The sequence below is a fragment of the Bailinhaonella thermotolerans genome, from assembly GCF_003594875.1.
Lineage (GTDB): Bacteria > Actinomycetota > Actinomycetes > Streptosporangiales > Streptosporangiaceae > Bailinhaonella > Bailinhaonella thermotolerans.
In genome coordinates this window covers 1-200,948 of the sequence record NZ_QZEY01000016.1, presented here as the reverse complement: position 1 = coordinate 200,948, position 200,948 = coordinate 1, and the positions used below count along the sequence as shown (strand labels likewise).

Sequence of the window (200,948 nt, the reverse complement as noted above, 5' to 3'; positions counted from 1 at the left end):
CCGCCCGACTCGAAGCGGAGCATCCGCAGGGCGTCATGCCGTACGGGCCGCAGCCGCAGCCCCTCCTGGCTGTTGCCGCACACCTCCAGCCGTTCCAGCTTCGGGAACGCCTCCAGCAGTGGTGTCACGTCCCCGTGCTCGATCCAGGAGATCTGGTACATGTCGCCCCGCACGGCTCCCAGGAACACCGCGCGCAGCTCGGGGAGATCGTCCGCGTGCTCGGCGAGCAGCCGTACTGCGTCGCCCAGGCTCCCGCCCCTGCCGGTGTACTCCGGGACGACGACGGCGCGGACCCTCCGCGTGTCCACCTCGCCGAAGAAGCGCCGCACGGACTCGGCGACGCCGTCCTTCGCGCCGTACTCCAGGTAGTCCCACAGCCTCCAGGCGTGGTCCGCGGCGCTGGGCGGCTCGCCGTCAGGGCCGAGGTCGGAGATGCCCGTGACCGGCAGGCCGGCGTAGGTGTCGTAGACGCCCTCCACGCCCTCCGGGTACCGGCCGAGGGCGTGGGTCACGGGGTCGTGGGCGGTCACTCGGAGACCTCCACGTAGCGGCCGCCCACGTTCCAGTCGTAGGTCGTGCCGGGGGTCATGGTCAGCTCGACCCCGGGGAGGGCGGCGCGCAGGCGCTCGGCCATGCCCTCGCTGAAGTAGTGGTTCGACAGGTCCAGGCGGGCGAGGTGGGTGAGGGGCTGGCCGGAGAGCAGCGCCTCGGCGCCCTCGTCGCCCAGGGTGCCCATGGACAGGCTGAGGGATTCCAGCCGGGCCACCACCGGGGCGGCCGCGGCGAGCGCGGCGATCTCGTCCTGCCGTTCGCTGTCCTGCAGGCCCAGGTGCCGCAACGCGGGCAGCCCCTCGCCCGCGAGCACGCCGCGCAGGTCCTCGTCGGAGCAGTCGCCGCCGTAGTTCGCCACGCCGAGCCACAGCTCCAGGTGCTCCAGCGCCGGCAGCTCGCACTCGCCCACCGCGCGCACGACGTGCCCGGGCAGCCCACCGGACTCGAACCGCAGGGTGCGCAGGGCCTCATGCCGCACGGGCCGAAGCCGCAACCCGCTGCTCCCCCGGACGTCCAGCCGTTCCAGTCTCGGGAACGCCTCCAGCAGCGGCGTGACGTCCCCGTGCTCGATCCAGGAGATCTCCGAGTCCCCCGAGGTCATCTCGCCGAGGAAGACGGCGCGGAGCTCGGGCATCCGGCCGGCCATCGCGGCCAGCGCCTTCACCGCGGCCTCCGAGGTGTTCTCCTCCCAGCCCGGCCCCCACCACCCGATGACGAGCGCCCGCACCGAGCCCACGTCGACGGCCCCGGCGAACCCCTCGAGCAGCTTCCCGAAGTCGTAGCCGTCCTCGTCCTCGTCGAGCTCGTCCTCGTAGGCGTCGCCGAGCCGCCAGGCGTACGCCCCGGGCTCGTCGCTCCCGGCCGGCGGCTCGTCCTCCTCCAGGTGCTCTCGGTAGAACTGCTGGACGGGCAGGCCGAAATAGGTGTCCAAACGCTCGTGGGGCATCGGGGGATTCCTCAGGACGGGCCGACAAGTGCCCCAGTCCTACCAGAGCCCCCGGACACTCCACGACCGATCACCATCGAACACCCCTTCCACCCCATCCGGTACGGCTACCGCGGACCACCACAAGCCGCCCGGACGGAGGGGAGCGAGGGCCTGCCTCGGGGCCGGTCAGAAGGAGGCGAAGGTGTGGTGGTCCGCCTGGGCCAGCGCGCGGACGAAGGCGGACAGGCGGATCGCGGCGCGGGCGAGGACGCGGGTGAGGGGGCCTCTGCGGGGGGCGTACGCCGCGCTCCAGAACGGTGGCACGTGGTTCATGGGTTCAGGATGGACCTGAGGGCCGCCATCGATCCAACGCATAGAAGTGCTGGCGCCTATCTCTAGTGTAGATACGTGGAGATCCGGCAACTCAGGCATTTCGTGGCCGTCGCGACGCACGGCAGCTTCACCGCCGCCGCCCGCGCCGAGCTGATCGTGCAGTCGGCGCTGAGCACGTCCATCCGGAAGCTGGAGCGCGAGCTCGGGGCCGAGCTGTTCGAGCGGACCGGGCGGCGGCCGGTGCTCACCCCGGCGGGGCTGTCGCTGCTGCCGGCCGCCCGCGCGCTGCTGGCCGACGCCGAGGCCGCCAAGGACGCGGTCGCCGCCGTCACCGGCCTCGCCGCCGGACGGCTGGTGATCGGCACCATCCAGACGCTGACCAGCGTAGATCTGGCCGCGGAGCTGGCGGCGTTCCAGCGCGAGCAGCCCGGCGTGCAGATCTCCGTGCGCGACGCGACGGTCGGCGAGCTGCTGGACGGCCTGCTGGCGCGCGAACTGGACCTGGCCTTCGTCGACCTGGACGGGATCGAGCCGCCCGAGGGCCTGGCCGTGTACGCCACCTGGGAGGACGAGCTGGTCCTGATCACCTCGCCGGACCACCCGCTGGCCACCGCCGGCCACGCCTACCTGTCCGAGCTGGGCGAGGAGTCCTTCGTGGACTTCCGTGAGGGCACCGGCGTGGAGCTGGCCGTACGGCGGCGCGCGGCCGACTGCGGGCTCCACCGACGCATCACCTGCGAGGTCACCCAGACCGACCTCCTGGTCGAGCTGGTCCGGTCCGGTCTGGGCATCGCCATCGTCCCCCGCCGCATCGGCGAACGCCACGGCCTCCCCTGCGTCACCATCCGCCAGCCCACCCCGCCCCGCCGGGTCTCCCTGGCCGGCCGGGCCCCCGTCCCCCGCAACCCCGCCGCCCAGGCCTTCCTCGCCCACCTCGCCCCCGCCCCTGACGGCACCCCTGACGTCACCCCGTCGTGATTTCGCGGTTCCGCGCCGCCCCCATTGACGCCGAGGTCTCGGGCGGTGTCCGCCAGGGCGCGGAATCACAAGATCATGACCAGGCCCTCAACCATCTCGTCCCCGCCCCTCTTGCTCCACCTATCGAAAATCGATAGATTTCAATCGTGAATCGATCGAGGGAGGGGCGATGGGGAAGGTGACGGTGCTGGCGCTGCGGGTGGTGCTCGCGGCGCTGCTCGGGGGGTCGGTGTTCGTGCAGGCGGTGATGGTGCCGCTGCTGGCGGCCGATCTGGAGGACCTGGCGGGCGAGTACGCCTACCTGCGCGTGCCGCTGATCGTGATCTTCCTGCTGGGGATCGTCACGGGGCAGGTCGTGCTGGTCTGCGTGTGGCGGCTCGTGACCATGGTGCGGCGGGGGACCGTCTTCTCGCACGCCGCCTTCCGCTACGTCAACGTCGTGATCGGCGCCTTCGTGGCGGCGGCGCTCGTGGTGTTCGCGCTGGCGGTGCTCCTGGCGCCCGGGGAGGCCGTCGCCCCCGGTATCGTCCTGCTGATCTGCGGGGTCAGCCTGGCGGTCCTGGCGGTCGCGCTCGTCGTGCTCGTGCTGCGCATGCTGCTGGCCCAGGCGGTCGCGACCGACGCCGAGGCGGCGCGGATGCGGGCGGAGCTGGACGAGGTGATCTGATGCCGATCATCGTCGACATCGACGTGATGCTGGCCAAGCGGAAGATGTCGGTGGGCGAGCTCGCGGAGCGCGTCGGCATCACCCCCGCCAACCTGGCGGTCCTCAAGAACGGCCGCGCCAAGGCCGTGCGCTTCACGACCCTGGCCGCGCTCTGCGAGGCCCTCGACTGCCAGCCCGGCGACATCCTCCGCTGGGAGAACGGCGCCCCCGCCGCCGACTGACCGCCGGCGCGCCGGCCGTGCCGCCCCGGCGGTCGGGGCGTCAGCCGTACGGCGGGGCGGGGGAGGCGCCGGGGTCGGTGGGCCAGCCGATCATGTGCAGCAGCCGGACGAGATGGGGCGGGACCGCGGCCAGGCGGATCCAGCGCCGCGACGGCGGCAGCGCGGGCAGGGCGAGGACGCGCAGGCCCGACACGTCGGAGAAGCTGATCTCGCTGACATCGGCGATCACGACCGCGCGGTCGCCGCGGGCCTGGCGGAGCACCTTGGCCAGGGCGACGCTGTTGGTGATGTCGATCTCGCCGATGACGCGGACCCGGGGAGGGCTCATGCCGTTCACCGGGACGACGCGCAACCTGCCGTCGTCGTAGAGGGGCCGGGTGAAGGCATCCGCGATCCGCTCGGGACGGTGACCGTCACCGAGCGACTTGTCGCCGCTCACGGTGGGCTCCGGGAAGCCTCAGACGCCCGGTTGGGCGGCTGCGAGGGCTGTCGTGCCGACGAGGACCGCGATCCGCATCATCATGCATTCCCCTCATGGCTCAACGCGTCGGAACCAAGGCGCGAACAACATTGCCTCACCTAGGATACATGAATTATATTTCGCAGGAAGACTTTCGTGAAGTGGTTTACGTATTCGGTCGGATCGGTGGACACTGAACTACCGGCCGGAAACTCCTAGGGTGAGATCATGGACAGCCTCGACGGACGCCCCGCCTCCCGATGGACCTTCCTGACCAACCATGCCAGGGTCCTGCTGGAGATCGCCCGGGATCCGAATGTACGCCTGCGCGACATCGCGGCGTCCATCGGGATCACCGAGCGCGCCGCGCAGTCCATCGTGTCCGACCTCGAAGAGGCGGGCTACCTGACGCGGATCCGGGTGGGGCGGCGCAACCACTACAACATCGACAGGACGCGGCGGTTCCGGCATCCGAGCGAGGCCGACATGCGGATCGACGGCCTGATCGAGATGTTCACGCACCGGGACACCCTGGGTGAGGCGCGCGCCCAGGACGAGCAGCGGCTGAACGGCGACGGCCCACGCCCACAGCGGGACTGAGGATGGACGTCGTGGAGCGGTGGGTCTGCCCCGGCTGCGACCGGGAGTTCGAGCGGGCGCGCCAGGCGCACGTGTGCGTGCCCGGATGCACGGTGGACGAGGTGTTCGAGCCCTGGCCCCCGGCGTACCGCGAGATCTACGACCGGCTCCTCGACGGGCTCGGGCCGGTGCACGAGGACGCGGTGGGCGTCGGCGTGTTCCTCAAGTCCGCCCGCAAGTTCGCGGAGGTACGGCCGAAGGCGCGCTCCCTGTCGCTGGCGCTGGTGCTGGAGCGCCCGATCGCGCATCCGCTGCTGTCGCGCAGCCTGCGGTTCTCCGCGGGGCGCACCTGGCACTTCTTCAAGCTCACCCGGCCCGAGGACGTGGACGGCGAACTCCTGGACCTGACGGCCGAGGCGTACGACGAGGCGTCCTGAGCGTTCGCCGCCGCCCCGCCGTACCCCGGCCGGGAGCGGGCGGCGGGAGGCGGCGGGCGGCTCAGTTCTCGGCGAGGACGATCACGCTGTCGTCCTCGGCGAAGACCAGCGGCTCGTCCTTGCGCGGGTTGAGCACGACGCCGTAGTGGGGGGCCTCGTCGCTGCGGCGGCGCACGCGGTAGCCGATCGCGGTCTCGCCCCGCCCGCTCGCCGACGCGATCACCGTGGCGAAGTTGGCCTCGGCCCCGGGCAGCACGTAGTGGCGGGCGGGCTTGAGGTGGATCTCCGAGCCGGCCGGGTCGAACAGGCGCGTGAAGACCGCGTTGAGGTGCCGGTTCTCGGCGAGCTGGGTGAGCAGCAGGCTGATCAGCTTGGAGCTGACGATGAAGTCGTCGGCGCGGGTGACCTGGGCGACGTCGCGGTTGGTCTCGTCGTTCATCTCGCTGACGATCGCGTACGGGTTGCCCAGCCGCTCGCCCAGGTCGCGCAGGTGCAGCAGCGTGACCAGGGTGCGGTCGTCGGCCCGGCGCGGGTCGAGCGTGTCGTCGGCCATGACCACGACGTTGTTGTACGACCCCAGGTCCAGGGTCTCCAGGGCCCGGCGGCTGGTCGGGTCGCAGCGCTTGTACCCGATGCGCAGGGTGGCGAGCCCGTCGCCCAGGCCGCCCTCCGGCGGGTGCGGCGTCGCCACGTCCACGACCGAGCCCGGCTCGACCAGCCGGTCCAGCAGGTCGATGATGCGCGGGGCGCGGGAGTTCCAGCCGAGCAGCAGCGTGCGGTCCGGCGCGTCGGGCACGTCCCTGCCGGCCACCATCGCCTCGCGCACCGGGGGCACGGGCGTCTCCGCGCGGCGGATCAGCAGGTCGTCCTCGGCGATCAGGATCAGCTCGTCGCCCTCCTCGACCCGCGTGTCCATCGGCGGGTTCAGCCGCACCTTGCCGCCCGGCCCGAGCAGCCCGATCAGGCTGCCGAGCTCGAACGCCGCCAGCGCCTCGCCGTACGTCGAACCGACCAGGGCGGGCTCGGGGCGCATGTAGATCTCGTTCCCGGCGAAGTCCAGCAGGTCGGTGCAGACCGTGGAGAGGCCGGACTGGCGGTGCGACTGGACGACCAGGCGCACCGCGATGTCGTCGGCGTCCACGATCAGCGCGTCGGGGCCGCCGGCGAGGCGGGCGGCGGCCAGGTTCTCCGAGTCCTGCACGGCGGCGACCACGTGCGGGCGGCCGTGCGGCCACTCGCGGTTGTTCAGCAGCAGCAGCGCCTTGATCACGTCGATGTCCGGGGTGTCGCCCTGCGGCGAGACCACGATCACCGACTTGGCCGTGTCCAGGCTGACGAGGTCGAGGTCGGAGCGGTTGAGCGGGCTCCCGGACCGGCAGATCACCCGGGTGCGGCCGGTGTCGCCGAGGCGGCCCCGGATCTCGTCCTCCATCTGCACCTTGTCCCGGTCCGCGAGGATGACCACGCACGACCGGCCGGCGCTCTGGTTGGCCTTGACCAGCTCGGCCGCCATCGTGAAGACCTGATCCGACCAGCCGAGGAGCACGGTGTGGCCGTGCTCGACCAGGCGGGAGCGGCCCTTGCGCAGCTCGAAGATCCGGTTCTCCAGGCCGGTCGTGAGGACGCCGATCAGCGAGCTCATGATGAAGATCCCGCCCAGGCTGATCAGCAGCATCAGCCCGAGGAACACCACGCCGCCGGAGTCCCCGGCGACGGCCCCGGGGTCCATGGCCCGCATCAGGTTGATCCACAGCAGCCGCCACCACGAGTGGTCCTGCTCGGCCATCCCGGCGTACGCGTCGTCCCGGGCGAAGAGCCAGGTCAGCCCGGCGACCAGAATGATCATCCCGGCGGAGAGCAGCCCCAGCCACCCGATGAGCGCCGGAGTCCCCCGGTCCATCGTGCGATCGAACCAGTACCGAACCCGCTCCCGCAGCTTCATCCGGGCCGTACCCCCTGACCGATATCCCGCGGAATCCTCAGAACCGGACAGACCGTATCAGGGTGATCACCCCCACCGCGTTCGATTCGCCCTTCGAACACCCCCACCAGCCCAAACCCCCGCGTCCCCCGGTCGTGATCTCGCGATCCCGCCCCCACGCCGGCGCCACGCGGGGCCCGGCGGGGAGGCCTGGCGGCGGTGCGGGTTCGCGAGATCACGACGGGAAGACCCGGCCCCCGCGCCCGCGATCGCCGTACGCCCGCCGGGAGGTCACGGGTTAATCCGTTGAGGAGTGGGGGCGGGGGTGTCTAGGTTGGGCGGTCATGACTGGTGAGGGGTCGCTGCCCCGGGTGGCGGACGGGGCCGCGTTCGATGCCGTGCGGCGGGATGAGAAGGCGTTGCGGCCCGGGGTGGACGCGCTGCTGCGGCGGCTGGGGGTGCGCGGGCGGGAGGTCGAGCGGTTCGCGACCGGGACGCAGCCCGTGTACGGCGTGGGCGGCGACCTGGTGCTGAAGCTGTTCCCGCCGATCCACCGCGAGGACGCCGCGACCGAGACGGCGGCGCTGTCGGCCGTGGGCGGGCGGCTGCCGGTGCCGGTGCCCGCCGTCCGGGAGGCCGGGGAGTTCGACGGGTGGGCGTACGTGCTCATGGACCGGCTCACCGGGCTCGGGCTCGCGGACGTGTGGGACGAGATCCCGCGCGGCGACCGCCTCCGGCTCGCGGGCGCCCTCGGCGAGACCCTGGCGGCGCTGCACGAGATCCCCGCGCCCGAACTGGGGCCGCCGGACTGGACCGCCTGGATCGAGGGGCGGCGCGAGAACGCCGAGGCGCACCATCGCGCGGACGGGCTCGCCGAGGAGTGGGTGCGGCAGGTCCCCGGCTTCCTCGACGCCGTGCCGCTGTGCGACACCCCGCCGGTCCTGCTCCACACCGAGATCATGCGCGAGCACCTCCTCGTCGCGGACGGGCCCGGAGGGTGGCGGCTCACCGGCCTGTTCGACTTCGAGCCGGCGATGCGCGGCGACCGCGAGTACGAGTTCGCCGCCGTCGGGATCTTCGTCGCCGCCGGTGACGCCGGGTTCCTGCGCACGCTCCTGCTGGCGTACGGCCACCGCCCGGCGGACCTGGACGACGACCTGCGCCGCCGCTTCCTCGCGCACACCCTCCTGCACCGGTACAGCAGCCTCGACTGGTACCTCGGCCTGCTCCCCGTCCCCGGGCCCCGCACCCTGGACGCCCTGGCCACCTCCTGGTTCGCCACCTGACCCGGCCCACCGGCCCGGCCCGCCGCCACGGGCTCCGGGGCCGGGGCCGGGGCCGCCATGGCGGACCTCGCGGAACTCGCGGCCCCCGCTAGACCGGATCTAGCGGGGGCCGGATCTCTTCTCGCGCCTTCGGGGTGAGAGGCCGGGAGGAGGTGAGCGTCGTGGGAGAGACGCCGTTGAAGGTGGCGGTGCTTCTCGGGAGCACCCGCGAGGGGCGGGTCTGCCCCTCGGTCGGGGGCTGGGTCGCCGAGCGCGCCCGGGAGCGGCCGGGGCTGGAGGTCTCCGTGCTGGACCTGGCGGAGTTCGACTTCCCCGGGCGATATCCGGAGGAGGCCACCGAGGCCATGCGGGCGTTCGCGCGGCGCGTCGCGGAGGCCGAGGCCTTCGTCGTCGTCAGCCCCGAGTACAACCGCAGCCTTCCCGCCTCGCTCAAGCAGGCGATCGACTTCGCCTACGACGAGTGGCGGGCCAAGCCGGCCGGGCTGGTGACGTATGGGTGCGGTTCGGTGGGCATGTACGTCATGGAGCACCTGCGGGTGGTCTTCACCGAGTTGCACATGGTGACGATGCGGGACGGGATCGCGCTGGACCTGCTGGGGGACGGGGTGGACGGGTCCGGCCGCCCCCGGGGCACGGACGCCCAGGTCCGGGCGGGCGAGGCCATGCTCGACCAGCTCACCTGGTGGGGCCTGGCGCTGCGCGCCGCCCGCGACCGCCGGCCGTACGTCTCATGACCCATCCCGCGGCGGACCCGCCGCACCACACGCGCGACGAGAGCGGCGGCGGGGCGCCGTACCACATCGATGGACAGGGAACGGAAGGGAAGGACCATGACTGAGCTGGCGGTGGAGACGTCCGGCCTGGTGAAGGTGTTCGGGGAGAACCGGGCGGTGGACGGCCTGGACCTGAGAGTGCCCGCGGGCACGGTGTACGGCGTGCTCGGGCCGAACGGCGCGGGCAAGACCACGGCCGTGCGCATGCTGGCCACGCTGCTCCGGCCGGACGGCGGCGAGGCCCGCGTGTTCGGGCGCGACGTGGTGAAGGACGCCGACGAGGTACGGCGGCGCGTGAGCCTCACCGGTCAGTACGCCTCGGTGGACGAGGACCTCACCGGTATGGAGAACCTGATCCTGCTCGCCCGGCTCCAGGGCTACAAGAAGCCGGCGGCGCGGGACCGGGGCGCGCAGTTGCTGGAGGCGTTCGGGCTGACCGACGCGGCCGACCGGCAGGTGAAGAACTACTCCGGCGGCATGCGGCGGCGGATCGACATCGCCGCGAGCATCCTGAACACCCCCGACCTGCTGTTCCTCGACGAGCCCACGACCGGGCTGGACCCCCGCAGCCGCAACCAGGTGTGGGACATCGTGCGCATCGTCGTCGCCCAGGGCACGACCGTGCTGCTGACCACGCAGTACCTCGACGAGGCCGACCGGCTGGCGAGCCGCATCGCGGTGATCGACCACGGCAGGCTGATCGCCGAGGGCACGCCGGGCCAGCTCAAGGCGTCCATCGGCGCCGGCTCGGTGCACGTGCGGCTGCGCGACGCGGCGCAGCGCGAGCAGGCCCAGCGGGTGCTGTCGCGCGAGCTGAACGCGCCCGTGCACCTGGAGGCGGACCCGGTGGCGCTGACCGCCCGGATCGCCGAGGCCGGCGACGACCAGGCCGCCGCCGAGCGCGCCGCCCGCGCCCTGGCCGAACTCGCCGCCGACGGCATCACCGTCGACGACTTCGCCCTCGGCCAGCCCAGCCTGGACGAGGTCTTCCTGGCCCTGACCGACCGCCCCGCCACCATCGAGGAGAACGCGGCATGAGCACCACCGCCACCGAGACCACCACGAGCTACGTCCCCGCGCCGGAGACCCTGGCCGCGGTGCTCACGCGGGGTGAGCGCCCGCCGCGGCCGAGCGCCTGGTCCGCGTCCGTCACCTTCGGCTGGCGCGCGATGCTCAAGATCAAGCACGTGCCCGAGCAGCTCTTCGACGTGACGGCGTTCCCGATCATGATGACGCTGCTGTTCACCTACCTCTTCGGCGGGGCGCTGGCCGGCTCCACGACGAACTACCTGCAGTACGTCCTGCCCGGCCTGATGGCGCAGAGCATCATCATGATCACGATGTACACCGGCGTCGCGGTCAACACCGACATCGAGAAGGGCGTGTTCGACCGGTTCCGCACGCTCCCGATCTGGCGGCCCGCGCCCATGGTCGGCTACCTGCTCGGCGACATGCTCCGCTACACCATCGCCTCGCTGGTCATGCTCACGGTGGGCCTCATCCTCGGCTTCCGCCCCAGCGGCGGCGTCGTCGGCGTCGTCCTCGGCATCGCCGTGCTGATCGGCTACTCGTTCGCCTTCTCGTGGATCTGGACGATGTTCGGCCTGCTCCTGCGCAGCGAGAAGAGCGTCATGGGCGTGTCGATGATGGTGCTGTTCCCGCTGACCTTCCTGAGCAACATCTTCGTCAACCCGAAGACGATGCCCACCTGGCTCCAGTACTTCGTGAACGCCAACCCCGTCTCGCACCTGGTCAGCGCCATCCGGTCGCTCATGGCCGGCAAGCCCGACACCGGGGCCCTCACCCTGGTCCTCGTCGCGGCCCTGGTCCTGATCGCCGTCTTCGGCACCCTCACGATGCGCCTGTACAACCGCAAGTGACCGTCACCCCCGCAAGGCTCCCCCGCCCGCCCAGGGCCCGGGGAGCCTTCCGCGTTTCCCCCGGCGTACGGCTCCCGCGCGCGTACGGCTCCGGCGGGCGTACGGCTCCCTCGGGCGCGGCGGCGGGCCGTACCGGGCCAGGGGGTCAGAGGCGCCAGGTGGTGGGGCGGGAGGGCTGGTAGCGGCAGGTGGCGCCGGTGGAGACGGCCCCGCGCAGGTGGGCGGCCAGGTCGGGGTGGAGGCGGTCCAGCTTGCGGAGGGTGTCGCGGATCCGGGCGGTGACGGTCTTGCGGGCGCGTTCGGCCTCGTCGCCCAGCCTGCGGGTGCGCCCGCCGAGGCCGGCGGCGGTGCGCAGCTCGGCCAGGAGGGCTTCGCGCTCCCGGTCGAACTCGGCGGCCCGGCGGTCGTCGCCGAGTTCGACGGCGCGGTCGATCTCCTCGTCGAGATGCTCCAGGCGGCGGCGGTATCTCGCCTTGGCCTCGTCGTCCAGCATCGGGTCGCCGCCCATGGACCGCGCCGCCGCGACCGTCTCGCCGCCCTCGGGGTCGGCCAGGCGCGCGGCGGGCACGTCCGCGCCCGGACGGCCGAGGAGGTAGTGCAGGTCACGCAGGCCCTTGGCGTCGGGCATGTGCACGGTCCGCCCGGCGTACCGCAACGCCCACACCGGCCCGTCCCGCCGGAACTCCCCGCCCCCGGGCTCCGTCCCGCCCCGGGTCTCTCCACGGCTCACGGCGGACGCGGTTTCGCCCGCTTCCGCGGAATCCGGCCCGGCCCCCGGGCCCGCCTCCCCCTTCCCGACCTCCGTCCGGGCCTCCGTCCGGGCCTCCATCCGCGCCCCGGCCGGCGCCCCGGCGTCCCCGTGGCGTACGGCCGTGGCGGCCTCGCCCGCCGCAGGACGCCCGTCCCCGTCAGGCACGGCAGGCGCGGCCCGCTCGGCCGGACGCACCTCGCCTCCGGAGAGTGCGGCTCCCGCCCGGGAGAGCGCGGGGTGCGCCGCCGCCCGCGCGGGATCCGGGTCCCCGTCTTCCGGCCCGGCCTCACCCCGGCCATCGGAGCCCGGCGCGTCCTGGGGCGCGGTGGCGACCAGGGCCCGCTGGTGGTCGAGGGCGAGGCGGACGCTCGGGAGGCGGGCCAGGACGTGGCGCATGCCCAGGGCGGCGGCCTCGGGTTCGAGGGCGGCGAGGAGGCGGGCGGCCTCGGCGGCGTCCCCGGGGGCGGCGCGGGCCAGGAGCGCCTGGACGAGGTGGAGGCGGGCCTCGGCGGCCCAGGGGCGCGCGCCCATGCGGTCGGCCGAGGCGGTCGCGGCCGTGAGCGAGGCGACGGCGTCGTCCCACTGCCCCTGGGCCGCGGCGACGATGCCGTCGTACAGGGTCATGGGGCCGCTCAGGTCCCAGCCGTAGAGGGAGACGGCCCACTGCCCGAGGTACGGCCGGAGCTCGGCGCGGGCCTCCGCGCACAGGGCGGGGTCGGCGGTGGCGGCGGCCGTCTCGGCGAGCAGGCGGAGCCACAGGCCGTGGGCGATGCGGCCGCGGGGGGCGCCCTCGGACAGCCGGCGCAGGGCGGGGCCGGTGTCGCCGCGGCGCAGCTCGGTCAGGGCGATGAGCACGCTGGGGCAGTAGTGACGCCCGGAGAGCAGGCCCGGGTGCACCTCGGCGGCCTCGTCGAACCGGCCCTGGAGCATGAGGACGGCCCAGCGGTGCTGGTCGAGCATGCCCGCCAGGTGCTGGTGCTCCTCGGCGTCGCACGCCTCGTAGCTCTCGTCGAGCAGGCGCTCGGCCTCGTCGAGGCGGCCGGTGAAGGCCGCGATGATGCTGCGGTCCACGAGCACGGCCGGGCCCATCTGGGGCTCGGTGTCACGGGCGGCGTAGTCGCGGAACCGGCGGAGGTAGCGGGGGTCGTCGTTCTCCACCATCGCCACCCAGACCAGCGCCCCGGCGAAGTGCTCGGCCCCCGTGTCGCCGGTGCGCCCGGCCACCTCCAGGATCTCCTCGGTCAGCGCGACCCGCTGTCCCGCCGTGCCCGGGCCCCAGATGGTGTCGTGGTGGGCCCACAGGCCGTAGGTCAGGGTCTCGTCGTCGCCGGTGCGCCGCGCCAGCAGCGTCACCTGGAACGCCAGGTCGCGGGCGAGTTGCTCGTCGGCGCCCTCGGCAGGGCGGCCGAGCGCGGCCAGCGCCTCGCGGAGCAGGTCCGGGCGCGGGGCCAGGCCGGAGTAGGCGGTCCCCTGGTAGCGGGCGAGCGCCACGCGGGCCAGCAGCCCGGGGTCGCCGAGCTCCCTGGCCAGCTCGGCCGCCGCGTCGAAGGAACGCACGGCCCCGGCCGCGTCGCCGGCGTGGAGGAGCTGCCGTCCCAGATCCAGCTCGATCGGCAGCCGCCGCTGGGGGTCGTCGGTCAGCTCCAGCGCCCGGCGGTAGTGGCCGATGGCCTCTTCGTCCGCCGCCCGCCGGCGCGCGGTCCGGGCCGCCGCGAGCAGGGCCTCGACGGCGTGCTCCCGGCCGAGGCGGTCCACCGCGAGGTACGCGTGCCGGGCCAGTTCGGCGGGCTCGGCCGTGCCGGGTGCCTCCGCGAGGGCTCGGGCGACGGCGGCGTGGCGCTCCGCCCGGCCCTCCTCGTCGAGGCGGTCGTAGAGGGTCTCGCGCACCAGGTCGTGGGCGAACGCGAACGTGCCGCCCTCGCCGGCCATCACGAGCCGGGCGGCCACCGCCTGCTGGAGCAGCCGGTCGGCGTGGGCCACGGGCACCGAGGCGGCGGCGGCGAGCACCTGCCGGTGGAACTCCCGCCCGATCACGGCGGCGGCGGTCAGCAGCTCCACGACCCGCGACGGCAGCAGCGCCAGCCGCCGCGCGAGCGTGTCGCGCACCCCGGGCGCGAGCGCGGCGAACGACCCGCCGCTGCGCCACAGCCGCACCGTCTGCTCGACGAAGAACGGGTTGCCGCCGGTGCGGCGGTGCACCTCGGCCACCTGCGCGTCCGTCGGCTCCTGCCCCGCCGTGCGCGCCATCAGGGCGCCGACCTCGGCGGGGCCGAGCCCGGTCAGCGTGATCGTGGTCGCCCGGGAGGTGAGCGGCAGCAGCGCGGGACCCAGCGGATGCCCGTCGGTCTCCACCTCAGCGTCGCGGTAGGTCCCCACCAGCAGCACCCGCTCGAACCACGTGTGCTGCGCCGCGAACTCCAGCAGCCGCAGCGAGGCGGCGTCCGCCCAGTGCAGGTCCTCCAGGACCACCACCACCGGGCGGCGCTGCGACACGGCGACCAGGGCGTTGGTCACCCCGTCGGACAGCCGGAAGGCGTCCGCGTCCGCGTCGAGCTCGCCGCCGGGCTCACCCAGCACGCGCGCGAGGCCGTCGCCGCCGGCCTCCTCCGCCGCCGTCCACTCCTCGCCGGTCGCGCCCCGCCGCAGCCCGCGCAGGACCTGCGTCCACGGCCAGTAGCCGGGCGCGTTGTCCGAGTGCCAGCACGCCCCGCCCAGGACCAGCGCCCCGAGCCGCCGCGCCTCCTCGCAGGCGCTCCCGACGAGCGTGGTCTTGCCGATCCCGGCCTCTCCCGCGACGAGCACCAGCCCCCCGTGGCTGGCCACCGCCCGCTCCACCTCACCCCGCAGCAACGCCGCGGGGTGCTCCCTGCCGATCAGCCCGCTCCCGGGCCCGCCCATGCCCATGACACCGCCGACCCTAGCCGCCTCCACCGACAATCCGCCCATGCCTTTTTCCGGCGCGTTTCCAGCGGTGTTTCCGGCTTATCCGGATCTTCATAATGAATCACCCGAAATACCGGCCAGGTGGCCGTACGGCACCAGCGGAGCGCGGCAGGGGGCCGTACGGCGGCACGAGCGAGCGCGGCAGCGACAGGAGCGGACCGGGCGGTGGCACGAGCGGACCGGCCGGACCGGGCGGACCCGGCGGCAGGCCGATCCGGGCCTTGGGCGGATCGGATCAGGCGGCTCGTCCGGCCCGTGCGGCCGTGCGGCGTGGGCGGTCTGACGGCGTGAGCGGCGTGGGCGGCGTGGGCTGGACGGGCTCGCGCGGCCGTACGGCATGAGCGGGATCGGTCCGCGGGGCCCGCGACGAACGCGTGGTCAGCGGCGAGCCGGATGCGGCCGGGCGGCGCGCTGAACCGGGGCGACGAGGCCGGATGCGGCCGGGCGCGGCGGCCGAACCGGCCCGTGGGGCGGCGCTCGGCCGGGAGCTGGGCGGGATGTGAGGCCCCTCCGGAGTGAGGGGCCGTAGGTGCTTCGGCCGGGGTCTACTGGTTGCCGCGGGTCAGGTCCTCGCGGTCGAGGTCGGCTTCGGACATGGCCTTGCGGAGTTGGTAGGCCATCTCGGTGGACTCCTCCGGACGGCCGCGGTCGCGGGACTCGCGTTTGGCCGTCCGCCGGGCCTGGCGGGTCAGCTCCTGGTCGGTCTCGGTGGTCTTGGGGCGATTCTCTTCCGGGACGGTCATCCCGTTGCTCCTTAAGGGTCGTGCTCGGTGTGGCCAGGTGGCGCACAAGGGACTCATATTCCTTATGAGTCGGGCGTTAATCCTGGTCAGGGGCATCGAACCACCACGCCACGGCCTGCGCGGCGATTCCGGCGGGGACCTCGTGGCCGCCGTCGAACTCGGTGTAGGAGACCTCGTACCCGGCGGCGCTCAGCGCGGGCACGATCCGGCGGCTGCACGCGTCCACCGGCAGTACGGCGTCACGCGTCCCGTGCGCCACGAAGAAGCGCGCCGACCCGTGCCGGACCATCGGGGCCATGAAGCCCGGCGAGAACGCGAGCACGTTCCTGAACAGGTCGCCGTTGGCCACGCCGAGCGAGAGCGCGTACGACGCGCCGTCCGAGAACCCGGCCACCGCCACGCCGTCCACGTCCACCCATTCGCGGGCGAAGACCTCCTTCAGCGCCGCGTCGAGCCGGGCCACGTCGGCGCCGTACCCGCCCACGATCATGTCCCAGGTGGAGGCGAGCGCCTGCGGCGCCAGCAGCAGCGCCCCGCTCAGGTCGGCCGCCGGGGCCAGCCACTCCAGCGCCTGCTCCGCCGTACCGCCCGCCCCGTGGAGCACCACGGCCAGCCGCGCGCGCTCCTCCCCGGCCCCCTCCGGCACGCGCAGGAGCGCCTGCCCGTCCAGCCGGTACGTCCCGGGCTCCGAGGCCCCCACCCCGTAGACGGGCCGCGCGGTCAGCCTGCCGTGCCGCGCGCCCTCGTCGGGCCGTGGGTGAGCGGACGTCTCCTCGGGAATCGTCACCGGACCACCTCCTCAAGGCTCGTCCGCCCCCTACCCGCTCCGTCCGGCGACTAGCGCTTTCGCCGTACATATCCGCAGCTCACCCGGTTTCTCCCGCACCTCTGAGGGCACCCCCCACTCATGGGAACCGGCAGACCCGGACTGGCCACGGCGCGCGCCCACGGCCTGTTCAACATCGTCTCGGGCGTGTGGCCCCTGCTCGGGATGCGCGGCTTCGAGCGCGTCTTCGGCCCCAAGGAGGACGACTGGCTGGTCCGCGTGGTCGCCGGCCTCCTGATCGGCATCGGCTACGCCCAGCTCCGCGCGCCCGACACCCCCGAAGGCGTCGCCACGGCCCGCCGCCTCGGCCTGGCCACCGCCACCACCCTCCTGGCCATAGACCTCACCTACGTCCCCCGAGGCCGCATCAGCCCCGTCTACCTCCTGGACGCCGCCACCGAAACCGCCTGGCTGACCGCCTGGCTCCGCCCCCGCCCCGCCGGAGCCATGCCCTCGCCGTGATCTTGCGATTCCGCACCTCCACCGCCGACCGCCGGGGCCTCGGGCGGTGTCCACGCAGCGCGGAATCGCAAGATCAGGGCACGGTTCGGGACCACGCGCGCGTCGGGCCGCGTCACCGCGTGCTTCCGGCAGGGGCCGCCCCAGCACTTCGGGGGCCTGACCCTCACGGTGCCAGGGGTTACTCCGGAACCGTCCCCTTGCCGCCCACCCCGCGGAGGCCCCATCCACCCCCGCCGGCAATCGCCGAGACCCCCGGCGGAACTGCCGCGATTGCAGATCACGGCACGTTTCGGGCACGGGTCGCGGGGCGCTTCGGGGTTGGCCGCGCCTCTGGAGGATGGGTTATTCGGGGTGGAGGCGGCGGGGGGCCGCTCCTGGGGGGACGCCGGTGCGGCGGGATTGGGCCATCGAGGGTGGGGATTGGGTGCTCCGGGCCGCTTCCATGGGGATCTTTGGTGGGCCTTGCGGGGTCCAGGGGGCGGGGTGGCGCAGGTGGAGGGGGCGCCAGAGGTAGGGGTCGGCCTGGGCGCTCCCGTGGGGGGACAGGGCCAGGCGGGACTGGGAGGTCTTGTCTTCGGTGTCGGAGTCGTAGACGAGGGCGTTGGCGGTCAGGCGCTCCGGGTCGATCCGGGCGGGGAGGGCGGTCAGGGGGATCTTGATCTCGACCGTGTACCCCCGGTACGGCCCGCGCACGGTGGCGGCGACGCGCGTGCCGGGGGCCGTACGGCGGGCGGGGCCCTGGTGGAAGTCGGCGTCACGGGCGGCGCAGGGCGGGCCCTCCGCGGAGAAGGGGAGGACCGCCAGCTTGAACGTGGTGGAGGTGTCGTCGGAGTCGCCGCGGGGGTCGAGGGCGAGTTCGACGGAGTCCGTGCGCCAGTGGCGTTTGCAGTCCCCCGCCGCCAGGGCCGCGCCCCGGACGTCGTCGGCGACCTCGAACAGCGCGTAGAGATCGTGCCGGTGGCGCGCCAGCCGTACCGTGGCCGAGCAGTCCGCGCCGGACGCGCACCGCGTCCCCTCCCAGTGAGAGAGCCGCGCGCGCCGCCCCGGGTACTCCCCGGCCGAGCCCTTCCCGTCCACCACCGGGCGCCGCCTCGCGGCCGGGACCGCGAGCGCCGGGAGCCGGGGATACTCCGGCGTGGCGCGCTCCGCCAGCCACGGCATCCCCACCCGCCGCGCCCACTCCCGGAACCCCGCGTACAGCGGCCGCTCACCCACCGGCCGATCCCCGACTCCGGCCCCCGGCGCCCCCGGCCGCCCCCCGGCCGCGCGCGCCGCCCCCGCATCCGCCGCCGTCGCGCCAACGTCCGTCCCCGGCGTCTCCGCGCCCGCGTCCGTCTCCGCGCCCGCGTCCGTCTCCGTCGGCGCGGCGTCCGCCTCCGCCGTCTCCGTCGTCGCCGCGTCCGTCCGCTCAGCGTCCGCTTCCGCCGGCCCCGATGGCCGTACGGCCGGCGCCGGGCGGACGGGGCGGGCGTGGTCCGCGAGCAGGGTGAACCAGTCGCAGGCCAGGCGCGGGCGGGGGGTGGTGATCCGGGCGGGGCGGGCGGCGAAGCCCTGGGTAACGTATTCGCGTTCGGCGTTCCGCTCCACCTGGGCCCAGGTGGTGCCGTGCCGCCGCGACCAGGCCCCTTCCCACACGCCGAGCTGCGGCAGCCCGCTCGCGGGGTCGCGCGGCGCGGCCGTCGCGCAGCCGGGGCCCGTAGGCCCGGGCAGTCCCCAGTTCTGCGCCAGCAGCCGGGAGGCCCGCCACGGCCGGTAGCCCTCGCGGCCGAGCTGGCCGGGGAAGGCCGCGGGGTCGCCCGCCAGCCGGAACGCCTCGATCGCGAGGCGGGCCGAGAGCTGGTGCGCGCCGTGCTGGTGCCCGCCGTGCCGTACGAACGGACGGGGGTCCATGGTCACCACGGTCTCCGGGGTCGTGGCCCGGATCAGCCGCACGAGCCGCTCCAGCGTGTCCCGGCCCGTGCTGCCGTCCCACACGCGCCGCGTCAGCGGAGCCGACAGGGTGTACCAGAAGTCCGGTTTGTCGAGGTAGTAGACGTCCTCGATCCCAGCGTGGGCGACGGCGGCGCGCTCCTCACGCTCCCGGATCAGCCCCAGGGCCGCCCCCTCCTGCGGTCCCGCGGCGTTCCCGCCACCCTCGCCCCGGGTCACGGTCGCCACCCCGACGCGCGCCCCGTCCCGCTCCCCCCACTGCCCGAACGCCGCCAGCGACTGGAACTCGTCGTCCGGATGCGCCCCCACGAACAGCACGTCCAGGTCGGCCCGAGGGCGTACGACTCCCGCCCCGCCCGCGAGGCCGGCCCCGGCGGCGAGGACGACGAGCACGAGCGCCACGGGCGTCCCCGCCCCCGCGCGCCGGAACGCTTTCCTGAGGGCGATCGGGTCTGCGGAGTCCACGTTCCCCACCTGGTCGAGGCGCTGATGGTCCCGGGGCCGCCGGACCCGATCGCGAGATCACGGCAGGGGCGCGGGGCACGCCGCGAGGACGCGGGAGCGCGGCGGCCGCCGGGAGGTGACGCGGAGACCCTCTCACGGGCGGCGCCGCGACCTGGCCCCGATCGCGCATTCTTTGCCCGCGGCGCGGGGACGAAAGCCGCGGACGGGCATGAGGAGGCCGCGCCCCCCGGGCGAGGGGCGGCCGGTGAAGCAGGCCGGGACGGCGGGGAGGGCCGCCGGAGGTGGTAGGGCGGCCCTCCGCAGGTGGTTACTCGTCGCCCTCGAAGAAGTCGCCGATCTCGTCGATCGCCTCGGCCGCGACGAAGCCGCCGACGATGCCCGCGGCCCCCGCCGCGGCCATGGTGCCCATGCCGGGGCCGCCGTGGTGGCCGTGGTGACCGTGGTCGTGGTGGCGGTGGTCGTAGGAGGTGTGGTGGGCGCCGCGGCGGGAGGCGACCTTGTCGAGCCAGCGGCCGATCTCGGCGGGCCAGTCCATCTGCTCGGCCTGGGCGTGGGTGACCTTGAAGCGGCCGTACACGTCCTGGCCGTCGCTGAAGAACCCGCCGCGCTTGTCGGCCTCCAGGATCACGTCGATGCCGCCGGGGTCGGTCACGAAGGTGAGCTCGACCTCGTTGATCCGGCCCGCGTGCTGGGCCGGCGGGTAGAACTCGATCTCCTGGTAGAAGGGGAGGCGCTGGCCGGAGCCGGAGATGCGGCCCATCTCCAGGTCGGCGCTGCGGAACTTGAAGCCGAGGGCGCCGAACGCGCGCAGGACCGCTTCCTGGGAGGGGAGGGGGGCCACGGCGAACATGTCGAGGTCGCCCTTGTCCACGGCCTTGGCGATGGCCAGCTCGGTGCGGACGCCGAGGGCCATGCCGTGCAGCGGACGGCCCATGATCTCGGTGACCGGGATCTCCCAGGGCGTGGTGATCTGGAAGGGGATGTCGCGGCGCTCACCGGAGGCGATGCGGAAGGGCCCGGAGACCTCCGCGCGCAGGAACTCCAGGTTGCCCACCGACTCGCCGCCGCCGTGCTCGGCCTCGACGCGGGTGACCAGGGCCAGCGTGACGTTCTCGATCTCGGCGTCCACGTCGCCGCCCTGGATGCGAACCTCACCGGTGATCGCCTCGCCGGGCACGATCCGGGTCGTGGCCAGGACGGTGTCCACCGTCGGGCCTCCGACGCCGAAGGCGCTCAGCATTCGCTTGAAGACCACGTTCGTTCTCCTCTGCTCGTGTCCGCGCGCCACGGAATCTATCGCTCGCGTCCGCGCCGCGCCGGGAAAGCCGAGGTGAGCCTTCTCACCTCCCCTGAATGCCGCAACGCGCGACCGGGCCCAGGAGTTCGCCCAGTTCGGAAAGGGGACGCCGCGTCTTCCCCAAGAGACCCCCACCGGCGCCCGCCGCCCCCGGCGCCCGTACGGCGGCCGCCCGCCCCCGCACCGCCGTACGCCGCGACCCTGGAACTCCCCTGGGCTCCGGCGGCGGGCGGCCCCAGGCATCCGACCGACCATCCGGTAGATGTAGTTACCTGTTCGTTATGCACACGGGTTTCGGGGTGCCCGCGAGCGCGCGTCGTCCTCGCGCAGGAGCCGGGCGAACGCCGCGACCAGTCCCGGCAGGTCCACCTCGTCCGGGTCCAGGAGCCACTGGAGCTGCGCCCCGTCCTGTACGGCGAGCAGCAGCGCCGCCGCGTCGCGGGGGGACAGCCCGCCGGGCAGCCGGTCCCCCAGCTCGGCCCGCAGCGACTCCTCGACCCGCTCGCGCATCCGGGCGTACCGCTCCACGAAGTACTCCCGCGCCGGGTGATCCTCGGTCACGCTCTCGGCCGACAGCACGGTGAACGCCTGGACCACGCCAGGGCGCCCCGCGTTGTACTCGGCGAGCTGCGTGATCTGCTCCAGCCGCGGCGGCGCGGTCCCGTCGGCCAGCAGGCGCAGCGCGTCGATGCGCTCCCGCAGGTCGAGCATGCCGATGAGCAGCCGTTCCTTGCTCGGGAAGTAGTGCAGCAGGCCCTGCTGGGACAGCCCGGCCCGCTCGGCCACGGCCGCCAGCGACGCGCCCCGGAACCCGCGCTCGGCGAACACGTCCAGCGCCGCGAGCAGGATCTCCTCCCGCCGCCCGCGCGACCGCTCGTCGGCCGCCCGCTCGTCGGCCGGGACGCCCCGCCCGCCGGCCGCGCGCCCCTGCGGCCGGGCCGCCCCGGCCGGCGCCGCGGCGGGCGGCTCCTCACCGGGGGCGGCGGGCGCGTCCAGCCCGCTCCCGTCCACGGTGATCGACCTGGCCAGCCGGTCGGCGTACGCCGCGAACTGCGCGACCATGTCCACCGACCCCGGCCGCAGGCACCACTGGATCTGGAGCCCGTCCATCACGGCGATGATCTCGCGCGCCAGTTCCCGGCACGCGATGCCCTCGCGCAGCTCACCCCGCGCGACGCCCGCGCGCAGCGAGGACTCGGTCTGCCCGGCGGTCCAGGCGTACCGCTCGGCGAAGTAGGCGTGCGCCGGGTGGTCGGGGTCGGCGGCCTCCCCGGCGAGCGTGGTGAACATGCGCAGCAGCCCGGGCTGGGTGGTGTTGAACTCGACCAGCCGCAGCAGCCGGCGCAGAGTCTCCACCCCGGCCGGGGGCTCGCCGCGGAACTCCCGCTCCCCGGCCAGCTCGTCGCGGTGCCCGAGCACCGCCAGCATCAGCCCCTCCTTGCTGCGGAAGTGGTGCAGCACCCCGGCCTGGGTGATGCCCGCCTCCTCGGCGATCCTCGCCAGCGAGGACGCGTGGTATCCCCGGTCGGCGAAGTGCCCGATCGCCACCTCGATGATGCGCCGGCGGCGCGCGTCGCCCACGGCGTACCCGCCCCGGCTGCCCGGGCCGGAACGTCGGGCGGCGGGCTCGGGCGCGCGGCGGGGGGTGCGGGTGCTCACGCGCTCAGCCTAGGTACGGCGAGCGCCCGCCCCGGCCGGGGCCACGGGACGGCGACCCCGGCAGGCGGCAAGAGTGACCGGAATCACACCACGGAAACTTACTAATCACTCGGTTTTTACATACCGTGTACGCACCCGCCAGATAGCTGGACATTTGGCGCGTATAACCCCAAACAGTGCATCAAGCCTCGCTGAGGAGGTACCCATGACACAGGTTCATGGGGACAGCGCGGGGGGAGCGGACGGTCTCGCCGTCCGGCACGTCTCCCCCGCCGGGAACGCGACCGCCGCCCCGGAAGCCGCCCTCGCCGCTGACGCGGCCCTCGCCGCCCCCGGCGCTCTCGCCCCCGGCGCCCCCGCCGCCAACGCCCCCGTACGGCTGGTCGCCGGTCTCGTGGCGGCCACCTTCGGCGCGTACACCGCGATCCTCACCCCGGTGATCGTCACGCTGGCGATCCGGGTCGCCCAGGTCGCCCCCGACACCCGCGCGCAGAGCCTCGGCGCGGTGCTGTCCGTCGGCGCGGTGCTCGCGCTGGTGGCCAACCCGCTCTTCGGCGCCCTCTCCGACCGCACCACCAGCCGGTTCGGCCGCCGCCGCCCGTGGCTGCTGGGCGGCATGACCGTCGGTCTCATCGGCCTGGCGATCGTGGCCCTCGGCGGTTCGATCCCCGTGCTGACCCTCGGCTGGGCGCTCGCGCAGCTCGGCGTCAACGCCGCCCTGGCCGCGCTGACCTCGATCATCCCCGACCGCGTCCCCGACCACCAGCGCGCCCGCGTGTCCGGCCTGGTCGGCATGATGACCCCGGTCGCCATGGTCGCGGGCACGTTCGTCGCGCAGGCCGCCGGCGGGAACGCGCTGCTCATGATGGTGATCCCCGGCCTCCTCGGCCTCGCCGGCGTCGTCTGGCTGGTCGCCGTGCTCAAGGACGCGCCCGCCGACCGCGCCGCGCTCAAGCCGTACGGGATCAAGGAGTTCCTGCGCAGCTTCTGGGTGAACCCCGTCAGGCACCGGGACTTCGGCTGGAACTGGCTCGGCCGGTTCATGGTCTTCCTCGGCATGGCCTCGCTCACGAGCTACCAGGCCTACTACCTGATCGACCGGCTGGGCTTCCGGCCCGACCAGGTCGCGGACAAGATCTTCCTGACCACCCTGGTGATGACCGTCGGCACCGTCGCGGGCTCGATCCTCGGCGGCGTGCTGTCGGACCGGTCGGGGCGGCGCAAGCCGTACGTCATCTTCTCGGCGGCGCTGACCGGCTTCGCGCTGCTGATCGTCGCGCTGGTGAACTCGCTGCCGATGTTCCTGGTCGCGGTGTTCCTGTTCGGCTTCGGGCAGGGCCTGTACCTGGCCGTGGACGTCGCGCTCGCCGCCGCCGTCCTGCCGAACCCGGCGGAGTCCGCCAAGGACATGGGCGTGCTCAACATCGGCAACGCCCTGCCGCAGTCGCTCGTGCCGATCATCGCCCCGGCCCTGCTGGCCATCGGCGGCGGCACCGGGAACTACTCCGCGCTGTTCGTCTTCGGCGCCGTCGCCGGCGTGCTGGGCGCGGTCGCCGTCCAGTTCGTCCGCGGAGTCCGCTGACCCCGCCGACCCGGAAGGGAATCCGCAGATGTTGCCGTACCAGGACCCGTCGCTCCCCGTGGAGGAGCGGGTCGAGGACCTCCTCGGGCGCATGACGCTGGAGGAGAAGGCCGGCCTCATGTTCCACACGATGCTGGCCATGAACCCCGACGGCACTCCCGTCGAGGACCCGGCCGCGCAGCCCGGCGACGTGACCACCACCGAGATGGTGCGCGGCAGGCTGATGAGCCACTTCAACCTGCTCGGCGGGGGCGGCGCGCGGCAGCTCGCCGAGTGGCACAACCACCTCCAGGCCATGGCCGCCGAGACGCGGCTGGGCATCCCGGTCACGATCTCGACCGACCCGCGCCACGCGTTCACCGACAACCCGGGCACGGGCGCGCTCGCCGGGGCCTTCTCCCAGTGGCCCGAGACGACCGGCCTGGCCGCGATCGGCGACGCGGACCTGGTACGGCGGCACGCCGACGTGGTCCGCCGCGAATACCTCGCCGTGGGCATCCGCGTCGCGCTGCACCCGCAGATCGACCTGGCCACCGAGCCGCGCTGGCCGCGCATCTCCGGCACCTTCGGGGCGGACGCGGACCTGACGTCGGAGCTGGTCGCGGCGTACCTGGAGGGGCTGCGCGGGCCGGAGTTCGGGCCCGAGAGCGTGGCCGGGATGGTCAAGCACTTCCCCGGCGGCGGCCCGCAGCTCGACGGCGAGGACCCGCACTTCCCGTACGGGCAGGAGCAGGTCTATCCGGGCGGGAACTTCGACTACCATCTCAAGCCGTTCAAGGCGGCGATCGCGGCCGGGGCCACCCAGATGATGCCGTACTACGGCAAGCCGGTCGGCACCGAGCACGAGGAGGTCGGCTTCGGCTTCAACAAGGGGATCATCACCGGGCTGCTCCGCGAGGAGCTGGGCTTCGACGGCATCGTCTGCACCGACTGGCAGCTTCTCGACGAGGCCAGGATCGGCCCGTTCCTGGAGCCCGCCAAGGCGTGGGGCGTGGAGCACCTGACCCCGATCGAGCGCGCCGCCAAGGCCCTCGACGCCGGGGTGGACCAGTTCGGCGGCGAGAAGTGCCCCGAGCTGGTCGTCGAGCTGGTGCGGTCGGGCCGGATCGCCGAGGAGCGGATCGACGTGTCCGTGCGGCGGCTGCTGCGCGAGAAGTTCCGCCTGGGCCTGTTCGAGAACCGCTACGTGGACCCGGACCGCGCCGAGGAGATCGTGGGCGCGGCCGGGTTCCGCGAGCTGGGCGAGGAGGCGCAGCGCCGCTCCTTCACCGTGCTCACCGGCGACCGCGTGCTCCCGCTGCGCGGGCGTCCCCGGGTGTACGCCGAGGGAGTGGACCCGGCGATCCTGGCCGAGTACGCCGAGGTGGCGGCCGGGCCGGAGGGGGCGGACTTCGCCCTGCTCCGCCTGGAGTCCCCGTACGAGCCCCGGACCGGCGGCTTCTTCGAGACGTTCTTCCACTGCGGCTCGCTGGCCTTCGCCGAGGACCGCCTGGCGGAGATCCTGGCCCTCCTGGACAAGGTCCCCACGGTCGTGTCCATCCGCCTGGAGCGCCCCGCGGTGATCCCCGAGATCGCCGCCCGCGCCGCGGCCGTGCTCGGGGAGTACGGCGCGGGCGACCGGGCCTTCCTCGACGTCGTCTTCGGCCGCGCCACGCCCGAGGGCCGCCTCCCCTTCGAGCTCCCCAGCTCGATGGACGAGGTCCGCCGCAGCCGCGAGGACGTCCCCGGCGACACCGAGAACCCCCTCTTCCCGATCGGCCACGGCCTCCGCCTGACCGCCTGACCGCCTGACCGGCTGTCCGGCTGTCCGGCTGTCCGGCTGTCCGGCTGACCGTATGACCCCGCCCCGGCGTCAGGAGGGGATGGCACCGAGGCGGGTCATCATGCCGAGGACGTCGGAGACGACCCAGTACTCGGCGAAGCGGTCGCCTTCGGCCCGGAAGATGTCGTGGCCGGTGAAGGCGACCTCGGTGCCCTCGGGCGCGGTGGCGCCGGGGATCCCGCCCCGGTAGGAGCCGTAGAAGGTCCAGCGGGCGGCGACCAGGTCCCCCTCGACGAAGGGGCCGACGTCGAGGTTCGTGCGGATGCCGTGGAAGTACTCGTGGGACTGCCGGATCTGCGCGGCGAACCCGTCGGGCCCGTGCACGTCCTGGGTGGGCCAGTGCCCGACGGCGTCCGAGGTGACGATGTCCCTCATCGCGTCGAAGTCCCCGGTCCACACGTCGGACAGCCAGCGCCGGTACAGATCCTTGAGGGCGTCGGAGGATTCACTCATGCGTACCGGTCTGCCCCGTCCGCGCCGTTAGTCACGTCTCCGGGGGCGCGCGCCCCCGGAGAACCCGGATCACCTGGCGGGAGCCGTACGCCGTGGGTCAGTCCAGGGCGGCGAAGAACTCGCGGAGGTCGGCGACGACGCCCTCGGGGTCGGCCATGGAGACCATGTGGCTGCCGGCCTCGCGGCCGCCCCAGTGGACGATCCGGTTACCGCGCGCGGCGATCTTGCGGAAGGTCTCCGGCCCGCCGTGGGAGACGCCGGTCGGGACGAGGTCCTGGTCGATGGGCAGGCCCGCCGCGCCCTCGTAGTACGGCCACATGGCGCTGCCGGCGGTGTCCGTGAGCCAGTACAGCGACACGGTGGTGAGGAACTGGTCCCGGTCGAACGGCTCGGCCGGGACGTCCTCCGCGGGCCAGCCGTCGAACTCCTTGTACCGCTCGACCAGGTAGGCCAGCAGCGTGACCGGCGAGTCGGCGAAGCCGTACGCCAGGGTCTGCGGCCTGCTGGACAGGTAGGGGCCGTACCCGCTGCCCCCCGCCCACCACTCGGCCTGCGCCGCGAGCCCGGCGCGCTCCTCCTCGGTCAGCACGTCGAGCTGGGCCGGGTCTCCGGTGGGGATGCCGAGGCCGGCGGTGATGTGCGCGCCGATCACGTGCTCGGGGGCGATGGCGGCGAGCCGCGGCGTGACCACCGCGCCCGCGTCGTTGCCGTGGGCGCCGTAGCGGTCGTACCCGAGGCGGCTCATCAGCTCGGCCCAGGCGCGGGCCACCCGCTCGATGCTCCACGGCCGCTCGTCCGCCGGCTCGGGGAAGCGGGAGAACCCGAACCCCGGCAGCGAGGGGGCCACGACGTGGAAGGCCCGGGACGGGTCGAGCCCGTGCGCCCGCGGGTCCGTCAGCGGGCCGATGACCTTCATGAACTCGGCGATCGAGTTCGGCCAGCTATGGGTCATGATCAGCGGCGTCGCGCCCGGCTCCGGCGAGCGCACGTGCAGGAAGTGCACGTCCTGCCCGTCGATCTCCGTCACGAACTGCGGGAACGCGTTCAGCGCCGCCTCCGCCGCCCGCCAGTCGTACTCCGTGCCCCAGTACTCCGCCAGCTCCCTCAGGTACGCCACGGGGACGCCGCGGCTCCACGCCGCCCCGGGCAGCGCGCCCGCCCACCGCGTGCGGGCGAGCCTGTCGCGCAGGTGGTCCAGGTCCTCCTGGGCGATCTCGATGCGGAAGGGGCGAATCTCGACGGACATCTGTTTCCCCGTTTCTTCGTCCTCGGTGGTGCCGACATCCGAAAAGCTACGGTGTGAGTAGGCCAGGACCTGTCCTCTACTCCGCCCGGCCACCGCTTTCGCCGTACGGCGGGGCCGCGGCGCGCGGACGCCCCCTCCGGGGTGCGCGGACGCCGCCGAGGGCGCGGACACCTCCTGCCGGGCGTGCGGACGCCCCCGCCGGAGCCTGCCCCGGTCCCCGGCGGGGGCGCCGCGGCCACGACCCCCGCCCGTCAGGCCGCCGGGCGGGGATCGTGGGCGAGGAGCCGGGACAGGCGGCCGGCCGGGCGGGAGGTCAGCTCCTGGAAGGTCCCCTGCTCGGCGACCCGGCCGTCCTCCAGCACCACGATGTGGTCGGCGCGGCGGATCGTGGACGGCCGGTGCGCGACGACGAGGGTCGCGCGCCCCTCGCGGGCGGCGTCCAGGGCCGCGGCGAGGCGGGCCTCGTTCTCGGCGTCGAGGTTGGCGACCGCCTCGTCCAGCACGAGCACGGGCGCGTCCACGGCCAGCGCCCGCGCCACCGCGACCCGGGCCCGCTGCCCGCCCGACAGCGCCACGCCGCGCTCGCCCGCCGCCGTGCGCAGGCCGTCAGGCAGTTCGCGCTCCCCGAGCTGGGCGTCGGCGGCGGCCCGCGCGAGCCGTACGGGATCCAGGCCGGGCACGCCGAGCCTGACGTTGTCCTCGATGGTCCCGGCGAACAGGTGGACGTCCTGCGGGACCACCGTGACCAGCCGCCGCAGCTCGTCGTCCGCGACCGCGTCGAGGGGGACGCCGCCGAGCAGGATCCGGCCCTCGTCGGGGTCCCAGTAGCGCAGCAGCAGGGAGACGCACGTGGACTTGCCCGCGCCCGAGGGGCCGACCAGCGCGACGGTCTGGCCGGGCCGCACCTCGAAGGAGACGCCGCGCAGGACCTCGGGCCCGTCCGGGGTGTACCTGAACCGCACGTCCTCGAACACCACCCCGCCCGCGGGCCGGGGCACGGGCACGGGCGCGGGGGGCTCGGCGACGTTGGCCGGGGCGGTGGCCAGCGCGTGGACGCGGCCCGCCGCGGCGCGCAGCGTGCCGTACTCCTTGAGCAGCAGCGCGACCTGGGAGGCGGGACCGAGCGAGGCGGCGGCGAGCACCATCGCGACCGGGCCGTGGGCGGGCTCCAGCGACCCGGCGCGCAGCAGCGCCGCGACCATGAGCAGGGTGGCGGCCGCCGCGACCGCGGGCAGCAGGTCCGTGACGGCGGCCTCCAGCCCGCCCCGCGCCGCGTTCGCCGCCTGCGCCCGCGCGAGCCGGCGGGTGCGCGAGGCCAGCAGCTCGCGCCGCCGGCCGAGCGCGCCGAACGCCGTCAGCTCCCGCAGCCCCTGCACGGTGTCCACCACGTCCGAGGTCAGCTCGGCGGTGGCGGCGCGCAGCTCGTCGCCGTGCCGCGCGGACAGCCGCCGCAGCCACAGCGGCACGGCGAGCACGAGGCAGGACACCGGCAGCGAGACCGCCGGCAGCCACGGGTCGAGCAGCGCCGCCCCGGCCACGCCGCAGGCCAGCACGACCGCGGCGGTGATGAGCTGGGCGAGCGTGTGCGCGAACAGCCACTCCAGGGTCTCCACGTCGGACAGCGCGGCGGCGGACAGGTCCCCGCTGCGCCGCCCGAGCAATCGGGCGGGGGCCGTCCGCGCGACCGCGTCGTAGACGACGCCGCGCAGCCGCGCCAGGACGAGGTAGGCCAGGTCGTGCGCGACGTACATCTCCCACCAGGTGGCCAGCGTGACCACGACGACGAGCGCGCCGAGCGCGGCCCCGGCGACGTCGAGCGGGGCCGCCTCGCCCGCGATGGCCCGCCCGACCAGCCAGGCCCCGAGCACCCCCGCCGCGAACGCGCCGAGCTGCCCGGCCAGGTTGGACACGAGCGTCGAGAGGAACGCGCGGCGGTGCGCGGAGACGTGCCCGGCGAGCCACCGCATCGGGGACCCGGTGGCGCGGGAGGGCGGGGTGGGGCCGGGGTTCGCGGTCATGCGGGGAGCTCCTGGGCGGCGACGAGACGGGTGTACGGCCCGGCGGCGGCGAGCAGGTCGTCGTGGCCGCCGGACTCGGCGACCGCCCCGTCCGCGAGCACCACGATCCGGTCGGCGTCGCGCACGGCGGACAGCCGGTGCGCGATCACCAGGCAGGTGCGGCCGCGCCGGGCCCGGGCCAGGGCCTGGGCGATCGCGGCCTCGGCGCGGGGGTCCACGTGCGAGGTGGCCTCGTCCAGCACGAGCACGGGCGCGTCGGCCAGCAGCGCCCGGGCCAGCGCGAGCCGCTGCCGCTGCCCGCCCGAGAGCGTGCCGCCCCGCTCGCCGAGCCGCGTCTCGTAGCCGGCGGGCAGCGCGGCGACGAACTCGTGCGCCCCGGCGGCGGCGCAGGCGGCCACCAGTTCCTCGTCGGTCGCGCCGGGGCGGGCGAGCCGGAGGTTGTCGGCCACGGTGCCGTGGAAGAGGTAGGTGTCCTGGGCGACCACGGCGATGCCCGCGCGGAGGGCGTCCAGCCGCCATTCGCGCAGGTCGGTGCCGTCGAGCGTGATCCGTCCCGCGCCGGGGTCCACGTGCCGCTGGAGCAGCGCGGCGCAGGTGGACTTGCCCGCGCCCGACGGCCCGACGAGCGCCACGGTCTCGCCGGGCTCGATCGTGAGGCTCAGGTCGTGCACGGCGGGGCGGTCGCGCCCCGGGTAGGTGAAGGTGACGTGCTCGAAGCGGACACGGGGGGCGTGGCGCGGGATGTCGGCGCGGCGACCCGTGTCGCGTACGGCGGGCTCGGCGGTGAGCAGTTCCCCGAGGCCGTCCACGGCGGAGACGCCCAGGTAGCCGGCGTGCCAGTACTCCGACAGGTTCCGCACCGGCCGGAAGCACTCGACCGCGACCAGGAGCACGGTGAACGCCTCGCGGGCGTCCAGCCGTCCTCCGGCCGCCACCAGCGCCGCCCCGGCCGTGCCCGCCTGCACGAGGAAGGCGCTCACCCCGGTCTCCACCAGCGACACCCGGAGCTGCCGCATCGTGGTCAGGTAGAGGTCGTGCGCCCGGCCGGCCAGCCGCGCGCCCAGCCGCCCGGCGGCCCCGAACGCGCGGAGCGTGGCCATCCCCTGCATCGCCTCCAGGTGGTCGGAGGCCAGCTCGGCGAAGGCGGCCCAGCGCTCGCGCCCCCGCCGCAGCAGCGTGACGTCCCAGAGGCGCGGGATCACCAGCACGCCCGCGACCGCCGCCCCGAGCACGGCGCCCGCGGTCGCGTCGATCGTGGCCAGCCAGGCCACCAGGGCCACGGGCACGCAGAACGTGACGACGACCTGCGGCAGGTACCGGCTGAAGTAGGCGTCCAGCCCCTCGACCCCGTCCACCAGCGTGGTCTGGGCCCGCCCGGTGCGGGTGCCGGTGAGGTACGCGGGCCCGAGCTCCCCCAGCCGGGCGACCAGCCGGTCCCGCAGCCGCGCCCGGATCAGCGCCCCGGCCCACACGGTGACCGTCTCCCGCGCCCACAGCAGCGCGGCCCGCCCCGCGATCACGGCGAACGCCCAGGCCAGCGGCGTCACCGCGGCGTCCGGCCGGCCCCGCGCCACCTCGGCGAGCGCCGCGGCCAGCAGCACCGCCTGCCCGACGTAGGCCGCCGACACCGCCAGCCCGAGTCCCGCGCACGCCGCGACCTGCCCGGTCACCTGCCCGGCGAGCCGTACCAGCCTCCGATGAACGATCACTTACCCCTCCGACGTCCGCGCCGGGCGCGGCCACGAGCTCTCCGGTCTTGGCGAAACGTCAGAGTAAGTGGTAATGATTTTCATTGTCCAGATCTGGCAACGATTTTCATTATTGCCGCTTTCGCCCTCCCTGACCCGCCGTACGAGGAGCCCGATGTCCAGTCCGACCCCCCGTTCCCCCGAGCCCGGCGGAGCCCGCCTCCGGCCGCCCTCCGCCCGCCTCCGCCGCGCCGCGCCGGCCACGCCGTACGGCCGGGGGCGGGCGGGCGGCACGCCGTACGGCAGGACGCGGGCGCTGGCCGGGATGATCGCGATGGCCGGGCTCCTCGCCGCGTGCGGCGGGACCGGGCCGGACGCCGGGGCGCGGTCCGCCGCCTCCGCGAGCGCCGCGAGCCCCACGAGCCCCACGAGCCCGGCGAGCCCGGCGAGTCCCGCCGTGGGCGCGGCGAGCCCGTCGCCCGTGCCCCGCGCGACGGCCGTGGCGCACTCGCTCTCGGTGACCGGGCCGGACGGGAAGCGGATCACCCTGCGGGACAGGCCGCGCCGGATCGTGTGCCTGACCGGGATCTGCGATGACATCCTCGTCGAGCTGGGGCTGGTCCCGGCGGCGACGACCACGCCCAAGCTGCTGACGCGGCCCGACTACCTGGGGGCGGCGGGCGCGAAGGTGCCCGTGGTGCCGGGGAGCTTCGGCAACGAGGACGTCGCGAGGATCGCCGAGCTGGAGCCCGACCTGGTGATCGGGCTGGCCGGGGTGCACGACCAGCTCCGCGCGGCGGTGGAGAGGTTCGCGCCGCTGTGGGTGGTGAAGGTGGACGACCACGAGGACTCGGTCGGGTACCTGCGCGCCGTCGCCGCCCTCACCGGCCGGGGCGAGGCACAGGCCGTGGCGGAGGACCGGTTCCGCGCCCGGCTCGCCGCCGCCCGCGCCGAGGCGCGGGCGCGCGGGCTGGACCGCAAGACCGTGCTCGCGATGTACGGCGGGAGCGCGGTCGGGGTCAACACCACCGACGACGTGCTCGGGAACTTCCTGTCGGGGTTCTTCCGGTATCCGTGGCCGGGCAAGGGCGGCGGCTTCGAGACCGCGCAGGCGTACAGCCTTGAGGAGATCCTCGCCAAGGCGCCGGACATGATCTTCGTTCAGTCGTTCGCGTTCGGGCCGGACGCCAGGAAGGTGACCGACCTGTACCGGGACAACCCGGTGTGGAAGCGGGTGCCCGCGGTCGCGAACGGCAAGGTGTTCGAGGTGGCCCCGGAGCTGTGGGCGTCCGGGCGGGGCACGCGCGCGTTCGGGCTCATCATCGGCGAGGCGTTCGCCAGGGCGGCCGGATGACCTCCGTGCGCCAGGCGGCCCCCGCGCTCGTCACGGTGGCCGTGCTGGCGGGCGCGGCGGTGGCCGCGCTCGGCCTCGGCACGCCGCTCGTCGCGCCGCACGCCCTGCCGGCGCTGATCTTCGAGGGATCCGCCGGGCAGGGCGCGCCGGTCTCGGTCGAGTCGGTGGTGGTCTGGGAGCTGCGCCTGCCCCGGCTGGTCACGGCCCTGCTCGGCGGGGCCGCCGTGGGCGCCGCCGGGCTGCTGCTCCAGGAGGCGCTGCGCAACCGGCTGGCCGCGCCCGAGCTGATCGGCGTCTCCTCGGGAGCGGCGCTGGCCGTCGCCGTCTGCGTCGTGTGGGCGCTGCCCGTGCCGCTCGCGCTGCACCCGGTGGCCGGGCTGGCGGGGGCGGCGGCGGGCGGGGCCCTGTGCCTGGCCGCCGCCCGGCTGGGCCGCTCACCGGCCGCCGTCCTGCTCATCGGGGCCGCGGTGTCCGCCGCCCTCCAGGCGTCGCTGCTGGCCGTCCTCTCCGTCGCCGACCGCCTCCAGTACGACCTGCTCTTCCGCTACCTCGTCGGCAGCCTCACCGGCGTGATGTGGGACCAGGTCGGCTATGTCGCCCCGTGGATCGCGGTGGCGGTCCCGCTGGTGGCGCTGTGCGTGCCCGCGCTCGGGCTGCTCCGGCTGGGCGACGAGGCCGCCGCCGCGCTCGGGGGTCGCGCCGCCCGCGCCCGGCTCGGCGTGCTGGCCGTGTCCGCGCTGCTCGTCGGCTGCGTGGCCGGGCCCTGCGGCCCGCTGGCCTGGGTGGGGTTCCTCGCCCCGCTCCTGGCCCGGCGGCTGCGCCCGCACGGCGAGGCCCGCGCCTGGCTGCCCTGGTCGGCGGCCCTGGGCGCGGCGGTGACGGTCGTCGCCGACCTGGCCGCCCGGACCGCCCTCGACCCGGTGGAGACCCCGCTCGGCGCGTGGACGGCCCTGGCCGGCGTCCCCGTCGCCGCCCTCGTCCTGGCCCGGAGGACGGCGTGAGCCCGGCGCGAGCCGTACTCCGATGGGCCGGGGTGGTCACGGGCCTCCTGGCCGTGGCGGCGGCGCACCTGCTGGCGCGCGGGGGCGCGGACCCCGCGACGGCGGCCGAGGCGCTGCTGGGGGACCGGAGCGGGCTGGACCACCGGATCGTGGCGGAGCTCGGGGCGCCCCGGCTGGTGACCGCGCTGCTCACCGGGGCCGCGCTGGGCGTGGCCGGGCTGGTGCTCCAGACCGCGCTGCGCAATCCGCTGGCGGCCCCGGAGTTCACGGGCGTGAACCCGGGGGCGGTGCTGGGCATCCTCGCCGGGCTGCAGTCCGGGCTGGTCCCGGCGGACTCGGCCGGGGGCGCGCTCGCGGCGGCGCTCGCGGGCGGGGCGGCGGGCGGGCTGGTCACCTGGGTGATCGCGGGCCGCTCCGACGCCGGGGGGCTGGTCGTCGCGGGGCTGCTGGGCGGGGCGCTGCTGGCGGGGTTCACCACGCTGCTGCTCGCCTATCAGCCCAGCAGGTTCGGGAACGCGCTGCGCTGGCTCATCGGCTCGGTGGAAGGCCGGGTCTGGGAGCACCTGGCGCACGGCTGGTGGTGGGTCTGCGGCTGGACTCTCCTGGCGTGGGCCGGCGCGGCCGCGCTCGGGGTGCTGTCCGGAGGTGACGAGCACGCCGCGTCGCTCGGCCTGAACCCGCGCGTCGCGCGGGCGCTCCTGCTCGGCGCGGCCATCGCGCTCTCCGCCGGGGCCGCGAGCCTGGCCGGGGCCGTCTCGTTCGTCGGCCTGGTCGTCCCGCACGCCGCCCGGTGGGCGAGCGGGGGCGACCCGCGCCGGGGCGTGCCGCTGGCCGCGCTCCTCGGGGCGGGCGCGGTGACGCTGGCGGACGCCGTCGCCCAGGTCGCCACCCGCCTGCTGGCCGACGGCGGGGCCGCCCACCGGCTGGGCGTGCCCACCGGCGTCGTCACCGCCCTCGCCGGCGCGGCCGTCCTCGTCACGGTCGCCCGCCGCTCCCGCCACCTCCCCGGATGACCCGGCGTTCCCCGCCCCGCGACGGCGACGTCAGTCCGTACCCCCGTCCATGCTCCGAAGGGATGACCTCATGATCGGCGAGACCCGCGCCGCGGCGCGGCAGGACCCGGTGAGCGCGCAGGACCCGCCCGGACCGGCGATCTCCGTGCGGGGACTGCGGTTCTCGTACGGCGATCGCGAGGTGCTGCGCGGGGTGGACCTCGACGTGGCCGCCGGGGAGTTCGTGGCGCTGGTGGGCACGAACGGATGCGGCAAGTCCACCCTGCTGCGGCTGGTCTCCGGGCTGCTGGCCCCGGCGGCGGGCTCGGTGCGGCTGGCCGGGCGCGACGTGGCCGCGACCTCGCGCCGCGAGATCTCCCGCCGGGTCGCGGTGCTCCACCAGACCCTGCCGCCGGTGCCCGGGCTGACGGCGCGCCAGCTCGTGCGCCAGGGGCGGTTCCCGCACCGGGGGGCGCTGGGGATGCTGTGGGAGCCCGACGACGGCACGGCGGACGCGGCGATGGCGGCGGCGGGCGTGGCCCACCTCGCGGACCGGGCGCTGGACACGCTGTCGGGAGGGGAGCGCCAGCGGGTACGGCTGGCGCTGGCGGTCGCCCAGGACGCGCCCGTCCTGCTGCTCGACGAGCCGACCGCGCACCTGGACGTGCGCCACCAACTGGAGGTCCTGGCCCTGGTCCGCGAGCTGCGCGATCGGCGCGGCCTGACGGTGGTGACGGTGCTGCACGAGCTGGACCACGCCGCCCGCTTCGCCGACCGCGTGGTCGCCCTGGCGGCCGGCCGCGTCCACGCAGACGGCCCGCCCGCCCAGGTGATCACCCCCGCGCTGCTGGCGGAGGTCTTCGGCGTCCGCGGCCGGGTGCTCCACGACTCCGGCCGCGACGCGCCGTACTGCCTCCTCGACGAGCCCATCGCCTGAGGCGCGGGCACGGTCAGGCCGCGCCGGTGTCCTCACGGCGGCGCAGGATGGGCCGCCGCCACCAGGGCTCGGGACGGGCGTCCGCCTCCGTGACCAGGCCGTGCTCGGTCAGCTCCCAGTAGTGGCGCTTGACCGGCCGGGCGAGCTGGCACAGCGCCTTGATCGCCGCCAGGCTCATCAGCGCCCAGTACGCCGGGGCCAGCAGCATGGCCGGGACCGCGCCGTGGAGGTTCCGCTCCAGGCAGCCGAGCATGAGCGAGTAGATCACCAGCAGGTTGCCCAGCAGCATCGCCAGCACGCCCACGTAGAAGACGGGGGCGGGGAAGAGCGGCGAGATCGGGTCCGGGCCGACGACCAGGTACGCCGCGGTGAGCGCCCAGAAGACCGGGTTGACCAGCGTCGTCAGCGTCGGGAACCCGAAGGTGAGGTGGAAGGCCAGGAACCCCCGGGGCCCGAGCTCCCGCCAGAGCCGCCACGGCGAGCGCATGTGGACCAGCCAGGTCTGGTAGTAGCCCTTGATCCAGCGGCTGCGCTGGCGGAGCCAGTTGTAGACGCGGCTGTTGGCCTCCTCCTCGGTCACCGACTCCATCATGCGCACGCCCCAGCCCCGGCGGGCGATGCGGATCCCCAGGTCGGCGTCCTCGGTCACGTTGTGCGGGTCCCAGCCGCCGAGGTCGCGCAGCGCGTCGGCGCGGAAGTGGTTGGAGGTGCCGCCGAGCGGGATCGGCAGCCGGAAGCGGTCGAGCCCGCGCAGGAACAGCCCGAAGTTGTAGGCGTACTCGGCGGCGAAGCAGCGGGTCAGCCAGTTGGTCCAGGGGTTCCAGTACCGCAGCTCGGCCTGCACGCAGACGACCCAGCGGGGCAGCGAGCGGAAGGCCGCCACCGCCTTGCGGAGCTGGTCGGGGTCGGGCCGGTCCTCGGCGTCGTAGATCACGCAGAAGTCGCCGCGGGCTCGGGCCAGGCCCACGTTGCAGGCCTTCGGCTTGGTGCGCGGGCCCTCCGGCGGGACCAGGACCACCTCGAACCCCGGCGGCTTGGGGACGTCGTCCAGCGCGATCCAGGTCTCCTGGTCGTCCTCCTCGACCAGGAACAGCACCTGGAGGCGGTCGGCGGGGTAGTCCAGCGCCGCCAGCCGGGCGACGAGCCCCGGGACCATCTTGTGCTCGCGGTAGAGCGGCACGAGCAGCGTGTACGGCGGCAGCTCGGCCTCGGGCACGGCGGCGAGGTCCGCCTCGCCGAACCGCAGCACCGGAGCCCGGCCGGACACGCAGACCAGCAGCAGCTTGAACGTGACGACGAGGGTGTAGGCGGCGGTCACGACGGCGACCCCGGCGGTGGCCACGGCGGGGACCCCCAGGACGACCGCGGCGGCGGCGAGCGCGGCCAGGGCGAGCAGCGCGGCGTCGCGCTGGCCGCGGCCGAGCACCCGCCGGGCGCTCAGCTCCTCGGGAAGCGGGGCGATGGCGCTCATGAGTCCTTTCTCCGGTAGACCAGCCGGTCGGAAGCGCGGTAGACCAGCGTGTAGCCGTCGAGGTCGGGGTCGCCGCGCAGGGACTCCCAGACGTCGTCGTCGGTGGTGGGCGCGAGCCCGATGTGGATCCACCGGATGCCGCGCGGCCCGGGATCGGCGAGCGCGGGCCGCCACTGCCGGAAGCTGCCCTCGTAGACGACCCGGCGCAGCGGGATGCGGGACTCGAACATCATGATCTCGTTGCCGAACGACTGCATCAGCACGGTCCCGCCGTCGTAGTTGGCGCGCAGCCAGGACGCCGCGCGGGACTGCGCCTGGTTCTCCGCCCGGGCGCGGAAGCCCTGGGCCTCCTCCAGGGTGTCCACGCCGGACAGGGTCGCCGACAGGCCGGTGGCGGCCAGCGCCCCGCCGACGGCGGCGTACCCGGTGAACCGCACGGGCGCGCGCAGGCTCCGCCGTACCTCCGCGACCAGGTAGGCGGAGAGGACGGCCACCGGCAGGATCATGATCAGCGCGAACCGGACGTTGTAGAGCCTGCCGCTGATCTCGGGGACCTGGAGCGGGCGCTCCCCGGTGTAGAGCGCGTAGACGAAGAACGGCACGAACACCAGCAGGGTCAGCGGGACGAGCGCGTCCGCCCGCAGGCGGTGCCGCGCGAGGAGGCACACGAGCCCCAGGGCCGCGAGCACGAGCCCGGCGGTGCCGATGTCCCCGCGCATCGCGTAGAAGTACGCCGCCGCGGAGGTGGCCCAGTCGCCGCGCGTGGCCTCGTCGCCGGAGACCCACAGGGACGGCTCGGCGAACTCCCCCCGCAGGAAGTACAGCGGGTCGCCGAAGATGACGGCGTTCCAGGCGACCCATCCGGCGATCCCGGCCCAGGCCAGGACCGTGAAGAACACGACCTCGGCGACCGTGCGGCGCAGCCGTTCCCCCCGCGGCGAGCGCCGCCAGGCCACGCCGGCCACGACCAGCGCCACGGCCATGCCGAACACCCACGCCTCGTACCTGGTCAGCGTGCCGAGCAGCACCGCGCCCGCGGTGAGCGCGAGGCGGCGCTGGTCGCCGGTGCGGGTCCACAGCAGGAGCTGGAGCGCGCCCATCGCGACGCAGGCGATCAGCGGCAGCTCCGTCATCGGCGTGCTCTGCAGGTAGAGCACGTTCGGGCAGGAGACGAACATCAGCCCGGCCACGAGCCCGGCGAGCCGGTGCCCGGTCAGGACGTGCGCGATCCGGTAGAGACAGCGGGCGGCGATGACGAAGCCCGCCATCGAGATCACGGTCCCGGCCAGCCCGGAGTGGTACCACGCGTCCATCCAGATCGTGGGCAGCGTGAGCAGGTGGGGCAGCGGCAGCCACACGGCCCCGAGCTGGGCGACGCCGGGCGTCGAGGCGCTGATCACCCGGCGGGCGATGAGCATGTGCGCCTCGGCGTCCAGGTAGGCCAGCGCGTGGGGCGAGAAGTACAGGCAGGCCACGATCGAGACGGCGATGGCCGCCGCCGTGAAGCCGGCGAGCAGCGGGTCGCGCGGGCGCGCCAGCCGCAGCGCGGCCCGGCCGGCCGGTCGCCGCCCGAGCAGCTCCAGCCAGATCCCGAGCAGCGCGACCAGCGAGCGCGCGATGACGGACGGCCACCCGCCGGTCTGCTGGCCGTACCGCCGGGGGAAGTGCTCGACGGGGCGCTGCACGATGCGCGCGTCCAGGTCGCGCAACCGGGCCAGCAGCTCCGGCGAGATCGCCGCCGCGTCGCCGCGCAGCCGGACGCGCTCCAGCAGGCGCCGGTCGATCAGCTTGTAGGCGCAGTCCACGTCGCGTACGGCCACGCCGAGCAGCAGCCGGCAGATCCGGTTCCACAGGTAGCCGTTGACCCGGCGGACGAGCGGGTCGGCGCGGCCGGCCCGGTAGCCGACCACCACGTCCGCCCGCTCACGCCGCGCCTCCTCCAGGAACTCCGGGAGCTGCCGGGCGCGGAACTGGCCGTCGGCGTCGGTGAGGAACACCGCCTCGCAGTCGGTGTGCTCCAGCGCCGCGGCGATGCCGGAGCGCACGGCGGCGCCGTACCCCTGGTTGGTGTCGTGGCGGACCACCTCGACCCGGCCGGGGTGGCGGGCGGCCAGCTCGGCGGCCACCGCGCCCGTGCCGTCCTCGCTGCCGTCGTCCACCACGACGATCCGGTGCGGCTCGCCGACCTCGTCCAGGACGCGCAGGAAGTCCGTCACCGTGGTCTCCAGATTGGCTTCCTCCCGGTAGGCCGGGAGGACGACGACGAGTCCCCGCATCTATCCCCTCATGGTCGGGCCGGGCGCGTGGATCAGCGGGCGGCGCGGCCTGGTGAAGTCCGGGCTCCGCGCGAGAAGGGCGGACGGCGTCCGGACGGACAGAAGCGATCTCTCCTCGCCGAATTCCGGCTAACCCCAACAGAGCGCAATGGTTCGGTGCAGGGGCCACGAGCCCGGCCAGGAGCGGCACCGGCGCCTTCCGGTGCCATGTCCGGCACCGGGGTCACCCCACGCCAACCGGGAATTTTGATCACCCGATACCGCCGGTTGGGCGCCGAATAGGACACGGGGTGCGAGCGTGTGATCGCGGCGGCTCTCGCGACCCGCGGGAGACGACCGCGCCCACTCACGTTCTCGGGGGATCGTCATGCACGAAAAATCCCGCCGCGCCCGGCGCCGGACATCGGTGCTCGTGGCCGCGGCCGGACTCGGCGTCCTGGCCACGACCGTCGTGACCACGCCGTCCTCGGCGGCTCCGGCCAAGGCCGGGCACGGGCCGTACTACTACATCATCGCAGGCCACAGCGGGCGCAGCCTGATGGCCGAGACGCGGTGGACGCCGGACGGGCCCGGCGTCCTGCAGGCGGGCGGGAACGACGCGTCCCACCACTGGCGCGTCCTGAACTGGGGCCACGCGGTCGTGCTGGTGAACCGGCACACCGGGCTGTGCGCCACCGTCCCGCTGGGGGACGACCGGCGCGTCCGGCAGGAGCGCTGCGACACGGGCGTGCTGATCCGGGAGCGCGCCACCTGGCGCGTGGAGAGCCCGCGCGCCCTGTGGGCGGGCCGGTACCAGCACTTCCGCTCGTACTACAACGGGGACTGCATGGACGTGTACGGCAAGTCCCGGCGCAAGTTCAAGATCGTTCAGCACTTCCCCTGCCACGGGGACTGGAACCAGCGCTTCCGCCTGGTCCGCGTGCCCGGCACCTGACGGACCGGTCACCGGGGGCGTCCCGGGCGGATCGGCCGCCCGGGACGCCCCCGATCACGTCCGCTACTGGGCGCGCGCGCCGATCCAGCGGCGCATGCAGGTGATCAGCTCCTCGGGGTTGACGGGCTTGGTCACGTGGTCGCTGGCGCCTGAGGACAGGGTCTTCTCGCGGTCGCCGTGCATGGCCTTGGCGGTCACCGCGATGATGGGCAGGTCGGCGTGGCCCGGCATCCGGCGGATCGCGGCCGTGGCGGCGTAGCCGTCCATCTCGGGCATCATGATGTCCATCAGGACCAGGTCCACGTCGTCGCCGCGCTGGAGGATCTCGACGCCCTCGCGGCCGTTCTCGGCGAACAGCACCCGCATGCCGTGCAGTTCGAGGATCGTCGTGAGCGCGAAGACGTTGCGCACGTCGTCGTCCACGATCAGGACCGTACGGCCGGCCAGCCCGCTGTCCACCGGCCCGCCGTCCGCGGGGTCGGGGCGCTCCTCCACGGGCGGATGCGGCAGGAGCGGCGGCACCGCGCCGGGGACCTCGGCCGACAGGTGCAGGATGATCCGCTCGCGCAGCTCGTCCAGGCCGGTCAGCCGCTCCAGGGAACGCCCGCGCAGCAGTCCCTCCTGGGCGCGGGACAACGCGCGCGCGTGGTGGGCGAGCACGGGCAGCCCCCGGCGCTCCGGGTCCTCCTCCAGGGCGCGCAGGAACTTCGCGGCCCCGTCGTGCGGCAGCTCCAGGTCGAGCACGACGCAGTGGTAGCCGTCGCGGCGCAGCGCCGCGAACGCCGCCTCGGGCCCGCGCGCGGTCACCACCCGCACCGGGCCGTACGTCATCGCCAGGTCGTTGGCCACGCTGCGGGCCAGCACCGAGAGCAGCCCGCCCTCGCGCGCCTCGACCACCAGCAGGCGGCGGCCCCGCGTCCCGTCCGTCCCGCCGGGCCCGTCGTGCTCCTCCGCCCGCCGGGCGGTCCCCTCCGGCGTGGCGGCCTCCTCGTCGTCGGCCGGGGGCTGGCCCACGGGCAGGTACAGCGTGAAGCGGCTGCCCTGGCCCGGCACGCTGCCGGCCTGGAGCCGCCCGCCGAGCAGGGTGGCCAGCTCACGGCTGATCGACAGGCCGAGCCCGGTCCCGCCGTACTTGCGGCTGGTGGTGCCGTCGCCCTGGTGGAAGGCGTCGAAGATGTGGGCGAGGTTCTCGCGCGGGATGCCGATCCCGGTGTCCACCACGTGGAAGGCCAGCACCCCGGGCGTCTCCGCGGGCTCGATGCTCAGGTCCACCGACCCCTTCTCGGTGAACTTGACCGCGTTGGACAGCAGGTTCCGCAGCACCTGGCGGAGCCGCTGCTCGTCCGTCATCAGCCGGTCCGGCACGCCGGGGGCGACGTTGACGTTGAACGCCAGCCCCTTCTCCGTCGTGAGCGGCCGGAAGTTGGCCTCCACGTAGTCCAGCAGGTGGCGCAGGCTCACCGGCTCCGGCGTGATGTCCATGCGCCCGGCCTCGATCTTGGACAGGTCGAGGATGTCGTCGATGAGCTGGAGCAGGTCCGTCCCGGCCGAGTGGATGACGTTGGCGTACTCCACCTGCTTGGAGGTGAGGTTGCGGGTCGGGTTCTGGGCCAGGAGCTGGGCCAGGATGAGCAGCGAGTTCAGCGGGGTGCGCAGCTCGTGGCTCATGTTGGCCAGGAACTCGCTCTTGTACTTGGAGGCGAGCGCGAGCTGCTGCGCCCGGTCCTCCAGCTCCTGCCGGGCCTGCTCGATCTCGCGGTTCTTGGTCTCGATGTCGCGGTTCTGCCGGGCCAGCAGCTCGGCCTTCTCCTCCAGCTCGGCGTTGGACCGCTGCAGCTCCTCCTGGCCCATCTGGAGTTCGGTCGCGAGCCGCTGCGACTCCTCCAGGAGGGCGTCGGTGCGGGCGTTGGCGACGATGGTGGCCGCGTTGACGCCGATCGTGTCGGCGAGCTGCTCCAGGAACGCGCGGTGCACCGGCGTGAACCGGTTCACGCTGGCCAGCTCGATCACGCCGAGCACCTGCTCCTCGACCACCAGCGGCAGCACGATCAGGTTGACCGGGGCCGCCGCCCCGAGCGTCGAGGAGATCGTGAGGTACCCGGCGGGGATGTCCTCGACCAGGATCACCTGCTTGGCCGCGGCGGCCTGCCCGACCAGCGACTCCCCGAACCGGTACCGGTCGGACGCGGGCCGGTGGCCGTACGTCCCGACGACGCGCAGCTCGCCGTCCTCGGCCAGCAGGAAGGTGCCGGACTGGGCGCTGACCAGCGGGGTCAGCTCGTTCATGACACGCTCGGCGACCACCGCCAGGTCGCGGTGGCCCTGCATGAGCCCGGAGATGCGCGCGAGGTTGGTCTTGAGCCAGTCCTGCTCCTGGTTGGCCCGGGTGGTCTCGCGCAGCGACTCCACCATGGAGTTGATGTTGTCCTTGAGGTCGGCCAGCTCGCCCTCGGCGTCCACGGTGATGGAGCGGGTCAGGTCGCCGGAGGTCACGGCGCTGGTGACCTCGGCGATGCTGCGGACCTGGCGGGTGAGGTTGCCGGCCAGCTCGTTGACGTTCTCGGTGAGCCGCTTCCAGGTGCCGGAGACGCCCTCGACCTCGGCCTGCCCGCCGAGCCGCCCCTCGCTGCCGACCTCGCGGGCGACCCGGGTGACCTCGGCGGCGAACGAGGAGAGCTGGTCCACCATCGTGTTGATCGTGGTCTTCAGCTCCAGGATCTCGCCCCGGGCGTCCACGTCGATCTTCTTGGTCAGGTCGCCGCGCGCCACCGCCGTCGTGACCTGGGCGATGTTCCGGACCTGGCTGGTCAGGTTGTTCGCCATCGAGTTGACGTTGTCGGTGAGGTCCTTCCAGGTCCCGGCCACGTTGGGCACGCGCGCCTGGCCGCCCAGCTCGCCCTCGGTGCCCACCTCGCGGGCCACCCGGGTCACCTCGTCGGCGAACGCGGACAGCGTGTCCACCATCGTGTTGATCGTCTGGGCGAGCGCGGCCACCTCGCCCTTGGCCTCGACCGTGATCTTCTGCGACAGGTCGCCGCGCGCCACCGCCGTCGCCACCTGCGCGATGCTGCGCACCTGGCTGGTCAGGTTGGAGGCCATCACGTTGACGTTGTCGGTGAGGTCCTTCCAGGTCCCCGAGACGCCGCGCACGGTCGCCTGGCCGCCCAGGTTGCCCTCGGTGCCGACCTCGCGGGCGACGCGGGTCACCTCGTCGGCGAAGGCGGAGAGCTGGTCCACCATCGTGTTGATGGTGTTCTTCAGCTCCTGGATCTCGCCGCGCGCGTCCACGGTGATCTTCTGGGAGAGGTCGCCCTCCGCGACCGCGGTCGTGACCTGGGCGATGCTGCGCACCTGCGCCGTCAGGTTGTCGGCCATGACGTTGACCGACTCGGTGAGGTCCTTCCAGGTCCCGGACACGCCCTTCACGTCGGCCTGGCCGCCGAGCCGCCCCTCGGTGCCGACCTCGCGGGCCACCCGGGTCACCTCGTCGGCGAAGGACGAGAGCTGGTCCACCATCGTGTTGATGGTGTTCTTCAGCTCCAGGATCTCGCCGCGCGCCGACACGGTGATCTTCTGCGACAGGTCGCCCCGCGCCACCGCCGTCGCCACCTGGGAGATGTTGCGGACCTGGTCGGTGAGGTTGCCGGCCATGAAGTTCACCGAGTCGGTCAGGTCTCGCCAGGTCCCGGCCACGCCCATGACCTGCGCCTGACCGCCGAGCCGCCCGTCGGTGCCCACCTCGCGGGCCACCCGGGTCACCTCGTCGGCGAACGAGGAGAGCTGGTCCACCATCGTGTTCACGGTGGTCTTCAGCTCCAGGATCTCCCCGCGCGCCGACACGGTGATCTTCTGCGACAGGTCGCCCCGCGCCACCGCCGTCGCCACCTGCGCGATGTCGCGGACCTGGTTGGTCAGGTTCCCGGCCATCGCGTTCACCGAGTCGGTGAGGTCCTTCCAGGTGCCGGACACCCCCGGCACCTCGGCCTGGCCGCCGAGCTGGCCCTCCGTGCCCACCTCGCGGGCGACGCGGGTCACCTCCGAGGTGAACAGCGAGAGCTGGTCCACCATGCCGTTGAAGACCGTCGCGATCTCCTGGAGGAGTCCGTCCCCCTCCTCGGGCAGCCGCGTCCCGAAGTCGCCGTCGCGTACGGCCGTGAGCCCCGCCAGCAGTTGCCGGAGATCAAGTTCGGAGTCGTCTCCGCCCCGGGAGGCCTTGCCGCGCTTAAGGGCGTTCGCCGTATCGACCATGTCCGTCCCCAGGTCCGAGTATCCGAAGCATCGCACAGCAAATCGGGTCCGCCCCAGTCATCGCTACGACCGGAAGGACTCACACCGCTGCCTCGCCGAGGACACGCTCGTATAACCGCAGGTAACGCTCCGCCATCGCCCCCGGGCCGAACCGGCGCACCGCCTCGGCCCGGCACTCGGCCGGATCGATCTCCTCCGCCTTGTCCAGGAACCGCGCCAGCGACTGCTCGTCGTCGGCCACGAAGCCCGTGCGGCCGTGGGCCACCAGCTCGGGCAGGCAGCCACGCCGGAACCCCGCCACCGCCGTGCCGAGTGCCAGCGCCTCCACGATCGCGGTCCCGCCCGGCTCGGCCCAGCAGAGCGGGAACACCGCCGCGCGCGCCCGCGCCACCAGCTCGTCCCGGTCGGCCCCGCCCACGGCGCCCACCCAGCGCACCAGGTCCCCGTCCACGTGCGGGGCGACCTCCTCGGCGTAGTACCGCACGTCAGGGGACGCGTGGGCGGGATGCGCCGGGTCGGCGACCGCCTCGGCCAGCTCCTCCGGCGTGCCGATCCCGTTCACCGGCCCCGCCAGCACCAGCGGCACGTTCGCCGCCCGGCACATCCGCGCCGCGATGTGGGTCCCCTTCAGCGCCGTGATCCGCCCCATCGCGACCACGTACTCCCCCTTCGCCGGAGCGCGCCATCCCCCCGCCGCACCCCCTACCGCCTCCCCGGCCGTACGGCTCGCGCCGGGCGCGCCGCCGTACGGAGGGTCGTAGGCGAGGGGGGTGGCCAGGTGGACGTGCCCGAGGGCGTGGGCGCGCAGGGCGGGGGGCGCGTGGGTGAGCTGGTCGGCGGAGACCCCGTTGACGAACAGGCGGCCCGCCCCGTCGAAGCGGCCGTAGAACTCCGGGTGCTTGGCCAGGTCCCAGTGGAGCGTGTGGAGCACGGGCGGGACCGACCGCCCGGCGGCCGACAGCACGGCGGGCCCGACGACCTCCAGGTGGTCGTGCACGAGGTCCACGTCGTCCCGCTCCCGCAGGGCGTCCAGCACGCCGCGCATGTGGGCGTGGGCGATGCCCATCACCCGGTTGTACGGGTCCTGGATGTGCGCGAACCGGCCCTCGGCGTACACCGAGACCAGCTCGTCGGCCTCCAGGGTGGACGAGCCCACCCCGGCCAGGATCACCCGGACGCCCCGGGCGCGCAGCTCGGGCACGAGCGTGGCGATCACGTTCTCGATCCCGCCGTACCCGCCGGGCGGCACGGGCAGCCACGGGCCCGCGTTCATGAGCACGGTCAGCGTCATCGGCCCTCCCTCGCCGACGGTTCCCCGGTGGTCATCGGCCCTCCCGCAGCGCGCGGATGTGGGCCATGGGTGGTCGTTCGAGCACGCGGACGTCGTGGTCGTCGGTCACCAGTTCCCCGCCCATGCGCACGAACTGGGTCAGCAGCGTCGTCGGCGGGTCGCTGAGGATCACCAGCCCCTGCCGGTGAAGGCGGGTCCAGGCGGTGCTGATGATCTGCCCGGCCATCCGCCCCAGCGCCTGCGTGGACTGGTTGGCGTGCACGCGTTCGCCCAGGTCCACCTGCGCGAACGCCTCCAGCCCCACCAGGTCCACCAGGTCCACGAGCAGCCCGAACTCCACGCCGTACCCGCAGACGAACGGCACGGCCTCCAGCACCTCGCGCCGCCCGGCGTACTCCCCGGCGAGCGGCTGCACGATGCCCGCGAGCTGCGGCCAGAACATGTTCAGCAGCGGCCGGGCGACCAGCTCGGTCACCCGCCCGCCCCCGGCGGGCTCGACCGAGTCGCGGTCGTGCAGCGGCCGGTCGTAGTGCCCCTTGACGTACATGACGGTGGGGTCGGTGAGCAGCGGCCCCAGCAGGCCGGTGATGAAGTCGGTGGTGAACCCCCGGATGTCGGAGTCCACGAAGACGATCACGTCCCCGGTGGTGACGGCCAGCGACTTCCACAGCGCCTCACCCTTGCCCCACAGCGGGGTCAGGCCGGGCAGCACGGAGTCCTGGGCGATGGTCACCGCGCCGGCCGCGACCGCCAGCTCGGCGGTGCGGTCGCTCGACCGGGAGTCGAGGACGACCAGCTCGTCGATGAGCGGGACGTCCACGACCAGGTCCCGGTGGATGCGGCCGACGATCTCGCCGATCGTGGCCTCCTCGTTCCTGGCGGGCAGCACGACGCTCACGCGCGTGCCGCCTTTGTGTCTCATCAGCAGCTCGGCCGGCCAGCGCGCGGCGGAGCTGCTGCGGCGTGACAACCACTCTCGAACCTCGGGCAACAGCACAGGCAGGCACATCCCCTCTTGACCATCGCACTGATTGCCCGTTGTCGCGGGGATTGCACCTATTACTGCCAATTAGTTGTTTTGTTTGCATTCCTTGAGGCATGGGTGTCGCATGCCAAGTAGGTGCAATGTGGGGCTCGTCGGCGCCGGGAACGTGGCGGCGCGCCACGCCGACGTGCTCGCGGAGTTCCCCGACGTGCGGCTCGCCGCGGTGACCGACCTCTCTCTCGAACGCGCCGCCGGCCTGGCCGAACGCCACGGCGCGGCCGTGTACCCGCACCACGGCGACATGCTGGAGCGGGAGCGGCTGGACGCGGTCTACATCTGCCTGCCGCCGTTCGCCCACGGGCCGGTCGAACGCGCGGTGATCGAGGCGGGCCTGCCGTTCTTCGTCGAGAAACCGATCGCGATCGACCTGGGCACCGCCGAGTCGATCGCCGCCCTGGCCCGCTCGCGCGGCGTGCTGTCGGCGGTCGGCCACCAGTGGCGGTACCTGGACGTGGTGCAGCGGGCGCGCGAGCTGCTCGACGGCCGTGCCGTACGGCTGGCGCTCGGGCACTGGCTGGACAAGGTGCCGCCGGTGGACTGGTGGGGGCGGCGCGACGGGTCCGGCGGGCAGGTCGTCGAGCAGGCGGCGCACGTCATCGACCTGGCTCGGCTGCTGGTCGGGGAGGTCGCGGCGGTGCGCGCGGTCGAGTCCGAGGCGGTGGCGCCGGGCGGGGACGTCGCGGCGGCGACCGTCGCGGCGCTGCGGTTCGAGAACGGCGCGGTGGGCTCGCTGGCCGCGACGTGCCTGCTGGGCTGGAAGCACCGGGCCGGCCTTGAGGTGTACGCCGACGGGCTCGCGCTGGAGATCTCGGAGACGAGCCTGCGCGTGTTCGACGGCGACGGCGAGCCGGAGCTGGTGGAGGACGAGGGCGCGGCCAAGCGCCGGGTGGACCGGGCGTTCGTGGACGCGGTGCTCGGGATCGGGAACGACGTGCGCACCGACTACGAGGACGCCCTCCGCACGCACCGGGTGGCCTGCGAGATCGCCGCCTCGGCCCGGGAGGTGGCCGCGTGAGCCGCGTCCTGTACGCCCTGGGACCGGGCGAGCTCGCGTTCGCGGAGGAGCCGGACGAGCCGCTCCCCGAAGGGCGCTTCCGGGTGCGCACCCTGTACACGGGCCTGTCGGCGGGGACGGAGATCACCTTCGTCCGGGGCACCAACCCCTACCTCACGTCGAGCTGGGACCCCGTGCTCGGGCTGTTCCGGCCCGAGGAGCCGGCCGAGGCGTACCCGGTCCGCCGCCTCGGGTACATGGAGGTCGGCGAGGTCACCGAGAGCCGCACCCCGGGCGTCGAGGCCGGGGAGCGCGTCGCCATGGCGTACGGCCACCGCACCTCGTACGTGGCGGACCCGCTCACGGACAGGTTCGTGCCGCTGCCGCCCGAGCTGGACCCGGTGCTCGGCGTGTACGTCGCGCACATGGGGCCGATCTGCGCGAACGGACTGCTGCACGCCGCCGCCGACGTGTGCGGAGGCGACGTGCGGGCGCTGTCCGACGGGGTGGCCGGGCGGCGGGTCGCGGTGGTCGGGGCGGGCGTGGTGGGCCTGCTCACGGCGCTGTTCGCGGCCTCGCACGGCGCGGCCGAGGTGGTCGTCGTGGACGAGACCCCGGCGCGGCTCGCGGTCGCCGAGGCGCTGGGCCTCGGCGTCCTGTCCGGCGACGACGCGGGGCCCACGCTGAAGCGGCGCTGGCGCCACGGCCCGTCCGACCACGGGGCCGACGTGGTCTTCCAGTGCAGGGGCCGCCCGTCCGGCCTGGTCACGGCGCTGCGCGCGCTCCGCCCGCAGGGGACCGTGATCGACCTGGCCTTCTACACCGACGGCGCGGCCGAGGTACGGCTCGGCGAGGAGTTCCACCACAACAACCTGGCGATCCGGTGCGCCCAGATCGGCCGCGTCCCCCGGGGCCTGGCCCACCTGTGGGACCGCGAACGCCTGTCCGCCGAGACCATCGCCCTGCTCCGCTCCCACGGCGACCTGATCCGGGAGCACCTGATCACCGACGTCCTCCCCCTGTCCGAGGCCCCCCGCCTCATGCTCGACGTCGCCGCCCGCAAGCGCCACGTCCTCCAGGCCGTCTTCCACCCCTGACCCGTCCGCGCGGCTCACGCCGTACGGCGGGCGGGGGGACCGCGGGGACGCCGGGCCCGGTAACGTCCGGGGGGAAGATCCCGGCCCGAGGGGAGAACACATGCGTATCCGTCCTGCCACCCTGGCCGACCTGAAGACGGTCGGCGCCATCTACGCCCATTACGTCAGAGAGGGCGTGGCCACCTTCGACGAGGAGCCGCCGGGGCCGGAGGCGTGGGAGGCCAAGCACGCCGACCTGGCCGCGCGGGGGCTTCCGTTCCTGGTGGCCGAGGTGGACGGGGAGGTCGCGGGGTACGCCTACGCGGCGCAGTACCGCCCCAAGCCGGCCTACCGCCACACCGTCGAGGACACCATCTACCTCGCCCCCGAGCGGACCGGGCGGGGTCTCGGCAAGGCCCTCCTGACCGCGCTGATCGAGGACGCGACCCGGGCCGGGGCCCGGCAGATGATCGCGGTGGTGGCCGACACCGGAGACCCCGCCTCCACCCTCCTGCATCTGCGCCACGGCTTCACCGAGGTGGGCCGGCTCAAGGCCGTGGGCCGCAAGCACGGCCGCTGGGTGGACACCGTGCTGCTGCAGCGCGAGCTGGCGGCGGAGGACTGAGCCGGGACGCTCGCGCGGGCTGGCGCCGGAGGACTGAGCCGGGACGCTCGTGCGGGCTGGCGGCGGAGGACTTAGCCGGGACGCTCGCGCGGGCTGGCGCCGGAGGGCCGAGCCTGGACGCTCCGCCCAGGGGATGTGCGCTCAGGGGGCGAGGGCGAAGACGGTCCAGCAGGTGGCCGCGCCGAGGAGGGCGCCCACGGCGGTCTGCGCGAAGGTGTGGTCGGTCAGCTCGACCCGGGCCCAGGCGACCAGGGCCACCAGCGGCGCCCCGATCGGGTAGGCGATGTGCGGCGGGATCGCCTGCGCCAGCGTGACCACGGTGCCGGCGGCGACGGCCGCGTGGAAGCTGACCTTCCAGAGCAGGGTGAGGGGGGCCGTCACCGCCAGGCCCGCGAGCATGCTGATCACCGACCAGACGATGAACGCCGGGGCGCCGAGCGTCACCAGCACGGCGAGGGCCACGGCGACCGCGGCGGTGATCAGCACCAGCAGCCGGGGGCGCTGGGCCCGGTCGGTGATGTGGCGGTCGCCCAGGCGGCCGGAGCGCACCCCCGCCCAGATCACCAGGGCCGGGACGCCGCCGCACAGCGCCGCGGCGAGGAGGCCCCAGGCCACGCCCGGCCAGCCGCCCGCCGCGATCCCGGCGACCGGTGGCATGGCCATCACGAGGTTGGGGGGCGCGAAGAGATCGGTCACGGCCCGGGCCAGCCGGTTCTCCTCTGCCGCACGCACGGGACGCCCCCTCCATCCGGTCGCGGAACCCCGCCATTCTGCCGGATCGCATCACTCCCGGAGCGTCAGGCGCTCGCCCACCCCGGGCCGAGGCGGACCGCGCGCTCACGCGACAGCCGTACGGCCGCGGCGCGGCGCTGGCGGTCGGTCTCGGCGCGGAGGGCGGCGGCGAGTTTCGCCGGATCGTCGCCGTCCACGGTGCGGGAGCAGCGCTGCTCCCATTCCTCGGCCGTCAGGGGGCGGCGCAGGGTGGCCCACCACCGGCCGGCGTCACTCCTCCAGATCGTCCATGCCGGGTGATCAAGCCGGAGCTCGTCACCCGCGTCGTCGAGCGAGCCCATACCCGCACGTTAACCCCGGTCGCGCCGCGGCGAACCCGCCTTGCCCGAACGCTCAGGCCGCGCCAAGGGAATCGGTCCCCACCGGCGCTGCCCTCACCGGTCCCGCCCCCACCGGCCCGCCCGCACCGGCCTCGTCCGCACCGGCCTCGTCGCCGCCGGGGGTCCGCCGCCACCCGCCGCCACCCCGCCGAGGACCGTCACTGCCGGGCGTTGGCGGGCACGCGCGGTACGGCGGGCGCGGCCGGGGTCTGGCGGTCCCGCTCGCGGCGCTGCGCGGTCGGGGTGGTCCGCGGCCTCCCCGTGGAGCCCGGGGCCGGCGTCGCCGTGGAGCCGGGTCCCGGGGAGGAGCCGGGCCTGACGCGGGACGGCTCGGGACGCGGCTGGGCCGTCGGCGTGGGGCTGAGCTGGACCGGCGGATAGCTGGCCCACTCCCCCGAGCGGGCCTTGATCGGCACGTTCAGCTTCACCTGCCCGGCCCGCTCGAAGGTGACGGTGACGGGCACGTGGCCGTACGCGGGCACGGCCCGGGTCAGCCCCTCAAGCGTCGCGGCGGGCACCTTGTCGGTCTGCGGCCTGCCCGGGGCCACCTCCGCGAACCGCCGGTTCACCTGCGCCCCGCGCGCGAACCCCGGGGCCGACACCGACACCAGCCGGTCCGGTCCCCGGTCGCTGAGCAGGTTGAGGTACAGCGGCAGGGAGGCCCCCGCCTGGACCCGCTGGTCGGGCGGCCCGGCGAGGATGAACGCGTCCACGACCCGCATCCCGCCGGCCGTCGCGTTCGCCCCCTCGTTCCGCGGCTGGCTCTGCCCCAGGTTCTGCTCGTCCGTCGCGCAGCCCGCCGACCCCGCGCCGATCACCGCCAGGCAGGTCAGCCCGGCCACGCCCCGCAACCGCCCCCGCATCGCCACTCCCCCGTCGACACGATCCGTTCCCTGGCTAGCACTACCCATCCCGCCCGTATTACGCCTCCCCTCGCTGGTCAGCGGCGGGCATCGGGAGGTGCGGAGGAGGGAGTGGAGGAGGAAGGGGAGGTGGGAGGGAGGTAGGGGGAGCGGTGCTGGATCCACAGGAGCCATCCCATGGAGGGCAGGACGAGGACCGCGCCCACGGCGAGGACGATCAGGGTGGTCGAGAGGACCACGGGGCTCGCCGCCGCCTGCCGGTAGTCGGTGGCGGGCGGGAGGAGCAGGGGGTACTGCGCCAGCGGCCAGCCCCAGATCACCGCCGTCACCGCGAGGGCGGACGCGGCGCGGACCAGCAGGTAGCGGCGGAGCGCCAGCAGGACCAGGGCGACCACCCCCAGGACGGCGCTGGCGACGATCAGCGGGAGACCGCGGTGGGTGAGGCCGTCGTAGAGGGCGGGGGCGTCGGCGCGGAGCACCAGGATGCCGCCGAGCGCGACCGCCCCGGCCAGCACGCCGGTGAGCAGGGCCCGCCGCCGGAATCCCTCGGCCAGGTCCGGTAGGCCCGCGCGCACGCAGTCGTCGCAGAGGTAGGCCGCCGCCAGGTAGGCGCAGACGACCACCGCCAGCACGCCCCCGAGGACGGAGGTCGGGTTGAGCCAGCTCCCCAGCACGTCCCCCCGGGCCAGCCCCGGCGGCACCCGCCCCGACGCGATCCCGCCCGCGACCGCCCCCAGGAAGAACGGCGTGACCACCGACGAGATCGCGAACGCCGCCCCGAACAGCCGCTGCTGCCCCAGTTCGGTGCTCGCCTTCCGGAACGCGAACGCCGACCCCCGTGCGATGATCCCCAGCGCGGCCAGCGTCAGCGGGATGTACAGCGTGGACATGATCGCCGCGAAGACCGGCGGGAACCCCGTCCACAGCAGCACGATCACGAAGATCAGCCAGACGTGGTTCGCCTCCCACACGGGCCCGATCGAGTGCTCGATGAGCCGCCGCTGCGGCATCCCGGCGTGGCGGCGCCCGGCGAGCAGGTCCCAGACGCCCGCGCCGAAGTCGGCCCCGCCGAGCAGGGCGTACAGCGTGACCCCGATCCAGGTCACGACGAGCATGATCTGCGCGGCCTCCATCAGGCGGCCTCCCCGCGTTCCTGGGGCGCCAGCGGCGCGGGGCGCGATATCCGCCGCATGACGTGGACGGTGGCGAGGGTCAGCACCAGGTACACCGCCGTGACCAGCACGAACCCCACCCACAGGCCGGGCGCGGGGTTCACCGCGTCGTGCGTGCGCAGCCTGCCGTACACCACCCAGGGCTGCCGGCCCACCTCGGTCACGATCCAGCCGGCCTCCAGCGCGATCACCGCGGCGACCCCGGACAGGGCCGCGAACCGCAGGAACCAGCGGGACCGGGGCAGGTCCCGCCGCCGCCACCAGGCGTAGCCGTACCACAGCGCGAGCAGCAGCAGCGCGAAGCCCAGCCCCACCATCGTGTCGAAGGCCAGGTGCACGACGGACACCGGCGGGTGGTCGGCGCGCGGCACCAGGTCCAGGCCCTGTACGACGGTGTCCGGGCTGCTGCCGACGAGCAGGGACAGGCCGCTCGGGATCTCCAGCGCGTACCGCAGCTCGCCGTCCACGACGATCCCGCCCAGGCTGAGCGGCGCGCGCGGCCCGGTGCGGTACAGGGCCTCGGCGGCGGCGAGCTTGGCCGGCTGGTACTCGGCGAGGAACCGCGCGGCGTAGTCCCCGACGAGGATCTGGACCGGTGTGAGGATCGCGGCGAGCGTGAACGGGATCTGGAAGCCGAGGCGGTGGTACCGCTCTCTCCGCCCGCGCAGCAGGGCGACCGCGTAGACCCCGGCGGTGCCGTACCCGGCGACCATGAACGCGGCGATGATCATGTGCAGGGTCTGCGGGGGCGTGGCCGGGTTGAACATGGCCGCCCACGGGTCCACGTTCGCGACCTCGCCGTTCACCAGGTCGAACCCGTAGGGCTGGTTCATCCACGCGTTCGCGCACACCACGAAGAAGGCCGACGCCACCCCGGCCAGCAGCACCGGGATCCCGCTCAGCAGGTGCGCGCGCGGCGGCAGCCGGTCCCAGGCGTACAGGTAGACGCCGAGGAAGATCGCCTCGATGAAGAAGGCGATGCCCTCCATCGCGAACGGCACGCCGATGACCTCGCCGTACGTCCCCATGAGGCCGGGCCACAGCAGGCCCATCTCGAAGCTGAGGATCGTGCCGGACACGGCCCCGACCGCGAACAGCACGCCCACGGCCTTGGCCCAGCGCCTGGCCAGCCGGACGTACTCACCGTCGCCGGTCCGGTGCCCGCGCCACTCGGCGAACAGCAGCAGGCCCGGCATGCCCACGCCGAAGCAGGCGATGACGATGTGCCACCCCAGCGACAACGCCATCTGCATGCGCGCGCCCGCGAGGTCGGCCGGGCTCGCCGGCCCTGCGGCCAGCGCGTCCGCCCAGCTCATCGCCCCTCCCCGCGCTCACACATGCCCCCTTCCCTGCCCAGGCACACAGGTCTAATCCACCCACCCGCCACGGCCGCCGCCGGCCGCGCGGGGATCGGCGGCGGGGGTCAGGGGCGGACGTAGGCGCCGGCGCGGGCGGCGGCCACGGCGGCGCGGGCGGCGAGGTCGGCGGCGGCCTCGTCGAGGGGGTCGCCCGAGGCGAGGAAGCGGTAGTAGAGCGGCGCGGACACCGCCTTGATCACCTCGTGCGGGTCGGTCCCCGCGGGCAGCTCGCCCTGCGCGACCGCCCGCTCCACGCAGGGCGCCCACTCCGCGATCCGGGTCCGGTAGAAGCGGCGCAGCGCCGCCGCCGCGCGCTCGTCACACGCCGCCGCGATGATCACGGCCTTGAACAGCGCGCCCTGCCGGGGGTCCGCCAGCGTGCGGCGGACGAGCCCGGCGTTGGCGCGCAGGTCGCCGAGCAGGCTCCCGGTCTCGGCCCGGGGCGAGGACTGCTCGGCCATGTCGGTGAGCAGGTCCGCCAGGAGCGCCGCCACCGTCCCCCAGCGCCGGTAGACCGTCGTCTTGCCGACCTCCGCGCGCCGGGCCACGTCGGCCAGGTCCAGGCCGTCGAACCCCTTCTCGACCAGCGCGTCCTCGGCCGCGCGGAGTACGGCGGCGCGGACGCGGGCGGTGCGCCCGCCCGGCCGAACGGTGCCCGGCTCAGTCATAACGGGTCTCCAGTTCCATTTAGGCGAGGTCTTCTGCTACTGTCCTAATCATCCTAACGGAACCACAGACCCGTTAGCTGTCTCTAGGAGTTCGCGATGCTGGACACCGCCCCCGCCGTACCGGCCCCCTCAGAACCCACCCCCACAGAACCCGCCCCTGCCAGGGCCCCGCGCATGACGGGCCGGCAGAAGCTGGTGCTCGCCCTGCTGCTGGGCGCGCAGTTCACCGTCGCCGTGGACTTCTCGATCCTGAACGTGGCGCTGCCCGTCGTCGGCGCCGGGCTCGGGTTCTCGCTGGCCTCGCTCCAGTGGATCGCCACCTCGTTCGCGCTGGCCGCCGCCGGGTTCACGCTGCTGTTCGGCCGTGTCGCCGACCTGTTCGGCCGCAAGCGCCTGTTCCTGTACGGCATGGCGCTGCTGGGCCTGTCGTCCCTGCTCGGCGGGCTCGCCACCGGCCCCGCCGTACTGCTGGTCGCCCGGGTGCTCCAGGGCCTGGCGACCGCGGCGGTGGTCCCGGCGGGGCTGTCCCTGCTCACGACGGCCTTCAAGGAGGGGCCGCTGCGGGAGAGGGCGCTCGGGCTGAACGGGGCGCTCATGTCCGCCGGGTTCACCGCCGGGGCCGTGCTCGGCGGGCTCCTCACGGACCTGCTGTCCTGGAGGTGGGCCTTCCTGATCAACGTGCCGGTGGCCGCGCTCGTGGTCTTCCTCGCCCCGCGCGTCATCGAGGACTCGCGTCCCGCGGGCCGCACCCGCCTGGACGTCCCCGGCGCGATCACGGTGACCGGCGGCCTGCTCGCCCTGGTCTACGGCCTCACCCAGGCCGGTGAGCACGGCTGGGGGCAGCCGCTCACCGTCGCCGCACTCGCCGCCGGCGCGGCCCTGCTCGTCGCCTTCTGGTTCGCCGAGAAGAGGTCGGCCGCGCCGCTGGTCCCGCTCGGCATCCTCAAGCGCCGCAGCGTGGTCTGGGGCAACCTGACCGGCCTGATCGCCTTCGTCACCGAGACCTCGCTCGTCTTCCTGCTGACCCTCTACCTCCAGGAGGTCCTGGGGTACTCCCCGCTGGCCACCGGCCTCGCCTTCGGCGTCCTCGGCCTGGGCACGGTCCTCGGCGGCACCCTGGGCGGCAAGGTCGTCGGCCGCCTCGGCTCCCGCGCCACCATCCTGACCGGCGGCGTCGTCCAGGCCGCCGCGACCGTCTCGCTGGTCGCCCTCGGCACCTCGGGCGCCTGGATCTGGCTCCTGCTGGCCGCGACGTTCGTCGGCGGCGTCGGCAACATGCTCATGATCGTCGCCTTCATGGTCACCGCCACCTCCGGCCTCCCCGACGCCGAGCAGGGCCTGGCCACCGGCCTGGCCACGATGACCCAGCAGGTCGGCATCACCATGGGCATCCCGATCATGAGCGCGATCGCCACCGCCCGCGTCACCTCCCTCGGCGGCCCCACCCCCGAGACGGTCCTGTCCGGCGTCTCCGTGGCGATCCTCGTCAACAGCGCCCTGGTCCTGGCCGGCGCCGCGCTGGCCGCCGCCTTCCTCCGCCGCTCCCGCTGACCGCCGTACGGCTCCGCCGGGCCCGCCCGGCGCGAGCCGTACGGCGGGCGCGGGACCCTTCTCCGATCGTCCACAGGGAGTGGAAGACCATGGATCTCCAGCTCAGCGGCAAGACCTTCATCGTCACCGGCGCCTCGGCCGGGATCGGCGCGGCGACCGCCGCCCTCCTGGCCGGGGAGGGGGCGCACGTCGTCGGGGCCGCCAGGGACGCCCGGCCCCTCGACCGCATGGGGCCTCGCGTGTCCGGCGTCCCGGCGGACCTCACGGACCCCGGCAGCGCCGCCCGCGTCGTCGCCGCCGCCCTCGACCGGCACGGGCGGATCGACGGGCTCGTGAACAACGCGGGCGGGGTGACCTCCAGGACCGGGTTCCTGGACGTCGGCGACGAGGAGTGGCGGGCGGCGTTCGAGCTCAACCTGCATTCGGCGGTCCGGATGACCAGGGCGGCGCTGCCCGCGATGCTCGCGGGCGGCGACGGCTCCGTCGTCCACGTGACCAGCGAGGCCGCCAGGTTCCCCGACCCGGCGCTGGTGGACTACGCGGCGGCCAAGACCGCGCTGCTGTCGGTCTCCAAGACGCTCGCGGCGGAGTTCGGCCCCGCCGGGGTGCGGTCGAACGTCGTCGCCCCCGGCCCCACCCGCACCGCGCTCTGGGACGCCCCCGGCGGGTTCGCCGACCAGCTCGCCGAGCGGTACGGCACCGGCCGGGAGGAGGCCGTCACGCGCTTCGTCCGGGACGAGCGGCGCCTGCCGGCCGGACGCATCGGCACCCCCGGGGACGTCGCCCGGGTCGTCGCCTACCTGCTCTCCCCGCTGGCCGGCCAGGTCACCGGGGCGGAGTGGGCGGTGGACGGCGGCGCCCTGCGGCAGATCTGACCGTGGCCCCGCGGGGAGACCCGGGCGGCGCGCCGTGACGGCCGGCCATCGCCTCTCCGGTTCGCCGCCCGTACGGCGGACGCCGCGGTCGGCGTCCGCCGTACGGGATCACGCGGGTGACGGCCGGGTCACGCGGGAGTGCAGAACTCCGCGCGCATCACGTCGTAGAACATGATGAGCTCGCTGGGCTGGAAGGCGTTGGGGTCGTACTTGTGGACGCGGGCGGGCCAGTCGCCGTTGACGTTGAAGGCGAGCGCGCGGGAGCCGTCCTCGGTGACGTACGCGTAGGACAAGCTGCCGGGGATCGCGCCGTTGTGGCCCCAGACCGCGACCGGGGAGCCGTTCGGGCAGGTGAAGGTGCGCTTGGTGATGCCCAGGCCGTACTGGCCGGTGACGCCCCTCACGGCGTACTCGACCTCCGGCTCGCCGCCGGTCTGCTCGGGTGTGTAGTGGTAGGCCAGGTCCTCGTCGGTCTCCTGCCAGACCGGGTGGAGGGTGCGCATCTGGGTCAGCAGGGCCGGCGGCAGGAGGCGGCCGCCCAGCAGGGCGCGCAGGAAGATGATCAGGTCGGCGTTGGTGGAGATGGCGTCACCCGTGCCGGGGCCCATGCTGGGGTTGATGAGGGTGGCGTCCCAGATGCCCAGCGGGTGGCCGGGCTGGAGCACGCCGCTGTGGTAGAGGCCGTGCGGCTGCGGGAGGGACGGGTCGTTGCCGGGCATGACCGTGCCGGTGAGGCCGAGCGGCCGGATGATGCGGCGAGTGATCTCCTCGCCGACGGCCCCGGCGTGAGCACCGGGGTCCTGGCCTGGCGTCCTGGGACCGGCCCGGGCCGAGCGCCCGGCCCGCCTCGTCAGAGCTTGGCGATCAGCTCGTCGGTGGTGAGGACGGTGCCGAAGCGGGGGAAGACGCGGTTGACGGCCAGGTCGTGCTCCTCGGCGGTGAAGCCGGACATGGCGTCGGAGACGAACTCCAGCTCGTAGTCGTGGTCGGAGGCCGCGCGGGCGGTGGACTCCACGCCCATGTTGGTGACGATCCCGGCGAAGGCCAGCGTGGCCGCGCCCGCCTCCTGGAGGCGTTCGTGCAGGTCGGTCTCGTGGAAGCCGCCGATGGTGTGCTTGACCACGATCACGTCCCCGGGCTGGGCCAGGCCCTCCACGAGCTCGCTGCCGGGCGGCTGCTCGGGCACGCCGGGCCGGTCCGTCCGCACCAGCACCACGGGCAGGCCTGCCGCGCGGTGCGCCTCGGCCAGCCGGAACGCCCGCCGTACGACGTCGTCACCGGTGTGGGGGGCCAGCGAGAGGGCGACGATGCGCGGCTGGAGGTCGATGAGGACGAGAGCTCGGGTCATGCAGCGATCGTAAGGCGACCGCGAGGACGATCCGCACATACGCCCTCATCCTTACGGCCGATCTTTTCTCCGATCGCTGCGAAATGTCGGGGACAGTGCCTAACGTGTTCCCCATCACAGCCCGAACCCCCATCGGAGACCTAAATGCGGAAGATCATCACTTCCACCTACATCACGCTGGACGGGGAGATCGAGAGCCCCCACATCTGGTCGACGCCCTACTTCAACGAGGAGGCGGGCCAGTTCGCGCAGGAGCAGCTCTTCGCCAGCGACGCGCTCCTGATGGGCCGCCGGACCTACGACGGGTTCTCCTCGACCTGGCCGTCGATGTCCGACCCGGGCGGGTTCGCCGACCGGATGAACACGATGCCGAAGTACGTCGTGTCCACCACGCTGGAGAAGGCCGACTGGACCAACACCACGATCATCAGTGACAACGTGGTCGAGCGGGTCCGCGAGCTCAAGGAGCAGCCCGGCCAGGACATCCTGATGTACGGCCACGGCCCGGTCGCCGCGACGCTCATGGAGCACGGCCTGCTGGACGAGGTCCGCCTGTGGATGATCCCGGTCTTCCACGGCAGCGGCGTCACGATCTTCCGCGAGGGCATGAAGGGCGAGTTCGACCTCGCCGACGTCAAGACCCTCAAGAGCGGCACCGTGATCCTGTCCTACACCGCCAAGCGCTGACCCCTCCCCGCGCCGCCGCCCGCGCCGTACGGCTGAGCCGGCCCCCCGCGCCGGACGCGACGCCGCGCCCCGCCCGTACGGCCGGTGCCCCGCCGTACGGCCCGCGCCAGGCCGTACGGCCCGCGGCCGGAGGATTCCGGGAAAAGGGCGGCGCGGGATGTCGAAGGCGTCCGGACGGCTCCGACCTGTCCGTGGAAGGCCCCGGAGCGGGGCCGTGACACGGAGGAGAGCACGGCGATGGACGCGACGACCGGCACGCTGAAGGTCCCCGGGGCGACGCTGTACCACGAGGTCCGGGGACACGGGCCGGTGCTGCTGGTGATCAGCGGCGGAGTCATGGACTCGGCGGTCCTCACGGGGTTCGCCGAGTCCCTGGCCGGGCGGTACACCGTGGTGACGTACGACCGGCGGGGCAACTCGCGGAGCCCGCTGGACGGCCCCGACGCCGACCAGGACGTCGCGACGCACGCCGGCGACGCGCGGCGGCTGCTGGCCGGGGTGACGGACGCCCCCGCGCACGTCCTCGGCGTCAGCTCGGGCGGGCTCATCGCGCTGGAGCTGGCCGCCCGCCACCCCGGGGCGGTCCGCTCGGTCGTCGCGCACGAACCGGTCGCCTTCGAGCTGCTGCCCGAGGCGGCGCTGCTGCGCGAGGGCTTCGACGACGTGCGCCGGACCGCCCGCGATCGGGGCGTCGGCCCGGCCATGGAGAAGTTCGCCGCGCTGCTGGACCTGGACGAGGAGGACGGCGGAGCCGGCGCGGAGAGCGGGGAGAGCGGGGACGGCGGGGAGAGCGGGGACGCCGCCGGTCCGCTGGGCGAGCCCGACCCCGCGACGCTGGAGATGTTCGCCCGGATGGGGCGGAACGCCGCGTTCATGCTGGCCCACGAGGCCGTGCCGTTCACCCGCCACCTCCCGGACCTCGACGCCCTGAAGGCCCTGGCCCCGCGCCTGGTCATCGGCGTCGGCGCGGAGTCCGAGGGTCAGCTCCCCCACCGCGCCGGGGCCGCCCTGGCCGCCCGCCTCGGCCTGGCCCCGGTCGCCTTCCCCGGCGGTCACGGCGGTTTCACCTCCCGCCCGGGGCCGTTCGCCGATGTCCTCCACCGGGCCCTCGGCGGCTGACCGCTTCCACCGCCGGGCGTCTCACGCGCCGCGGAGCAGGTCGGCGTGGTCGCGGGCGAAGTCCGTCCAGGCGCGGCCGGGCCTGCCGGTGACGTCGGTGAAGTCGGTGGTGGTGTAGTCGCCCCAGCCGGCGGCGTACGCGGGGCCGTACTCCTTGGCGCTGACGGCGGCGACCCAGTCGGGGGCGCCGAAGCCGAGGAAGGACCGGTACGCCTGCTCGGGCGTGACGGGCTGGTAGGCGACCGGCGTGCCGAGGACGGGCTCCAGCCGGGCGGCGGCCTCGCGGAGGGAGATGCTCTCCGGGCCGGTCAGCGTGTAGGTCTTCCCGTGGTGCCGGTCGGGCGCGGCGAGCACGGCGGCGGCGAAGTCGGCGATGTCGCGGACGTCCACGAAGCCGAGCCGGCCCTCGCCGGTCATGCCGTACAGGGTGCCGCCGCTGACCGCGCCGAGCAGGTTCTGCATGAAGAAGTGCGGCTTGATGACGGTCCAGCCGAGGCCGGAGGCGGCCAGTTCGGCGTCGGAGAGCGCGTGCAGGCGGCCGTTGCGGGTGGGCGCGTCGTGGGCGGCGCCGATCGCGGAGAGCCGGACGACGTGCTTGACGCCCGCCCGCCTCGCGGCCCAGACGGCGTTGGAGCTGGCATGGGGGGCGAGCGGGCCCATCGCGGTCAGCAGCCAGAGCGTGTCGATGCCGTCGAACGCCTTCTCCAGGGTCTCCGGGCGCTCCAGGTCCCCGACGGCGACCTCGACCCCGGGGATCTCCGGGGCGCGGGCGGCGTCGCGGACCAGGACGCGCACGCCGTCGTGGTCCGGGAGGGCGGCGAGCAGGGCGGAGGAGACGTTGCCGGTGGCGCCGGTGATCAGGATGGACATGGTCGTTCCTCACGTTCGGGGGGTGGGAGCCGGGGGTGTCCCCGCCCGGCCGCTGTGACGGCTACACTAAAGTAAGAATCAGTGATAGTCAAAGATTGTGACTAAATTGCCCGCAGAGAGGTCGCCGATGCGCCGCAGTGAACGCAAGAAGATGTCCCCCGACCTGGGCATCCTCTCCGGCCGGATGCTGTTCGCCTTCCAGCGCGAGATGTTCTCCGCCCTCGCCGAGCAGGGCCACCCCGACCTGCGCCCCCGTCACGGCGCCGTCCTGGCCTACCTCGACGAGGAGGGCACCCGCGCCACCGACCTGTCCGCCCGCTCCGGCCAGCACAAGCAGGTCATCGGCACCCTCGTGGACGAGCTCACCGCCCTCGGCTACGTCGAGCGCCGCCCCGACCCGGCCGACCGCCGGGCCAAGCTGGTCGTCCCCACCGAGCGCGGGCTCGACGAGATGCGCCGCTCCGACGCCATCGCCGCCGAGATCGAGCGCCGCCAGGCGGAGAAGGTGGGCGAGGAGACCTTCGCCCACTTCAAGGAGGTCTTCCGCCGCCTCACCGACACCTGAGTCCCCGCCTCCAACAGCCCCCGCCCCCACCCCCTCCCGGACCTTCCCCGAGAGGGGGCGCACCCCCGGCCGTACGGCACGCGCGGGGTGCCTTCGGCCAGTAACCCCCTATTCCCTACCAATTTAGTTGACAATATGGACGAGGCCGATCTACGTTCGGGAACGTGCCGAACGCAGCCCTGACCGTCCGGGGCCACGTGGACTTCTGCCGCGTGGCCAGTGCCCTGTGTCCCGTCCTCCGGCAGGCGACCCATTCACCATCGGAAGGACGGAACCCATGTCATCTCTCACCATCACCCCCGTAGCGGGCCGCATCGGCGCCGAGGTCTCCGGCGTACGGCTCGGCGGCGACCTCGCCGGGGACGTCGTCGCGGAGATCCGCCTGGCGCTGCTCACGCACAAGGTGATCTTCTTTCGCGGGCAGGACCACCTCGACGAGGACTCCCAGGTGGAGTTCGCGAGGCTGCTCGGCGAGCTGACCACCGCGCACCCCACCGTGCCCGCGCTCGGCGGCAACGGGCACATCCTGGACCTGGACTACAGCCGGGGCCAGAAGGTGGACCGCTGGCACACCGACGTCACGTTCGTCGACCGGCCCCCGCTGGCGTCCGTGCTGCGCGCCGTCACCGTCCCCGCGGCGGGCGGGGACACGCTGTGGGCCAACACGGTCGCGGCCTACGAGAACCTGCCCGCCGAACTGCGCGACCTCCTCGACGGGCTGCGCGCCGTGCACACCAACCAGTTCGACTACGCCCGTCTCGCCTTCGCCGAGGACCCGGGCAAGGCGCGGGAGTACGCCGAGGTGTTCGCGTCCACGGTCTACGAGACCGCGCACCCGGTCGTCCGGGTGCATCCCGAGACCGGGGAGCGGGCGATCCTGCTCGGGGACTTCGCCCGGCGGATCGCCGGCGTCCCCGCCGACGTGTCGGCCTCGCTCATCAGGCTGGTCCAGGACCAGGTCACCCAGGTCGAGAACACGGTCCGCTGGCGGTGGGCCCCGGGCGACGTGGCCGTCTGGGACAACCGGGCCACCCAGCACCGGGTGGTGCACGACTTCGGCGACCGGCCCCGCCGCCTCCACCGCGTCACCGTCGCGGGCGACGTCCCCGTCGGCGTGGACGGCCGCCCCAGCGAGTCGCTCGCCGGCGACGCCACGGCGTACGCCGCCGCCTGATGTCCCCCTCTCCCCGCCCCGGCCGCGCCTCGCGGCCGGGGCCCTTCCCGTGCCGCGCCGCCCGCCGCGAAGTCACCCGTCCCCCCGGGAGGTTCCCCGCATGAGTCCCCGCTTCGAAGGACGCGTCGGCCGTACCGTCGCCGACTCCACCCCCTGGTGGCCGCCGCAGGTCAGGGCGCCGGAGGGTGCCCCGAACATCGTCGTGGTGCTGCTGGACGACATGGGGTTCAGCGACATCGGGCCGTTCGGGGCCGAGATCGACACCCCGACGCTGGACCGCCTGGCGGCCGGCGGGCTCCGGTTCACGAACTACCACACGACGCCGCTCTGCTCCCCCTCGCGGGCCTCGCTGCTGACCGGGCTCAACCACCACCGCGCCGGATACGCGTTCGTGGCCAACGCCGACCCCGGGTTCCCCGGGTACACCTTCGAGATCGCCGACGACGTGCCGACCCTGCCGGAGATCCTGCGGGACGCCGGATACGCGACGTTCGCGGTGGGCAAGTGGCACCTGACCAAGGACGCCACGATGAACGACGGCGCGCCGAGGTCCTCGTGGCCGGTCCAGAAGGGGTTCGACAGGTTCTACGGGATCCTCGAAGGGCTGACGAACCTGCACCACCCGCACCGGCTCGTGCGCGACAACTCACCCGTGCACACCGAGGCGTACCCCGAGGGCTACTACCTGACCGACGACCTCACCGACGAGGCCATCGGGATGATCAAGTCGCTCCGGGCGCACGACGCGCGCAAGCCGTACTTCCTCTACCTGGCCCATCCGGCGGTGCACGGCCCGCTGATGGCCCCCGAACGGGACGTCGCGCGCTACCGGGGGCGGTACGCCGGGGGCTGGGACCGGCTGCGCGAGGAGCGGTTCGCCCGGCAGCTCGACAAGGGCCTGTTCCCGCCGGGCACGGAGCTGCCGCCGCGGAACTCCGAGGCGTTCCACGACGTGCCGGAGTGGGACTCGCTGCCGCCGGGCGAGCGGGAGCTCTTCCAGCGGTACCAGGAGGTCTACGCGGCCATGGTGGACAACGTGGACCGCAACCTGGGGCGGCTGCTCGCCGTGATCGAGGCCCTCGGCGAGCTGGACGACACGATCGTGGTCTTCACCTCGGACAACGGCGGCACCGGCGAGGGCGGCGTCCGCGGCACCCGGTCGTATTTCGCCCAGTTCCTCCGGCACGCGAACCTGCCCGGCGACTGGAACCCCGACGTGCCGCGCGAGCCCGAGCTGATCGGCGGGCCGCGCGCGATGGTCCACTACCCGCGCGGCTGGGGCATGGCGTCCAACACCCCGTTCCGCCTCTACAAGGGCACCACGCACGCCGGCGGCGTCCGCGTCCCGCTCGTCCTCTCCTGGCCGCGCGGCGGGGTCGTCCCCGGGGTCCGCGACCGGTACCAGTACGTCACCGACCTGCTGCCGACCCTCCTCGACCTCGCCGGGGTGCCTCTCCCGCAGGAGCGCGGGGGACGGCCGGTCGCCGCGATCGACGGGCACTCGTTCGCCGACGCGCTCGCCGACCCCGCCGCGCCCAGCACCCATCACGAGCAGTACGCCGAGATGACCGGCAACCGCGCCTTCTACCGCGACGGCTGGAAGCTCGTCACCCTCCACCGGCCCGGCCGTCCCCACGACGAGGACCCCTGGGAGCTCTACGACCTGCGCGCCGACCCGACCGAGACCCGCGACCTGGCGGCGGACCACCCCGGCCTGGTCAAGGAGCTGGCCGGGGCCTGGGAGCGCGCCGCCGCCGAGAACCGGGTCTTCCCCCTCGACGACGGCACCGGCTACCTCTGGACCGCCCGGCCCCCGTCCGAGGCCGCCTTCCACGAGCCGGTCACCCTGCTCCCGGGCACCCCCACCCTGGAGCGCTACCGCGCCGCGCGCCTCATCGCCTTCCGGGACTTCGAGATCGCCGTACGGCTGACGCAGGGCCCGGGCGACCAGGGCGTCCTCGTGGCCCACGGCGACCAGGGCGGCGGGTACTCCGTGTACGTCGAGGACGGCCGGGTCCACCTGGCGTACAACGAGTACGGCGACCTCAAGGTCGCGGTGGGCGACTTCCTCCGTCCCGGCCCCCACGAGGTCGTTCTGCGCGCCGAGGCCCTCCCCGAATACCGCTGGACCTTCACCCTGACCGTGGACGGCGTGGCCGGCGCGCGCCTGGAGAAGGTCCGCATGCTGATCGGGCTGGCCCCCATGGAAGGCATAGACGTCGGCGTGGACCGCCGCTCCCCCGTCTCCTGGCCGGTCTACGAGCGTCACGGTCCCTTCCCGTACACCGGCGACCTCATCTCGGCCACCTACCGCCCCGGCCGTCCGGCCCCCTACGACCCCGCCGAAGTGCTGTCGGCCCTCCGCTCCGCCGCCGAGAGCTACGACTGACCAGCCCGGACTCGCCGCCCGAAGCCGTTCACCACCGAACCCCGCCGGGATCTCGCGATCCCCGCCCGTTCCCCTCTCCACCGAAAGCCTCGGGTGGCGTGGGGCGGGATCGCGAGATCACGGCCAGGGAGGGGGACGCCTCGCAGCCTCCGGACGGAGGCCCCGGCGTCACCCATGGGAAGAGCGGCGTGAAGCAAAGCCCCCAGGAAGGGGGGCGCCTCCCCCACCCGCGCGAAGGCGCCCCCCGGCGAAGCCCCCTCGCCACCGATGGGGAGGGGGTGAAGCGATGCCGCCGGGGAGGGGCCCCTCGCGGCCACCCGCGCGGAGGCCGCGCCCGGCGGAGGCTCCGTCGCCGCCTGGGGGGAGGGGATGGAGCGGTGCCGTGATCTCGCGATCCCGCGCCCTCCCTCTTGACGCCGGGGCCCGGGGGCGGCGGCGTGGGGCGGGGTCGCGAGATCACGGCGCATGGGTGCGGGGATCGTCCTGCCGCCCATGGAGGACGATCCCCGCGTTCCCGCACCCGCCCGGGGCGGGAGTCCTCCGGGTCCGGCCGGAACCCCGATCCGGCCGGGCCCGCGTCCGGTCAGTGCGCCAGGAAGCGGCCGAAGCGGCCCCGGTGGTAGAGGAGCGGCCGGCCGGGGGTGTGGGCCTGGGCCTCCAGGACCAGGCCGGCGACGAGGGTGTGGTCGCCGAGGTCGACGGTGTCGTACGGCAGGCAGATGAGGTGGGCCGAGACGTCCTGGAGGAGGGGGACGCCGAAGCGGCCCGGACGCCAGCGGGTGGGCTCGGCGAAGCGGTCCTCGCCCTTGGCGGCGAAGCGCGTGGCCAGCTCGGCCTGGTGGCTGGCCAGGACGTTCACCGCGAAGTGGTCGGCCCGCCGCAGCGCCGGCCACGTCGTCGAGGCGCGGTCCACGCAGAAGGAGACCAGGGGCGGGTCCAGGCTGACCGAGGAGAACGAGGTGGCGGTCAGGCCCGCCGGGATCCCCTCGGTCTGGCCGGTGATCACGACGACGCCCGAGGCGTGGACGGCGAGGGCGCGCTTGAAGCTCTCGCCGCTCACCGGCCGCGCCGGCAGTGTCTCGGTCATCGGGCGCTCCCCTCGATCACGCTCACGGCGTCCACGACGTCCGCGCCGGCGAGCCCGGCGGCCTGCGGGACCGGCTCCCCGAGGGCGGCCTGGAGCGCGGACTGGCGGAGGAAGGCGGCGGCCTGGGGGGCGACCCGCGCCGCCCAGACCGCCAGGATCTCCGGGAGGCGGGGCAGGTCGGACTCCAGCAGCGCCAGGCCGGGGGTGGGCACCACCGCGCCCAGCTCCACCAGGAGCGGGCGCAGGTGGGCCTCGACGGCGAGGGCGTGCCGGGGGTCGCCCATGACCAGCAGCGGCAGCGCCACCGCGGCCGACAGCGCCCCCGGCGGCAGCCGGTCGAGGAAGGACTTGAGCAGCCCGGTGTACGTGCCCTTGTAGGTGGGGCTGGCGACGACCAGCACCGACGCCCCGGCCACCAGCTCCAGCGCCACCTCGACGTCGGCGTGCGCTCCGGGCGCGAGCAGGCGCGGCCCGAGCCCGGCCAGGTCCACCACCTCGGCCCCGCCGCCCAGCCCGGCGCGCTCGCGCACCGCCTCGGCCGCCGCCACCCCGGCGGCCCGGGTCCGGGACCCCGACCTGGGGTTCCCGACCAGCACCACCAGCTCCCCGCTCACCGCGCCACCGCCGTCTCACGCGCGGCCCCGCCGCCCTGCCGTACGGCGGGCGCGACGGGGACCCGGGACGGTGGGCCGGCGAACTGGGACGCCGGGCGGGGCAGGCCGTAGTGCTCGCGGAGGGTGCGGCCCTCGTACTCGCTACGGAACAGGCCCCGGGCCCTGAGCACGGGCACCACGTGGTCCACGAAGTCGGCGAGGCCGTCGGGCAGGAGCGGCGGCATGACGTTGAAGCCGTCCGCCGCGCCGTTCTCGAACCAGGCCTGCAGCTCGTCGGCGATCTGCTCCGGGGTGCCCGCGACCACCCGGTGCCCGCGCCCGCCGGCGAGGCGGGCGAGGAGCCGCCGCACGGTCAGGTTCTCGCGCCGGGCGAGCCCCACCACCAGCGCGCGGCGGCTCTGCGCGCCCTCGGTCTCGGCGCCCACCTCGGGCAGCGGCCGGTCCAGGTCGTCCTCGGTCAGCTCGATCCCGACGAGCGTGGAGAGCTGGGACAGCCCGTAGGCCGGGATGATCAGTTCCTCCAGTTCCTTCTCCAGCAGCAGCGCCTCGCGCTCGGTCGAGCCGATGACCGGCGAGATCCCGGGGAGCACCAGCAGCCGCCCGGGCCCCCGGCCGTACCGCGCGAGCCGCGACTTGAGGTCGAGGTAGAACTCCCGCGCCTCGGCGAACGTCTGCTGCGCGGTGAAGACCGCCTCGGCGTACCGCGCGGCGAACTCCTTGCCGTCCTCGGAGGACCCGGCCTGGACCAGCAGCGGCCGTCCCTGCGGCGGGCGTGAGGTGTTGAGCGCGCCGGCCACGCGGAAGTGCTCCCCCTCGTGCCCGATCGGGTGGATCTTCCCGGTGTCCGCGTAGACGCCGCCCAGCCGGTCGCCGACGATCGCGTCGTCCTCCCAGCTGTCCCAGAGCTTGCCCGCGACCTCCAGGAACTCCGCGGCCCTGGCGTACCGGTCGGCGTGCGCGGGCCGTTCGACGCCGAAGTTGCGCGCCTCGGCCTCGCCCGCCGAGGTGACGATGTTCCAGCCCGCGCGCCCGCCGCTGATGTGGTCGAGCGAGGCGAACTTGCGGGCCACGTGGAAGGGCTCGTTGTACGTCGTGGACACCGTGGCGATCAGCCCGATGCGCTCGGTGACGGCGGCGAGCGCGGACAGCAGCGTGAGCGGTTCGAGGCCGCCCAGCGCGTTGTGCCGCACGTCGCCCCACAGGGCGAGGCCGTCGGCGAGGAAGACCGAGTCGAGCTTGCCGCGCTCGGCGATCTGGGCGAGCCGCTGGTAATGGCGTACGTCGGTCAGCCGGGCGGGCTCGGTGCGCGGGTGGCGCCAGGCCGCCTCGTGGTGGCCGACGCCGTACAGGAAGGCGTTCAGGTGCAGCGTGCGGGCCATCAGGTGGTCCTCCAGGTCGAGAAGCGGCGTTCGACGGTGACGAGCAGCAGGTTGAACAGCAGGCCGAGCACGGAGATCGTGATGATCCCGGCGTACATGTCGTGGATGCGGAAGTTGGCCTGCGCGTCGTTGATCAGGAAGCCCAGCCCCGCCTTCGCGCCCACCATCTCCGCGAAGAGCAGGACGAGGATCGCGTAGGCCCCGGCCAGCCGGACGCCCGTGAAGATCGTGGGCACGGCGGCGGGCAGGACCACCTTCTGGAACAGCGCGACGGGACCGAGGCCCAGCGACCGCGCGGACTTGATCAGCAGTGGCTCGACGGTCTTCACGCCGCTGATCGTGTTGAGCAGGATCGGCCAGGTGCAGGCGTAGAGGACGAACGTGATCTTCGAGGTCTCGTCGAGCCCGAAGATCAGCACGAACACCGGCAGCAGCGCCACGGCCGAGGTGTTGCGGAACAGCTCCAGGACCGGCCCGAGGAAGTCGGCGACCGGCTTGTACCAGCCGATGAGCAGGCCCAGCGGGATCGCCACGACGATCGCCAGGCCGAACCCGGAGAGGGACCGCGCCAGCGACGCCGCCAGGTGCTCGCCCAGCGCGCCGCCGAGCGCGAGGTCCCACCAGGCCGCGGCGACCTCGCTGACCGGCGGCACGAAGACGCGGTCCACGAGCCCGGCCCGGGGCGCCGCCTCCCACACGGCGAGCAGCAGGAGCACGGCCGTCACACGCTGCGCGACCAGGCGGGCGCGCGCGAGCAGGACCCCGCCCCGCCCCGGCGCACGGCCCGGCGCGGAGGTCTCCCGGACCCCGTACGGCGGGGCCGCGCGGTCCGGCGCGCCCGGAGCGGTCAAGCCGGCGGAGGGGCTTGAGGAGGCCGAGGCGGCCGAAGCGGCCGAAGCGGTCGGACCGGCGGGGGTCGCAGAGGTCGCGGGGGTCGCGGGGGTCGCGGGGGTCGCCGGGGTCGTCAGGGTGTCAGCCAACGGGGGTCGCCTCCTCGTGGTGCGCCGTCGCGGCCTCGTCGCGCAGGCGGGTCCAGATGTGGTGGCGGTACTCGCCGAACGCGGGATCCGCGCGCAGGTCGCCCTCGCGCGAGTCGAACGCGACCTCGATGACCTCGGTGATCCGCCCCGGCCGCGAGGACATCACCGCCACCCGCTGCCCGAGGTAGACGGCCTCGTCGATGCCGTGGGTGATGAAGACGACCGTCTTGCCGGTCTTGCCCCAGATCCGCAGCAGCTCCTCCTGGAGCGACTCGCGCGTCTGCGCGTCCAGGGCGGCGAACGGCTCGTCCATGAGCAGCACGTCCGGGTCGAAGGCGAGGCTGCGCGCGATCGCCACCCGCTGCCGCATGCCGCCGGACAGCTCGTGCGGGTAGCGGCGCTCGAACCCGGTGAGCCCCACCAGGCCGAGGAAGTGCCGCGCCCGCTCGGCGCGCTCCCGCCGCGGCACCCCCTTGGCCTCCAGCCCGAACTCCACGTTGCCCAGGGCCGTACGCCAGGGGAGCAGGGCGTACTGCTGGAAGACGATCCCCCGGTCGAGGCCGGGCCCGCTGATCGCCCGGCCGTCGATGAGGATCTCGCCGGTGCTGGGTTCGGTGAGGCCGGCGACCAGGTCGAGCAGGGTGGACTTGCCGCAGCCGCTCGGGCCGACGAGGGTGAGGAACTCCCCCTCGCGGACGTCGAGGTCGATGTGCTCCAGCGCGGTGAACGGCCGGTCGGCCCCGCGGACCCGGAAGACCTTGCCCACGTCACGGATGGCGATCTTCACGGGGCTCACGAGGCCACCCCCGTCCCGCTCGCGAAGGGGTTGAACTCGTTGGTGTAGACGTCGCCGGGCTTCACCTGGCCGGGCCTGATCTCGCCCTCGCGCACCAGCCAGTCGATCCAGCGCTGGAAGTCCTGGTCGGACAGGACCCCGCCGGGGGCGGCCAGGCCGCTGCTCTTCCAGTACCGCACGTTCGAGGCGTCCTCGTTGCGCCCGCGCTTCTGAATGATCTTCGTGGAACGCTCGATGACCTCGGCGGGCGTGTGCGTCTGGGTCCAGCGGACGGCCTTGGCGTACCCCGCGACGAACTTCTCGACCACGTCCCGGTTGCGCGCGACGAAGTCCTCCCGGAAGACGACCGCGCCGCCCGTGAACGGCCCGAACAGGGCGAAGTCGGTGTAGAGCGCGCGGACGCCGCCGCGTTCGAGGGCCTTGTCGCGCAGCACGCCGCTCAGCGCCGCCACGTCGATCTGGCCCTGCCGCAGCGCCTGCTCGGTGCTGACCGGCGGGACGACGACGAGCTGCACCTGCTCGGCCTCCTCGGGGGTCAGCCCGCCGCGCCGCAGGTACTCCTTGGTGGCGGCCTCGAAGTGCGCGCCGAGCGTGTTCACGCCGACCTTCTTGCCGATCAGGTCGCGCGCGTTCCTGATCGGGCTGTCCTCCTTGACGAAGAACCCGACATGGGTCTTGTCGTCCGCGCCGTACCACCCGGCCACGGCCCTGATAGGGGCGCGGGCGGCGCGGAGCTTGATGATCGCGCCGTTGAAGGCGGCGCCGAAGTCGGTCTGGCCGGTGGCGACCGACTGGATGTCCTGGGGGCCGGAGGTGGTGTTGCCGACCCACTTGAGCCGGACGCCGTCGAGGTAACCGAGGTCCTGGGCCAGCTCGGCGAAGCCGACGGCGCCGGCCTGGCCCTGGTAGCGCAGCTCGGTCACGGTGCCGGGACCGCCGGCCCCGGCCTTGGCCGCCGAGCCGCAGGCCGCGGCCGCGGGCAGCAGCGCGGCCAGCAGTACGGCGGGCAGGGCACGTCTGATCTTGATCACGAATCGTCCTCACGGGTAGCGGGCACGCTCGCGCCGACGCGGCGTGCCCGGCACGTGGACAGGCACATGGGAGGGACACCTGGCAGGGGACACGTGGGCTCCGTCGGCCACGTGGGGAGACAGGCCCGGGGCGCGCGGCGGCGGAGGGCCGCGGGCGGCGGGTCAGGGAGCGGAATTCGCGATCAGCAACACTGCGCGCTGGCGACGTGGCCGAAGTCCACGTGCGGGCGCCCGGTCAGACGCAGTCCCTGGATCATGGCTCCACGCTAAGAGGCCCGGAGCGTTAAGTCAACATTCCCTACCTGATTAATAGGAATCTCGCCGGCGCGACCCCCGCGCCGGCCCGCGCCCGGGATCAGCGGGGGACGGGCGTGAAGGCGAGGGTGGTCATGTGGACGCCCTCCCGGCCGTGCAGGTCGGGACGGTCGGCCAGGTGGATCAGGCGCAGGCGGCGGCCGGCGGCGAGGGCGGCGGTCTCCTCCACCGGCACGTCGAACATGCGGCGGCCGGGCGGGACCGGGCCGCGCCGGACGACCATGGCGAGCACGCCGCCGGGGGCCAGCAGGTCGGCGAGGGTGACCATGGCGCGCCCGCGCTCGGTCGCGTCGAGGTGCATCCAGACGGCCGTCAGGAGGATCAGGTCGTACCGGCCGCCGCGCCGCCGCACCTCCGCCAGGTCGGGCAGGTGGTCGTCGAGCCACTCGACGGGGAGATCGCCGTGGAGGCGCGTGCCGTGGGCGCGGAGCTCCGGGGTGGGCTCGACGGCGACGACCTCGTGGCCGAGCGCGGCCAGGGCGGCGGCGTCGCGGCCCGTGCCCGCGCCGACGTCCAGGACGCGGGCGGGCGGGGCCGGGTACAGGTGGAGCGTCTCGGCGTGGACCTGGCGGAAGGACACGCTTTCGTACTGCTTCGCGAGGTCGTCGGCGGCCTGGCCGTACCCCATGGTTCCCGGGATCACCCCGCCGATTCTCCCCGGCGTACGGCTCTCGCGCGCGGTTTCGGCCCTCGCGAGCCCCGGTTACGCGCGGGACTTCCGGAGAGGGGGCCGGGTGGATTGAATGGCAGTCCGATTCGCGAGGCCCGGCTACGTCCGGGCAGCTTGGCTGGAGGTACGGCTTGAGCCGGTATGGGGCGATGTACGGGCCGGACATCACGTTTCTCGGGGTCGATCGGTGCGACCTCACCGACCCGGAGACGTTCCGGGACGCCGACGTGGTGATCGTGGGGGCGCCCTTCGACGGGGGGACCTCGCACCGGCCGGGGACGCGGTTCGGGCCGATGGCGATCCGGGCGACGGACTACCTGCCGGCGGACGGGTCGCGGCCGCACATGGCGCTGCGGGTGGACGCGCTGCGGGATCTGCGGGTGGTGGACGCCGGGGACGTGGAGTGCTTCTCCGGGGACATCGAGACCAGCGTCAGGAACATCGAGGAGGCCGTGGCCACCGTCGCGCGGGCCGGGGCCGTGCCGGTCGTCCTCGGCGGAGACCACACGATCGCGCTGCCCGACGTCACGGGGGTGGCCCGGCACCACGGGTTCGGGCGGGTGTCGGTGATCCACTTCGACGCGCACGCGGACACCGGGGACATCGAGTTCGGCTCGCTGCTCGGGCACGGGCAGCCGATGCGGCGGCTGATCGAGTCGGGGGCGGCGCGCGGCGACCGGTTCCTCCAGATCGGGCTGCGGGGGTACTGGCCGGGGCCGGACACGCTGGCGTGGATGGCCGAGCAGCGCATGCGGTCCTACGAGATGAGCGAGATCGTCTCGCGCGGGCTGGACGCGTGCCTGGACGAGGCGTTCGAGATCGCCCTGGACGACTGCGACGCGGTGTTCCTGTCGGTGGACGTGGACGTGGTGGACCCGGGCATGGCCCCGGGCACGGGCACGCCGGAGCCCGGCGGGTTCACCGCGCGGCAACTGCTGGACGCGGTGCGGCGCGTGTGCACGGAGCTGCCGGTGGCCGGGGTGGACATCGTCGAGGTGAGCCCGCCGTACGACCACGCCGAGATCACCGCCATGCTCGGGAACCGCGTCGTGCTGGAGGCCCTGTCCGGCCTGGCCGCCCGCCGCCGCGGCATCACCTGGCGGCCGGACCGCCCCCTGCTCGAAGACCGCTGACCCCCGCGCGTCCACGGGACCCGCCGGGGACCCGTGGACGCGCGGCGGAACCCGCGGGCGTGGCGGAACCCGTGGACGTACGACTCGTGGACGTACGACTCGCGGACGCACGACTCGCGGACGCACGACTCGCGGACGCACGACTCGTGGGCGTACGGCGGGGCGCTGGGCCGGGCGGCGCGGCGCGGGGAGACGGGCGCGTCACGGGGCGACGGGCGGCTCGGCCCGGTACGCCTGGTGCAGCAGCCCGGTGAAGGCCGGCGCGTCCGGCAGCGCCACGTCGCCGATCCGATGGACGGGCACGCCCGGCGTCCAGGAGTTCATGACCACGGCGCCGGACAGGCCGGGGAGGTCGGCCGGGGTGACCTCGCGCTCGCGCTGCGGGACGCCGAGGCGGGCGAGCTGCCGGCGGACGATGGACATGGTCGTCCCGGTCAGCATCTCCGCCACCGGCCACACCACCGCCTCGCCGTCCCAGAAGGCCAGGTTCCAGATGGACGCCTCGCTGAACCGGCCGCGCCGATCCACGAAGGCGGCGTCGTCGAAGCCCCGTGCGACGGCCTCGCGCAGGTAATAGGTCTTGCCGACCTCGCCGACGTGCTTGACGGCCGGCAGGTCGCGCTCGTGCTCGACCACCGCGAGGGAGAGCGGCCCGCTCGGGCCGGAGGCGGGCGGCCCGGTGCGGACCAGCAGCTCCGGCTCGGCGTCGGCCGCGACGAACTCGCCCGCCGGGGAGAACACCGTGGCCGTCAGTGACAGGTCGGCGGGCCCGGCCTCCAGCGCCCCGCGCAGGAGCGACCGCACCCGGTCGTCGAGCAGCGCCCGGCCGAACATCGTCATCGACGCGGCGCGCAGCCGCGCCAGGTGCAGGTCCAGGCCCCGGACCCGGCCGTCCCGCACCTGCATGGCGGTGAAGTGGGCGTAACCGGCGAAGGCCAGCGGCGTCAGGTCCGCGACGTCCGCGGAACGGCCGTCTCGCTCGGTGACGAAGGACGCGGTGGCGGCGCTCATCGGGATCTCCCCTCAGATCGTGATCGGTCGCCCCCGGCCTTCCCGCCGGGGCTCACAGGAGAGCCTGCCGCCGCCGCGCGGGATCACCCAGACACCCGCTGTTCCTACTACCACCGGTATCACCCTCGGCCGCCCGGCACGGCGAAGCCGTACGCCCACAAGGTGACGAGGGTTCCCGTGGACGTACGGCGGGCCGGGGTGAGGGTCGGTCAGGCCTGGTGCTCGGCGCGGTCGCCGGACCAGTCGGTGTGGAAGACGCCCTCCTTGTCCACCCGCTGGTAGGTGTGGGCGCCGAAGTAGTCGCGCAGGCCCTGGATGAGGGACGCCGGGAGGCGGTCGCGGCGCAGGCCGTCGTAGTAGGCCAGGGCCGAGGAGAAGCCGGGGGTGGGGACGCCGATGCGGGCGGCGGTCGCCACCACCTTGCGCCAGGAGTCCTGCGCCTCGGCCAGCGCCCCGGCGAAGGCCGGTGCGGTGAGCAGGGTGGGCAGCTCGCGGTTCTCGTCGTACGCCTCGCGGATGCGGTCGAGGAACCGGGCGCGGATGATGCAGCCGCCGCGCCAGATCGTGGCCATCGCGCCCAGGTCGAGGTCCCAGCCGTACTCGCGGGACGCCGCCGCCATCTGGTCGAAGCCCTGGGCGTACGCGACGATCTTGGAGGCGTACAGCGCCCGCCGCACGTCCTCGACCAGCTCGCGGCCCGCCACCGGGCCCTCGTCGGGACCGGCGAGGGAGCGGGCGGCGGCGCGCTGCTCGGGGTGGCCGGACAGGGCGCGGGCGAAGACCGCCTCGGCGATGCCGGTCACGGGCACGCCCAGCTCAAGGGCGCTCTGCACGGTCCAGCGGCCGGTGCCCTTCTGCTCGGCGCGGTCCACGATGACGTCCACCAGCGGCCGGCCGGTCCCGGCGTCCACCTGGTCGAGCACCTCGGCGGTGATCTCGATGAGGTACGACTCCAGCTCGCCGGCGTTCCACTCGCGGAAGACCCCGGCCAGCTCCGCCGGGGACAGGCCCGACGCCTGCCGGAGCAGGTCGTAGGACTCCGCGATGAGCTGCATGTCGGCGTACTCGATGCCGTTGTGCACCATCTTCACGAAGTGCCCGGCGCCGTCCGGCCCGACGTACGTCGCGCACGGCACGCCGTCCACCTTGGCCGCGATGTCCTCCAGGATGGGGCCCAGCGCCTCGTACGACTCGCGGGAACCGCCGGGCATGATGCTCGGGCCGTTCAGCGCGCCCTCCTCGCCGCCGGAGATCCCGGCGCCGACGAAGTGGATGCCCCGCTCGCGCAGCGCGGCCTCCCTGCGGCGGGTGTCCTCGAAGTGGGCGTTCCCGCCGTCCACGATCATGTCGCCGGGCTCCATCAGCGCCGCGAGCCGCTCGATCACGGCGTCCGTGCCCGCGCCCGCCTTCACCATGATGATCGCCCGCCGGGGCCGCTTGAGCGACGCGACGAAGCTCTCCAGGTCCTCGGCCGGGTGGAACGTCCCCTCGTGCCCGAACTCCTCCACCAGCGCCCGCGTCTTGCCGGCCGACCGGTTGTGGACCGCCACGCCGTACCCGTGCCGCGCGAGGTTGCGCGCCAGGTTGCGTCCCATGACCGCCAGGCCGGTGACGCCGATGTCCGCGAGATCCATCCCAAGCTCCTTATGCGTCTTCATGTGTCGTCAACAGAGGTGCTACGGCGGGCAGAGGTGCGGATCAGCACCAGGACCGCGATGCCCAGCGCGGCCCCGGCGGGTGCGAGGAGCCCCGTGCGCAGGGCGGCCTCCCAGCTCGCGCCGGTGGAGTGCAGCGCGCCGAAGAACACCGCGCCGACGATGGTGACACCCAGCGCCCCAGCGGTCTCCTGCGCCGTCCCCAGCACACCGGAGGCGACACCCGCGTGGCGCTGCCGGACACCCTCCAGCACCATTGAGATCAGCGGCGCCATGACCAGGCCCATTCCCGATCCGGCCAGGAAAAGTCCGGGGACCAGCCCGGCCGGCGTGGCGCCGCCGGACACCGCGTGCGCGATCAGGCCCAGCCCGGCGGCCAGCCCCAGCGCGCCCGCGACGGGGAGGCGCGGCCCGAGCCGCCTGCCGAGCCTGCTCGTCTGCGTCGAGGTCAGGAAGAACCCGGCGTTGAGCGCGGTGAACACCGTGCCCGCCGCCAGCGGCCCCATCCCGAGCCCCTCCTGCAGGTAGATCGCGACCACGAACGACACCCCCGCCGAGGTGCCGAACAGGAACATCACCGCGAGCAGCCCGAGCGCGAAGCCCCGCTCCCGGAACACCGCCGGGTCCAGCAGCGGCTCCCGCCCCGCGGCCATCCGCCGCCGCTGCCAGGCCGCGAAGCCGCCCAGGATCGGGGCCGCCGCGCCCAGCGTCGCCCAGGTCCACGCGCTGAACCCGTGCTCACCACCGTGGACCAGCGGGAACACGACCGCCAGCAACCCGGCCGCCAGCAGCGCCGCCCCGAAGGGGTCGAGCCGCGCGAGCTTTCCCGCGTGCCCGCCCGCGGCCGCCCCGGCCCGTACGCCACGGGGGTCCTCCGCCGGAGACCCGGGCTCGGCGCCCGGCGCGGGGACGTCGGGGACGAGGCGGCGGGTGAGCGCCAGCGCGATCAGGCCGGCGGGCAGGTTGACCAGGAAGCACGTGCGCCAGCCGAGCCCGGCCGGGTCGGCGGCCACGAGGAACCCGCCGATCGCCTGGCCGCTGACCCCGGCGAAGCCGACGGCGGTGCCGTACCAGCCGAAGGCGCGGGCGCGGCGCTCGCCCGGGTACAGCGCGCCGATCAGGGCGAGCACCTGGGGGGCGAGCAGCGCGGCGGCCAGGCCCTGGGCGACGCGGCCGGCGATGAGCAGCCCGGGGGTCGGGGCGAGGCCGCACCAGACCGACGCGGCGGTGAACAGCGCCAGGCCCGCGGTGAACACCCGGCGCCTGCCGAACAGGTCGCCCAGGCGGCCCGCGGTGATCAGCCCGGTGGCGTACGCCAGGCCGTACGCGGCGATCACGAACTGGGCGGCGGCCGGACCGGCGCCGAGGTCGCGGCGCAGCGAGGGCATGGCCACGTTCGCGATGAAGAAGTCGAGCGTGGTCATGAACACCGGCACGAGCAGCACCGGCAGCGCCGCCCAGCTTCCCGGCCGCGCGGACGCCGGACCGCGGACGGCGACGGGCCGGGACACGGTGATGGCGGACATCTGGGACTCCCTCTGCTCGCCGCCGCATGCCCGGCCTGCTGTCCGGATCCGGCGGAATGATCGTGGGAACCCCAATGTCGATCAGGGCGTTGCGGGTTCTCTCTCGGTCCGCTCTCGGTCCGGTTGTGGTCCGTCGCCATCGACCGCGATCCGGACATCGCACCCTGCTCGCACTCCGGGCGTCGCGCTCCGGACCCTGCACTCCGGGCGTCGCGCTCCGGGCATGCGAGAACGTCGCGCTCCGGGCATGCGAGAACCCCGCCTCTCCGGGGGGAGAGACGGGGTTCTCGGGCTCCGCCGGCCTGTCGCTCCTGTGAGCGGTTCAGGGGCCGCGGGTCAGGAGCGCTTGAACAGGTCGCGGACCTTCTTGGCGGTGGTCGCGACGACCAGCCCGCCGATCAGGACGGTGCCCATGGCCTCGGGCGCGCTGCTCGCGAGCGCGGCCGGGTCCGGCACCATCGCGGCCTGCTTGACCTCGACCTTGGCGTCGAGCGCGCCGGCGTCGAGCGCCTTGGCGGGCGCGGCCTTCCCGGCCAGGGGCTTGGCGGCCTTCTTCTTCTCCGCGACCTTGGCCGGGTCGCCGAAGCCGACGATGTCGTCCATGGTGCGGACCTTCTTGGTCGCCACGCCGCCGTCGATGTTGCCCTCGATGGTGTGGATCTCGCCGCCGTCGACGGACTGCACGATGCCGACGTGGTCGATCCCGGCGATGGACTTGCCGCCGGCCCAGTCGAAGAACACCAGGTCACCGGGCTTGGCCTTGGTGGTGAAGGCGTCGTGGTCCTGGAACCACTGGGCGTGCTCGACGGTGTAGGCGAACTGGCCCACGACGTCCTTCTGGCCGGTCTGGTTCGCGGCCCAGGACAGGAACATGTCGCACCAGGCGCCGGTCTCGTAGGCCGGGTCCTGCTTCACGTTCACGGAGAACCACTCGCCGAACTTGGAGCCGCCGTCGGCCTTCTCCTGGTAGCCGAGCTGGGTCTCCAGCAGCTTGAGCATGGTCTGAGGCTGGTAAGTCTGAGTCATGGTGAAGGGGGCGCCACTCAGGGTCACTGGGTTCGGCCATGCCGCTCTCACGGCCGGGACGCTGAGCCGCCGGGTAGGGAACCTGGCGTCGGACACCCGCACGCGCATGCGCGCGTGAGCCCGGGACGGGCGGGGGTGTGGCGGAGCCAGAGAACAGGGCCGGATCTCGCGGGCGTTGACACGCGGATCGGCCGGGTCACGCGGTCGTCCTGACCGGATGTCCAGCATGTATAACCAACCGGCTATCTAGGGCATTCCATGAGGTTTGCCCCGGTTTGACCGGTGGTCGCCCAGGCGGGACGGGCCATGACCATCACATGACGTGGTGCGATGTGTAACGCGTGGGTCGTTTGGGTAATTCCATGCACTTTTGGTGGATAGTGCCGGGTTCTACGGTGTTACGAGTCCGGCTCACCGAGCCCCGACCCGCTTCAGGCTGCGGTCGTGCGTACGGCGGCGCGATGGCCACCACCTGCGGAAACGGGCTCGTGCCGGCCTCTGGACGGGAAACGACAAGTTTCCGCGCGGAATTTCCTCGCCGCAAGTGCAACCGCTCACAGTGGGAGGGGTTCTTGTGGACGCGGGCCGAGAACGGGCCGTGTCCACCGGAACTAGGAGTCATCGTGGATCTCAAGCTGTCGGGCAAGGTCGCCGTCGTCACCGGGGCTTCCAAGGGCATCGGGCTCGCCGTGGCGCGGACCCTGCTGGAGGAGGGCGCGAAGGTGGTCGCCGCGTCGCGGTCCGCCTCGCCCGGGCTCGACGCGCTCGCCGGGGCGGACCTGCTGCACGTCCCCGCCGACCTGATGGACCCCGAGGCCCCGGCCCGCGTCGTCGCGGCGGCGGTGGAGCGCTTCGGCCGGCTGGACGTCCTGGTCAACAACGCCGGCGGCCCGCCGCCCGGCGTCAGCCTCCCCCGGCCGGGCTTCCTCACCCCGGACGACGACGACTGGCGCCAGATGTTCGAGTTCAACCTGTTCTCGACGGTCCGGGCGATCCGCGCGGCGATCCCGCACCTGCTGGAGACCGGCGGCTCCATCGTCAACGTCTCCTCGGGCAACGCCCGCCAGCCCGGCCCGATGAACGTGGACTACTCCGCCGCCAAGGCCGCCATGAACAACCTGACCAAGGCGCTGTCCGCCGAGTTCGCGCCCCAGGGCGTCCGCGTGAACACCGTCTCCCCCGGGCCGGTGCTCACGGCGTGGTGGACCGAGGAGGGCGGCGCGGCCGACATCCTCGCAGGTATGACCGGCACCGACCGCGACACCGTGATCGGCAAGGCCGCCCCGGAGATGATGGGCCTGGCCACCGGCCGTCTCGTGGACCCGCAGGAGATCGCCGACGCGGTCGTCCTGCTCGCCTCCCCGCGTTCGGCCAGCACCACCGGCGCGGAGTTCGCCATCGACGGCGGTCTGCTCAAGGAGCTCTGACCGGCCGGACCGGGCCGGGGAGCACCCCTCACACTCCCCGGCCCGCCACCTCACCGCGGCGCGGCGCCCTCCCCCGGGCGCCGCGCCGTTCGCGTTCCCGCCCTCCCGCGTTCCCGCCCTCCCGCCCTCCCGCGTTCCCGCCCTCCCGTCCTCCCGCGTTCCCGCGGACCTCCGGGCCCCGCGTCCCGCGTCCCGCGCCTGCCGTACGGCGGGGCGGCGGGCTCGCTGCGCCGTACCCACGGCAGGGGGGCTACTCAGGTGCGGGCGCTAGCTATGTTGCATTCCTAACTAGCTCGCTCTACAGTTTAGGTAGCAAGACACCGCATCAGGAGGTCCCCGCAATGTCCGTCTCCCCCCTCGCCGCCGCCCTCGCCATCGGCCTGGTCGCCCACGCGGCCTTCGTGAGCCCGATCCTCGGCAAGCGCGCCTACGAGAAGCTGGGGCGGACGCGGGACCGCGACCCCGGGGCCTACCGGCGGATGGTCCGGATCTGGTGCGGCGAGCTGTGGGCCATGGCCGCGATCGCGCTGCTCATCGTGGCCGCGGAGCCCGGCCTGGACCTGGCGGCGATCGGGCTGCGGCTCCCGTCCGACACGGGTTACCTGGCCGGCCTTCTGGTGGGCTTCTCGTTCATGACCGTGATCACGACGGTGCTCTTCCGGAAGCTCGCCGCCCGGGGCAGGAAGATCCCCGGCCAGGCGGCCCACCACGAGCTGCTCCCGCGCACCGGGGCCGAGCGCTGGCACGCCGCGGCGCTGTCGGTGACCGCCGGCATCACCGAGGAGATCGTCTTCCGCGGCCTGCTGATCGCCCTGGGCACGCAGGTCCTGGGCCTGAGCCTGCCCGTCGCGGCGGGGCTGGCGCTGGCGGTGTTCACGGCCGGCCACCTCTACCAGGGCTGGCACGGCATGCTGATGGTCACCCTGATCGGATTCGCGCTGACCATGCTCTACCTGCGCACCGGCGACATCCTCCTGCCGATCCTGGTGCACGCGCTGATCGACCTGCGCGGGCTGGTCTTCACCCCGCTCGCCAAGCGCCCGCAGCCCGTCACCACCGCAGCATAGGTAGGATCGCTAACCATGACGAGCGACCGACGCGCCAGTTGGCTCAAGGGCGTACTCGACCTGCTGGTGCTCGCCAGCCTGACCGACGGCGAGAACTACGGATACGAGATCGCCAAGGATCTGGCCGGGGCCGGTCTCGGCCAGATCAAGGGCGGCACCCTCTACCCCGTGCTGAACCGGCTGGAGGAGGCGGGCCTGGTCGCCGCGGAGTTCCGGGTCACCGAGCGCGGGCCCGGCCGGCGCTACTACCGGCTCACCGAGGAGGGCCGCCGCACGCTCACCGAGCAGAGCGGGCTGTGGCTGGAGTTCGACGAGGCCGTCCGGACCGTGTTGTCGAGAGGGAACGAGGAGGGCGCGCGATGAGCGAGCGGTACTTCCAGGAGCTGGCGGCCGGCCTGGCCGAGGCGGGCATGCCCGGGGACCGGATCCGCGCGACCGTCGACGAGCTGTCCGGCTACCTGACCGAGAGCGGCGGAACGCCGGAGGAGGAGTTCGGCCCGGTGGCCGAGCTGGTCCGCGAGCTGGTCCCCGAGGCCGCGCCCGAGAAGGCCGGCGAGCCCGCCGAGGGCGCCCGGACCTGGCGCTGGACCGCCGACATGCTCCACGACGTCGAGATGCTCAACCGGTACGGCGCGCAGGGCTGGGAGGTCGAGGGCATCTCCCGGGGCAAGTTCGTCAGCACCCGCGACCCCGAGCGGCCCCAGCAGTGGGAGTACCGCCGGGAGAACGTCACCTCCCTCAACCGCGCCCGGGTGCACGCCGAGCTCGCCCCCGACGGCTGGGAGCCGTGCGGCCGGTGGATCTTCGTCGAGTACTTCAAGCGCCCGAAGGCCGCGAGCGTGGGCCCGGAGGCGGAGCTGTCCGACCCGCCCGAGGCCCCGCGCCGCACCTTCTTCATGAGCCGTGCGTACTGGGTCCTCCTCGCCTGCGTCCTGGCCCTCGCGGTCGGCGGCGTCGTCCTGACGGACCTGGCCGGCCAGGGCTCCAACTTCAAGATCGGGATGATCGCGGGCGCGGTCGCCGCCGTCGCGGTCGCCGGCGTCCTGATGGGCGTGCAGAGCCGCCGCGAGCGCCGCGAGCGCCGCGACCGCCGGCGCTGACGCTACGGGAGCTCGTACTCCAGGGCGTAGTCGTGCCCGCCGTCCTCGTTCACGCTGATCCACATCCGCCCGCTGATCCCGGCCAGTTCCCCGCTCCCCGAGTCCGGCACCACGGTCACCCACAGCCCCTCGGCCCGCCCGCGCTCCATCGCCGCGCCGTGCTGGAGCAGGAACACCCCGCTCCGCCCGTGCACCGACACCGTCATCCGCTCGATCGCGACGTACGCCATGGAGCCCTCTACCGGTGTGCTCGCCGTGGTCAGCGCCGCCTCCGCGGTGCCCTCGACGTCGCCGTGGAAGGTCTTGCCCACTTCCACCCGGGCCAGCGCCAGCCCGTCCCGGTCGTCGTACGGCGTCGCGTCCCACCGGGTCACCTCGAACGTTCCCGTCGCCCTCGGCATGCCGTTCCTCCTCATGACGTCATCGGTGACGCCCGTACGACAGGTGTCCGTACGGGCCGGTGGCCATCCTCGCGGGGGTACCTGACAGATCCCGTCAGGTATGACGTGGGCCACCTCTGACGGTGATCTCCGGGCGGCGAGATTGTGCCGCGGGGACCTAGCCCGTACCTCCGGGAAGCGCTCGAATGAGGGCGGATGACTGCGAACCCATCGAAGTCAAGCGAGGAGCGTCACGTGGACACGTCCGCCCTGTGGACCGCAGAGACCAAGGCCGACCCGTTCCCCGTCTACTCGATGATGCGGAAGGAGGCCCCGGTCTGCCGCGTCGTCACCCCGGAGGGCTTCGAGATCTGGATGATCACCAGGTACGAGGACGTGCGCCAGGCGCTGACCGATCCGCGCCTGGCCAACGCGACGGAGCACGCCCCCGAGTGGCTGCGCAGCCTCGGCCTGGTCGGCGAGGGCGACGCGTCCCTCGGCCGGCACCTGCTCACCGTGGACCCGCCCGAGCACACGCGGCTACGGCGCCTGGTCAGCAAGGCGTTCACGCGCGGGCGCATGGAGGCGCTGCGGCCCCGCGTCCAGCGGATCACCGATGAGCTGCTGGACGCGATGGCGGCCGGGGAGGAGGCGGACCTGATCGAGAGCTTCGCGTTCCCGCTGCCGATCACGGTGATCTGCGAGCTGCTCGGCGTCCCCGGCGAGGACCAGGACGACTTCCGGGGATGGAGCAGGACGATCCTCACGGCCGCGTTCACGCCCGAGGGGATGGCCGAGCGGGCCGGGGCCGGGCGGTCCATGGCGCGGTACGTCGCGGGGCTGATCGCGCGGCGCCGGCCCGAGGTGGACCCCGCGGTGCCGCCCGGGGAGCAGCCCGACCTGATCAGCGGCCTGATCCTGGCGAGCGAGGACCGGGACACGCTGTCGGAGAGCGAGCTGAAGGCCATGATCCGGCTGCTGCTCATCGCCGGCCACGAGACCACGGTCAACCTGATCGGCAACGGCATGGTCTCGCTGTTCCGCCACCCCGATCAGCTTCGGCTGCTGCGCGAGCGGCCGGAGCTGCTGCCCGGCGCGATCGAGGAGCTGCTGCGGTACGACGGGCCGGTGGACCGGGGCATGTTCCGCTACACGACCGAGGACGTCGAGATCGGGGGTCAGCGGATCCCCAAGGGCAGCGCGGTGGTCGGGCTGCTGGGCTCGGCGGACCGCGACCCGGCGAGGTACGCCGACGCCGACGTCCTCGACATCACCCGCGAGGACACCGGTCACCTCGCCTTCGGCCACGGCGCGCACTTCTGCCTGGGCGCCCCGCTGGCCCGGGTGGAGGGCCAGGTCGCGATCGGCTCCCTCCTGGCCCGCTTCCCGGACATCTCCCTGGCCTGCGACCCGTCCGAACTGCGCTGGCACTCGGGCGGCTTCGGCGTGGTCCGCGGCGTCGAGGCCCTCCCGGTCCGCCTCCGCGCGGGCACCTGACCCACCCCCTGCCGTGACCCCGTGACCCCGTGATCCCCCGTGACTTCGTGACGCCGTGACCCGCGCGGTCTCGCGGCGCGGTGTGAGCCGGAAACCCGGAACCGGAAGCCCGGAACCCGGAACGCGGGTGGACGGGGGCCCGCAGGGGTACGACAGGGCCTGCAAAGGACGGCAAGACTTTCAGCAACACGGGGGCGTCTTGCGCGGTCGCGGGCGCACTTCGGGGAGTCTTTGTGGCTACATGTCCGCTTTCCGCCCCCGGTCAGGATCTCGGGGAGGTCAAGAGTTGCTTTCCGGCCACGATCGCCCTGGAACTTTCTGCAAGATATTTACGAGCTTGCAATGAGTTGCTAACGTTCCCCGCCAAGTCCCCCGTTACCGGACGGAAGGGACGGCTCCCGGGCCGGAGGTCGGCCCCTGGATCGAGGAGGAGCAATGCGGCGCATCCCCCTGGCCGGCGTGGTCGCCGGCCTTGCGCTCGCGCTGGCCGCGTGTGGCGGCGGCGACGGCGGAACCGGCGGCGGCGGGACCGGGGGCCAGAAGGCGGCCGCCGGCGAGCTGACCGGGCGCGGCCCGATCACCCTGGCGACCGGCAAGGACCGGTCCGGCAACATGCAGAAGATGGTCGACGCCTGGAACAAGGCGCACCCGAACGAGCAGGCCCGCATCATCGAGCTGCCGGACGAGCCCAACGAGCAGCGCCAGCAGATGATCCAGAACGCCACGACCAAGTCGGACACCTACACGATCCTCAACCTGGACGTGGTGTGGACGGCCGAGTTCGCGGCCAACCGCTGGCTGGCCGAGCTGCCCAAGGACAAGCTGGGCCTGGACGCCTTCCTGCCCGCCACGGTCACCACCGGGGAGTACCGCGGCCGGCTGTTCGCGCTGCCCACCACCTCCGACTCCGGCCTGCTGTACTACCGCAAGGACCTGCTGGAGAAGGCCGGGATCGCCGAGCCCCCGAAGACCTGGGACGAGATGTGGGCGGCCTGTGACAAGGTCGCCAAGCTGCCCGAGGGCAAGGGCGTGGACTGCTACCTCACCGAGGTGGCCAAGGGCGAGGGCCTGACGGTGAGCGCCGCCGAGGCGATCAACTCCACCGGCGGGGCGTTCGTGGACGCGTCCGGCAAGCCCAACGTGAACACGCCCGAGGCCAAGAAGGGCCTGGAGTTCCTGATCAACGCGATCAAGGACGGGCGCATGCCGAAGGCCGCCGTCACGCTCGACGGCGAGGGCGGCCGCCGCCACTTCCAGTCCGGCAAGCTGCTGTTCCACCGCCAGTGGCCGTACCAGTACGGCCTGGCCAACGCCGAGGACGGCTCCAGCAAGGTCGCCGGCAAGTTCGCCGTCGCGCCGATCCCCGGCCCTGCCGGACCGGGCGCGGCCAACCTCGGCGGGCACAACTACGCGATCTCGGCCTTCGCCAAGAACAAGGCCTCGGCGCTGGACTTCATCAAGTTCTCGGCCGCGGAGCCGCAGCAGAAGGCCAACGCCCTCGCCACCTCCCAGGCCCCCACGCTGACCTCGCTCTACTCCGACGCGGAGATGGTCGCCAAGTACCCGTACCTGCCCACGCTCAAGGCCGCGATCGAGAACGCCAAGTCGCGCCCCTCGGCGGTCAAGTACGGCGACGTCACCACCGCCATCCAGAACGCGGTCTACGACGCGATCACCGGAAAGACCACCGCCGACCAGGCGCTGGCCGACCTTCAGGCCAAGCTCGGCGAGCTGACCACGCCGTAGCCGGGCCGGGCGCCGGGGCGGAGGCCGTACGGCAGCCGCCGCCCCGGCGCCGATCGGACGAGGAAGGACAGCCACATGGCGACGACGATCAACGAGGGGACGCCGGTCATCCCGACCGGGCGGAGCCGGCGGGCGAAGGTCGCGGACAGCGGCGGGCGGCTGGCCGCGCTGCTGCTCTCACCGACGATGCTGGTGCTGGCCCTGGTCATCGGGTATCCGGTGCTGGCCGGCTTCCGCGAGTCGCTCTTCACGCGCGGCGAGGGGCTGGACGCCGACGGGTTCGTGGTCGAGGGCGAGCGGTTCGTCGGCCTGGACAACTACGCCGCGATCTTCTCCGGCGACCGGGCCACGGCGTTCTGGAACGCCTTCGGGAACACCACCTTCTTCACCGTCACCACGGTCTTCCTGGAGACGGTGATCGGCGTGGCCATGGCGCTGATCATGCAGCGGGCGTTCCGGGGCCGCGCCTTCGTGCGGGCCTCGATCCTGGTCCCGTGGGCGATCCCCACGGCGATCTCCGGCCTGCTGTGGCGGTGGATCTTCCAGGCGGACGGCGCGGCGAACGCGGTGCTCGGGACCGACATCCTGTGGACCGCCGACGGGCCCGCCGCCAAGACCGCGGTGATCATCGCGGAGGTGTGGAAGACCTCGCCCTTCATCGCGCTGCTGGTCCTCGCGGGACTCCAGATGATCCCCCGTGAGGTGTACGAGGCGGCGCAGGTGGACGGGGCCGGCGCGCTCCAGCGGTTCTGGCGGATCACGCTGCCGCTGGTCAAGCCCGCGCTGCTGGTCGCCGTGCTGTTCCGGATGCTGGACGTGCTGCGCATGTTCGACCTGCCCGCCGTGCTCGTGGGCGTGAACCAGAAGTCCGTGCAGACGCTCACCACGATCTCCTGGTTCGAGGCGTCCAACCTGCGGTACGGCTCGGCGGCCGCGTACGCCACCGTCCTGTTCGTCTACATCGCGGTGATCTCGTACCTGTTCGTGAAGCTGCTCGGCGCCGACATCATCGGGCAGGCGCGCGAGGTCCGGAAGAAGCCCGCGACGAAGGCCGGGGCGAAGACCGTGAGGAAGGTGGCCGCATGACCGCGATCCCCGCGACCGGGCCCTCCCTGTCCAAGCGTGCCCGCGGGCTCCTGCCGTACCTCGGCATCGCGGCCTGCGCGCTGTGGTGCCTGGCGCCGTTCTACTGGATGGTGATCTCGGCATTCCGGCGCCCGCAGGACCAGTTCGACAACACGGTCGTGCCGGTGCGCTGGTCGCTGGAGAACTTCACCGCGGTCTTCTCCGGCGGCAACGCCTTCGGCCGGGCGCTGCTGAACAGCCTGGTCGTGGCCGGGACCACCACGCTGCTGACGCTGCTGGTCGGCGTGGTGACGGCGTACGCGCTGGCGCGGCTGAGCTTCCCGTTCAAGAACGCCGTGCTCGGGATCATCATCGCGACCACGATGTTCCCCGGCGTCTCCCAGCTCGTGCCGCTGCTCAAGCTGTTCACCGGCATCGGCTGGATCAACACCTACCAGGCCATGGTCGTGCCCAGCCTGGGCTTCGCGCTGCCGCTGTCGGTGTGGCTGCTGACCACGTTCTTCCGGCAGCTCCCGTTCGAGCTGGAGCAGGCCGCGATGGTGGACGGCTGCACCCGGGGGCAGGCGTTCCGCCGGATCATCGTGCCGCTGGCCGCGCCCGGGGTGTTCACCACCGCGATCATCACGTTCATCGCCGCGTGGAACGAGTACCTGATCGCGCTGTCCATGGTCAACGAGAAGGACATGCAGACCGCGACCGTGGCCATCTCCAAGTTCACCGGGATCTCCGGGTTCGACCAGCCCTTCGGGACGCAGATGGCCGCGGGCGTCATCGTCACCGTCCCGCTGGTGATCGTGGTGCTGATCTTCCAGCGCCGCATCGTCGCCGGCCTCACGGCGGGCGGCGTCAAGTGACCCGGCGGCCTCCCGCCGGCTGACCTCCGGCCGCGGCCGTACGGCCGGCGCGGGCGCCCGCCCGTGCCGTACGGCGCGACGCCCATCCGGCCACGCCGTACGGCGCGCCGGCGCACCTTCGAGATGTAGGGGACATCGATGACGCAGAACCTCGTGGACGACCGCCGCTCGCCCGCCGGGACGAAGTGGTGGCGGGACGCGGTGATCTACCAGGTGTACGTGCGCAGTTTCGCCGACAGCGACGGCGACGGCATCGGTGACCTGCCCGGGATCCGCTCGCGGCTGCCGTACCTGGCGGAGCTGGGGGTGGACGCGCTGTGGCTCACGCCGTTCTTCACCTCCCCGATGGCCGACTTCGGGTACGACGTGGCGGACTACCGCGACGTGGACCCGGTCTTCGGGGACCTGACGGACTTCAAGCAGCTCGTGCACGACGCGCACGAGCTGGGACTGAAGATCATCGTGGACGTGGTGCCGAACCACACCTCGGACCGGCACGCCTGGTTCGAGCAGGCCCTTTCGGCCGGGCCGGGGAGCCCGGAACGCGAGCGCTACATCTTCCGCGAGGGGCGCGGGGACCTGCCGCCGAACGACTGGGAGTCGGTGTTCGGCGGGCCGGCGTGGACGCGGGTGCCTGACGGGCAGTGGTACCTCCACCTGTTCGCGCCCGAGCAGCCCGACCTGAACTGGGAGAACCCCGAGGTCCACGCGGAGTTCGACGACGTGCTGCGGTTCTGGCTGGACCTGGGCGTGGACGGGTTCCGGATCGACGTGGCGCACGGCATGGTCAAGGCCCCGGGGCTGCCCGACATCGGCCGCACGGGCCAGGTGCGCATGCTGGGCACGGCCGCCCTGCCGTACTTCGACCAGGACGGCGTGCACGAGATCCACCGGCGCTGGCGGCGGCTGCTGGACTCCTACGACGGCGAGCGGATCGCGGTGGCCGAGGCGTGGGCGCCGGACCAGGAGCGGCTGGCCAACTACGTGCGGCCGGACGAGCTGCACCAGGCGTTCAACTTCCACTACCTGAGCGCCGGGTGGGACGCCGCCGTGCAGCGCGAGGTGATCGACGAGTCCGTGCGGGTCGCGGCCTCGGTGGGCGCGCCCACAACCTGGGTGCTGTCCAACCACGACGTGAAGCGGCACGTCACCCGGTTCGGCGGCGGCGAGGTCGGCGTACGGCGGGCCCGCGCGGCGGCGCTGCTCACGCTGGCCCTGCCCGGGTCGGCGTACGTCTACCAGGGCGAGGAGCTGGGGCTGCCGGAGGTGCTGGACCTGCCGGAGGAGTTCCTGCAGGACCCGCAGCGGGGGCGGGGCGCCGAGGACGGGCGCGACGGGTGCCGGGTGCCGCTGCCGTGGAGCGGGTCGGAGCCGCCGTTCGGGTTCAGCTCGTCGGCCTCGACCTGGCTGCCGATCCCGGCGGAGTGGCGGGCGCTGACGGTCGAGGCGCAGGAGGGCGACCCCGGATCGGTGCTGTCGCTGTACCGGGAGGCGCTGCGCGTCCGCCGGGAGCACCCGGCGCTGGGCGACGGCACGCTGCGCTGGCTGGTCGGGCCCGAGGACACCCTGGTCTTCGCCCGTGACCCCCGCTTCGGCTGCGCGGTCAACTTCGGCTCCTCGGCCCGGCGGATCCTGGCGTACGGCGAGCCGATCCTGGCCAGCGGGCCGATCGAGCGGGACGGCCATCACATCCTGCTCCCGCCGGACACCGCTGTGTGGTGGAACGGCTCGCCCGACCCGTGGAAGGGAGCGGTAAGTTGACGGCCATGACGACGCGTCTCGCCGATATCGCCGCGCACGCCGGGGTCAGCGAGGCCACCGTGAGCCGGGTCCTGAACGCCAGGCCCGGCGTCTCGGCCGCGACCCGGCAGGCCGTGCTCACGGCGCTCGACGTGCTCGGATACGAGCGCCCCGCCCGGCTCCGCCAGCAGCGGGCCGGGCTGATCGGGCTGATCGTGCCCGAACTGTCCAACCCGATCTTCCCGGCCTTCGCGGAGATCATCGAGGGGGCGCTCGTGCCCCACGGGTACGCCGCCGTGCTGTGCACCCTCATGCCCGGCGGCATGCGCGAGGACGACTACATCGAGCTGCTGCTCGAACGCGGCGTCGCCGGGATCATCTTCGTGTCCGGCATGCACGCCGACGCCCGGGCCGACCACGCGCGCTACGTCCGCCTCATCGAGAGCGGGCTGCCCATCGTCATGATCAACGGTTTCCGCGCGGAGATCTCCGCCCCGCACATCTCCAACGACGACGTGGCGTCCCTGGAGATGGCCGTGGACCACCTGGCCGCCCTCGGTCACCGCCGCATCGGCCTCGCCGTCGGCCAGGACCGGTTCGTCCCCTCCATCCGCAAGACGGAGGGCTTCCGCCGCGGCCTGGCCCGCCACCTGGGGATGGACGCCCCGGACGAGCTGATCGTCAACACCCTGTTCACCGTGGAGGGCGGCCAGGCGGCGGCCCGCGTCCTGCTCGGCCGGGGCTGCACCGCGATCTGCTGCGGCAGCGACATCATGGCGATCGGCGCGATCCGCGCCGCCCGCCAGCTCGGCCTGCGCGTCCCCGAGGACGTCTCGATCGTGGGCTTCGACGACAGCCCGCTCACGCCGTACCTCGACCCGCCGCTGACCACGATCCGCCAGCCGGTCCGCGAGATGAGCCTCGCGGCCGTCAACACCCTCCTGGAGGAGATCAGCGGCGCCAAGGGACCGCGCACCGAACTCCTCTACCGCCCCGAGCTCGTCATGCGCAACAGCACCGCCCCCGCCGCCATCCCCGCCACCACCTGACCCCTCGGGCCGGCCCCCTCGGGCCGGCCTTTTCGGACGCCTCGCTCGCGGTGGGCATGCACTTTTACGCACGCCCTGTGCGTAAAAGTGCGTGATCGGCGCGAGGGGCGGGGGGTTAGGTGAGGAGGGCGGCCGCCTCGGTGGCGCAGCCCCAGGAGACGGTCACGCCGATGCCGGAGTGGCCGTAGTTGTGGACGCAGGTGGCGGAGCCGATCTCCGTCGCCTCCAGGCGGATCTCCGGGCGGCCGGGACGGAGGCCCACGTGGTGCGCGAGGATCTTGACGCCCTCGATCCGGGGTTCCACCAGCGCCGCGCGGCGGACGAGTTCCTCGGCCTCCTCCGCGTCGGGCGTGGTGTCGTAGGAGCCCTCGGCGCGGATGCTGCCCAGGACCATCGTCTCGCCGTGGGGGATGAAGCTCGTCGTGGTCGTGCCGAAGGGCGCCTCCATGAAGAAGGTGTCGATGCCCGGGTTCTCCACGACGATCCGGGGGCCGCGGACGGGCACGACCGTCGGGTCGTCCGCCAGCCGCCGGGCCCCCAGCCCGCTGCAGTTGGCGACGCGCGGGGCCAGCGCGGCGGCCTCCTCAAGGGAGGTCACCGGGGCGATCTCGATCACCCCGCCCGCCGCCGTGAACCGGGCCGCCAGGTGTTCCAGGTAGACGGGCATGTCGACCATCGGCAGCTCGGCCCAGAACGCGGTCAGGAATCCGTCGGGGCCCTCGACCGGCTCGTATCCCGGGGGCACCAGGCCGGGCTCGCGCGCCGCCAGCATCCCCCGGCACACGTGCACGCCGGGGGCGCCCGTGACCTCCTCGCGCGTGACCGCCTCCCAGGCGCGGGCCCGGTCGTCCGGGAGCGCGAAGGCCGGGCCGACCATGGCCCCCGCCAGCGCCGACGTGGTCTCCGCGGGCGGGGCGCCGGTCCTGATCAGCACCCGCATCCCCGCCTCGGCCAGCCGGATCCCGGTGGTCAGGCCGATGATCCCCGCCCCCACCACGACCGCGTCAACGCTGCTCGGCATACCGCCAGACTATTGACGCGGACGCCGGGGGCCAACGGCATCCGCCCGGGTGTCTCAGCCCGCGCAGGACGCCACGATCTCCTCGCAGAGCGCGTGCGTGACCAGCGAGTCCGCGCCGTCGATCACGGTCCCCCGGCGTACGGAGTCCAGGAACTCCAGGCAGACCTGCTCGATGCCGCGCTGCCGCGCCACAGGCGTCCAGTCGGGGCGGCGCGCCAGCGTCTCCCCTCCGGCGTAGTCGATCACGTCGCCCAGGTTGACCACCCGGCGCTTGCGGCCCGCGCCCATGACCTCGCAGGTCTCCTCGGCGGCCCCGCTCACCCGGTTCATGATCCCGATCGCGGTGGTCCCGTCGGCCGAGAGCTCCAGGACCACGTGTTCGAGCAGGCCGTCCCGCATCCGGGTGCGGATCCGCGTCTCCGCCGGCGTGCCGGGGAACAGGAACCGCAGCGTGTCCACCACGTGGATGAAGTCGTCGAACACGACGGCGCGCGGCGCGGCCGGGTGGTTCATCCGGTTCTTCTGGAGCACGACGAGGTCCCTGGGCAGGTCGAGCAGGCCGGTGTACCCCGGGGCGTGCCTGCGGTTGAACCCGGTCATCAGGCTCACGCCGGCCTCGCGCGCCAGCCGTACGAGGCGCTCGGCGTCGGACAGGTTGTCGGCGATGGGCTTGTCCACGTAGACGTGCACGCCCGCCGCGATCAGCTCCTCGGCCATCGCCACGTGCGCGGAGGTCGCCGCGTGCACGAACGCGGCCCGGATCCCGGTGTCCACGACGGAGCCGACGGAGGTGTGGCGGGCCGCGATCCGGTACCGGTCGCCCAGCCGGTCCAAGGTGGCGCGGTTGCGCGTGCAGAGGCGCAGGTCCAGCCCTGGAAGGGCGGTGAGCACCGGAAGGTAGGCCTTCTCCGCGATGTCCCCCAGCCCGATCACCGCGACCGGAAGCGTCTCCGTCGTGTCCATCCGCCCAGCGTATTCGGGGGCCGGGGGGCCCAACCGGCGGGGGGAAGACAAATGGTGACTTACGTATGCCCGCCGGACACGCAATCATGATGCATCGGCCGACGGCCGCAGCGAGGGACACACGATGAACGGACACGTCGAATCCGCCCTGGTCGGGCGGCATGACGTGCTGCGCGCACACGATCACGCACTCGACGCGATCACCGGGCCCGAAGATCCTGAGGACGCCTTCCAGTTCCTCTCCCTGGTCGGGGACCCCGGGGTCGGCAAGACGCGGCTGCTCCAGGAGCTGGAGCGCCGGGCGCGGGCGCGCGGGCTCACGGTCCTGCGGGGCCAGGCGTCGGAGTTCGAGCAGGAGATGCCGTTCGGCGTCGTCGTGGACGCGCTCGACGACCACCTGGAGAGGCACCCGCCCGCCGAGCCGCAGCGGAGACTGCTCGCCTCGGTCTTCCCCTCTCTCATGCCGGACTCTCCCGAGGACTCCGAGCGCGACGTCACCGGCCTGGCCCGATACCGGGTCTATCGGGCCGTACGGCAGTTGCTCGGCGATCTGGCCGCGGGCACCGGGCTGGTGCTGATCCTCGACGACCTGCACTGGGCCGACGTGACGAGCGTCGAACTGCTCGAACACCTGCTCAGGCACCCGCCGCGCGGCCCCGTGCTGCTCGTGATCGCCTACCGCCCGGCGCAGGCGAGCCCGCGCCTGGCCGCCGTCGCCGGGTCGAGCCGCCAGCTCGCCGTGCTCCCGCTGACGTGCGAGGAGGTGGAGGAGCTGCTCGGCCCGGAGATGGGCAGGACCCGGGTCCGCGCGCTGTACCAGGCCAGCGGAGGCAACCCGTTCTACCTGGAGGCGCTGACCCGCATGGGCGGGGAGCACGTCAACTCCGACACCGGCGAGGGCGAGCTGCCGCAGTCCGTGCGCGCCGCGCTCCAGGTCGAGCTGAGCGGCCTGTCCGCCGAGGCCCGCCCGGTGGCCTGGGCCGCGGCGGTCACCGCCGACGAGTTCGAGCCCGCCGCCGTGGCGGTCGCGGCCGAGCTCCCCGAGGAGGCGGTGCTGGCCGCGCTCAACGAGATGGTCGCCCGCGACGTCGTACGGCCGGCCGCCGCGGGCCGGTTCCGGTTCCGGCACCCGCTGGTCCGCAACGCCGCGTACGCCTCGGCGGCGCCCGGCTGGCGGCTGGCCGCGCACGCCCGGCTGGCCGAGCACCTGCGCCGCCTCGGCGTGCCCGCGACCTCCCGGGCCCACCACGTGGAGCGGTCCGGGCGGTTCGGTGACCGGGACGCCGTGGCCACGCTCGTGGACGCCGCCCGCGCCGTCGCCCCGCAGGCCCCGGCGACCGCCGCGCACTGGCTGCGCTCGGCGCTGTCCCTGCTCCCCGAGGGGCCCGAGGACCTGCCGCTCCGGCTGGAACTGCTGCTGGAGCTGGCGCAGGCGCAGAGCGTGAGCGGGAGCCTGGCCGAGGGCCGCGACTCGGCGCGCGAGCTGATGCGGCTGCTGCCCCCGGACGACCACGCCCGGCGGGCCCGCGCCGCCCGGCTGTGCGCGCTGATGGAACGCCAGCTCGACCGCCCCCACGAGGCCCGGCAGCTCCTCCTTGAGGAACTGCGGCGCATGCCCGACCCGCAGGCCGCGGCCGCGATCCCGCTGCGCATGCGGCTGGTCGCCGAGAGCCTGATGCGCGTGGACTTCCGCGCCGCCCAGGCCGTGCTGGACTTCATGCCGGACGAGGGCGAGGACTGGGAGCCCAGCCTGGTCGTGGCGGTGGCGGCGCTGCGGCCGATGCCGGCGTACGTGGGCGGGCGCATCGAGGACGCCATCCGCTACATCAAGAAGGCCGACGAGCTGATCGCGGCGGCCCCGGACGAGCACCTGGCCGAGTGGCTGGACGCCATCGCGTGGATGTGCTGGGCCGGGACCAAGATGGGCCACTACGAGACGGCGCTGCGCTCGTTCAAGCGCGCGGCGGCCGTCGCGCGGGCCACCGGGCAGAGCTACATCCTCACGAACCTGCTCGCCGGCCAGGCGCGCACGCTGGTGATGATGGGGCGGCTGCCGGAGGCGCTGGCCTCGGCGGAGGAGTCGGTGGAGGGCGCGCGGCTGCTCGACTCCGGGCAGCAGCTCGTGTTCGCGCTCACCCAGCAGTGCCTGGCGCTGTCCTGGATGGGCGAGTCGGAGGCGGCGCTGCGGGTCGGGTTCGAGGCCGTGGACACCGGGGTCGGCGGCGGCGAGGTCTGGGGCGCGATGGCGCGGCAGGCCCTCGGGGTGGCGCTGGTCAACGCCGGGCGGCTCGACGAGGCCGCCGAGGCGCTGCTCGTGGCCTGCGACCGGCTGGAGAACCCCCGGCTGCCGGTGGCGACCCTGCTGGCCTGCTGCGAACTGCTGGCCGAGATCGAGGCCGCCCGGGGCAGGCCCGAGGAGGCCGCGCTCTGGGCGGACCGCGCCGAGCACCTGGCCGACCCCGGCCTGCCGATCGAGCCCGCCCTCGTACGGCTGGCGCGCGCCCACTCGCTGCGCGCCTCCGACCCGGCGAACGCGGCCAAGCTGGCGGCGGAGGCGGCCGACCGGCTGCGCGACGGGCGGCGCCTGATCGACGCCGGCCGGGCGCTGCTCGTCGCGGGAGCGTCCCACGGCCACGCGGGCGAGCGCGGACCGGCGCGGGAACGGCTGCGCGAGGCGGGCGACATCTTCTCCGCGTGCGAGGCGCGGGCCCTGCACCAGTTCGCGCTCAAGGAGCAGCGGCGGTTCGGCGTGCGCGTGACCGGCGCGCCGGCGGCCGGGCCGTACGGGCTCTCGCCGCGGGAGTACGAGGTGGCGCTGCTGGTCGCCGAGGGCTGCACCAACCAGCAGATCGCGGACCGGCTCTTCCTCAGCGTGCGCACGGTCGAGACGCACCTGTCCCGGGTGTTCGCCAAGCTCGGGGTCTCGTCCCGCGTGGGCGTGGCGACGACGCTCAACCAGGGCCTCTGACCGGGACCCCGCCCCCGTACACGTACGCCTGGCTACGCATCCGAAGAATGTACGGGTTTCCCACGATGTGGTGTCGCGCCGCGCGTTGGCACAGTGTGATCGGACGAACGACCGGAGGTCAGAGACATGGAGCACCAGATCGCCCGCTACACCCTCAGCGGTGTGCGCGACGCGGAGGTGTCCACGCACCCCTTCGCGACGGAGGACGAGCTGGGCCTGACCCTGACCAGGTTCCACCGCGCCGGCTCCGCTCACCCGGACGACGTGGTGCTCCTCGTCCACGGCCTGACGTCGGCCAGTGACATCTTCATCGTTCCCGAGACGCGGAACATGGTGAGTCACCTGCTGGACAGCGGTTTCGGCGACGTGTGGGCGCTCGACTTCCGGATGAGCAGCCGGTTCCCCTACAACATGGAGACCCGGAAGCACACCCTGGACGCGATCGCCCGCTACGACTACCCGGCCGCGCTGACCGAACTCCGCCGTCACGTTGGGGCACGGCGGATCCACGTCATCGCGCACTGCCTGGGGTCGGTGTCGTTCTGCATGAGCCTGTTCGGCGGGGCGATCGACGGCATCACGAGCGTGGTCGCGAACAGCGTCGCGCTCACCCCGAGGGTCCCCTCCTGGTCGCGGCTCAAGCTCGCCGTCGCGCCGACGCTCCTGGAGTACGTCCTCGGCCTGTCCTACATCGACCCGCGCTTCAAGGCCGCGCCGCCGCTGACCCGGCGGTGGCTCATGGCCCGCGCGGTGTCGTTCTTCCACCCGGAGTGCCGGGAGTCCGCGTGCCACATGCAGAGCTTCATGTGGGGCAGCGGGCGCCCGGCGATGTACCTGCACCGCAACCTCGCGCCGGAGACGCACACCCACGAGCGCCTCGCCGACCTGAACGGGGCCTCGGACGTGCACTACTACCGGCACGTGGGGAAGATGGTGCGGGCCGGCCGCGCCGTGAAGTACGACACCGGCGACCCGGCGCTGGCGTCACTGCCCGACGACTACCTGGCCGACCCCGGCCGGGTGGACACGCCGATCCTGTTCATCACCGGCGACGACAACCGGGTCTTCACCGACTCCAACATCGTCTGCCACAAGCTGCTCAGCAAGGTCGCCCCGGGGCGCCACGAGCTGGCGATCATCCCCGGTTACGGGCACATCGACACGATCATCGGCAAGAACGCCCACCTGGACGTGTTCCCGCTGATCGTCGACTGGCTCAAGCGAAAGGCGGCCTGACGTGCGGGAACATGTCGACGCGGTGGTCGTCGGCTCCGGTTTCGGGGGAGCCGTGACGGCGTACCGCCTGGCCGAGGGCGGGAAGTCCGTCGTGGTGCTCGAGCGCGGGGACAAGTTCGCGCCCGGGGACTTCCCGCGCAGCCGCACGGACATGAGCCGGGCCTTCTGGGACCCCAAGGCGTCCTTGTACGGGATGTTCGACGTCTGGAGTTTCGACGGGCTGGACTCGGTGGTCTCCAGCGGGCTGGGGGGCGGCTCGCTGATCTACGCCAACGTGCTGATGCGCAAGGACGAGCGCTGGTTCGTCCACGAGCAGCCGCTGCCGGGCGGCGGGTACGAGAACTGGCCGGTCTCCCGGGCGGAGCTGGACCCGCACTACGACGAGGTCGAGCGCATGCTCGGCGGCACGCCGTACCCGCTGGACCGGCCGGCGTACGCCCGGGCGGGCAAGACGCACGTGCTCCAGGACGCCGCGGCCGAGCTGGGCCTGTCCTGGCACCTGCCCAAGCTCGCGGTCAGCTTCGCGCCCTCCCCGGACGCCGAGCCCGCGCTCGGGCTGGAGATCGCGCCCGCGCCGTACGGCAACCTGCACGGGGACCACATCCGGCGGTTCACGTGCCGGCTGTGCGGCGAGTGCGACATCGGCTGCAACGACGGGGCCAAGAACAGCCTGGACCACACCTACCTGTCGGCCGCCCAGCACCACGGGGCGGACCTGCGGGAACTGTCGGAGGTACGGGCCATCAGGCCGCGCCACGGCGGCGGGTACGAGGTCGAGTACGTCCGGCACGACAAGACCGGGGGGGCGCCCGATCCCCGGACGATCACCTGCGACCGGCTGGTGCTGGCCGCGGGCACGCTCGGCACGACGTACCTGCTGCTGCGCAACCGGAAGGCGCTGCCCGGGCTGAGCGACGCGCTCGGCACCCGGTTCTCCGGGAACGGGGACCTGCTCACCTTCCTGCTGAACACCAGGGAACGCGACCGCCTGCGCCCGCTGGACGCCAGCCGCGGACCGGTCATCACCAGCGCGATCCGGCTCCCGGACGAGGCCGACGGCTTCCCCGGCGCCGGGCGCGGCGCGTACATCCAGGACGGGGGCTACCCGGCCTTCGCCGACTGGATCACGGCCCAGGCCGACGTCGGCGGCAACGTCGCCCGGATGGCACGGTTCCTGCTGGACCGGTTCCGCGAGTTCATCTCCGGGGCCCCCGACACGAACCTCTCTCAGGAGCTCTCCGAGCTGATCGGCCAGGGCGCGCTGTCGGTGTCCTCGCTGCCGCTGCTGGGCATGGGCCGCGACACCCCCGACGGGGTGCTCGCCCTGCGCGACGGCCGCCTCGACGTCGCCTGGACGACGCAGACCAGCGAGCAGTACTTCGAGCGGGTCCGCGAGACGATGCGGCGGATCGCCGACGTGCTCGGAGCCGAGTACAAGGACAACCCCATGTGGTTCCTCAAGCGCATCATCACCGTCCACCCGGTGGGCGGCGCGCCGATCGGGCGGCACCCCGGCGAGGGCGTGGCCGACCCCTTCGGCGAGGTCTACGGACATCCCGGGCTGTACGTCGCGGACGCCGCGGCCATGCCCGGTCCCGTCGGCGTCAACCCGTCGCTGACGATCGCGGCCATGGCGAACCGCCTGGCCTCACGAATCCTCGAGCCCGGGGGAACCGGACAGGCTGCTGCCGCCCGTCCGGCGGGTGGGGTGGGGGACGACGCGGCGTGCGACCGCGCCGAACCGGAAGGCCATGCCGGCCAGGCCGGTCGCACGTCGCTGTCGTTCACCGAGGAGATGAAGGGCCACTACCGGGCGGGGGCGGGCAACCCCTCCCCCGGCAGCGGCGAGCCGTTCTCGTTCCGCCTGACCATCACGGCCGACGACGTGGACCGCTTCCTGGCCGAGCCGGATCACCTGGCCCGCGCCGAGGGCTGGATCGAGTCGGCGGTCTGCGGGGGCCGCCGCCGGGTCGAGGCGGGCTGGTTCAACCTGTTCGCGCCGGGGGGCGCACCGGACCGCCGCCTGATGCGGTACCGCCTGCACTTCACCGACGCCGACGGCCGCCTCCGCACGCTGTCCGGCTGGAAGAACGTCTTCCACGGCCCGCCCACGGACATCTGGGCGGACACGTCCACGCTGTTCTTCCGGCTGCTGGAGGGCCACGTCGCCGAGGGCAAGGACGAGGAGGCCCTGATCGTCGGCGCCGGCACCCTCCGCATCGAGCTGGTGGACTTCATCCAGCAGCTCACCACGTTCCGCACCGAGGGACCGAAGGGCCTGTCCGCCCTGGAGAGGTTCGCCCGGTTCTTCGTCGGCGAGCTCTGGGACGTGTACGGCCCGGCCAAGCGCAAGGTCCGCGTCTAGAAGACCTCCCGCAGGCGACTCGCGCTGTCGCCCACCGGGCCCGCCCTCCGGCGCACAGGGGGCGGGCCCGGTGCTTTCCCACCCTGGGGCGGCCCGGGCGGTCAGATGCCGCCGAACCAGGCGGGGATGTCCAGGCGGAAGAGGTCGGGCGGGGTGACCTTGCGCAGGTCGGCCTCCAGGGCCCGGAGGCGGTCCTCGCCGAGTTCGCGGGACCAGCGGGCGCGGATCTCGTCGAAGACGCGGGCGGAGAGGGCGAGGGACTCGCGGCCGCGGGGGGTGAGGCGGACGATCTTGCGGCGGGCGTCCTCGGGGTCGGTGGCGCGCTCGACGTAGCCGAGGCGTTCCAGGGAGTCCACGGTCTTGCCCGCGGCCTGCTTGGACACCCCGAGGCGGCGGCCGAGCTCGGCCGCGGTGGTGCCGCGGGGGCCGATGGCCTGGAAGACGAAGCCGTGCATCGGCCGCAGGCCGGGGTGGCCGAGGCGGGCGAGCTCGGCGTGGAGCTCGTCGATGATCACGCGGAAGCCGAGGAGGAGCCGCAGCGGCAGCTCGAATCCGGGCGGGTCAGCGGGCACGGCGGGACCGTTCGGCTAGATGGGCAACCTCGTTGCCAACTGTAGGGCCTTGTGCTGACCAGACCACTTAGATGAGGATGTCTCGCGTTCTCTTGGCGTGACATGGGGGTGGGACCGTGAGCCGTATCCGGCTGGACGTGGCCGCGGGCGTCGTGGTCCTGCTCGACCTGGTGCGCGTGTTCCTCCCCTCGCTGATCACCCTGTTCGGCCAGGCGGGCTCCACCCCCGCCGAGCTCATGGGCGTGTACGCGATCGCCTGGTTCCTCGCCGCGTTCCTCGTCGTCCCGCTCGTACGGCTGGCGCCCCCGGCGCGGCTGGTCCTCGGCTCGGGGCTCCTGCTGGTCGCCGCCCGGATCGCGCTCCAGTTCACCGGCGGCCACGGCCCGCAGCTCCACGTCGCCGGCATCGGTCTCCTCGCGGGCCTGGCCTGGCTGGTCGCCACCGCGATGGCCTCGCGCGACGCCGCGCCCTCCCTCGCGGGCCTGACCGCCGGGCTGGCCGCCTCGACCGTCCTGCACGCCGCCCTCGACACGATCGACCTGGTCTGGCGCTCGGGGCCGATCCCGTGGCTGCCGCTGGCGATCGAGCTCGGCCTGTTCGTCTTCCTGCTGTCCAAGGCCGCGGGGTACGGCCCGGCCGCCTCCCCGCCCCCGCGCCGGTTCGCGGAACACGGCCCCGAGCCCGCCACCGCCCCGCGCGCGTGGGTCACGGCCGGTCCCGCGATCCTCCTCTGGGGCCTGTACACGGGCAACACCGCGTACGCCCACACCGCCGCCGGGCCGCCGGGCGCGCTCATCGTGACCGCCGGGGCCGTCCTGTCCGTCGCCCTCGCCGTACGCCCCGGGCCCTGGACCCGGCACCCCCTCTATCCGGCGCTGGGCCTGCTGGCGTCGGCGGTCGTGTTCGTGTTCGGCCGGGTGGCGCGGGACGGCGTGCACGGCGTGGCCCCGTGGTGGGCCGTCGCCGGGCAGGTCCTCGGCCAGTTCGCGCTGGCCGGGTGCCTCGGCTGGGCGGCGGCGCTCACCGGCCCCGGCGCCCGGGCCCGCCGGGGGCTCGCGGCGGCCGGCGGGCTGCTCCTGTTCGTGGTCCTGGTGTTCGCGTACTTCTCCGCGTACGACCTCCACCTCCCCAACGGCTACGTCCCGATCGCGGCCGCCGTCGTGGTCGGGGCGATCGCGGTGGTCGCCGCCCGCCCCGTCGGCGACTCCAGCCCGGGGTACGGCTACCGCCTGCCCGCCGCAGCGGCGCTGTCCGTGCTGCTGGTGGCGGCGGCCCCCCTGTGGCGCGGGCCGGCGGACCGGGGCGAACCGGTCGCGGACGGCCTGCGGGTGGCCGCGTACAACGTCCGGATGGGCTACGACCTCGCCGGCACGCTGAGCGTGGAACGCCAGGCCGACGCCCTCCGCGCCCTCAGGGCCCACGTGATCGTGCTGAGCGAGGTGGACCGCTCCTGGTTCCTCAACGGGGGCCACGACGGGCTGGCGCTGCTCGCCGACCGCCTCGGCATGCGCGCCCTCTGGGCTCCCGCCGCCGACCCCTCCTGGGGCGACGCGCTGCTGACCGACCTGCCGGTGACGAGCGTCCGCAACCACGTCCTCCCCCAGGGCGGGCCGACCGGGGCGCAGGCCCTGGAGGTCGGCGTGCGCTGGCGGGGCCGCGACGTGACCGTCATCTCCACCCATCTCCAGCCCCCGCCCGGCTGGAACGACCTCACCCAGGCGCGGGAGCTCGCCCGCGTCGCGAAGGCGGCCGCCGCGGGCGGTCCCGGCTCCGGCCCCCGCCCGGTGATCGTCGCCGGCGACCTCAACATCGAGCCGGGCACCCCCGCCTGGCAGGCCGTGCTCGACGCCGGCCTCACCGACGCCTTCGCCGCCTCCCGCCCCTTCGTCACCATCCCCGGCGGCTCGCGGGAGCAGATCGACCACGTCCTCGTGACCCCCGGCCTCACCCCCTCGGCCCCCGCCAACCCCGACGTCCCCCACTCCGACCACCGCCCCGTGGCGGTCACCCTCACCCCCGGCCCCTGATCCCTCCGGAGCCCTCCGCCTCCGTGACGGGGGAGGGGGCGGGCACGGGGCCGTCGTGAGGGCGGGGCGCGGCGGGCCGGACCGGTCCCGAGGCATGCCGGTCCGCGCCGGGAACGGGGAGCCAGGCGAGCCGGGGCCGCTTCACCGCGAGGCGGACAGCCCGGCAGGGGTCCACGCGGACACCACCGATTCAGCCGTCGCGCCCGGCGTCAGCCGTACGGCATGAGCCGCCCGCACTCGGGCCAGCCGGGGAAAAGGGGGGTCAGGGGAGGGCCACGACGGCTTCGACCTCGATCAGGAAGGCGGGGTCGAAGAGGGCCGCGACCTGGACGAGGGAGCTCGCGGGGTTGGGGCGGTCGCCGAGGGCCGGGCGGATGAGGCGGTCGCGGACGTCGCGGATCACCTGGACCTGGGAGGCGTCGGTGACGTACCAGGTGAAGCGGGCCACGTCCGGCCAGTCCGCGCCGAGTTCGCGGAGCACGGCGTGGAGGTTGAGGAGGGACCGCTCCGTCTGGGCGGCGAGGTCGCCCGGGCCCACCAACTCGCCGTGCTCGTCCTTGGACACCTGCCCGGAGACGAAGGCCAGGCGGCCGGTGGTGACGACGGCGTGGGAGTAGCCGGGGCCGGGGGCGACGCCGGGGACGTCGGTGAGACGGTCGAGCACGGACATGTCAGGACTCCGGGGGATTCGCGAGGGTGGACAGGAAGGCGTCGAGAAGGGCGGTCTGACGCTCGGGCGGGAAGCGGGCCGGATCGAAGAGGGCCTGCACGACCAGCCCGTGGGCGAAGGCCGCGACGGTGGCGACCACATCGTCGGGGTCGACCGCGGGGAGCCGCCCCAGGCGGATCGCGGCCTCGGCGTGCGGGCGGAGGGCCGCCCTCCAGCGGGCGTAGCGCTCGGTCTGCGCCGCGCCCAGCTCGGGGTCGCCGAGGGCGCGGTCCCACGAGCTGACCCACACGCGGTTCATCGCCACGTCCTTCGGGCTCAGGCAGAGCACGTCCAGGAGGGCGGCGCGGAGGGCGGGCAGCCCCTCCTCCGGCGGAGTGCGGCGGGCGCGCGTGCGCGTGCGCTCGTCGGCGATCTCCAGCGCGTGCCTGACCAGCGCCCGCTTGCTGGGGAAGTAGTGGGTGAGCAGGCCGGTCGAGCAGCCCATCTCGGCGGCGACGGCCCGCAGGGTCAGCCCCCCGAACCCGTGGGCGGCGAGCACCCGCCAGACGGCCTCGGACACGTCCCGCCGGCGCGCGTCGTGGTCCACGGGTGCCGGCATGCGTCCCTCCTTCGTGTGTCGGTCGTGGCCTATAGTACGTAACAAACGTTCGGTACGCACGATTGGCAGGTCGATGTTCGCCCTGAAGCTCACCGAGGACGCCGAACTCCGCCCGCTGGAGCCCTGGCAGGCGCGCGAGTTCGCCGACTACATCGACAAGCACCGCTCCTACCTGGGCGCGTGGCTGCCCTGGGGCACGATGATCACGAACGAGGACGAGGCCCGCGCCTTCCTCCAGTCCTACGCCGACAAGCAGGCGCGGGACGAAGGCCGCATCTACGGCATCTGGGTGGACGGCGAACTGGCCGGTGGGACGCTCTTCCGCGTCTTCGACACCCGCCTCGGCCACTGCGAGGTCGGCGTCTGGCTCGCCCCGGACGCGAGCGGCCGCGGCCTCGTCACCCGCGCGGTGCGCCACATGATCGACTGGGCGTTCGCCGTACGCGGCCTCCATCGCGTGGAATGGCGCACCATCCCGAGCAACGAGCGCAGCATCGCCGCCGCCCGCCGCCTCGGGATGACCCGCGAAGGCGTCCTGCGCCGCTCCTACCCCCTCAACGGCGTCCTCCACGACACCGAGATCTGGGCCCTCCTCTCCACCGACGACCCCGCCCCGGCCCTCTGACCCCCGGCCCTCTCATCCCCGGCCCTCTCATCCCCGGCCCTCTCATCCCCGGCCCTCTCATCCCCGGCCCCCTGATCCCGGCGGCCCCTCCGATCGCGCCCCCTGATCTCCGGGGGACGTCCGCCGAGGCGGCGGCCGGTCCCGGCGGACCGCGAGCGCTGGCAGCGGGCGCGGGACGGGTGGAATGATCGCGTTCACGTGGTTCGCGGCGTTGGCAGGTGGCGTGGGCGGAGAGTGGGGTGCCTACCGGGAGCTGCTGAGGCTGCCCGGGGTGGGCGCCCAGGCCGGACTGGGGTACCTGGCGCAGTTCAGCCAGCAGGTCGCCACGGTGGGCATCGTCCTGGTCGCGCAGGCGGCCACCGGGTCGCTCGCGGTCGCCGGGGCGGCCGCCGCCGGGTATTCCGTCGCGACGGGGATCGCCCGGCCCGTCCAGGGGCGGCTGATCGACCGGAGGGGCACGCGGCCGGTGCTGGCGGTCAGCGTGGTCATGCATACCGGAGCGCTGCTCGCGCTGGTCGCGGGGGCCTCGCTGGGATGGCCCGGCTGGGCGCTCGTGGTGCCCGCGTGCCTGGCCGGGGCGGGGCTGCCGCCGATCTCGGTGGCGATGCGCGTCGAACTGGGGCGGCGCGTCCCCGAGGGGGACCGCACGAGCGCGTACAGCCTGGTCTACCTGGTGCAGGAGCTGGCGATCCTCACCGGGCCGCTGCTGTTCGGGCTGATGATCGCGGCGGTCCCGGCGTCCTCCGCGCTCGCGGCCGTCGCGCTGCTCGCCGGGGCGGGCACGCTCGGGTTCGCGCGGGCGCTGCGCGGGGCCGATCCGCGGGGCGGCGACGGCGCGCGGGGCTCGGTGCTCCGCGTCGGCCGGATGCGGCTGCTCATCGCGGTGACGTCCCTGCTCGGCGGCGCGTTCGGGGCGCTGGAGGTGGGCCTGCCCGCGCTGGCGGTCGAACGCGGCTCCCCCGTGCTGGCCGCGCTGCTCATCGCGGTCCTCTCGGTCGGCGGCGTCGCGGGAGCCCTGGCGTACGGCTCGCGGGCCTGGCCCGGCCGTCCCGGGCACCGCCTGCCGGTGCTGCTCCTCGCGATGGGGCTGGTGCTCGTGCCGCTGCCGGCCGCTCCCCTGCCCGCGCTCTGCGTCCTGCTGTTCGCCTGCGGGGTGGCCCTCAACCCGGCCCTGACCACCGCGTCCCTCCTGGTGGACGAGATCGTCCCCCGTTCCCAGGCCGAGGCCTTCGGCTGGATCTCCACGGCCCTCGGCCTCGGCGCGGGCGCGGGCGGGGCCCTCGCGGGCGTCGCCGCCGAGCACCTCGGCCCGTCTCCGTCCCTCGTCACGGCCGCCGTCCCCGCCCTCGCGGCCGCCGCCCTCGCCCTCCCCCTCCGCCCCTGACCCGGCCGAGGAGCCGGCCGCCGGGTACGGCGAGCGCGCGCTCCGGGGTCATCCCTCGCGCCCGCCGTACGGCGCCCGCCGGCCCCGCGCGTGGTCAGAGGGGACGTGGGGAGTGGACGGGCTCGGGTTGCGGGGTCGGGGTCGGGGTGGGTGTCGGGAGGGGACTGGGGTTGGGGCCGGGAAGGGGGCCCGGGCCGGGGTTGGGCGGGCCGGGGCGCGGCACCGGGTTCGGGATGGGCACGGGCTGGGGCAGGGGCTCGGGTGAGGGCATCGGACTGGGGCTGGGACGTGGTGTGGTGGCGTGGCGGCCCGGCGCCCGGTCGTACGGCGTTCGCGACATGGAGTCCACCCCCGTGATCACAGATCAGGACATATCATGACTGCGATACCCGGTTTCCATCCGGACATGAGCCCCAGAAGCCCCTTCCAGTTCACATATTCCCCAAAACTCCCATCCCACCTCTCGGTCGTCGCCCGCCGTACGCCCTCCGCGCCCGTCCGGGCGCGCGGGTCGTACGGCGGGGCAGGGCGCGGGCGGGACGCCGTACGGCCGGGCCGGGGAAAGGCGGAGGGCCGCTCGCGGGATCGCGGGCGGCCCTCAGGGACGGCTCCGGGTCACGCGGCCACGGGGACCGGGGGCTCGGCCGCGCGGGAGGGGGACGGCGCGGCGGGGCGGGTGCGGAAGGCGACGGCGATGGCGAGGACGGCCAGGAGCTCGCCGATCGCGAAGACCGCGAGGAACGCCAGCGGCATCGAGGTGGCCGACAGGAGGGCGAAGAGCGAGCCGCCCAGGGCGAGGACCGTGGTGGTGAAGAGGGACTCGCTGAGCTGGAGGGCCGAGCTGTTGACGCCCCGGTCCTCGGGCGGCGAGAGCTCCAGGGTGACCGTGGACATGACCGGGTAGGCCACGCCCATGCCGAGGCCGCCGACCAGCATGCCGCCCACGGCGACCGCGACCGTCGCCCCGACGGGCAGGACCGGGACGACGCAGAACAGGGTGGCGCCGACGCCCAGGGCGATCATGATGGAGCCGCCGGCCAGGCGCTGGGTGTTGGTCAGGCCCTTGCCGTGGCGGCCCTGCCACCAGGAGCCGGTGACCCAGGCCAGCGCGCCCGCCGTCAGCGCGAAGCCGGACTGGAGGGCGGACAGGCCGCGCTGCTGCTGGAGGAGCAGCGGCAGGAACACGTCCGCCTGGAGGTACGCCGCGCCGACGAAGCCCCGCAGCAGGACCACGCTCGGCAGGCCTCGCCCGGCCCGGAGGGTGCGGCGCGGCAGCAGGCGCGGCGCGAACACCGCCAGCCCGGCCAGCGCGAGCGCGATCAGCCCGAGCGCGAGCGCCCCGCGCTGCTGCCCGCCGATGTACAGCACGCACACGCTCACGGCCGCGCCCAGCGCCAGGGCCGTACGGCTGCGCTTGGCGGCGCCGTCGGCCGCGGGGGGCAGGCCGCGCAGGCCGGAGCGCATGAGCAGGGCGGCGGGCACGGCGACGATCGCGACGGCCAGGAAGACCCAGCGCCAGTGGGCGACCTGCACGATGAGCCCGGCGAGCGCGGGGCCCACCATCGAGGGGATGGTCCACGCCCCGGCGAAGGCGGCGAACACGCGCGGATGCAGCTCGGCGGGGTAGGCCCCGGCGACCACGACGTACAGCGCGACGCCGATGAGCCCGCCGCCGAAGCCCTGCACGACGCGGCCCACGACGACCACCCACATCTCGGGTGCGAGCCCGGCCACCGCGAGCCCGGCGACGAACGCCCCCACACCCCACCAGATCGGGCCGGCCGGGCCCTTCCGGTCGCTCCACTGCCCGGCCACGACCATGCCCACGACCCCCGCGGCGAGCGACCCGCCGAAGGACAACGCGTAGAGCTCAAGCCCGTCGAGCGCCTTGGCCACGGCCGGCATGGCGGTGGCGACGGCGATGTACTCGAAGGCCACGAGTGAACACAACGTGATGATGCCGATCGTCAGCGCGCGGTGCCGCGCCCCGAAAATGCCCTCACTCACCATCGCTCCCAAGAACGTCTGCGAAACCCGGCCCCCAGCATGCAACCTCAACCAAACTTGAGGGCAAACCAACAGTCCGGACGCCTGCCCCGGGCGATCTCTGACCTCGGAGCAACACGCCGAGCCTACTCGGGGGCACCGACATTCCCCGGCCCCCGCGACTCTGCGACGGGGAGGCGCGGGCGGAGACGGAGGAGGTTCCGGGGAGGACGGGCAACGGTTCCGGGGAGACGGAGGACGGCTCAGGGGCGACGGAGGGCGGAGCGGGAGGAGACGGGGACGGCCCGAACGGAGGCGGAGGACGGCTCAGGGGAGGTGGGGGATCACCGACGGCGGGCTGATCGGCAGGCGCCGGAAGCGGTGGCCCGTCGCGTTGTGCACCGCGTTCCCGATCGCCGCCGCCGCGCCCACGATGCCGATCTCGCCGATGCCCTTGCCGCCGAGCGGGTTCGCGTGCGGGTCGGGGTCGTCCAGCCAGATCGCGTCGATCCCGAGCACGTCGGCGTTCACCGGCACGTGGTACTGCGCCAGGTCGTGGTTGAGGTAGTCGCCGAACTCCCGGTCCATCCGGCTCTCCTCGGTCAGCGCCATGCCCAGCCCCATCACCATGCCGCCGACGAACTGGGAGCGCGCGAGCCTGGCGTTCATCACCCGCCCGGCCGCGAACACGCCCAGCATCCGCGGCACCCGGATCTCCCCGCTGTCCACGTCCACCCGGACCTCGGCGAACTGCGCCCCGAAGGAGTGCCTCGCGTACGCCTCCTGGTTCTTGATCTCCCCGCTGGTGTCCGCGCGGCATTCCAGGCCCGGCTCCGCGCCGCCGTACCGCGCGATCCCGTCGCGCAGGCCCTCGCAGGCGCGCAGCACGGCCCACCCCCACGAGGCGTTCCCCATGGAGCCGCCCGCCAGGGGGCCGTACGGCAGGGCGCTGTCGCCGATCTCCACGCGCACCCTCGCGACGGGGACGCCGAGCGCGTCGGCGGCGATCTGCGTGAGCGCGGTGCGGGCGCCCGTCCCGATGTCGGCGGCGGCGATCGAGACCGTGAAGGACCCGTCGTCGGCGACACGCGCGAGGGCCTGCGCGGGCCGGGCCGCCGCGGGGTACGTCGCGGCGGCGACGCCCATCCCGACCAGGTGCCGCCCCTCCCGGCGGGTCCCGGGTTCCGGGCGGGAGGACCAGCCGAACCGCTCGGCCCCCAGCCGCAGGCACTCGACCAGCCGCCGGGAGCTGAACGGGTTCCCGCTGTCGGGGTCGCGCTCGGGCTCGTTGCGGATCCGCAGCTCGACCGGGTCGATCCCGCACGCCTCGGCCAGTTCGTCCATCGCCGACTCCAGGGCGTACATCCCGGGGCACTCCCCCGGCGCGCGCATCCAGGAGTTCACCGGCACGTCCAGCCGCGCCAGCCGGTGGGTCGTACGGCGGGCCCGCGCGGCGTACATCATGCGCGTGACCACCCCGGACTGCTCGGCGAACTCGCGCGCGGTGGACGTCTGCTCGATCACGTGGTGCTCGATGTCCGCGATCCGCCCGTCCTTCGACGCGCCGATCCGCATCCGCTGGAAGGTGGGCGTGCGGTACCCGGTGATCGAGAACATCTGCTGCCGCGTCACCGCCAGCTTCACCGGCCGCCCGACCCGCCGGGCGCACAGGGCGGCGAGCACCGAGTTCGGCCGGGGCGGGACGCCCTTGCTGCCGAACCCGCCGCCGACGTGGTGCGCCACCACGCGCACGCGCTCGGCCGGCATCCCCAGCAGCGCCGCCAGGGCGTCGCGCTGCGCCGCCGCGCCCTGGGTGGAGTCGTAGAGCGTGAGATGGTCCCCCTCCCACACGGCGAGCGTCGCGTGCGGCTCCATCGGGTTGTTGTGGAAGGCCGGCGTCTCGTACGTCACGTCGACCGACACCTCGGCGGGCGTCTCCTCCCCCTCGCCGGTGTCCGGCGGGTCGTCCGGGCTGATCTTCTCGGGCCGGTAGAGCCCGGGATGGTCCGGCGTCAGCTCCACGTCGTGGCCCAGCTCGTCGTACGTCACGCGGACCAGGCGCTGCGCGTGCCGGGCGATCTCCAGCGTCTCCGCGACCACGGCCGCCACGATCTGGCCCCGGTAGGCGACGCGTGGAGACTGGAGCACGGCCAGCTCGAAGTCGCTCGTGTCGGCGAGGGCGGGCGCGTCGCCGTACGCCAGCACGTCGATCACGCCGGGCACGGCGCGCGCCGCCGTGGCGTCCACGGCCAGGACCTCGCCGTGCGCGATCTCCGCCTGGACGGCGACCGCGTGGCAGACGCCCGCCACGCGCTGCTCGCCGGAGTACCGGGCGCGGCCGGCGACCTTGTCCCAGCCCTCGACCCGGTCCAGCGGGGCCCCGAGTTCCATCGCCTATCCCCCCAGCTCGGCCAGCGTGCGGACGATCACCTTGCGGGCGAGGGGGATCTTGTAGGCGTTGTCCCGCAGCGGCTCGGCCAGGTCCAGTTCGGCGTCGGCGGCCTCGGCGTAGCTCCCCTCGGTGGCGGGCCTGCCGCGCAGGGCCTCCTCCAGCCGCTCGGCCCGCCACGGTGCGTGGGCCACCCCGCCCAGCGCGACCCGGCAGTCCCGCACCGTCCCGTCCTCGACGTCGAGCGCGGCGGCCACCGAGACCAGCGCGAACGCGAACGAGGCCCGCTCCCGCACCTTGCGGTACCGCGACCGCGCGGCGAACGGGAGCGGCCGCACGGTGAGCCCGGTGATCAGGTCTCCGGGGTCGAGCACGGTGTCCACCTCCGGGCGGTCCCCCGGCAGGCGGTGCAGCCCCGGCATGCCGATCTCGCGCCGCCCGCCCGGACCCTCCACGTGCACCGCCGCCCCGAACGCGGTCAGCGCCACCGCCATGTCGGACGGATGTGTGGCCACGCAGTGCGCGGAATGCCCGAGTATCGCCAGGTTGTAGTGGTCCCCCTCGATCGCCGGGCAGCCCGAGCCGGGGATCCGCTTGTTGCAGGGCTTGGACACGTCCTGGAAGTACGCGCAGCGGGTCCGCTGCAGGAGGTTCCCCGCGACGGTCGCGGCGTTCCTGATCTGCCCCGACGCCGCCGACAGCAGCGCCTGCGCGAGCATCGGGCGATCTCGCCGTACGGCCGGGTGGGCGGCGAGGTCGCTGTTGCGCACCGCCCCGCCGATCTCCAGCCCGCCGTCCCCGGTCTCCCGAATCGTGTCGTACGGCAGGCCCGCCACGTCCACCAGGAGGTCCGGCTCGGCCACGCCCAGCCGCATCAGGTCCACGAGGTTCGTGCCGCCGCCGAGGTACATGGCGCGGGGCGCGTCGAGCGCGGCCTCCACCGCGGCGCGGGCGTCGGCGGGCCGCCGGTAGGCGAACGGCCTCATCGCGCGGTCCCCCCGCCCGCGGCCTCGCGTATCGCGGCCACGATGCCGGGGTACGCGCCGCAGCGGCAGATGTTGCCGCTCATGCGCTCACGGATCTCCGCCTCGTCGAGTTCCACGCCGTCGGCGGCCAGGTCGGCGGTGACGTGGCTGGGCCAGCCGCGCGCCGCCTCGGCGAGCACGCCCACCGCCGAGCAGAGCTGGCCCGGCGTGCAGTACCCGCACTGGAAGGCGTCGTTCTCCACGAAGGCCCGCTGGAGCGGGTGCGGCTCGTCGCCGTCCGCCAGCCCCTCGACGGTCACCACGTCCGCGCCCTGGTGCGCCACGGCCAGCGCGAGGCAGGCGTTCACCCGCCGTCCGTCCACGAGCACCGTGCACGCCCCGCACTGCCCGTGGTCGCAGCCCTTCTTGCTCCCCGTCAGCCCCAGCCGTTCCCGCAGCAGGTCGAGCAGGGAGGTCCGCGTGTCGGCGACGACCCGCCGTTCCTCCCCGTTCACCCGCAGGGCGATCTCCGCCCGGACCGCCGTCTCCCCCCGCTCCATGCCGCCGCCCTACCCCCGCACGCCCCCCTCTCACGCGAAGGGCGCGCGGGATCGCGGGATCACCGCCTGGGGCCGGGCGGGTCAGGAGCCGAGGTAGCGGAGGACGGCGAGGACGCGGCGGCTGTAGCCGGTGGCGTGGGAGAGGTCGAGTTTGTCGAACAGGGCGTTGACGTGCTTCTCCACGGCGCTCTGGGAGACGTGGAGGGACTGGGCGATGGAGGCGTTGGTCATGCCCTGCGCCATCAGTTCCAGGACGTCGCGCTCGCGGGCGGTCAGCCTCGTCAGCGGGTCGGCGTGGGTGGTGCGGGCGAGGAGCTGCCGCACCACCTCCGGGTCGAACGCCGCGCCTCCCGCGCCCACCCGGTCCAGGGCGTCCAGGAAGTCGCCGACCTGGGCCACCCGGTCCTTCAGGAGGTAGCCGACGCCCTCGACGTCGGCGCTCATGAGCTCGGTGGCGTACCTCTTCTCGACGTACTGCGACAGCACCAGCACCTTCACGCCCGGCCACCGCCGCCGGATCTCCAGCGCGGCGCGGAGCCCCTCGTCGGTGTGCGTGGGCGGCATCCGCACGTCCACGACCACGATCTCGGGCTCGTCCGCGGCGACGGCCGCGATCAGCGCCTCCGCGTCGCCGACGGCGGCCACCACCTCGTGGCCCTCCTCCGCGAGCAGCCGTACCAGCCCCTCGCGCAGCAGCGTGGAGTCCTCGGCCAGGATCACGCGCACGGCAGCTCCGCCACGATCGTGGTGGGCCCGCCCGCGGGGCTCGTCACCGTGAAGGTCCCGTCCAGCGCGGCCACCCGCCGCGCCAGCCCGGACAGCCCGCCGCCTCCGGGATCCGCCCCGCCCGTACCGTCGTCCTCGATGCGCACGACGATCATTGTGTCGCGCTCGCCCACCTCGACGGTCACCGCGGTCGCCCCCGCGTGCTTGGCCGCGTTGGTCACCGCCTCACTGACCACGAAGTACGACGCGGTCTCCACGGCCATCGGGGGCCGCCGCGACAGCTCGCACACGACCTTGACGGGCACCTCGGACCGCTCGGCCACCCCCGCGAGCGCGTCCGCGAGCCCGAGGGAGTCCAGCCCCGACGGGTAGACCCGCCAGGCCACCTCGCGCAGCTCGGCCAGCGCCTGCTGCGCCTGCTCGTGCGCCTGCTCGAACAGCTCGGGCCGCCCCCGGCGCGCCCGCCCGATCAGCATGGACAGCGCCACCAGCCGCTGCTGGAGCCCGTCGTGCAGGTCCCGCTCGATCCTGCGCCGCTCCGCGTCCACCGCCGCCAGCACCCCGGCCCGGCTCTCGGCCAGCTCCTCGATCCGCCGCCGCAGCGCCTCGGTCGGGTCGGGCCCCAGCATCCGCGCGGCCAGCCCCCGTTCCACGGCGTACACCCCCGCCAGGCCGGACAGGTCCAGGAAGAGCAGCACGAGCCCGCCCACGACGGCGTACGCGATGAGCGGCGCCGACGGGAGCATCCCGTCCACCGGCAGCCCCCGCCCCCAGCCCGCGAGCAGGATGAGGGCCGCCCCCGCGCCCCAGACGAGCAGGAGCAGCACCAGCCCGCCGAGCACCCCGACCGGCGCCCGCGCGGCCAGGTACCGCGCGTGCCGCCCGTCGGCCGGGTCCGCGCCGAGCCCCAGGGCCGCCGGGTCGAGGCCGAGGCGCCGGGCTTCGAGTACGGCCAGGCCGCGCGCCGCCCGCCGTACGCCGGGACGGCGGGCGAAGGGCAGCGTCGCCAGGACGAAGACGAGGTCGATCACGGCGGTGGCGGTCCCGAGCGCGACCGCCGAGAGCACGCGCAGCGCCCGGGCCACCGCGCCGGTGTGCCGCGATCGCCCGGCCATGTCCGGATCAGTCCCGGCTCGTTCCGTCATGAGCCGAGGCTACAAACCATCGGGACGCCCCGGAATGCGGGCCGCGCCCGGTCCGGACCTGCGGAAAACCCCAGGAGGAGTCGGAGAGCCACCTCATTACGGCGGAAACCATCCGAAACCTAGCGTTGCGCCCCATGATCGGAAAGTTGTTCGACGTCCGCCGGCGGGTGCTCGCCGGACTGGCGGCCCTGCTCACACTCGCCGCGGTGATCGCGTTCTCCGCCATGTCAGAGAGCACGGCGCAGCCGCTGCCCGCCTCCGCGCCGGCCGGGGAGTTCAGCGCCGGGCGGGCGCTGGCCCACCTGCGCGAGATCGCCGCCGAGCCCCGGCCGATCGGCGGCCCGGCCGGCGACCGGGCCCGGGATCACCTGGCCGGGCGGTTGCGCGACGCGGGCCTCGACGTCGAGGTCCAGCGGTCGGTGGGCGCCCGCTCCGCGCCGGGGCTGGCGACCTTCGGCCAGGTGGACAACATCGTGGCGCGGCTGCGCGGCACGGACTCCACAGGCACCGTGCTGATCGCCGCCCACTACGACTCGGCCGCCATGGGCCCGGGCGCGTCCGACGACGGCGCGGCCGTGGCGGCGATGATCGAGACGGTGCGCGCGCTGCGCACGGGCCCGGCCCCGCGCAACGACATCGTGCTGCTGATGTCGGACGGCGAGGAGGACGGCGTGCTCGGCGCCGAGGCGTTCGTCCGGGAGCACCCGCTGGGCCGCGCCGGGGGCGTCCTCCTGAACTGGGAGGCCCGGGGCGTGAGCGGCCCCTCGCTGATGTTCGAGACCTCGCGGGACAACGCCCGCCTGGTCGAGACGTTCGCCCGCGCCGTCCCGGCCCCGCGCGGCGACTCCTCGATGGTCGAGCTGTACCGGCTGCTGCCCAACAACACCGACTTCACCCCGCTGACCCAGGCCGGGTTCAGCGGCATGAACTTCGCCTACATCCAGGGGTCGTCGCACTACCACACCGCGGGCGACTCGATCGGGAACCTCAACCCGGGCAGCCTCCAGCACCACGGCTCCAACATGCTCGCGCTGGCCCGCGCCCTCGGCGGCACGGACCTGGGGTCGCTGAAGGCCGACCACGACGTGACGTACTTCCGGGCGCTCGGCACCCTGATCACGTACTCCGACGGGTTCGTCCGGCCGCTGGCGGTGCTCGCCGTGCTCGCGCTCGCCGGGCTGGTGGCGCTCGCCCGCGTCCGGCGGCTGCTCAGCCTTCCCCGGCTGCTCTGGGCGACGGCCTCGGCGGCCCTGCCGCTGATCGCGTCGGCCGCGCTCGCGCAGGGCCTGTGGGCGCTGCTGGTGGCCTTGCGTCCCGGTTACGACACCATGGGCGGGCTCCTGCACGGTCCCCGCCCGTTCCAGGCGGCCATCGCCGTGCTGTCGGGGGCCGCGGTCCTCGGGTGGTACCTGGCGCTGCGCCGCGCGCTCGGCCCGGCGGCGCTGGTGACCGGGGCCATGGCCTGGACCGCCGGGCTCGGCGTCCTGTGCGCCTGGGCCGCTCCCGGGGCGTCCTACCTGTTCACGCTGCCGGCGCTGGCGGGCGCGCTGGGCTGGCTCGCCGCCCTGCTGCTCCCCGCCGCCTCGCCCGCGCGGCCGGTCGCGGCGCTGCTGGGCCCGGTCACCGCCGCGATGGTGCTGCCCACCCTGGCCGCCAACGTCTTCGACGGGATGGGGCTGGCGCTCGGCGGGGTGGCCGCGCTGGTCCTGGCGCTGCTCGCCCTGTCGGCGCTCCCGGTCGCTGAGCTGTTCCAGTCGGCCCCCGCCGGCCGGCCCCGGCGCCGCCGTACCCCGCTCGCCGGGGCGCTGACGGCCCTCCTCCTCGTGGCGGGCCTGGTGGGCGGGGGGCTCGCCGCCGACCGGCCGGGCGCCGACCGGCCGGAGCGGAGCCACCTGGCGTACGTCATGGACGCCGACCGGGGCGCCGCCCACTGGGTCAGCGCCGACCCCGAGCCCGGGGAGTGGACCGGCCGGTACGTCTCCGGGCGCAACACCTCGGCGCTGCCCGCCGGGTACGCCAGGGGCACGCTGTGGACGGGCCCCGCGCCCGCGATCGACGCCGCCGGGCCGCGTGTCGCGGTGCTCGGGCGCGGCGGGGGCGTGCTCAGGCTGCGGGTCTGGGCGGGAGAGGGCGCGCGGTCGGTGACGCTGCGGCTCGACCGGCCGGTCGGCGGGGCGGCGGTCTCCGCCGGGCGGTTCGGCTCGGTGAGCGTCCCCGTCACCGGCACGAGGACCGGCACCTGGCCCGCGGAGGTCCGGTTCCGCGGCATCCCGGCCGAGGGCGCGGCGATCAGCGTGCGCGTGCCGGACGGGGAGCGGGTCCGCCTGGTCGCGATCGGCGAGACCGACGGGCTGTCCGGGGTGCCGGGCTTCGTCCCCCGGCCGCCCGCCCTGGTCGCCGCCACCCGCGAGGACGGCGACATGATCGCCGTCACCCGCGGCCTCGTGGTGGAGCCCGCCGCCCGCTGACGCCGCCTCCCGTGGCGCTGACGCCGTCTTCCCCGCCCGCCGTACGGCTCGCGCCACCTCGCCCGGGCCGTACGGCGGGCGGGGCGGCCAGGCTGCTCAGGCCGCTCAGGCCGTACGGCGCGGGCGGGGCGGCGGGCGGGATGTCACGTCCGGGGCGGGTGTCCTGTCGTGAGGGCGGAACAGGTGGACACGAGGAGGGCGTGACGATGAAGGTGCTGGTGACGGGGGCCACCGGGCGGCTCGGGAGCGCGGTGACGCCGCGGCTGGCGGCGGCCGGGCACGAGGTGCGGGCGATGAGCCGGCGCGCCCGGGCGTCCGCGGACGGCGTGGAATGGGTGGCGGCCGACCTGGCGACGGGCGAGGGGGTCGCGGAGGCGGTGTCCGGGGTGGACGCGGTGCTGCACCTGGCGTCCGCGCCGTACCGGAGGGGGTACACCGACCGGGTCGAGCTGGACGGGACGCGGCGGCTGGCGGCGGCGGCCCGCGAGGCGGGGGCCGGGCACCTCGTCTACGTTTCGATCATCGGGGTGGACCGGATCCCGTGGGGGTACTTCCGGTCCAAGCTGCGCGCCGAGGAGATCGTGCGGCGGAGCGGGGTGCCCTGGTCGATCGTGCGGGCGGCCCAGTTCCACGAGTTCGTGGAGCGGGCGATCGCGGCGATGGCCCGGGCGCGGGTCCTCGTGGTCGATCCGGGGATCAGCGGGCGGCCGGTGGACGTCCGGGACGTCGCCGCTCTCCTGGAACGGCGCCTCGGCACGGGACCCACGGGCCGGGTCGAGGACTTCGGCGGGCCGGAGAAGCTGAGCCTCGACGAGCTGGCCCGGCAGTGGACGCGGGCGCGGGGACGCCGCCTCCCGCTGCTCCGGGTGCGCGTCCCCGGCCGGCTCGGGCGGGCCTTCCGCCAGGGCCTGGCCGGCGACGGGGGACCCGGCGGCGAGCACCGGGGGGAGATCACCTGGCGGCGCTACCTGGAAGGGGCCTGAGCCTCGGCCGCCGCGGAGGCGGTCGCGGCGGACCTCGCCGGGACCTCGCCGTGACCCCGCCGGGACCCCGCCAGGACCGCGCCGGGGTCACGCCGCGGACGCCGCCGGAGTCGTGACCGTGGCCGCCGGGGTCGTGGTCGTGGCCGCCGCCGGATTCGCGGACGCGGACCGCGCCGGAGTCGCCGCCGTGGACGCCGCGGCGCGGGCGAAGGCGCGGACCCGCTCGGTCTCGCCGTCGCGCTGCCAGACGAGCCCGAGCCGGGAGTCGGGCAGGCCGCTGACCGGGACGAACGCCACATCGTCCCGCCCGTGGTAGCGCGTGGTGGGCGAGCAGACGATCAGCCCGCCGCGCCCGGCCGCGACCATCGCCAGCGCCTCCTGGAGGGTCTGCACGGCCGCGCCGCGCGGTATCGGCCGCCCGGCGGGGGTCACCGTGGGCGCGAGCAGTTCCCGCCAGTACGCCGGGGCGGGCCCGCGCACGTCGAGCACCGCGCACCCGGCCAGTTCCTCCGCGCTCAGGAGCTCCCGCCCCGCCAGGGGATGGCGCGTGGACAGCGCCACGACCTGCGGCTGCGCGGCGAACACCGTCCCGACGACGAGATCGGGCTCGACCACCGGCAGCAGCGTCACCGCGACGTCCACCTCGCCCCGGCGCAGCGCCCCGAACGGGTCGCACAGCGGCAGCTCGGACAGCTCCACCCGGCCGCCGGGGTTCTCCGCCTCGTAGGCCGCCACCGCCCCGATGACCTCCTCGTTGGAGGCCCCGGACAGGAAGCCGACGCGCAGCACGCCCTCCACGCCGCGCGCCTCGTCCCGCGCCGACCGCACGGCCTCGCGCAACCCGTCGTACGCGGGCCGCAGCCCCGCGAGGAACCGCTCGCCCAGCGGCGTCAGCCGTACACGCCGGCTCGACCGCTCCAGCAGCCGTGCGCCGATCCGTTGTTCGAGGGAGCGGAGGAGCTGGCTGACCCGCCCCTGCGACAGGTACATCCGCTCCGCCGTCCGCCCGAAGTGCAGCTCCTCGCTCAGCACGAGGAAGCATTCCAGCTCGCGCAGGTCCACCCCGACCCCCTGTGATTAGTCCCGCTAATGACAGTATGGGCGTTCCGTCATTGTTCGTCTGTCATGAGTGATCTCAGTCTTGACTCATGACAGTGCAGAACACCCGTTGGGCCGCCGTGGTGGCGGTGGCGGCCGGCACGTTCTCGGTCGTCACGACCGAGCTGCTTCCGGTCGGCCTGCTCACGCCCATCCGCGCCGAGCTGGGGATCTCCGCCGGGGCCGCCGGGCTGCTGGTGACGGTGCCCGGGCTGGTCGCCGCCGTCGCCGCGCCCGCCGTGCCGCTGGCCGCGGGCCGCCTCGACCGCCGGTTCGTGCTGTGCGCGCTGGCCGGCCTGCTCGCCGCCGCCAACCTGGTCTCCGCCGCCTCGTCCTCGTTCGCGGCGCTGCTCGCCGCCCGCGTCGTCCTCGGCGTGGTCATCGGCGGGTTCTGGGCCCTGGCCGCGGGCCTCGCCGTACGGCTGGCGCGGCCGAGTTCCGCGGGGACCGCGACCTCGGTGATCTTCAGCGGGGTGGCGATCGCGTCGGTGCTCGGCGTGCCCGCGAGCACCTTCCTGGCCGAGGCGGCCGGCTGGCGCGCGGCGTTCGCGGCGATGGGCTTCGCGGCCCTCGCGCTGCTGGCCGCCCTGGCCCTGCTGCTCCCGCCCCTCCCGCCGTCGGCCCCGCTCCGCCCGCGCGACATGGCCTCCCTCCTGCGCGTCCCCGGGGTGCGCGCCGGCGTCTCCCTCGTCGCCCTGCTGGTCACCGGCCACTTCACGGCCTACACCTACGTCCGCCCCATCCTGGAGCAGATCTCCGGGCTGGCCCCCGCCCTCATCGGCACGACCCTGCTGCTGTACGGCGTCGCGGGCGTCGCCGGGAACTTCGTGGCGGGCGCGGTCGCCGTCCGCGACGTACGCCGGTCCCTGCTGGCCGTCATCACCCTGGTCACGGCCGCGACCCTGCTGCTCCCCGCGCTGGGCGGGTCCCCGGCCGTCGCGATCGCCCTGGTCGTCGTGTGGGGCCTGGCCTACGGCGGCGTCTCGGTGAGCGGTCAGACCCTGCTGCTCCAGTCCGCCCCCGACCGCCCCGAGGCGGCGTCGGCCCTGCTCGTCGCGGTCTTCAACGCGGCCATCGCGCTCGGCGCCCTGGTCGGGGGGCGGGTCGCCGACGCCGTGTCCGTGCCCGCCGTGCTGTGGACGGGCGGCATCCTCGCCGCCCTGTCCGCGACGGCCCTGCTCACCGCTCGACGGAGTACCGCGACTGCACCAGCCCCCCGCCCATGACCTCGGTGGACCGGTGGATCAGCGGCACGTCCCGGCCGACCGGCCCGAACAGCGGGATCCCCTGCCCGATCAGCACCGGCACGGTGGTGATGACCATGTCCTGCACCATCCCGGCGCGCAGGAAGGCCCGCACCACCTGGCCCCCGTCGGCGTACACACTCTCGGCCCCCGCCGCGGCGAGCCCCGCCACCATCGAGTCGAAGTCCGCGTACACGGTCACCCGAGGATCCTCACCGGGCGCGAGCCGCGAGCTCAGCACCGCGACCCGCTTCCCGTCATACGGCCACCCCGCCTCCCCGAACGAGCGGACCTTCTCGTACGTCGCCCGCCCCATGACCACCGTGTCCACCCCGGCGAGGAAGGCCCCGTATCCCATGTCCCCGCCCGCCGCGTCCCCCCGCGACACCAGCCAGCCCAGGTCCCCGGCCTCCCGCGCGATGAACCCGTCCAGACTCGTGCCGACGAACACCGAAACCGCGAACCCCTGCTCCACGGGAGCTCCTCCCCATTAGTAAACGAATCGACATTTACAAACTACCACACCCTTCCCCGCCGACTCATCGATGGCCGAGCGGGGCTCGCGCGGAGGAGCGGCCCGGGCGCGTGCGGGACGGGCCGGGTCCGCGGAGGAACGGGAAAGGGCGGCTCGCGGGAGCGGCTGAGGGCGAGTGAGCCGAGTGAGGGAAGTGAGCGGATTCGCGTGGGATGCGAAGAGGTTCGGGCGTACGATCTGTGGCATTTGACGGGTGGCGTCGGGGGGTCGCGGGTTGGAGCGCAGGGACGTGATCCGGGGGGCGCTGCTGCTGGCGGGGGCGGCGGCGGCCACGGGCTGCGAGACGCTGCCGGAGCTCCTGGACTCCGGGCGCGGAGACGCCGGCACCCCGAGGGTGGCGCGGCCGCGGACCGCGGCGGAGATCGTGACGCGCGGGGAGGCGCCCCGGGAGCTGGCGCGGTTCGACGACGCGATGAAGACGTTCATGGCGAAGCGCGGGATCACCGCCGGTCAGCTCGCGGTCGCGAGGAAGGGGCACTTGCTGCTGGCGCGCGGGTACGGCGCGGCGGCCGGACCGGCGGTGGAGCCGACCACGCTGTTCCGGATCGCGAGCCTGAGCAAGCACATCACCGCGGCCGCCGTGCTGCGGCTGGCCCAGCGAGGGAAGGTCCGCCTCGACGACCCCGTCAAGGACCTGCTCGGCCTGCGGCCCGCCCCCGGCGGCGAGATGGACCACCGGCTGAAGGACGTGACGGTGCGCCGGCTGCTGGAGCACTCGGGCGGCTGGGACATGCGCGTCTCCGGCGATCCGGTCTTCCTCGGCAGGGAGGACGCCCTGCGCCTGGGCGACGCGCTGGGCCTGGGCGGGCGTCTCCCGATCGGGCGCGAGGACGTCATCCGGTACGTCACGGGACGCCGCCTCGACTTCACCCCCGGGCTGCGCACGGCCTACGGCAACTACGGCTACCTCCTCCTCGGCCGTGTCGTCGAGAAGGCGTCAGGCCGGCCGTACGCCGCCTACGTCACGGAGGAACTGCTCGCGCCCCTGGGGATCACCCGCATGCGCCTCGGCCGGTCGCGCCGCGAGCACACCCCCGGCGAGGTCGCGTACGAGTCGGAGGAGATGGTCACGACGGTGCTGGACGATTCCGGCGAACGGGTGCCCGCCCCCTACGGCGGCGTCAACCTGGAACTGGGCGACTCCGCCGCCGGATGGGTCGCCTCGGCCGTGGACCTGCTCAGGTTCCAGCGCGTCTTCGACCCCGAGGCGGGGCTCCTGACCCGCGGGTCCATCCGGAGCGCGTTCGCCAAGCCCGAGCCCGGCCCGCAGGAGGACGGCTGGTGGTACGGCAAGGGCTGGTTCGTCCGCGAGGCGGAAGGCGGCCTCGACGCCTGGCACGAGGGCGGCCTCGCCGGCGCGTACACCCACCTCTACCGCCGGCACGACGGGGTCGCCTACGCCGCCTTCTTCAACCGCTCCGAGGCGGAGGGCGAGGCCGACTACGACATCGGCCTCGCCCTCCGCGACACCGCCGGAGCGATCAGGACCTGGCCCGGCACCGACCTCACCCCGCGCTACTTCTGAACTCCGCGCTACTTCTGAACTCCGCGCGGCTCGCGGGCCCCCCGGAGGCCCGGAACGCCCCGGCGCCCCGGAACGCCTCCGCGCTGGGCGTGAGCACGTAGGCGATCCGCTCGGCCGCCGCCCGCACCTCCGCCACCGGCCCGATCGGCTCCGACCAGCTCCACCAGTACGACCCCGCCCGCGCCCGGACGTTCTCCGCGAGCGACGGCACCTCGACGCTGACGACCCGCAGGAAGGCGCCGCGCTCACGCCGTACCACGTGCGCCGCGAACCCCATCGCGTCCAGCTCCCGGCCCAGCCGCTCCAGCCACCGCGCGTCCTGCCCGCTCTTCTCCACCGGTTACCTCCCGTGTTCTCTCGCTGACCGCCCGCTCAGTCAACGCCCGCGGAGGCATGATGGGAGGTGCCCGCGAGGGGGTGCCCGGCGACGGGCACCCGGGGCCCCGCCGCCTCCGACCCCAGGGAGGACGCATGCGCAGCGAGCCGATCGGACGCCTGATCGCCCTGCGACGCCAGGAACTCGGGCACTCGCAGGCCCGGCTGGCCGAGCTGCTCAACGAGATCGCCGCCCTGGATCCGCCGACCCTCACCCGGCACGAGATCTCCCGCTGGGAACGCGGCGACCGCCTCCCCAGAACCTGGCTCCCCGCCCTGGCCACCGCGCTGCGCCTCCCGGTGGAGGAGCTGAAAGCGGCGGTCGAGGTGAGCCGCGCGGTGAAGCGGGCGGGCCCGCAGGAGTCGCCGTGGGAACCCGGGTCCGGGGAGAGCGTGGGAGGGGAACGGTTCACGCCCGACGACGAGGAGCGGCTCGTGGCCGTCGCGCGGCGGCCCTCGCGAGCCGATGGGCGGAGCGTGGAGGCGCTCGAAGTCGTCCTGCGGGGACAGCGGCTCACCGAGGACATCGTGGGGTCGGGGCCGCTGGTCCGGCCGGTGCTGGCGCAGCTCTCGGTGGTCGAGCTGCTCGCGCGCGAGGCCCGTGGGGCCGTACGGCACCGCGTGCTCTCGGTGGCGGCGCAATGGGCGCAGTTCTCGGGGTGGCTGCACGCGAACTCGGGGCGGCCCCGGGAGGCGTCACGGCTCTACGACAGGGCGCTGACCTGGGCGACCGAGGTCGGCGACAGGAACATGATCTCGACCGCGCTGAACATGAAGGCCCACCTCGCGTGGATCGCGGGCGAGGCCGGCGCGGCGGCGGGACTGGCAGAGGCCGCCCAGCGAGGACGCGGGATCACGCCCGGAGTGCTCGCTCTCGCCGCGCAGCAGGAGGCGCGCGGGCACGCCATGGCGGGCGACGCCGAAGCCGTCGAACGCAAGCTCGACGAAGCGGCCGACCTGGTCGCCCGGGCGGCCGCCGACCCCGAGGAAGAACCCGCCTGGATCTACTTCTTCAACCCCGACTACCTCGTGATGCAGCGCGGCCTCGCCTACCGCCTCCTCGGCCGTCACGACCGGGCCGCCGCGTCCCTGTCCGTCGGCCTCGCCCAGATGCCGCCGGAGGTCCGCGCCTCGGAGTGGATCGCCTTCTACACCTGCCGCCTCGCCGACTCCTACGCCCGCCTCGGCGAACGCGACGCCGCCTGCGCCTACGCCCTCGACTCCGCCCGCGTGGGCACCGCGACCGCCTCCCCCGAACTCCTCAACGGCCTCCGCGCCCTCCACGCCCGCCTCCACCGCCACTGGCCCGCCCACCCCGACGTCAAAACCCTCGGCGAGGCCCTGGCCACCACCACCCCCTCCCCCACGGACACCCCCGCCTAGACAGGAGCCCGCGACCGTTCCTCGCCGTGCATCCCCAAGCACCCAGAGCCCTCCCTCGCCGTGATCATGCACTTTCGATCACACCGTGTGCGCGAAGTGCATGATCACCACGAGGAGGAGCGTGCGGGAGGCAACGCGAGCGAGGGGAAACTCGGTGGACGGAGGCGCCGGGAGGGATGACGGCCGGCTCGGCCGACAGCCCGGGAGGCATGATGGGAGGTACCCGCGGGGAGCCGGGCCGCCCGGCCGCCAGGCCGGGGCCGCCTCGACGTCGCAGGGGAGAGCGCATGCGCAGCGAGCCGATCGGACGCCTGATCGCCCTGCGACGCCAGGAACTCGGGCACTCGCAGGCCCGGCTGGCCGAGCTGCTCAACGAGATCGCCGCGCTGGATCCGCCGACCCTCACCCGGCACGAGATCTCCCGCTGGGAACGCGGCGACCGCCTCCCCAGAACCTGGCTCCCCGCCCTGGCCACCGCGCTGCGCCTCCCGGTGGAGGAGTTGCGCGAGGCGGCGGAGCTGGCGCGGGTACGGCGGGCCAACCTCGCCGGTGAACCCGGGGTGCTGACCGGGTGGACCGACGGGGACGCGGACGAGCGGGTGGCGCGTACGGCGGGCGCGGGGCGGCGGGTGGACGCGGCGGTCGCCGAGTCGCTGGGCGTGGTGCTCGCGGGGCAGCGCCGTACGGAGGACCTGGTCGGGGCGGGCGCGGTGGTCGGGGCGGTGCGCGGGCAGCTCCGGGCGGTGGAGGCGCTCGTGACCGAGGCGCGCGGACCGGCCAGGACGCCGATGGTGGACATGGCCGCGCAGTGGGCCCAGTTCGCCGGCTGGCTGCACACGAGCCTGGGGGACTGGGCGGGAGCGCGGGGATGGTTCGACCGGGCCGCCGAATGGGCGCTGGAGGCGGACAACCCCACGATGACCGCGACCGTGCTGTCCTTCCGGGCGCACATAGCGTGGTCGCGCGGCGAGATCGGCCCCCTGATCGGCCTGGCCGCCGCCGCGCGGCGCCAGCCCGGCGTCTATCCCGGCCTGCGCGCCTACGACGCGCTCCAGGAGGCCCGCGGACACGCCATGACCGGCGACGCCGCCGAGACGGAGCGGAGGCTGGAGGAGTCCGCCCGGCAGGCCGCGCTGGCCGCCGAAGCCTCCGAACCCGCCCCGCCCTGGATGTACTACCACACCCCCGACTTCTGGCTCATGCAGCGCGGCATCGCCTACCGCTACCTGGCGCGAACCCATCCGGAGTACCTGGATCCGGCGATCACCCTCCTCACCGGCGGCCTGGAAGCACTGGGGCCCGCCCGCCAGGCGGAGTGGGCCGCCGAGTACCTGCTCCACCTGGCCCTCGCCCACCACGACGCCGCCGCCCCCGCGCGCTCCTCCGCCCTGGCGCTGGAAGCCCTCTCCCTCCTCCACGGCCCCGGCTCCCTCCGTCTCACCCGCGCCCTCCGCGCCCTCCACGCCCGCCTCCACCGCCACTGGCCCGCCCACCCCGACGTCACGACCCTGGGCGAGGCCCTGGCCACCACCGCCCCCTCCCCCGCGGACACCCCCGCCTAGACAGGAGCCCGCGACCGTTCCTCGCCGTGATCTCGCCATCACGCGCCGGGCGCGGGGTCGGGCGCGGGCGGATGTAATGCGTGGGGCGCCGCTCGGCCGGCGGGCCGATCGGCGGGCCGGCGATCAGCCGGTCGTGCGCGCACGCCGGGCGGCACCGGACCCAGGGTTCCGGTGCCGCCCGGTTCGGCGTCGGGGGCTCCCGGCGCGGGGGCCGCGCGGGCCCCCGGCGGGATCACTTCGGGGGTTCGAGGGCGTCGGTGTAGGCGGAGCGGAGGTAGAGGGTGTACGAGATCACGGCCGGGATCGGCACGTCGAGGGCGCCCGCGGTGCGGGTCAGCTCCAGTTCCTCGGCCAGTGCCTCCGGTACAACTCGACGAACCGGTCGCGCGCGCTCTCAGGGCGCTCACCCCGCTCGCCGGCCTCAGACAGCATGTCTCTTTATGTCTGCACGAGGCCGGATCTTTCACTCGATCCGGAAAAGGCCCGCGGCTTCCTCCCATCCGGTTCGCCCGCCCCGTTCGCACGCCCCCGGCTCGCACGCCCCCGGCTCGCGCGCCACCGTACCGGTCCGGCCCGGACTCCGCGCGGCGGGCGAGGGACGCAGGAGCGGGGTCTCGTGATGGTGCTGCGGGAGGGGGAGGTCGGACAGAATCGGGGGGTGCGGTTCGGTGTGCTGGGGGCCACGGTGGCCCGGCGCGGGGACGGGGTCCCCGTGGCGCTGGGCGGCGGGCGGGTGCGCGCGTTGTTCGCGCTGCTCGCGCTGAACGCCGGGGACACGGTGTCCGCCGGGCGGCTGATCGACGGGCTGTACGGCGAGCGGGCGCCGGCCGGGGCGGCGAACGCCCTCCAGTCGGGGGTGTCGCGGCTGCGGCGGGCGCTGGGGGAGGACGGGCTCGTCGAGTACGGGCCCGCCGGGTACCGGCTAGCGGCCGACCCGGCCGAGGTGGACGTGCGGCTGTTCGAACGCCTCGCCGCCGAGGGGCGCCGGGCGCTCGCCGGGGACGATCCGGAAGGGGCGCTGCCACCGCTGCGGGAGGCCCTGGCGCTGTGGCGCGGGCCCGCGCTGGCCGACGTCCGCGCCGCGCCGTTCGCCGCGCCGCAGGCCGCCCGGCTGGAAGAGCTCCGCGTGTCCGCGCTGGAGGACCGGGTCGAGGCCGAACTCCTGCTCGGCCTCCCCCAGTCCCCGATCGCCGACCTGCGGGACCTGATCGCCGCCCACCCGCTCCGCGAGCGTCCGAGGGCCCAGCTCATGCGCGCCCTGTACGCCCAGGGGCGCCGCGCCGAGGCGCTGGCCGCCTACGAGGACCTGCGCCAGACCCTCGCCCACCACCTGGGCACCGATCCCTCCCGCGAGCTCACCGCCCTCCACCTGTCCCTGCTCACCGACACCGTCCCCGGCGCCGCCGCCATGCCCGGCCCCGCCGCGCCCGGAACCACCGCGCCAGGAACCGTCTCGACGCCCGGCCCCGCCGCGCCAGGCGCGGCCCCCGCCCCGCTCCCCGCCGCGCGGGGCCGTGCTCCCGCGGACTCCGGCCGGACCCCGAGCCCCGCCCCGCCGTACGGCATCCGCCCGGGCGCGCCGGTGACCTCGCCCCGCGCCGTCCAGCCGGAGGCCACCCCGCCGGACGCCGTCCAGCCGGACGCCGTTCACCCGGACGCCACGCCCGGCGCCGTCCGCCCGGACGCCGCGCCGCCGTACGGCGCGGGCGTGGAGGCCGGCGGCCGCCCCAGGGCCGCCGGGGCCGGGGCCGCGGTCCGGGCGACGGCGCGGTGGGGGGTTCCCGCGCAGGTCAGCAGCTTCGTGGGGCGGGAGGAGGAGCTCGCGCGGGTCGGGGAGAGGCTGGAGCGGGGACGGCTGGTGACGCTCGTGGGCGCGGGCGGGGCGGGGAAGACGCGGCTGGCCGTCGAGGCGTCGGGGCGCTGGGACGGCGAGGTCTGCTTCGTGGAGCTGGCGCCGCTCACCGCCGGGGACGATCTGGCCCGGGCGGCCCTGGAGGCGCTGGGGGTGCGGGAGAGCGCGTCGCTGACGGCCCGCGGGGTGCCGGTCGACTCGCTGGAACGGCTGATCGCGGTCCTGTCCGAGCGCCCGGCGCTGCTGGTGCTGGACAACTGCGAGCACCTGGTCGGCGACGTCGCGGCGCTCGCGCAGCGGGTGCTCGCGGCGTGCCCGGGGCTGCGGGTCCTCGCGACCAGCCGGGAGCCCCTGGGGATCACCGGGGAGGCCCTGTGCCCGGTCCCGCCGCTGCCGCTGCCCGGCGAGGACGACGACCCGCTCTCGTCCCCGGCCGTGCGGCTGTTCGCGGAGCGGGCGGCAGCCGTACGGCCGGACTTCGCCCTGGGCGAGGGCGACGCGGAGCTCGTGGCGCGGCTGTGCCGGGCGCTGGACGGGCTCCCGCTGGCGATCGAGCTGGCCGCGGCGCGGTTGCGGGCGCTGCCGCTGGAGGAGATCGCCGCGCGCCTCGACGACCGCTTCGCCCTGCTCTCACGCGGCAGCCGTACGGCGCAGCCCCGGCACCAGACGCTGCGCGCGGTGGTGGCGTGGAGCTGGGACCTGCTGGAGGAGGACGAACGGGTGCTGGCGCGGCGGCTGACGGTGTTCGCGGGCGGCGCGACACTGGAGGCGGCCGAGCTGGTGTGCGGGCTGCCCGGCGAGGACACGGTGGAGCTCCTCGCCGGCCTGGTGGACAAGTCCCTCGTGGACGTCGCCGGCGGCAGGTACCGGATGCTGGAGACGATCCGGGCGTACGGCGCGGAACGCCTCGCGGAGTCCGGCGAGGAGGAGCGCCTGCACCGGGCCCACGCCGAGTACTTCCTCGACCTCGCCCAGCGCGCCGACCCCCACCTGCGGCGGCGCGAACAGCTCGACTGGCTCCGGCGGCTGGAGGCCGAGCACGACAACCTCGCCGCCGCCCTGCGCTGGGCGATCGACTCCGGGAACGCCGAGATCGGGCTCCGCCTCGTCGCGGCGCAGGCGTACCCCTGGCGGCTGCGCGGACCCCGCGCCGACAGCGCCGCGCAGGCCCGGCGCGTGCTCGACCTGATCCCCGAGGGCTCCCCGCCCGGCCTGCGCGACGAGCACATCCTGTGCCTGCTGGTCGCCTCCTGGGACATCGCCGACCCGGTACGGCTCGGCGCCCACCTCGGCCGGGTCGAGGCGCTGCTCGAATCCGGGCACCGCAGCATGCGCCATCCGGTGATCGGGCTGCTGTGGGCGATGGCGGCCGGGCCGCCCGAGGACGTGATGGCCGAGTGGGACACGTTCTCGCGGCTCGACGGCCTGGACCCGTGGACGATGGCGCTGTCCCACATGGGAATCGCGTTCGTGCTGCTGTTCAACGGGAAGACGGCGCGCGCCGAGGAGGAGTTCTCCCGGGCGCTCGAACGGTTCCGCGAGCTGGGCGACCGGTGGGGCACGCTGACGGTCCTGTCCGCGCTCGCCCAGGTGAGCGAGTGGCGCGGCGACCAGGAGCGCACGCTCGCGCTGACCGCCGAGGCGCTGCGCCTGTCCGCCGAGCTGGGGCCCACGGACGAGCTGGTGGAGCTGCGCTGCCAGCGGGGCCGCGGCCGGCTGCGCGCGGGGGACCTCGACGGGGCGCGGGAGGAGCTGGAGATCGCGGTCGGGCAGGCCCGGCGGCTGGGCTCGCGCCGCGCGCTGGCCGAAGCCTACCGGGGGCTCGGCGAGATCGCCCGCGCGCGCGGCGACCTGGCCGGGGCGCGCGACAGGTACGAGACCGCGCTGCGAGAGTGCGCCCACGAGGGGTTCGAGGCCCAGATGACGAGGCTGCCGGTCCTGGTGGCCCTGGCCCGGGTCGCCCTCGCGGAGGGCGACCCCGGCGAGGCCGCCGCCCGCCTCGACCGCGTCGTCGCCGCCGCGTACGTGGAACAGGACCAGACCCTGGCCGCCGAGGCGGCGACGGGGGCCGCCGAGCTGGCCCTGACCCTCGGCCACGCCGAACGCGCGGCCCTGCTCCTCGGCGCGGCCGGCACCCTGCGCGGGGCCGTCCCCGCCAACGACCCCGACCTCACCCGCGTGACCGCCGCCGTCCGGGCCGCGCTCGGCGACGCCGCCCACGCCCGCCTCCACGCCGAGGGCGCGTCCCTCCCCCGGTCCGACGCCCTGGCCCTCCTCCGCGCCCCGCTCACCTGACCGCCCGGGAGCGGGACGCCCCGCCGTACGGACGGCTCCGGCGCGGGGCGGACGGGGCGGGGCGGACGGCGCGGGGGGCGGACGGGGCGGGGCCGGACAGGCGGGGCCGGACAGGCGGGGCCGGGCAGGCCGGCGGTCAGGTCCAGGCGCGGTCCAGGAAGCCGGCGATCAGCGGGGCGATCTCGGGCAGGTGGGTCTCCAGGGCGAAGTGGCCGGTGTCGAACAGGTGCAGCTCGGCCCCGGGCACATCGCGCAGGTAGGCGCGCGCCCCGGGCTCGGGGAAGAAGGGGTCGCCGACGCCCCAGGTGATCAGCGTGGGCGGGGTGTGCTCGCGCAGCCACGCCTGCCAGCGGTCGTAGCGGAGCACGTTGGAGTGGTAGTCGAAGGCGAGCGCGACCTGCGCCTCCTTCCGCCCCGGCAGGTCCAAAAAGTGCTGGTCCAGCGTCCAGCCCTCCGGCGCGACCAGGTCGGGGTCGGGGACGCCGGTGTCGTACTGGCTCCGGGTCCCGGCGAGCGTGAGCAGCCCCCGGATCGTCTCCTCCGCCCCGGGGGTCTCCGGCCGCAGGGAGACGAACTCGCGCGCCCCGTCGGACAGGCCCTCGGCGTACGCGTTGCCGTTCTGGACCACGAGCCCGGCGATCCGTTCCGGGTGGCGCTCGGCGAGGCGGAAGCCTACCGGGGCGCCGAAGTCGAAGACGTACATCACGAACCGGGTCAGCCCGAGCGCGTCCACGAAGCCCTCGGTGACGTCCGCGAGCCGGTCGAAGGAGTACGTGAACCCGTCCGGGGTCTCGGTGTGGCCGAACCCGGGGTAGTCGGGGGCGATGAGCCGGTACCGCGAGCCGAGCACGTCGATCAGCCGCCGGAACTGGTGCGAGGCGGACGGGAAGCCGTGCAGGAGCAGCAGCACGGGCGCGTCGTCCCGCTCGGGGAGCGACTCCCGGTAGAAGACGCGGACCCCGTCCACGTCGATGTGCCGGTGCGCGGTGCGGGCGAGCGGGAGGACGGACATGTCTAATGCCTTTCGAGCGAGATGATGCATTAGATATAGCGATGCTCGATCTAATGCGTCAAATCGACGATGTAGCATTAGAGACATGACCGCCCAGACGCCGCTGACCGGAGAGCCCCTGGCCCTGGACCTGGTCAACACGCGCCACGCCACCGGGGACCACCTCTCGTCCCCGGCCGCCCTGCGCGCGTGGCTGGACCTGCAGGCCGTACGGCACGGCGAGGCCCGCGAGTTCGCCGCCCTCCCGCTGACGGAGCGCGACCTGGCCGCGGCGCGACAGGTCCGGGACCGGGCCGCGCACGCCCTCGACCGGGTCCGGCACGGCGCCGCCCCCGAGCCCGCCGACCTGGACGCCCTCAACCTGGCCCAGCGCGCCGCGCCCTCCGTCGGCGAACTCGGCTGGGACGGCGAGGCCGTGACGCTCACGTTCCGTCGCGCCGGCCCGCGGGACGTGCGGCTGGCCGCCTGGCTCGCCGAGGCCGTGGCCGGGCTGCTGGCGGACCCGGCGGTCGCGCGGGTCCGCCAGTGCGAGGCCGACGACTGCGTGATGCTCTTCCTGCCCGCGCATCCCCGCCGCCGCTGGTGCTCGGCCGCGCGCTGCGGGAACAGGACGCGCGTCGCCCGCCACTACCAGCGCCGCAGGCCCGCCTGACGCCGGGACCGAGCCCGCCGCCCCCGGCGCCGGGCGGGCGCCCGTACGGCAGCGGCGGCCCGGCGTCAACGGCGGCCGGCGTCGTGACAGCCGCAGATCAGTGACAGCCGCACGTCAGTGACAGCGGCCTGTCAGTGACAGCCACATGTCGGTGACGGCCTGGTGCCGGCGGCGGGGCCGGGGGTCAGCGGTAGCCGGTGGTGTCTGCCGGCTTGCCGGCGTCCTGGACCTCGACGACGTAGCGCCAGGCGTCGGGGCGGGAGCCGTCCAGGTCGGTGAAGCCGTACTCCTGGGCGAGGCCGCCGCTGGACAGGGACCTGCCGGTCCAGCGCATGACCTCGGGGTCGGCGGCCAGGGCGGCGACCGCGCGGCCGACGTAGCGCGGCGTCTCGGAGATCGCGAAGTGCGGGACCTTCTCCAGCGCGTCGCGCCAGTTCTCCTCGCGCACGCCGTAGATGTCGAGCATCATCTCCGAGCGCAGCCAGCCCGGCGTCAGGGCGACGGCCGCGCAGCCGTACTTCCGGAGCTCGTGCGCCTGGGCGTACGCCAGCCGGATCACGGCGCTCTTCGCCTGGTCGTAGAAGAACGAGACGCGGTAGTTGTCGTCGTTGTACTCCTTGGTGCCGTCGGTGACCTCCACGACGAGGCCGCCGGGGTTGCGGATCAGCAGCGGGAGCGCGTAGTGGCTGGTGATGATGTGGGTGTCGATGGCCAGCCGGAGCAGCCGCAGCCCGGCGTCGAGGTCGTGCTCCCACAGCGGGGTGTCCCACTCGGCCAGCTTCTCGCCGCCCCACACGTCGTTGACCAGGACGTCCAGGCGCCCGTGGTCGCGGTCGATCCGCTCGACCAGGTCGCGCACCCGCGCGTGGTCGAGGTGGTCCACCTGCACGGCGATGCCCTCGCCGCCCGCCGCCGTCACGAGTTCGGCGGTCTCCTCGATGGTCTCGGGCCGGTCGTACTCCGACCGCTGCCCGCGCGTCGTGCGCCCGGTCACGTAGACGGTGGCGCCGGCCGCGCCCAGCTCGACCGCGATGCCCCGGCCCGCCCCCCGGGTGGCCCCCGCCACCAGCGCGACCTTCCCCCTCAGGGTGTCCTTGCCATGTGATTCGTCGCCCATGCCCCCGATGGTGACACCCATACCTGCCAATCTCCGTCAGGATCGGCGAGGAATCCCGCCGCCGTAAGCGGGTGCGGTGGGGCGGTCAGCGGGTGGTGCGCGGGTCGTCAGCGGCGGGGCGCAGGCTGCCGCACATGACCGACACCGCACTCTCCGGCGGCCCGGCGATCTCCTCCGGCCGCAAGTGGGGCACGCTGGCCATCGGCTGCCTGGCCGTGCTGCTGCTCTCGATCGACGTGACCGTGCTGCACCTGGCGGTCCCCAAGCTGACCGCCGCGCTGCTGCCCACCGCCACCCAGACCCTGTGGATCCTGGACGTGTACGGCTTCGCGCTGGCCGGCCTGCTGATCACGATGGGGAACGTCGGGGACCGCATCGGCCGCAAGCGGCTGCTGCTGATCGGGACGGCCGCCTTCGGCGCCGCCTCGGCGATCACCGCGTACGCCCCGACGCCCGAGCTGCTGATCGCCGCCCGCGCGCTGCTCGGCGTCGCCGGGGCCACGATCATGCCGTCCACGCTGTCCCTGGTCAGGAACGTGTTCACCGACCCCGCCGAACGCACCGCCGCCATCGGGATCTGGAGCGGGATGGGCGCGGGCGGGTTCGCGCTCGGCCCGGTGATCGGCGGGCTGCTGCTCGACCACTTCTGGTGGGGCTCGGTCTTCCTGATCAACCTGCCGATCATGGTGGTGCTCTTCGCCGCCGGGCTGGCCGTGCTGCCCGAGTCCCGCAACCCCCGCCCGGGGCGGCTGGACCCGCCCAGCGTCGTGTTGTCGATCGCCGGGGTCGTGGGGGTCATCTACACGATCAAGGAGGCGGCGATGCACGGCCTCGGCCGGCCGAACGTGCTCGCCGCGCTCGCGATCGGCCTCGCCGCGATCGCCGCGTTCTCCTGGCGGCAGACCCGGCTCGCGCAGCCGCTCATCGACGTGCGGCTGTTCCGCCACCGCGCCTTCACCGGAGCTGTCAGCGCGAACATCGTCGGGATCTTCGCGATGTCCGCGATGTCGTTCATCTTCGCGCAGTACTTCCAGCTCGTCCTGGGCTGGTCGCCGCTGGTCGCCGGCCTGGCCGGGCTGCCGGGCGGCGCGATGGGCGCGGTCGGCGGGGTGCTCGCCGCGCGTCTCGTCCCGCGCCTGGGCCGCGCCGGGGTGGTCTCGCTCGGCCTGGCGCTCAGCGCGGTCTCGTTCGTGCTGTACGTCAGGGCGGAGGTGGACTCGTCGTACCTGGTCTTCCTGTTCCCGATGCTCTTCGGCGGCGCCGGGATCGGGCTGGCGTTCGCGGTCACCAACGACACGGTGCTCGCGAGCGTGCCCAAGGAGCGGGCGGGCGCGGCCTCGGCGATCTCGGAGACCGCGTTCGAGCTGGGCGGCGCGCTGGGCATCGCCGTGCTCGGCTCGATCCTCGGCTCGGCCTACCGCGCCGGGCTGCGCCTGCCGGAAGGCGTCCCCGCCCAGGCCGCCACCCCGATCGGCGAGGGGCTCGGCACGGCTCTCGCCGTGGCGGGCGAACTGCCCGGGCGGCTCGGGGAGGCGGTCGCGGCGGCGGCGCGGGTGGCGTTCCTGGACGGCATGCGGGTGTCGCTGGTCAGCGGCGCGGCGATCCTGCTCACGCTCGCCGCGGTCGTCCTGTTCACCATGCGCGGCCTGCCCACCGTCATCGAGGACTCCCCCGAGAGCCCCGACCCCGCGCCGGGCACCGCGCCGGACTCTGCGCCGGGCGCCGCGTCGGGCGCCGGGCCGGGCGCGAAGCCGTACACGAGGACGGAGCGCGCCGGGACGGGCGGCTAAAACGTACAAAACTTAAAAACAGCCCCTGAAACGCTCTTCCCCACGAAGAACGACAAAGCCCATTGAAGGGCCTCATCTGCGGATCTACGCTCCGGGCAGGCGTCACACCCTCCGACGCCTGCCCGCCCTCATCTCGCGGGAGGCCCCGTGCGCGGTCTGCTGAAAATCCTGTCCATCCTGATCCTGCTGATCGGCATGGCGGCCACGGGGGCGAACGCCTCCGCCGCCCCGCCGGAGCCACCGGCCGCCAAGCAGTACCTGGTCGAGGGCCCCAAGACCCCGCAGGACCGCACGGCGGTGGCCCGCACCGGCGCGGCCATCGACGAGGTACGGCAGGGCGCGGTCGTGGTGACCGCGAACGCCGACGAGCTGAAGGCGATCCAGCGGCTCGGCCACAAGGTCACCGAGCTGGCCCCGCCGCCGAAGCGTGAAGCCCCAAAAGCCCTGGACTTCCCCCCTGCTGACAGCAACTACCACAACTACGCGGAGATGACCGCGGCGGTGAACCAGATCGTCGCGGACCACCCGTCGATCGCCCGCAAGATCAGCGTGGGGACGTCGTACCAGGGCCGCGACCTGATGGGCGTGAAGATCAGCGACAACGTCGGCACGGACGAGAACGAGCCGGAGGTGCTGTTCACGCACCACCAGCACGCGCGTGAGCACCTCACCGTGGAGATGGCGATCTACCTGCTCAACCTGTTCACCGACAACTACGGCAGCGACAGCCGGATCACCGGCCTGGTGAACAGCCGCGAGATCTGGATCCTGCCCGACCTGAACCCCGACGGCGGCGAGTACGACATCGCCACCGGGTCGTACCGGAGCTGGCGCAAGAACCGGCAGCCCAACACCGGCAGCAGCGCGGTCGGCACCGACCTGAACCGCAACTGGGCCTACAACTGGGGCTGCTGCGGCGGCTCGTCCCCCACCCCGTCCAGCGACACCTACCGCGGCCCGTCCGCCGAGTCCGCCCCCGAGGTGCGCAACGTCGCCAACTTCGTCCGGAGCCGGGTCGTGGGCGGCGCGCAGCAGATCAAGACGGCGATCGACTTCCACACCTACGGCGAGCTGGTGCTGTGGCCGTACGGGTACACGTACAACAACACGGCGCCCGGGATGAACCAGGACGAGTACGACACGCACGCCCGGCTCGGCCAGAACCTGGCGAGCACCAACGGGTACACCCCGCAGCAGGCGAGCGACCTCTACATCACCGACGGCACGATCGACGACTGGCTCTGGGGCGCCTACAAGATCGTGAACTTCACGTTCGAGATGTACCCGGTGAGCGCCTCGCCCGGCTTCTACCCGCCCGACGAGGTCATCCCGCGCGAGACCCAGCGCAACCGCGAGGCCGTGCTGCGGCTGCTGGAGTACTCCGACTGCCCGTACCGGATCATCGGCAAGGAGGCCCAGTACTGCGGGACCGGCGGCGGGACCACGGTCTACTCCGACACGTTCGAGACGAACACCGGCTGGACCGCGAACCCCGGCGGCACCGACACGGCCACGGCCGGGCAGTGGGAGCGCGGCGACCCCGAGGCCACCGACTCCAGCGGCCCCAAGCAGCTCGGGACCACCGTGAGCGGCACGAACGACCTGGTCACCGGCCGTCTCGCGGGCGCGAGCGCGGGCACGCACGACATCGACGGCGGCACGACGAGCATCCGCTCCCCGGCGATCACGCTCCCGGCGAGCGGCACGCTCAACCTGTCGTTCTCGTGGTACCTCGGCCACGGCAGCAACAGCTCCACGGCCGACCACCTGCGCGTCCGGGTCGAGGGCGCCACGTCGGCACAGGTCTTCCAGCAGCTCGGCGCGGCGACCGACCGCGACGCCTCCTGGAGCACCGCCACCGCCGACGTGTCCGCCTTCGCCGGTCAGACCGTCCGCATCGTCGTGGAGGCCGCGGACGCCTCCGGCGCGTCCCTCATCGAGGCCGGCGTGGACGACGTGAAGATCACCCAGAGCTGACCGTACGGCGAGGCGGCCGGCGAGCGGGCCGTACGGCGCGGGCGGTGGGCTCACGCCGTACGGCGGGCGCGGAGGCCCCCGGGCCAGGGGTGGCCCGGGGGCCTCCTACCTGAAGTACCGTCTCCTACCTGAAGTACTTCGCGCTCAGGTCGATGTTCGGCCAGGTCTTGACGGCGCTGACGGTGTCGTAGAGGAGCGGGTCGATCTCGTCGAAGCCGGGGTCGCCCGCCTCCTGGCGGCGGTTGAAGAACGCGGCGAAGGTGACCCCGTCGTACCTGCGCACGACCAGCGTGAAGGTGCCGGGCATGCTGCCGGTGTGCCAGGTGTTCAGGCCGCCGTTCTTGGTGCGGACGTACCAGCCGCCGCCGTACCACGCGCCGTTGGAGGGCACGCCGGTCTCGGGCTTGGCGAACGCGCGGGAGATCGCCGTGGAGCTGAGCAGGTTCGTCGTCGTGGGCAGGTCGAAGATCCGCTCGAAGCGCACGAGGTCCACGGCCGAGGCCACCCAGCCGCCGTTGGCGTCCTGGTTGGGCATGTTGAAGCCGCCGTAGGGGTACGGCACGACCGCGCCGGAGTTGTCCACGACGCTCTTGTTGGTGAGCTTCGAGGTGTAGGCCACCTCGCCGGGCAGCGCCTCCGACCGCAGGCTCCCGCCGAGCCGCATCCGGGTGATCTTGAGCGGCCGCAGGAACGTGCGGGTCACGTAGTCCTCGTAGCTCAGGCCGGAGACCTTCTCGATCACGCGGCCGAGCAGCATGTACCCGTAGTTGCAGTAGACCATCTTGGTGCCCGGGTCGAAGTCCAGGGGACGCCCGGTCATGAAGCGCATGATGTCGTCGTGGTCGATCGGCAGCGACGTGCCGAGCGTGCGCGCGATGGTGTGGTCGTTCCAGAGCGGGTCGCCCGAGACGGCCCGGTCCCATCCGGCCAGGTGCTGCATGAGCCGCCAGAGCGTCACCTTGGCCAGCCGGGGGTCGGCCGTCTTGCCGGGCATCGGGGTCAGGGCCAGGTGCTTGGTGATCGGGTCGGAGAGCTTCAGCCTGCCCTCCTGCTCCAGCCGCAGGATGGCGGCCGCCGTGATGTGCTTGCCGGCGCTGGCGATGCGGAAGACCGAGGTCGGGGTCACCGGGGGCGCCGAAGACCAGGGCGTGGTCCCGGTGTAGCCGCGGGCGAACACCAGCTTGCCCTTGCGGGCGATCGCGAGCTGGCCGGCGGTGATGGCCCGCCGGAGCATGAAGCTCTTCATCACGTGGTCGAACTTGGCGAGCGCCGCGGGGGCGTCGCCGCGCCCCACGACCGTCGGCACTGAGGGGCGGGTGGGCGTGGGCGCCGGCGCCGGCGTGGACGCGTGCGCGGGCCAGGCCACGGCGGCCCCGGCCGGCGCGGCCAGCGCGACCTTCAGCAGGTTTCGACGATCCAGCACAGAATCCCCCCGATCGTTAGGCAAACCGCGACAAGTCACAGATGTTACGTGAGAGGCGGGAGGGACCACAGACGCTTTCCGGCGCGCGGGCCCCGGATCTCAGTATTGGACAGATCCATCCAAAAAGTGTTAGCGTCCCCGACATGGCACGACCCAGGCAGTTCGACGAGGAGAAGGCGCTCGACGGGGCCATGCGCGCGTTCTGGGCGGCGGGCTACGAGGCGACCTCGACCGAGGACCTCTGCGAGGCCACCGGCCTCGGCCGCAGCAGCGTCTACAACGCCTTCAACAGCAAGCGCGAGCTCTTCGAGCGGGCCCTGCGCCGTTACACGGAGGCGAAGACCGCGCCGATCATGGAGCTCCTGGAGGGCGACCTGCCCGTCCGCGAGAAGGTGCGCGCGCTGCTCGCCCAGCCGGCCGATCCCCCGGAGGACGATCCCGTGGGCTGCCTCGTGGTCAACAGCATGGTCGAGCTCGCCCCCCGTGACCCGGAGATCGCCGAGATCCTCCGGCGCGACCAGGACCGGCGTCAGGCGGCCCTGCGCGCCGCGCTCGACACGGGCCGGCGCAACGGCGAGCTGGCGCCGGACGCCGACGTCGCCGCGCTGGCCGACTACATCGCGGCCGTGATCGGCGGCATGCGCGTCGCCGCCCGCGGGGGCGCCGACCGGGCCACGCTGCGCCGCATCGCGGACACGGCGCTCGCCGCGCTCTGACCGGGGCGGCCCCGGCCGCCCCTTTTTCACGTCCCATTTTTGGACTGATCTGTACACAACTGTGAGGAGACCTCTCATGCCCCTGGCCGTCTACGTCCTGGGCCTGGCGATCTTCGCCCAGGGCACGTCCGAGCTCATGCTCGCCGGGCTGCTCCCGGAGATCGCCCGCGACCTGGGCGTGTCCATCCCCGGCGCGGGGCTGCTGATCTCGGCGTTCGCGCTCGGCATGCTCGTGGGGGCGCCCGTGCTCGCCGTGGTCACCGCGCGGCTGCCCCGCCGTACCTCCCTCGTGGCGTTCATCGCGGTCTTCGTGCTGACGCACGTCGTGGCCGCGCTGACCTCGTCGTACGGCGTGCTGTTCGCGACCCGGGTGGTGGGCGCGTTCGTGTACGCGGGGTTCTGGGCGATCGCGGCGATCACGGCGGTGGGCCTGGTGCCGGAGAACGCGCGCGGCAAGGCCATGAGCGTCGTGGCCGGGGGCCTCACCGTGGCCACCATCGTCGGCCTGCCGGCGGGCACCGTCATCGGGCAGCACCTCGGCTGGCGGGCGGCGTTCTGGGCGGTGGCGGCGCTGTCCACGCTGGCCATGGCCGGAGTGCTCGCCACCGTGCCGGGCGGGCGCCCCGGCGCGGCGTCCACGCCGCGCGTCCGGGACGAGGTGCGCGCGATGGCCGACCGCCGCCTCTGGCTCGCCTACGCCACCACCGCGGTGGCCACCGGGGCCGGCATCGTCACCTTCAGCTACCTGACCCCGCTGCTGACCGACGTCACCGGGCTGCCCGCCTCCTGGGTGCCCGCCGTGCTCGCGCTGTACGGCGTGGGCTCCCTCCTCGGCATCACCGCCGGCGGCCGTACGGCGGACGCCCGCCCCTTCCCCACGCTCTACGTCGGGGTCGCCGGGCTCCTGGCCGTCTCCGTGGCGCTCGCGTTCGCGGCGGGGACGCCCGTGGTCGCGGTGCCGCTGGTCTTCCTGCTCGGCGTGTTCGCCTTCGTGGTCAACCCCGCGCTCAACACGCGAGTGTTCACGCTCTCGGCCCAGGCCCCGACCCTCGGCGCGGCGGTCAACTTCTCGGCCTTCAACGTCGGCATCACCGCCGGTCCCTGGCTCGGCGGCCTCGCGATCGACGCCGGGGCCGGGTACACCGCCACCCCGTGGATCGGCGTGGCCCTCGGCCTGGTCGCCCTCGCCGCCGTCGCCCTCAGCGCCCGCGCGCGGACGCGGCCCCAGGCGGAAGCGGCCGGAGCGGCCGGGGCGGCGGAGCCGGTGGAGCCCGCGACGGCCGGGGCCTGAGAGCGGCCGGTAAGCCGGGGCCTGAGAGCGGCCGGTAGGCCGGGGTGCCCGGCCTACCGGCCGTACAGCTCCTCGACCGCGTTGGCGGTGAGATGGCACAGGCGGAACGTGTCGGCCGGGAGGAGGCCGAGCCGGGCGAACTGGAGATGGGTGAAGTTGAGAAGCGTCCGGTAGCGCAGGAAGTCCGGGCTCGCGGTCGCCTCGTCGTGATCGGGGTCGGCCGTCATCATCAGCCGGTTCAGCTCACTGAGCTGCGGGGACTCGGGTTCGTCGGCGACCGCGACCGCCACGGCCTTGCCCTTGGCCATCAGCTTGGCGGCGCGTTCGCCGTACCCGGTCATCAGGGCGGCCCACTCCCGCACGAACGGGAGGCGGTCGCCGCCCTCCAGGGACTGGATCACCCGGGAGACGCGCGAGGTCAGCTCGCCGCAGCGGGCGCGGTACTCCTCCTCGAACCGCGTCCGGGTCGTCTCGGGGTCCTCCGACCGCGCGCAGTACGCCTCGGCCAGCGTGCGGAAGGAGTCGAGGTTGCGGGTGATCGGGCCGCTGACGCCGTGGGAGACCGCGAGGATCAGGGCGAGCGCGAGGCCGTCCTTGGTGTCGAGGCCGTGGCGGACGTGGTCGAGCATGGCGAACAGCGGCTCCGTGGTGTCGCTGTAGAAGTCGGCGAGCAGGGCCTCGTCCGCCGGGTGGCGGCGCGCGGCGGGCTCGTAGACGATCGTGTTGTCCGGCTGCCAGTCCTCGCCGGCCTCCAGCCGTTCGAGCGAGGGGTGGTCCCGGAGGTACCCCCCGACCGTCTCCTCGATCGCGGGACGGACCAGCTCGTCCCAGGTCTCCTGGTCGCTGCGGATGTTCAGGCGCAGGTGCGGGCCCTCGCTCCAGTGCCGCAGCACGTGCGCGGCGTGGACGTCCCCGGCGACGCGGCGCATCACCGGCCGCACCGCGTCGAGCAGCAGGTCGTCCTTGTCGGGCTCGTAGTAGAACACCCGCGCGCTCCGCCATCCCGAGCGCGGGGCCGCGGTCCGCGGACTCATCGTGCCACCCCCCTCACCTCGCGGAGAGCCCGTACGGCGAACGCCGCCAGGCGGGGCTCGGCGGCGACGGGGACGCCGAGCCGGTTGTTCAGCAGGTGGGCGCAGCGCAGCAGGATCAGCGACACGGCGTGCCCCGCGGGGGACAGGGCCTGTGCGAGGAAGCTCAGCGGCGACTCGGGCACGGCGGGGGCGGGGTTCAGCTCCTCCAGCCGCTGCCGCAGCCCCAGGACCGAGGTGTACCAGCCCTCCAGCACGCCGCCGTCGGGGACCTTCCACAGCTCGCGGAGCCAGCGGGCCGGCTCGCCGGGACGCGGCGGGGGCAGGCGGAGCCCGCCGGGCGCCCGCCCGGGGTCGTACTCCAGCGCCGCGAGCGTCAGCGTCAGCGCGGCCAGCCCGGCGGCGGCCCGCCGGCCCGGGCCCAGGGAATGCGCGAGCACGTCCAGCGCGATCGTGCTCGACTCGGTGAAGTGCCGCTCGACCGCCTGGAGACAGGCGGCGTCGCCGTACAGCTCGGCCCGGTGGTTGACGAAGCGGAGGCGGTTCCCGGGCGCCGGATGGTCCTCGAAGTAGGCGACCGCGCGCTTCTCGACCAGGCGCCGCAGGCGCGCGCCGTCGGTGCGGGACCGCAGGCCGATCCGGAGGTGCTGGCCGCCCTCCCAGGCGCGGACGAAGAAGCAGCGGTCGAGCGCCGCCTCGACCGCCAGTGGGGCGACGACGTCCCGGATCAGGCCGTCGAGGCCGCCGGAGTGGTAGACGCAGGCGCTGATCCACGCTCCGCCCTCATCCGCCATCGGGCCATCCCCCCTCGTGAAGCGGGTTCTCGCGCCGGTGCCGGCTCTTCTCACGGGCACCCGCCCACCCGGGGCGTCCGGGAGGTAAGCGACGTCCGTGACGTACGCCCCAGACAACCCACTCCACCCAGCGTAATTCAGCGACCACAAAGAGTGGACTGTGGTGGGGAAGAGCGTCCGCAATCACCCGGGCCGGGATGCTTGCCAACCTTTGGTGGTATGGCCGGTTTCAGGGAAATCACCCCCTTATCCGGCTTTGTACGGCACGGCGAGGCGCGTGTTTCACGCACACGGAGAACACCGGGCCGGGCTCGCCCGCCGTACGAACCGGGCGGAGGGCGGAGGGCGGAGGGAAGGGCGGAGGGTGGAGGGAAGGGCGGAGGGTGGAGGGGCGGCTAGCGGATGCCCCAGGTGTGGGTGGTGGACTGGCTGGAGCCGAGGCTGATCAGCTCCTCGCCGCTCACGAAGGCGTTGGGCGGGCAGGTCATGGGCTCGATGCCGATGCCCTGGCGGCACAGGCGCGGGGAGAGGGTGTCGCCGGTGAAGACCTCGATGAACGGGAACGTCCCGTCCACCCAGAGCTCCACGCTGTGGCCCTCCTGGCCGGTGTACCGCACGGTCGCGCGGCCGTCCCCGTCCCGGTCCAGGTCGCCGAAGGCGTGGTCGATCCGCAGGCCCGCGAGGCTCTTCCCGCCGCGCAGGTCGTAGTCGGTGCCCTCGACGCTCTCCGTGCTGCGCGGGATGCCGCGGTCGTCGGTCAGCATGCGGGTGCTCCCGGGCACGGTCAGCTCGCACTCGTCCACCACCGCCTCCAGGTGGAGGTACGGGTGGGCGCCGTAGCCGAAGGGGGCCTGGCGGCTGCCGACGTTCTTGGCGCAGAGCTTGACGGTCAGGCCCTCGGCGGCGTCGAGGCTGTAGGTGAGGCGCAGGTCCAGGACGTGCGGGTATCCGGGCTGGGCCAGCAGCCGATGGGTCATCACGACCTCGTCGTCCCGGCGGCTCTCCAGCGTCCAGGCGTGCCAGCGGACGAGGCCGTGGATGGCGCAGTCGCGTTCGGGCTCGGTGATGTCGAGCTGGCGCTGCTCGCCCTGCCAGGCGTACTTCCCCCGGTCCACGCGGTTCGGCCACGGGCAGAGCGTCTGGCCCAGGGCGCCCTCGGGGAACTCGTCCTCCTCGTAGGCCAGGGTCAGCAGCCGGTCCCCGCGCCACAGCGCGCGCAGGCCCGCGCCCAGCTCGGTGACCACCGCCCGGTAGTCGCCGGCCCTGATCTCGTGCTGCTCACCCGTCACCGCTGCCATGACCCCTCGGTTACCCACTGCCCCAGCAGGTCAACCCGCGACTTTTGGGGGTAGGGGCCACGGTGCGGAGTGACTGCGGACAATCTGACGAAAGGACGCCAGGCATGACGACGACCCGAGGGAACCCCGAGGTGGAGGAGCTCTGGCGGGAGTTCCACGGCCTGGTCAACATGACCTCTCAGGAGCTCCAGGGCTGGCTGATGACCGCGTCCTCGGGCGAGGACGGCTTCACCGCCGACCCGGACCTGGGCATGCCCGAGCTGAGCCGGCACGTGGTGAGGCTGCTGGGCAAACGCAAGGTGGACCTCACGCGTGAGGACGTGGAGTGCATGGGCGAGGTGGTCTCCCGCATCCGCGAGGAGCTGGAGCGCCCCGGCGGCGGCGACCCGTCCGACGACGTCTCCCGGCACCGCCTGATGAGCCTCGGCCACGACCCGCTCAAGCCGGAGGGCGGCGTCATCTGAGGAACCCCGCGTGCGAGACCGCCGGCCCGGCCGGGGCGGCGGTCTCGTCCCGCGTGCCGTCGCCGCCGCGGCTCACCGGCTTCCGCGAGCCGATCGGGCCGGTTCCGCGGGCCTGTTAGCGGAGGCCGGTCTCGGAGGCCGGTTTCGGAGGCCGGTTTCGGAGGCCGGTTTCGCGGGCGGTCAGCGGGGGCCGGCGACCGCCGCGCTCACGGGCTTGGGCGGGGCCGGGGCCGGGCAGGTCACGTCGTCGGTCCCGCCGGGAGCCCGTTCCGGCAGCCTCCCGTGGACCAGGTACGCCGCGACGACCTTGCGCACGCACGGGTTCTCGCCCGTGGCGATCCCGTGGTCCCCGCCCGCCTCGGTCAGCAGCACCGCGTTCGGCAGCGTGGCCCGCATCGCCACCGCCCCCGGGTACGGCGTGGCCGGGTCGTGCCGCGACTGCACCAGCAGAACGCGCGCGTCGGAGCTGATCCGCATCGGGGTCAGCGAGCCCACCGGCCAGTACAGGCACGGCGCGTTCTCCCAGGCCCCGGCCCAGGCGAAGAACGGCGCGCGGCGGAACGTCTTCTGCGCGTTCGTCCGCCACGTCGGCACGTCCTCCGGCCAGGGCGCGTCCCGGCAGATGATCGACAGGTACGCCGCGGGGAAGTTGTCGTCGGTGCGCTGGGTGGCCCGGAAGTACGTCAGCAGCGGCTCGGCGTCCCCCCTGGCGTACGCCGACAGGATCCGCGCCTGGTCGGGCCAGAGGGTGCTGAGGTGGGTCCCGGCGTCGAAGAGCATGTCCAGCTCGCTGGGCCCGACGAGCCCTCCCGCGGGCTTGCGCGCGAGCCTGCCCCGGACGTCCTCCCAGACGCGGCGCAGCTCGGCCGGGGTGTCGCCGAGGCGGTAGACCTTGTGGTGCCGGGCGACCCAGGCCAGGAAGTCCGCGTGCCGGGCGTCGCTGACCGTGTCGTGGTCCAGCATCGCGCCGTACCAGACCCTGCCGGGGTCCACCACGCCGTCGAAGATCAGCCGGTCCACCCGGTCGGGGAACAGCGTCGCGTAGACCGCGCCCAGGTAGCTGCCCCAGGACGTGCCGAGATAGCTGATCTTGTCCTCGCCCAGGGCGGCGCGGATGGTGTCCATGTCCCGCGCGATCTCGATGGTGCCCATGTGCGTGAGCAGCGAGCCGTGCCTGCGCCCGCACGCCTGGGCGTACGTCCGCGCGCGGGTGTGCAGGGCGTCCTCGGTGCGGCTGTCCGGGGCGCGGAAGTCCGGCATCGGGTGCTTTTCGTACTGCCGGATGTCCATGCAGCTCAGGGCCGGGCGGCTGGCCCCCACGCCGCGCGGGTCGAAGCCGATCACGTCGTAGTGCTCGTGGGCCGACTCGACCAGGGACTCCCCGGCGACGGTGGTCGCGTAGGCGCGGCCCGGGGCGCCGGGGCCGCCGGGGTTGACCAGCAGCACGCCCTTGCGCTCCCCGGCCGCCCTGACCCGCATCACCGCGATCTTGATCTTCTGGGCGGGGTTGTTGTAGTCGAGCGGCGCCTCGACGTGGGCGCACTCCACGCGGGCGTCGGCGTCGGGGCGGTACTCCTCGCAGGGGGCCCAGCGCGGCGGCCGCACCGCCGGCTCCGGGGTGACGGGCGCCTGCGCGCGGAACTCCCCCGGCTCGCCGACGGACGCGCACGCGCCGGCGGCCGCCGCCACCGCCGCGCACAGCGCCGCACACCGTCCGAAACGCCCCAGCACCGTCCCCCCGATCCATGGCTTACGTTGTGCATTCCCCATGGTGAGGGGCGCACGCGCCCCCGCGGAGATCGATTGCCGTGGGCTTTACCGCAGCCGGGTCTGGGCCACCTTCCCGGTCGCGGTGCGCGGCAGCTCGTCCACGAACTCCACGTCGCGCGGGACCTTGTACCGGGCGAGGTTGGCCCGCACGTAGTCCTTCAGCTCCTCGGCCGTGAGCGCGCTGCCGGGACGGCGTACGACGAAGGCGGCCAGGCGCTCGCCGTACTCCTCGTCCCTGCGCCCGAGCACGGCCACGTCGGCGACGTCCTCGTGGCGGGCGAGCAGGTCCTCCACCTCGCGGGGGTACACGTTCTCGCCCCCGGAGACGATCATGTCGTCCTCGCGGGAGTCGATGAACAACCTCCCCTCGGCGTCGAAGTGGCCCAGGTCGCCGGTGCTCATCAGGCCGCGGACGACCTCCTTGGACCCGCCGCCGCTGTAGCCGGCGAAGTTCAGCCCGCCGCCGACGAAGACGCGCCCCACCTCGGGCGGCGGCAGTTCCCCGCCGTCCTCGTCCAGGATCCGCACGGTCGCGCCGTACGGCGGGCGCCCGACGGTGCCGGGGGCCGCGCGCATGTCGGCGGGGGTGGCGATCGCGCCCCAGCCGGTCTCGGTGGATCCGTAGATGTTGTAGACGATGTCGCCGAACTCGTCCATGAACGCGGCGGCCAGGTCGGGGCGGAGCGCGGACCCGCTGACCACGACGGCCGCCAGGCTCGACGTGTCCCCGCGCGCCTCGCCGCGGAGCAGCCGGTCCAGCATGATCGGTACGGCGATCAGCGCCCGGACGCGGTGGCGCTCGACGGCCTCGTAGACGGCCTCCGGGCGGAACCTCCGCAGCAGCACCATCGGGCAGCCGAGGGTCAGCGCGATCCCGAACCACATGAGCCCGAGCGCGTGGAACAGCGGCGGCGCGATCAGCATCGGGTCGCCCACCCGCAGCGGCGTCGTGGACAGCAGCGACACGAACGGCTTGGCCAGATGCGCGAGCGACAGGTCCCGGGGAGCGCCCTTCGGCGTGCCGGTCGTCCCCGAGGTGAGCAGGGTCATCCTCCCCGGCCGGGCCGGGGCGGGCGCGTCGCCGCCGGTGACCCGCAGCCCGGGGTCCATCGCGTCCGCGCCGGGCCCGGCGTACCCGGACTTCTCCAGCAGGGGCAGGAACTCCGCGTCCACGAGCGCCGCGTCGGCCCGCTCCCGCTCCAGCACCTCCCCGAGCTGGGGCGCGGAGAACCCGGTGTTCAGGAAGACCACGTCGCACCCCAGCCGCGCCCCGGCCACCGCCGCGATCACGAACCCCCGGTGGTTCCGGCACATCACGGCCACCCGCCGGCCCGGCCCGAGGCCGTACCGGCGGTGCAGCCCGGCGGCCAGCGCCCGTGAGTCGGCGTCCAGCTCCGCGAACGTGATCTCCCCGTCCTCGTCGATCACCGCGGCCCGGTCCGGCCACCGGATCGCCGCGAGCGCCGCCCCCGCCGCCGGCGACGCCTGGTACCGCCCCGCCGCCGCCAGCATCCGCACCGCCTGCCCCGGCCCCACGAACCCCACCATCCCGGTACGCACCAGGGTCCACAACGCCTCGACCACGAACGGCGGCCGAACACCATCAAACGGGGGGATCACACCAAACCACCTCCACGGCGCCTCCTTCCCCTTCCCTACCGGGCTTCAACCAACTCCACCGGGAGGGGCAGGTGAGGGGGTGTCCGGGACGTGGCGACGGGTTGGAGGGCGGCGGGGTCAGGAGGGGGGTGGGTCGGCTTCTGTGTTGAAGTGTTTGAGGGGTTTGTTGGCGGGGCCCTGGAGGACTTTGCCGTCCAGGTCGAAGCGGGAGCCGTGGCAGGGGCATTCCCAGGTGCGTTCGGCGTCGTTGAAGCGGACCACGCAGCCCAGGTGGGTGCAGACGGCGGAGACCACGTGGGCCTTTCCCGCCTCGTCGCGGTACACCGCGCAGCGTTCGCTGCCCACCCTCAGGACGGCGGCGGTGCCGGGGGCGATGTCTTCCAGGGTCTCGGCGCCGGGCGGGCAGAGGCGGTCGCCGATGAAGTGGCGGGCGACGGTGGCCTGGAGCTTGAGCATGGGCATGGCCTCGCGCAGGGGGTGGACCCTGGCGGGGTCGTAGAGCTTGGCCCAGGGCGGGGGTGAGCCGGTGATCAGGTCGCCCAGCAGGCGGCCGGCCATGACACCGCCGGACATGCCCCAGCCGCCGAAGCCGGTCGCGACGTACGCGTGGACGGCTCCCAGGTGGAGGCGGCCGACGAAGGGGAGGTTGTCCGTCGCCGAGTTGTCCTGCGCGGCCCAGCGGTAGGCGATGTCCAGGTCGTCGCCGAAGCGCACCCGGGTCCAGGCGGCCAGGCGCTCGTAGCGGCCGGTCACGCCGCCGGAACCGGGGAGGAACTGTTCACCCGTGACGATCAGCAGCCGCCGGCCGTCGCCGTACGGGGCGGTCCTGACCGAGCGGGTGGAGCCCTCGGGGGTGATGAACATGCCGCCGGGGTCCCGGTCGGCCGGGATGGGGGCGGCCACGACCAGTTCGCGCGACGGCTCAAGCCGGGCGAAGAGCAGCGCCCGGTCGAACACCGGGTAGTGGGTGGCGACCACGACGTCGGCGGCGGTGACGGTGTGACCGGAGGCGGTGCGCAGGCGGCACGGCTCGCCCTCGTCCAGCCGGAGCACCCGGGTGTTCTCGTAGATCGCCGCGCCCTCGTCCACCATGCGCCGGGCCAGCGCCAGGAGGTACTTGCGGGGATGGAACTGGGCCTGGTCCTCGACCCGCACGGCCCCTGCGACCGGGAACGGCAGCGGCGTCTCGGTGACGAACGACGCGTTCAGCCCGGCCCGGCTCGCCGCCTGCGCCTCCTCGCGCAGTTGCTCGACGCGCCCGGGCTCCTCGGCGTAGGTGTAGGCGGGCAGCCGTTCCAGGTCGCAGTCCACGCCCAGCTCGGCGGCGGTCCGCGCGACGTGCTCGACGGCCTCCTGCTGAGAGCGCGCGTACAGCTCCGCCGCGCGCACGCCCACGTTGCGGATCAGCCAGGCGTACTTCAGCGTGTGCAGCGCCGACAGCTTGGCCGTGGTGTTGCCGGTGACCCCGCCCGCGATCCGCGCGGCCTCCAGCACGACCACCCTGCGCCCGGCCCGCGTCAGCTCCCACGCCGCGCTCAGCCCGGCGATCCCGCCGCCCACGACCGCCACGTCGGCGTCCACGTCCCCGGTCAGCTCCGGGTACGGCGGGGCCTCGGCGGACTCGATCCAGTACGACCGCTCGGCGCCGGGAAGAGTCTCCATGACGCAGCCTTTCCCCATTCCCCGGAGGTATCACCTCAAGGCCCTGCGATATCGGACTATTCGGACCGGTGTCCCAGCGGCTTCCGCCCGTACCAGAAACAACGTGAAGATCTTCAAAAAGGGACGATCCACGTAAAGAACCACGGGACGCACGTGCGTTCCTATGCGATCGTTGTTGAGACAGGTCAGTTCTCTGAAGAAGCCGACATCCGGCAACAGAGGGTGATCAAGAGTGGCGGAACTGCCAGAGCGACCAGAAATCCCCATCTACCGACAGATCGCCGACCAGCTCCGGGCCGCGATCCTCGCCGGTGAGTTACGCGACGGCGACCGCCTGCCCGGCGAGAACACGCTCATGCGCGAGTACGGCATCGCCCGGGCCACCGCCCGGCAGGCCCTCGCGGTGCTCATCAACGAGGGGCTCGCGGTGGCACGCCGCGGTTCGGGGGTCTACGTGCGGCTGTTCCGCCCCATCCGAAGACACGGGTCCCAGCGCCTCACCCGGTGGCGCGAGGGAGAGGCGATCTGGGAGGCCGACACCCGCGGCCGGCCGTACGTCGTGGACGCGGTGCACGTCGAGCGCGCCGAGGCGCCGGCGGACGTGGCGGCCGTGCTCGGCTCCGGCCAGGTCTGGGTACGGCAGCGCCGCTACTCCGTCGAGGAGCGGCCGGTGCAGCTCGCCACCTCCTTCTACCCCGCCGCGCTGGCCGAGGGCACGCGCATCGCCGAGGCCGACAGCGGTCCCGGCGGGGTGTACGCCCGCCTGCGGGAGCTGGGCAAGGGCCCGTCCCACTTCACCGAGGAGATCCGCGGGCGCATGCCGATGCCGCCCGAGAGCCGCATGCTGGAGCTGCCCGCCGGCACCCCCGTGCTCGTCGTCACCCGCCTGGCCTACACCGCCGAGGGCGAGGCCGTGGAGTTCAACCAGATGATCATGGACGCGGCGGCCTACATCCTCCAGTACGACTTCGAAGCCTGAACCGCCCCCGGGCATGGCAGGCCATGGGCCGCCACGGCCTGCCCCGGCCTGCCACGATCTGCCCTGGCCTGTCCCGGCCTGCCACGACCTGCCCCGCCCTGCCACGATCTCCCATGGTCTGCCATGGTCTGCCATGGTCCGCCATGACCCGCCGGCGTCCGCCACGGCCTGCCCGGCCCCCTGTTCCGGAAAGCCGATCTGCGCGGATCTGGACGCGGTACGAGGACCTGTCCAACGCGTGCGTTGATTTGTCTAGAGAACTGTGGCGCAGTGAGTGAGGGAGGGACCGCCGGATCCAAAAGATCTCCGGCGTGACCGTGGGAGCGCCCGGGAGACCCTGGGACCGTGGGGAAAGGTACAGGATGTCTGTTGATCGGCATCTGGCCGAGATAGCCCGGGAATTTCCAGACTGGACGATCTGGCGCAGCGACGCGGGGCGGTGGTGGGCGACCCGTCACCGATCCCTCTCGCAGGCGGAGCGTGAGGCGGGCTGCGCCATGACCATCGACGCCGACGGCCCGGGCGAATTGCGGACCCGGCTTGAGGACCAGCAGCGGAGGTCGGCGCGGTTCCGGGGACGCTGAACCGCCTCCCGTGCCGGGGTTCGCCGGAATGGATTCCCGTTCCCCGGGTACTCCGTTGCTCGACCTGCCCGAGGGCCCCGTGGCCCGATCGGGAGAGGCACCGGGGACGACCCGGCAGGAGCAGGATCCGGCGCGCGAGGGTGCCGGGTCTCTGACGGGCCCGGGGCCGTCGGTGCGCCTGTCCGCCCGGCGGCCCCGCGGCTCCCCGTACGGCGCCGCCGGCGCCGTCCCGCCCCCGCGCGGGCACGCCCGCGGTATGTCGCTGAACTGGGGATTAGGGGCGAGTCGTGCCCCGGGGTTACGCTGGCTGCGTGTCCAATTGCCCCCGGTCCGGGGTGAGCGCGTCATGATCACAGATGAACTCGCCATCGAGATAGCCCGCCTGGCCAGCCTCAACGAGGCCTCCCAGACGGGCGCGCTGAACCGGATGACCGATCTCGCCGTCCGCACCGTCTCCGGGTGCCGGGGGGCGGCGGTGACGTTGTGGGCGGGTTCCGAGCCCGTCCTCGTCGCGACCAGCCACCCCGAGCTGGCCCGCATCGCCGAGAACCAGCACGCGACCGGCGAGGGCCCGGAGTTCGACGCGCTGAACCAGGGCGACCCCGTCCTGGCCGAGGACCTCATGCGTGAGGATCGCTGGCCCGCGTTCACCGTGGACGCCCTGCGCTGCGGCCTGCGCTGCCTGGCCACCGCCGCGCACCGCGAGGCGTCCGTGCTGCTGACCATCACCCTGTACGGCGTCCGCCCCCGAGTCCTCACGCCCGACCGGCTGCCGTTCGCGGCGCTGCTCGCGGCGCAGGGCGGCGCGGCCATGGTCAACGCGGGCCGTTACGACAGCGCGCAGCGCACCGCCAGCCAGCTCCAGGCGGCCGTGGAGACGCGGCCGATCGTGGACCAGGCCAAGGGCATCCTCATGCACGCCCTGGGATGCGACGAGGCCGCGGCGTTCGCCGAACTGCAACGGGTGTCGCAGACCCATCACATCAAGCTCACCGAGGTGGCGCGCCGGCTCGTGGAGGAGCACACTCGGGCAGAGCGCTAAGACTCCCCTGAACCTCCCAGATACCGGGAGGTCATATCATTATTTGCCACTTCGGTGCCATTCGGACAGCGACCACCCCTCGCAGCCTGCCTGGGACCCGCTTAGGAGGCCGCATGAGGGACAACCAGGACGAACGTGTGACCGCTCAGCAGCGGGACCGCGAGGTCCGGGCCCTCCTCGAACGCGTCGCCGCGCTTCGCCAGGCCGCCGGCCTGCCCGACGCGAACCCCGGCCTGCTCTTCGAGGCCGCGCTGGTCGAGCTGGAGCTGGCCGCCGCCAGCCTGGAGGAGACCGTCGAGGTCCGCCAGCGCGGCAGGGGCGGCGGGGAGCGCGGCTCGGGCGACGCCGAGCGCCGCCTGCTCCGCGCGGTCTTCCAGCACGTCCCGGCCCCGGTCGTCGTGCTGGAGCCCGACGGCACCGTCCGCCGCGTCAACAAGGACGCCGCCGACCTGCTCGGCACCGCCCAGGGGTACGCCACGGGCAAGCCGTTCCCGATCTTCCTGGACCTCGGCGCGCGGGCCGCGTTACGCACCCACCTGGCCGCCGCCCTGCGCAACAACGGGGTCCAGCACGCCCGGCTCCGCGTCCTCGGCGTCCCGGACGAGCTCCCCTTCACGTTCAGCCGGGTGGAGATCCCCGGCGAGACCGACCCGGTGATCGTGGCCGTCGCGGGCGTGCGGCCCGGCCGTACGGCGAGCACCGGGCACTCCGCGGAGCCGCAGGAGATCACCGACGTGATCCGGCGCATGGAGCTGCTCTCGACGCTGACCCGGCTGCTGTTCGAGAACGCGGTGGACAGCGAGTTCAACGAGGCCACCGGCCTGCTGCGATGCGCGCGCGTGCTCGCCGAGGACTTCGCGGACTGGGTGATCATCGACGTGGAGCGGCGGGGCGCGCTGCGGCGGCACGCGGTCGCCGGGCGGCTCGACGAGCGGCACGCAGAGGCCGCCGGGCTCGTCCAGGACCTCGACCCGCGCGCCGGGACGCTGCCGCTGCGGGTGTACGCCTCGGACGAGGCCCAGCTCATCCCGCACGTGGACGACGTGGACATCCTGGGCACCGCCGCGGACGGGCGCCCGGTCTCGGCGCTGCTCGGCGCGACCTCGGTGCTCAGCGCGCCGATCTCGGCCGAGGGCGACAGCCTGGGCGCGATCACGCTGGTGCGCTCGTCGGCGGCGTTCCAGCTCGCCGACCTGTGGCTGATGGAACGCGTCGCCGAGCAGCTCGCGCTGCTGATGAAGGCCGAGCGGATGTTCCAGCGGCGCACCGAGGTGGCCCAGGCCCTGCAGTCCAGCCTGCTGCCCAGCCGGCTCGGCGCCTTCCCCGGCGTGGAGTCCGCGGCGTGCTACCAGGCCAGCGCGCGCGGCCTGGACGTGGGCGGCGACTTCTACGACATGTTCCCGGTCGCCGACGAGGGGTTCGGCGCGGTGCTCGGCGACGTCTGCGGCAAGGGCGAGGTGGCCGCGGCCGTGACCGCCACCGCCCGCCACGCCGTACGCGTGCTGAGCCGCAGCCAGCCCAAGCCCGACCAGGTGCTCCACACGGTCAACGAGATCCTGCTCGCCGAGCACGACCGTTTCGTCACCACCATCCTGGTCAGCCTGACCTGGCGCGACCGCGTCCTGCACGCGAGCGTCGCCTCCGCCGGCCACCCGCCGGCGCTCGTCGTGCGGGCGGACGGCGTCGTACGGCGGCTGCGCGGCGGCGGGCTGGCGCTGGGGCTCTTCGACGACGCCGAGGCGGACGTGGAGGAGATCGAGCTGGAGCCCGGGGACACCCTCTTCCTGTACTCCGACGGCGTGCTCGACGCGTGCGTGGAGCTGGGGGACCGGTTCGGGCAGCAACGCCTGGTGGACCAGCTCGCGCGGCACGCCGACGCCCCGGTGGACGAGATGGTGCGGGCCGTGGAGTCGGCGGTGCTCGACTTCTGCCGGCACGACCTGCGCGACGACATCTCCATGCTCGCCCTCCGCGTCGTGGACCCCGACGAGGAAGGTCTGTAGGCCCCCGCGCCCGGCCCGCTCCCGGGGCGAGCGCAGCGCATATCACCACCGGCCTGGGCGTACCGACCGGCCGGTTGTGGGGGATGTCGGGTTACCCCCTGAATCGGCGCTGAATCGGTGGGCTTTTACAAACTTCTCCGGGAACGGGTTTGGCGAAGCTCGCGCCCGGCAATGTTCCTGAGCACCAGTGCCTACGACGCAGGCACACCTTCTTAGGCATGTGCGCATGCCTTGGCCCCGGAGGTGTGTCGTGCGGTCATCCGGCCTCATCGACGTAGCCCGCGACCCGTTCCGGGGCTGTGTCACTCGGCTTCTTCCCTCTTTGACGGACGAGGCCTCCCGTCCCCCCGCCACAGGCGAATACGTGGTGTCCCGTGCCCTGCGCGGAGTGGGTCGGGCCTTGGAGGAGGTACCCGGATGAAGATCGCCATGGTTTCCGTGCAGGCCAGCCCCCTTGCGGGCGCCGCGACGAGCGGTCAGAGCGTCGCCGTGGCCGGCCTGGCCCGCACCCTGGCCCGCATGGAGACCGGACCCCAGAACCCGCACAAGAACAAGGTCGTCGTCTACACCCGCCGCGACGACCCGGACCTGGCCGACAAGGTACGGCTGGCGCGCGGCGTCACCGTCGAGCACGTCCCCGCAGGTCCCCCCAAGGAGATCTCGGTCGAGAGCCAGCTCGACTACATCGCGGAGTTCGGCGAGTGGCTGCGCGCCCGCTGGGCCAAGGACCGGCCCGACGTCGTGCACGCCCACTACTGGCTGAGCGGCCTGGCCGCGCTGGCCGCCGCCCGCGACCTCGACATCCCCATCGTCATGACGTTCCACGCCCTCGGCCGGGTCAAGCGGCGCCACCGCGGCAAGGCTGACCAGGGCCCGCGCGTCGAGCTGGAGACCGCCGTCGCCCGCAGCGTGGACGGCGTGATCGCCAGCAGCAGCGACGAGACGTTCGAGCTGCTCCGCATGGGCGTGCGCCGCAAGGCGATGTCCGTCGTCCCGTTCGGCGTGGACACGGCGGCGTTCACCCCCGAAGGCAAGATCCTCGGCCGCCCGCCGAAGCGCCCCCGGCTGCTCTACCTGGGCCGTCTCGCCGAGGGCAAGGGCGTGGACAAGATCGTGAAGGCGATGTCCCGCGTGCCCGGCGCCGAGCTGCTGATCGCCGGCGGCCCGCCCGCCGACGAGCTGGACCTCGACCCGGACGTGGCGCGGCTGCGCGCCGTCGCCGCCCGGTTCGGCGTCTCCGACCGCGTGATCTTCCACGGCCGCGTCGAGCGCAAGGACGTCCCCGCGCTCATCCGCTCCGCCGACCTGGTGGTCAGCATGCCGGCGTACGAACCGTTCGGCATGGTGACGCTGGAGGCCATGGCCTGTGGCGTGCCCGTGGTCGTGTCCCCGGTCGGCGGCCACCTCGACATCGTCGTGGACGGCGTGACCGGCGTCTTCGTGCCGCAGGACCGCCCCGACCTGCTCGCCCGGCGGCTGCGCGCCCTGCTCGCCGAGCCCACCACCCGCAGCGCGCTCGGCATCGCCGGCACCGACCGCGCCCGGTCCCGGTACGCCTGGGAGCGCGTCGCCGTCGAGACCCTGCGGGCCTACCAGCGGGCGCTGGACGCGCGCCTGCCGGAGACCGAGCCCGAGGTCGAGGAGGACGAGCTGGAGGAGGCCGTCGAGTAACGATGATCGAGACTCCCCCCTCGACCCCCCGCGATCCCGCCAGCCGGGAGACCCCCAAGGAACGGGTGGACCGCGAGACCAGCGAGTTGCTGCAGGGCCTGCGCGTCGCCACCACCGGCGTGCAGGTGCTGTTCGCCTTCCTGCTGACCGTGCCGTTCTCCCAGGGGTTCCGCGGCGTGGACGACCTCGAACGCTGGACCCTCTACACCGCCCTGGTGGCGGCGGCGGTGGCGTCGGTGTGCTTCATCGCCCCCGCCGCCCAGCACCGGGTGCTGTTCCGCAGCGGCGCCAAGGAGCTGCTCCTCCGCCGCTCCAACCAGTTCGGCATCCTGGGCGCGGCCGCGCTCACCGTCGCCATCACCAGCGCCACGTTCTTCGTGGTCCGGGCCTTCCTGGACTCCTGGCTCCCGGCGGTGACCGCCGGGGCGGTGGCCGCGCTGGCGCTGTGGGCGTGGCTGATCCAGCCCCTCATCACGCTCTTCTCCCTGCCCAAGTCGGAGCGCTACCCCAGCGCCACCGCGGACCCGGCCGACGTCCCGGGTACGGCCGGCGCCAGGCCCTCTGGTACGGCTGACGCCGGGCAGGGCGCGGGCCGTACCGGATCGGGCGAGGGCGGCTCAGGCCGTACCGGGGCCGGGGAGGCGGGCTCGGGCCGTACGACCGAAGGAGATCAGGGCAGCAGTCCGGCCAGGGCCTCGCGGAGCTGAGCCGGCTCGGTGAAGCGGAGGCCGCGCATGCCCGTGGCCTCCGCTCCCGCGACGTTCTCGGGGCGGTCGTCGACGAAGACGACGTGGTCGGGGGGTACGCCCAGGGAGGCCGCCGCCGCGCGGTACGCCTCGGGGTCGGGCTTGTTGACCCCGAGCCGGGCGCTGAACAGGCGCGGGTCGAACGGCGACAGCCACTCGATCTGGTCGAGCACGTCGGCGAGCACGTGCGGGGCGTTGGACAGCAGCGCCACGGCGACGTCGGCGGCGACCAGCTCGCGCACGACGCGCAGCGTCTCCTCGTTGGGGTGCAGCCAGCTCCCGACGTCCAGCGCTACCAGCCGCTCGATCTCCACGCCCGTGGGCGCGGGCACTCCGACATGCCCGGCGACCTGCGCCCAGTAGCCCTCCGACGTGATCACCCCGGCGTCGTACTCGGCCCGGTGCCGCCAGTACTCCTCCCAGAAGGCCGCCTCGGCCGCCTCGCCCTCGGCGCCCAGCGCCGCGGCGAGCTTGCGCCTCTCGTCCTCGGGCTGGGGGTGGGAGATCACACATCCGTAGTCGAAGAGAACCCGCATGATCCACCATAGGCACATGACTCGCCCGACGCCGGGAACCGAACCGCCATGAGCTTGAGGAAACGGTTCAGCCGGCTCGACCACCGGATGTTCGACGCGGTGGCCGACGCGCACCTGCCCGGCTTCGACCTCGTCCTCCCCCGGCTCACCAGGGCCGCCGACAACTCGGCCCTGTGGGCGTACGTCGCCTGCGTCCTCGCGGCGACCGGCCGGCCCCGCCTCGCCACCGCCGCCACCCGCGGCCTGCTGGCCATCGCGATCTCCGGCCCCCTGGTCAACATCGCGGGCAAGCGGGCGTTCGGCCGCCGCCGTCCCGCCCTGGACGGCCTCCCCCCGGTGCGCATCCTCCATCGCATCCCCACCTCCCCCTCCTTCCCCTCGGGCCACTCCAGCTCGGCGACCGCCTTCGCCACCGCCGTGGCCATGGACGCCCCCTGGCAGGTCGCCCTCCCCATCGGCGTGACCGCCGCCGCCGTCTGCTTCTCCCGCGTCTACACCGGCGTCCACTACCCCCTCGACGTCCTGGCCGGCGCCACCATCGGCGCCCTGAGCGCCCTGGCCACCCGCCGCGTCCTCCCCACCCCCACCCCAAAGGCAGAACGCGAGCCCAGGGCGGAGCACAAGCCCAAAGCGGAGCCCGGCCCCACGGCGAAGCGCGAGCCCATGGCGGAGCGCGGCCCCATGGCGAAGCGCGCCCCCACGGCGAAGCGCGAGCCCATGGCGGAGCACGGCCCCATGGCGAAGCGCGGCCCCATGGCGAAGCGCGCCCCCACGGCGAAGCGCGAGCCCATGGCGGAGCACGGCCCCATGGCGGAGCACGGCTCAAGGGCAGAGCTCAAGCCCCGGGCAGAGCACGGGCCCGACGCCAGGCACGAGCCCGAGAGGGCAACACACGAGCCCGAGCCAGAGCGAGAGCCCAAGGCCGGACGGAAGCCCACTGCGGGGCGCGAGCCCGCTGCGGGGCGCGAGCCCGAGGAGGCGACACACGAGCCCAAGGCAGGGCGAGGGACCGAAACGGGGCGAGGGACCGGGGCGGGAGCCGGCCAGGGACGGGACGCGCGCCTCTCCCCTCGAACCCACCCCTCCCCCGACTCCACCCCCTCGGCAAGAGGCCCCTCCACCCCCGATTCGCCCGATTCCCCCGGCCTCGACCTCTCGCCGTGATCATGCAGTTTTGAACACACCGTGTGCTCAAAACTGCATGATCACCAAGACAAGAAGCCGGGAGAAGGCCGCTGGGCGGGGTCAGGTCAGGGTCAGGGGGGCGCGGCGGAGGCCGGTCACGACGTTGGAGCCGTTCCACTCCGGGGGGCCGGCGGGGGTGAGGTGGCGGTGGCGGGTGAGGAGTTCTTCCAGGAGGACGCGGATTTCCAGGCGGGCCAGGGCGGCTCCGAGGCAGAAGTGGGGGCCGTGGCCGAAGGCCAGGTGGGGGCGGTCGGCCCGGGTGACGTCGAAGGTGGCGGCGGTGGGGCCGAAGTGGGCCTCGTCGCGGTTGGCGGAGCCGTACAGCAGCATCAGGCGCTCGCCCTCGGCGATCTTCCGGGTGCCGACGGACGTGTCGCGGGTGGCGGTGCGCAGGAAGTGGACGACGGGGGTGGTCCAGCGGAGGATCTCCTCGACCGCGCGGAGCGGGGACGCGCCGTCCCTGAGGAGGCGCCACTGGGCGGGGTGCTCGGCGAGCGCCAGGAGGCCGCCCGCGACGCTGTGGCGGGTGGTCTCGTTGCCCGCGACCAGGAGCTGGATGAGGAACATCAGGAGTTCGACGTCGGTCAGGCGGTCGCCGTCCACCTCCAGACCGGCGAGCAGTGAGATCACGTCGTCGCCGGGGCGCTCGCGGCGGCGGCGGGCGGCGGCGAGGAGTTCGCGCACGGCGTCGTCGCGTGCGGCGGCCTGCTCCTCCTCGGGCAGCGCGGACGCCCCGGGTACGAACGCCTCCGACCAGGCCAGGTAGCGCCGCCACTCGTACCCGGGCAGGCCGAGGAGTTCGCAGATCACCTGCATCGGGAGCGGTGCCGCCAGCGCGTCCACGACGTCCACCGGCTCCCCGCTCGGCATCGCGTCGAGCAGTCCCGCCACGCGCCGCCGTACGGCGGGCTCCAGCCCCCGGGTGATCGCGGGGCGGAACGCGGGGGCGACCAGCGCGCGGTAGCGGGTGTGCGCGGGCGGGTCCGTGTGCATGATCGTCGGCGGCGCGGCGTGCCCGGCGGCCAGGTCCACGAGCAGGATGCCCCGGGCCGAGCAGAAGGTCGCGGGGTCGGACGAGATCGCGTGGACGTCGGAGTATCTGCTGACGGCCGTGAACCCCGGTTCCCCGTCCCAGGTCGCGAACGGCCGCTCCCGGCGCAGCCGGGCGTACGCCTCCCAGGGGTGCCCGTCCCGGAACCCCTCAGCGAGGAACCCCGGAGGCAGGCCGCTCACCGCTGGGCCCCCGGTTTGACCAGGTCGCATGAGGGCAGTGCCTCGCTCGGCGACATCCGCATACCGCCCATTTATCGCAAGCGCTTGCTTGGTTGGCAAGACCCGGAGGGGCCCATCGTGAGCGTCAAGTTCGGATATTTCCTGTCCAGCGAGGAGTTCAGCCCGCGTGAGCTGGTACGGCAGGCCAGGCTCGCCGAGGAGGCCGGCTTCGAGGCACTGTGGATCTCCGACCACTACCACCCGTGGACCGAGGAGCAGGGCGAGAGCGGCTTCGTCTGGGCCACCATCGGCGCGCTGTCCCAGGCCGTCGACCTCCCCATCACCACCGCCGTGACCTGCCCCCTCGTGCGCATCCACCCCGCGATCATCGCCCAGGCGGCCGCCACCTCCCAGGTGCTCGCCGAGGGCCGTTTCCGCCTCGGGGTCGGCACCGGCGAGGCCCTGAACGAGCACGTCACCGGCGCCCGCTGGCCCGGCGCGAGCGAGCGCCTGGAGATGCTGGAGGAGGCCGTCCTGATCATCAAGCGCCTCTTCACCGGCGAGCAGGTCACCCACCGGGGCACGCACTACCGCGTGGAGACCGCCCGGCTCTACACGATCCCCGACACCCCGCCGCCGATCTACATGTCGGCGTTCGGCCCCAAGTCGCTCAAGCTGGCCACGCGCATCGCCGACGGCTACATCAACATCTCCCCCGAGGCCGGCGTGATCGAGAAGTACCGGGAGGCGGGCGGCAAGGGCCCGGCGCTCGGCGGCACCAAGGTCTGCTGGGCCCCGGACGAGCAGACGGGCGCCGAGACGATCCGCCGCATCTGGCCGAACGAGCTGATCCCCGGCGAGGCGGGCCAGATCCTCCCCAATCCCCGCCAGTTCCAGCAGCTCTCGCAGCTCGTCACGGTGGACGAGGTGAGGAAGCAGCGCGCCTGCGGCCCGGACCCCCAGCGCCACTTCGAGGTCCTCAAGCAGTACGTCGACGCGGGGTACGACGAGGTCTACGTCAACCAGATCGGCCCCGACCAGGACGCGTTCTTCGACTTCTACGCCAAGGAGGTCCTCCCCGAACTGCGCCGGCACGCGGAATCCCGCCAGTAGCCGCCCCGGCCGCCCTCCCCGCCCGCTCTACGCCCCGCGCCCCGCGTCGAAAGCAGGGGGTGACCCAGGACGCCGGTCTGCTGAGGCGCCGACGGCGAGGCGCCTAGGGTGGATCCCGTGAAACGGGACAAACTGGTCGGTCTTGCGCGCTCGGCCACCCCTTGGGCCGTCGGGGCGGGCGTCTTCCTGCTGTCCTGGGCGGGGATCGAGGGCTTCATCGGGGTGCCGGTGGAGACGGGCTCGGCGATCGTGGTCACCGTGGCGGGACTCGCCGGCGTGGCCGCCGCGATGGCCCCCCGCCGCGTATGGCCGCTGTTCGCCGTCGCCGCCGTCGGCTGGATCTGGTTCGCCATGTGGCCCGCCGCGCTGCTGGCGTCGTACCACGCGGCGAGCCTGACCAGGCGCGGCCTCGCCGCCTATGTGGCCGGCGCCGTCGCGGCCATGGGCGCGGGCGTCGGCGTCGCCCTCGGGGTCGGCGGGAGCCGCGCGCTCAACACCGCGACCCCGGGGAACGCCGTGACGTTCGCGCTCCTCCTGGTCGGCCTGCCGCTGGCCGTCGGGCTGTGGCTCGGCGCGCGCCGAGCCGCCCTGGCCGCGCTCAGGGACCGGGCCGAGCGCCTGGAACGGGAGCAGGAGGCGCGAACCGAGCGGTCGCGCGCGGAGGAGCGGGCCAGGATCGCGCGCGAGATGCACGACGTGGTCGCCCACAAGATCTCGCTGCTGGTGCTGCACGCCGGGGCGCTGGAGGTCGCCGCGCCCGACCCGGCGACGGCGGACAAGGCGGCGCTGCTCGGCTCGATCGGGCGTGAGGCCCTGACGAACCTGCGGGAGGTCCTCGGCGTCCTGCGCTCGCCGTACCACGCGGCGGTGGCGGAGCTGGCCCCCCAGCCGGTGCTGGGGGACCTCGACCGCCTGCTGGGCCAGTCCCGTACGGCGGGCACGGCCGTGACCAGGCACGACGAGGGGGAGGCGCGCGAACTTCCGCCCCTGGTGCAGCGCACGGCCTACCGCGTCGTCCAGGAGGCGCTGACCAACGTCCACAAGCACGCGGGGAACGCCGACACGCGGGTGACCCTGCGCTACCTGCCCCGGAGCCTGGAGGTGTCGGTGGCGAACGACCCGGCGCGACGGCCGTCCCAGCCGCTGCCCGGCTCGGGCGCCGGCCTGGTGGGGCTGCGGGAACGCGTGGAACTGCTCGGCGGCGAGTTCGAGGCGTCCGCCCGCGGGGACGGCGGGTTCCTGGTCCGCGCCGTCATCCCGCTCGCCCCTGCCGAGGTGGCCGCGTGATCCGGGTCCTGGTCGTCGACGACGAGCTCCTCGTGCGGACCGGCCTGCGGACGATCCTGGAGGCGGCAGGCGACATCGCGGTGACCGGCGAGGCCGGGGACGGCGACGAGGCGGTGTCGGCAGCCACCCGGCTCCGCCCCCACGTCGTGCTCCTCGACGTGCGCATGCCCGGCAGGGACGGTCTCCGCGCCGCCACGGAGATCGCCCGGCTGCCGGACCCACCCAAGGTGATCATACTGACGACCTTCGACCTCGACGACTACGTCCACCGCGCGCTGCGCGCCGGGGCCGTCGGGTTCCTCCTCAAGGACACCCCGCCGCGCGAGATCGCCGCCGCCGTCCGGACCGTGGCCGCCGGGGACGCCATGCTGTCCCCCTCGGTCACCCGGCGCCTGATCGGGACCTTCGTGGAACGCCGTCCCGACCAGTCGGAGCAGGCCCGCGAACGCCTCGGCCTGCTCACCGAGCGCGAGCATGAGGTGATCGTGGCCGTGGGCAGGGGCCTGTCCAACGCCGAGATCGGCCGGGACCTGGCCATGTCCGAGGCGACCGTGAAGGGCCACGTCAGCCGGGTCCTGGCCAAGCTGGGCCTGGCCAACCGGGTCCAGGCCGCCATCCTGGTCCACCACGCGGGCCTCCTGTGAGCGCGGCCGTACGGCCCGCCGGGGTAGGCCCGCGTGCCGTACGACCAGGCGGGCGAAAGCCGTACGGCCCCGGGCGCGGGGCGCGGAGCCGTACGGCGGCGCGGGGTCAGGGCACGAGCTCGACGTCCGGGTGGCGGGGGGACGGCCGGTCGAACAGGGACTGGGGGCGGCCCCGGAGGTGCTGGTCGAAGAAGCCGCCGACGTAGGCCCGCTGCGTGCGCACGGACCGGTCCGGGTCCACCGTCCCGACGAAACCGGAGATCACCTTGTCCGGCATCCCGAACTCATCCCGGAGCTGGGGGAGGATCGACTGGTAGTCGGTGTACGAGGAGTGCTCTCCCGCGGCCATGTACACGTCGCGCCGCCAGCCGGTCGAGCGCTCCCAGAGCGCCTTCCAGTCCGGGGCGAACTTGTGCGTGTGCGGCTGCTGCCTGGCCGTCCCGGCGCCCATGAGCAGGAACGGCCGGTCCAGCCCGCGCTGGGCGACATCGCCGTAGACGCCGTCCGACAGGGCGTAGGCCAGGCTCCCGTCCAGGTTGACCCCGGCGTCGACGCGCTTGTCCGCCAGCATCGTCTCCCCCGCCGTGAACCCGCCCGCGGAGTGCCCGAACATCCCGACCCTGGTCAGGTCGAGCGCCCGTCCCAGTCCCGCGGGCAGCCGGCGGCCCCCGGCGTCGGGGTTGCGCCCCGCGGCCAGGTCACCCAGCCGGTCGAGCACGAACCGCACGTCCCCGACCCGCGCCGCGATCATCTTGCGGTCCCGCTCGACGGTGTCCCCGCCCCGGGGGATCGACTGCGCGGCGACCCGCCCGCCGGGGAACTCCACCGCCGACGCCTCGTAGGTGTGGTCCACCGTCACCACCACGTATCCCCGGCTGGCCAGGTCCTCCACCAGCATGGTCCCCAACTGGCGGCTGTTCCCGCCACCCGGCGAGTAGATCACCACCGGGCGCCGCGCCCCGCCGAGCACCGGGGCCCCCACCCGGGCGTGCGACCTGACGCCCGCGTAATCCACGCGTCCCGCGGGCACCCCCAGCCGCTCCGTGGTCAACTTGTCCAGATATCCCGCCGACGCCGCCGAGAGGTAGGGGGCGGCCCGCTCCCCGCCCGGCCGCGCCGGGTACCACACGCTGACCATCAGCTCCCGGTCCCGCCCCGCCACCCACGGGTCGGGCCTCCCCTGATCGACCAGGTGCATCTCGACCGTCCCCACGCGGTACGGCCCGCCGGGCGCCGGCAACTCCACCCGGAACCCCTCCTGCCGTTCCGTCGCGGCCGAGGCCCCGCCACCGGACGCGGCCACGCCGACCCCAGCCAGGCTCAGCGCCGCGGCGGCCTTCAACACAAGCGATCGACGTGCGAACACAGCGTCCTCCTCGAACCGTCACGTGACGGCCTGTCCGTCACACACCGACCGTAGGGACCCGGCCCATCAGCGCGAATCCCCCGATCGTCGCAAGCCCCCCGCCACTTTCGTAGCGACGCGCCCCCCGCGCCCGCTCCCTTCCACCCCGAAGCCACCCACGGCCCGAGCCACACCACCCCCAGGCTCCGCCGGGAGCGCGGGCGGTGGCGGGTCATGGGGGTGGGACGGAGTCGAGGGCGGAGGGCCAGGGGAGGATGGTGAGGGAGGGCCATTCGCGGCGCCAGCGGGCGGCCTTGGCGGCGTAGACCTCGGCCGGGGCCAGGACGGGGTTCGGGCGCACCACCAGGTTGAAGATGTCCGAGAGGCCGTGCGGCGCGTAGACGCGCCAGTGGTCACCGGGCGAAAGGCGCACACCGAGGCAGCAGGTGGTGACGGCGAAGGAGTCGATGGCGGCCTCGGTCGAGACGTGCGGCGGGCAGGGGACGCCGAAGCGCTGTTCGTACCAGAGGTGGACCCGGGCCTGGTTGCGGATCTCGACCTCGGCGCCGAGGTCGGCGAAGGCGTCGCGGCCCCTGCGGATCACGGCGTCCTCGGCCTCCCAGGACGGGTCCCCGGCGTCGAAGTAGAACAGGTCGTAGTCCTTGATGCCCTGGGCGGGAGGGCGGCCGGTGACGACGTTCCAGACGGTCTGCACCAGGCAGCCGCTGGTGAGGTACCAGCCGGGCAGGTTCAGCTCGGCGGCGCGGCGCAGGACGCGGGTGAGGGTCTCGTTGCGGAGGAGGGTGCGGCGGAGGGCGGTGAGCTGCTCGTCGAGAGGGAGGTGGGCGATCATCGGCTTTCCGTACGGCGGGGCGGGGGCTGAAGGAGACCGGCCACCAGGGCCCGGAGGGCCAGGTCGAAGAGGTGGTCGGGATCCGGGGGGCGGGCCAGTTCCCGGGCCAGGGCGCGGTCGACGCCGAACTCGTCGGCGTCGCGCCACAGGTCCGCGGCGGTGGGGTGCTGGTGCGGGCTCTGCTGGACGGCGCGCTCCAGGAGGACGTGACCCACGACGTGGTGCAGGATCGCGCGGACCACGTGGGCGGCGCGCCGGCCGGTGAGCCCGGCGGCGGCGACCTCGCGGGCCAGGGCCCGCTCGGCGGGGAGCATCATGAGGGCGGTGCGGCCGTGCTCGTAGACCAGGGCGATCACGTGCGGGTGCTCGTGGATCCGGCGGCGCAGGGACCTGGCCACGGAGACGATGCGGCGGGCCGGGGTGCGGCCCTCGGGGGCTATGTCGCCGAGGTCGCGCATGACGCGGTCCACGAGCTGGGCCACCAGGGCCTCGCGGTTGCCCACGTGCCAGTAGATGGCGGTGACGGCCACCCCGAGGTCGGCGGCGAGCTTGCGCATGCTCAGCGATTCGAGCCCCTGCCGCTCCACGATGGCCATCGCGGCGTCGAGGACGGCCTCGCGGGTCAGGCTTCCCATGGGGGCATTTTGGGCCTTGAAATCGGCGACGGAAATGTAACGGTGTTACAGAGCCTAGCCGCAGGAGGCCGCCATGCGAATCCGCTACGGACCCCGCACGCCCGAGGAACTCGAAGCCGCGCGCAAGGCCAAGGCCCAGATCCCCGGCATCTGGTCGGTCGGGCTGATCGCGGTGTGGGAGACCGACCCGGACGCCGTCGCTCAGGTGCTCCCCCCGCCCCTGGAGCCCGCGGACCGGCCGCTGGTCCGCGCCACGATCAGCCGCGTGGACCTGCCCGGCGGCCACGAGCTGGGCGCGGGCTCGATCGCCGTCCGCGCCCGGCACGGCTCCGAGGAGGGCGACTATCCGCTGGTCATGCCGATGTCCACCGAACGGGCGCTGATCGGCGGGCGGGAGGTGTACGGCGAGCCCAAGAAGCTGGCCGACCTGCGGCTCGACCGGCACGGCGACGCCGTGATCGGCACCGTCACCCGGCACGGGATCACGTTCGCGGAGATCCGGGGCACGGTCACCGGAGACCTGCCGGTGCCGGAGCCGCGCGGCAAGCTGGACTTCTACTTCAAGTTCCTGCCCGCCCCCGACGGAGACGGCTTCGACGCCGACCCCGCGCTCGTCCACTGCCTGCGCGAGGAGCGCACGCGCGCGCTGCACCGGGTGGAGGGCGAGGTCGTCCTGCGCGAGTCGGAGTATGACCCGGTGGCCGACCTGCCCGTGCGCCGCCTCGTCGAGATCACCCTCGGCGAGCGCGCCACGACGCAGTCCGGGCGGATCGTGCGGCGCGTGCCGGCGGACTGGCTCAGGCCGTACGTCCACCAGCGCTACGACGACCCGATGCAGGCCCTCGATGCGTGACCTCGCCGGCCGCGTCGCCGTGGTCACGGGCGCGGCGAGCGGGATCGGGCGGGCCATGTGCGAGCGGTTCCTCGCGGAGGGCATGCGGGTCGTGCTCGCCGACGTCGAGGAGAAGGCCCTGGCCGAGACCGCCGGAGAGCTCGCCGGGACCACCGCTCCGCCCGCCTCCGGGAATCCCCTCGAACGGGTCGGGGCCGGGGGCGACGTGGCCGCCGTGGTGACGGACGTGGCGGACGCCGGGGCCGTGCGGCGGCTCGCGGACGTGGCGTACGAGCGGTTCGGGGCGGTGCACGTGCTCTGCAACAACGCCGGGATCGGGCCCGCGGGCGGCGGCGCGATGTGGGAGATCGAGCCCGGGGACTGGGAGTGGGCCTGGGCGGTGAACGTGCGCGGGGTGATCAACGGGATCAACGCGTTCGTCCCGCGCATGCTGGCCTCCGGCGAGCCGGGGCACATCGTCAACACCTCCTCGGGGAACGGCGGGGTCGCGCCCCTGCCTGGGCAGCCTGTCTACGCGACGACGAAGGCGGCCGTCGTCACGCTGACCGAGTGTCTGTACGGGCAGCTCGCCGGGACCGGCGTCACCGCGTCCGTGCTCTTCCCCGGGCCGCACATGCTCAGGACCGGGATCTGGACGGCGGAGCGGAACCGGCCGCGGGAGTTCGCCGGGGCGGCGCCCCGGCGCGTGCGCTCCGTCGAGGAGATCGAGGAGGCGATGCGCGCCGCCGGGATCGAGCCGCGGTTCACGCCGGTGGAGGAGGTCGCGGACCACGTCGTGCGCGCGATCCGGGACGAGAGGTTCTGGATCCTGCCCGAGTCCCCGCGCACCGACGCGACGGTGCGGGCGCGGGCCGAGAGCATGCTCGCCCGGTCCGACCCGGGCTACCTGTCCCCGCCCCTGTGAGGAGTGACTGATGGACCCCTACGTCATCGTCTCCGCGGACACCCACGCGGGGCTGCCCACGCCGGAGTATCGCGGCTACCTGGAGAGCCGCTACCACGCGGCGTTCGACGAGTTCCTGGCGCGGCTCGACGCGGCGGCCGAGGCGCGCCGGCGGCTGGGGCTCCAGAACCAGGAGTTCGCGGAGGAGTGGTTCGAGGAGCACGAGGAGGAGCTGCGCGCGGGCTGGGACGCCGCCCGGCGGGACGACGAGCTGGACAAGGACGGCGTCGCCGCCGAGGTGATCTTCCCGGACGCGGACGCGGTGTCGGCGACCACGGCGGCGCCGTTCGGAGCGGGGCTGGGGATGGTCGGCGCGGACCTGGACCCCGAACTGGCGCTCGCCGGAGCCCGCGCCCACAACCGCTGGCTGGCCGAGCTGTGCCGGTCGTCCCCCGCGCGGCGTCGCGGGGTGATCGTGGCTCCCATCGCGGGGGACGTCGAGGCGGCGGTCGCCGAGATCCGCCGGGCCCACGAGGACGGGCTGCGCGGCGGCATCATGATCCCGTCGATGTGGGGCGAGGGGCGCGCGCCGTACCACAGCGGGGAGTACGACCCCGTGTGGCGCGTGTGCGAGGAGCTGGACCTCGTCGTGCACACGCACTCGGGGGCGGCCCCGCGCCAGGAGCTGGGCACCTACCTCGGCCTCTACACGACGGAGGTGGTGTGGTGGTCGGCGCGGCCGCTGTGGTTCCTCATCTGGTCGGGGGTCTTCGAGAGGTTCCCCCGGCTGAGGTTCGCCGTCACCGAGTGCGGCGCCTGGTGGGTGGGCAACCTGCTCTGGCAGATGGACGTGGCCTACGACCGCGAGCACGGCACGCGCAAGCTCGGGTCGTTCGGCCTGACGCGCCGGCCGTCGGAGTATTTCGACTCCAACTGCTTCATCGGCGCCTCCACCCCGCGCCGCCGCGAGCTGTCCCACCGCTACGAGATCGGCGTCGGCAACCTCATGTGGGGCAACGACTTCCCCCACCCCGAGGGCACCTGGCCCCACACCAGGCCCTGGCTCGCGCACGCCTTCGGGGACATCCCCGTCGCCGAGACCCGCCTGATGCTCGGCGAGACGGCCATCGGGGTGTACGGCTTCCGGCGCGAGGAGCTGGAGCCCGTCGCCGCGCGCATCGCCCCCACGCCGGAGGACCTCGGCCAGACCGAGGAGGGCGCGGACGTCTGGAAACCCGCGAGGGAGGCCGGGCGCCACTGGCTCGCCGGCGCCGACGTGCCCGCCGTCGTGGGCGCGGCCCGGCGGCGGTGATGCTCCGGGGATCCACGGCGGCCGGGACCCGGCGCCGAACGGGATGCGGGACCCGGACCTCGCGTCGCGCCAGAGGCGGGACGCGGGCCCGGCATCACGCGGAAGACGGAGCCTGGACCCGGCGTCGCGCGAGAGGCGGGACGCGGACCCGGCGCCGCGCGGAAGACGGGGCGGCACGCCGTACCGGAGAGGCGGGAGGAGAGGGGACATGGGACACCTCCGGGATGAGGGACCTCCACGATGTCCCCGGGCGGCCCGCGCCCTCCGCGCCGAACCGGGTTCTGTGGACAACGCCCCGCCTGTGGACAACGGCGGCCGTGACGGAGGAGGGACGCGATGAGTGAGCGGTACACGGTGATCTCGGCGGACTGTCACGCCGGGGCGGACCTGCTGGACTACCGGCCGTACCTGGAGAAGAAGTACCTGGACGAGTTCGACGCCTGGGCCAGGGCGTACGTGAACCCGTTCGCGGATCTCGCGGCCGAGGACGCGGCGCGGAACTGGGACAGCGACCGGCGCCTCGCCGAGCTGGCGGCCGACGGGATCGTGGCGGAGGTGGTCTACCCCAACACCGTGCCGCCGTTCTTCCCCTCGGGCTCGCTGACCGCCGGGCCGCCGTCCCAGGCGGACTATGAGCTGCGGTGGGCCGGGTTGCGGGCGCACAACCGCTGGCTCGCGGACTTCTGCGCGCGGGCGCCCGGGCGCCGGGCCGGGGTCGCGCAGATCATGCTCAACGTGCCCGAGGACGCGGCAGACGAGATCCGGCGGGTGCGCGAGGCGGGGCTGACCGGCGGCGTCCTCGTGCCCGGGGTCCCGCCGGGCGCTCCCGTCCCGGCGCTGCACTCCCCGGTCTACGAGCCGATCTGGGCGGCGTGCGAGGAGTACGACGTGCCGGTCAACCACCACGGCGGGTCGGGCGCGCCGGGGCTGGAGCCGGACCCCGCGGCCCTGGCGGTGTTCATCGTCGAGGTCGCGTGGTACTCCCACCGCGCCCTGTGGCACCTGATCTTCGGTGGCGTGTTCGAACGGCATCCGCGGCTGCGGTTCGTGCTCAGCGAGCAGGGCGCGGACTGGATCCCCGGCGTGCTCGACACCCTCGACTACTTCTACGCGCGCTATCGCGGCGACCCGTCCACGGCGGAGGCCAAGTTCGGCGGGCCGGCGGCGGAGCGGCTGTCGCTCACGCCGTCGGAGTACTTCGCGCGCAACTGCTGGGTCGGGGCGACGTTCATGAAGCCCAACGAGACGCCGCTACGGCACCGGATCGGCGTCGACAAGATCATGTGGGGCAGCGACTACCCGCACGACGAGGGGACTCATCCGTACTCCCGGGAGGCCCTGCGCCGGTCGTACGCGGACGTGGACCCGGCGGAGAACCGCGCCATGTTCGCCGGGAACGCGGCCGCGGTCTACGGCTTCGACCTGGCGGCGCTGCGGCCGGTCGCGGAACGGCACGGCCCGGCGGTCGAGGAGATCGCCGAGCCGCTGACCGCCGTTCCCGAGGGCGCGACGAGCCCGGTGTTCGCACCGGAGATCATCCGCAGGGCGTGGTGAACGGGCACGATCGAGTGCGGAGAAGGCCGGAGGCGGCTTTTCTCCACACTCGGTCCTGCCCCTCCCCCTATGGGAGGCGACTCACTTCTGGTGGGGTTCGTCCACGATCGGGGTGACCACCACGGTGGAGGACACGTCGTGCAGCGGACGGTCGTGCGGCGAGCCGTCGTGGTCGCCCGCGTCCAGCGGCTCGTTCGGCGCGCCGTTCGCCTCGGCGTCCGCCCGCTCGCCCGCGCCCGGGCCGCCAGGACCGCCCGCACCGCCCTGGGCACCCGGGCCGCCGACACCGCCAGGACCGCCGACACCGCCTGGACCGCCCTGGGCACCGGGGCCACCGGGGCCACCGGGGCCACCGGGGCCACCGGGGCCACCGGGGCCACCGGGACCGCCTGGGCGACCGGGACCGCCCGGACCGCCCGGACCGCCGGGACCCTCCGTACGGGCGTCGCCGCGGCCCTCGGCTCCCGAGCCCTCGGGACGGCCGCCCGCGGGGTCACGCTCCGGCCGGCCACCGGGCCCGTCCTGGTCGTCCGCTCCGGGGCGGGGCACCGGGATGGCGGCCGGGGGAGTCCCCATCGGCGCGGCGATCGCGCCCGGCTGCGACACCGGCGGCAGCGGCGCCGGACCGCCCGAGGGAGGCGCCGGCGGGGCGATCGGCCGCCGCTCCTCGTAGTCCAGCCTCAGCGGCCCGGCGGCGCGCTCGCGCTCCAGCATGCTCGACAGCAGCGAGCTGATCTCCGCGAGCCGCCCCATCGCGTCGTTGTGCGTCTCGGTCAGCGCGGTCACCCGCCGCCCCACGGTCTCGTCCAGCGCGGCGGCGCGCTGCTCGGCGGCGTTCAGGGCGTTCTCGGCCTTCGTGCGGGCGTTGCGCAGCGTGGACTCGGCCTCCGCGCGGGCGTTGCCCAGCGTCTCGTCCGCCTCGCGGCGGGCGGCGCTCACGGCCTCCTCGGCCTCGGTCCCGGCCTGCGCGAGCATCCGCTCGGCCGCGTCGGTGGCCTCGGCGACCCGGCGCTCGGCCTCCTTCTGCGCGGCCATCAGGATCTTGTCGGCCTGCTCGCGGGCGGCCGCCACCAGGTGCTCGGCGTGGGAGTTCGCCTCGTCGCGCAGCTTGGCCACCTCGGCCTCGGCGGCCTCGCGTTTGGCCGCGGCCTCCTCCTCGCCGAGCTTCAGTATCTGACTCAGCCGCTGGCCGAGCTCGTCGTAGTCCTGCGGGGCCTCGGCGAGCCGCTTGCGGGTCTCGGTCAGCTCCCGCCCGCGCTGCTCGGCCTGCTCGATCGTGCGCGCCAGCCGCTCTTCGAGCTCGCGGATCTGGTTGCGGGTTCGCATGATGTAGTCATCGACCTGACGACGGCTGTAGCCGCGCATGACGACCTCGAAGGAGTCCTCGCGCATCAGGTCGGAAAGGGTCTCTGGCTGGTTGTTCATATGGTTCTGCCTGGGGGGTAGAAGGAGCGTTCGACACGTCGATGACGACTCTCGTGCCATCCATCTTCATCCGCAACCGGAACGCGGCACTGCTTGAGGGAAAAGTCGGGCACGTAAGCACCCCCCTCGCCCCAAGCCCGACCTGCCCCATCATCCCCCATCCCCTATGCCGCCAAACGCCCGCTACGCCCCACCCCGCCCTCCTCCGGCCCCCTCTCCGGCCCCGCCCATCCCCTCCCGCGACCCGTCCCCGCGCTCCCCGATCGTCGCCTCCGGGACGGGGTGCGCGAGGGCGTTCGGGGCGGCGGGCGGTAGCCGTACGATGACGTGGTGGTTTGGGGTGGCTTCGACCCGTTCACCACGGCGGAGAGCGACACGCACGCGATGGTCGCGGCGCCGTGGTGGCCCGGAGCGCCTCCGGAGATGCGGCGGCGGGCCGTGGAGCAGCGCGTCCTCGCCCTGCCCGACGGGAGCCTGTGGCTGTTCGGCGCGCTGGCGCGGTGGTACCGCTGCCACCCGTACGACGGCGGCTGGTACCTCTGCCCGCCCCCGGCCTCGGCCGCGACACGGGCCTCGGCGGGCCCGGCGCGGCGGCGGATCCCGCAGATCCCGATGCTGATCGTCCCCACCGGCCCGGACTTCGCCTACGACCGGGGCTCCCACCTCGGGTTCGTCGGCCCGGACGTGCCCGGCCCGCTCACCGACCGCGTGCGCGCGCTCCTCGTCGCGAACGCCCGCGACGAGCACGACGACCGGCCGCTCTCCTGGCCGATCTTCGCCCCCGGCACGCCCAGCTCGGTCGCCGCGATCTGGGCGACGATCATGTGGTGCTCGTACTCACCGGTGTTCGACGGCAACGAGGTGCTGCTGTCGATGTTCGGCGAGTTCCTCGACAAGCCGCTGCCCGGCGACGAGTGGGTGCGCTGGCTGCCGCCGTTCCCCCTGGCCACGCTCGTCGCGCTGTACGCCGAGCGGGTGCGCGCCGGCCGCACCGAGACCGGGCTGAGGCTGGTCTCCCTGGTGACCGAGACCGCGGCGACGCTGCGCGCCGACCCCAGGTTCGGGCCGCGGGCGGAGGCGCTGCTGGCGATGGCCGGGCCGGTGCTCGCGCGGCCCGACCTGGACTACGCGTGGATCCCGCACGGGGACGCGGCGGTGGCGCACGCGTGGCTGGCGCGATGCCCGCCGCACCTGGCCCCGGCGACGCTGGCCGAGACCGCGCCGGGCGAGCACTTCCGGCACACGCTCTACGACTTCGCCCGCTCCCTGGCGTACGTCGACGCGGACCGCCCGGGGGGCGTCGAGCCGCGGGTGATCGCCGCCACGCTCGTCGCCGCCGACGTCGCGGCGACCCGCCCCGACCTGGCCGGGCAGATCGCGATGTGGCTGGACCCCGAGCTGGCCCCGGTGCTCAACGAGGTCGTACGGCAGCCGCGGCATCCGCTGCGGGGGTACTGGCCGTCCGAGGACGGGCTGCCCGCGTGGGTGCGGCCCCCGGACGCCGGGGTGGCCGCGGGCGTGCTGGGCGCGGGATACGCCGCCGACCTGGCCTGGTGCCGGCTGACGGGCGCGAGCGTGCCGGCCACCGGGTTCCCCACGCCCTGCGGCCTCATTCATCAATTGACCCAAGAGCCCGACAAAGATCTGAACGCCACGTCAAGCCCACACGATCTCTTTGACAACTAGCGATCTTTTCTGTGTCAGGCTCGCGCTTTCACTGAATTGTGATCTCGAAATGGGGGAAACCCCTTCCGAGGGTCATCTCGAATGGTCCCGATGGGCCATGTCGGCTATGCCCTCGCCGACGTAACCTCGAACGTGGGTGTGGGTTGCGGAAGGAGAGGACGACGCGGTGGGACACCAGGACCTCGACTCGCGCGTCCACGACCGTGTCGCACTGGAGGAGATCTCGCTCTACGCCGAGGTTCTCAGCGCCGTCGCGATCAGTGAGCGGCCGCTGACCTTGGAGGAGCTGGACCAGGCGCTCGGTCTGCGGTCGTCGGCGGGTCATTAATGACCAGATGACTAGTCCGGGGCTAGTCAGCGCTAGCCCCGGACCCGGTTCCCGCCATTCTCTCCGCCCGGCGAATCACCGGGAAATGCGCCCGGGGGAAACCCCCGGTTATTCAGGTGCCCCGGCGACCTCAGGCGACGCCGTATCCCGCCTCGTCGATCGCCGCGCGCACCAGGCCGTCGTCCAGGTCCTCGCCCCGCACGGTCACCCGCTTGGCGTCCACGTCCACGTCCACCGAGGAGACGCCGGGCACCTTGCCGACCTCCCCGCTGATCGCCGCCACGCAGTGCCCGCAACTGATCTCGGGCACGGCGTACACAAGCTCGGTCATTCGCTCGTCCTAGGTCTCGGTCCGCGGTCAGGAGCGGACGAGCCTGGCGATGGCCGCGGAGGCCTCCTTGACCTTCTCGTCCGCGTTCGGGCCGCCGGAGTTGACCGCGTCGGCCACGCAGTGCCCGATGTGGTCCTCCAGCAGTCCCAGCGCGCACGACTGTAGCGCCCTGGTCACGGCGGAGACCTGGGTCAGGATGTCGATGCAGTAAACGTCCTCTTCGACCATGCGCTGGAGCCCGCGGACCTGCCCCTCGATCCGCCGCAGCCGGGCGATGTACGCCTGCTTGTCCCCGCTGTATCCGTGCATGCCCTCACGCTACCCGCTCAGGGTATGGACCGCCCATCATCACGCCCCGCCGTCCGCGAGCCGTACGGCGGGCCTGCCCGCCCTCATCCCGTACGGCGGACGCCCGGGGCTCACGCCGTACGGCGGGCGCGAAGGCGGCCGGGGGCGGACGGGCGCGCCGCGCGGGGGCGCTCAGGCGGGGACGCGGGAGCCGGCGAGGAGCGCGTCCCAGCGGGGGCCGATCCGCTCGATGTCGTAGTCGGCGGCCGAGACCAGGGCGTTGGCGGCGAGCTTGCGGCGGAGTTCGCCGTCCTCCATGAGGCGGCGGAGCGCGGCGGCGTAGGCGGGCACCCCGTCGTCGTCGCCGTCGGACGGCACGAGCACGCCGTTGTGCCCGGACTGGACGATCTCACGCGGCCCCCGGGGGCAGTCGAAGCTGATCACCGGCACGCCGCAGCCGAACGCCTCGGCCACGGTCATCCCGAACCCCTCGAACCGCGAGGTCAGCGCCACCAGCGAGGCCTTGGCGAACTCCCCCTCGACGTCCGCCGTGCGGCCCATGAACAGCACGTGGTTGTGCAGGTCCAGCTCATGGACCAGCCTCCGCAGCGCCTCCTCCTCCGGGCCCGAGCCGTACAACCGCAGCCGCCAGTCCGGGAACGCCGCGACGACCTGCCCGAACGCGCGGATCAGCCGGTCATAGGACTTGACGGCCACGAAGCGCCCGGCGGCGGCGATCACCCGGTTGTCCATGCGGGAGCGGGGCAGGTCGGCCATGACCAGCGCGTTGGGAATGCGGTGGACGGCCGGCCCCCGGGGGAGGGCCTTGGCGTAGTCCGCGCGGTCGGCCTCGGTGAGCACGACCAGCGCGTCCAGCCGCGGATACGTGCGCAGCATCGCCTGGTGCAGGGCCGGCCGGTGCGCCCCGAAGTGGAGGTGCTCCATCCCGATCCGGGTCACCCGCCGGGGCGCGTGGCGGGCGGCGAGCAGGTTGAGCCCGGGCCGCGTGGTGATCAGGACGTCGGACCCGAGCGTGCGGAGATACCGCCACAGCGCCGCGTCCGAGCGCAGGGTGTAGGCCCCGCGGCCGCGGTCGCCGCGGGGGAACAGCAGGCTGGACCGCCCGGCCAGCGCCCGCGCGAGCGGACCGGCCCTGGCGCCCTCCCGCGTGTCCACGAGCCAGCGCATCCGGACCTTCGGATCGACCGGGAAGAACTCCTTGTCGCGGTGCCGGTTGACGCTCACGACCTCGACCTCGTGCTCGCGCGCGAGGTAGGACGCCAGCGTGAGCGTGGTCCTGATCGTGCCGCCCATGCCGTACGCGGTGGTGATGAGCAGGGAGATCCTCACCCGGCTCCCCGTTCCGCGCCGATCCACAGTTCCTCGCGTTCGTCGTAGAAGAACCGCAGCGGCACCCCGTCCACGACGGCCGGCGGATACCGCAGCCGCCTCCGCTTCCCCGGCACGTCGTCGAGGCGCGCGCCCAGCCGCAGGTCGCCGGGCAGGTCCTCGACGCGGAGTGAGAGCGGGAGGTCCCCCCGCAGCGCGTGCTCGATCAGGTCCACGAGCGACACGGCCGCGTGGAACCGCACGCCCTCCACGGTCGCCGGGACCTCCTTGGCGTCCAGCAGCAACGCGGCGTCGCGCCGTACCGCGCCGGGGGTCAGGCCGGTGAAGACGAGCAGGCCGGTGACCTCGAAGCGGCCCTCGCGCAGCCACACGGCCCGGACGTCCACGGCGGGGGTGGCCTCGCGCACGCGAAGGGCCAGATGGCCGCCCTGCGTGCGGTAGGCGAGGAAGCTGATCTCGCGCGGCCGGAGGGCGTAGACGTCGAGGGCGTCGAGGGAGAACCCGGGGTCCACGCTGCGGATCTTGGTCTCGTCCTCGCCGGCGCGCAGGTAGGCGTCCCACAGGCCGGGGCGCAGCGCGAGCGGGTGGAGCTCGACCTCGGCGCTGGCGGAGGGCAGCGGAGCCGCGCGGTCGTCCCCTTGCCGGCGGTGGCGGAGCACGAGCGTGCTGCCCTCGGGCACCGGGGCGGGCGCGCGCAGGTCGAGCGAGAGCACGTCGGCGGGTCCGACCTCGGCTTTCGTCACGACGGCGCGCAAGGACGGCCCCCCCATCTCCCCGTACCGCGATCTCTCAACGTTCAGGCTATCGTGATTTTCCCGTTATGTGGAGAAGAACACCGACAGGCCCGGATCATGAGAAACCCGCCCCCGCGCGGATCGCGCGAGGGCGGGCGGGGACGTGCGGGATCAGGCCTCGGCGCTCTCCTTGACCTGCTCGCCCTTGACCGAGCGGATCAGGAGCTGGGCCACGTCCACGACCTCCAGGGTCTCCTTGGCCTCGCCGGCGTTCTTCTTCTCGTTGATGGCGTCGCCCAGCATCACCAGGCAGAACGGGCAGGCGGTGGAGACGGTGTCGGGGTTGGTGGTCAGCGCCTCGTCCACGCGCTCGGTGTTGATGCGCTTGCCGATGCGCTCCTCCATCCACATGCGCGCGCCGCCGGCGCCGCAGCAGAAGCCCCGCTCCTTGTGGCGGTGCATCTCCTGGGTCTTGACGCCGGGCACCTTGTCCATGATCGCCCGGGGCGGCGTGTAGACCTTGTTGTGGCGGCCGAGGAAGCACGGGTCGTGGTAGGTGATGTTCTCCTCGATCGGGGTGACCGGGGTGAGCCTGCCCTCGTCCACGAGCTTGGCCAGGAGCTGGCTGTGGTGGATGACCTCGTACTTCCCGCCCAGGTCGGGGTACTCGTTGGCCAGCGTGTTGAAGCAGTGCGGGCAGCTCGCCACGATCTTCTTGACGCCCGCGTCGTTCAGCGTCTCGATGTTCTGCTGGGCGAGCATGTTGTAGACGAACTCCATGCCCAGGCGGCGGGCCGGATCGCCGGAGCACGCCTCCATCGGGCCGAGCACGCCGAACTTCACGCCCGCGATGTGCAGCAGCTCCGCGATGGCCTTGGTGGTCTTCTTGGCCCGGTCCTCCAGCGCGCCGGCGCAGCCGACCCAGAAGAGGTACTCCATGTCCTCGGGGGCCTTCTCGTCGATGATCGGGACCTCGAAGTCGAGCTCCTCGATCCACTCGGCGCGCTTGTCCTCGGGCAGGCCCCAGGGGTTGCCGCGGTTCTCCAGGTTCTTGAGCATCACGCCCGCCTCGGACGGGAAGCTCGACTCGATCATGACCTGGTAGCGCCGCATGTCCAGGATGTGATCGATGTGCTCGATGTCCACCGGGCACTGCTCGACGCACGCGCCGCAGTTGGTGCAGGACCAGAGGACGTCCGGGTGGATGACGCCGTCCTCGCCGACGAGCGGCTTGTTGACCTCGGCCAGCACGTTCTCCGGGAGCTTCTCGCGCTCCTCCTCACTGGCCAGGAGGTACGGCGCCTTCGCGAACGCGTGGTCGCGCAGGTCGAGGATGAGCATCTTCGGCGAGAGCGGCTTGTCGGTGTTCCACGCGGGGCACTGCGACTGGCAGCGGCCGCACTCGGTGCAGGTGGAGAAGTCGAGGAAGCCCTTCCAGGTGAAGTCCTCGATCTTGCCGCGGCCGAAGAGGTCCTCGTCCGGGTCGGCCTCCTCGAAGTCCAGCGGCTTGCCGTTGCTCATCATCTGGGGCGCGGCGCCCAGGCCGTTCGGGCGGCGGCCGAAGGCCACGTTGAGGGGGGCCAGGAAGATGTGCAGGTGCTTGCTGTAGACGACGATGACCGAGAAGGCGAGCATCACGCCGATGTGCAGCAGCAGGCCGACGTGCTCGATGATCTCGTTCGTCCCGTGGCCGAGCGGCTTGAGCAGCTCGCCGACCGCGTGGGAGCCGAAGGCGGCCCAGCCGTACGGGAAGTTGCCGGTGGCCACGGCCGCGCCCCGGAACAGGAACATCGTCCAGAGCACGTTGAAGATCATGAACAGGATCAGCCACGCGCCGCCCAGGTGGGAGCCGGAGAAGCGGGACTTGCGGCCCTGGGTCTTGGGGGAGTTCTTGATGCGGATGACCGTGAACGCGGCGAGGCCGAGCAGCGCGGCGACCGCGATGAAGTCCTGGAGGAACCCGAGCACGCCCCAGGTCCCGACGAGCGGGATGTGCCACTTGGGGTCCCGCGAGATCAGGATGCCGTACGCCTCGAGGTAGACGGTCAGCAGGATGAAGAACGCCCACATGACGAAGAAGTGGGCGACGCCCGGGCCGGTCCACTTCAGCAGCTTCTTCTGCCCGAAGACCTCGGTGAGCTGGGCCTTGATCTCGGCGCCGATGTTCTTCTTGGCGTACTCGATGCGATCCGGAGCCGGCTGGCCGCTGGTGGCCAGTTTGTACAACCAGAAGGCGCGACGGCCGGCGATCGCCAGGGCGATCACGGTCGCGACGAGCCCGATGATCATTACAACGGTCACGGGGGTCCTCTCCCGGGTGCGGCGTTGGCTGCCAGCGTACGACCGCCGGTCATCCACGTGTACACGAGGTTCCTCCTCGTGTCGCGACCGATACTACCGAGCGGTAGCTACGGAACATACCGGCATGCCGCGTGGCCCTCGCCACTTTGTCAAATCATGCGTTCCACCAGGGACAACAGGTCGCTCTCCAGTCGTTCGGGGGTGGTCTCGGCGAGCATCGCCCGCACGTGCTCGGCTCCCAGCGAGGCCAGCAGCGCGTGCGCGTCGAACCCCGCACCCCGCGCGCCGTCGCCCTCCCCTTCCGCACGGCTCGCGTCCCCTTCCGTACGGCTCGCGCCCGGCGCGCCGGCGGAGCGGGCCTCGGCCAGCAGGAGCTGGACGTGGCGGTGCCAGAAGCGGTACGCGCCGATGCGGTAGCGCGCCCCCGGCGAGGCGGTCTCCGACGTGTGCACCAGATCGAGGTGCCCGAGCAGGTACCGCAGGTACGCGGACACGAAGGCGCGCAACCGCGCGTCCGCGGGGGCCCCGGGGCCCAGGGGCGGCGGGCCGCTCAGGATCGCGGCCTGGAGTTCGCGTTCGCGCTCGTCGAGGAGGGCGGCGGCGAGGCCCGCGCGGTCCCCGAAGCGGCGGAACAGCGTCCCCTTCCCGACCTCGGCGGCCCTGGCGACGGCGTCCATCGACACCTCGTCCACGCCGTGCTCGGCGAACAGCCGGGCGGCGGCGTCGAGGATGCGCCGGCGGTTGCGGGCGGCGTCGGCCCGCTCGGGCGGCGGGGCGCCGTGGGCGAGCAGGCGGAGCTCCCGCGTTGACGAAGCGGACTGTGGTCCGTTATGTTCCTCCATAGCGATACGGACTATAGTCCGGTTACTCCCAGGAGGTCCAGTGACCACTCTCATCAGCCGCGACGAGCTCAAGAAGGCGATCGACGCGGGCGAGATCACCGTGGTGGACGCCCTCGGCGGCTCCTACTACGAGCAGCAGCACCTCCCCGGCGCGATCGCCTTGGTGGAGGCGGACGTGGACGCGCTCGCGCCCACCCTCCTCCCCGACAAGGACGCCGCGATCGCCACTTACTGCTCCAACCCGGCCTGCGGCAACAGCAAGGCCGTCCAGAACCGCCTCATCGCCCTCGGCTACACCAACGTCCGGGCGTACCGCGAGGGCATCGAGGACTGGGTGGGCGCCGGCCTCCCCGTCGAGTCCGGCCGCTGACCCGCGCCCCCACGCAGCACCGCCGGAGCCTCCGCACGTCCCCCGCACAACCGCGCAACGCGTAAGCCGCGGATCCCGGCCGCCCGTCCGGACGCCCACACCGCGCCTCCGCCTCGCGAGTCCGGACACCGCGCGTCCCCGCGCCCGCCCGCTCCGCCGTACGGCATGAGCGGGCGGGCGTTTCGCCGTACCGGCCCCCGTACGGCATGGGCGGGGTGGACGCTTGGCACGGGCCCGGGGGGCGCGCCGGCCGTACGGCATGCGCGGGCGCGGCCCGGCTGAACGGGGGCTGGGAGGAAGGTGGGCGCGGGCCGGAACCCGGAGGCGTTCCGGGGGAGTCCGCGCCGGTCAGGGGCGCGGAGGGAACGACCTCGGGGTCGTCTGCGTCAAAGGGGGCATGCGACGTCGTACTGAGAAAGCACTGTTCATCCCGGCCGTCCTCGGGCTCGCCCTCACTCTCGCCGCGTGCGGTGGAGGGCAGAGCGGAGACCAGGCGGCCGTGTCCCCGTCGGCGTCTCCCACCGCCTCGCCGACGCCTCGGGAGACCGTCGCCATTCCGCGGGCCACCGCGAGCGAATCGCCGGTGGGCGGCATCCCGACGGACGCGGCCGGCGGGAAGTACGTCATCGACGCCAAGCCCACGCTGCCCAAGGGCAACACGTTGAACCCCAAGCCGGTGAAGTTCAAGTCGGCCGAGCCGATGCTGGGCGGGCAGTCGCTGCGCATCGTCTGGGAGTCCGGCGTGGAGCCCTGTCACACGCTGGACCGCGTCGAGGTGAAGGAGACGGCCAAGAGCGTCACGGTCACCCTGTTCGAGGGGCAGGACCAGGCGCAGCAGAACGTCGCGTGCGTCGAGATGGCCGTGACGAAGCAGACGACCGTCGAACTGAAGGACATGCTCGAAGGCCGCAAGGTCGTCGACGGCGCCAAGTGACGAGCGCCGGCTGACGGCCCAGGACGCCCCGCCCTCAGCGGCGGGGCGAACTTGGGATAGCGCCCGGCATACCGGGAATGGCAGGCGGAGGAGACAGCGGATAGGGACGTCCCCAGGCGGAATATCCCGCGTGCCCGCAAGGTTGAGTCGGGTAGGCTCAAGTCATTTGACAGGCCCGAGACCGATGACGCAGACTTGCGTCGAACCGACTCAACTTTGACTACAAGGACGTACTCATGGCACGTGCGGTAGGTATCGACCTGGGGACGACCAACTCCGTCGTCTCGATCCTCGAAGGCGGTGAGCCCACCGTCATCGCCAACGCGCAGGGCTCCCGGACCACCCCGTCCGTGGTCGCCTTCGCGAAGAACGGCGAGGTGCTGGTCGGCGAGGTGGCCAAGCGCCAGGCCGTGACCAACGTCGACCGGACCATCCGCTCCGTCAAGCGGGAGATGGGCACGAACTGGTCCGTCGAGATCGACGGCAAGAAGTTCAGCCCGCAGCAGATCAGCGCCTTCGTGCTCCAGAAGCTCAAGCAGGACGCCGAGGCCTACCTGGGCGAGAAGATCACCGACGCGGTCATCACCGTCCCGGCCTACTTCAACGACGCCCAGCGCCAGGCCACCAAGGAGGCCGGCACGATCGCGGGCCTCAACGTCCTCCGCATCATCAACGAGCCCACCTCCGCGGCCCTGGCCTACGGCCTGGACAAGGACAAGGACCAGACCATCCTGGTCTTCGACCTCGGCGGCGGCACCTTCGACGTGTCCCTGCTCGACGTCGGCCAGGAGGACGGCCACGGCTTCGTCGAGGTGAAGGCCACCAGCGGTGACAACCACCTGGGCGGCGACGACTGGGACCAGCGCGTCGTCGACTGGCTGGTCAACAACTTCAAGAACGCCCACGGCGTCGACCTGTCCAAGGACAAGATGGCGCTCCAGCGGCTCCGCGAGGCCGCCGAGAAGGCCAAGATCGAGCTGTCCTCCTCCAGCGAGACCTCGATCAACCTCCCCTACATCACGGCGTCCTCCGAGGGCCCGCTCCACCTGGACGAGAAGCTCACCCGGGCCGAGTTCCAGAAGATGACCTCGGACCTGCTCGACCGCTGCAAGGGCCCGTTCCACCAGGTCATCAAGGACGCCGGGATCAGCGTCAACGACATCGCCCACGTGGTGCTCGTCGGCGGCTCGACCCGCATGCCCGCCGTCGCCGAGCTCGTCCGCGAGCTGACCGGCGGCAAGGAGCCCAACAAGGGCGTGAACCCGGACGAGGTCGTGGCCATCGGCGCCGCGCTCCAGGCCGGTGTCCTCAAGGGCGAGGTGAAGGACGTCCTCCTGCTCGACGTGACCCCGCTGTCGCTGGGCATCGAGACCAAGGGCGGCATCTTCACCAAGATCATCGAGCGCAACACCACGATCCCGACCAAGCGCTCGGAGGTCTTCACCACGGCCGAGGACAACCAGCCGTCGGTGCAGATCCAGGTCTTCCAGGGCGAGCGTGAGATCGCCGCGGCCAACAAGAAGCTGGCCACGTTCGAGCTCACCGGCATCGCGCCGGCCCCGCGCGGCGTGCCGCAGATCGAGGTCGCGTTCGACATCGACGCCAACGGCATCGTGAACGTCAGCGCCAAGGACCTCGGCACCGGCAAGCAGCAGTCGATGACCATCACCGGCGGCTCCGCGCTGCCGAAGGAGGACATCGAGCGCATGATGCGCGAGGCCGAGTCCTACGCCGAGGAGGACAAGCGCCGTCGCGAGGAGGCCGAGACCCGCAACAACGCGGACGCCCTGGCCTACCAGACGGAGAAGTTCCTCCGCGAGAACGAGGACAAGGTCCCGGCCGAGGTCAAGACCGAGGTCGAGGGCTCCCTCGCCGAGCTGAAGAAGGCGCTGGAGGGCACCGACACGGCCGCCATCCGCACCGCCGCCGAGCAGCTCGCGCAGGTCAGCCAGAAGATGGGCCAGGCGATCTACGCCCAGTCCGGCCCGGCGGCCGGCGCCGAGGGCGCGGCTCCCGGCGCGGGCGCCCAGCAGGACACCAAGGACGACGAGGTCGTCGACGCCGAGATCGTGGACGACGAGACGCCGAAGCGGGAGGGCGGTGCCGCGTGAGCAGCACCAACCAGGACCACGAGCGCGAGGAGGGGCCGGTGATCCGGGACAACCGGCGCATCGACCCCGAGACGGGCGAGGTCCGCGAGACCGCCAAGGGGCCGGCCGACGAGCCGGCCCCGGAAGCCCCGGAGGCCCCGGAGGCGGGCTCCGCCGAGCAGGCGGCCCCCGCCGCCGGGTCCGCCGAGGCCCAGCTCGCGGAGCGCACCGCGGACCTCCAGCGTCTCCAGGCCGAATACTCCAACTACCGGAAGCGCGTCGAGCGCGACCGCGTCGCCGTACGCGAGCAGGCGCTGGCCAACGTGCTGACGTCCCTGCTCCCGGTGCTCGACGACATCGGCCGGGCCCGCGACCACGGTGAGGTCACCGGCGGGTTCGCCAAGGTCGCCGAGGCGCTGGAGAGCGCGGTCGGCAAGCTGGGGCTGGAGCGCTTCGGCGAGAAGGGCGAGCCCTTCGACCCGATGATCCACGAGGCCCTGATGCACAGCTACTCCGCCGACGTCACCGAGCCGGCCTGCGTGGAGATCCTCCAGCCCGGCTACCGGGTGGGCGAGCGCGTCCTCCGCCCGGCCCGGGTGGCGGTGGCCGAGCCGTCCGGTGAGACGCCGGCCGCCGAGTCCGCGGAGGACGCAGGCGAGGACTGACGCCCGACGCGGTCCGGTCCGCCCGGACCGCGCGGACGTCCCGTCCGGCCCGAGGGCTCAGCCGAGGCCCCGCGGCCGGACCAGACAGAAGAAGAGGACCGGCCGGCGCCGGCACGTCCCCGGACGTACGGCGGAGCCCGGCCCCTGACCCGCCCCGATCGGGGTATCACCAGGTCAGGCGGCGGCCCCGGCGCCGGTCATGCGAGGCGACAGCGACGAGCCCCCCGGAACCGGAGAAGCGAGACAGAGGACGATGAGCACCAAGGATTACCTGGAGAAGGACTACTACGCCGTCCTTGGTGTGTCCAAGAACGCCACTCAGGACGAGATCAAGAAGGCTTACCGCAAACTCGCCCGCCAGCACCACCCCGACGCCGGAGGCGGCGACGACAAGCGCTTCAAGGAGGTCTCCGAGGCCTACTCCGTGCTCTCCGACACCAAGCGGCGCAAGGAGTACGACGAGGCGCGCACCCTCTTCGGCGGCGGTGGCGGCTTCCGCACCACGCCCGGGGGCGGCGGCGGATTCCCGTTCGACCTGGGCGACCTGTTCGGCGGCGCGCAGAGCGGCACGACCACCGGCCCCGGCGGGCCCGGCCTCGGCGACATCTTCGGCGGCCTGTTCAACCGCGGCGGCGGTCGCACGACCACCCGGCCGCGGCGCGGCGCCGACATCGAGACCGAGGTGACGCTCACCTTCGACGAGGCCGCCACCGGCACCACCGTCCCGCTGCGGCTGACCAGCAGCGCCCCCTGTCCCTACTGCTCGGGCACGGGCGCGAAGGCCGGCACCACGCCCCGGGTCTGCCCGACCTGCGAGGGCACCGGCCAGGCGAGCCGCAACCTGGGCAACTTCGCCTTCTCGGAGCCGTGCCGCGAGTGCCGCGGCCGGGGCCTGCTGGTGGACGACCCGTGCCCCGAGTGCGAGGGCAGCGGGCGGGGCAAGAGCACCCGCACGCTCCAGGCCCGCATCCCGGCCGGAGTGGCGGACGGCCAGCGCATCCGCCTCAAGGGCAAGGGCGCGCCGGGCGAGCAGGGCGGCCCCGCGGGCGACCTCTACGTCCAGATCCACGTCAAGCCGCACCGCGTCTTCGGCCGCATGGGCGACAACCTCACGCTGACCGTGCCCGTCACGTTCCCCGAGGCCACCCTGGGCGCCGAGATCAAGGTGCCCACCCTGCACGGCCAGCCGGTCACGCTGCGCGTCCCCGCGGGCACGCCCAACGGCCGCACCTTCCGGGTGCGCGGGCGCGGGGTCCAGCGCAAGGACGGCACCAAGGGCGACCTGCTGGTCACCGTCGAGGTGGCCGTGCCGCAGAAGATCGACGACAAGGCTCGCGAGGCCCTCGTGGAGTTCCAGCGCGCGACCGAAGGTCCCGACCTGCGCGCCGGGCTGCTCCATGAGGCTGGGGGTGACTGACCCATGGACGCCACATTCTTCTCCGACGACACGCCCGTTTACGTGATATCCGTCGCGGCGCAGCTCTCCGGGCTGCACCCGCAGACGCTTCGACAATATGACCGGCTCGGCCTGGTCTCCCCCGGCCGCACGGCCGGGCGAGGCCGCCTCTACTCCGCCCGCGACATCGTGCTGCTGCGCGAGGTGCAGCGCCTCTCCCAGGAGGAGGGCATCAACCTCGCCGGCATCAAGCGGATCCTGGAGCTGGAGAACGAGGTCATGACGCTGCGTTCGGAGCTGGCGCACACCCGCGCCGAGCTCACCATGATCAAGGCGCTGATCAGGCACGAGCTGCCCCCCGCGTGAGCTCGGGACCCCGGTCTCACGCGGCGCCGCCCACGAGGGGAGCGAATAGATGAGCACCGACTACAAGTTGACGCAGAAGAGCCAGGAGGCGCTGTCGGGCGCCGTACGGCGGGCCGCCGCCGAAGGCAACCCCGAGGTGCTGCCGGCTCACCTGCTTTCCACCCTTCTCACCCAGACCGGCGGCACCGCCGTACCCCTGCTCCAGGCCGTGGGCGCCGACTGGAAGGCGTTGAAGGCCGAGAACGAGCGCGCGCTGGCCGCCCTGCCCAAGGCGCAGGGGTCCACCGTGAGCGCGCCGTCGAGCTCGCGCCAGTTGCTGACCGTGCTGAACACCGCCGGGCAGCGGGCCCGGCAGCTTGAGGACGAGTACGTCTCGACCGAGCACCTGCTGGTCGGGCTGGCCGCCGACGGCGGGCCGGTCGCGGACCTGCTCAAGGCGCAGGGGGCGACCCCGGCGGCGCTGCTGGAGGCGTTCGAGCAGGTCCGCGGGCACGCCCGGGTGACCAGCGAGACGCCCGAGGACACCTACAAGGCGCTGGAGAAGTACGGCGTCGACCTCACCGAGGCGGCCCGCAGCGGCAAGCTCGACCCGGTGATCGGCCGCGACACCGAGATCCGGCGCGTCGTGCAGGTGCTGTCCCGGCGCACCAAGAACAACCCGGTCCTGATCGGCGAGCCCGGCGTGGGCAAGACCGCCGTGGTCGAGGGCCTGGCGCAGCGCATCGTGGCCGGCGACGTGCCCGAGAGCCTGAAGAACAAGCGGCTCGTGGGCCTGGACCTGGGCGCGATGGTCGCGGGCGCGAAGTACCGCGGCGAGTTCGAGGAGCGCCTCAAGGCCGTGCTCAACGAGATCAAGGAGAGCAACGGCCAGATCATCACGTTCATCGACGAGCTGCACACGATGGTCGGCGCGGGCGCGGCCGAGGGCGCGATGGACGCGGGCAACATGCTCAAGCCCATGCTGGCCCGCGGCGAGCTGCGCATGATCGGCGCGACCACGCTCGACGAGTACCGCGAGCGCATCGAGAAGGACCCCGCCCTGGAGCGCCGCTTCCAGCAGGTCCTGGTCGGCGAGCCGAGCGTCGAGGACACGATCGCGATCCTGCGCGGGCTGAAGGGCCGCTACGAGGCCCACCACCAGGTGCAGATCGCGGACGCCGCCCTGGTCGCGGCGGCGTCGCTGTCCGACCGCTACATCACCGCCCGGTTCCTCCCGGACAAGGCCATCGACCTGGTGGACGAGGCCATGTCACGGCTCCGCATGGAGATCGACTCCCGCCCGGTGGAGATCGACGAGCGGCAGCGCGCGGTGGACCGGATGAAGATGGAGGAGCTGGCCCTGTCCCGCGAGGACGACCCGGCCAGCGTCGAGCGGCTGGAGAAGCTGCGCAAGGACCTGGCCGACCGCCAGGAGGAGCTGAACGCCCTGGTCGCCCGCTGGGAGCGCGAGAAGGCGGGTCTCAACCGCGTCGGCGAGCTGAAGAAGCAGCTCGACGAGGTGCGCTCGGAGGCCGAGCGCAGGCAGCGCGACGGCGACTTCGAGGGCGCGTCCAAGCTGATGTACGGCGAGGTGCCGGCGCTGGAGCAGCAGCTTCGGGAGGCCACCGCCAACGCCGAGCAGCAGGCCTCGGACGCCATGGTCAAGGAGGAGGTCGGCCCCGACGACATCGCCGAGGTGATCTCGTCCTGGACCGGCATCCCGGCCGGGCGCCTGCTGGAGGGCGAGACGGCCAAGCTCCTGCGCATGGAGGACGAGATCGGCCGCCGCCTGATCGGCCAGCGCGACGCGGTCCAGGCCGTGTCCGACGCCGTACGGCGGGCCCGCGCGGGCGTCTCCGACCCCGACCGGCCGACCGGCTCGTTCCTCTTCCTCGGCCCCACCGGCGTCGGCAAGACCGAGCTGGGCAAGGCGCTGGCGGAGTTCCTGTTCGACGACGAGCGGGCGATGATCCGCATCGACATGAGCGAGTACTCCGAGAAGCACAGCGTCGCCCGCCTGGTCGGCGCCCCGCCCGGTTACGTCGGCTACGAGGAGGGCGGCCAGCTCACCGAGGCCGTCCGCCGCCGGCCGTACTCCGTGGTGCTGCTGGACGAGGTCGAGAAGGCCCACGCCGAGGTCTTCGACATCCTGCTCCAGGTCCTCGACGACGGCCGCCTCACCGACGGCCAGGGCCGCACGGTGGACTTCCGCAACACGATCCTGATCCTGACCTCGAACCTGGGCAGCCAGTTCCTGGCCGACCCGACGATGGAGAACGGCGCCAAGCGCGAGGCGGTCATGAACGTCGTGCGCAACTCCTTCAAGCCCGAGTTCCTCAACCGCCTCGACGACGTCATCCTCTTCGAGCCGCTGGGTTCGGAGGAGCTGGCCCAGATCGTGGACCTCCAGGTCGCCCGCCTGGCCAAGCGCCTGCGCGACCGCCGCCTGGCCCTCACGGTCACCCCGGCGGCCCGCGACTGGCTGGCCCTGACCGGCTACGACCCGGTGTACGGCGCGCGCCCGCTGCGCCGCCTGGTCCAGGCCGCGATCGGGGACAAGCTGGCCCGCGCCCTGCTGGCCGGCGAGATCCGCGACGGCGACGAGGTGAGGGTGGACCTCGACGCGGCGAGCGACACCCTCACGGTCACCGCGGGAGCCCCCGCCCCCGCGACCACCTAGAACGGCGGAGCCGTCCGGCGAACCGGAGCCATGAGGCGAGCAAGGCCGTGAGCCAGGCCAGGCCCATGAGCCGGGCGAGGCCGGGAGAAGGCGCGATGAGGCCCCGGAAGCGATCCCGCTCCCGGGGCCTCGGCCATGTCACGCCCCCTCGACCTCCCCTTCACCGTGATCATGCGGTTCCGGCGCCCCCTGTGCTCGAAACCACGTGATCACCGGGAGGGAGGGGTGGCCGGGTCAGGACCAGGTCATGTTGATCTCGTGCTCGAAGGCGATGTAGCCGGCCCGGGCGAAGGCCCTGGCCATGGGGACGTTGCCGAGGTCCGTCGAGGCGCGGACGCGGGAGACGTCCTGCGCGGCGAGGACGCGGGTGCCCTCGGCGAGGAGCCGGTCGATGTGGCCCCGCCCGCGGTGGGCGGGCACGACGCCGATGTAGGCGATGATCGGGTTGTAGTTGTTCCGCGCGGGGATCACGAAGCCGACCGGCTCGCCGTCCGGCGTCGTCGCGACCCGCCACCACTCGCGGGGGCTCTTGTAGGAGAGCAGTTCGTCCTCGTACTGCTGGACCGCGGCCTCCTCCGGCGACATCCGCGCCAGGTCCCCGATGCTGTGCGCGTCGAGCGTGCCGTCGAGCACCAGCGCCATCAGCGAGACCAGCTCGTCGCGCCCGGCCGGCTCACGGAACCGCAGCCGCCCGTCGTCCTCGGCGATCGGGGTCCCCGGCCGCCATTCGAGCCGCAGCCGCTCCACGAGGGGCCGCGCCCCGGCTCGCGCGAGGATCTCCATCCGGTCCTCGACCCCCGCGCGCGTGACCGGGTCGTCCCGCCACGCCGGCGGCACGTACCGCGTCCACTCCACCGGCGGCTCCCCGGCGGGCAGCACGGCGGCGGAGGCGGCCTCGAACAGCCGCGACCCGATCTCCACCCGGTCCGCCTCCCCCTCGGCGAGGTCGAGGATGTCCAGCAGGTACGGCACGCCGTCCCCGCGCCCCCACCAGGCCAGGCGCGCGACCACCCGATCGCCCCGGAGGGCGACCCACATCCACCCCGGAAGCCGCCGCCCGGCCTCCAGGTCCCCCGCCAGCTCGTGGTTCAGCCCGTACGGCAGCGAACAGAACAGGTCCAGCTCATCACGTCCGCCGATCGGGCGTATGACGACATCGTTCAAGGCACTTCCCGGAAGATCGGGCCCCTCCGTCCGGCACGGCTCAGCCCGCGACCCGGAAGGAACGGGAGCAAAACGGACACCAAGCATGCCGTGCCTCCCCGCAGCCGTCACATCCGCCCTCCCGGCGGGCTCCGCCCCGGCGCGGCCCCCCGGGCGCGAAGCGGCTCCGACCCCGGCCGCGCCGCACCGTGCCATACCGCCGCGCCGCCGTGCCGCGCCGCCGTGCCGTGCCCGCCGCGCCGTGCCGTACGGCCGGAGCCGGGTCAGTCGGGACGGCGGAGGCTGAAGACGGACTCGGGCAGGGCGTCCAGGGCCCGCGCGTACGACTCGGGGTCGAAGGCGGCCTTGTCCTTCATGGTGCGCCAGACCTGGGACAGGATCGCGGACGCGAGCATGTGCAGGACGTCGTGCCGGGTGTGCCCGTCGGCCATCAGCCGCTGGACCGTCCCCCAGACGATCGGCGGGTCGTTGATCCAGAGCTGGTTCACGGCGATGAGGTGGGCGGTCATGTGGTGCGCGGGCTCGTTCCGCCCCGCGTGCTCCAGCTCGATGAGCGTCCGGCGGTGCTCCTCGTCGGACAGGTCGCCCCACTCGGACCTGACCAGGGTGTACGGCAGGGCGAAGCGGCGGCGGCGGACCGTCTCGGGGTCGTACTCCTCGCCCTCGGCCAGGTAGGGGTTGTCCTCCTCGGGGTCCAGGAGGAGGGACAGGTCGGCGGAGAGCTCCAGGGCGGCGGTCACCACCTGGCGGCGCGCCTCGTCGGGGAGGTCCATCCGGTCGGCCGTGAAGTCGGTCCAGGCGCGGAGGACCGCCGGGAGGGCCGCCTCCTGGGCCCCGGTGAGCAGGACGTGCTCGGGGAGCCAGTCTCCGGCGACCAGTTCCAGCTTCGCCGGGCTGATCCGCAGGGGACGCTCGGGGTCCAGGGCGGCGCCGCCGCGCAGCAGCACGCGGGCCAGCGAGTCCGCCTCGGCCGGCAGGTCCGGGGCCGACGCGAGGAAGCCGGCCACGACCGCGTCCTCGTCCGGCTGGTCGTCGTACGGCTCGGCCGGGGCGGACGGGATCGCCTCCAGGCGGCGCAGGAGGAAGGGGCGGGTCTCGGCCAGTTCGTCGGACACGTCCGCGCGGTCCAGCTCGGCGGTGGCGGACAGCGCGCGCGACAGCCGTACGCCCGCCTCGGCGACGTCGAGGGGCGAGAGGGCGGCGAAGCGGCGCGCGGCCTGGTCGGCGCGCAGGGCCTGGAGGGCGGCGTCGGCGTCGGTCATGCCCACGGCGTCCACCGCGGCGCCGCCGAGGTTGTGGTCGATGAGCGTCACCACGGCGTGCTGGGATCCGGCCTGGTCGAAGGCGATCAGGATCGTCTCCTGGTCGCCGAAGACGTCGGCGAGCACCCACGCCTGCGCCGGCACGGCGGACCCCAGCCCGGCGGCCCACTCCGGGTCCTCGACGCCCAGCGCCACGAGGGCGTCGGCGGCCGCGGCCGACTTGGCGCGGACCCCGGGGGGCCCGAGCACGGCGAGCGCGCGCAGCAGGGCGACGGACTCCGGGCGGCGCAGGCGCGAGGCGTAGGTGACCGCGCCGTCGGCGAGCACGGCCTCGGCGTCGTCGCCGGGCAGGCGGGTGCGCCACCACGGGGCGATCAGGCGGGCGGCGAGCAGCTCGGCCTCGACCGGCCCCGGCTCCCGCAGCAGGCCGCGCGCGCCCCGCAGGAGGAGTTCGAACACGTCGTCGGGGCGGGACTTGCGGGGCTTGGCGCGGCCGGCGGGCCGGGCCCCCGGTCGGCGTCCTCTGCTCTTCGGGCTCACCCTCCGCAGCGTAAAGCAAAGGATTGCCGCATTGCGGCCGCCGGGGCCGCGCGGTCCTGCTACTTTCAGCGTTCGTCTGACCACCTCGCGCAACCAGGGGGGCGCATGTTCCATCGTCAGCGGGACAACCGCACACACGGACGCAAACGCTCGGCCGCGCTCGTGGCCGCCATGGCCGCGGGAATAAGCTGGCTGCTCGTCCAGCCGGCCGCCGCCGACCGGTTCTGCGCCGGGTCGGAGGCCGTGCCGGCGCCGGTCGCGGGCGTCGGGCACGTGATCGACCCGGCCAAGATGGGGCTGGGCAAGTCCGCGCCGCGGCTCAGTGGGCTGGGGGGCCCGCTGACCGGCGTCGCGGGCGGCAGCCTGAACCCGCTCGCGGCGGCCTCCACCCTGGACGCCCGCCGCCTCGCCAAGGTCTGCGGCGACGTGAACGCCAACGACCTGACCAAGCTGCGCCGCGTCGGCCACACCTGGGGCACCGCGCACCTGGCCAGGGACGCGGGCACCGCCTCCGCCGTCGTGGACGGCCACTCGGTCCCCAGCCAGCTCCGCAGCCTCGCCCCGATCCTGCCGGCCCTGCCCGTGAACTGAGCACGACCCGCCCGTGGCGTACCCCGATGGGTCACGGGCGCCCGCTCCCGCCCCGCACCGCGAGACCGCGGCGGCCGCCCCGCCCCAGCCCGACACCGGCCCGGCGGCCGCCGCGCTCCCCTCGTCGGCGGGGCTTCTCCCTTTCCGCCCCGGCACGGCGCCACCGCCCGCCGGACGCCGCGGGCCCCAGACGCCGCCGTCTGGATCGCACGCCCGGCCCCCGCTCATGCCGTACGGCGGAGCGGGCCTCCCCGGACATACGGCGGCGCGCGCGGCGGCGGGGCCGTACCGGGGAGGGGGACGGTCAGGAGTCGAGCATGGCGTCGATGGTGTCCTCGCCGAGGCCGAGGTCGACGCGGATGCGGTAGCGCGTGCGCAAAAGGGCGTCGCGCAGCCCGGGGTCGTCCGGGCCGAGGCGCACGCCCTCGGTGGCCCATTCGTGGGCGGCCTCCAGGTCGCCGTAGGCGGCCAGGGTCTCGGCCAGGTAGAGCGCGGACTGGGGGTCCACGCGGCCCTCGGCGCGCACCGCGGCGATGATCTCGCGGGCCTCGCCGGGGCGGTCGAGTTCGAAGAGGGTGTCGGCGATGCCGCAGCGGGGGTCGATCCCGGCGTCGCCGCCGTCGTCGATGGCGCGGCGGAACAGCTCCAGGGCCCGCGCGGGCTGCCCGGCCTGCCGCCACTCCTCGGCGGCCATGACCATGACCGTGGCCCGGGGCACGTCCCCCGAGGAGTAGTCGTCGATCAACTCGGTCAGCCGTCGCGCGAGCGTCCCGTGGTCGCCCAGCAGCAGGGCCTGCCCGAGAAGTCGATCAATGTACTCATAGGTCACATGAGCCACGCCCCCGAGGCTACCCACATCGGCCGGGGCATGCGGGGCGCACGCCCGCAAAGACTGCTTGAGTCCCTAAACTCCCATATCCGAAATCCGTCACTCTACGGATTAAATCCGACACAAGGGGTATCGGGGATATCCGCGCCGTATGACCGGGAGGTGACGAGGATGCGCGTTTCCCGGACCACGATCGGCCTGCTCATCTGCGCGGCCGTGCTCGCCGCGGCCGTACCGGGATTCCTGGCGTACGCCGACGCCCGCCTCGCCGCCATCGAGAAGGCCCACCGCGAACTGATCAGCGTGACCACCGGCGTGCCCTGCCCGGCGAGCCACCCCGTCTCGGGCGGCGGGCGCTAGGAGAGCTGACTCGACAGGTAGCCCCGCACGAGCTTCTTGGCCTCGGCCACGATCTCGGCGTCGCCCTCGGGGTCGCGGCGGAACGCCAGCTTGAGAACCGCGTCGGCCGCCTCCACGGCGACCACCACGGCCCGGTCCAGCTCGTCGCTGTCGGCCAGGCCGAACTCGCTGAGCAGCAGCCCGCGCAGCCGCCCGGAGATCACCGCGTTGTTGTCGGCCGCCGGGTCGAGCAGGTGCACGTCCACCACGTCGCCGAACCGCAGCGACCGGAACCCGGGGACGTGCCGCAGCATGTGGACGTATTCGTCGATGATCGCGTCCACGGCGGCCCACCACCCGGCGTACTCCTCGGTGATGAACCGCTGCCCCACCCGGGACACGAAGACCTCGAGGTTGCGCTGGGTCAGCGCCTGCGCGATCGCGCGCTTGTCGGGGAAGAACTGGTAGACCGAGCCGATCGCCACCCCCGCGCGCTCGGCGATCCGGGTGGTCGTGAGGGCGTCGTAGCCGATCTCGTCGAGCAGTTGGGCGCAGGCGTCCAGCATGCGCTCCACGCGCCGCGCGCTGCGCCGCTGGGCCGGGCGCCGCCGCAGCGGGGCGACGATCTCACTGGAAGCCTCGGATGGTCTCGACACGCCTCCAATCTTGCCTCCACCCCCGCGCGCCTGCCATCGATTCCCGGCGCGAACCGGAACGTTCCCACGCGGATCCCGTACGGCGGACGCCCGGCACCTCCGCCGACGCGGGGCCGGCGGGAGAGGGAGGGGGCGTGTTCAGCGGAGGCGGACCAGGCGGGCCGTGGCCCGCAGGGCCGCAGGGACCAGGCGGGAGATGAGGTAGCCGAGCCTGGCCTCGGTGTTCACCGGCACCACGGCCTGGTCCCGGTGGACGGCGCGGAGGATGTGGGCGGCGATGCGTTCGGGCGGGAAGCGGCGCAGGCGCAGCGCCCGGATCGCCCGCCGGCGTTCCCTCTCGACACGGCGGCCGCGGTAGACGACGTGCTCGGCGAGCGGGGTGGAGGTGAAGCCGGGGCAGATCGTGCTCACCCCGATCCCGTGGCGGCGGAACTCCGCGCGCAGGCAGTCCCCCAGCGTCTTCACGGCCGCCTTGGAGGCGGAGTAGGCGGGCAGCGCCCGGCTCGGCGCGAACGCCCCCAGCGACGCGACGTTGACCAGGTGCCCGCCCTCGCCGCGTTCGACGAGCCGCCGCCCGAAGACGCGGCAGCCGTTCACCACGCCGCCCAGGTTCACGTCGAAGACGCGGCTCCAGTCCTCCGCCGTGTGGTCGAGGAACGGCCCGGCGACCGCGATCCCCGCGTTGTTCACCACGATGTCCGGCACCCCGTGCGCGTCCTCGACCTCCCCGGCGAAGCGCTCCATCGCCGCCGTGTCCGCCACGTCCACGACGTACGGATGACCGCCGGTCTCCTTCGCGGTCCGCTCGGCCGCCTCCGCGTCGATGTCGGCGCAGACCACCTCGGCCCCGTGCGCCGCGAACGCCCGCGCCGTGGCGCGCCCGATGCCGCTGCCCGCGCCCGTCACCACCACGAGGTGGTCGTCGTACGCCCGGCGCTCCGGGCGCACCTCCGCGCGGCTCAGGGAGCGGGAGGGCGGGCCGCCGTACTCGATGTGCTCGGCGAACTCGCGGATCCAGCGGGCGACGACCCCGGGGTGGGAGCGCTGGGCCCAGTGCCCGGCGTGGAGGCGGCGGTGCCAGAGCCGCGGCACCCGGTCGCGGGCCGTGGCGAGCAGCGCGGGCGAGACGAACGGGTCGCGGACGGCCTCGATGACCTGGACCGGGGTGTCCGGGAGGGGGACCTCGCGGGGCTCGGCGAGCCGGGCCGGCATGTTCGCGCGGTAGAGCTTGATCCCGTTCAGCGCGTCGCGCCGGTAGGTGGCGGCGGGGTGCCCCTCGCGCGGCCGTACGCCCTCGCCGAGCCGCAGGGCCTCGGTGATCAGGCGGGGGGCGAAGGTGCTCATGGCCAGCTCGGGCACCACGGGGAACTGGAAGAAGCCGATGTACCAGGAGCGGACCGCCTGCCCGAGGGCGCCGCCGCGGGGGCCGTGCCGCATGAACCACGCGGCGTGGTCCAGGCTGGGGCCGCCGAAGGCGGTGAAGGAGGCCACGCGGTCGCGCACCTCCGGCCGGGTGATCGCCTCCCAGCCCTGGATCGCGCCCCAGTCGTGCCCGGCGAGGTGCACGCGGTCCTTGCCGATCGCGTCGAGCACCGCGCCCATGTCGGCGACGAGGTGGTCGAGGGTGTACGACGCCACGTCACGGGGGGCGCCGGAGCTCCCGGCCCCGCGCACGTCGTACCGCACCACGTGGAAGCGCTCCGCCAGCAGGTCCGCGACCTCGTCCCACACCCGGTGGGAGTCGGGGTAGCCGTGCACGAGCAGGACCGTCGGCCGCGCCGGGTCCCCCTGTTCACACCAGGCGATCTCGACGCCCGCGGATGATACCCGACGCATGCGACCACCTCATTTATTAGACGGCGCGTCTAATCCTAGGGCGCGTCCTCCAGCGTCGTACAGCTCCGCAGCGACTTCCAGCGGGCCAGCTCCTGCTGGGCCGCGGGCCCGGTGAGCAGCCTCGGCAGGCCGCCCGAGATCCGCGCCGGACGCCAGGAGGACTTGAGGACCTCCCCGCCCCTGAGGGTCAGCGTGAGCACCCCGCTGTTGGCCGTCTGCCCGTTCGCCGAGCTGAAGACGAAGTTGCCCAGCCCGTAGTGGACGTACTTGCCGTTCATGTACCCACCCGCGAGCGGGATGTGCGCGTGGCCGCCCACGATCACGTCCGCGCCGGCCTTGATGAGCCGCTTGGCCAGCTCCGGCTGCCGGGGCAGCGGGCACTTCTGGAGCTCGGCGCCCCAGTGCAGGTAGACGATCACCGTGTCGGCCTCCGCGCGGGCCTCCTTCACGGCCTCGACCATGCGCTCGACGTTCTTGGCCGAGGCCAGCCCGCCCTTCTCGTCGGTCGCGGTCCACGCCTGGATCAGGTGGTCGTCGAGCACCTGGGTCGCGCCGAGGATCGCCACCCGGTTGCCCTTCACCGTGGTGCGCCAGGGCTTGTAGGCCTCGTCGGCGTCCTTGCCGATGCCCACCACGGGGTACTTCGCCTTCTTGATGGCCTTGAGGGAGTCGCGCAGGCCGCTCTCCATGAAGTCCATGCCGTGGTTGTTGGCCATGGACACCACGTCCACGCCCGACGCCTTCAGCGCGGTGAGCGCGCTCTCGGGCGCCCGGAACTTGAACTGCTTGCCCGGGGCCGGGGTGCCGCCCATGGTGATCGCGGTCTCCAGGTTGACCATCGCCAGGTCGGCCTTGCGCAAGGTCGAGGCGATGGGCCCCAGCGCGGTCGAGGGGTTCGCCAGCCGGGCCCGCAGGAAGCCCTCGAAGTGCACGTCCCCGCCGAAGGAGATCGTGAACGGCTGCCGCGTGACGGGCAGCGGCTCGGACTTGTCGGGCTTCGGCGTCGCCGCCGGAGCCTTCGTGGCGGCCTTGGGCGTCGAGGACTCCGCGGACGAGCAGGCGGCGAGGACGCCCAGGGCGAGGGCCGCGGCGGACAGAGCTGACACACGCGCACGTATCTGGTTCATCGTCTCCCGAGCATGCCACGCCGGAACCGGTGCTCGCGGAACACCGCACAAACCGGACGCCCCCGAACGCCCGCCGCCATGGGATCCGGAGAACGCGCGGGGCCCGCCGAACGCACGAGGAGCCGGCCACCCTCCCCGGAGCCGGGGAACGCGCGGGAGCCGGGAGCACAGGGGAGCCGACACACGGCCTCGCGGACCGCACCGGTCACGGAGACCGCAGGGGACCTGGGAACTCGGGCAACGACCTGCCCGGCCGAACACGCGTCCGGCCGGGCGAGGGGTCACACGTCGAACTGACCCCGCTTCACGGAGCCGGCGAACTCCGCCCACGACTTCTTCGAGAAGACGAGGGCTGGACCGTTGACGTCCTTGCTGTCGCGGACGCCCACGTGGTCCCGGCCGAGGTCGGCGACCTCGACGCAGTTGCCGTTGGCCATGCTCCGCAGGCTCCGCCGCCACGTCGCGGCGGAGATGTCGACCGAATTCATGATCTCAGTCCCTGTTTTTCTTTCTAGAAAGACCGAGCCCTTTGCTCGATCACCAATAGGGACTCCTCCTCTGACAGCGATTCGGCCGCCAGGCGCTCGAAAGATCGCGAATATTCATATACCTCGGAATCCTGCTCAACATATATTGCGCTGCTCAGGTGTTCGATATAAGCTATGTCGTGATCTTTTTCCACTGGAAAGTCAAAAAGCACGAAGGCCGGACCCACGAACGGATGCTGGCCGTTCAACGGCAGGATCCGCAGCGTGATGTTGGGCCGCTGGGCGGACTCGACCAGATGGTGGAGCTGTTTTCGCATGATGGACGCGTCGCCGAACCTCCTCAGCAGCGTCGACTCGTCCATCACGACACTCAGCACCAGCGGCCGATCCCGCCTGTTGATCACTTCTTGACGTTTCATCCGGAGTTCGATGCGCCGCTCGACCTGCGCCGGAGGAAAGGGCATCACCGACTGCCAGCCACGGATCACGTGTCTGGCGTAGTCCTCCGTCTGCAGCAGCCCCGGCACGACCACGGGTTCCCAGTTCCGGGCCGACCGTGCCTCCACCTCTAAACCTATGAAAGTGGCGTATTCGGGCAGCAGGACGTCGGAGTAGGTCTCCCACCACCCGCGCTGCCCCGCCTCTCTGGCGAGTCGCAGCAGGATCTCCCGCTCGCCTTCGCCCACCCCGTAGAGACGAAGGAGTCCTTCGACGTCCTCTAACTTGGGGGCGGTTCGTGCGTTTTCGATTCTGCTGACCTTGGAAGCCGATAGATTCAGTCCCGCGACGTTGGCGACGTCGTGAACGGTGTGGCCCGCCTGCTCGCGGAGACGACGCAGCTCGGCTGCGAGCCTGCGTCGACGGACGGTCGGACTGGCTTGGTCGGCCACCGACCGACTCCCTTCCCAAGTGACCATGAGAAGTTCCCGCGTCTAGTGTGCCGCAACCTCTCGTAATGGTGACAGAGGCATGCGGTGAGAGTACTAACAAAATTTCCCGCGAACGAACCACTGAAACTTGCAGCGGTACACCCAATATTGGACCATGAGAACTAAAGGGTCCGATCTTGGCACGGAGTACGCATGATGGATGTGACGCGGAGCCACGGAGCGATCACCACCACGGCGAGGTTCTCCCAGGACACCAGCGTCACGCTCCCGGGAACGCCGGACCAGGTCTCGGCGGCGCGCGCGTTCCTGCTCCGGGCCATCGAGGACCCCGCTCTGCACGACGTGGCCGAACTCCTGGTCAGCGAGATCATGACCAACGCGATCGTCCACACCGAATCGGGGCGTGGCGGGCAGGTGCGCGTCAGCGTCCGTCCGGCCGACACCGGGATCCGCGTGGAGGTCGAGGACGAGGGCCCGCGCGAGTCCGGCCGCCCCGCCGTACCACGCCGCCAGGAGGAGCTCGCCGAAGCGGGACGGGGCCTGCTGATCGTCCGGCTCCTGGCGGCGCGATGGGGATTCCGCGCCGGCGGCAACGGGACCACCACGTGGTTCGAGCTCGACACGGGGAGGCCGACCGGCTGAACCTTCCGCGGGTGACCCCCGCAGGGAAAGGAGTGTGTCCGTTGTTCTACGCCGGCAGGGGGCACGCCTGGGTCAAGAAGATCATCGGGGACCTGCTCGACCGCGCCGACCGCAGACTCTGCGGCCGGGCCGACGAGTGCGCCCGGGCGTACGGCTGGGATGTGACGCGGACCGGATTCGGCGCGCGCCGCTACCACGATCCCGAGTTCGACCTGATGCACGTGGACGCCGACCACCTCGGCCCCTACCTCGACCGCTGGGCCACGACGCTCCTGGACAGGACGCCGAGCTGACCACGAGCCATCACAAGGACCACGAGCGGCCACGAGCCGACCACGAGCCGACCACGGCCTGACGGCGACCCGGCCCCGTCCCGCGCCGCGGACCGACGGTCCCGCGCCAGGGACGGACGCCGATTCCGGACCAGCCCGGACTCGCGCCGGCCGCGCGATCCCCCGCACCCTTCGCGGAGGCGAGCCGCGCGGCCGGCGCGAGGGACGCCGCCGCTCACGCCGTACGGCGGAGCGGGGCGCCCGCGCGGGCACGGCCGGGCGGGGCGGCGAGCCGCACGACGTGAGCGGGGCGCCGCCCCGCGATCGGTCATCCGTCGGCGGCGGCGACCTGCTCGGCGGCCTTGCGGGCGGCGATGAGCACCGGGTCCCAGACAGGGGAGTACGGCGGGGCGTAGCCGAGGTCGAGGCCGGTCATCTCCTCCACCGTCATGCCGTTCCAGGCGGCCACGGCGAGCACGTCGACGCGCTTGGCCGCGCCCTCCTCCCCGACGATCTGCGCCCCGAGCAGCCGCCCGGACCGGCGCTCCGCGATGATCTTCGTGGTCATCCAGGTCGCGCCCGGGTAGTAGCCCGCGCGCGTCGTGGACTTCACCGCCGCCGTCACGATCTCGAACCCGGCCCGCGCCGCCTCCCTGCTGGACAGGCCGGTGCGCGCGACCTGGATCCCGCAGATCTTGGTGACGGCGGTGCCGATGACCCCGGGGAAGGTGGCGTATCCGCCGCCGATGTTGATCCCCGCGACCCGTCCCTGCTTGTTGGCGTGCGTGCCGAGGGCGATGTTGACCGGGAGCCCGGAGATCCGGTGGACGCTCTCCACCACGTCCCCAGCCGCCCAGACACCCTCCGCCGACGTGCGCATGCGCCGGTCCACGACGATGCCGCCGGACTCCCCGACCGCGATCCCGGCCTCCCGGGCGAGGCGGGCCCGTGGCCGTACGCCCAGGCCCAGCACGACCAGGTCGGCGGGGTAGCGGGAGCGGTCGGTGACGACCGCGCGGACCACGCCGTCGTCGCCGGCCTCGAACGCGGTCACCCGCTCGCCGCTGCGCAGCTCGACGCCGATCCGCTCGATGGCCTCGGCGACCAGCGCGCCCATGTCGGGGTCCAGGCCCTTGTCCATCGGCTGCGGCGACGCCTCGACCAGGGTCACCGCGATGCCGCGCTCGACCATGGCCTCGGCCATCTCCAGGCCGATGTACCCGCCGCCGACGACGACCGCGCGGCGGGGCTTGGTCTCGCCGATGTAGGAGTCGAGCACGATGCCGTCGTCGAGCGTCTGGACGCCGAAGATCCCCGCCGCGTCCGCGCCGGGCAGGTCGGGCCGCACGGGCTCCGCGCCGGTCGCGATCATCAGGTGGTCGTACGGCTCGACGCGCTCGGTCCCGCCGGCCAGGTCCCGGACGCGGACCACGCGTTTGTCCACGTCGATCTCGGTCGCCTCGTGCCAGAGCCACACGCGGATGTCGTGGTCGCGCTCGAACTCCTGGGGCGTGCGCGCGACCAGGTCCTCGGCCGCCTTGACGGCCCCTCCCACGAGGTACGGCAGGCCGCAGGCCGAGTAGGAGGTGTGGGCGCCGCGCTCGACCGCGATGATCTCCAGGTCGTCGGAACCGCGGCGGCGACGGGCCTGGGAGGCGGCGCTCATGCCGCCCGCGTCGCCACCGATGACGATCAACCGCTCTCGGGACATACGCCCATACTGCCCCTCCGGCCGATCACATGAGGGCGGCGGCCCTGTCATCCGGTGGGAGCGCAGGCCCTGCCGCCCGCGCGGGAGCGGCGGCCCCGCCGTACCCCTGCCGCCCGGGTGGGGCGGCGGCCCCGCCGTACCGGATCCGGACGGTTCACCGCAAGGGTTCACATGCGGGGGCGGGACCGGCAAGATGGGTCTATCCGACGAACCCAGGAGTGCCGGATGACGACGACGGCGTACCGCACGTGCCCGCTGTGCGAGGCGGTCTGCGGCCTGAAGCTGACGATCGACGGGGACCGGGTGACCGGCGTGCGCGGCGACGCGGACGACCCCTTCAGCCAGGGCTTCATCTGCCCGAAGGGCGCCTCCCTGGGCCGCCTCGACTCCGACCCCGACCGGCTGACCGCCCCGCTGGTACGGCGGGCCGGCGGCTTCGAGCCGGTGTCGTGGGAGGAGGCGTTCGCCGTCGCCGCGGAGGGGCTGCGCGGGGTGGACCGCGCCTCCCTCGGGATCTACCTGGGCAACCCGTCCGCGCACACGATCGCCGGGGCGCTCTACCTCACGCCGCTGATCAAGAGCCTGGGCACGCGCAACGTGTTCTCCGCGAGCACCGCCGACCAGATGCCCAAGCACGTGTCCGCCGGGCTGATGTTCGGCGACCCCATGGCGATCCCGGTGCCCGACCTCGACCGCACGTCCTACCTGCTCATGCTGGGCGCGAACCCGCTGGAGTCCAACGGCTCCCTGTGCACCGCGCCCGACTTCCCCGGCCGGCTCCGCCGCCTGCGCGCACGCGGCGGGCGGCTCGTCGTCGTGGACCCGCGCCGCACGCGCACGGCCGAGCTGGGCGACGAGCACGTGCCCATCCGCCCCGGCATGGACGCCGCGCTGCTCGCCGGGATCGCGCGCACGCTCCTCGCCGAGGACCTGACGCGGGTGTCGGTCCCGGTCGGCGACCTGTCCGCGCTGCGCGAGCTGCTGGAGCCGTTCACCCCGTCCGCGGTGGCCGCGGCGTCCGGCGTGCCCGCCGACACCGTCGTACGGCTGGCGCGCGAGCTGGCCGCCGCGCCCTCCGCCGCGGTGTACGGCCGCATCGGCACCTGCACGGCGCGCTTCGGCACGCTGGCGAACTGGCTGGTGGACGTGCTCAACGTGCTCACCGGCAACCTCGACAGGCCCGGCGGGGCGATGTTCCCCTATCCGGCGCACCGGCCGGCGTACCTGCGGCGCAAGCCGTACCGGATCGGGCGGTGGCGTAGCCGGGTGCGGGGACTCCCGGAGGTCAACGGGGAGCTGCCGGTGGCGACCCTGGCCGACGAGATCGAGACGCCGGGCGAGGGTCAGGTCCGCGCGCTGATCACCGTGGCGGGCAACCCCGCGCTGTCCGCGCCGAACGGGCCCCGGGTGGCGCGGGCGCTGGCCGGGCTGGACTTCATGGTCAGCGTGGACCCGTACGTCAACGAGACCACGCGGCACGCGCACGTGATCCTCCCGCCGCCGCGCGTGACGCAGAGCCCGCACTACGACTTCGCGTTGCTGGGGTTCGCGGTCCGCGACTACGTGCGGTACTCCCCGCCGGTGTTCCCGCTGGAGCCCGGCCGCCCGGCCGAGTCGGAGATCCTGGCGCGGCTGGCCATGATCGCCGCCGGTCAGGAGGGCGACCCGGCGCTCCTGGACGAGCTGATCATCGACCAGACGCTGCGCAAGGCCGTGGAGACGCCCGGCTCCCCGGTCGAGGGCCGCGACGTGGCGTCGCTGCGCGCCGAGCTGACCGGTGAGACCGGGGCGGAGCTCCGGCTGGACATGATGCTCCGGCTCGGCCACCGAGGCTCGTGGACGGAGCCCGGCGGCCTGAACCTGGACCGCCTGCGCGAGGCCCCGCACGGCCTGGACCTCGGCCCCCTCCAGCCGCGCCTGCCGGACGTCCTGCGTACGGCGAGCGGGGTCGTGGAACTCGTGCCCCCGGAGATCGCCGCCGACGTGCCCCGGCTGCGGGCGGAGCTGTCCGGGACGGCCCCCGGCCTGGTCCTGATCGGCCGCCGCCACCTGCGCTCCAACAACAGCTGGATGCACAACCTGGCGCCCCTGGTGGGCGGCACCAACCGCTGCACGCTGCAGATCAACCCGGCCGACGCCCGCCGGCTGGGCCTCGACGGGAGGGCGCTGGTCAAGTCGGCGGCCGGCTCGGTCCTGGCCGACGTGGAGACGACGGACTCGATCATGCCCGGGGTGGTGAGCCTTCCGCACGGGTGGGGCCACGAGGAGCCGTCCCAGCGGATCGCCTCGGCCAACGCGGGGGTGAGCGCCAACATCCTCACGGACGAGACGATCATCGACGCGGTGTCCGGCAACGCCGTCTTCAACGGCGTCCCCGTGACCGTCACCCCGGCCTGACCGCGCTGGTCAGGCGGGGGCGGAGAACCGCTCCCAGGCGGACTGCCGGGTGATGCCGAGGGCGGCCCCGATCCGCTCCCAGGTGACCCCGCGGTCGCGCAGGACGGTCACCCACTCGTGCAGGCTGCGCTCGACCTGCAGGCCGGTGACGGCGATGCGGGGGATGAAGGCCAGGATCTCCTCGTCCGACATGACGTCGGGGGCCGGAATCCGGGGGGTGCCGGGCTCGGGGGGCGGCGACGCGAGGATCGCGTTGCACAGCGCGACGCACTCGTCGCAGATGTAGACCCCCGCTCCGGCGATCACCTTGGCGACCTCGGTGCTCGCCTTGGCGCAGAACGAGCAGTGGCGGGTGGCCGTCGTCTCGATGATCTCGGCTTCCATCACCTCTCCTTTCACTCCTCTTGCTGTCAGGGTGATCCTGACGGTAGTGACGTCAGGATCACCCTGACAAGACCCAATTCGCGGCAAGGTGGCAGGGATGGGGGCGGGTAGGCTCGGCACGAGATGATCACGAGGGATAAGGTGGGGCGAGTGACGACCGCGCCGACTCACGAACGCCTGCGATCCCAGATCGAGTTCACGCTGGAGATCGACAAGCTCAAGCGAATCCTCCGGCGGAACACGCTGGTCGACGGGTCCCGGCGCGAGAACGACGCCGAGCACTCCTGGCATCTGGGGATGATGGCGCTCGTACTGGGCGAGCACGCGCCACCGGGGACGGACCTGGACAAGGTCATCGCGATGCTGCTCATCCACGACCTCGTGGAGATCGACGCCGGCGACACCTTCATCTACGACACGGCGGCCGTGGCGGACCAGGCCGAACGCGAGCGCGCGGCGGCGGACCGCATCTTCGGGCTGCTCCCGGAGGACCAGACCGCGCGACTGCGCGCCCTGTGGGACGAGTTCGAGGAACGGCGCACGCCGGAGGCCAGGTTCGCCCGCGCACTGGACCGCCTCAACCCGCTGCTCGCCAACTTCCACACCGAGGGCGGCACCTGGGCCCGCCACCAGATCAACTCGGCCCAGGTCCTCCGCAACGTCGCCCTCATCGCCGAGGGGTCGGAGACCCTGGGCGCGTACGCCACGGAACTGGTGGAGCAGGCCGTCGCCAAGGGCATCCTCGCGCCGTAACGGGACAGGATCGCCCCAACCGGGCCCCAACCTGGCGCAACGCCGGCAGACCCGCGCTTACCGGCGTTTCACCGAAGCTACCCACGGGTAGTAACTGAGCGTAGTCACAGAACCACTCCGACCCTCGACCCCCGGCTCAGCCATGGAATTACACCCCGCCCCCGCGCGTTACATCCCGCATCACGTCATGTGACGGTCATGACCGGTCGCCGCGCAGGTGACCGCGTTGGGTGGCCGGTCAATCCGGGGCAAATCGGATGGAATGTCCCGGACAGCGTGATGGTTATACATACCAGACACCCGGTCATGACGGCCGTGTGACTGACCCGGCGGCCCCCCTCTCGCGTGAGGCACAGCCCGCGAGATGCCCGCCGATCTGTTCTCTGGCACCGCCACACCCCTCCTGGCCCTTCCGGCCTGGTTCCGCATGCCCTCTCGTGGGGCTGCGTCGCGGGTGTTCGACGCCAGGTTCCCTACCCGGCGCCGCAGCGTCCCGGCCGTGAAGAGCGGCACGGCCGACCCCAGTGACTCTGCGTAGCGCTCCCCCTTCACCATGACTTACACCACTGACTACCAGCCCCAGACCATGCTCAAGCTGCTGGAGACCCAGCTCGGGTACACCGAGAAGGCCGACGGCGGCTCCAAGTTCGGCGAGTGGTTCTCCG

Annotated in this window: 171 protein-coding genes and 1 pseudogene; 86 read left to right on the top strand and 86 right to left on the bottom strand. The window is 73.8% G+C overall.

Annotation, left to right across the window (positions count from 1 at the left end; translation table 11 throughout):
- The 3 genes and pseudogenes from D5H75_RS30955 to D5H75_RS42070 all read right to left on the bottom strand — a co-directional run.
- A pseudogene (locus D5H75_RS30955) lies at window positions 1-530 on the bottom strand (hypothetical protein); the annotation flags it as partial.
- A complete protein-coding gene (locus D5H75_RS30950) occupies window positions 527-1,498 on the bottom strand; it encodes an STM4015 family protein (RefSeq protein ID WP_119930106.1) in 972 nt (323 codons plus the stop codon). The pseudogene D5H75_RS30955 and the gene D5H75_RS30950, both read right to left, overlap by 4 nt.
- 168 nt (window positions 1,499-1,666) lie before the next feature.
- Window positions 1,667-1,813, bottom strand: a complete 147-nt coding sequence (locus D5H75_RS42070) for a hypothetical protein (RefSeq protein ID WP_202638662.1) — start codon at window positions 1,811-1,813, stop codon at window positions 1,667-1,669.
- Between the two features lie 75 nt (window positions 1,814-1,888).
- On the opposite strand from D5H75_RS42070, the gene D5H75_RS30945 reads away from it, so the two are divergent.
- The 3 genes from D5H75_RS30945 (at window position 1,889) to D5H75_RS30935 (ending at window position 3,679) form a co-directional block, all read left to right on the top strand.
- Window positions 1,889-2,791 (top strand): LysR family transcriptional regulator, encoded by a 903-nt coding sequence (locus D5H75_RS30945; RefSeq protein WP_119930105.1) that lies wholly within the window; start codon window positions 1,889-1,891, stop codon window positions 2,789-2,791.
- A 169-nt stretch (window positions 2,792-2,960) separates the two neighbouring features.
- Complete coding sequence (locus D5H75_RS30940; protein ID WP_119930104.1) at window positions 2,961-3,458, top strand: DUF2975 domain-containing protein; 498 nt, start codon at window positions 2,961-2,963, stop codon at window positions 3,456-3,458.
- Window positions 3,458-3,679: a helix-turn-helix domain-containing protein gene (locus D5H75_RS30935; protein WP_119930103.1), complete on the top strand. Its 222-nt coding sequence runs from the start codon at window positions 3,458-3,460 to the stop codon at window positions 3,677-3,679. The genes D5H75_RS30940 and D5H75_RS30935 overlap by 1 nt, the downstream gene beginning before the upstream one ends.
- A gap of 40 nt (window positions 3,680-3,719) precedes the next feature.
- On the opposite strand, the gene D5H75_RS30930 is transcribed toward D5H75_RS30935, so the two are convergent.
- Window positions 3,720-4,118, bottom strand: a complete 399-nt coding sequence (locus D5H75_RS30930) for an STAS domain-containing protein (RefSeq protein WP_119930102.1) — start codon at window positions 4,116-4,118, stop codon at window positions 3,720-3,722.
- A gap of 249 nt (window positions 4,119-4,367) precedes the next feature.
- Between D5H75_RS30930 and D5H75_RS30925 the strand changes: the two genes are divergently transcribed.
- On the top strand, window positions 4,368-4,739 hold the full coding sequence (locus D5H75_RS30925; protein WP_119930101.1) for a helix-turn-helix transcriptional regulator: 372 nt from the start codon (window positions 4,368-4,370) through the stop codon (window positions 4,737-4,739).
- A gap of 11 nt (window positions 4,740-4,750) precedes the next feature.
- On the top strand, window positions 4,751-5,155 hold the full coding sequence (locus D5H75_RS30920; protein ID WP_119930124.1) for a DUF5655 domain-containing protein: 405 nt from the start codon (window positions 4,751-4,753) through the stop codon (window positions 5,153-5,155).
- Between the two features lie 61 nt (window positions 5,156-5,216).
- Here the strand turns inward: D5H75_RS30920 and D5H75_RS30915 are convergent, their stop codons facing one another.
- Complete coding sequence (locus D5H75_RS30915; RefSeq protein WP_242454625.1) at window positions 5,217-7,055, bottom strand: CASTOR/POLLUX-related putative ion channel; 1,839 nt, start codon at window positions 7,053-7,055, stop codon at window positions 5,217-5,219.
- Window positions 7,056-7,420: 365 nt separating this feature from the next.
- On the opposite strand from D5H75_RS30915, the gene D5H75_RS30910 reads away from it, so the two are divergent.
- From D5H75_RS30910 to D5H75_RS30895, 4 genes are all read left to right on the top strand, one after another.
- Window positions 7,421-8,362, top strand: coding sequence for a phosphotransferase family protein (locus D5H75_RS30910; protein ID WP_119930099.1), 942 nt, complete (start codon window positions 7,421-7,423; stop codon window positions 8,360-8,362).
- 152 nt (window positions 8,363-8,514) lie between these two features.
- A complete protein-coding gene (locus D5H75_RS30905; RefSeq protein WP_119930098.1) occupies window positions 8,515-9,096 on the top strand; it encodes an NADPH-dependent FMN reductase in 582 nt (193 codons plus the stop codon).
- Window positions 9,097-9,192: 96 nt separating this feature from the next.
- A complete protein-coding gene (locus D5H75_RS30900) occupies window positions 9,193-10,173 on the top strand; it encodes an ATP-binding cassette domain-containing protein (protein ID WP_119930097.1) in 981 nt (326 codons plus the stop codon).
- On the top strand, window positions 10,170-11,015 hold the full coding sequence (locus D5H75_RS30895; protein WP_119930096.1) for an ABC transporter permease: 846 nt from the start codon (window positions 10,170-10,172) through the stop codon (window positions 11,013-11,015). The genes D5H75_RS30900 and D5H75_RS30895 overlap by 4 nt, the downstream gene beginning before the upstream one ends.
- A 145-nt stretch (window positions 11,016-11,160) precedes the next feature.
- Here D5H75_RS30895 and D5H75_RS30890 read toward each other — a convergent pair whose 3' ends face one another.
- From D5H75_RS30890 to D5H75_RS42065, 3 genes are all read right to left on the bottom strand, one after another.
- Window positions 11,161-14,697 carry an ATP-binding protein gene (locus D5H75_RS30890; RefSeq protein WP_202638660.1) on the bottom strand — a complete coding sequence of 1,179 codons (3,537 nt, stop codon included), beginning with the start codon at window positions 14,695-14,697 and terminating at the stop codon, window positions 11,161-11,163.
- 557 nt (window positions 14,698-15,254) lie between these two features.
- Window positions 15,255-15,452 carry a hypothetical protein gene (locus D5H75_RS30885; protein ID WP_119930095.1) on the bottom strand — a complete coding sequence of 66 codons (198 nt, stop codon included), beginning with the start codon at window positions 15,450-15,452 and terminating at the stop codon, window positions 15,255-15,257.
- A gap of 76 nt (window positions 15,453-15,528) precedes the next feature.
- A complete protein-coding gene (locus tag D5H75_RS42065) occupies window positions 15,529-16,239 on the bottom strand; it encodes an alpha/beta hydrolase (RefSeq protein ID WP_202638659.1) in 711 nt (236 codons plus the stop codon).
- Window positions 16,240-16,359: 120 nt separating this feature from the next.
- Here D5H75_RS42065 and D5H75_RS30875 point away from each other — a divergent pair, with 120 nt between their 5' ends.
- A complete protein-coding gene (locus D5H75_RS30875; protein ID WP_119930094.1) occupies window positions 16,360-16,740 on the top strand; it encodes a hypothetical protein in 381 nt (126 codons plus the stop codon).
- 342 nt (window positions 16,741-17,082) lie between these two features.
- On the opposite strand, the gene D5H75_RS44350 is transcribed toward D5H75_RS30875, so the two are convergent.
- The 3 genes from D5H75_RS44350 to D5H75_RS42055 form a co-directional block, all read right to left on the bottom strand.
- On the bottom strand, window positions 17,083-19,134 hold the full coding sequence (locus D5H75_RS44350) for a PIG-L family deacetylase (protein ID WP_202638658.1): 2,052 nt from the start codon (window positions 19,132-19,134) through the stop codon (window positions 17,083-17,085).
- A gap of 307 nt (window positions 19,135-19,441) precedes the next feature.
- Window positions 19,442-20,389: a sporulation protein gene (locus D5H75_RS30860; RefSeq protein ID WP_119930093.1), complete on the bottom strand. Its 948-nt coding sequence runs from the start codon at window positions 20,387-20,389 to the stop codon at window positions 19,442-19,444.
- A gap of 321 nt (window positions 20,390-20,710) precedes the next feature.
- A complete protein-coding gene (locus D5H75_RS42055; RefSeq protein WP_202638657.1) occupies window positions 20,711-22,090 on the bottom strand; it encodes a TetR/AcrR family transcriptional regulator in 1,380 nt (459 codons plus the stop codon).
- Between the two features lie 205 nt (window positions 22,091-22,295).
- Between D5H75_RS42055 and D5H75_RS30850 the strand changes: the two genes are divergently transcribed.
- A complete protein-coding gene (locus D5H75_RS30850) occupies window positions 22,296-23,672 on the top strand; it encodes an MFS transporter (RefSeq protein ID WP_119930092.1) in 1,377 nt (458 codons plus the stop codon).
- Between the two features lie 28 nt (window positions 23,673-23,700).
- The gene (locus tag D5H75_RS30845) at window positions 23,701-25,455 is read left to right on the top strand and encodes a glycoside hydrolase family 3 protein (RefSeq protein WP_119930091.1); all 1,755 of its coding nucleotides are present in this window, start codon (window positions 23,701-23,703) and stop codon (window positions 25,453-25,455) included.
- A 69-nt stretch (window positions 25,456-25,524) separates the two neighbouring features.
- Here the strand turns inward: D5H75_RS30845 and D5H75_RS30840 are convergent, their stop codons facing one another.
- The 4 genes from D5H75_RS30840 to D5H75_RS30825 form a co-directional block, all read right to left on the bottom strand.
- The gene (locus tag D5H75_RS30840; protein WP_119930090.1) at window positions 25,525-25,947 is read right to left on the bottom strand and encodes an ester cyclase; all 423 of its coding nucleotides are present in this window, start codon (window positions 25,945-25,947) and stop codon (window positions 25,525-25,527) included.
- Between the two features lie 97 nt (window positions 25,948-26,044).
- Window positions 26,045-27,193 carry an epoxide hydrolase family protein gene (locus D5H75_RS30835; protein ID WP_119930089.1) on the bottom strand — a complete coding sequence of 383 codons (1,149 nt, stop codon included), beginning with the start codon at window positions 27,191-27,193 and terminating at the stop codon, window positions 26,045-26,047.
- Window positions 27,194-27,444: 251 nt separating this feature from the next.
- Window positions 27,445-29,211 (bottom strand): ABC transporter ATP-binding protein, encoded by a 1,767-nt coding sequence (locus D5H75_RS30830; RefSeq protein WP_119930088.1) that lies wholly within the window; start codon window positions 29,209-29,211, stop codon window positions 27,445-27,447.
- A complete protein-coding gene (locus D5H75_RS30825; RefSeq protein WP_119930087.1) occupies window positions 29,208-30,920 on the bottom strand; it encodes an ABC transporter ATP-binding protein/permease in 1,713 nt (570 codons plus the stop codon). The genes D5H75_RS30830 and D5H75_RS30825 overlap by 4 nt, the downstream gene beginning before the upstream one ends.
- A gap of 154 nt (window positions 30,921-31,074) precedes the next feature.
- Between D5H75_RS30825 and D5H75_RS30820 the strand changes: the two genes are divergently transcribed.
- The 4 genes from D5H75_RS30820 (at window position 31,075) to D5H75_RS30805 (ending at window position 35,183) form a co-directional block, all read left to right on the top strand.
- The gene (locus D5H75_RS30820) at window positions 31,075-32,253 is read left to right on the top strand and encodes an ABC transporter substrate-binding protein (RefSeq protein WP_119930086.1); all 1,179 of its coding nucleotides are present in this window, start codon (window positions 31,075-31,077) and stop codon (window positions 32,251-32,253) included.
- Window positions 32,250-33,254 (top strand): iron chelate uptake ABC transporter family permease subunit, encoded by a 1,005-nt coding sequence (locus tag D5H75_RS30815; protein ID WP_119930085.1) that lies wholly within the window; start codon window positions 32,250-32,252, stop codon window positions 33,252-33,254. The genes D5H75_RS30820 and D5H75_RS30815 overlap by 4 nt, the downstream gene beginning before the upstream one ends.
- Entirely contained in the window at window positions 33,251-34,267 is a 1,017-nt protein-coding gene (locus D5H75_RS30810; RefSeq protein ID WP_202638656.1) for an iron chelate uptake ABC transporter family permease subunit, read from the top strand. Before D5H75_RS30815 ends, D5H75_RS30810 begins: the two co-directional genes overlap by 4 nt.
- A 70-nt stretch (window positions 34,268-34,337) precedes the next feature.
- Window positions 34,338-35,183, top strand: a complete 846-nt coding sequence (locus D5H75_RS30805) for an ABC transporter ATP-binding protein (protein ID WP_119930083.1) — start codon at window positions 34,338-34,340, stop codon at window positions 35,181-35,183.
- Between the two features lie 13 nt (window positions 35,184-35,196).
- Here D5H75_RS30805 and D5H75_RS30800 read toward each other — a convergent pair whose 3' ends face one another.
- Window positions 35,197-36,654, bottom strand: a complete 1,458-nt coding sequence (locus tag D5H75_RS30800) for a glycosyltransferase family 2 protein (protein ID WP_119930082.1) — start codon at window positions 36,652-36,654, stop codon at window positions 35,197-35,199.
- Window positions 36,651-38,930, bottom strand: a complete 2,280-nt coding sequence (locus D5H75_RS30795) for a glycosyltransferase (RefSeq protein ID WP_119930081.1) — start codon at window positions 38,928-38,930, stop codon at window positions 36,651-36,653. The genes D5H75_RS30800 and D5H75_RS30795 overlap by 4 nt, the downstream gene beginning before the upstream one ends.
- A 367-nt stretch (window positions 38,931-39,297) precedes the next feature.
- On the opposite strand from D5H75_RS30795, the gene D5H75_RS30790 reads away from it, so the two are divergent.
- Entirely contained in the window at window positions 39,298-39,864 is a 567-nt protein-coding gene (locus tag D5H75_RS30790) for an RICIN domain-containing protein (protein WP_147425317.1), read from the top strand.
- Between the two features lie 63 nt (window positions 39,865-39,927).
- Here D5H75_RS30790 and D5H75_RS30785 read toward each other — a convergent pair whose 3' ends face one another.
- The 3 genes from D5H75_RS30785 to D5H75_RS30775 form a co-directional block, all read right to left on the bottom strand.
- Window positions 39,928-44,112: a HAMP domain-containing protein gene (locus D5H75_RS30785; RefSeq protein WP_119930079.1), complete on the bottom strand. Its 4,185-nt coding sequence runs from the start codon at window positions 44,110-44,112 to the stop codon at window positions 39,928-39,930.
- A 79-nt stretch (window positions 44,113-44,191) separates the two neighbouring features.
- On the bottom strand, window positions 44,192-45,403 hold the full coding sequence (locus D5H75_RS30780; RefSeq protein WP_119930078.1) for a glycosyltransferase: 1,212 nt from the start codon (window positions 45,401-45,403) through the stop codon (window positions 44,192-44,194).
- Between the two features lie 31 nt (window positions 45,404-45,434).
- Window positions 45,435-46,397 (bottom strand): glucosyl-3-phosphoglycerate synthase, encoded by a 963-nt coding sequence (locus D5H75_RS30775; protein WP_202638670.1) that lies wholly within the window; start codon window positions 46,395-46,397, stop codon window positions 45,435-45,437.
- A 133-nt stretch (window positions 46,398-46,530) separates the two neighbouring features.
- Between D5H75_RS30775 and D5H75_RS30770 the strand changes: the two genes are divergently transcribed.
- The 3 genes from D5H75_RS30770 to D5H75_RS30760 all read left to right on the top strand — a co-directional run bounded on the left by D5H75_RS30770 (window position 46,531) and on the right by D5H75_RS30760 (window position 49,143).
- Window positions 46,531-47,463, top strand: coding sequence for a Gfo/Idh/MocA family protein (locus D5H75_RS30770; RefSeq protein WP_202638655.1), 933 nt, complete (start codon window positions 46,531-46,533; stop codon window positions 47,461-47,463).
- Window positions 47,460-48,539 (top strand): zinc-binding dehydrogenase, encoded by a 1,080-nt coding sequence (locus D5H75_RS30765; RefSeq protein ID WP_119930075.1) that lies wholly within the window; start codon window positions 47,460-47,462, stop codon window positions 48,537-48,539. Before D5H75_RS30770 ends, D5H75_RS30765 begins: the two co-directional genes overlap by 4 nt.
- Window positions 48,540-48,639: 100 nt before the next feature.
- The gene (locus D5H75_RS30760; protein WP_119930074.1) at window positions 48,640-49,143 is read left to right on the top strand and encodes a GNAT family N-acetyltransferase; all 504 of its coding nucleotides are present in this window, start codon (window positions 48,640-48,642) and stop codon (window positions 49,141-49,143) included.
- A gap of 141 nt (window positions 49,144-49,284) precedes the next feature.
- Here D5H75_RS30760 and D5H75_RS30755 read toward each other — a convergent pair whose 3' ends face one another.
- From D5H75_RS30755 to D5H75_RS30730, 6 genes are all read right to left on the bottom strand, one after another.
- Window positions 49,285-49,875 carry a hypothetical protein gene (locus D5H75_RS30755; protein ID WP_202638654.1) on the bottom strand — a complete coding sequence of 197 codons (591 nt, stop codon included), beginning with the start codon at window positions 49,873-49,875 and terminating at the stop codon, window positions 49,285-49,287.
- 65 nt (window positions 49,876-49,940) lie between these two features.
- A complete protein-coding gene (locus D5H75_RS30750; protein ID WP_119930073.1) occupies window positions 49,941-50,216 on the bottom strand; it encodes a hypothetical protein in 276 nt (91 codons plus the stop codon).
- A 197-nt stretch (window positions 50,217-50,413) separates the two neighbouring features.
- Window positions 50,414-51,118: a copper chaperone PCu(A)C gene (locus D5H75_RS30745; protein ID WP_119930072.1), complete on the bottom strand. Its 705-nt coding sequence runs from the start codon at window positions 51,116-51,118 to the stop codon at window positions 50,414-50,416.
- A 77-nt stretch (window positions 51,119-51,195) separates the two neighbouring features.
- Window positions 51,196-52,251 carry a cytochrome d ubiquinol oxidase subunit II gene (locus D5H75_RS30740; RefSeq protein ID WP_119930071.1) on the bottom strand — a complete coding sequence of 352 codons (1,056 nt, stop codon included), beginning with the start codon at window positions 52,249-52,251 and terminating at the stop codon, window positions 51,196-51,198.
- Complete coding sequence (locus tag D5H75_RS30735; protein WP_119930070.1) at window positions 52,251-53,606, bottom strand: cytochrome ubiquinol oxidase subunit I; 1,356 nt, start codon at window positions 53,604-53,606, stop codon at window positions 52,251-52,253. Before D5H75_RS30735 ends, D5H75_RS30740 begins: the two co-directional genes overlap by 1 nt.
- 107 nt (window positions 53,607-53,713) lie before the next feature.
- On the bottom strand, window positions 53,714-54,316 hold the full coding sequence (locus D5H75_RS30730) for a TetR/AcrR family transcriptional regulator (protein WP_119930069.1): 603 nt from the start codon (window positions 54,314-54,316) through the stop codon (window positions 53,714-53,716).
- Between the two features lie 96 nt (window positions 54,317-54,412).
- On the opposite strand from D5H75_RS30730, the gene D5H75_RS30725 reads away from it, so the two are divergent.
- Entirely contained in the window at window positions 54,413-55,867 is a 1,455-nt protein-coding gene (locus D5H75_RS30725) for an MFS transporter (RefSeq protein WP_119930068.1), read from the top strand.
- A gap of 89 nt (window positions 55,868-55,956) precedes the next feature.
- On the top strand, window positions 55,957-56,742 hold the full coding sequence (locus tag D5H75_RS30720; RefSeq protein WP_119930067.1) for an SDR family NAD(P)-dependent oxidoreductase: 786 nt from the start codon (window positions 55,957-55,959) through the stop codon (window positions 56,740-56,742).
- A 128-nt stretch (window positions 56,743-56,870) separates the two neighbouring features.
- Here D5H75_RS30720 and D5H75_RS30715 read toward each other — a convergent pair whose 3' ends face one another.
- On the bottom strand, window positions 56,871-57,506 hold the full coding sequence (locus D5H75_RS30715) for a serine hydrolase (protein ID WP_340137782.1): 636 nt from the start codon (window positions 57,504-57,506) through the stop codon (window positions 56,871-56,873).
- 86 nt (window positions 57,507-57,592) lie between these two features.
- Window positions 57,593-58,090, bottom strand: coding sequence for an isochorismatase family protein (locus tag D5H75_RS30710; protein WP_119930065.1), 498 nt, complete (start codon window positions 58,088-58,090; stop codon window positions 57,593-57,595).
- A 144-nt stretch (window positions 58,091-58,234) separates the two neighbouring features.
- On the opposite strand from D5H75_RS30710, the gene D5H75_RS30705 reads away from it, so the two are divergent.
- Window positions 58,235-58,777: a dihydrofolate reductase family protein gene (locus tag D5H75_RS30705; RefSeq protein ID WP_119930064.1), complete on the top strand. Its 543-nt coding sequence runs from the start codon at window positions 58,235-58,237 to the stop codon at window positions 58,775-58,777.
- A gap of 237 nt (window positions 58,778-59,014) precedes the next feature.
- Window positions 59,015-59,896, top strand: a complete 882-nt coding sequence (locus D5H75_RS30700) for an alpha/beta fold hydrolase (RefSeq protein ID WP_119930063.1) — start codon at window positions 59,015-59,017, stop codon at window positions 59,894-59,896.
- 21 nt (window positions 59,897-59,917) lie between these two features.
- Here the strand turns inward: D5H75_RS30700 and D5H75_RS30695 are convergent, their stop codons facing one another.
- Complete coding sequence (locus tag D5H75_RS30695) at window positions 59,918-60,766, bottom strand: SDR family oxidoreductase (RefSeq protein ID WP_119930062.1); 849 nt, start codon at window positions 60,764-60,766, stop codon at window positions 59,918-59,920.
- Between the two features lie 127 nt (window positions 60,767-60,893).
- Here D5H75_RS30695 and D5H75_RS30690 point away from each other — a divergent pair, with 127 nt between their 5' ends.
- From D5H75_RS30690 to D5H75_RS44345, 3 genes are all read left to right on the top strand, one after another.
- Complete coding sequence (locus D5H75_RS30690) at window positions 60,894-61,331, top strand: MarR family winged helix-turn-helix transcriptional regulator (protein ID WP_119930061.1); 438 nt, start codon at window positions 60,894-60,896, stop codon at window positions 61,329-61,331.
- Between the two features lie 277 nt (window positions 61,332-61,608).
- Window positions 61,609-62,505, top strand: coding sequence for a TauD/TfdA dioxygenase family protein (locus D5H75_RS30685; protein WP_119930060.1), 897 nt, complete (start codon window positions 61,609-61,611; stop codon window positions 62,503-62,505).
- Window positions 62,506-62,605: 100 nt separating this feature from the next.
- Window positions 62,606-64,894: an arylsulfatase gene (locus D5H75_RS44345; protein WP_119930059.1), complete on the top strand. Its 2,289-nt coding sequence runs from the start codon at window positions 62,606-62,608 to the stop codon at window positions 64,892-64,894.
- A 583-nt stretch (window positions 64,895-65,477) separates the two neighbouring features.
- Here the strand turns inward: D5H75_RS44345 and D5H75_RS30675 are convergent.
- From D5H75_RS30675 to D5H75_RS30645, 7 genes are all read right to left on the bottom strand, one after another.
- Window positions 65,478-65,981 carry a flavin reductase family protein gene (locus D5H75_RS30675; protein WP_119930058.1) on the bottom strand — a complete coding sequence of 168 codons (504 nt, stop codon included), beginning with the start codon at window positions 65,979-65,981 and terminating at the stop codon, window positions 65,478-65,480.
- Window positions 65,978-66,595 (bottom strand): NADPH-dependent FMN reductase, encoded by a 618-nt coding sequence (locus D5H75_RS30670; protein WP_119930057.1) that lies wholly within the window; start codon window positions 66,593-66,595, stop codon window positions 65,978-65,980. The genes D5H75_RS30675 and D5H75_RS30670 overlap by 4 nt, the downstream gene beginning before the upstream one ends.
- Window positions 66,592-67,974: an LLM class flavin-dependent oxidoreductase gene (locus tag D5H75_RS30665; protein WP_119930056.1), complete on the bottom strand. Its 1,383-nt coding sequence runs from the start codon at window positions 67,972-67,974 to the stop codon at window positions 66,592-66,594. The genes D5H75_RS30670 and D5H75_RS30665 overlap by 4 nt, the downstream gene beginning before the upstream one ends.
- Window positions 67,974-68,825, bottom strand: a complete 852-nt coding sequence (locus tag D5H75_RS30660) for an ABC transporter permease (RefSeq protein ID WP_119930055.1) — start codon at window positions 68,823-68,825, stop codon at window positions 67,974-67,976. The genes D5H75_RS30665 and D5H75_RS30660 overlap by 1 nt, the downstream gene beginning before the upstream one ends.
- Window positions 68,826-68,946: 121 nt before the next feature.
- Window positions 68,947-69,741, bottom strand: coding sequence for an ABC transporter ATP-binding protein (locus D5H75_RS30655; RefSeq protein WP_119930054.1), 795 nt, complete (start codon window positions 69,739-69,741; stop codon window positions 68,947-68,949).
- 5 nt (window positions 69,742-69,746) lie between these two features.
- On the bottom strand, window positions 69,747-70,781 hold the full coding sequence (locus D5H75_RS30650) for an ABC transporter substrate-binding protein (protein ID WP_242454624.1): 1,035 nt from the start codon (window positions 70,779-70,781) through the stop codon (window positions 69,747-69,749).
- Between the two features lie 355 nt (window positions 70,782-71,136).
- Window positions 71,137-71,739, bottom strand: a complete 603-nt coding sequence (locus tag D5H75_RS30645) for a class I SAM-dependent methyltransferase (protein ID WP_202638653.1) — start codon at window positions 71,737-71,739, stop codon at window positions 71,137-71,139.
- 158 nt (window positions 71,740-71,897) lie between these two features.
- Here D5H75_RS30645 and speB point away from each other — a divergent pair, with 158 nt between their 5' ends.
- Window positions 71,898-72,899 carry an agmatinase gene (gene speB / locus D5H75_RS30640; RefSeq protein WP_119930053.1) on the top strand — a complete coding sequence of 334 codons (1,002 nt, stop codon included), beginning with the start codon at window positions 71,898-71,900 and terminating at the stop codon, window positions 72,897-72,899.
- A 201-nt stretch (window positions 72,900-73,100) separates the two neighbouring features.
- Here speB and D5H75_RS30635 read toward each other — a convergent pair whose 3' ends face one another.
- The 4 genes from D5H75_RS30635 to D5H75_RS30620 all read right to left on the bottom strand — a co-directional run bounded on the left by D5H75_RS30635 (window position 73,101) and on the right by D5H75_RS30620 (window position 78,090).
- A complete protein-coding gene (locus D5H75_RS30635; RefSeq protein ID WP_119930052.1) occupies window positions 73,101-73,910 on the bottom strand; it encodes an aminotransferase class IV family protein in 810 nt (269 codons plus the stop codon).
- Between the two features lie 209 nt (window positions 73,911-74,119).
- Window positions 74,120-75,544 carry an NADP-dependent phosphogluconate dehydrogenase gene (gene gndA, locus D5H75_RS30630; protein ID WP_119930051.1) on the bottom strand — a complete coding sequence of 475 codons (1,425 nt, stop codon included), beginning with the start codon at window positions 75,542-75,544 and terminating at the stop codon, window positions 74,120-74,122.
- 20 nt (window positions 75,545-75,564) lie between these two features.
- Window positions 75,565-77,091, bottom strand: coding sequence for an MFS transporter (locus D5H75_RS30625; protein ID WP_119930050.1), 1,527 nt, complete (start codon window positions 77,089-77,091; stop codon window positions 75,565-75,567).
- Window positions 77,092-77,427: 336 nt separating this feature from the next.
- Window positions 77,428-78,090: a CHAP domain-containing protein gene (locus D5H75_RS30620; protein ID WP_202638652.1), complete on the bottom strand. Its 663-nt coding sequence runs from the start codon at window positions 78,088-78,090 to the stop codon at window positions 77,428-77,430.
- A gap of 650 nt (window positions 78,091-78,740) precedes the next feature.
- On the opposite strand from D5H75_RS30620, the gene D5H75_RS30615 reads away from it, so the two are divergent.
- The 4 genes from D5H75_RS30615 to D5H75_RS30595 all read left to right on the top strand — a co-directional run bounded on the left by D5H75_RS30615 (window position 78,741) and on the right by D5H75_RS30595 (window position 81,711).
- Window positions 78,741-79,544: an SDR family NAD(P)-dependent oxidoreductase gene (locus D5H75_RS30615; RefSeq protein WP_119930048.1), complete on the top strand. Its 804-nt coding sequence runs from the start codon at window positions 78,741-78,743 to the stop codon at window positions 79,542-79,544.
- 341 nt (window positions 79,545-79,885) lie between these two features.
- Entirely contained in the window at window positions 79,886-80,611 is a 726-nt protein-coding gene (locus tag D5H75_RS30605; protein WP_119930047.1) for a CPBP family intramembrane glutamic endopeptidase, read from the top strand.
- Between the two features lie 15 nt (window positions 80,612-80,626).
- Window positions 80,627-80,974, top strand: coding sequence for a PadR family transcriptional regulator (locus D5H75_RS30600; protein WP_119930046.1), 348 nt, complete (start codon window positions 80,627-80,629; stop codon window positions 80,972-80,974).
- Window positions 80,971-81,711, top strand: a complete 741-nt coding sequence (locus tag D5H75_RS30595; protein WP_119930045.1) for a hypothetical protein — start codon at window positions 80,971-80,973, stop codon at window positions 81,709-81,711. The genes D5H75_RS30600 and D5H75_RS30595 overlap by 4 nt, the downstream gene beginning before the upstream one ends.
- A gap of 2 nt (window positions 81,712-81,713) precedes the next feature.
- On the opposite strand, the gene D5H75_RS30590 is transcribed toward D5H75_RS30595, so the two are convergent.
- Window positions 81,714-82,112: a DUF3224 domain-containing protein gene (locus D5H75_RS30590; protein WP_119930044.1), complete on the bottom strand. Its 399-nt coding sequence runs from the start codon at window positions 82,110-82,112 to the stop codon at window positions 81,714-81,716.
- A 234-nt stretch (window positions 82,113-82,346) separates the two neighbouring features.
- Here D5H75_RS30590 and D5H75_RS30585 point away from each other — a divergent pair, with 234 nt between their 5' ends.
- The 6 genes from D5H75_RS30585 (at window position 82,347) to D5H75_RS30560 (ending at window position 90,063) form a co-directional block, all read left to right on the top strand.
- Complete coding sequence (locus tag D5H75_RS30585) at window positions 82,347-83,588, top strand: cytochrome P450 family protein (RefSeq protein WP_202638651.1); 1,242 nt, start codon at window positions 82,347-82,349, stop codon at window positions 83,586-83,588.
- 435 nt (window positions 83,589-84,023) lie between these two features.
- The gene (locus D5H75_RS30580) at window positions 84,024-85,334 is read left to right on the top strand and encodes an ABC transporter substrate-binding protein (protein WP_119930042.1); all 1,311 of its coding nucleotides are present in this window, start codon (window positions 84,024-84,026) and stop codon (window positions 85,332-85,334) included.
- A 75-nt stretch (window positions 85,335-85,409) separates the two neighbouring features.
- Window positions 85,410-86,420 carry a carbohydrate ABC transporter permease gene (locus D5H75_RS30575; protein WP_119930041.1) on the top strand — a complete coding sequence of 337 codons (1,011 nt, stop codon included), beginning with the start codon at window positions 85,410-85,412 and terminating at the stop codon, window positions 86,418-86,420.
- A complete protein-coding gene (locus tag D5H75_RS30570) occupies window positions 86,417-87,274 on the top strand; it encodes a carbohydrate ABC transporter permease (RefSeq protein ID WP_119930040.1) in 858 nt (285 codons plus the stop codon). Before D5H75_RS30575 ends, D5H75_RS30570 begins: the two co-directional genes overlap by 4 nt.
- Window positions 87,275-87,412: 138 nt before the next feature.
- Window positions 87,413-89,035: a glycoside hydrolase family 13 protein gene (locus tag D5H75_RS30565; protein ID WP_119930039.1), complete on the top strand. Its 1,623-nt coding sequence runs from the start codon at window positions 87,413-87,415 to the stop codon at window positions 89,033-89,035.
- Between the two features lie 5 nt (window positions 89,036-89,040).
- A complete protein-coding gene (locus D5H75_RS30560; RefSeq protein WP_119930038.1) occupies window positions 89,041-90,063 on the top strand; it encodes a LacI family DNA-binding transcriptional regulator in 1,023 nt (340 codons plus the stop codon).
- Between the two features lie 115 nt (window positions 90,064-90,178).
- Here D5H75_RS30560 and D5H75_RS30555 read toward each other — a convergent pair whose 3' ends face one another.
- Entirely contained in the window at window positions 90,179-91,084 is a 906-nt protein-coding gene (locus D5H75_RS30555; protein WP_119930037.1) for an NAD(P)/FAD-dependent oxidoreductase, read from the bottom strand.
- Window positions 91,085-91,138: 54 nt separating this feature from the next.
- Window positions 91,139-92,047 (bottom strand): Gfo/Idh/MocA family protein, encoded by a 909-nt coding sequence (locus tag D5H75_RS30550; RefSeq protein WP_119930036.1) that lies wholly within the window; start codon window positions 92,045-92,047, stop codon window positions 91,139-91,141.
- Between the two features lie 124 nt (window positions 92,048-92,171).
- On the opposite strand from D5H75_RS30550, the gene D5H75_RS30545 reads away from it, so the two are divergent.
- From D5H75_RS30545 to D5H75_RS30535, 3 genes are all read left to right on the top strand, one after another.
- Window positions 92,172-95,015: a LuxR family transcriptional regulator gene (locus D5H75_RS30545; RefSeq protein WP_119930035.1), complete on the top strand. Its 2,844-nt coding sequence runs from the start codon at window positions 92,172-92,174 to the stop codon at window positions 95,013-95,015.
- A gap of 126 nt (window positions 95,016-95,141) precedes the next feature.
- Window positions 95,142-96,251, top strand: coding sequence for an alpha/beta fold hydrolase (locus D5H75_RS30540; protein ID WP_119930034.1), 1,110 nt, complete (start codon window positions 95,142-95,144; stop codon window positions 96,249-96,251).
- Window position 96,252: 1 nt separating this feature from the next.
- Complete coding sequence (locus D5H75_RS30535; RefSeq protein WP_119930033.1) at window positions 96,253-98,616, top strand: GMC oxidoreductase; 2,364 nt, start codon at window positions 96,253-96,255, stop codon at window positions 98,614-98,616.
- Between the two features lie 101 nt (window positions 98,617-98,717).
- On the opposite strand, the gene D5H75_RS30530 is transcribed toward D5H75_RS30535, so the two are convergent.
- Window positions 98,718-99,188 (bottom strand): MarR family winged helix-turn-helix transcriptional regulator, encoded by a 471-nt coding sequence (locus tag D5H75_RS30530; protein WP_119930032.1) that lies wholly within the window; start codon window positions 99,186-99,188, stop codon window positions 98,718-98,720.
- Window positions 99,189-99,304: 116 nt separating this feature from the next.
- On the opposite strand from D5H75_RS30530, the gene D5H75_RS30525 reads away from it, so the two are divergent.
- Window positions 99,305-101,215, top strand: coding sequence for an endonuclease/exonuclease/phosphatase family protein (locus D5H75_RS30525; RefSeq protein ID WP_202638650.1), 1,911 nt, complete (start codon window positions 99,305-99,307; stop codon window positions 101,213-101,215).
- 262 nt (window positions 101,216-101,477) lie between these two features.
- Here the strand turns inward: D5H75_RS30525 and D5H75_RS30520 are convergent, their stop codons facing one another.
- Entirely contained in the window at window positions 101,478-101,885 is a 408-nt protein-coding gene (locus D5H75_RS30520; protein ID WP_119930031.1) for a RidA family protein, read from the bottom strand.
- Between the two features lies 1 nt (window position 101,886).
- Window positions 101,887-102,483: a TetR/AcrR family transcriptional regulator gene (locus tag D5H75_RS30515; protein WP_119930030.1), complete on the bottom strand. Its 597-nt coding sequence runs from the start codon at window positions 102,481-102,483 to the stop codon at window positions 101,887-101,889.
- Between the two features lie 73 nt (window positions 102,484-102,556).
- Here D5H75_RS30515 and D5H75_RS30510 point away from each other — a divergent pair, with 73 nt between their 5' ends.
- Window positions 102,557-103,108 carry a GNAT family N-acetyltransferase gene (locus tag D5H75_RS30510; RefSeq protein ID WP_119930029.1) on the top strand — a complete coding sequence of 184 codons (552 nt, stop codon included), beginning with the start codon at window positions 102,557-102,559 and terminating at the stop codon, window positions 103,106-103,108.
- A 184-nt stretch (window positions 103,109-103,292) separates the two neighbouring features.
- Window positions 103,293-104,492 carry an MFS transporter gene (locus D5H75_RS30505; protein WP_119930028.1) on the top strand — a complete coding sequence of 400 codons (1,200 nt, stop codon included), beginning with the start codon at window positions 103,293-103,295 and terminating at the stop codon, window positions 104,490-104,492.
- A 615-nt stretch (window positions 104,493-105,107) separates the two neighbouring features.
- Here the strand turns inward: D5H75_RS30505 and D5H75_RS30500 are convergent.
- The 6 genes from D5H75_RS30500 to D5H75_RS30475 form a co-directional block, all read right to left on the bottom strand.
- Window positions 105,108-106,499, bottom strand: coding sequence for an MFS transporter (locus D5H75_RS30500; protein WP_202638649.1), 1,392 nt, complete (start codon window positions 106,497-106,499; stop codon window positions 105,108-105,110).
- Window positions 106,500-106,805: 306 nt separating this feature from the next.
- Window positions 106,806-108,869, bottom strand: coding sequence for a xanthine dehydrogenase family protein molybdopterin-binding subunit (locus D5H75_RS30495; RefSeq protein WP_119930026.1), 2,064 nt, complete (start codon window positions 108,867-108,869; stop codon window positions 106,806-106,808).
- 3 nt (window positions 108,870-108,872) lie between these two features.
- The gene (locus D5H75_RS30490) at window positions 108,873-109,853 is read right to left on the bottom strand and encodes an FAD binding domain-containing protein (RefSeq protein ID WP_119930025.1); all 981 of its coding nucleotides are present in this window, start codon (window positions 109,851-109,853) and stop codon (window positions 108,873-108,875) included.
- Window positions 109,850-110,392 (bottom strand): 2Fe-2S iron-sulfur cluster-binding protein, encoded by a 543-nt coding sequence (locus D5H75_RS30485; RefSeq protein WP_119930024.1) that lies wholly within the window; start codon window positions 110,390-110,392, stop codon window positions 109,850-109,852. The genes D5H75_RS30490 and D5H75_RS30485 overlap by 4 nt, the downstream gene beginning before the upstream one ends.
- A gap of 81 nt (window positions 110,393-110,473) precedes the next feature.
- Window positions 110,474-111,118 carry a response regulator gene (locus D5H75_RS30480; RefSeq protein ID WP_202638648.1) on the bottom strand — a complete coding sequence of 215 codons (645 nt, stop codon included), beginning with the start codon at window positions 111,116-111,118 and terminating at the stop codon, window positions 110,474-110,476.
- Window positions 111,109-112,263, bottom strand: a complete 1,155-nt coding sequence (locus tag D5H75_RS30475; protein WP_242454623.1) for a sensor histidine kinase — start codon at window positions 112,261-112,263, stop codon at window positions 111,109-111,111. Before D5H75_RS30475 ends, D5H75_RS30480 begins: the two co-directional genes overlap by 10 nt.
- 134 nt (window positions 112,264-112,397) lie before the next feature.
- Here D5H75_RS30475 and D5H75_RS30470 point away from each other — a divergent pair, with 134 nt between their 5' ends.
- Together D5H75_RS30470 and D5H75_RS30465 are read left to right on the top strand one after the other, a co-directional pair.
- Entirely contained in the window at window positions 112,398-114,731 is a 2,334-nt protein-coding gene (locus D5H75_RS30470) for a M28 family peptidase (RefSeq protein WP_119930022.1), read from the top strand.
- Window positions 114,732-114,937: 206 nt separating this feature from the next.
- The gene (locus tag D5H75_RS30465; protein ID WP_119930021.1) at window positions 114,938-115,714 is read left to right on the top strand and encodes an SDR family oxidoreductase; all 777 of its coding nucleotides are present in this window, start codon (window positions 114,938-114,940) and stop codon (window positions 115,712-115,714) included.
- An 87-nt stretch (window positions 115,715-115,801) separates the two neighbouring features.
- Here the strand turns inward: D5H75_RS30465 and D5H75_RS30460 are convergent, their stop codons facing one another.
- The gene (locus tag D5H75_RS30460) at window positions 115,802-116,776 is read right to left on the bottom strand and encodes a LysR family transcriptional regulator (protein WP_119930020.1); all 975 of its coding nucleotides are present in this window, start codon (window positions 116,774-116,776) and stop codon (window positions 115,802-115,804) included.
- A gap of 86 nt (window positions 116,777-116,862) precedes the next feature.
- On the opposite strand from D5H75_RS30460, the gene D5H75_RS30455 reads away from it, so the two are divergent.
- Window positions 116,863-118,038, top strand: a complete 1,176-nt coding sequence (locus D5H75_RS30455; protein WP_119930019.1) for an MFS transporter — start codon at window positions 116,863-116,865, stop codon at window positions 118,036-118,038.
- Here the strand turns inward: D5H75_RS30455 and D5H75_RS30450 are convergent.
- Complete coding sequence (locus D5H75_RS30450) at window positions 117,992-118,531, bottom strand: dihydrofolate reductase family protein (RefSeq protein ID WP_119930018.1); 540 nt, start codon at window positions 118,529-118,531, stop codon at window positions 117,992-117,994. The genes D5H75_RS30455 and D5H75_RS30450 overlap by 47 nt on opposite strands.
- A gap of 274 nt (window positions 118,532-118,805) precedes the next feature.
- Between D5H75_RS30450 and D5H75_RS30445 the strand changes: the two genes are divergently transcribed.
- Entirely contained in the window at window positions 118,806-120,116 is a 1,311-nt protein-coding gene (locus tag D5H75_RS30445; RefSeq protein WP_147425316.1) for a serine hydrolase domain-containing protein, read from the top strand.
- Here the strand turns inward: D5H75_RS30445 and D5H75_RS30440 are convergent.
- Window positions 120,097-120,453 carry a hypothetical protein gene (locus tag D5H75_RS30440; RefSeq protein ID WP_119930016.1) on the bottom strand — a complete coding sequence of 119 codons (357 nt, stop codon included), beginning with the start codon at window positions 120,451-120,453 and terminating at the stop codon, window positions 120,097-120,099. The two genes, D5H75_RS30445 and D5H75_RS30440, sit on opposite strands and share 20 nt — an antisense overlap.
- Window positions 120,454-120,587: 134 nt before the next feature.
- Between D5H75_RS30440 and D5H75_RS44340 the strand changes: the two genes are divergently transcribed.
- From D5H75_RS44340 to D5H75_RS42040, 3 genes are all read left to right on the top strand, one after another.
- The gene (locus D5H75_RS44340; RefSeq protein ID WP_202638647.1) at window positions 120,588-121,874 is read left to right on the top strand and encodes a helix-turn-helix transcriptional regulator; all 1,287 of its coding nucleotides are present in this window, start codon (window positions 120,588-120,590) and stop codon (window positions 121,872-121,874) included.
- Between the two features lie 287 nt (window positions 121,875-122,161).
- Window positions 122,162-123,436 (top strand): helix-turn-helix domain-containing protein, encoded by a 1,275-nt coding sequence (locus D5H75_RS42045; RefSeq protein WP_202638646.1) that lies wholly within the window; start codon window positions 122,162-122,164, stop codon window positions 123,434-123,436.
- A 658-nt stretch (window positions 123,437-124,094) separates the two neighbouring features.
- On the top strand, window positions 124,095-127,583 hold the full coding sequence (locus D5H75_RS42040) for an AfsR/SARP family transcriptional regulator (RefSeq protein ID WP_202638645.1): 3,489 nt from the start codon (window positions 124,095-124,097) through the stop codon (window positions 127,581-127,583).
- 136 nt (window positions 127,584-127,719) lie between these two features.
- On the opposite strand, the gene D5H75_RS30410 is transcribed toward D5H75_RS42040, so the two are convergent.
- Window positions 127,720-128,595 carry an alpha/beta fold hydrolase gene (locus tag D5H75_RS30410; protein WP_119930015.1) on the bottom strand — a complete coding sequence of 292 codons (876 nt, stop codon included), beginning with the start codon at window positions 128,593-128,595 and terminating at the stop codon, window positions 127,720-127,722.
- An 85-nt stretch (window positions 128,596-128,680) separates the two neighbouring features.
- Here D5H75_RS30410 and D5H75_RS30405 point away from each other — a divergent pair, with 85 nt between their 5' ends.
- On the top strand, window positions 128,681-129,247 hold the full coding sequence (locus tag D5H75_RS30405) for a CGNR zinc finger domain-containing protein (RefSeq protein ID WP_119930014.1): 567 nt from the start codon (window positions 128,681-128,683) through the stop codon (window positions 129,245-129,247).
- Window positions 129,248-129,431: 184 nt separating this feature from the next.
- On the opposite strand, the gene D5H75_RS30400 is transcribed toward D5H75_RS30405, so the two are convergent.
- Window positions 129,432-130,364 carry an SDR family oxidoreductase gene (locus tag D5H75_RS30400; protein WP_119930114.1) on the bottom strand — a complete coding sequence of 311 codons (933 nt, stop codon included), beginning with the start codon at window positions 130,362-130,364 and terminating at the stop codon, window positions 129,432-129,434.
- 134 nt (window positions 130,365-130,498) lie between these two features.
- Here D5H75_RS30400 and D5H75_RS30395 point away from each other — a divergent pair, with 134 nt between their 5' ends.
- Window positions 130,499-132,154, top strand: coding sequence for an MFS transporter (locus tag D5H75_RS30395; RefSeq protein ID WP_119930113.1), 1,656 nt, complete (start codon window positions 130,499-130,501; stop codon window positions 132,152-132,154).
- Between the two features lie 147 nt (window positions 132,155-132,301).
- Window positions 132,302-134,131 (top strand): M14 family metallopeptidase, encoded by a 1,830-nt coding sequence (locus D5H75_RS30390; RefSeq protein WP_242454622.1) that lies wholly within the window; start codon window positions 132,302-132,304, stop codon window positions 134,129-134,131.
- A 124-nt stretch (window positions 134,132-134,255) separates the two neighbouring features.
- Here the strand turns inward: D5H75_RS30390 and D5H75_RS30385 are convergent, their stop codons facing one another.
- Complete coding sequence (locus D5H75_RS30385; protein WP_242454621.1) at window positions 134,256-135,554, bottom strand: serine hydrolase domain-containing protein; 1,299 nt, start codon at window positions 135,552-135,554, stop codon at window positions 134,256-134,258.
- A 143-nt stretch (window positions 135,555-135,697) separates the two neighbouring features.
- Between D5H75_RS30385 and D5H75_RS30380 the strand changes: the two genes are divergently transcribed.
- Both D5H75_RS30380 and D5H75_RS30375 read left to right on the top strand, forming a co-directional pair.
- The gene (locus tag D5H75_RS30380; protein WP_119930012.1) at window positions 135,698-136,270 is read left to right on the top strand and encodes a TetR/AcrR family transcriptional regulator; all 573 of its coding nucleotides are present in this window, start codon (window positions 135,698-135,700) and stop codon (window positions 136,268-136,270) included.
- A gap of 76 nt (window positions 136,271-136,346) precedes the next feature.
- On the top strand, window positions 136,347-137,561 hold the full coding sequence (locus D5H75_RS30375) for a Cmx/CmrA family chloramphenicol efflux MFS transporter (protein WP_119930011.1): 1,215 nt from the start codon (window positions 136,347-136,349) through the stop codon (window positions 137,559-137,561).
- Between the two features lie 53 nt (window positions 137,562-137,614).
- On the opposite strand, the gene D5H75_RS30370 is transcribed toward D5H75_RS30375, so the two are convergent.
- From D5H75_RS30370 to D5H75_RS30360, 3 genes are all read right to left on the bottom strand, one after another.
- Window positions 137,615-138,595: a lantibiotic dehydratase C-terminal domain-containing protein gene (locus D5H75_RS30370; RefSeq protein WP_119930010.1), complete on the bottom strand. Its 981-nt coding sequence runs from the start codon at window positions 138,593-138,595 to the stop codon at window positions 137,615-137,617.
- Window positions 138,592-139,386 carry a lantibiotic dehydratase C-terminal domain-containing protein gene (locus D5H75_RS30365; protein WP_119930009.1) on the bottom strand — a complete coding sequence of 265 codons (795 nt, stop codon included), beginning with the start codon at window positions 139,384-139,386 and terminating at the stop codon, window positions 138,592-138,594. The genes D5H75_RS30370 and D5H75_RS30365 overlap by 4 nt, the downstream gene beginning before the upstream one ends.
- A gap of 395 nt (window positions 139,387-139,781) precedes the next feature.
- Complete coding sequence (locus tag D5H75_RS30360; RefSeq protein ID WP_119930008.1) at window positions 139,782-140,684, bottom strand: aldose 1-epimerase family protein; 903 nt, start codon at window positions 140,682-140,684, stop codon at window positions 139,782-139,784.
- Between the two features lie 104 nt (window positions 140,685-140,788).
- On the opposite strand from D5H75_RS30360, the gene D5H75_RS30355 reads away from it, so the two are divergent.
- Window positions 140,789-141,148 (top strand): DUF3140 domain-containing protein, encoded by a 360-nt coding sequence (locus D5H75_RS30355; protein WP_119930007.1) that lies wholly within the window; start codon window positions 140,789-140,791, stop codon window positions 141,146-141,148.
- Between the two features lie 180 nt (window positions 141,149-141,328).
- Here D5H75_RS30355 and D5H75_RS30350 read toward each other — a convergent pair whose 3' ends face one another.
- From D5H75_RS30350 to D5H75_RS30340, 3 genes are all read right to left on the bottom strand, one after another.
- A complete protein-coding gene (locus D5H75_RS30350) occupies window positions 141,329-142,879 on the bottom strand; it encodes an alpha/beta hydrolase (RefSeq protein ID WP_147425315.1) in 1,551 nt (516 codons plus the stop codon).
- 84 nt (window positions 142,880-142,963) lie between these two features.
- Complete coding sequence (locus tag D5H75_RS30345) at window positions 142,964-144,538, bottom strand: AMP-binding protein (protein ID WP_202638643.1); 1,575 nt, start codon at window positions 144,536-144,538, stop codon at window positions 142,964-142,966.
- Window positions 144,539-144,655: 117 nt separating this feature from the next.
- Window positions 144,656-146,200, bottom strand: a complete 1,545-nt coding sequence (locus D5H75_RS30340; RefSeq protein WP_119930005.1) for an FAD-dependent oxidoreductase — start codon at window positions 146,198-146,200, stop codon at window positions 144,656-144,658.
- A gap of 232 nt (window positions 146,201-146,432) precedes the next feature.
- On the opposite strand from D5H75_RS30340, the gene D5H75_RS30335 reads away from it, so the two are divergent.
- From D5H75_RS30335 to D5H75_RS30310, 6 genes are all read left to right on the top strand, one after another.
- Complete coding sequence (locus D5H75_RS30335; protein ID WP_242454620.1) at window positions 146,433-147,179, top strand: GntR family transcriptional regulator; 747 nt, start codon at window positions 146,433-146,435, stop codon at window positions 147,177-147,179.
- Window positions 147,180-147,541: 362 nt separating this feature from the next.
- Window positions 147,542-147,763, top strand: a complete 222-nt coding sequence (locus D5H75_RS30330; protein ID WP_119930004.1) for a hypothetical protein — start codon at window positions 147,542-147,544, stop codon at window positions 147,761-147,763.
- Between the two features lie 346 nt (window positions 147,764-148,109).
- Window positions 148,110-148,805: an ANTAR domain-containing response regulator gene (locus tag D5H75_RS30325; RefSeq protein WP_119930003.1), complete on the top strand. Its 696-nt coding sequence runs from the start codon at window positions 148,110-148,112 to the stop codon at window positions 148,803-148,805.
- A gap of 113 nt (window positions 148,806-148,918) precedes the next feature.
- A complete protein-coding gene (locus tag D5H75_RS30320) occupies window positions 148,919-150,808 on the top strand; it encodes a SpoIIE family protein phosphatase (protein ID WP_119930002.1) in 1,890 nt (629 codons plus the stop codon).
- A gap of 417 nt (window positions 150,809-151,225) precedes the next feature.
- Window positions 151,226-152,479, top strand: coding sequence for a glycosyltransferase (locus tag D5H75_RS30315; RefSeq protein WP_119930001.1), 1,254 nt, complete (start codon window positions 151,226-151,228; stop codon window positions 152,477-152,479).
- Between the two features lie 2 nt (window positions 152,480-152,481).
- Window positions 152,482-153,186, top strand: a complete 705-nt coding sequence (locus tag D5H75_RS30310) for a DUF6328 family protein (RefSeq protein ID WP_202638642.1) — start codon at window positions 152,482-152,484, stop codon at window positions 153,184-153,186.
- Here D5H75_RS30310 and D5H75_RS30305 read toward each other — a convergent pair.
- Window positions 153,150-153,761 (bottom strand): HAD family hydrolase, encoded by a 612-nt coding sequence (locus D5H75_RS30305; protein ID WP_147425314.1) that lies wholly within the window; start codon window positions 153,759-153,761, stop codon window positions 153,150-153,152. The two genes, D5H75_RS30310 and D5H75_RS30305, sit on opposite strands and share 37 nt — an antisense overlap.
- Window positions 153,762-153,809: 48 nt before the next feature.
- Here D5H75_RS30305 and D5H75_RS44335 point away from each other — a divergent pair, with 48 nt between their 5' ends.
- Entirely contained in the window at window positions 153,810-154,925 is a 1,116-nt protein-coding gene (locus D5H75_RS44335; protein ID WP_202638641.1) for a phosphatase PAP2 family protein, read from the top strand.
- An 81-nt stretch (window positions 154,926-155,006) separates the two neighbouring features.
- On the opposite strand, the gene D5H75_RS30295 is transcribed toward D5H75_RS44335, so the two are convergent.
- Window positions 155,007-156,179 (bottom strand): cytochrome P450, encoded by a 1,173-nt coding sequence (locus D5H75_RS30295; RefSeq protein ID WP_119929999.1) that lies wholly within the window; start codon window positions 156,177-156,179, stop codon window positions 155,007-155,009.
- A gap of 117 nt (window positions 156,180-156,296) precedes the next feature.
- Here D5H75_RS30295 and D5H75_RS30290 point away from each other — a divergent pair, with 117 nt between their 5' ends.
- From D5H75_RS30290 to D5H75_RS30280, 3 genes are all read left to right on the top strand, one after another.
- Window positions 156,297-157,271 (top strand): TIGR03557 family F420-dependent LLM class oxidoreductase, encoded by a 975-nt coding sequence (locus D5H75_RS30290; protein ID WP_119929998.1) that lies wholly within the window; start codon window positions 156,297-156,299, stop codon window positions 157,269-157,271.
- 117 nt (window positions 157,272-157,388) lie between these two features.
- The gene (locus D5H75_RS30285) at window positions 157,389-158,558 is read left to right on the top strand and encodes a sensor histidine kinase (protein ID WP_242454619.1); all 1,170 of its coding nucleotides are present in this window, start codon (window positions 157,389-157,391) and stop codon (window positions 158,556-158,558) included.
- On the top strand, window positions 158,555-159,202 hold the full coding sequence (locus tag D5H75_RS30280) for a response regulator (protein ID WP_119929997.1): 648 nt from the start codon (window positions 158,555-158,557) through the stop codon (window positions 159,200-159,202). The genes D5H75_RS30285 and D5H75_RS30280 overlap by 4 nt, the downstream gene beginning before the upstream one ends.
- Before the next feature lie 106 nt (window positions 159,203-159,308).
- On the opposite strand, the gene D5H75_RS30275 is transcribed toward D5H75_RS30280, so the two are convergent.
- The 3 genes from D5H75_RS30275 to D5H75_RS30265 form a co-directional block, all read right to left on the bottom strand.
- Entirely contained in the window at window positions 159,309-160,568 is a 1,260-nt protein-coding gene (locus tag D5H75_RS30275; RefSeq protein WP_119929996.1) for an alpha/beta hydrolase family protein, read from the bottom strand.
- Between the two features lie 211 nt (window positions 160,569-160,779).
- The gene (locus D5H75_RS30270) at window positions 160,780-161,400 is read right to left on the bottom strand and encodes a nucleotidyltransferase family protein (RefSeq protein WP_119929995.1); all 621 of its coding nucleotides are present in this window, start codon (window positions 161,398-161,400) and stop codon (window positions 160,780-160,782) included.
- The gene (locus D5H75_RS30265) at window positions 161,397-162,035 is read right to left on the bottom strand and encodes a TetR/AcrR family transcriptional regulator (RefSeq protein WP_119929994.1); all 639 of its coding nucleotides are present in this window, start codon (window positions 162,033-162,035) and stop codon (window positions 161,397-161,399) included. The genes D5H75_RS30270 and D5H75_RS30265 overlap by 4 nt, the downstream gene beginning before the upstream one ends.
- A 73-nt stretch (window positions 162,036-162,108) precedes the next feature.
- On the opposite strand from D5H75_RS30265, the gene D5H75_RS30260 reads away from it, so the two are divergent.
- From D5H75_RS30260 to D5H75_RS30245, 4 genes are all read left to right on the top strand, one after another.
- The gene (locus D5H75_RS30260; RefSeq protein WP_119929993.1) at window positions 162,109-162,888 is read left to right on the top strand and encodes an acetoacetate decarboxylase family protein; all 780 of its coding nucleotides are present in this window, start codon (window positions 162,109-162,111) and stop codon (window positions 162,886-162,888) included.
- A complete protein-coding gene (locus D5H75_RS30255) occupies window positions 162,881-163,792 on the top strand; it encodes an SDR family NAD(P)-dependent oxidoreductase (RefSeq protein WP_119929992.1) in 912 nt (303 codons plus the stop codon). Before D5H75_RS30260 ends, D5H75_RS30255 begins: the two co-directional genes overlap by 8 nt.
- Before the next feature lie 10 nt (window positions 163,793-163,802).
- On the top strand, window positions 163,803-165,083 hold the full coding sequence (locus tag D5H75_RS30250; RefSeq protein ID WP_119929991.1) for an amidohydrolase family protein: 1,281 nt from the start codon (window positions 163,803-163,805) through the stop codon (window positions 165,081-165,083).
- A gap of 336 nt (window positions 165,084-165,419) precedes the next feature.
- Window positions 165,420-166,637, top strand: coding sequence for an amidohydrolase family protein (locus D5H75_RS30245; protein WP_119929990.1), 1,218 nt, complete (start codon window positions 165,420-165,422; stop codon window positions 166,635-166,637).
- An 81-nt stretch (window positions 166,638-166,718) separates the two neighbouring features.
- On the opposite strand, the gene D5H75_RS42610 is transcribed toward D5H75_RS30245, so the two are convergent.
- Complete coding sequence (locus D5H75_RS42610; RefSeq protein WP_119929989.1) at window positions 166,719-168,062, bottom strand: coiled-coil domain-containing protein; 1,344 nt, start codon at window positions 168,060-168,062, stop codon at window positions 166,719-166,721.
- A 330-nt stretch (window positions 168,063-168,392) separates the two neighbouring features.
- Here D5H75_RS42610 and D5H75_RS30235 point away from each other — a divergent pair, with 330 nt between their 5' ends.
- Complete coding sequence (locus D5H75_RS30235) at window positions 168,393-169,748, top strand: hypothetical protein (protein WP_147425313.1); 1,356 nt, start codon at window positions 168,393-168,395, stop codon at window positions 169,746-169,748.
- 166 nt (window positions 169,749-169,914) lie between these two features.
- Window positions 169,915-170,076, top strand: a complete 162-nt coding sequence (locus D5H75_RS42025; RefSeq protein WP_202638640.1) for a hypothetical protein — start codon at window positions 169,915-169,917, stop codon at window positions 170,074-170,076.
- Between the two features lie 130 nt (window positions 170,077-170,206).
- On the opposite strand, the gene D5H75_RS30230 is transcribed toward D5H75_RS42025, so the two are convergent.
- The 6 genes from D5H75_RS30230 to D5H75_RS30205 form a co-directional block, all read right to left on the bottom strand.
- Window positions 170,207-170,407: a heavy-metal-associated domain-containing protein gene (locus D5H75_RS30230; RefSeq protein WP_119929987.1), complete on the bottom strand. Its 201-nt coding sequence runs from the start codon at window positions 170,405-170,407 to the stop codon at window positions 170,207-170,209.
- Between the two features lie 27 nt (window positions 170,408-170,434).
- The gene (locus tag D5H75_RS30225; protein WP_119929986.1) at window positions 170,435-170,716 is read right to left on the bottom strand and encodes a metal-sensitive transcriptional regulator; all 282 of its coding nucleotides are present in this window, start codon (window positions 170,714-170,716) and stop codon (window positions 170,435-170,437) included.
- A gap of 171 nt (window positions 170,717-170,887) precedes the next feature.
- Window positions 170,888-172,045, bottom strand: coding sequence for a glycosyltransferase family 4 protein (locus tag D5H75_RS30220; protein ID WP_119929985.1), 1,158 nt, complete (start codon window positions 172,043-172,045; stop codon window positions 170,888-170,890).
- Complete coding sequence (locus D5H75_RS30215; protein ID WP_242454618.1) at window positions 172,042-172,788, bottom strand: hypothetical protein; 747 nt, start codon at window positions 172,786-172,788, stop codon at window positions 172,042-172,044. The genes D5H75_RS30220 and D5H75_RS30215 overlap by 4 nt, the downstream gene beginning before the upstream one ends.
- 162 nt (window positions 172,789-172,950) lie before the next feature.
- Window positions 172,951-175,068 (bottom strand): (Fe-S)-binding protein, encoded by a 2,118-nt coding sequence (locus D5H75_RS30210; RefSeq protein ID WP_119929983.1) that lies wholly within the window; start codon window positions 175,066-175,068, stop codon window positions 172,951-172,953.
- Between the two features lie 161 nt (window positions 175,069-175,229).
- A complete protein-coding gene (locus D5H75_RS30205) occupies window positions 175,230-175,922 on the bottom strand; it encodes a TetR/AcrR family transcriptional regulator (RefSeq protein ID WP_119929982.1) in 693 nt (230 codons plus the stop codon).
- Between the two features lie 40 nt (window positions 175,923-175,962).
- Here D5H75_RS30205 and D5H75_RS30200 point away from each other — a divergent pair, with 40 nt between their 5' ends.
- The 7 genes from D5H75_RS30200 to clpB all read left to right on the top strand — a co-directional run bounded on the left by D5H75_RS30200 (window position 175,963) and on the right by clpB (window position 184,402).
- Window positions 175,963-176,292 (top strand): rhodanese-like domain-containing protein, encoded by a 330-nt coding sequence (locus D5H75_RS30200; protein ID WP_119929981.1) that lies wholly within the window; start codon window positions 175,963-175,965, stop codon window positions 176,290-176,292.
- A 583-nt stretch (window positions 176,293-176,875) separates the two neighbouring features.
- Window positions 176,876-177,226 carry a hypothetical protein gene (locus D5H75_RS30195; RefSeq protein WP_119929980.1) on the top strand — a complete coding sequence of 117 codons (351 nt, stop codon included), beginning with the start codon at window positions 176,876-176,878 and terminating at the stop codon, window positions 177,224-177,226.
- Window positions 177,227-177,462: 236 nt separating this feature from the next.
- Window positions 177,463-179,337: a molecular chaperone DnaK gene (dnaK, locus tag D5H75_RS30190; protein ID WP_119929979.1), complete on the top strand. Its 1,875-nt coding sequence runs from the start codon at window positions 177,463-177,465 to the stop codon at window positions 179,335-179,337.
- The gene (grpE, locus tag D5H75_RS30185) at window positions 179,334-179,981 is read left to right on the top strand and encodes a nucleotide exchange factor GrpE (protein WP_242454617.1); all 648 of its coding nucleotides are present in this window, start codon (window positions 179,334-179,336) and stop codon (window positions 179,979-179,981) included. The genes dnaK and grpE overlap by 4 nt, the downstream gene beginning before the upstream one ends.
- Window positions 179,982-180,234: 253 nt before the next feature.
- Complete coding sequence (gene dnaJ / locus D5H75_RS30180; RefSeq protein WP_119929978.1) at window positions 180,235-181,398, top strand: molecular chaperone DnaJ; 1,164 nt, start codon at window positions 180,235-180,237, stop codon at window positions 181,396-181,398.
- Window positions 181,399-181,401: 3 nt separating this feature from the next.
- Window positions 181,402-181,743, top strand: coding sequence for a heat shock protein transcriptional repressor HspR (locus D5H75_RS30175; RefSeq protein ID WP_119929977.1), 342 nt, complete (start codon window positions 181,402-181,404; stop codon window positions 181,741-181,743).
- A gap of 49 nt (window positions 181,744-181,792) precedes the next feature.
- The gene (clpB, locus tag D5H75_RS30170) at window positions 181,793-184,402 is read left to right on the top strand and encodes an ATP-dependent chaperone ClpB (RefSeq protein ID WP_119929976.1); all 2,610 of its coding nucleotides are present in this window, start codon (window positions 181,793-181,795) and stop codon (window positions 184,400-184,402) included.
- 234 nt (window positions 184,403-184,636) lie between these two features.
- On the opposite strand, the gene D5H75_RS30165 is transcribed toward clpB, so the two are convergent.
- Both D5H75_RS30165 and D5H75_RS30160 read right to left on the bottom strand, forming a co-directional pair.
- Window positions 184,637-185,566, bottom strand: a complete 930-nt coding sequence (locus D5H75_RS30165; RefSeq protein ID WP_119929975.1) for a GNAT family N-acetyltransferase — start codon at window positions 185,564-185,566, stop codon at window positions 184,637-184,639.
- Between the two features lie 263 nt (window positions 185,567-185,829).
- Window positions 185,830-187,368, bottom strand: a complete 1,539-nt coding sequence (locus D5H75_RS30160; protein WP_147425312.1) for a DUF1841 family protein — start codon at window positions 187,366-187,368, stop codon at window positions 185,830-185,832.
- Between the two features lie 105 nt (window positions 187,369-187,473).
- Between D5H75_RS30160 and D5H75_RS30155 the strand changes: the two genes are divergently transcribed.
- Window positions 187,474-187,959, top strand: a complete 486-nt coding sequence (locus D5H75_RS30155) for a hypothetical protein (protein WP_147425311.1) — start codon at window positions 187,474-187,476, stop codon at window positions 187,957-187,959.
- Window positions 187,960-188,263: 304 nt separating this feature from the next.
- Here D5H75_RS30155 and D5H75_RS30150 read toward each other — a convergent pair whose 3' ends face one another.
- On the bottom strand, window positions 188,264-188,797 hold the full coding sequence (locus tag D5H75_RS30150; RefSeq protein ID WP_242454616.1) for a tetratricopeptide repeat protein: 534 nt from the start codon (window positions 188,795-188,797) through the stop codon (window positions 188,264-188,266).
- A 162-nt stretch (window positions 188,798-188,959) separates the two neighbouring features.
- Here D5H75_RS30150 and D5H75_RS30145 point away from each other — a divergent pair, with 162 nt between their 5' ends.
- On the top strand, window positions 188,960-189,148 hold the full coding sequence (locus D5H75_RS30145; RefSeq protein ID WP_119929971.1) for a hypothetical protein: 189 nt from the start codon (window positions 188,960-188,962) through the stop codon (window positions 189,146-189,148).
- On the opposite strand, the gene D5H75_RS30140 is transcribed toward D5H75_RS30145, so the two are convergent.
- The 5 genes from D5H75_RS30140 to D5H75_RS30120 form a co-directional block, all read right to left on the bottom strand.
- Window positions 189,145-189,693, bottom strand: a complete 549-nt coding sequence (locus D5H75_RS30140; protein WP_119929970.1) for a TetR/AcrR family transcriptional regulator — start codon at window positions 189,691-189,693, stop codon at window positions 189,145-189,147. The genes D5H75_RS30145 and D5H75_RS30140 overlap by 4 nt on opposite strands.
- 228 nt (window positions 189,694-189,921) lie before the next feature.
- Window positions 189,922-191,619: an SDR family oxidoreductase gene (locus D5H75_RS30135; protein WP_119929969.1), complete on the bottom strand. Its 1,698-nt coding sequence runs from the start codon at window positions 191,617-191,619 to the stop codon at window positions 189,922-189,924.
- A gap of 35 nt (window positions 191,620-191,654) precedes the next feature.
- On the bottom strand, window positions 191,655-192,746 hold the full coding sequence (locus tag D5H75_RS30130) for a CapA family protein (RefSeq protein WP_202638638.1): 1,092 nt from the start codon (window positions 192,744-192,746) through the stop codon (window positions 191,655-191,657).
- A 281-nt stretch (window positions 192,747-193,027) separates the two neighbouring features.
- On the bottom strand, window positions 193,028-193,234 hold the full coding sequence (locus D5H75_RS30125) for a DUF397 domain-containing protein (protein WP_119929967.1): 207 nt from the start codon (window positions 193,232-193,234) through the stop codon (window positions 193,028-193,030).
- Window positions 193,235-193,257: 23 nt separating this feature from the next.
- Complete coding sequence (locus D5H75_RS30120; protein ID WP_119930107.1) at window positions 193,258-194,124, bottom strand: helix-turn-helix domain-containing protein; 867 nt, start codon at window positions 194,122-194,124, stop codon at window positions 193,258-193,260.
- 192 nt (window positions 194,125-194,316) lie between these two features.
- On the opposite strand from D5H75_RS30120, the gene D5H75_RS30115 reads away from it, so the two are divergent.
- Both D5H75_RS30115 and D5H75_RS30110 read left to right on the top strand, forming a co-directional pair.
- On the top strand, window positions 194,317-194,766 hold the full coding sequence (locus D5H75_RS30115) for an ATP-binding protein (protein ID WP_119929966.1): 450 nt from the start codon (window positions 194,317-194,319) through the stop codon (window positions 194,764-194,766).
- A gap of 41 nt (window positions 194,767-194,807) precedes the next feature.
- Complete coding sequence (locus D5H75_RS30110) at window positions 194,808-195,059, top strand: hypothetical protein (RefSeq protein WP_119929965.1); 252 nt, start codon at window positions 194,808-194,810, stop codon at window positions 195,057-195,059.
- A gap of 307 nt (window positions 195,060-195,366) precedes the next feature.
- On the opposite strand, the gene D5H75_RS30105 is transcribed toward D5H75_RS30110, so the two are convergent.
- The gene (locus tag D5H75_RS30105; protein WP_119929964.1) at window positions 195,367-196,749 is read right to left on the bottom strand and encodes an FAD-dependent oxidoreductase; all 1,383 of its coding nucleotides are present in this window, start codon (window positions 196,747-196,749) and stop codon (window positions 195,367-195,369) included.
- A gap of 225 nt (window positions 196,750-196,974) precedes the next feature.
- On the opposite strand from D5H75_RS30105, the gene D5H75_RS30100 reads away from it, so the two are divergent.
- Window positions 196,975-199,146 (top strand): molybdopterin-dependent oxidoreductase, encoded by a 2,172-nt coding sequence (locus D5H75_RS30100; RefSeq protein WP_119929963.1) that lies wholly within the window; start codon window positions 196,975-196,977, stop codon window positions 199,144-199,146.
- 9 nt (window positions 199,147-199,155) lie between these two features.
- Here the strand turns inward: D5H75_RS30100 and D5H75_RS44650 are convergent, their stop codons facing one another.
- Window positions 199,156-199,530, bottom strand: coding sequence for a ClpX C4-type zinc finger protein (locus tag D5H75_RS44650; protein ID WP_119929962.1), 375 nt, complete (start codon window positions 199,528-199,530; stop codon window positions 199,156-199,158).
- Window positions 199,531-199,653: 123 nt separating this feature from the next.
- Here D5H75_RS44650 and D5H75_RS30090 point away from each other — a divergent pair, with 123 nt between their 5' ends.
- Window positions 199,654-200,283 (top strand): HD domain-containing protein, encoded by a 630-nt coding sequence (locus tag D5H75_RS30090; RefSeq protein ID WP_119929961.1) that lies wholly within the window; start codon window positions 199,654-199,656, stop codon window positions 200,281-200,283.
- Window positions 200,284-200,948 lie beyond the last annotated feature (665 nt).

Coding starts and splice junctions, on each gene's coding strand:
- D5H75_RS30950 (WP_119930106.1), bottom strand. CDS start 1,498: ATGCCCCACGAGCGTTTGGACACCTATTTCGGCCTGCCCGTCCAGCAG.
- D5H75_RS42070 (WP_202638662.1), bottom strand. CDS start 1,813: ATGAACCACGTGCCACCGTTCTGGAGCGCGGCGTACGCCCCCCGCAGA.
- D5H75_RS30940 (WP_119930104.1), top strand. CDS start 2,961: ATGGGGAAGGTGACGGTGCTGGCGCTGCGGGTGGTGCTCGCGGCGCTG.
- D5H75_RS30935 (WP_119930103.1), top strand. CDS start 3,458: ATGCCGATCATCGTCGACATCGACGTGATGCTGGCCAAGCGGAAGATG.
- D5H75_RS30925 (WP_119930101.1), top strand. CDS start 4,368: ATGGACAGCCTCGACGGACGCCCCGCCTCCCGATGGACCTTCCTGACC.
- D5H75_RS30915 (WP_242454625.1), bottom strand. CDS start 7,055: ATGGACCGGGGGACTCCGGCGCTCATCGGGTGGCTGGGGCTGCTCTCC.
- D5H75_RS30910 (WP_119930099.1), top strand. CDS start 7,421: ATGACTGGTGAGGGGTCGCTGCCCCGGGTGGCGGACGGGGCCGCGTTC.
- D5H75_RS30900 (WP_119930097.1), top strand. CDS start 9,193: ATGACTGAGCTGGCGGTGGAGACGTCCGGCCTGGTGAAGGTGTTCGGG.
- D5H75_RS30895 (WP_119930096.1), top strand. CDS start 10,170: ATGAGCACCACCGCCACCGAGACCACCACGAGCTACGTCCCCGCGCCG.
- D5H75_RS30885 (WP_119930095.1), bottom strand. CDS start 15,452: ATGACCGTCCCGGAAGAGAATCGCCCCAAGACCACCGAGACCGACCAG.
- D5H75_RS30875 (WP_119930094.1), top strand. CDS start 16,360: ATGGGAACCGGCAGACCCGGACTGGCCACGGCGCGCGCCCACGGCCTG.
- D5H75_RS30850 (WP_119930092.1), top strand. CDS start 22,296: ATGACACAGGTTCATGGGGACAGCGCGGGGGGAGCGGACGGTCTCGCC.
- D5H75_RS30845 (WP_119930091.1), top strand. CDS start 23,701: ATGTTGCCGTACCAGGACCCGTCGCTCCCCGTGGAGGAGCGGGTCGAG.
- D5H75_RS30840 (WP_119930090.1), bottom strand. CDS start 25,947: ATGAGTGAATCCTCCGACGCCCTCAAGGATCTGTACCGGCGCTGGCTG.
- D5H75_RS30835 (WP_119930089.1), bottom strand. CDS start 27,193: ATGTCCGTCGAGATTCGCCCCTTCCGCATCGAGATCGCCCAGGAGGAC.
- D5H75_RS30830 (WP_119930088.1), bottom strand. CDS start 29,211: ATGACCGCGAACCCCGGCCCCACCCCGCCCTCCCGCGCCACCGGGTCC.
- D5H75_RS30820 (WP_119930086.1), top strand. CDS start 31,075: ATGTCCAGTCCGACCCCCCGTTCCCCCGAGCCCGGCGGAGCCCGCCTC.
- D5H75_RS30815 (WP_119930085.1), top strand. CDS start 32,250: ATGACCTCCGTGCGCCAGGCGGCCCCCGCGCTCGTCACGGTGGCCGTG.
- D5H75_RS30805 (WP_119930083.1), top strand. CDS start 34,338: ATGATCGGCGAGACCCGCGCCGCGGCGCGGCAGGACCCGGTGAGCGCG.
- D5H75_RS30800 (WP_119930082.1), bottom strand. CDS start 36,654: ATGAGCGCCATCGCCCCGCTTCCCGAGGAGCTGAGCGCCCGGCGGGTG.
- D5H75_RS30795 (WP_119930081.1), bottom strand. CDS start 38,930: ATGCGGGGACTCGTCGTCGTCCTCCCGGCCTACCGGGAGGAAGCCAAT.
- D5H75_RS30790 (WP_147425317.1), top strand. CDS start 39,298: ATGCACGAAAAATCCCGCCGCGCCCGGCGCCGGACATCGGTGCTCGTG.
- D5H75_RS30785 (WP_119930079.1), bottom strand. CDS start 44,112: ATGGTCGATACGGCGAACGCCCTTAAGCGCGGCAAGGCCTCCCGGGGC.
- D5H75_RS30780 (WP_119930078.1), bottom strand. CDS start 45,403: ATGACGCTGACCGTGCTCATGAACGCGGGCCCGTGGCTGCCCGTGCCG.
- D5H75_RS30760 (WP_119930074.1), top strand. CDS start 48,640: ATGCGTATCCGTCCTGCCACCCTGGCCGACCTGAAGACGGTCGGCGCC.
- D5H75_RS30750 (WP_119930073.1), bottom strand. CDS start 50,216: ATGGGCTCGCTCGACGACGCGGGTGACGAGCTCCGGCTTGATCACCCG.
- D5H75_RS30745 (WP_119930072.1), bottom strand. CDS start 51,118: ATGCGGGGGCGGTTGCGGGGCGTGGCCGGGCTGACCTGCCTGGCGGTG.
- D5H75_RS30740 (WP_119930071.1), bottom strand. CDS start 52,251: ATGGAGGCCGCGCAGATCATGCTCGTCGTGACCTGGATCGGGGTCACG.
- D5H75_RS30735 (WP_119930070.1), bottom strand. CDS start 53,606: ATGAGCTGGGCGGACGCGCTGGCCGCAGGGCCGGCGAGCCCGGCCGAC.
- D5H75_RS30730 (WP_119930069.1), bottom strand. CDS start 54,316: ATGACTGAGCCGGGCACCGTTCGGCCGGGCGGGCGCACCGCCCGCGTC.
- D5H75_RS30725 (WP_119930068.1), top strand. CDS start 54,413: ATGCTGGACACCGCCCCCGCCGTACCGGCCCCCTCAGAACCCACCCCC.
- D5H75_RS30720 (WP_119930067.1), top strand. CDS start 55,957: ATGGATCTCCAGCTCAGCGGCAAGACCTTCATCGTCACCGGCGCCTCG.
- D5H75_RS30710 (WP_119930065.1), bottom strand. CDS start 58,090: ATGACCCGAGCTCTCGTCCTCATCGACCTCCAGCCGCGCATCGTCGCC.
- D5H75_RS30705 (WP_119930064.1), top strand. CDS start 58,235: ATGCGGAAGATCATCACTTCCACCTACATCACGCTGGACGGGGAGATC.
- D5H75_RS30700 (WP_119930063.1), top strand. CDS start 59,015: ATGGACGCGACGACCGGCACGCTGAAGGTCCCCGGGGCGACGCTGTAC.
- D5H75_RS30695 (WP_119930062.1), bottom strand. CDS start 60,766: ATGTCCATCCTGATCACCGGCGCCACCGGCAACGTCTCCTCCGCCCTG.
- D5H75_RS30690 (WP_119930061.1), top strand. CDS start 60,894: ATGCGCCGCAGTGAACGCAAGAAGATGTCCCCCGACCTGGGCATCCTC.
- D5H75_RS30685 (WP_119930060.1), top strand. CDS start 61,609: ATGTCATCTCTCACCATCACCCCCGTAGCGGGCCGCATCGGCGCCGAG.
- D5H75_RS44345 (WP_119930059.1), top strand. CDS start 62,606: ATGAGTCCCCGCTTCGAAGGACGCGTCGGCCGTACCGTCGCCGACTCC.
- D5H75_RS30675 (WP_119930058.1), bottom strand. CDS start 65,981: ATGACCGAGACACTGCCGGCGCGGCCGGTGAGCGGCGAGAGCTTCAAG.
- D5H75_RS30665 (WP_119930056.1), bottom strand. CDS start 67,974: ATGGCCCGCACGCTGCACCTGAACGCCTTCCTGTACGGCGTCGGCCAC.
- D5H75_RS30635 (WP_119930052.1), bottom strand. CDS start 73,910: ATGAGCGCCGCCACCGCGTCCTTCGTCACCGAGCGAGACGGCCGTTCC.
- gndA (WP_119930051.1), bottom strand. CDS start 75,544: ATGGATCTCGCGGACATCGGCGTCACCGGCCTGGCGGTCATGGGACGC.
- D5H75_RS30625 (WP_119930050.1), bottom strand. CDS start 77,091: ATGTCCGCCATCACCGTGTCCCGGCCCGTCGCCGTCCGCGGTCCGGCG.
- D5H75_RS30620 (WP_202638652.1), bottom strand. CDS start 78,090: ATGCTCAAGCTGCTGGAGACCCAGCTCGGCTACCAGGAGAAGGCCGAC.
- D5H75_RS30605 (WP_119930047.1), top strand. CDS start 79,886: ATGTCCGTCTCCCCCCTCGCCGCCGCCCTCGCCATCGGCCTGGTCGCC.
- D5H75_RS30600 (WP_119930046.1), top strand. CDS start 80,627: ATGACGAGCGACCGACGCGCCAGTTGGCTCAAGGGCGTACTCGACCTG.
- D5H75_RS30595 (WP_119930045.1), top strand. CDS start 80,971: ATGAGCGAGCGGTACTTCCAGGAGCTGGCGGCCGGCCTGGCCGAGGCG.
- D5H75_RS30590 (WP_119930044.1), bottom strand. CDS start 82,112: ATGCCGAGGGCGACGGGAACGTTCGAGGTGACCCGGTGGGACGCGACG.
- D5H75_RS30580 (WP_119930042.1), top strand. CDS start 84,024: ATGCGGCGCATCCCCCTGGCCGGCGTGGTCGCCGGCCTTGCGCTCGCG.
- D5H75_RS30575 (WP_119930041.1), top strand. CDS start 85,410: ATGGCGACGACGATCAACGAGGGGACGCCGGTCATCCCGACCGGGCGG.
- D5H75_RS30570 (WP_119930040.1), top strand. CDS start 86,417: ATGACCGCGATCCCCGCGACCGGGCCCTCCCTGTCCAAGCGTGCCCGC.
- D5H75_RS30565 (WP_119930039.1), top strand. CDS start 87,413: ATGACGCAGAACCTCGTGGACGACCGCCGCTCGCCCGCCGGGACGAAG.
- D5H75_RS30560 (WP_119930038.1), top strand. CDS start 89,041: ATGACGACGCGTCTCGCCGATATCGCCGCGCACGCCGGGGTCAGCGAG.
- D5H75_RS30555 (WP_119930037.1), bottom strand. CDS start 91,084: ATGCCGAGCAGCGTTGACGCGGTCGTGGTGGGGGCGGGGATCATCGGC.
- D5H75_RS30550 (WP_119930036.1), bottom strand. CDS start 92,047: ATGGACACGACGGAGACGCTTCCGGTCGCGGTGATCGGGCTGGGGGAC.
- D5H75_RS30545 (WP_119930035.1), top strand. CDS start 92,172: ATGAACGGACACGTCGAATCCGCCCTGGTCGGGCGGCATGACGTGCTG.
- D5H75_RS30540 (WP_119930034.1), top strand. CDS start 95,142: ATGGAGCACCAGATCGCCCGCTACACCCTCAGCGGTGTGCGCGACGCG.
- D5H75_RS30520 (WP_119930031.1), bottom strand. CDS start 101,885: ATGTCCGTGCTCGACCGTCTCACCGACGTCCCCGGCGTCGCCCCCGGC.
- D5H75_RS30515 (WP_119930030.1), bottom strand. CDS start 102,483: ATGCCGGCACCCGTGGACCACGACGCGCGCCGGCGGGACGTGTCCGAG.
- D5H75_RS30510 (WP_119930029.1), top strand. CDS start 102,557: ATGTTCGCCCTGAAGCTCACCGAGGACGCCGAACTCCGCCCGCTGGAG.
- D5H75_RS30505 (WP_119930028.1), top strand. CDS start 103,293: ATGATCGCGTTCACGTGGTTCGCGGCGTTGGCAGGTGGCGTGGGCGGA.
- D5H75_RS30495 (WP_119930026.1), bottom strand. CDS start 108,869: ATGGAACTCGGGGCCCCGCTGGACCGGGTCGAGGGCTGGGACAAGGTC.
- D5H75_RS30490 (WP_119930025.1), bottom strand. CDS start 109,853: ATGAGGCCGTTCGCCTACCGGCGGCCCGCCGACGCCCGCGCCGCGGTG.
- D5H75_RS30485 (WP_119930024.1), bottom strand. CDS start 110,392: ATGGAGCGGGGGGAGACGGCGGTCCGGGCGGAGATCGCCCTGCGGGTG.
- D5H75_RS30475 (WP_242454623.1), bottom strand. CDS start 112,263: ATGACGGAACGAGCCGGGACTGATCCGGACATGGCCGGGCGATCGCGG.
- D5H75_RS30470 (WP_119930022.1), top strand. CDS start 112,398: ATGATCGGAAAGTTGTTCGACGTCCGCCGGCGGGTGCTCGCCGGACTG.
- D5H75_RS30465 (WP_119930021.1), top strand. CDS start 114,938: ATGAAGGTGCTGGTGACGGGGGCCACCGGGCGGCTCGGGAGCGCGGTG.
- D5H75_RS30455 (WP_119930019.1), top strand. CDS start 116,863: ATGACAGTGCAGAACACCCGTTGGGCCGCCGTGGTGGCGGTGGCGGCC.
- D5H75_RS44340 (WP_202638647.1), top strand. CDS start 120,588: ATGCGCAGCGAGCCGATCGGACGCCTGATCGCCCTGCGACGCCAGGAA.
- D5H75_RS42045 (WP_202638646.1), top strand. CDS start 122,162: ATGCGCAGCGAGCCGATCGGACGCCTGATCGCCCTGCGACGCCAGGAA.
- D5H75_RS30410 (WP_119930015.1), bottom strand. CDS start 128,595: ATGTCCGTCCTCCCGCTCGCCCGCACCGCGCACCGGCACATCGACGTG.
- D5H75_RS30405 (WP_119930014.1), top strand. CDS start 128,681: ATGACCGCCCAGACGCCGCTGACCGGAGAGCCCCTGGCCCTGGACCTG.
- D5H75_RS30400 (WP_119930114.1), bottom strand. CDS start 130,364: ATGGGCGACGAATCACATGGCAAGGACACCCTGAGGGGGAAGGTCGCG.
- D5H75_RS30395 (WP_119930113.1), top strand. CDS start 130,499: ATGACCGACACCGCACTCTCCGGCGGCCCGGCGATCTCCTCCGGCCGC.
- D5H75_RS30380 (WP_119930012.1), top strand. CDS start 135,698: ATGGCACGACCCAGGCAGTTCGACGAGGAGAAGGCGCTCGACGGGGCC.
- D5H75_RS30375 (WP_119930011.1), top strand. CDS start 136,347: ATGCCCCTGGCCGTCTACGTCCTGGGCCTGGCGATCTTCGCCCAGGGC.
- D5H75_RS30370 (WP_119930010.1), bottom strand. CDS start 138,595: ATGAGTCCGCGGACCGCGGCCCCGCGCTCGGGATGGCGGAGCGCGCGG.
- D5H75_RS30365 (WP_119930009.1), bottom strand. CDS start 139,386: ATGGCGGATGAGGGCGGAGCGTGGATCAGCGCCTGCGTCTACCACTCC.
- D5H75_RS30360 (WP_119930008.1), bottom strand. CDS start 140,684: ATGGCAGCGGTGACGGGTGAGCAGCACGAGATCAGGGCCGGCGACTAC.
- D5H75_RS30355 (WP_119930007.1), top strand. CDS start 140,789: ATGACGACGACCCGAGGGAACCCCGAGGTGGAGGAGCTCTGGCGGGAG.
- D5H75_RS30340 (WP_119930005.1), bottom strand. CDS start 146,200: ATGGAGACTCTTCCCGGCGCCGAGCGGTCGTACTGGATCGAGTCCGCC.
- D5H75_RS30330 (WP_119930004.1), top strand. CDS start 147,542: ATGTCTGTTGATCGGCATCTGGCCGAGATAGCCCGGGAATTTCCAGAC.
- D5H75_RS30325 (WP_119930003.1), top strand. CDS start 148,110: ATGATCACAGATGAACTCGCCATCGAGATAGCCCGCCTGGCCAGCCTC.
- D5H75_RS30320 (WP_119930002.1), top strand. CDS start 148,919: ATGAGGGACAACCAGGACGAACGTGTGACCGCTCAGCAGCGGGACCGC.
- D5H75_RS30315 (WP_119930001.1), top strand. CDS start 151,226: ATGAAGATCGCCATGGTTTCCGTGCAGGCCAGCCCCCTTGCGGGCGCC.
- D5H75_RS30310 (WP_202638642.1), top strand. CDS start 152,482: ATGATCGAGACTCCCCCCTCGACCCCCCGCGATCCCGCCAGCCGGGAG.
- D5H75_RS30305 (WP_147425314.1), bottom strand. CDS start 153,761: ATGCGGGTTCTCTTCGACTACGGATGTGTGATCTCCCACCCCCAGCCC.
- D5H75_RS44335 (WP_202638641.1), top strand. CDS start 153,810: ATGAGCTTGAGGAAACGGTTCAGCCGGCTCGACCACCGGATGTTCGAC.
- D5H75_RS30270 (WP_119929995.1), bottom strand. CDS start 161,400: ATGATCGCCCACCTCCCTCTCGACGAGCAGCTCACCGCCCTCCGCCGC.
- D5H75_RS30265 (WP_119929994.1), bottom strand. CDS start 162,035: ATGGGAAGCCTGACCCGCGAGGCCGTCCTCGACGCCGCGATGGCCATC.
- D5H75_RS30260 (WP_119929993.1), top strand. CDS start 162,109: ATGCGAATCCGCTACGGACCCCGCACGCCCGAGGAACTCGAAGCCGCG.
- D5H75_RS30255 (WP_119929992.1), top strand. CDS start 162,881: ATGCGTGACCTCGCCGGCCGCGTCGCCGTGGTCACGGGCGCGGCGAGC.
- D5H75_RS30250 (WP_119929991.1), top strand. CDS start 163,803: ATGGACCCCTACGTCATCGTCTCCGCGGACACCCACGCGGGGCTGCCC.
- D5H75_RS30245 (WP_119929990.1), top strand. CDS start 165,420: ATGAGTGAGCGGTACACGGTGATCTCGGCGGACTGTCACGCCGGGGCG.
- D5H75_RS42610 (WP_119929989.1), bottom strand. CDS start 168,062: ATGAACAACCAGCCAGAGACCCTTTCCGACCTGATGCGCGAGGACTCC.
- D5H75_RS30230 (WP_119929987.1), bottom strand. CDS start 170,407: ATGACCGAGCTTGTGTACGCCGTGCCCGAGATCAGTTGCGGGCACTGC.
- D5H75_RS30225 (WP_119929986.1), bottom strand. CDS start 170,716: ATGCACGGATACAGCGGGGACAAGCAGGCGTACATCGCCCGGCTGCGG.
- D5H75_RS30210 (WP_119929983.1), bottom strand. CDS start 175,068: ATGATCATCGGGCTCGTCGCGACCGTGATCGCCCTGGCGATCGCCGGC.
- D5H75_RS30205 (WP_119929982.1), bottom strand. CDS start 175,922: ATGGAGGAACATAACGGACCACAGTCCGCTTCGTCAACGCGGGAGCTC.
- dnaK (WP_119929979.1), top strand. CDS start 177,463: ATGGCACGTGCGGTAGGTATCGACCTGGGGACGACCAACTCCGTCGTC.
- dnaJ (WP_119929978.1), top strand. CDS start 180,235: ATGAGCACCAAGGATTACCTGGAGAAGGACTACTACGCCGTCCTTGGT.
- D5H75_RS30175 (WP_119929977.1), top strand. CDS start 181,402: ATGGACGCCACATTCTTCTCCGACGACACGCCCGTTTACGTGATATCC.
- clpB (WP_119929976.1), top strand. CDS start 181,793: ATGAGCACCGACTACAAGTTGACGCAGAAGAGCCAGGAGGCGCTGTCG.
- D5H75_RS30155 (WP_147425311.1), top strand. CDS start 187,474: ATGTTCCATCGTCAGCGGGACAACCGCACACACGGACGCAAACGCTCG.
- D5H75_RS30145 (WP_119929971.1), top strand. CDS start 188,960: ATGCGCGTTTCCCGGACCACGATCGGCCTGCTCATCTGCGCGGCCGTG.
- D5H75_RS30140 (WP_119929970.1), bottom strand. CDS start 189,693: ATGCTGGACGCCTGCGCCCAACTGCTCGACGAGATCGGCTACGACGCC.
- D5H75_RS30135 (WP_119929969.1), bottom strand. CDS start 191,619: ATGCGTCGGGTATCATCCGCGGGCGTCGAGATCGCCTGGTGTGAACAG.
- D5H75_RS30130 (WP_202638638.1), bottom strand. CDS start 192,746: ATGAACCAGATACGTGCGCGTGTGTCAGCTCTGTCCGCCGCGGCCCTC.
- D5H75_RS30125 (WP_119929967.1), bottom strand. CDS start 193,234: ATGAATTCGGTCGACATCTCCGCCGCGACGTGGCGGCGGAGCCTGCGG.
- D5H75_RS30115 (WP_119929966.1), top strand. CDS start 194,317: ATGATGGATGTGACGCGGAGCCACGGAGCGATCACCACCACGGCGAGG.
- D5H75_RS30105 (WP_119929964.1), bottom strand. CDS start 196,749: ATGTCCCGAGAGCGGTTGATCGTCATCGGTGGCGACGCGGGCGGCATG.
- D5H75_RS30100 (WP_119929963.1), top strand. CDS start 196,975: ATGACGACGACGGCGTACCGCACGTGCCCGCTGTGCGAGGCGGTCTGC.
- D5H75_RS44650 (WP_119929962.1), bottom strand. CDS start 199,530: ATGGAAGCCGAGATCATCGAGACGACGGCCACCCGCCACTGCTCGTTC.
- D5H75_RS30090 (WP_119929961.1), top strand. CDS start 199,654: ATGATCACGAGGGATAAGGTGGGGCGAGTGACGACCGCGCCGACTCAC.